Below are 204,147 nucleotides of genomic sequence, written 5' to 3' on the forward strand. Positions count from 1 at the left end.
AGGTATTGAAATAACTGACCTCCACGTTTCTTATCAGACCAAATATAAAGATAAATCGTTTCATGGCTAATCCGCACTTTGTGTTCTTCTCGCAACCATCCTGATATTTGCTCGGGACTCCATTCGAGTCGAATCTTTGAGTTAATTAATGCAATGAGGCTACTCGTCATTTTAATTGCTTTACGAGAATGTAATCGACGATGATGTGCAAACGATTGGGCTTGTTTAATGCGATATCCTCGCTTACCTGTATTACGAGAAAGCTCTCTACTGATAGTTAATTGACTGACTTTTAACTGTTGCGCAATTTTATTTTGACTCAGACCTATTTTCTTTAAAGCATAAATCTGGCATCTTAGCCCATAGGTCAGTTGTTTATATGTTTTCATTGTTGCATCTCTTGCCGGAGAAAAAGCGATAAGCATATATTCAGCTGGCCGCTTTTTCTACCAATTCAAATTATGCACTTATAATCTGAATCCAAGGATGATTCTTCAAGCGGTCTTCAAACTCTATTATAAACCAGCTCATCGTAGCTCTCCGCTGTTGAACAGTTTTGACCATTTATTTGATGCCGCTCTAATTACTAAACAAAGGCACTTGTTGTGACAAAAGGAACGTTTGCTGAGTTATATAGTGTCCAACAGGTTGATTATATCGTTCATTGGAAGGTGTCTAAGTATTACCTACCAACAATGCCCTACACCATCATTTCAAGTGGTAGCTTGTCTTTATCAAGGTAATAGCATCTTGTTCTTTAAGGCATTGGGCAATTCAAACAGGAGAAAGGACTTCAGATAATGAATTGTAATGTTCAGGAGTGAAGGCTTCAATAGGGTGAAAGTCGTAATCTAAAGTCACAAAAATACCGACGTTGTTTGAACATCGGATTTTGATTACATATACCTAAAAATCAATACTTTTTATTAACTGATCAGCATTACATCTTAGGTTGCTATTTTTGTTGATTTTAGATCGCCACAATCGATTTATGGAGTGTCTTTTACAAATTAAGCAAGCCATGTAAGGATCAACTTCGTCTATACTTTGTAACATCAGATATTAGTTTTACCTGCTTTGTTGGAAATCCATTCTTGCATGTCGTTTTTTAGTTGCTCAGCTTTTTTGCCAAAAATAGCTTGTATTTCATTCTTGACGATAATTACTTTTAAAGCGCCAAGTTTTTCTATTGTTTTTTGGTCAACAATTTTTACTTTATCTACTTTTACACGTAGACGAGTAAAACAGGCGTCAATGTTGGAGATATTTTCTTTGCCACCCAAAGCCATAACAAGATCACTAGCTAGTTTTGCATCTGCTTTGTTAGAAATCCATTCTTGCATGTCGTTTTTTAGTTGCTCTGCTTTATTGCCAAAAATAGCTTGTACTTCATTCTTGACGATAATTACTTTTAAAGCGCCAAGTTTTTTTATTGTTTTTTGGTCAACAATTTTTACTTTATCTACTTTTACACGTAGACGAGTAAAACAGGCGTCAATGTCAGTGATATTGTCTTTGCTGCCAAAGGCTAAAACAAGTCTTTCAGCAGTATCTTCATAATTCGTTAATGGGGTGTTTGACATATTTACTACTCCTAAAACACAATTAAAGTATTGACTATTAACTGTGCATTTAAATTAAATGAGTTGTGTTGATTGATGTAAGTACGAGCATTCACTTAAAAGAAGTTAAAATTTATATTACACCAGTCTGACTATTTTTGACCTAATATTAGATAGGGCAAACAAGTTAATTCAAAATAGATTTTCATATAAATATCTGTTTATATTGAATAAATTCTCGCTAGGCAACAGGTTTTTTCGTGAAATTATATACCACCACGAATATGTTGTTTTACTTGAGATTGATAAAACATTTTTAATTTTTTATCAAGTTCTTCATCAAGGGGAGCCAAGTTACTTACCTGTGCATTTTTTATTACCTGTTGCGGGCTACTTGCTCCAGCAATAATGGTGCTGACCTGTGGTTGATCTAATAACCAACGTAACGAGGTCTCTAATAAGTTTAAATGGCTAGGCAGCATTGCTTTAAGCTGATCGACCAATTCAACCCCTTTATTAAACGGTAATCCATTAAACGTTTCGCCGACGTGAAATGCTGCACCGTCTTTATTATAATTACGATGGTCTTGCTCTGAAAACTTCTGATCTTTAGCCATTTTCCCGCTCAACAACCCACTCGCTAATGGTAAACGAACAATAACGCCGATATTATTTTCCGCCGCCTTTGGTAATAATGTTTCGATCGCCTTTTGTCTAAAAATATTGAAAATAATTTGTACCGTGGCAAGTTTGGGTACTTGGCAGCAAAATATGGCATCGTCAATCATTTCAACACTGGCACCAAAGTTTTTAATTAGTCCTTGTTGTTGAAAGTCTTCTAACCAATTAAATATTTCACCATTTCGTAATACTTCAGGCGGAATACAATGTAACTGCACTAAATCTAAAGCCTCAAGGCCTAAGCGCGTTATCGACCCTTGTATATTTTCTCTTACTTTATTTTTTGTGTAACTCGCAGGGAACAACGTTTCCCCTCGGCCCACCTTAGTGATAATAAAAGGCTTTTCTTTACTTTTTTTCAGCCAGCTTCCGATACGTTCTTCGCTGATTCCGCCACCATATACATCAGCGGTATCTAATAAATTGATACCTTCATCTGATGCTACCGATAATATTTCTTGTGCTTGTTTGTCTTCAAGAGGGCCAAAATCATTTCCCAATTGCCAGCAACCAAGGCCAATTTCAGAAACGTCAAAGCCCGTACTACCTAATATTCTTTTTTTCATTATTATTTACCTTGTAAATGGGAGGTATCTAATCATTGCTGAACGATTATTCATCGAACATAAATTAATTATTCAGCGTACTCAAATTGATTATTCGAAATGGTATTTTTGCCCAACTTGTTGTCGAATAGTATCCATGACCGTCATAGTGCCGAGCGTATCTTGGTGAGTGATGCCTGGGCTTTCTAATAGACCCCCACGAATGCAGGACATTGCTTCTTCAATTTCGTATTCAAAACCTGTCGAACGGAAAGGTTTATCTATTGTTAATGTTTCACTTTCGGTCACTAATGTGGCTTTATTTGTACACCAAAACATATCATGTATTTTGATTTGGCCTTTAGTACCATAAATACAAAAATCGTTACGGTGTTTTGCCATAAAACTACAAGTAAACTGTGAAAATCGACCATCGCTGTACTGCATATTTACAGAGGTATGCTCATCAACCTCTGTTTCAGTTAATAATGACGTCGCTTGAATAGATTCAGGGTTTTCCCCGTAAACCCACTGTGAGACAGTTATGTTATATATACCCATGTCTAACAAGGTACCTCCCGCCAAATCATGGTTATATAGTCGGTCGTCTAGATCTTTTGGTATACAAAAACCAAAGTTTGACTGTAACGATTTCACTTCACCGATAACACCTGCATCTAACCAATTTTTAACTTGCTTATAAATAGGCAGAAAGCGTGTCCAAACCGCTTCCATTAAAAACAGACCTTTAGATTTTGCCAGTAACATTAGCTCTTGCGATTGCGCGGCATTCACTGTTAATGGCTTCTCACAAAGCACCGCTTTACCGGCTTCTAAACATAATTTAATTTGTTCATAATGAAAACGATGTGGTGTGGCAATATAAACCGCATCAATTTTTCCATCGTTCACTAGTTCATTGTAATCTAAATAGATATTTTCAATTTTATATTTATTAGCAAAGTTTGACGCTCTTTGTTCATTGCGACTAGCAATCGCATAAAGTTCGGCATCATCTATCACGGTTAATGCTTGAGCAAAGTTTTCAGCAATGCGCCCAGGTCCAATAAGACCCCATCGAAAGTGTTCCATCTTTTTTCTCCCTATGGTCGATAGTAGTATTAGCAAATTCATCAATAAAAACATGAGCAATAATATTAGTTTACCTAATAAAATATTGTTTACATATACCTATGCTTTAAACTCATTGTTTAATAATGTTAAACAATCTATTCAAAAGTTAGCTCTATAAGGATATGAAAGATGATCGATAAAAAAAATCTGCAAGGTATACCTGAATTTCTTAGGGTAGTTGATGATGGAAGTTTTAGTGCAGCGGCCAACATGTTAAACAGTTCGCGTTCAAGAGTGTCACAACTAATTACCCAACTAGAAAAAAACTTAGGCGTACAGTTATTACATCGCTCAACACGATCTATTATGCTAACCGATATTGGAGAACAGTTTTATCGTCAATGCACACAGGGCTTATCCTATATAGAGCAAGCAATAGACCAAGCACAAGAAGATCAACAAACATTGGCAGGGGAAATAAGAATCAATGCGGTAGGTGGTATTTTTGGTGAGCAAATTTTAACACCGTTACTTTTTCTATTTATGGATCAACATCCTGATGTAATTATCACCTTAGATTTTAGCAGCGTGCATGTCGATTTAATTGCCCAACACTACGATATTGTAGTGCGTATGGGGCCTTTACCTGATTCAAATTTGATTGCTCGGCCGCTAACAAGTTTTAAAACACATGTTTGCGCTTCACCAGAATATTTACATAAACACAAAAAAATTAGTCATCCTAAAGATTTACTCAAACATAACATCATTTTAGGATCAGTTCATAAATGGCCATTTACTAAGCTGAATTTGTTAGGGAATAATGAAAAAGAGCGTGACCATTATGAGTTAACCCTAAAAGGAAAATTTCACTGTGCGAATGGACATGTCAGCCGCCTTGCCGTATTAAATCATCAAGGTATCGCGCGTTTAACCGATTACCATATTAAAGATGACCTAGCGCAAGGACGTTTAGTAACGGTATTTGACGATTGGCAATTAAACGACAGTATAGTGTCGCTAGTTTACCCACAGGCGCGTTATAAAATTCTCCGCGTTCAAGCACTGATCGATTTTTTGCTACATAGCTTTGGAAGATAGTTATGAAGGGTAATATCTAGCTAACTGGGAAATTAAACTTTTTAACCTTAACTCTGGTAAATAAAAACGAAATTTATTTAATAATCAAATGGTTAAAATTTATCACTGTACAGTATTGATAGTTTTGTGTAGTTCCAGAAAAATCATCGTAGCAATAACTTGTTATTGGTAGCTAATTTAACGCAGAAACACACGAAAATGGCTGTGCAGTATCGATTGGCTTATTGAACTGAGATTATTTATAAAAAAGTAAATGACAAGCCTTGGAGTGTTTAGATGAATCTCAAAATATCGAAGATCAATTCCTACCTTAGAAATGGATGATCACCTTCGCTAAGTATTTTCCGAGACTAGTATGCTAATGCAATGTACGTTATTGGGGGTATGCTTTTGAAGCTAAGATTTACACTTAATGGTGCAGGTAATGCGAATAATAAAATTAAACTTGTAGTAGAACTGCTAGAGCATTCGGTTTCCGCATTGGCAACAATCAGTAATATATAAATACAAAAACCATATATTACAATTGTTTTTTTTCTTATTACTGATACTTTTAGGCAAACTGAAAGTATGAGCATTCACAATTTTTAAGATAAAAAATTTTACTTATAATTTAAAGCGTTGAATCTAGTTTTATGAGCGAAATTTACACAAGTTGTTTTAACAATAGTTAGAAAGAAGAAAATGTTAAATTTTTTGATTGAAATGCTTTTCCTATAAATATGGGAAGAGAGATAAGTCGTGATAAATTTAATTATTACAAATTTATTATTTCGGAATATAGATTATGGCACGTAAAAAAGATAAACAAAGTGGAAAGGGCTCTGCTGGTCAAAATCGCAAAAAAAGTGAAGATTTTTTACTGAAATACCAACAAAAAGATAGCGTCATATTTTCTCATTCAGGGTTAATGTACCGAGTTATTGAACAATCAGAAGGTCGCTATCCAACCATTGATGACAGTGTTGAAATTCACCAGCGAATTTTATTAACTGATGGTTCAGTTATCGCTGATACTTACCAAGTTAATAGCCCAGAAAAATTTAGCCTTGAAGAAGCCATTGACGGGTTGACTGAAGGTTTACAACATATGCCATTGGGATCGAGATACGAATTTGTAATACCTTCTGATTTAGCTTGGGGTAAAAAAGGCAATGGCGGTAAAATAGGTGCCCATGCAGTACTAGTTATTGATGTACGCTTAATAGATATATATTAATGATAAGGGTACTAAAAAAGTGACCGTTTTGCTGGTTAAGATAATCACTAACTTCGTGATGTGTTTGAACATGAGAAAACCTTCTTCAGAAAATCATGCCTTGTTATAAATAATTTACTCTGCGCAGTCTCAGATCACTATATTAATTTTATTGGTATTCGATAAAAGTTGTATCGACTTTTAATCGTTAGTATCAAGGAAAGTGTAATGTCATTTTAATTAACAAATTTATCTGATTTTAGGGAGCGTTACACAGTAACTTACACTACATTTTTTTATAAGAAGCCCCAAATTACTGGTTATTATTGAAAATAAAAGTTCAAGTAATTTGAAACCGTACTTAATTAATTTTTTACCAAGGTCTTTAAGCATGCAAACACTGAGTAAAAATGTTAAATCTGCATTGAAACAAAATTTAGTGCCAGGGGTGGTATTGCAATTGTTTGCGGTGCTCACTGCCTTGTGCTACTTCTATTATGAGCCAGCGGCTGTAGTCTTTACCTATTTGAGTGATTTAAAGAGTCAATATGGTTGGAAATATGCGATGTTATCAACTTCTCTTTTTGGTGGGCTCATCCCCTTTATTTACCTGGTTTTAACCAAGCAAATTCGTGAAAAAATTGTCGCTATCGGCTTTTTTTATGTTCTATTTTGGGCTTATAAAGGTGTTGAGGTAGATTTTTTATATCAACTTCAAGAGAGTTGGTTTGGGACTGGTAATGATGTAGGCACGCTAGCGAAAAAGACGATTGTTGATCAATTTGTTTATGGCACATTATGGGCAGCACCTAGCATGGCCATTGCATACCTATGGAAGGATAAACTTCTTAATTTTCGTCAAACATTTGCAAATGTTGATAAGTCGTTTGTATTCGTACAAATCCCAACAACATTGGTTACCAACTGGATAATTTGGATCCCGTCGGTGTTGATTATTTATTCAATGCCTTCTGATTTGCAAATTCCATTATTTAATTTTGTGTTGTGTTTCTTTGTATTGCTTCTTTCCAGTATTAGCAAAAAGAAGACATAAAAAATCTTGAGTATCCATATTGCCCAGCCTTATAAATTTACCTTAAATACATTTAGAAAGTTATGAGTGATTCGTTAAAAAGGTCACTCTTGGACTTCCAAGGTGCACAATAAAATATCGTCTAAAAACAACTTATTTTTTATTAATCGGTGGATAGTATGATTAACAATCCAATATTAAAAGGCTTTCATCCTGACCCTTCTGTTTGTCGCAATGGTGAAGATTATTATATTGCAACGTCTACTTTTGAATGGTTTCCTGGTGTTAGAATATTCCATTCAAAAGATCTTAAGAATTGGCGCCTTGCTGCTACACCGTTAGATTCAGTTGATATGTTAGATATGAAAGGAAACCCAGACTCAGGTGGAATTTGGGCGCCTGCTTTGAGCTATTCTGATGGTTTATTTTGGTTGTTATTTACGGATGTGAAAGTCATTGATGCCCCTTGGAAAAATGGGCGAAATTTCTTAGTCACTTCATCAAGTATCGAAGGGCCATGGAGTAAACCTATCCCGATGGGGAACGGCGGTTTTGATCCGTCATTGTTTCATAGCGATGATGGTCAAAAGTATTATGTGTATCGCCCTTGGGGGCCAAGAAATCATAGTGATCCATACAATAAAATAGTGATGCAAGCATTTGATGCTAAAACAAATAGATTGGATAAAAAACGAATTACCATATTTGAAGGGACTGACCTCAAATATACGGAAGCACCTAACATTTATAAGAAAGACGGTTATTATTATTTATTAACTGCTGAAGGTGGTACAAGCTTTGAGCACTCAGTAACGGTGGCTCGTTCGCAAGATCTCTTCGGTCCTTACGAACTAAGCCCTCATGGCGCATTAGTTACAACGTGGCATACACCTAGCAACGAGATACAAAAAGCAGGACACGGCGCACTTGTCGAAACCCAAAACGGTGAATGGTTTATTACCTATTTAGCGAGTCGTCCACTGCGCTTTCCTGATAAACCGCTGCTTGCAAAGCATGGTCGTGGAATGTGTCCTTTGGGTCGTGAAACTGCAATTGATAGAATCGAATGGCAACAAGGTTGGCCAATCGCCGTTGGTGGGCCACATGCTAAACTGCAAATTCCAGAAGCAAATTTACCCGCCTGTGATTGGGGGATCTCTGAACATTTTACTGATAACTTTGATAACTCTAAACTAGATAATAACTGGCAAACATTACGTATTCCCTTTACCGATAAACTAGGCAGTTTAACTGAAAAATCAGGCGTGTTAAGGCTTTATGGAAATGACAGTTTAGTCTCACTCTTTGAGCAATCAACGATTGCTACACGCTGGCGTCACCACCATTTTAGCGCACAAACTAAAATGACATTTTCACCTGAAAATTTCCAGCAATCAGCAGGAATTTGTTGTTATTACAACACGAGTAATTGGACTTACTGCCTTATTGATTTTGATGAAGAGTTAGGTAAACGTTGCTTGCGTCTGATTCAGATTGACCAACAGATTGCAACTTTTCACCATTATGATGGTAATGAAATTATTGTGCCTGATAATATTGCACATGTCTGGATGAAAGTTGATGTTGAAGGTCTCGATTATTACTATAGTTACTCCTTTGATGGTGATAACTGGATACAGTTTGAGAAAAATTTCGAATCTTGGAAGCTATCAGATGACTATATTAATGGCCGTGGTTTCTTTACCGGTGCATTTGTAGGTTTACACTGTGAGGACATAAGTGGTGATGGTTGTTTTGCTGACTTTGAATCATTTACTTATCAAGCCAAATAAGATGAACGATTTATACTCGTTACCAATCAAAATAGTGTGTTTTCACCTATTTAAATTAAGGAAAGTGTATTGATGAAAAAATTTGGATTTATAGGCTTAGGTATTATGGGTAATGCAATGGCATTAAACTTAGTTAAAGCAGGATTAGATGTAACGGTTTGGAATCGAAATAGTGATAAATGTGATGAGCTAGTTGCACTTGGTGCTCATCAAGGAAAATCACCAAAGCAAGTTGCTGAAACATGCGATATTACTTTTACTATCGTTTCTGACCCTGCCGCTGCGTTAGCTATTTGCGATGGACCTGATGGTGTATTAGCAGGCATTGGAGAAGGTCGCAGTTACATTGATATGTCTACTGTTGACGATGCGACTTCACAAACTATTTCAGCAGCAATCATAAAAGCGGGAGGGCGCTTTTTAGAAGCACCTGTTTCTGGGACGAAAAAGCCAGCGGAAGATGGCACCTTAATTATTTTAGCTGCAGGTGACAAGTCTCTTTATGATGATGCTTTACCTGCCTTTGAAATAATGGGGAAAATGTCGCCTTACCTCGGTGAGATTGGTCAGGGTGCTAAAATGAAACTTGTCGTTAATATGATTATGGGGGGGATGTTAAGTATTTTCAGTGAAGGAATGTCACTTGGCCTTAAAGCAAACCTTGATGGTCAACAGTTGTTAGATATTATTGATGCAGGTGCAATGGCAAACCCTATGTTTAAAGTGAAAGGACCCATGTTGTTAGATGAAAATTACACAACAAGCTTCCCACTTAAACATATGCAAAAAGATATGAGGTTAGCTGTCGACTTAGGTGATAAATTAAATTTAACGTTGCCTACAGCAGCGATTACAAACGAATCTTATAAACAGGCCCGCAAAGCCGGTTATGCAGAAGAAGATATAGCTGCGATTTATAAAACAGTGAAATAAAGTTTAATCATTAAATTATATCGATTATATATTCTTGTCTTGGAACATTATGAGTTTAGCTATGTTATTCGTACCATTAATCGCATGGCCTTTATTTAAGCTAGCACCACCTTGCATATTTTTGTTTTCGTTGCGATTGCAGTAGCAGGGTTGATGTTATTGTCTATCAGTAATGGCTGCCAATAATCAAGCAGTCAAATCTGGTTTATTTGCTCCGCTCTTGTACTCGCAGTATATTTTAATTTTAACAGTCTTTATGCACAATGCATTTCGCCGTTTTCTTTTAACTGATATTCAGTTAATCGTAACGGGATCATCGAGGTTTTTATTTCAGCTTATATGGAGCTTTACTTCGAACTGTCGGTGTTGATATTTGGCTATAGCTTGGAATGAGTCTATTAATCGCGACAAGTTTACATTACCTAATACAAGCCATCCGCCATTGGAAATTAAATATGTCGTAACGGCAAATGCTTCCATTATTATTGTATTAGAACCTATTTGGAGGGGCAAACTGAGTATTTGATAGAACGAAAAACTGATACATTCAATAAAAATATTGTTTTGTTTACTGATTTTTTTCGTTATTAATTTGACGTCGAGGTGCATCAACAGGCTCTTTAATAATAATAAGTAAAAACATCATTGTTGGCAACCGGTGAGCAATCGCATGAAATACGTTATCAATTACTAAGTAATAATTTATACGAATACAGTCCCTAATTTGTATAAAGATTTACACAAAAAATCCCTCAACCTTAAAAGAATTGAGGGATTTTTATCTTTTAGTTCGCTGATGGTTTGTAAGTATTTAGCTTAAAAGGAAGTGCACCTTTTTTACTAATATCTAATAGCAATACGCTACCCGCAAGAGGTTCTTTTTCTAAACTTTCTTTATTTAAGCCCTGTGCAGCACTTGTGACAATTAATTGATTAAGGTTTATTCCACCAAATGCAATCATCGTCGGTTGGCTAATAGGTAAATATATTTCATCAATTTTTTCTCCTTCAGGAGAAATAACACAAATTTTACCCGTGCCATACATTGCAATCCAATAGTTACCTTCAGCGTCTACAGCGGCACCATCAGGGTATTCATCTTCTTGGGTAAATTTATAAAAAAGTTGTGCTTTTCCTAGCTTTTTTGTTGTTGAATTATAAGGGTACTTTAAAATTTTTTGTTTCGGCGTATCAGTAATATATAACCATTTACCATCGGGAGAGAATGCTTGTCCATTTATAATTGTATAGCCTTCCATTATCGTTTCGCAGATAACACTATTTTTAGTAATGTCAAAATAATACAAGTTTCCAGTCGCAGTCGTTGCATCTCCAATTGTTCCAGCGAGTAGATTCCCATCCGGAGTCGGTACGCCATCATTAAACCTTTGCGTAGGTTGATCACTTTCAGGGTCCATTATAAATTGAACAGCAGAGGAGAAATTTTCAAGAAGAAATAGACCAGATGATGCAGTCAAAATAATCTGATTCGTTTTGGTAAAAGCAAAACAAGCAGGGTTGAAATCGAATATGCGTGAGAATAATTTTTTATTTAAAGTGTCATAGCGATAAAGTGCTTTACCTAAAATATCGACCCAATACCATGATTCCTCTTGTTCATTCCAACGAGGACATTCCCCTAATTGCATCTCTAATTGTGCAAGTGTTTTTATGGTTGACATATTAATTGGCTCTCTTGAATCATGTTCGTTATATTTTTTAGTATAGTGGAACGTAGTTTTATTATTCAGGGTGATAATCAATCTGTTATTAATACTTTATTAAGGCTACCTGTTTTATAATGATATAAGTCGCTGTCGGTTTGTGTAAAAAGTATTCTTTATATTGGATTTTTTAACAGTACTTATTTCAGAGCTTGCCGTGATTGTTATACTATTTGGCTAAACTCTTTCAACTACTCGTTTTAAATTTATATTTAGGTCTGCATTTAAAGTGTCCTATTGAGTTTTGTTTAAAAGTAATGATATATACCATTACTTTTGTATCAATGAAAAACGTACCCACGTTTTTGAACGCCAGCGTTTAAACATCACAATGCCTCGAATCCATTCATCCATTCCGATAGCTAAACATGCGCCTAAAACACCATATCCCCAATATATGCCGAGCATATAACTTGAAAGAACTGCGATACCCCACATACTCAGGATCCCTATTTGAACTGGAAACTTAATGTCACCAGCCCCTTTGAGCGCAGAGATGAAGATTAGATTAAATACACGACCTGATTCAATGAAAATTGATGCAGCTATCAGTATTGCGACGAGTGCAACAATTTCTTTGTCTTGTGTAAATAAATCTATAATCGGATATCTAAAAGTAAAGATTAATAATATTGCTGAAGTAGATACAATTAAACCTACTAAAAAATATTTTTGTACTCGTATTAAAATATCATCGTGCCAGCCTTTACCAATAAAATAGCTTGTTTGTATTTGTGCTGCTTGTCCTAATGCGAGAGAAAAGGCAAATGATAGTCGCGTAATGTTTTGCATATAAGTTAAAGCGGCTAAGGATGATGTTCCCATTTGAACGACAAAATATACAATCGTCATTTGAGCCATATTGTAAGAAAGTATCTCACCAGCATTCATTGCTCCAATCTTTATTATTCTTTGGAAGATTGCATTAGGAATGTTTCTAAAGTCTTTAAATGGTAGCTCAATATCTTTGGAACGAATTAATTGGCACATTAGAAGGGTTGCGACAATCTGGCTTGAGACTGTCGCAATGGCCACACCGGCTACGCCATATACAGGCAATCCAAAAGGTTGATATAGTGCAATATAATTACCTACAATATTAACAATACCTGCGACAAGATTGATAAACATAGGTGATCTAGAATATCCGTGACTTCGCAATATCGTTGTCAATACGATACCAATGGTTATGTTGAAAGTGAATGAACCACTAATGATCAGGTAATCATAGCCAAATTGAGCTACTTGATCCTCTAAGCCAAAAAGTGAAATAAACGATTTAGCGCCTAAAAATACAGTAATGCTAAGCGCTCCTCCAACAACAACTGCTAACAAAATACTGGCAACACCTACTTGAGCGGATTCTAATGTACGTGATGCTCCATTGTATTGTGCTATAAGAATGCCTGTACCACTGCTGACCATCATAGAAATTATGATTAGAAAAAACGAAATTTGGGCTATAACGCCAACTGCTGAAACAGCAAGATCAGAGTAGCCACTGAGCATGAAAACATCGGTAGTATTCAGTGCTGTGCGTAATAACACTTCTATAAAAATGGGCCAAGTTAACGCTACAATATTCATGCGTTTATTGAGTGTTGAAGATGAACTAAGCATAAAAACCTTGATTGAGTTTTAATTGAGTAGGGTAGTTGCTGGCATAGGCTTATGAAGAAGCCACTATTGCTCAGAAAAGAATATATAGCTCATTATGCTATATTATCTCTTTGACCTAAAATAGTACGAAATATGGTTTATGAATTGTTATTTTTGTAACTTACTTCTGCTTATATGAAATGGTCTTCGTATAGTGTCCTTAATGACTGATTTTTATGAACATTTTACTGTATTTTTTATTTTTTGATCTGGCTAAACAAATATTCAATGTTTTGATTCTTCATAATTAACAATATATACATTGTATTAGGAGTCTAGGTTATTCAGTGATAAAAATGGTTATATTTGTGAGTAACAAATAAGCCATTGATAAAGCTACCTCCTGAGAAGGTAGCTTTATAACTAGATTAAAAACCAATGCTATTAAAAACAATATTGGTTACAGATGACTTAACTTTATTGAACTAATGTTAAGTCATCTATGTAGTAAGTAGAACCTTCATGAGGGAAAGCAAATACAATATTAATATTGCCTGTTAGTGCTTTTGTTACCTCCGTTAATGAGCTGTCTACTGAAGTGTCTAAATCTTCTACATTACCATCGGATAAGTTAAATATATAAGTTTGAAAAGCAGTTGATTCAGTCGTATCGGCTTTAGCATTATCCATCACACCTAAGTGTGCCTCTGTCGCATCTGCCCAAGTACCATTATACTGAATAAGAGGGACTGAATCAGGTAAATCGCCTGATAACGCGAGTAACTGTATTCTTTTATTTGCAATATCAGCTTCGCCTTCGGCAGTATAATAAACTTTAAATGTAACCGCAGAGTAATCTGCTAATGTTTTTCCTGTAGGAATATTTACTGGTATTGCTACGCCGGCAGCATATCCTTTATCATCTGAAACAATTGTTACTTTTAATGCTTCTTTTGCAGCATCACTTGGATCTACAGATACAACAGCAGAGCCTGAAGGGTTGCCTACCAATGTATAAGCAGTAGTATCATTTTCAAAATCAACAACAATATTATTGGTATTAGAATCAGTATCGGTTTTAGCATTTAATGCTTCAGCAAAACCTTTTAACGCAGGTTTTTGGTTTAGGTCAGCATCAAACATTAATGGCCAGTCAATATTGCCGTAAAGGCTGATAATCCAACTGTCTGGATCAGATATACCCCATACCGTAATACCACCACGCTGTGCAGCAGGAACGACGTCTAAATAAGCTGCGACGATTGATTTGTAGCGTTGTTTTTGCGTCTCAGCAATTGCTGCTGTTAATGAAGTTGCATTCGCATCTTTATTCATACGAACGTCTAGTTCAGTGATCTTAACCTGTAGACCCGTATTCGCGGCTTTTTTTAATGCAGCAGTAATATTTTCGATGGTTGGGAAGGTATCTGTTACATGCATTTGGAAGCCAATACCATCAATGAGATTGTCTTCTTGTAGTCCATCGATCATGGTAAGCGCAGCGGTAAGCTTCGTATCATTCATCTCAAGATTGTAATCGTTGTAGTAAAGCTTCGCGGCAGAGTCTGATGTATCTGCTGCACGTGCAGTTGTATAGGCAATATTAATGTAATCTTCACCTATTTTCTCAGCCCAAGATATGCCGCCAAAAGTCTCGTTACTACCGCGATATGATCCATCTTTATCATTGAAAGCTTCATTGACTACATCCCAACTAGCAATATTTTTTCCTGCAAAGTGCTGCACAACCTCGGTGATGTGTGTGTTCATCACGTCAGTACAATCTGCTACATCGGTACAATCTTTCATCCAAGCTGGAGATTGGCTATGCCACACAAGAGTGTGCGCATGTACGGCCATACCATTATCATCAGCATAATCTACCAATGCATCCGCTTTATCAAAAGTAAAATCACCTTCATTACGCTGTAGACCTTCTGGTTTCATGATGTTTTCGGCGGTGACCTGATTAAAGTGCTGTATTACAATCGCACTAATATTAGTATCTGTGATATTGGATTCAGATACTGCTGCACCGATTGGAAAACCGTCTCCAATTCTACTTGCAATTTCAGATAGGTTGCTTATCGCTGAGGTTTCAATCTCTGTTTGATTGTCTGTTTGAGCATTTTTTTGATCATCACTTAATTCGCCGGAAAGGCAACCTGTTAATGTTATTGTTGTGCCGAGCACTAATATTATATTTTTAACGTTATTCATTGTTAACCTCTTGTAATTATTGAGTATAGATGAGCTTGATTTCATTTATCTCAAATTAATGGCTGAACAGTGTCGAGGTATTTTTAATCGGAAACAGTATAAAATATGGTTAATTTGTTGTTGTTTTTTCCCCAATGTTTGATTGTGTGAATTGACACACGTATTTGCTTTGGCCCATATATAAATATCTTATCATTAAATAATATGGTCATTAATATATCTATTTTACCTCTTCCAGGAAGTAATGATGGTTATGCTCTTTATGCGGTTATTATTACACAGGTAATTAAGCCATTATTGTTGCAAAAGAAAAATGTTTAAATTTTCACTTGTTACGCTATAACCCGATGCACTCAAATACTTCATGTTCTGTATGCTGTGATCCTGATCATGAATAGATCATTAGGTGTCAAGCCGATGATTGACGAGTAGCATGCCCTAGATAAACAGGCTGCCTAACATATAATTATTTATTTATTCTTGATGATAAAACTTCAATATTTTTGTGATGTAGAGCACGTTAAACAAATAGGTGAGTTTTCATATCAAATTTCATAATTGAATGAATCTACTAAAAAGCCAAATATTATCCTGAACTATATGCACAATTAATTAAACTGGAAAATCATAGGCATGACGGGATTATTTAAAAAAGTAGGTAGAATCAATGACGAAGAAAAAGACTCAATTCGTCCTCTTTTATTTGAACGCCACAGTGCAGAATACCTTGGCAAGAAGATCCTTGCTGATTACTGCGGTCATGATGATTTACTCAAAGATATTGTTGATGATGAACCAATAGCAGTGAAATAATCAGTTTCCTAAGGGAATAAGGAAAATGTTGTGTTGATAAGTAATTATTATTTAAAACATTATTCCAAACTAGTGGTTATTAACCTTTTTCATTCAAATTTTGTTCAATCAAAAGCATTCTGAGCAAGGCCTTCGATTGAAAACAATGATGTTACCAGCAAGATTGATTAGGTACTTGACTAGGTTACTATTAGTTCCAATCTGAGTATGTTCGATGAGAGACCTGATCGTTTTTTTAATTTAATACCAGTATTCGTTTATTATCAGATAGTTAGCGAATATTGTGTTTGCATGTTATCTATTAAACAACCAGTTCAGTGATACTGGTATAAGTATAATCGAGACTAATTATGACGCATAATATTTTAAATCCAATATTAAAAGGCTTCAATCCTGATCCATCTATTATTCGTGTCGGGGATGACTACTACATTGCAACTTCAACTTTTGAGTGGTTTCCTGGTATTCAGATTCATCATTCAAAGGATCTTGTTAATTGGCGACTAATTAGTCATGCCTTAACTAGAACATCTCAACTTGATATGAAAGGGATGGACAATTCTGAAGGCGTTTATGCTCCAGCACTTACATACTCTGATGGGAAATTTTGGCTGTGCTTTTCTAATGTGCATGCTTGTAGAGGCGGGAACTGGATGGCAACACCGAGCTTTGTCATCACAGCGGAGAATGTAGAAGGCCCATGGAGTGATCCGGTTTCAATTGGTAATTATGGGTTTGATCCTTCTTTATTCCATGATGAAGATGGCAAAAAATATATGTTGAACATGGTCTGGGATGGCAGAGCAAATAGAAACTTCTTCGGGGGGATCGTATTGCAAGAGTTTGACCCCATTGCTGGCAAACTGGTTGGTAATGCACATAAGATTTTTGAAGGAACGGTATTAGGCTGCACCGAAGGGCCACAAATGCTGAAAAAAGATGGTTTTTACTACTTGATAACTGCAGAAGGTGGAACAGCACAGGACCACGCGGTTACTGTTTGCCGTTCTAAAAATATCTTGGGTCCCTATCAAGTTCACCCTGACAACCCTATTTTAACCAGTCGTTTTCAGGAAGAAGCCGAGCTTTCTCGTGCGGGTCACGGTTTCCTTGTCGAAACACAAAAGGGCGAATGGTATCTAAGTCACCTGTGTGGTCGTCAAATTCGTAATCCTGAAGGTTACCAATTTATGCCTAAATATAACGATGGATTTTCCATTTTAGGGCGTGAAACTGCACTACAAAAAGCACATTGGCAAGACGGTTGGCCATATGTCACCTCAGGAAAAACCCCCGTTGTTGAGGTGGATGCACCAGATCTGGCTTTATGCCCATGGCCAACCGTCGCTGCACGTGATGATTTTGACAGCAATATACTGCGCCTTGATTATCAAACACTGCGTGAACCTATAAATGAAGAGTGGGTTTCATTAACTGAGCGTCCAGGTTACCTGCGCTTAAAAGGGCGTCACTATCTTTCTTCGCGTTACGAGCAAAGTATGATTGCACGTCGCTTTCAGTCTCATCATGCGAGTGCCGAAACTAAAATGGAGTTTAGTCCAAATACACCTTATCAAATGGCGGGGTTATGTGCGTATTACGCTAGAAATGGACACTATTTTCTCAAGATGACCGCAACAGATGAAGGCAAGCGTGTTCTGCAAGTGGTGGGTAACATTAATGAAAACTACGGGGAATATTCAGGAGAGGTCGCCATTGGTGATGTCAGCGCTGTATATATGCGCTTAGTACTTGATAAACAATGGTATAAATTCAGTTACTCTCTCGATGGAGAAACTTGGCAGACCATTGGTCCTGCATTAAATAGTACACCTTTATCTGATGAAGGTGGCCCTGATATTTTCCGCTTTACAGGTAGTTTTGTGGCGTTATTTGCTGCAGATATTACCGGACTGAAAGCATCTGCTGATTTCGACTATCTTGAATACTTAGAGTCTTAACGCCATCAACCTCATTTTTAAATAGAGGCGTAAATTTTCAATAAGGGGGGATAATAAGAATGTTTATTTTCCCCCCTTTTTTACGAGTCAATCTAAATCAAAGAGACTAAATAATATAATAGTAGTAAAAATCATAGGAATTTTAATCTTTCTTACCCTTTGGTTTATTTCTTTACCGTAATTTCAACCCAATCAAGCTAGCTTCGTCGATAAATTCAAATATAAGTCACAGAAACTAAAAAACATAAAAGAAGTGAAAGTTATCGGAAATTTAACCTTAGCTAGCCTTGGATATACTCCGTTATAAATCAATTTCAATAACTTTATGAGTAAAATGCAATGAATAAACAAGATATTAAAGAACAAAATCTAAGCGATGCAGAAGTCGTGACTAAACGAGATCTTGACCGTGCAAATTCGTTAAAACCGATCTCCTCGCCACTTGTTACACATATTTACACCGCGGATCCTTCTGCACATGTATTTAATGGCAAGATTTATATTTATCCATCTCATGACGTTGAAACAGGTAAACCATTAAATGATAACGGTGATCATTTCGATATGAAAGATTATCACGTGATTTCACTCGATCGTCCGTTTGGTAAGTCGACTGATCATGGTAATGCACTTGACGTAAAAGATGTGAAATGGGCTGAACGTCAAATGTGGGCGCCAGATGCAGCTGAAAAAAATGGTAAATACTACCTATACTTTCCGGCTAAAAATTATGATGGTGTATTTCATGTAGGTGTTGCTGTCGGTGATGCGCCAGAAGGGCCTTTTGTTGCACAAGACACACATATCGAAGGAACATTTAGTATTGATCCTGCAGTATTTCAAGATGATGACCAACAATACTATATTTATTTTGGCGGGCTATGGGGCGGTCAACTACAAAACTGGCGTGACGTAGAATTTGGTGAAGAAAAATATCCTGCAGATAATGAACCTGCTCTATTACCTCAAGTTGCTAAATTATCTGAGAATATGCTTGATCTTACTGAATCTGCTCGTAGTATCGAGATTTTGGATGAAAATGGCGAGTTAATTTTGACAGGTGATACGGATCGTCGCTATTTCGAAGGCCCTTGGCTACATAAACATAATGATACCTATTACTTCTCTTACTCAACGGGGGATACTCACAAAATTGTTTATGCTACTAGCAAGTCACCATATGGTCCATTTACTTATCAAGGCGTCATTTTAGCGCCTGTTTTAGGTTGGACAACCCACCACTCGGTTGCTCAGTTCGAAGGGAAATGGTATCTGTTCTACCATGACTGTTCGTTATCTGGTGGCCAAACACACCTGAGAAACATAAAAATGACAGAGTTAGTACATAATGAAGATGGTTCTATTCAAACTATTCTACCATATGATAACGAAGCTCAAATATAGCATTGTTAAAAACTCAGGTTCATTTTAACCTGAGTTTTTAAACTGGATTAGATGTATAAATTTTTTTGTTTTATCAAATATTAATTTCCGATAGATAAAACTTAATTATTCCATAAAACCCTGATCAATATCATCTTTGTGTTCGTTTGCAGTGAACTCTTTATTGATGCCTGTGTGATTTTAAGTTGTTGAAGTATAAGGTATTTCTTCTTGTTCTGGCGCTTTTTATTTTATTTTTAAAAGCAATTTTATTTATATAATAAGTGTTTTTGTGATCTTGTTTGTTAAAACAAAATAACAGAATTAACTTGTTATTTTTCACAATTTTTTTTCTATTTTAAATCGTCATAGTGTCCTTATATTAATTAATCACAATTATTCGGAGCAACATTATGATCAATATTCCACAAGTAAAACTAGGTATCGTGGCTGTAAGCCGTGACTGTTTTCCTATCACTCTTTCTGAGCAACGTCGTAAAGCAGTTGTTAAATCATGTGCTGAAAAAGAAATTAGCGTTATTGAGTTAAATACGATTATCGAAAATGAAAATGACATGCTAAAAGCATTAGCTGAAGCAAAAGAAGCTGGCATTAACTCATTAGTTATTTATCTTGGTAACTTTGGACCTGAAGGCCCTTTAACACAAATGGCGCAACGTTTTGATGGCCCTGTTATGTTTGTTTCTGCAGCAGAAGAGTCAACTGCATGCCTTGCTGATGAGCGAGGCGATGCGTATTGCGGTATGTTAAATGCCTCATATAGCGCAGGTTTGCGTAATATTCGCCCACATATTCCTGAGTATCCAGTGGGTACACCAACAGAAGTTGCCACAATGATTGGTGAGTTTGTACCTGTAGTGCGTACTATATTAGGCCTTAAAGGTCTGAAGATCTTTAGTTTTGGTCCACGTCCACAGGATTTCGTTGCTTGTAACGCACCTATCAAGGCGTTATTTGACCTTGGTGTTGAAATCATGGAAAACAGTGAACTTGACCTTTACGACCTATACCTTGAGGCTGCGGGTCATAAAGATATTCCTGCAATTATCGCCTCTATGGAAGCAGAACTTGGTGATAACAACCCATATCCTGATCTACTGCCTAAGCTTGCACAATATGAAGCCGCATTACTTGATTTCCATAAAGCGAATCTTGGAGCCTCAACGTTTGGTGTATTTGCTAATAAGTGTTGGCCTTCATTTGAAAAATTCTTCGGCTTTGTTCCATGCTTTGTAAATGCACGATTAGCTGAACGTGGTATTCCTGTTGCTTGTGAAGTGGATATTTATGGTGCGCTTTCTGAGTACATGATCACCTGTGCAACAAATTTGCCAGCAACGTTACTAGATATCAACAACTCAGTGCCAACGGATATGGTTGAAGCAAATGCTGAAGTGATGGGTAACTACACTGCAAAAGACCTATTCATGGGGTTCCATTGTGGTAACACTGCATCTAGCTGTATGAAAAATTCTCAATTGCGTTTCCAAAAAATCATGCACAGCCTGATGGAGCCAGGTAAAGCACCAGATATCACACGTGGGACACTTGAAGGTCAAATCAAGCCTGGAGAAGTAACATTGTTCCGTTTGCAGTCAACTGCAGATACCAAGCTCCGCGCTTATGTTGCTCAAGGTGACATTCTGGATATCGACCCACAATCATTTGGTTCTATCGCAGTCTTTGCTATTCCTGAAATGCAGCGTTTTTACCGCCATGTATTGATTCAAAAGCGTTATCCGCATCATGCCGGCGTTGCCTTCGCTAATGTTGGTAAAACAATGTACCAAGTACTGAATCTGCTGGGAGTAACAGATATTGATTACAATCAACCAGCAACAGAGCGTTACCCAAATGAAATTCCTTGTATGTTCTTAAACTAAGACCACAGTACTAAAAAATAATAAACCAAAGTGCATGGTATTAACCTCATGCACTTTTTTTATGAAAAGGATCAAGTCATGACGCAAACAGTTAAAAAAGCATGGGGGGATTTTCATCTATACTCCCTAAAAAACACGCAAGGTACTCAAGTTGATATTTCACAGCTTGGTGCCACCATTGTTAATTTTTTTGTCAATGATAAAAACAACCAGCGACAGAATATTGTTTTGGGGTTTAAGCAACCTCAAGATTACTTGGCTACCAAAGCTTATATTGGTAGCGTTGTCGGGCCATGGGCAAACCGAATTGCTAACGGTAAGTTTCCACTAAATGGTAAAACAATTGAGCTTGAATTAAATGAAGGTAACAATCATCTGCACGGCGCTTCAATCCAGCTAGACAAACAGCGCTGGACAGTTGAATCTTTTAACCAACAAGAGATTTGCCTAGCAATCAAAACGAAAGAGGGTGACGCGGGTTATCCTGCAAATATCAACTTTACCGTTAAGTATGCATTAAATGATGACAATGAGCTTTCTGTTGAATATGGCGCAACCACTGATAAAGGTGTACCGATTAATGTAACGCAACATACTTATTTTAATTTATCAGGTTGTCATGGGAAAATTGTCGACCACTCTGTCGTGATTGTTGCAGATCATTATTTGAAAATTAATGAACAATCTATTCCAATTAGCAAAGAATCTGTTAGCGAAACGGCAATGGATTTACGCACCAAAAAAGTCATCCAAGAAGGCATCACTGCGAATGAGCAACAAATAAAATTAGTGAATGGTTACGATCATTGTTGGTGTTTAAATCAAGAAGAATTTGCTTTAGCTGCTCAAGTTAATTGTGAATTTACAGGGTTACAATTGGAGGTCTACACCGATCAAAATGCCATTCAGTTTTATACCGGTAATTGGTTATCGGGAGAAATTGGGCGGGAAGGTAAAGCTTATGATGCTTATTATGGATTATGCCTTGAAACACAACACTACCCTGATCAAGTGAATATGCCGGAGATTGCACAAGCTTGTATTTATTCCCCACATCGTCCTTATTCGCACAAAACCGTTTTTAAAATAACACGAAGTTAATTGGTTCTAAATGGAGCAATGGTTTTTTCATCGCTTGGTTATAGATAAATACAATATCGATATTAAATTTCTTAGAGTAGGGAGGTATATCAAAAATGAAAATAGGCGGCTAAAAAACCGTTGAGTGATACTTTTTTAGATAAAAATATCATATCAATTGCTATCTCAACACACTAGCCCAAAGGAATGTGCAGAGTCTGATATTTTTAATGCAAAGGCTCAAATAATAATATGTAGAGAGTTTGGAAAATAGTTAAACCGTCAAGTTTCGAATTCAGAATAATTAAGCTTCTTAGTCTGATTAGAAATTAAAATTACTTTAACAGGAATATATTATGTTACGACGTACCAAAATTGTTACGACTTTAGGACCTTCTACAGACCGTGATAATAACCTTGAAAAAATTATCGTTGCGGGAGCAGATATGGTTCGCATGAATTTTTCACATGGTGAACCTGCAGATCATATAAAACGTGCTAAACAGGTACGAGAAATTGCTGCTCGTTTAGGAAAACAAGTGGCTATTATGGGGGATTTACAAGGCCCTAAAATTCGTATATCCACATTTAAAGATAAAAAAATTCAATTAGTTATTGGTGACCAATTTATTCTAGATAGTGACATCCAAAAAGGTCAGGGTGATCAGCAAGCTGTTGGTCTTGATTACAAAACATTACCGCAAGAGGTGACCTCAGGTGATGTTTTATTACTTGATGATGGCCGAGTTCAATTAGTTGTTGAAAAGGTTATCGGTAACCAAGTCCACACGACGGTATCGATTGGTGGATTCTTATCTAATAATAAAGGTATTAATAAAAAAGGGGGGGGATTATCAGCCGCCGCATTAACACCTAAAGATAAAAAAGACATCATCACTGCTGCTGAAATTGGTTGTGATTACCTTGCCGTGTCTTTCCCTCGTAATGGTGAAGATATTCATTATGCACGCCGGCTTGCAAAAGAGGCTGGCTGCCATGCCAAAATAGTCGCTAAAGTAGAACGTGCTGAAGCAGTAGAAACTCAGGAAGCGTTAGAAGATATTATCCTCGCTTCTGATGTTGTTATGGTCGCTCGTGGTGATTTGGGTGTAGAAATTGGTGATGCACGTTTGGTAGGCGTACAAAAAAATATGATCCGAACAGCACGTCGGTTAAATCGAGTCGTTATAACCGCAACACAGATGATGGAGTCGATGATCTCTGCTCCAATGCCAACAAGAGCAGAGGTAATGGATGTCGCAAATGCAGTATTAGATGGCACTGATGCAGTAATGTTATCAGGTGAAACAGCCGCAGGTGATTATCCTGTTGAAACGGTTAAAGCGATGAGTGAAGTTTGCCTCGGTGCAGAAAAGCATCCAAGTATTAATATTTCAAAGAACCGTATGAATTATATGTTTAATGATCCAACTGAAGCATTGGCGATGACTACAATGTTTACAGCTAATCATACAATGGGTATCAAAGCGATTATTTCCTTAACAGCTTCGGGGACGACACCTTTATTAATGTCACGTCTTAGCTCTGGTTTGCCTATTTTTGCACTTTCAAGTAATACTCAAACGTTGAATTATTGTGCATTATACCGTGGAGTAATACCGATTAATTTTAATTCGACGACCACTAATAATGATGTGTTTACACGCAATGCAATTGAAATATTACAAGAAACGGGATACTTAAATAAAGGAGAGCTTGTATTAATTACTCATGGTAATGAACACTATGCAGGCTCAACCAATACCTGCAAAATAGTTGAAGTATAAGTTTCAACTGCCCTTAATAATATAAAAATGCTTCTAAGTAAGAAGCATTTTTTAAAATCATTCAGGAAATTTGGCTGCTTATTTTAATCATTATTCTCAATACTGTTAGATTGAATAACTAACATGCTTAATTCGATAATCCTTTGGCGTAATACCGATATCTTTTTTAAAGACAGTATACATGTACTGTAATGATGGATAGCCACATAAAACTGGGACATCTGCAATCGAAATATCAGTAGAAGCTAGTAATTCACAAGCGCGTTTTAGTTTTGAGTTATGTATTTCTTGATGTACTGAATGTCCTCTTTCTTCTTTAAAACGTATTTCCAGATTAGATCTGGAAATTCTCAACGAATCTAAAACTTGATCAACTTTAATTCCGTTATAAGCATTATTACGAATATAGTGCATCGCTTTAATCACATAAGGGTCTTTAATAGCTTGAAAATCACTGCTTTGTCGTTCAAATACCTCCACTGCAGGAACCAGAATTCGAGGATACTTAACATCTTTTGTTTGGCCGGCTTCATTTACATCAGGTGACTCTAACTCGACCAAGTGTTTATGTAATAATTGCGCTGCAGAATACCCCATTGACTTACAGGCTTGTCCTACAGAACTTAATGAAACCCTTGTCAAATAACGTGTTAACTCCTCATTATCAATACCAATAATTGCGATTTGATCGGGTACCATCAGGTTAAGATGATCACACAATTGAAGTAAATGGCGAGCTCGCGCATCCGTCACCGCTATAATGCCGATAGGTGTTGGCAAACTTTGTAACCAGTCGGCTAATCGGTTCATATCATACTGCCATGTTTGTGGTGCAGTTCGGTGCCCCCGATATACTGAACTATAATACCCTTCACGATTTACAATATGGTTAAAAGCTTTTTCTCTTTCACTCGCCCAACGGGTTTTATTATCTTCAGGTAGTCCGTAGAAAGCAAAGTGCTCTAATCCTTTGTCCTTTAAATGATGAAATGCGGTATTAACCAAATTAACATTATCTGTCGCAATATAAGGCACGTCGGGATAGTTTTTTTCATTTTCATAAGAGCCTCCAATCCCAATAACCGGAATCGATAAATGAGATAATAGTGATTCAATTTCTGGGTTATCCAAATCTGCAATAATACCATCCCCAATCCAGTCATGAATATTTTCAAGGTTAGTACAAAAATCTTCTTCAAAGAAAATATCCCAATCACATTGAGTTGCTTGTAAGTATTCGCCAATCCCTTTAATTATTTGACGATCATATGCTTTATTAGCATTAAACAATAAAGTAATACGGTAATTATTTTTCATCAGGAAGACCCTTAATTAAATTGATTACAGCCACAGCATTTAAAAAACATGTGGAGGATAAAATACAAAGGTCTAGTCTTTAATTTACTAAAAATATAGTGACCTTTATTTTGTCAGCCTAGGTATTGTGAAAATATTTAGATAATAGGAAGTTAAGAATAAAATTAATAACGAAGCTGGCATTAATTTGATTAAATACAAACGATCATGAAGTCAATGGATTAGTTCATCGTTTGAACGAAAAATCTTACTACACTAAAATATGAAATTAACCCTTATTTAAAATCTAAAGGGGTGGTGTTGAGTAATATCGCTGCCCCCATCCTCTTGTTGGCAATATTAATGTTTTTAATATAGCAATACGAAGCCTAACTGATTATCGCCTGCTATCTTTGTGATCAAGGGCTCAATCATTAAATCAGTGAAAGACGGTATCAAAAAACGTAATTGTAGATATGTAAGGCATACGAGTATCTTTTCTAAAGAAAAGCGTATTTCACATTGGGAGACTTGCTCTCTCTATTATGAAACATTTAATTAAAGAAAAGGAACGTTGTATGTTTATTGGTATTGACCTTGGAACCTCTGGAGTTAAGGCCATTCTACTTGATAAAAGTGGGCTTATTTTAGGAACAAAAACTGTTCCATTATCTGTTTCTCGACCTGCAGCATTATGGTCAGAGCAGGATCCTCAAGAATGGTGGAGTGCAACAGACCAAGCAGTTAAAGAGTTAGCTAAAGATATCGACCTATCTCATGTAATTGCAATTGGTTTGGCGGGGCAAATGCATGGTGCTACGCTATTAAATGATAACGGTGAAGTACTTCGTCCCGCTATTTTATGGAATGATGGCCGTTGTGCTGCCGAATGTCTTGAAATTGAACAGTTAGTGCCAAATAGTAGAGAGATTACCGGCAATATTATGATGCCGGGATTTACTGCTCCAAAGCTTAAATGGGTGCAAAAAAATGAGCCAGAGTGCTTTGCTAAGATAGCTAAGGTATTGTTACCAAAAGATTATATACGTTACCGCATGACCGGTGATTTTGCATCAGATATGTCAGACTCCGCCGGAACAATGTGGTTAGACGTAGCAAAACGTGATTGGAATGATGAGTTACTAGCTGCTACAGGACTAACTCGTGAACAGATGCCTAAATTGTATGAAGGTAGTGACGTTACTGGCGTTTTATCAAAAGAGATTGCTAAAGCATGGGGTATGGCTTGTGTGCCTGTTATTGCAGGTGCAGGTGATAATGCTGCTGGTGCAATTGGTGTTGGTATTACCCAACCAGGTCAAGCAATGCTTTCATTGGGTACATCGGGTGTCTATTTTGCAGTCACAGACGGCTTTGCTGCTAATCCTGAGTCAGCATTACACACTTTCTGTCATGCACTACCAGCTTCTTGGCACTCTATGTCAGTAATCTTAAGTGCGGCTTCTTGTTTAGATTGGGTGGCAAAACTAACAGGGGCAGCAAGTGTTCCTGAGATGCTTGCTGAAGTTGAAGCCGAAGCTGCTGCAGATTCAGATGTTATTTTCCTTCCATACTTATCGGGTGAGCGTACTCCACACAATAACCCGCACGCTAAAGGCGTGTTTTTTGGCATGACACATGAAACAAAGCGCCCAGAGTTAGCGAAAGCGGTATTAGAAGGTGTTGCATTTGCCTTTGCTGATGGTTTAGATGCGTTACATGCAACGGGTAATGAACCAGATGAGATTTCGTTGATTGGTGGTGGCGCACGTAGCCCTTATTGGCGTCAAATGCTCGCAGACGTGTTCAATAAAAAACTTGTTTACCGTGCTGGTGGGGATGTCGGTCCTGCACTAGGTGCTGCACGTCTTGCGCATTTAGGTGCAACGGAAAATGCAAAAATTGAAGAAGTATGTCCAGTACCAGGATTAATTCAAACGCATAGTCCTAACAGCGAAAGCCATGCTAGCTATTCAGTTAAGCGAGAAACATTCCAAAAACTTTATGTTCAAGTAAAAGATCTTTTTTAAATCCATATTCCTACTAATATTTGGCATTACTTTGTAATGACAAATTCGTAATATAAAAACTATAGAGAGCGAATAAAATGAGTAATCAATTAGAACAACTGCAAAAATTAACCACAGTCGTAGCAGATACTGGTGATATTGAAGATATTAGAAAGTATCAGCCAGAAGATGCAACAACTAATCCTTCTCTAATTCTTAAAGCCGCTCAGCTTAAAAGCTATGCACCGCTTATTGAGTCTTCAGTTGCTTATGCAAAAATGCAAAGTGAAGATCAAGCTCAACAAGTCATCGATACTAGTGACATGCTTGCCGTTAATATAGGTAAAGAAATTCTAAAAGCAGTGCCTGGACGCATTTCAACTGAAGTTGATGTTCGTCTTTCATACGATACAGAAAAAACAGTATTAAAAGCGCGAAAACTTATACAAATGTACAATGATGCCGGCGTTACTAACGATCGTATTTTGATTAAAATAGCATCGACTTGGCAAGGTATTCGAGCTGCTGAAATTTTAGAAAAAGAAGGTATCAACTGTAATTTAACACTTTTATTCTCATTTGCTCAAGCGCGTGCATGTGCTGAAGCAGGGGTTTACCTTATCTCGCCTTTTGTTGGTCGAATTATGGATTGGTATAAAGCAAAAGAAGGTCGTACTTTTGAAGCCGTAGAAGATCCAGGTGTTATTTCTGTAACTAATATTTTCAACTATTACAAAGACCATGGCTATAAAACCGTTGTGATGGGAGCAAGTTTCCGTAACCTTGGTGAAATTACTGAGCTAGCTGGATGTGATCGTCTAACAATTAGCCCTGCTTTATTACAAGATTTAAGCGAATGTAACGAGCCACTAGTTGCAAAACTTCTAGATAATGGCGCAACTAAAGCACAACCTCAAAAAATAACTCAATCAGAGTTCCTATGGGAACATCAACAAGATCAGATGGCATTTGATAAGTTAGCTGAAGGTATTCGTGGCTTTGCTGTCGACCAAGTGAAATTAGAAGATATGATTTTAGGCTATCTCGCCTAGACACTACAGCAATATAACGATTAAAAATAAATAGTATAAATAATTAAAATTTTTAAAATAGGAATATTATGAATCGCAAACCGTTAGCAAATGCCATCCGCGCATTAAGCATGGACAGTGTACAAAAAGCCAATTCAGGTCACCCTGGTGCACCGATGGGCATGGCAGATATTGCAGAAGTTTTATGGAGAGATCACTTAAACCATAATCCAACTAATCCAGATTGGTTAGACAGAGATAGATTTGTTTTGTCTAATGGTCACGGGTCTGTACTACTTTATTCATTATTACATCTAAGTGGTTATGACTTATCTATTGAAGATATGAAAAGTTTCCGTCAATTACATTCTAAAACGCCAGGTCATCCTGAATATGGTTATGCACCAGGTATTGAAACAACAACGGGTCCACTAGGACAAGGTATTGCTAATGCTGTTGGTATGGCAATGGCAGAACGTTCACTTGGTGAGCAGTTCAATAAAGAAGGTCACGAGATTGTAGATCATAACACTTACGCATTTATGGGTGACGGTTGTATGATGGAAGGTATCTCTCATGAAGTATGTTCACTAGCCGGTACATTAGGTCTTGGTAAACTAACGGCATTTTGGGATGACAACGGTATATCAATTGACGGTGAAGTTGAAGGTTGGTTCTCAGACGATACACCTAAACGTTTTGAATCATACGGTTGGCATGTTATTCCAGCTGTAGATGGTCACGATCCTGAAGCTATTAATGCAGCTATTGAAGCAGCTAAAGCAGAAACAGGTAAACCAACACTTATTTGTACTAAAACAATTATTGGTTTTGGTTCTCCAAATAAAGCTGGGACGCACGATTGTCACGGCGCACCTCTTGGTGCTGAAGAAATTGCAGTAACTCGTGAAAAACTTGGTTGGGAGCATGGTCCTTTTGAAATTCCGTCGGAAATCTACGCTCAGTGGGATGCGAAACAAGCAGGCAAAATTAAGGAAGCAGCGTGGGATAAGAAATTTGCAGCTTATGAAGCGCAATATCCTGAGCTGGCAGCTGAATTCAAACGTCGCGTAAGTGGTGAACTTCCTGCTCAATGGGAAGAAAAATCAAGCGCTATTATCGCTGATCTTCAAGCAAAACCTGCAAATATTGCCTCACGAAAAGCATCTCAAAATGCACTTGAAGCATTTGGCGCAATGTTACCAGAATTCATGGGTGGGTCTGCAGATCTTGCTCCCTCAAATCTAACTATGTGGTCTGGTTCTAAATCATTAACGCAAGAAGATTTCTCAGGTAACTACATCCATTATGGTGTGCGTGAGTTTGGTATGACTGCCATTATGAACGGTATCGCGTTACATGGTGGTTTTGTTGCTTACGGCGCGACATTCTTAATGTTTATGGAATATGCGCGTAACGCAATGCGTATGGCCGCACTAATGAAGATCCAAAACATTCAAGTGTATACACATGATTCAATCGGTTTAGGTGAAGACGGTCCAACGCATCAACCCGTTGAGCAAGTTGCATCACTTCGTCTAACACCTAACATGAGCACATGGCGCCCATGTGACCAAGTTGAGTCTGCAGTTGCTTGGAAATATGCGATTGAACGTAAAGATGGTCCTACATCACTTATCTTCTCTCGTCAAAACCTTGAACAGCAGCCACGTGATACTGCACAGGTAGCAAACATTGCTAAAGGTGGTTATATCCTTTTAGATTGTGCTGGTAAACCTGACATTATCTTTATTGCAACGGGTTCTGAAATTGAGTTAGCTGTTGCTTCTGCTGCAAAATTAACGGCTGAAGGCAAAAAAGTACGTGTTGTTTCTATGCCTGCAACAGATCTGTTTGACAAGCAAGATGCTGCATACCGTGAATCTGTTTTACCTGCTGACGTAACTGCACGTGTTGCAATTGAAGCTGGTATTGCTGATTTTTGGTATAAATATGTTGGTTTGAATGGTCGTATCATTGGTATGACAACATTTGGTGAATCTGCACCTGCAGATGAACTATTCAAAATGTTTGGTTTCACCATTGAAAATGTTGTAAACAACGCAAAAGAGCTTTTAGTTTAAATTAGTTAATATTGATAGCTAAAATCGCTAATAAATAACCTTTTGTGAAATAAACTATTTTGCAGAAGGTATTTTTTTAACTACCCACAATAAAACATATCAATGAATAACTCACTCCGATGGGGCCTTTTTGTTTTCTTTCATTATCTTTTGATAAGAAAAAACTGATAATTCTTTTCTAATTTTCTATCATTTTAAATATGGTAACCGCAGTTATATCTCCATTTAACTCATGAATTGCTATTACGAAATATCGTATTAATGTTTATATTTTTATTGTTCCCCCTACCTTTTTAAATAACTTTGAAATACATCACGCTTATATAACTTATTGATTTTAAATTATTATCTTGTTATTTGTGTACTTAGATCTCATATAATAAATATCGTAACGCTATTGTTATTTATCGCAAATTTATTATGTTAATTAATAAGACAGAATGGATTCAGTAAATAGAATTAGTCAAATTATCTTGGAGAATGAAATGAATATAATTCGGTTGTCAGTGAAAGAAAAGATTGCTTATGGTCTTGGTGATATGGGATGTAACTTTGTTTGGCAGACAGTTATGCTTTTTTTAGCCTACTTTTATACGGATATATATGGGTTATCACCTGCACACATGGGAACGATGTTCCTATTAGTTCGTTTTATAGATGCGGTCACGGATCCCATTATGGGTTCTATCGTTGATAGAACTAAATCAAAACACGGTCGCTATCGCCCTTATCTACTATGGATAGCTATCCCATTTGGCTTTGCTTGCATGCTTGCATTTTATACTCCTGATGTCGGAGAAACAGGAAAGATTTTTTATGCGTATGCTTCTTATATATTCTTAACGCTAATGTATACCGCGATTAATGTACCTTATTGTGCAATGGCTAATGCATTAACCAATGATTCACAAGAGCGTACTTCCTTACAATCATACCGCTTTGCATTGAGTACTGCAGGGGGATTAGTGGTTGCGATGGTAGCACTTCCTCTGGTTGATCTTATTGGAGAAGGTGATGTTCAGAAAGGTTATTTAGGTGCAATGGCAATAATGGGCGCTGGTGCAATTGCTCTCTTTTTTTACAGTTTCGCTAATGTAAAAGAACGTTTTGTCGCAGAGAATGAAGAACAATCATCGGTATTTAGTGATTTGAAATTGTTATTCAAAAATAATCAATGGCGCGTATTATTCATCCTGAATGTACTATTGTTGGCGGGCGTTGTCTTAAAAGGCGCCTCAACTATGTACTACGTCAACACTGTAATGGGACGCGCTGATCTTGCAACTACATTCATGGTTGCTGGGATGATTGCTAATATTATTGGTGCTATAGGTTCTGCTCCTTTATTGGGACGTTTTGAGAAAGCTGCTGTATATAAAGTACTTATAATTATTTCTGGCATATTATCTGCCGCTTTATACTTCGTTGAACCGACCAGTGTTTATATAATATTCATGCTTGTCATTGTGTTAGGCATTGTACAGATGAGTACTACTCCTATTTTATGGAGCATGATGTCAGATATCGTAGATTACGAGAAAACACGTAGTAACCGGTCTTTGAGTGGCATGGTATTTTCAACTAACCTATTCGCCATTAAGTTGGGTATTGCTCTAGGTGGTGCATCTGTTGGGTGGATCTTGGCGGGTGCTGGTTACGTTGGGGGAGCAGAGACTCAGTCATCAGCTGCAATTACTGCAATCAATTTACTCTATACCATTATTCCTGGGATTATTTTTGTGTCTCTTGCCGTCGTTATATCATTTTATAAGCTTGATAATAAAAAGTTAGCTCAGATTAAAGCTTTATTAAAGCTGGCTAAAGAAAAAAGTAGTGATGAATATGAGGGTGCCCGTGTCAGAGGACAAAGTTATTAAGCTTGTCAGTTAAACAAAATGTGAGCTGATTTATCCAATTGATTTATCGTTATTTGTCTACTAAAAACATAATCTAGTGGATAAAACGATAAATCAGGAGGAGCGAATACTGGTGATGTTAATCAGATATTTAAACGACAAGTTGGTCAGAAATACGCTTTTTAAAGCATTAAATATCAATGTATTAATCATAGAAATAAGGTAGAAATAATAATGGCTGCAGTAGAATTTAAAAATATAGACAAAATTTATTCAGGCAATACGCAAGTAGTTAAAAACTTTAATCTAAAAATAGAAGATGGTGAATTTATTGTATTTCTTGGTCCTTCAGGCTGTGGTAAATCTACTACATTACGTATGCTTGCAGGATTAGAGGAAATTTCTGCTGGTGAAATTATTATCGGCGATGATGTGATTAATAATATTGAGCCTAAGGATAGAAATATTGCGATGGTCTTTCAGAGCTATGCTTTATATCCACACATGACTGTATATGAAAATATTGCTTTTACATTAAAATTATCTGGATTAAGTAAACAACAGATTAGAGATAAGATAAGACCTATAACGGATATGTTACAACTCACGCCATTATTGGATCGTAAACCACGCGCATTGTCTGGTGGACAGAGACAGCGTGTTGCTATGGGAAGAGCGATGGTGCGTACTCCGGAAGTATTCTTATTTGATGAGCCTCTTTCAAATCTTGATGCAAAATTGCGTAATTCAATGCGTCGTGAAATTAAACGACTACATAACAAGTTACAAAAGACCACCATTTATGTTACGCATGATCAGGTTGAGGCGATGACATTAGCTGATCGAATTGTTATTTTACGCGATGGTTTCATTGAGCAAGTTGGTACCCCAGAAGAGATTTATCAAACGCCTGCAAATGAATTTGTTGCTGGTTTTATTGGCAGTCCAACGATGAATCTGATTCAAGGTAAAATCAAAAAATCTGGTGAAGGGTATATCGAACTTGAAGGGCAACGCCTTCCATTACCAGTGAAAGATATTACAGTATTAGAAGATCAAAATGTTTTAGTCGGCATTAGACCGTGTGATATACATTTAACCGCTGAACTACTTGAGTATCCCTTTACGATTAAAGTCAAAGTACAAACATGTGAATTATTGGGATCTAGCATACATATAGAAACAAAATTAGGTGAATATACTTTAACCGTAGAAACACCATCATCTGATTTAATAGAAGAAGGCCAAGTCATTGACCTTTATATTGATAAGTCAAAAATACACATTTTCGACTCAAAATCGGGTGATGCAATCGTGGCATAACTAAGATTATTATATCACTCTGATAAAGTGTGGTGTTGTAACCTTGTTATAAGCACTTAATTTTAAATGAATAGAGAAAAGAAAAGTAAGGTAATGTTTTATTAGATTGCTTTATTAATTCTGGTTGAATTATTGAATATCATATCAATTCATTTTCTAGTTACTATTAAACGCTCTAAACTTATGGATGAGATCTTTATGGCTAAATTGTTATTGTTAATTGATACGATGTTTTATTACGACAGAGAAGTATTGAAAGGTATTAAAGCTAAAGTAGATGAATGTCAGTTAAAATTATCTATTCATTTAGAGTCGATTGATAATGTGGCTGATATACTTTCTCAGCATTGGGACTATGTGATTGCAGATTTCGATAAACCGGATGTTCATCGAGTCATTCCTCGTTTAAAGAGTAATGTGCTTATTTACTCTAGTTATTCAATCGCACTCGCTCCTGAATCAGTGTCAACATTAGTGAACGATAATGAACAGTTCGCTAACTTGGCGTTGGGGCAATTTATCCAAAATGATATTTCGAATGTCACATTTTATATGGCCCCTAATGAAGTTAATGCAGGTTGGGCAAACGAAAGGCAACAATGCTTTGAAAAAAATGCAGCGTTATTGGAATTAAATTACTTCAATGACGTAAAAGAAGCTGTGTCCTTGCAACAATTTCCGTTAGGCGTTTATTGCTCTTCTGATCGTTCAGCAAGGAAGTTAGTTAACTTTTGTATGGGAAAAAATATTACAGTGCCCAATCAAGTATCAATTATCGGTACAGACTATGATGATGCAGAGCGAGCTATTTCCCCTTTACCTTTGAGCTCTGTAAATATTGATCCTTACCAACTTGGTCAACGTTGTGTTGAGGTTCTACTTAAAGCGAAGCGATTCAATAAGATAGTACATGAAAAGTATCAACCGATAAATTTAATTAATGAAAAGTCTACTGCGGTAGAAAAGAACCAAGATGACATTGTTAATAAGGCTCTTTACTACTTATATAATAATTTCCACCTTAATATAAAGGTACAGCAAGTTATTGATTTTTGTAGGGTTTCTAGAAAGACATTAGATAATCGATTTATTGCTTGTAAAGGGGTAACTGTTCATTACTATCTATCTAGTTTACGCCTCAAAAAGTCAAAAAAATTACTTATAAATAGTAAAGATTCAATTGAATCTATTGCTTTGCAATGTGGTTACCCTAACCAAAGTTACCTATATCAAGTCTATAAAAAACAATTTGGCTACACGCCTTGTGAATATCGTAAAAGCTTTGGCCTCATTTAATGTAGTTGAATGGTTTTTAGTTAACCGATGATGAGTACCACCATATTATTGTGATATTTGGTTAGTGTATTTACTAATTTGGCAATTGTGCCGAAGGTCTACATTTAATTTTTTAAAATAATTCATATTAGCCTCTTTTATTGTAACTGTTTATTAATAAGAGGCATTATATGAGTATTTATAAAAACCCGAATTGTACGATTCAAGAAAGAGTTAATGATTTAATTAGCCAAATGACTCTAGCAGAAAAGATAGCGCAGTTAGGTGCACAGTGGTTAATCTTAGATCCCAATGGCGAACATCATGATCGCGAACTAGAAATGGCAGAAGCTGGTAATCGTAAATCAATTGATGAGCGACTAAAGCATGGCTTAGGACAAATCACTCGACCTCTTGGTACTCACCCTGTTTCTGCTGAAAAGGGAATTAAAGCGCTCAATCAACTTCAGAAATATTTATTAGAAAAAACACGTCTTGGTATTCCAGCAATGTCTCATGAAGAATGTTTAGTGGGATTGATGGTAAAAGGGGCAACGCTATTCCCTTCCTCACTAAATTATGGTCATACTTGGAACCCAGAACTTATTGAAAAAATGGCAGGGGTTATTGGTCAGGAACTTCGTCAAGTGGGGGCTCATCATGGGCTTGCACCTGTGCTGGATGTCTCTCGCGATGTACGCTGGGGAAGAACAGAGGAAACATTAGGCGAAGACCCATATCATGTGGGGGTTCTTGCCACTAGTTTTGTCAAAGGGCTACAGAGTGAAAAACGTGATGTATTGGCTACATTAAAACATTATGTGGGGCATTCATTTAGTGAAGGTGCTCGAAACCATGCACCGGTTCACCTCGGTTTTAAAGAACTAAACGATACATTTATGTTGCCCTTTGAAATGGCGGTTAAGTTAGGTAACGCAGGTTCAGTGATGCCGGCATACCATGATATTGATAATGAACCTTGCCACTCATCTGAATATTTACTGACTACTGTTTTACGAGATAAATGGGGTTTTGACGGTTTGATTGTCGCTGATTACGGTGGTCTGGAACTATTAGTTTCTCACCATGGAGTAGCTGCAGATCGAGCGGAAGCAGCAGCACTCGCTTTTAATGCAGGGTTAGATATCGAACTTCCAGATGATGCTTGTGGTAGTCATCTACAAGATGCTATTGAGCGAGGACTTATTTCAGTTAAAAAAATTGATGAAATTGTTGAACGTATATTAAAGGTTAAATTTGAGCTGGGTTTATTCGAAAACCCTTATTGTTCAGAAGAAAAATTTCAACTTAAAACACAAAAATCCAAAGAAATTGCTTACCAAGTTGCTTCCCAATCTCTCGTTTTATTGGAAAATGACGGAACACTTCCACTTACTACAGATAAAAAAATAGCGGTTGTGGGTCCGACTGCTGATGATCAACTTGCGTTGCTTGGTGGCTATAGTTTTCCTATTCATCTTATTATTAGCAATATGGAAGAAGATTCAAAAGTCTCAAAAACAATTCTAGAAGCTATTCAAGAGCAGTTTGCAAACGTTTCATATCATAAAGGATGTGACATATTGACAGAGCGTCATGCAAACGCCCCTGTTTTTCCTGGTGATGTTGACCTAGCTATGGGGCAAAAATCAGAATCGTCAGTATCGAAAGATACTAGTCAAATTTCTGCTGCAGCAGCTGTTATAGCGGATGCCGATATTGCATTAGTTTGTGTCGGAGACTTAGCTGGTTTATTCCAAACTGGCACAGTAGGAGAAGGTTCTGATACAGATAGTCTTGACTTGCCTGGTGTACAACAAGCATTAATTGATGCAGCCATTGCGACAGGAAAACCGGTTATCATTCTAGTGACAGGTGGGCGTCCCTATAATCTAAATGGGGCAGAAGAGAAAGCAGCAGCTGTTATTTTTGCTTGGGCTCCAGGGCAAGAAGGTGCTGATGCTATTGTTGATATTGTGACAGGTAAACAGTCACCCTCAGGTCGTTTGACATTATCTATTCCAAAAAATGTAGGCGCAGTTCCTTATTATTACAACCATAAATTAAAGAGTAGTGGTACTCCGATAGCCTACCATTTTGGTGCTAAATATAATTTTGGTTATGGTTTGACCTATACAAAATTTGACTATCAAAAAATCTCTATAAAAAAACACTCTGTAGATATCGATGGAGCGATCAACGTGGCGGCTTTGATAAAAAATACTGGATTGGTAGATGGCTGTGAAATAGTACAGTTGTACGTCAAAGATAAACAATGCTCTTTGGTGAGACCTATTCGTGAATTAAAAGGTTTTAAAAGAGTAGATATAAAAGCAGGTGAATCTAAATTTATTAATATCACATTACCAGTTGACATGCTTAATTTTACTGACAATCTGCATCGTCGCATTGTAGAACCAGGTGAATTTGAAATTATGATCGGTCGTTCTGCAACTGACATCATCTTTAATGAAACCGTCAGAGTAACAGGAAATATCAAAGTGTTACCCAAATATTGGACAATGCTGTGTGACGTTGAAGTTAACACTCCCTCATAAATCATAAACTCAAAAATGTTGACGGCAATACATTAGAAAAAGCATTTTAGTCAATATCTTCTATTAAATCCTTCCTACAAAAACCGAATAAAGGCTTATTCGGTTTTTTTAAATACTAAGTTAATCAACCTATAAATTAATAACCGCTTATGCTATTTGTAAAATTATAGGGAGCGTTACTTGGCTGTAAAACTAGTTTTCGGGGAGTGATTCGTCATTTTTCTCTAGCCATAACTAGTTACTTATTTAATGCTTTGCTTACATAACATTTTATGAATATAAGTAATCAGCCATATTTACCTTAAGAGAATTCTCACCACTGTTTCAGAGCCTAGGTAGACGTAGATCACATGTCAGTTTAGGGGACTCAAGACTTAGATCACAAATCAATATTCGACAGTAAAATTACACAATTAACATACCAATTATAACAAAGCTATCTACCATTTTTCTATAGATAATGCCTCCAATGCTTATTTTGGGCAACTTAAGACTACTAAAGGTAATTGGTATGGCATCTGTACAATTTAGTAATTTAGAAAAAAATTATGGCACTACACCAGTAGTGAAAAAAATTAACCTGGAAATTGAACATGGAGAATTTATTGTTTTACTCGGGCCATCAGGTTGCGGTAAATCAACGACATTAAGAATGCTCGCGGGCTTGGAAAGTATTTCTGGAGGAGATATTTATATTGGTGATGAATTGGTCAATGACCTTCATCCAATAGAAAGAAATATTGCGATGGTATTCCAAAGTTATGCACTATATCCACATATGACCGTGGCACAAAATATCGGTTTTAGTCTTGAAAATTTAAAAGTAGAGAAAAGCCTAAGAGAGACAATGGTACGTGATGTTGCTGAAGTGCTTGAGCTAACCCCTTTGTTAGACAGAAAACCGAAAGATCTCTCTGGTGGTCAAAGACAGCGTGTTGCGATGGGCCGAGCGATGGTTCGTACTCCTGAAGTCTTTTTGTTTGATGAGCCGTTATCAAATCTCGATGCTAAATTGCGTGGTCAAATGCGTAAAGAAATTAAAGCATTACATCAAAAAGTTCAGACCACTGTTATTTATGTAACCCATGATCAGGTTGAAGCAATGACTTTAGCCGATAGAATTGTGATCCTTAACCAAGGAAAAATAGAACAAGTAGGCCGTCCTAAAGAGATCTTTGATGCGCCCAAAAATGTATTTGTTGCAAAATTTATCGGTGCACCTGAAATGAATATATTCGCTTTGTCTAATGAACAAATGTTTAGCGATTTCGAGCTATCCAATATTAATCACAGCGGAATGTCGATAGGTATAAGACCACAAAATCTCTTTTTAAATAAAAAAGAAGTAAAAGGCGATCAAATATCATTTATTGATGCCGAGGTAACTGGTACTGAACTACTTGGATCAAGTTTGCACATTGAGTGTAAATATCAAGATAAGAAACTTGTTGTAGAGACTGCAACTATCGATACATCCATTAAAGGCGATATTCGGTTGTACTTTAACAAAACACAAACCCATCTATTTGACCAAAATAGTAACACTATCCCACGCTAAGGAATAAATATGATTACTTTTAAAAAAACGGTTGTTTTTTCCACATTATGTGCCGCTTTAATATCTAACGCTGCTAATGCAGAACAAGTAGAAATTACAGTAGCAAGTTTTCCAAACTTTAATCAGGTTGCTGAAGCTGCAGTTCCTTTGTTTGAAAAAATACATCCAGAGATTAAAGTGAAAATCGTTTCAACCGCTTACATGGATCACCATAATGCTATGACTACCGCATTGGCAACTGGGGCAAACCTTCCTGATGTGATGTCTATTGAAGCCAATTACATTGGTCGCTTGGCTCAGTCTGGTGGCTTAGAACCTTTAAATGTTGCCCCATATAACGCTAACGAATTTTATCAAAAAATCACGCCATTTACATTAGCTCAAGGTTCTGATTCAGACGGTAACCTAAGAGCAATGCCCGCAGATATTGGTCCTGGTTCATTATTTTATCGGAAAGATATCTTAGATAAATCTGGAGTTACTCAAGAAGAACTGATCAAAAATTGGGACTCATTTATCGATGCAGGGATTAAAGTTAAAGAGAAAACTGGAGATTATTTACTAGCAAATGCCGTTGATATTAAAGATATTTATATCCGTGCTAACTTAAAAGATGGGGAGGGTGTTTACTTCGATAAAGATCACAATATTTTAGTTAATAGCCCAAGATTCAAAGAAGCGTTTCGTTTATCAAAGAAAGCGCGTATGGCTGGTATTGATGCAAAGGTTTCACCATGGACAAACGAATGGACTGAAGGTTTAAAACGAGGAACTATTTCAGTGCAGATGATGGGAGCGTGGTTAGGTGGTCATTTACAGGATTGGATTGCACCTGATGCAACTGGATTGTGGCGTTCTACGCAATTGCCAAACGGTGCGTTAGCAAGTTGGGGGGGCTCATTTTATGCCATTCCAGTTAAAGCTAAACATAAGCCTGAAGCTTGGGAGTTTATTAAATTCATGTCGACTACTAAAGAAATACAGTTATTAGGAATGAAAGAGATCAATGCATTTCCAGCATTGATTGAAGCACAAGACGATCCGTTCTTTGAAGAAAAATTACCTTATTTAGGTAATCAACAAGCACGTCTTGCATGGAAAGAAACAGCGATGAAAATTCCATCTGTTTCGATGGACCGTTATGACGAAGTTGCTCGTCAAATTGTCAGTGATGCATTAGAAAAAGTATTAGAGCATGATGCTGACATTGATACCGTATTAGCGGATGCAGTGAAACAGATCAAACGTAAAGCACGTCGTCGTTAATTAACAGCGTTCTCATTTGATTATTTTTAGTTAAGAGGCGGACACCGTTTGCCTCTATTAAAGGGTTTTACTAGGCGAAAATTATGAATACTACTACTTCACATAAAGTATCCTCTACTCTACATAAGGTACCCCCGAAAAAAGGTAGTTTATGGTTACGCAAGGGTAATAAAATAGCGCCATATTTTTTTATTAGTCCATTTTTTATTATTTTTGGTGTGTTTGGGTTATTTCCGCTCCTTTTTTCATTGTACCTTTCATTTCATTATTGGGAGCCAGCCGCTGGATTAAGTGCTATGGAATGGGTCGGGCTAGAAAATTACGTATTTGCGTTACAAGATGAATGGTTTCAAAAATCAATCTACAACACGGTTGTGATCGCTTTAAAGTCAGGCATTCCACAGCATGTAGTGGCAATTCCGTTAGCCTTTTTTATCCATACTAGTTTTACAAGGTGGCGCAATACTGTTATCGGTGTGTATTTCGTTCCTTATATTACTTCTACCGTTGCGATTTCTCTGGTATTTACGACACTTTTTTCACGTGACTTTGGCATGGTTAATCAAGTATTGACATCTCTTGGTAACTTCACCGTAGCGGACATACACGTACTTAGTTGGATATTCCCCGTTAATAACGTGGATTGGGCTCGTCCTGAATATACTAAAGACATGATTTCATTCGTTGTGTTTTGGCGTTATGTTGGTTGGAATACTGTTCTGTATTTATCTGCCTTACAAACTATTCCTAAAGATTTATATGAAGCTGCCATTATTGATGGGGCGAACCGCTATCAACAGTTTTGGTATGTAACCTTACCATTGCTTAAACCAATGGCATTTTTTGCGGTGACTTTGACCATTATCGGTAACCTACAGTTATTTGAAGAACCTTTTATTATAACCGGTGGAACAGGTGGTATTGACCAAGCAGGTAAAACAGCAGCAATGCATATGTATTTAACCGCATTCGTAGAAAGTGATTTTGGAACAGCATCAGCGATATCTTGGATATTATTTATGATGATAGCAGGGCTAACTTGGATGAATCATAAACTATTAGGTGGGAGTAACGAGGAATGAGTAATCTAATCAAAAAAGACAAAGTTATCGCTTATGTTGTCGTTTCTTTAGGGGCGGTAATAATGCTAGCGCCATTTTATTTCATGTTTGTTTTTGCTTCTCACTCAAACTCTGGAATATTATCGGTTCCCCCGCCAATATTTTTTGGTGATTATATTGTAGAAAACTTTAATACACTGATCGATTTTCTACCTTATTTTTGGCACAACATTGGTTTAAGTTTATTCGTTGCGGTCGTAACAACAATACTTAATTTGTTATTTTGTTCTCTGGCAGGTTATGCGTTTGCCATGTTCGATTTTAAATTTAAAAACTTTTTATTCGTTGGCATCATGGCCACTATGTTGTTACCTCCTTTCTTAGGAATGATCCCAACGGCAATGATCATGTCACAAATAGGATGGATGAATGATCCTAAGGCTTTGATCATTCCTGCAGCTTGCGGGGCAATGGGTATATTCATGATGCGTCAGTTTATCGCAAGTGCTATTCCAAAGGAGTTGGTTGAAGCTGCTCGTATGGATGGCTGCCGTGAATTTAAAATCTATTATCGTGTAGTGATACCGCTTATTACGCCTGCTTTTGGAACATTAGGGTTAATCACCTTTATAGGGTCATGGAATAATTTCATGGGCCCATTGGTTGTGATGAACGATATGAAGATGTTCACTATTCCATTGGCGTTGCGAGCCTTACAGGGGACAGGACAAATACCGTGGGGAGCCGTTGCAATAGGGGCTGCCATTGCTGTTTTACCGCTTCTATTCTTATTTGTCATTGCCTCAAGACGGTTGATCGATGGCTTAACAGCAGGAGCAGTGAAAGGGTAGTGTTAATCATCAATAGTTACTAAGCCATCATTTTCGTTAAAGGCATATTAACTAGAAATGGATGATATTTGAGGTTTACTTTTAAAATCTACGTATGTTCTCAAATAAAAAACAAGACTTTTAAGAGGAGGTTTTTATAAAAATCTCCCTTTTTAAAAGCGCTATTACTTAGATATGTTAATAACCTTACTTAACCGCAATATGAACATTTAGCTTTGCGGTAGATTTTTGCGTTCAAAATTCGATGTTTTGACGTAATTTGGCCTTTTTGTTGTTTTTATGAGCATCTTAGGCCAGCACTTGGGGAACTATTACAAGATGTTTTATGACCCAAAATAATTTTTAAATAGCAACTTAATCAACTTTCTAATTCATGTTTAATAAAGGAATAAAAATGAACTTATCGAAATTTAAGCTACTACCGTTAACCGTTTCGGTTGCCGCCATTTTATCACCGATGACTGCCGCGGCAGTTGATGCGCCCGAAGACTTTAAGTTTTCTGGTTATGCTCGCTATGGTTTGCATGCTTCTGATGATGCGTATACGCATGATTATGGTAATTATACTGGATCAGATAGTCTTATCAAATTAGATAGAGCACTGACTGGTAACTCGGCAGGACGTCTAGGCAATGAAGGAAATGGAGGAGAGATTCAATTTACTAAAGGCTTGCTAGGTCCTAATGATACAGTTTGGAAGATTGGTTTCATGGTCGATCACTGGAGTGATAACGTTCATTTTAAAAAGATATTTGCCAGTGTAACAAATGTATTTGAATCGCAACCCAATGCCACATTATGGGCCGGCCGTGATTTCCATCAACGCCCGCAAACACAACTTGCTGATTTTTTCATTATGACACATGACGGACAAGGTGCTGGTGTAAAAGACCTGGACTTAGGTTGGGCTAAATTAGATCTAGGTGCAGTAGGAGCAGTTGCAGATGGCGTAACAGGTGCTACTGATGACACCTATCTGTATGGTAATTCAACAAATGACAGCGGTAATTATGCAATTACTTCGAAGTTACATGATATTGCCCTGGGTGACTCTATTTCACTGAGTGTTCTTGCAAACTATGGTTTTAGTACTGATGACAAAACCGATCCTGGTTCAGCGCGTAATGATGGAACCAAAGCTTATCAAATAGCTACTATCTTTGATAGCAATTGGTCAAAAGGCTCAAATCAACTCGCTATTCGTTATTCTGATAATGCTTATAATTCAGTATTTACTAAGACAGAAGATATGACGGATCTTTATGCTGGTTTAGAGGGAAGTTATTATGCGACTCAGAATTTTGGTTTAATGTATGCTATTGCTTATGCTGATCATACTGAAGCGAATGATAGTGAAGATCGTAGTGAATATAGTGCAATTATTCGACCTATGTATAGCTGGAATGATATTCATTCAACATGGTTTGAGTTTGGTACTTCACTTGCTGATTATGATAATGGTGGTAAGAATACAGCTTGGAAAGCAACTATATCACAAAATATAAGTATTGATGCATTTGGGTTTGGACGACCAATGCTACGTTTTTATGCCAATATAGGCCAGTCAGATAATAAAGCAACTCAACCAACTCAAGGTGAGGTTGATGTATTTGCGGTGGGGGCAATGTTTGAAGCTTGGTGGTAAAAAAGCCTATTTATAAATCTTAATCATAAATAGGCTTGTACCAGAAAGCTGATGGGTTTCGTTTGGCGACAGAACCATCAGCAGTCAACTATACTTTAAGTTAAAAATTAACATACTTAAATAAAAATATACTGATATTCAATCTAACTAACATTTTATGCCAAGTTAGATTGAATATTTTGACTTAGATGTTTTGTCACTTTATTCAGAGCATCTGTATATCGATGACTACAGTGTAAACAATCGACATATTATCAATTTCATTTACCTCTTTGACTATTCATCTCATATAAACATTTCAATGTAACTTCAACTTAAATACTTGATAGTTATTTAGATTATTTATTCTTCTATTTAGCTGCTTCTTATATTAAATAACCTTAATTTTTTTATTAAAAATTTATTTTCCTATAAAAATCAGCGTTATAGATTATTAATATGGTGCTCTTTTATTTGCGATTAATCACATTTATTCGTTATGAGGCTAAATTCATAACCTAGTTTATTAAATATAGTAAAGATGAAAATAAAGCATTCCTTCATAGTCAGTTACTAATCAAGGTAAGGAAAGTGAAAAAGAGTAGTTAGCAACACAAATTGCTGACGTCTGTCATTTCCCATTTTATCGATAAGTGTACTTAACAGAATAATTTGTACTGAAGTAAACACTACTTTGTCTATATCACTACTCATGAGAAGAAGGAATAATAATGAAAAAAGTACTAATACCAACGTTGCTCGCGGTTACATTACTTGGCTGTACTAATGGTCAAAATGGAAAGTTATCAAACCAAGAAATGAGTCCAGAAAATGCGGGAATGCCATTAAAATATTTAGCATCTCAAATTAATTTGGGCATTGGTGCTGCAGTTGAAACCGGACATTTAAAGGACCCACAGTTTAGAGCTAAACTTATTAGTGAATTTTCACAGATAACGCCAGAAAATGAAATGAAGTTCCAGTACGTACATCCAGAAAAAGATCGGTTTGATTTCAGCAAGGGCGATGAACTGGTAGCTTTTGCGCTTGAAAATAATATGGTTGTAAAAGGTCACGCACTTGTTTGGCATATTCAGAATCCATCGTGGTTGGAAGATGGTAATTGGTCTAAAGCTGAGTTGATGGCTATTCTTGAAAATCATATAAAAACAGTTGTCTCACATTACCGTGGTAAAGTCACTTATTGGGATGTCGTTAATGAAGCATTTGATGATAATGGTGGTTTCAGAGATACAATTTGGTACCGCACAATAGGTGAAGAGTATATCGAATTAGCATTCCGCTGGGCGCATGAAGCTGATCCTGATGCTGTTCTGTTTTATAACGATTACTCGACAGAGGGAATGACGTCAAAATCTAATGCTGTTTACCGCTACATTAAAACATTAATTGAAAAAGGAGTGCCAGTGCAAGGTGTGGGCACTCAATTACATTTAACAGCTGAAAACCCGGTAAGTGACTCATCGGTTGCGCGTAATATAGAACGACTAGATGATTTGGGTTTAAGAATCCATTTTACAGAAGTTGATGTGAGAGTTCGGGATCAAGATGGAGCTGCAGGCTTAGATAATCAAGCTAAGCGTTATGAATCATTAGCAAAATTAGCAGCGTACTATCCTGAAGTCGATTTGTTTACTACTTGGGGGCTAAGTGATAAATATTCTTGGATACCTGGTTGGTTTGAAGGTTATGGTAGAGCATTAATGTTTGATAAAAACTACCAACAAAAGCCTGCTTACAAGGCTGTACAACGTGTATTAACTGATGCCGTAAAGGGCGCTTCTACTTATAAACCGGTTACTGATTTAAGTAACGCTAAACGGTTTATACAACCATTCAATGCGAAAGAGTTAACATCAGACAAATTTGATTCAGCTAAAGTTGTGTATTATCCATTTGCTTTTAACCAGTTAAATCAAAAAAATCAAACTTTGTCGCCAGAACAACGCACCTCAATAGATGGTAAATGGGGTGTCGCCTATCATAAGAACAAATTGATTGGACAGGTGATACGTAAAGATGACGTAACGGTGACCAACAATGCTCAAGCACATGAAAACGATAATGTTGAAATATTTGTTCGTCTTGGGGATAAATTTTGGCAATTTAGATCGATTGTAGGTCAAGATTTTGAACCTATTGACTTTCCAGGTAAAGCGACAGGTAAGTGGAACAAAGACGGGAGTACTTTTGATTTCACCGTTGAGTTTAACGATTACCAAGACTTAGTTGGTGAAACGTTTGGTTTTAATATTGCTTTGGCTGATAACGACGGTGCCGGCCGTGACACGCAACTTTATCCTTTAACGGGTAATAATATCGGTTGGCAAGGTGAGGAGTTTGGTGAACTCTTTATGAATGGTCAAAATGCCGTTGTTTCTTCAGAGCCTGTTTCTATACCTCCAGCCTTCAAAGCGATCAAATTACCGACGGCTATTAAGTCTGCTGAAGAAATGACGACTGGTGGCTACCAATATCCATTTGCATTTAATCAGCTTAATCAGAATGATATGACAGTCAAAAATGGGGATGATATCTTAGGAAACTGGAAGGTTGGCTATTACGATAATTGGTTGTACGGCGTTGTCAATCGAGTTGATGATGTAACCGTTACCTCTAGGGAAGCACCTTATGAAAATGATAATATTGAGGTCTTTGTTCAGCAGGGAGATAAACCGATGAATCAGTTCCGTAGTGTAGTTGGGCAAGACTTTGAACAAACCGGGTATTCTGGTCGTTATGAAGCACATTGGAATAAAGAAGGCACACAATTATTCTTTGCAATCGAATTAGACTCTTCTATTAAATCTGGAGAAAGCATATCTTGGAATATTGCACTGGCTGATAATGATGATGGTAAACAGAGAAAGTATCAACTTTACCCTGTAGCGGGTAGTAATATTTCTTACTTAGGTGAGGAATTAACTAAGCTAATAGCTGAATAATTTTTATAATAAGAGGGTAGTTCTAGGGCTACCTTTTACTTTGTTAGTTCATTGTATTTTACAAACGCAAGCTTCATCGTTGCCTACAATGAAGTCACAATATTTATTGATTTTTACAATAATTTTCTCATCGAATTTATACATTGAAATTGCTTAGGTAAGAATATTTTTGCCTAATTCAGTGATACCAGAGGTCCTCAGTACTAAAGTATGAATGCCATTAAGTGAAAAGTACTTCTACTTCTATACTTCTTCTATTTCACCGCGTAAAACTATTTCTTAATTTATATGTTAATGAAGTGGAGTATTTGTTTTGAGTATCTCGATTTAACTTCCCATCGTTGTATTGCATAGTTTCTTACACTATCAAAATTTGAATGAACTTTATTCGGTTTGATTTTTGTTCTTTTAGAGTCAATTCAGTAAAAATATGAGAAAAAACATTAAATATAAATTTAAAAAATGATAACTAGAGAGGATTAATTAAATCCATTAATAGCACTGTTAAATTTCGTAATTGAATACTTTGTCAAAAAAGAAAATGATGTAACCCGGCTGATAAATAAACTTTTACCAACAACTATTGGATATTAATTATGACTGAATTTTTTAAAGATGTAGCGCCGATTAAATTTGAAGGCACTGAATCAACAAACCCTTTAGCATTTCATCATTACGATGCAGATCGCATGATTTTAGGTAAATCAATGAAAGATCATCTTCGTTTTGCAGCCTGTTATTGGCATAACTTTTGTTGGCAGGGATCTGATGTCTTTGGTGGAGGTACATTCGACCGTCCTTGGCAAAAACCAGGAAATGCGATGGACATGGCAAAAATGAAAGCGGATGCTGCATTTGAATTTTTTAAAAAATTGAATGTGCCTTATTATTGCTTCCACGATACTGATGTCGCACCAGAAGGTAATTCAATCAAAGAATATCAAAATAACTTTGCTGAAATGGTTGATGTACTTGAAGCGAAACAGGCTGAAACAGGGCTTAAGCTTCTTTGGGGGACTGCAAATGCATTTTCTAACCCTCGTTATATGAATGGTGCCGCAACTAACCCTAATCCAGAAGTGTTTTCTTATGCTGCAACTCAAATTTTTAATGCCATGGGAGCAACAAAACGTTTAGGTGGCGATAACTATGTATTATGGGGAGGTCGTGAAGGTTATGAAACACTACTTAATACTGATCTGCGCCAAGAACGAGAGCAACTTGGACGTATGATGCAAATGGTTGTTGAACATAAACACAAAATTGGCTTTAAAGGGGCTATTTTAATAGAGCCAAAACCTCAAGAACCTACCAAGCACCAATATGATTACGATACTGCAACTGTTTATGGATTCTTGAAACAGTACGGTTTAGAAAATGAAATAAAAGTGAATATCGAAGCCAACCATGCAACGTTAGCTGGACATAGTTTCCAACATGAGATTGCGACTGCAACTTCATTAGGTTTATTTGGTTCAGTTGATGCTAACCGAGGTGACCCACAACTAGGATGGGATACAGACCAATTCCCAAATAGCGTTGAAGAAAATACATTAGTTATGTATGAAATTCTTAAAGCGGGTGGTTTTACAACGGGCGGTTTTAATTTTGACTCTCGTGTTCGTCGTCCTTCAATCGATGGTGCAGACCTTTTCCACGGACACATCGGTGGTATGGATGTGATGGCTAAGTCGCTAGAGCGTGCAGCAGCTATGATTGAAAATGATGTGCTTGGTAAAAATATTTCTGATCGTTATGCTGGTTGGAATAGTAAACTTGGCAAGAATATTTTAAGTGGTGAAATTTCTCTTGAATCACTAGCTAAACAAGCACTAGAAAATAATATTCAGCCAGTACCTGCTTCTGGACGTCAAGAATACTTAGAAAATGTTGTTAATAGCTTTATTTTTAAGTAATTTGATATTCATTAAACATAACTAATATAAAACCGATAGTTGGATTGATTGTAATATCTTCCAATTATCGGTTTTTTATTGCTTAGATTAAAATAATAAGTGCATAACGTAGCATCTGAGCAAACTAGTACTTTCAGCTTATTGTGTCCCCTTTAAATAACATCACGCGCTACACCGTACATGATATTTAAGTTCAATCTTCAGGGATTGATATATAAGACTTACCGTTTTTAACATATTTAATAAATTCATTAATAGATTTTAATCTTTCGGGGAAATATGTACCTTGCCCTGCTAAATTTTCTACATTATGGGTATCAGAGCCTGCGGTTTGGGGTAAACCGAACTCTTGGGCGTAAGCCAACGCTCTTTCATTAAAGATCTGCTTATCGTTTCCAGAATTGAATACTTCAATTGCATCAATCTTTTTACCGAATAATCTTATTTTCTTAATATAAGAGCGCTCTCTAAAGGGATGTGCATGTGTTAAAAATCCATTCGCTTCATGTACTTTATCAAAATAGAGTTCAAGCGGCCATTCTAGTAAATCAGGATTATCTAGTAGAAATTTTTTATCTAGACCATAAGTTAGAAACTCTGTTCCTTTATAGTTGTACTCCCAGCCGAAAAAAATGTCTATATTTAATCTATCTCCTACTTTTTTGGCATTTTCATATCCTATGCAGAATAAATCTACTTTATCTTTCCAAGGTAAAGCAGCATCAATGTTGCAGTTTCCATTAAAAAAATGATCTGTGATGATTACTCCACTATAACCGGCTTTAGCGTAGCTCTTTACAATCTCCTCAGCTGTATTGGAGGCGCATGCACTTACTTCCGATGTATGACAGTGAGTTTCATATTTATATGGGAAAGCAGAGTACATTATGGTTTCTCCAAGTATTTCAGGCATTATGCAGTGAGTTTTCATTTTAAATTTATTTTATTTTAGTGATTTATACACCTACGCATTGATAAATTATTAGATATAAATCAATTTCTTTCTTATATTTGAATCCGATTAGTTAAATAGTGGGTAGAATAGAATAATATTTATTAGTTAAGCGATCATTGGAAATTTTTTTAATCACATAATATTGCAAGGTGTTGTCAATTTCTAAATTTATTTACGTTAACAGTATTGTTGTGACTTATGAAAATATTCGACAGTAGAGTGAAAAATAACAGGAATATTTAATATAGTCAGATCAAAAAAATTGCGACCGACTCGATGATACTTGGTATCACGATGTGGTCTTTATAAAAGTTAAAACTGTATTTAAATTATGTCTGACGAACGGTAGATTAAATTGAAGATGAAATAGATATTTTAGTTCAGAAACGAAAAGACAAATAAGCGACTATGAGGCTCTTTAAGCTATTTTTAAAGGGACAAGGAATAAAAGTGTTACAGAACTGACAGTGAAATTGACAAGTTATTCAGCAGCTAAAATGTATTAATACCAAGTGTTAAACACTCAACTAGTGAGTATAAAAGTAACGGATGTGAGCTTTAACATCGAACTACTGGTGGCAAGAAAAGTAGATGAGCGAATTGAAATAACTGGTCAACCTGAACGGCTTTTAAGTTGCAACAGTTTCTCACGTAATCTGTTTCATTTTGGTCGTCATTTAATGCAAGCTAAACATTATCCAGCACTCAGTTATCGTTCTTTCTATTAATCGATTCAGTTAGTAGCATCCGAAATTCACTTTAAACCTGAAATTACTGACTTTATTCATCTCTAGTCGATAAGTTAACAACATCCCTCAAATAGCTGGATGAAAACAATTGTCCAGTTTCTGAGCCTCCAATCTCAAAGTAACCGTCTTGCAATTAGTAGCTTATAAAACAGGCAGTCGTCCTATTCCTCTTTTAATTCGACCGGTTTCTCTTTTTTAATATTTGTACTGCCATTTTGATAAATGCCTGTGTGGCAGGAGAGGCTTGTCGGGTACTGTGCAGTGCTAAACCAATTGTTCGCTTGTACTGCGGCGATAGGTGTCGAACCACATAGCCATCGGTTTGCAAAGCTTGTGGGAGTGCTAATTCAGCAACGAGGGCAACGCCTTCGCCTTTTGCAACCAATGCAATTGTAGTCATCAGTTGTGTAGTTCTATAGCGAATGTCAGGGATAAGATCCTCGGCTGCAAATAGCTTGGAAATGAGTTGCGCTGATCCGGCTTCCGTAAGAATAAAAGGAACACGGGATAAATCCTTAAGTAGAATTTTATCTTTATCCGCCAATGAATGTGATTTAGGAATAAGGGCAACCATTTGATCTTCAATCAATGCAAAGGTATCAAAACGCTCATCAGGAAGCACCACAAAGCCAACATCGACACGGCGCTCTTGTAACCATTGTACGACCTGTTGGTCATTTCCTTCATCAATTCGCACCTCAATATTGGGAAATTGCTTACGGTAACCATCTAGGATCATAGGGAGTAAGCGCAAGGAGGAAGTTGGACCGAAAGAGCCAATACGAAGGCTCCCTAGTTGCAATCCCTTAATATCTGCCGACTCTTGGCGTATGGTCTCAGACAATCCCAGTATTTCTCGAGCGCGGGGAAGTAATCGAACGCCAGCAACAGTCAGTTCTGCTTGTGACTTATTACGCTCGATAAGGCTTACCCCTAAATCCTCTTCGAGTTTTTTCAGCGCGTGCGAAACAGCTGACTGACTGATACCTAACTGTTGGGCTGCCAAGGTAAATCCACACAGCTCTGCAACGACTACAAATATTTCAAGTTGGCTAAACGTCATGATCTATTGCTCATTTTACTATGATTTAACATTAGTGAAATACTATATCACATATCAAGTTACCTTTTTATATCGAGCGACATCATGCAACCAATTAACAATACATCTAACGACTTGGCTTTATCCTCCATCTGGCCAACCTATTTCAAACTTATCTTAGTCGCCTTACTGTGGGGGGGGACTTTTATCGCCGGACGCTTACTTGCGGAGTCGCTTTCACCGTTAATGTCGGCGATAGGCCGTTTTGGGCTGGCGGTATTTATACTCATTTTACTCACTATAAAATTTGAAGGTCGGCTACCAACACTATCACTCAGACAGGTTGCTATCACTTTCGCTCTCGGTCTTACTGGCATATTTACCTATAATTTATGTTTTTTTACTGCGCTCTCTGAAATGCCTGCTTCCCGTACGGCTCTATTTGTTGCGTTTAATCCTATCGCTACTGCGTTACTGGTTTCCCTCTTATACCGAGAAAAATTTTCATTTCAGAAGTTACTTGGGATTTTTGTGGCAGTATTAGGTGCACTGACCGTGATCAGTAATGGTCATCTACTGACCGTGATCCAAAATATTAGTCAGACTTTTGGACGTGGAGAATTGTCAATGCTGTGCGCAGTACTCAGTTGGGCTATCTATACCGTTGTGGGGCGAAAAGCACTGCTTGGTTTATCACCATTAGCATCAACGACTTATGCTGCTATTTGGGGATTGATATTGTTGTTAATGGTATGGTTTTTCAACCCAAACGTGCAGGTACTGCCTGAGTTAAATTGGCAAATTGGTGCCGCTATTGGTTATTTGGCGGTATTTGGGACCGTCATTCCTTTTATTTGGTATTACCAAGGAATAAAAACAATTGGTGCCGCGCAAACCTCAGTTTTTACTAACTTTGTCCCTTTATTTGGTGTGTTGCTCGGGGCTTTAATATTAAATGAGCAGATTTCCTCTTCGATGTTACTCGGTGGTGCGCTGGTGATCATGGGAGTTATTTTGACAAATCGACGTTAATAGTGAACTAAGAAAAACTCTAAAAGTTGAGATATCCAGCTTTAGCTAAATAATATTGACTGCTTATTTTAGTTTCTGAGGCGTATATGAAACATTTTATCCTTAGCATTTCTAGCCCAATTATGCGCACATCACAAGATAATAAATGTTGTTAACCGTTAATGTATTTTAAAGTGGACCGCCATTGCCCGAAATCAATTATCCACAACACTTCAATGATGAGTTTATAATTTTTTATTGAAGTGTCCGGGTAACTCAACTACAAAGACTAAACTGAGCAATCTTACTCATAAATAGTTGCTAATACCTCTGGTCTTAATTCATTGTCACCCTAATATAATATGAGTTGCCTATAAATATAGTTAATACTGTTACCCAGACATGCACTTATTTTGTACGAATACTCTTGATAAAGTATTAACTTTATAAAATGCCTTATTTTCTGATTTTTTATGCATACTTACGTCACTAGGTAACTATCTAACTAACTCGAATGACTTAATTAATGGCCTATTTTTATGGAAATTTATTTTTCCTAATAAGTTTGTCCAGATATTTTGAATAAAAATCATTTTCATGGTGATCTTAATCACCATTATTGATTCTTTGTTTTATTTAGGTGACTATAGTGAACAAAAATTAGGTGCGACATATGAATTCATTACTTAAAATATCTGAAACTATTTTATCTGAAAGAAAAAAACGAAAATGGACCCAACAGTTATTAGCCGATTATGCAGGGCTTAATAGGACAACTATTGGCAAAATTGAGCGTGGGGATTACGATGATGTAGGATTAAGGAAAATAGAGCGTATCCTTAATCTATTTAATAAATCGTTAATGGTAACAGATTCAGGCTTACCTACTTTAGACCAATTGAAAGAGACTAATAATTCTAACGTTGATGTATACACTCATGACAAGAGAGTAGGCAGGCTGCAGAAAGAAAATGCGGTCCACCATTATTCGTATGACTTAAATGCAAAAACTGCATTATCCCTTACTATGCCTATACGATTAGAAACCTATACATACGAAGGATTACATCCATTCTTTCAGATGAATATGCCAGAAGGTGGGTTACGTTTAGCTATTGAGAAAGCAACCGCAAAACATTATGGCAGTAATGATTTAACAGTATTAGCGTTTCTATATTTCAACTTGGAAGATTGGGTTAAAATCGTTGTATTATCAACACAGTATGAATGCAGCACAAAAACTGAATTAACAGCGCACTAACGGCAAAGCTTATGAAGGGAACGATAAAAAAGAGCTGAGGCCTAGTGAAGGTTTCAAGCTCTTAACTGTTAATGATAACGACTAGAAGCTGTCGTAATATAATATTTTAGTGATTTAATTAAAGTGACGCTTGAGCGATATTTTTAATACGATCAACGATAGAGCGTAAACCATTACCACGTGTAGGGCTAAGGTGTTTTTCAAGATCTAAGGCTTCAAAATAAGCGTTGATATCAAACTCAATTATTTCGCTTGCTGTTTTATTATTGAAAGCTGCAAGCACTATCCCAAGTAGACCTCTTACTATAATTGCATCGCTATCTACTGAAAAAATAAGTAATTTACCGTCAACATCGGGTTGAATCCAAACATTACTCTGGCAACCTTTTACAAGCCGCTCTGCCGTATGCCATTTATCATCAAAAGCGGGGAGTAATTTTCCTAAATCGATAATATATTTATATTTTTCTTCCCAGTCGTCAAAGAATGATAAGTCGTCAATGATTTCTTCAGTAGTTGGTAATAACATTGTATCCCTTATGTGCTGTATAGATAAAAATCGCATTTAATTAACTAGTCTAACTAATGAACTAGCGAAATAGCATAGTTAAATACGATTTTGTATTATATTTTATTATCTGAATTGACGAAAGTCATTAGAAGAAAAGCCCTGATTCTAATTGTGCTTCTTCACTCATCATTTCTCTTGACCAAGGAGGATCAAACAGTAGCTCAACTTCAACTGTTTCTACATTAGGTACTTTAGCAACACGATATTTAACATCGCTGACTAGGACTGGACCCATACCACATCCTGGTGCAGTTAACGTCATGTCGATTAATACCTTTTTATTTTCTTGATCTACAGTGACTTTATAGATTAAACCTAATGATACTAAGCTGATCGGGATCTCTGGATCATAAATACCATCTAATGCTTGCCATACTTGGCTATCATCAATGTCGCCTCTACCGTGGTCTTCAAAATCTAATACTTCTGACTTCTGGCCAATAGCGGACGCATCGGTACCATCTATACGCAACATGTTGCCCATCCATGTAACCGTATAATTACCACCAAGACTCTGATTAATTGAAATAAACTCACCTTCAGGGATAATTGAAGGTTCGCCTGTTGGGACTCTACGTGCAGCACAAGCACGCTGTGTTACTACCATTTTTTGTTGCATTACTTAACTCACATTAAAGCTTTCGCCACAGCCACATTCAGCTGCAACATTTGGATTATTATATTTAACTACCTGATTAACACCTTCTTTGACTAAGTCAATTTCAATGCCTGAAAGCATCGCCATCGATTCAGAAGCGACTGCAAAATTGATATTATCAAAGTTAACAATAGTGTCATTTTCTAAAGGGCTATCAGTGATATCTAATACGTAGGCGAATCCAGTACAGCCACTCACTTTAGTACTTAAGCGAATGAAGTGATCTGGTTTTTTTGCCACTTTTTCAGAAAAATATTTTTGTGCCGAATCTGTTAAAGAGACGATTGCACTAGGGTCGAATACTGATACTGTCATTTTAAACTCCTAAGATAACATTACTTTTACTTTTTTTAGTGCGGTAAATAATGCATCAATTTCGTCGAATGTATTATAGAGAGCAAAGGAAACACGTGCTGTCCCTGGCACATTAAACCTTGCCATTAAGGGCTGTGCACAATGATCGCCAGTACGAATAGCAATCCCTTGTTTATCTAATAAAAATCCAATGTCAGCAGGGTGGCCAACATCGAGAACAAAACTTAATACCGATATTTTATGTTGGGCATTACCTATAATAGTTAACCCTTCAAACTCGTTGGCTAGTTTTGTCGCGTAGGCTAATAAAGCCATTTCATGTTCTATAACGGCTTTATGATCTAAATCAGCAAACCACTCAACCGCTTTACCAAACGCGATGGCAGCCCCTACATTGGGCGTTCCTGCTTCAAAACGATAAGGCAGTACGTTCCATGTTGATTTTTGAAGCGTTACCGTAGAAATCATCTCTCCACCGGTGCGCCATACAGGCCAGTTTTCAAGAAGAGAAGCGCGGCCCCAAAGTATGCCCGTTCCCATCGGCCCATAAACTTTATGTCCTGAAAAAACATAAAAATCACAGCCAATTTCTTGTACATCAGCCCAACCATGGGCAGCGCCTTGTGCACCGTCCACTAATACCCAAGCATTAAAACGCTTTGCTTTAGCCGTCATAGACTTAACAGGGTTAATGGTACCTAGAGCATTTGAAACATGTGGAAAAGCAACAAACTTGGTTTTCTCTGATAGTAAACTATCGAACACATCTTGATCTAATTCACCTGCATCTGTCACAGGAATGATCTTTAATGTTGCGCCTGATTTTCTACATGCTTCTTGCCAAGTGACTAAGTTGGCATGATGATCCATTCCAGTAGCAATCACTTCATCACCCGATGACAACAAAGAGCTTAAACCGTTGGCAACAATATTAATGCTTTCTGTTGTGCCCGTTGTCCAAATAACTTCTTCACGCTTCGGAGCGTTAATAAACTTCTGGATAGTATCTCGAGCTTGTTCAAAGTGCTGTGTTGCTTCATCTGCAAGAAAATGAGCGCCACGATGAACATTTGAATTACTGTTGGAATAATAATCAACCAACGCATCAATCACACATTGTGGCTTTTGTGTGGTTGCTGCATTATCTAAATAGATTAAAGGCTTTCCATTTACACTACGGCTTAAAATTGGAAATTGTTCTCGAATCGCAACGACATCAAAACTCATTAAATCCTCACTTCACTTCCATTGCTGAAAATCGATTACGAATAATAGGACGTATCCATTCTGACAATACTGTGTTTGGCATTAAATCAATCAACTCATTAATGAAACCAAAATTTAACATGACACTTGCTTTAGCACGATCAATACCGCGAGTTTGTAAGTAATACAAAGCTTGCTTATCAACCTGAGCAGACGTTGCACCATGTGCACAACGGACATCATCCGCATAAATTTCTAATTCAGGTTTTGTGTTAATTTCAGCCGTATTAGTCATCAACAAATTACGATTATTCAATTCAGCTAATGTTTTTTGTGCATCACGGTGTATGTGAATTCGCCCATTAAATACCGCTTTAGAACGACCAGCAACAATACAACGAACATTCTCTTCTGTTGTACCATTTGGCATCGCATGCTCAACGGTTGCGTGAAGATCAAATAATTCATTGCCATCGAGTAGATAAATAGCATTCAATTTTGCATCAACGAACTCACCGGAATGAATAATGTCAGTATCTAAACGAGATAAATCACTACCAAAAGCAACAATTGTACTGTGCATAGAAGAATGATCTAACAAATTGAAATGACAACCACCAACCGCGACATTACTGCCCGTTTGAAGCGCGAAACGATAATGCTCTAAATGCGCTTTTGCAGAGACTTGATATTCAACAAATGCAGTACATAGGCTATCACCTTCAGCTTGTACGTCTTCAATAACAGCTAAGTGAGATTCTTTACCCAATGTCACTTGTACCCGTGTATGAGATTCAGCACCTAAACTCAATAGCGAACTAATGCGTAGTGGCTGCTTAATATTAAATCCATCTTCAACGTTCACAATCACTACATCTTGCGCTAATGCATCATTTACTAAACCAAATAAGTGACGTTTAGGTTTGATGTCTGAAAAGTTAGCTAAAGCTTGCGATTGCTGCTCTTTATTTAAATCAGATCCTAGAGAAATTGATAGACCTTTTGGTAAAACATCAGGTAATTGTTGTTTATCTAACTTACCATTTACGAATACTAATTCTATCGCTGATAAATTTGTAATATGCTCAGGTAATAAATTTGTTTTAGTTTCAATTTCATGTGCTTTTGAGTTTTGAACTGCTCTTAGCGACGTGTAACGCCATGCTTCTGTTTTACGTGTTGGCCATGGTGTTGTTGATAATAAGTCAATGGCCTGAGTCCGTTTAGGAGCCAGCCAATCATCTATTTGGTGCCCTCTACTGATGGCACTTTCTAACCATTCGCTCATGAGTTACCCCTCAATCTTAGCTTCAACATTACCATTCTCTAACCAAGCATAACCTTGAGATTCTAACTCTAGAGCAAGGGAAGCATCACCACTTTTTACTATTTTTCCATCGGCTAGAACATGTACAAAATCAGGCTTAATATAATCAAGTAAACGTTGGTAATGGGTAACAATGATAAAACTACGATCTTCTGAACGCTGGCTATTTACACCTTTAGCTACTAATTGCAAAGCATCAATATCTAATCCTGAATCGGTCTCATCAAGAATACATAGTTTTGGTTTCAGCAATAACATCTGCATTAATTCATTACGTTTCTTTTCACCACCAGAAAAACCTTCGTTTACACCACGCTTTAAAAAGGCCAATGGTAAATCAACTTGCTTACAAGCCGCTTTTGCTTGCTTCAATAACTCAGAAGAGCTTATTGCTTCTTCTCCGTTTGCTGCACGTACTGCATCAACAGATGCTTTTAAAAATTCTAAATTACTAACACCTGGGATTTCTACAGGGTATTGGAAAGCTAAAAATAGGCCTGCATTGGCACGTTCTTCTATTTCCATTTCAAGTAAATTTTGACCGTTGAATGTTACACTGCCACTTTCAACTTCATAACCGTCACGACCCGATAGGACATAACCCATCGTACTTTTTCCAGCGCCGTTCGGGCCCATAATTGCGTGAACTTCACCTGGCTTAATATCTAAATTAAAACCTTTAATGATTTGTTTTTCTTCTATACCCGCATATAAATCTTTTATTGTTAATAAACTTTTAGTGTTCGACATTTTAATAATTCCTTAACCTACAGAGCCTTCAAGGCTAATTTCTAATAATTTACTTGCTTCAACGGCAAATTCCATTGGCAGCTCTTTAAATACTTCTTTACAGAAACCGTTCACAATCATAGAAACCGCTTTTTCAGGATCAAGTCCGCGTTGACGACATAAGAACAGTTGTTCGTCACTTACTTTTGATGTGGTTGCTTCATGTTCAACAATGGCAGAAGGGTTGCGACTTTCTATATAAGGGAAAGTATGTGCACCACATTTGTCACCAATTAATAATGAATCACATTCAGTGAAGTTACGCGCACCATCAGCACTCGCCATCATTTTAACGAGGCCTCGATAACTATTGTTACTGCGACCAGCAGAAATACCTTTGGTAATGATCGTAGACTTGGTATTTTTGCCTATGTGAATCATTTTAGTACCGGTATCGGCTTGTTGGCGGCCACGAGTAAGTGCAACAGAGTAAAACTCTCCAACACTGTTATCACCTTTTAAAATACAACTCGGATATTTCCAAGTAACAGCTGAACCAGTTTCAACTTGTGTCCAAGATATTTTTGCACTGGTATGGCATATACCACGTTTAGTTACGAAGTTGTAAATACCACCTTTGCCATTTTCATCACCCGGATACCAATTTTGTACTGTTGAGTATTTAATCTCAGCGTTATCCATTGCAATTAATTCAACAACGGCTGCATGTAATTGGTTTTCATCACGTTGTGGTGCAGTACAACCTTCAAGGTAACTAACATGGCTGCCTTCATCAGCAATAATGAGAGTACGTTCAAACTGACCTGTGTTCTGTTCATTGATACGGAAGTAAGTTGATAATTCCATTGGGCAGCGTACACCTTTAGGAATATACACAAAAGAACCATCAGTAAAAACAGCACAGTTTAATGCTGAGTAGTAGTTATCTTTACGACCAACAACACTACCAAGATATTTTTTCACAAGTTCTGGGTATTCAACAATCGCCTCTGATATAGGACAGAAAATAACGCCTGCTTCATATAACTTTTCACGAAAAGTAGTCACAACAGAAACAGAGTCGAATACAGCATCAACCGCAATACCCGCTAACATTTGTTGCTCTATAAGCGGGATACCTAGTTTTTCATAAGTACGTATTAATTCAGGATCAACCTCATCTAAAGATTTAGGTTTGTCCTTCATACTTTTAGGCGCGGAATAGTAGGCAATCGCTTGGAAATCAATTTTAGGGTAATCAACCAGTGCCCAATCTGGTTCTTCCATTTTTAACCATTCTCTAAATGCACCTAAACGCCATTCCAGCATCCATTCTGGTTCATTTTTCATTTTAGAAATACGCTCGATAACACTTTCATCCAAACCCGGTTCAAACGTTTCTGATTCAATATCAGAAATAAAACCAGCTTCGTATTCTCTTCCTAGTGCTTCATTAATTTCTACTTGCACTGTCATATAAAACTCACTTTTAAATAGGGGGGAACGACACTAGTAGTCGTGTATATTGTATTTAATATGTGTATCAATTAAAACTTCAATATTTTTAATAACTTTTCGTCTATATCTTGTTGCACGTTATTTTGGTCCATTAAATCACCTAAACTGATTTGACTCAAAAATTCATGGATCTGATCGCTTAAGTCACACCATAAATAATGGGTTAGGCAAGTAATACCATTTTGACAGTTTGCTGTTTTTTTACATCCAGTTGCATCAATTACTTCATTAACAGCATCCATTATTTGCGCAACAAAAATCTCTTCACTTGCTCGGCCTAATTGATAACCACCACCAGGCCCTCTTACACTTTTCACTAAAGACTTCCTGCGAAGTTTAGAGAATAACTGCTCAAGATAAGATAAAGAGATACCTTGTCGACTCGAAATTTCGGCTAAAGACATTGGCCCTTGTTTAGGGTTTAATGCAAGATCAAGCATTGCAGTTACTGCATAACGGCCTTTTGTTGTTAAACGCATAAGAGCTCCGATAAAGTTATTCTTTAAGGAGGGCATGATATAGAAAGTTGACTAAATTAGTCAAGTATTTACTTGACTGTTTTCATGGGGTATTTGTTTTCATACAAAAGAGTATTACAAATTGAATTTATGAATAATTAGTTTGCGTATCAAGTGTCACAAATGACAGAGGGAGTATTAAATTATGGTTACTAATGCACTTGATGAATAGACCTTGTAAATAATTATGAATATTTCATTTATTACAAGATTTAGGGAGGTAGTGCCCAACTAATATTAGCCACAATTTTGAAGTGTCTAGCTAATTCAACCACAACACTTGCGCCTGTTGAAAGTAAAGTCTTTGACTGGCGTTGGCGTCTATAAAACGGTGAAAAGAATTTCGTACCTCATAAACATAGAACAATTGTGTTTTTCGCTAGCCGATCCCTGTTTGATCTTTTATAGTCGCTTAGTTAAATCAGAAAATCCTTTGTAATAAGCGCGTAAGCTTTAGAAAAAGAGAGAGAATACATGTTAAAACGAGCCCTAGTTGTTATTGCTACCTTAAGTCTTTCCATGGCCAATACTGCCATCGCTGAGACCCGTGTAACATATAAAAGTGCCAAATCAACCACTTCATATTATCAAATGGCCGTTCAGGTTGCAGAGGGTGTGAAGTATGCCTCAGATAGTAATATGATCCTCACCGTTGAGGAGAGCCAAGGTTCTGTACAAAACGTAAAAGAAGCGGGTAAAAATCGTGCAAACTATGTATTTACCACTCCTCCATCTCTTATCGTTAAAGCGCGAGGTGGTGTAAAGCCATTTAAAAAGGCTAAGCAAGCGTATCAAGATATCCGTGCTTTATATCCAATTCCATCGCTTGTAATGCACTGGGTTGTTCGAGAAGACTCTAAAATTGCAAACTTTCAAGAACTTGATGGTAAAGATTTTATTGTAGGTCGTGGTAACTTTTCGGCTCGTCAAACTATCGAACTTTTCAAAGTTCTTGGCCTTGAAGGTAAGGTTAATGCGATTGATGTTGAAGTGAGTGGCGCTGTCTCTGCACTTAAGAATCGACAGGTTCAAGGTTTTGCGACTTCTTCATCTTTCCCCGCACCAAATGTGCTTGAGGCCGCGTCTTCTACGCCAATCCAGCTCCTTAGTCTTTCTGAAGAAGATTACGGTAAAGTTAAAGGGACTCCAATTACAATTCCTGCAGGAACCTATCCTGGCGTTGATACTGATACCCAAACAATTTCTCTTCCTGTTGGCGCTTACACCATGAAGAGTCTTGATGAAGAGACTGCATATCAGCTGACCAAGGCTTTTTGGGATGCTAAAAAACGTATGGCTAAAGTTGCTCCATGGTGGGGATCTGTAACAGTTGATCTTTTAGGTGAGCTTGCAGGACCACTTCATCCAGGCGCAATCCGTTATTATAAAGAAGAAGGTATCACTCTCCCTGCCCACTTGGTTGCAGTTCAGTAGTTTTCTTCAGAAATAAAGTTATTTGCAGGGGAAGGTTGAGAAGCTTTTCCCCTTTTTAGGTTGTAGTACAATGTCTATGAAACAAAAAATCTCCCGTTCGATCTTACTCACTTTAGCGGTAAGCTCCGTCTTCTTTCACCTCTGGCTTGTGTTTGCTGGTCTTCTGCCAAATCTTGTTACACGTCCTATCCACTTGGCGCTTGCTTTGCCGTGGGTCTTTTTGGTTGGACAAAAAAGTACATTTCAGAATATAACAGGCTGGATACTTGCCTCTACAGGTATTGGCATCTGTATGTGGGTTGCTTTTAATCGTGTTGATTTAATGGATCAATATGGCTCACTTGAAACAACCGGTCAGTATATTTGGAGTGTTGCTCTTGTTCTTATTGTTCTTGAAATGGCTCGTCGCCACGTAAAGCTATCGCTTCCGCTAGTCGCGCTCATTGCTCTTAGTTACGGTGTTTTCGGGCAATATTTACCCGGTGAATTTGGTCACCCTGGTATTCCTGCAGATGCCTTTTGGGGAACATTAGTACTTACCGAAGGTGGAGTTTGGGGACCACTTACTGGTATATCGCTTAATGTGATTGCTGTATTTATTATTCTTGGTGCGTTTGTCAGTGCTGGAGAAGGGGGTAATGCTTTTATGAGCCTTGCAACTCGTATTGCAGGTAAACATAGAGCAGGACCAGCAAAGGTTTCTGTTTTAGCTTCGGCATTTTTTGGTTCAATTTCGGGTTCAGCTTCAGCAAATGTTGCATCAACTGGCGCGTTTACTATGCCAACGATGAAACGACTTGGGTACCCCGCATCTTTTGCAGGAGCAGTTGAGGCCGTGGCATCTACGGGTGGGCAAATTATGCCTCCTCTTATGGGCGCCGGCGCTTTCATGATGGTAGAGCTACTTCGTATTAATTATAGCGAGGTTATGGCCGCTGCGATTTTGCCAGCACTGCTCTTTTTCTTTTGTGTTTGGGTAAGTGTTGATCACTTTGCAAAGCGTAATAATCTAAAAGGTCTTTCTGAAGAAGAGTTGCCACGTTGGGGTGAGGTAGGGCGCCTAGCTATATTCTTCATTTTGCCTTTTGGTGTGCTCTTACTCATGCTTTTTTGTACTGACTATACCGCTCAGTATGGCGCGGCTGTTGCGACTATAATGACTGCGATTATGCTTATCGCAGATCGAAAAGGTGTTTCGAAGCTTCCTGCGATTCTTGCTCGTTTAGAACAGGCATTTCTTGGTGCTGCTAAGCAGATGAGTACAGTAGCTGCTATTGTGATTTGTGCTGGTGTTATTATTGGTGTACTTAATATGACAGGCCTTGGAATAAAAGTTACTTCTGCTATTTTAGGGTTTTCTGGTGGTAACCTTTATATTGCTCTTTGTCTTACCGCTATTGCCTGTTTGATACTTGGAATGGAAGTACCTACAACAGCCGCCTATGCTATTTGTATATCTGTTGCAGGGCCTGCTCTTGAGCAACTTGGTCTTCCCGCTCTATATGCCCACCTTTTTGTTTTTTGGTATGCTTTACTTTCAACAATAACTCCGCCAGTGTGTGGAACTGTGTTTATTGCAGCAGGTATGTGTGGTGCTCCGTGGCTCTCTGTTGCCAACAGAGCGATGCGTATTGGGGTTGGACTTTATATTGTGCCTCTTGCCCTGGTTGCTAATCCTGCTTTGATTCAGCTCATTGCCAATCCGGTAATGGCTCTGCTTGCAGCTGTAAAGATTGGTAGTGGTTTATGGCTTGTGAGTTACGCAGTAACAGGCCAATCTAAAAATTACTGGCAGCCAGCCATAGCACTTGTTACAGGTTTTGTTGTTATTTTTGCATTTGGCTTTGGTCAGTTTTAGTAAACAGTTTTACTTTATAATGGAACTGTAAATTTGGTCAGTTTTTAGAAGTATTAGTATAATTAATCTGAAGTGCTATGAACTCAAAAGTGATTCAACTGGCAATAATATTAAGCTCGAAAATTACCGGAAACTAGCATATCAGTTTAGCTTTATAAGTCGTAATGGGGGCATTTACGGCTTAGCTTTTTACTTGGCTTTCGAACTTGCAATGGGTAACAAATCTAAATAAGCCTGTTGCTGTTTTATTCTAGGATAGCGGGAAGAACTCCGGCACTAAGACAATGGACTTTTTTGACATGTTTTGAGCTCTTGCATTAGTTGGTTAGCAACTACACTAGCTTAAAATAGGCTTGTGGCAATTATGCTTATACTATTTTACTTCCATGCACTTCTTTTGCACCTGTCTCTTTTATAACGTGCATTAAGTTATCTTTATTTACACCACCACCCGGAATGATGATGATTTTATCTTGAGCATAGGCAATTAGATTTTGTAAACATTGTAGGTTTTCTAAAGCGCTATTTTTCCCTCCTTTGGTAAGTATGCTATCTACCTTTAACGAGACTAAAAGATCTATCGCTTCTTTCTTGTTTTCTATCTCATCAAATGCCATATGAAATGTTTGTTTTAGATCACTTGCTGCCGCCATTATTACTTTTAATTTTTCCACATCTATTTTATTTTCATTATTTAATACACCATATACGATCCCGTTCACCTTCAGGTCTTTACATATTTTTATATCATCTAACATTATTGCAAGTTCTTCATCTGAGTATATAAAGTTACCGCCTCTAGGCCTTATAATCACATTAATAGGTATTGATATGTTAGAAACAGCATTTTTTATTGTCCCATAACTTGGTGTTGTTCCTCCTTCTAACAAGTTATCACATAGCTCTATCCTATCAGCGCCATTTTTATAAGCTTGTTTCGCCTCTATGTAACTTCCTACACAACACTCTTTGACCATGTTCTACTCCTTTTGAAAAACTATTAGCAATTTCCTTTGCGATAAAATGGCGAACTATAACAGTTGACCATCTAATCTAAGACATTGTATTTATTATGCGAATCTAGGGTTTAAATATTTTGAATAACTAGCGAATAGAGCAAGAAGAATTATTTATTTTGCCTTTATTCCTCCTAGTCTTTATCAGCAATATCATAAGTTAATAAGTTAATAAGTTAATAAGTTAATAGGTTAATAAGATAAATTACTGTTCATGTTTGCTATGTTGTGGCTGAATTATTTGGGGCATATCTTTATAAGTGTTTAAGACGCTTGGGGGCTATTTCGCCTCACTCAACATACATAGAAGAATAATTCTCTACATAGTCTTCCCACACTGGAGGAGTACCAATCACATCTTGTACTGTTTCGATAAATTTTTTGACCAATGGCGTTTGATTTCTGTGTGGGTAAACTGCGTATAATGCACCAAAATCACTTGGAAACCGGTAGTTTTGCAGTATAGGAACGAGTCCGAGGTCTTTAAGGTTTGACTTAAGCACAGACAAATCGGCAATTGAATAGCCCAATCCTGCCTGTGTGGCACTAATAAGCGAATCCACACTGTTTGCTTTAAATCTTCCGTTTATGCTGTACTTCTCCATTTTACTCTGACCTGAAGCTGCCATTTCCAGTTTGTCAAAAGTAAAAGAGCTATTTGAGTAGGTAATGGCAGGTAAGGATACAAGCTCTTTAAGCGTTTGAGGATTACCGTGCTCTTGAATAAAGTTTTCAGAGGCGAGAATAACCAACTTAGTTGGCGCGAGTTTCTTCGCTATATTGGTAGAGTCTTTGGGGGAGTTCAAGCGAAAAGCAATATCGAATTTTTCACCTATAATATCCGTTAGTCTATCGTCTAATGAAAGCTCGATATAGGTTTCTGGGTATTTTTTCATAAAAACATTGATGGCGTTCTGTAGATATGGATGACCAAAAGAAACGTAGCTGGTTATGCGTAATAATCCCCTGGGTTCAGTATGAAAAGTCTCCGCCAAGCGTTGAGTTTTATTGATTTCATTGCGGATAACTTTAGCTTGTTCCAGAATCTCTCGTCCGGCATCCGTTAGGGATAAAGAACGAGTAGTGCGGTTGAGCAACCTGACGCCTAGTGTCTCCTCCAATATTTTAAATTGCTTAGTGACGACCGCTCGATCCATGTGCCTGAGCTCAGCGGCTTTAGCAAAGGAACCCTGATAAACAATATCTAGGAACAGGTCAAGGCGAGTCGCTATATCCATATTATATCCGCTAGTTAATTAAAAAAATGAATCTGAAACTCAATTCTAATGTATTGAAAGCGATAAGTAACTTAAATCGAATGCGCCTAAGTAAACTAAACGACGGTGAAAACATCTTCGGTAGCAAGTCGAGATTTTGGCAGTCCGTAATTGAAATCTTCAGCATCTGAATGATAGCCCATTGCTAAGGCAACGTGGCAGACGTAGCCGTTTAATTCATCTGCAAAAAACTCACTGATGAGTTCTGAATCAACACCTTCCATCGGTGTTGAATCAATACCTAATCGAGCCATAACATGTAGTGCATTACCCAGCGCGATATAAGTTTGTGCTTTAGTCCAGCTCTCGTTAGATCCATGTTCGTCTCTGAGAAGGTCTGCAAAATGAAACCCGCCATTTAAAGACGCATCATACTTTTCTTCTTTTAAGCGACCTAATGCAACATTGATATTCAGCACTTTTTTGTAATCCTCTTTCTGGTAATTTGGATTATGTGCAAAAAGGATAATATGCGACGCTTCTTTAGCATGGTGACGATTAGGCTGATACTTATTAGCAAAGGTAGCGTCGAGACGATTTTTTGCTTCATCACTTTCTATTAAAATAAATTTCCAGGGCTGTGAATTAATCGATGAAGCCGACAATCGAATAGCTTCTTTAATTATTTCAATATTTTCCTCTGAAATACGTTTGCTGGCATCGTATTTTTTTGTTGTATAGCGATTGCTTAAGTCTTTTATAATCGAGTGAGTCATAGGTTTCTCTTTCGTTAATTATTTAAGGATTGTGTAACAATTCCTAAATTACATTTTTTAGCATTTTTCTGAGTGCAATACTAAAGTTTTCTGGGCTATCTTCCTGAACAAAATGGCAGGCGTCAGGTACAAGTTGTACGCCAGCATTGGGAAAGTGAGAGCGCCATTTTGCAATGGCTTCAGGCGTGCCATGATTGAAGTCCTTTTGGCCAAAAATAAATTCTACTGGTTTATTCGCAAGTGTTGTTAGCCTTGCTTCAATTTTCTCCAGCCATGCTCCCGCAAGGGTTATCTGCTGAGGAAAAATAGCGGTTGCTCTTCTTGACTCTGGTGTTGGGAATGCCATGGTGTAAGCATCAACGATGGCTTTATTACTGCGGGATTCTTCATTGATATTTGCCAGCATTAGCTTAGTAACAAAGAAGTTCTCGTCCAGTACTCGCTGTTCCATCTTCGGTGTTCTGAACAACATGGAAAACACTTCAATACCGCCATCTACTTTCCACGCCCAGGTATTAGAGATCACCACACCAAGTACGTTATCCGGATGATTAGTTGCCACGTTTAGTCCGGTCGGTCCACCCCAGTCCTGAACAACCATGATGAATTTGTCTAACTTAAGATGTTCAAAAATAAGAGATTCAATCCACTGTGAATGCTCTTGTGGCGTAAAACCGAAATCAGAAGGGGTATCTGAAAAGCCAAACCCGGGTAAATCATAGGCAATGACCCGAGTTTCCTTTGACATGTCTTTGATTATATTGCGATTTAAAAAGGACCAATTAGGGTTGCCGTGCGTCAGCACAATGGGAATGCCTTCACCTTCATCGACGTAATGCATCGATGCACCATTACGTTCATACCAGTGGCTCTTAAACGGGTACTCTTCCTTATCGACTATAAAAGGGCGTTGCTTTTTATTGGTCACATCCGCGTTGTTGATTATTGCATCTGGTTCTACTTGATAGCTGATTGGTTGTGAAGGTTTAGCAGCAAGTTTTTTAATGCTTCTACAGACATGTATTCCTCCTAAAAGGGTAAAAAAACGATCACCGGACTAACCGCTGAATTAGTTGACTAATTAACCATAAAACGAATGATATCACTATATACCCAATTTATTATTTCTTAATAATCAATAATAAATTGAATATATGCCTCTATATCATTACTTCGAGTCGCGCGATAATCCAATGCAATCGACCACCTTGATTAAGTATTTATACTGACGGAGTTAACAACATTGAAATCTACAATTGCATCGGCCTTTATAGGTCTGTCTTTATTGTTTGCTAACGCGACTCAAGCCGCCTCATTAGCACCACAATGGGAATTAACAGGGTTCTCGCAACCAGAATCTATTTATGTTTCACCTGAACATGAATGGATTTACGTTTCTAATGTAAACGGTAATGAACCTGGTTTTATCAGCAAGCTTTCTAAAGGGGGGGTTATCGAAAAATTGAAATGGATTGATGGATTAGGCATGCCAACCGGAATGGGCATGTTTGGCAGCGATCTCTATGTTGTAGATAGAAATCAGGTCCATATCATTGACACCGAAACCGGCATTATGACTAAGAGCATAAAGGCAAATGACGCTGTCATGCTAAATGATTTGACGATTAGTGATAAAGGACAAGTATTTGTTGGAGATATCGCGGCAGGAAAAATCTACACCCTGATCAATAATGAATTAGTTGTTTGGTTGGAAGATACAAACCTCCCACATCCAAACGGCTTGTTGGCACAAGGTAATACACTTGTTGTCGCCAATATGGCGAGTAAGTTAGCTCAGCAATTTGAGCCTGAAGAGTATGGCTCAATCTATAAGATTAATATCGCAGACAAATCGCTACAAATGATCAATTCAAGTTACAGGCTTGGTGGTTTGGATGGTCTAACTGAATTGAATAATTCACTGGTTGTCAGTCACTTCCCTGCGGGTGAAATTTATCAGATCACAGACAAAGAACGAACGCTGTTAGGCACGTTAGATATTAGTACTGCGGATATTAGTGTTGATGACAGTACTGATACGCTGTTTGTTCCATTCTTACTTAAGAGCAAAGTGGCTGCTTACAAGATCATCAACGATTAAAGATCGGCTTCAAAATTACTTGCGGTTTTGTTTTCAAAATAGTCAGTCATTTGGGGCTTTTTGGAAACAATTTAGCGCAAGTTATTGTGTAACGATTCCTAAAGCCGACAGAAATAATAAAAATTCTAGGAAAAGGAACTGAAAAATGAAGAGAGTATTAACAATCGCAGTAAGTCTATTCGTATTGTCAGCATGCTCAGCTATTGATACTAATAAGCTGACTAGCTATACGCCAGAAAAGAGTATTTCCGGCTCTGGTTATGAGTCATTAAGAGGCGCCGTGATCAATTACGGTTACGATGGTTTTGATGATTTTAACCTAGCTATTTATAACAATAAAATCAAATGGCTTGGTCAAAAAGGATACTTTCAGGGCGTTGCTACTGAGGTTGTGCCACAGATATCAAAGGTTGCTGACAATATTTATTTCTTTTCCTGGTCTACAGGAGTAGCGGAGACAATGTCGTTCATAATTATAACACTATGAGGGTAAATGCTCACTTGTCGGAGTCCCAAGTAAAAGATGCTTTGTGGCAGATTCACGGTGATGTTTACAATATAAACAGCCCGGAAAGTGTTTTCCCACATTCACAACTTACCCCTATTAAAGATATTGGCAAAATATTAAAGAAAAACATCGCTGAGAAGAATCTACCACCGTTTGCCTTCACAGCCAAAATATCGAATTTCCCTGAAGATATAGCGGGCAGAAAGGAGCTAACAGGGCTTTCTATAAAATATGATACGCCTGATGGCGTGATAGAAATCGAAGTAGATGGTGATCGCACCTACGTCAGTAAAAATAATCAGGATATAAAAGATGTTTTTACAGCAGCCACTAAGATTGCGGATGGTATCTACTTTATCTCATGGGAAAAAGGGGCAGATAGTGACCATATCGTCGTTAACCGAAATAGTATGACCGTTTTTGATCATGTATCCCCAACAGGTGAACGTAAAGAAGCTATTTATGACATTACCTATTTTGGTGCCAAGTAATACAAAGCAAATAGGCTATTGTTTTTTATCAGCCCAACGGGCAATAGAGCCAGCAACTCGAAATACTTTTAAACTAATTATGCACACTTTATGTGCTCAAAAGGAAAAATACGATGAAAATTGAAATGTGGGCAGATTATACCTGTCCTTACTGTTACATGGGACAAGCCAGCCTTGATCAAGCGCTTGACGGACTTGCATTGAATGAAGAGATAGAAATTGTACATAAGAGTTTTCAGCTGGAGCCAAATGAAGCTTGTCACGCTGGCGAAGATCTCAATGATCTTGTGGCAAAAAGATACGGTAAATCATACGAATGGGGCAAAGCCCATAACGAACAACACACTCAAATGGCCGCTGGTTTTGGTTTACAGTTGAACCTGGCTGCTCAAACTATCAATAATACTATTCTTGCACATCAGGCCACTAAATTTGCTGATGCAGAAGGTAAAAAAGAGCTGATGATTGAGCGTATATATCAAGCTACCTTTGAAGAAGGCAAGGATATCGGCGATAAACAAACGTTATTAGATCTTGCTGGAGAGATTGGTTTGGATGCGTATAAACTCGCCAAAGCATTTGAAGAAAAAACATACCTCAATGCGGCTCATTCAGACATTACAGAGGCGATGACAAAAGGGATAAACGGTATTCCATTTTATCTGATCAATGGCAATATGCCAGTGTACGGTTTACACAAGGTAGATGCATTAAAAGCAATTCTACAGCAAGCGAGTGAACAATCTTAACCTTCAAGAATATGAGGGAATTAATAAAACCAGAACTCTGGCAATTAGGTATTAATCTTCAGTCGTACTGCGGCAGTACGACTGACGAACAAAGATTGAGGATCCATTTCAATAAAATAGAATAATAAAACAAATCCCTTCGGCTGTTTCCTACCTCCTTTCGTATTAGAAAGAGCATTACTGTTTATTATTGAGCGTTTTCATGCATTGTCATTTAAGAACCGTAAAATATAGCTTGATCTAAATTTTTACCAAAATCAATTAGGTTCAGATAGTTGAGATGGATAATTCAGCTATCCAACTGTATTTTGCTATATTCCAATCTATATGAGGTGACGCTCGGTAATTCCCGAAATCGAGTATTATTCTAGTCATTTATTTTTACTTCTGTAAGTCGAAATTTGGGCATATTCTTCTTAGCATTTTTAGCTTAGTTTTGGCCATATCACGAGATAATAATGTTGTTAATGTATTTCAAAGTAGTGGTTGAAATGAATTAGCCACCCATAACAAAAAGTTCAATGACCAGCTTAAAAATATTTCTCAAATTGAGCTCTGTAGGCATAGAAATTTAAATGGTTTAATGCTCAATTTGATATCAAGTTTAGTCGATTATTGTTTAAAAAAGCTAAAAAGCTAAAAAGATATTAGATTATTAAGCCTAGTAAATACTTTTATAACTATTGAATTTAATCAATAATTTTTGAAAATTCAATAATCTATTTGAATTTCAAGTAAATATAAAATACTGTGTTTTTATAAATAAAATTCGGGCTGAGAATGAATAAATTCTACAGCCTCGTTAGGGGACTTATGCATATCGATCATTTTAATATCAGTGCACCAGCAAAAATACTGACAGAAGATAAAAAATTTCTGTGTGAAGTTTTTGATTTAGTTGAAGGGTGGAGACCTAAATTATCCCAAAATGGCTACTGGTTATATTATAAAGATAAAGTACTCATTCATTTGATTGAAAGTAATGAGCATTATAGAAATGAAAAACAAGGTTACTTAGATCATATTGCCTTTCGACTCAGTGGTCTTAATAAACTAATAAAAACTTTAAAAATACTTTCAACGGAATACTCTATTAAATATTCTGCTGAGAGAGATATGACCCAAGTTTTTTTCAAAACACCATCTGGTGTTGGCTTAGAGGCTATTTTTTTAAAAGAGAATATAGATGAATAGCACCCTGAAAATAGGGGGAGATGTCTCACAGCCGACACATTATCAGAGTGTTGCACTAGGACGAGAGCTCGACTTATGACAGTAAATAGTGGAATTGATTTTAGGAAGTTATGGTGGTTGTTTCATAAAACTAAGTAGGCTTAAAATAAGCTATTCTAATACTTCGTTATAAAACACCCATCATTAAGACAGGTGCTTGCTGGAGTACGTATCAAAACGCAGTTATACAGGAAGAGTCTGTTTGTCGAGATCATATCTAACTGAAGGGCGTTCATGCTCGCTAGCGCCTTGCTCCCCATCAACTGCTTCCAATTGAATGTAGTTATAATTAGCCGTGAAATTTAAAGACACATCTGTTCCTCCTGGAACAACCGTCAAAACATGTTTAACTTTAAAGGTTGCTTCATCAGCACCTAGTACGTAAACCTTTATAGAACCGCCACTATCACTATGATGTAAATTCAGATTAATATCTCTACCTTGATTTATATCTGAAATAGCTATTGTTTTGGTTATTTGACCACTGTAAAGTTGACCTTGAATCATTTTGTTTTCCTCATTATTGTAGATTATTACATTTAATAAATTTGTTATATGTACATAATGCTTCATCACATAACGTTTTATTTATAATCCCAATTTAGATCACCACAATTCATAAATTTAATTCACAAAAAAGACGCAATCATAATCACTAAGCAGCATATCATTTATAAAAAATAAATGTAAAAATAAGGTCAATTATATTTTATTAATAGATCTGTAGTGATTAATAACCATCTAATCGAATAAATTACAGTTATTAAACAAATCTAGGAAACTATGAAAACAAGGTCTTTCAATCAATTATTAACAGAGGTTCGTTCTTGCAAAATTTGTGAACCTATTTTAAAAGACGGTGTTCGCCCTGTTTTGCAAGTTAATAAGCACGCAAAAATTCTTATAGCAGGGCAAGCGCCTGGCTCAAAGGTTCATGCAACAGGTATTCCATTTGATGACCCGAGTGGGGATCGTTTAAGAGAATGGATGGGGATTGATAAAGAAACTTTTTATAACTCACAAAAAATTGCAATATTACCTATGGCGTTTTGTTACCCAGGAAAAGGGAAATCAGGTGATCTACCTCCACCACCAATATGTGCGAAGACATGGCGCAATCAATTATTGGAAGCGATGCCTGAGATTCAACTTACGCTTGTCATCGGGCAATATGCTTTGACATGGCATTTAAAAAATAGAGGAAAAAACCTTACTGAAACAGTCAGAAACTGGGCTGCTTATGGGGAACATGTTATGCCTCTTCCACACCCAAGTCCGCGCAATAATATCTGGTTAAAAAAGAATCCATGGTTTGAAGCAGATGTTTTGACTGTGCTAAAAAGTAGAGTAGATAAAATACTGTTATCATAAATTTTTAATGGTTTGTTTGGTGTTGAGAAAGTTATTTCCTATTTAAAGCTATTATATTTTTCTTATTATGCGAATCTAGGGCTGATTAGATACTGGTAACTTAATTAAACATTGCTAAACCTCTACCTAAGCTGGGGGTGTGTAGGTTTGACAGTAACTACTGTGTTGTATCTTCTTTGCTCGTTCTAAAGAAAAGGGGAAATAACTTATGCCTGACTATAATAACTACTATCAAAAGCTACCAATAGAAATTGCTCCCTCAAGTGTCTTGTATTTACATTAAATAAATAGCTAATCTACTGCTTTTATTTTAATATTTGATTATAAATCAACTGCGTTCTATTCATATTAGTTACATCTTGCTTTACCGCATCGGCACTTTATTTTTCAAAAAAGGGATCTCCTATGGGTTTTAAAAAAAATTTAATCGCAGCTGCATTAACGACGACATCTTTATTCTCTACTTCAGCTTTTGCAGTAGAAAATATTGACATACTGATCACCGATGCAACTGTACTGACTATGAATGCAGAAAAAACTATTTATGAATCAGGCACTGTTGCCATTAAAGATAATAAAATTATTGCTGTCGGCGATAAAAATTTAGCAGAACAATACCAAGCAGATAAAATAATGAATGTTGCTGGCGACATCGTTATGCCAGGGCTTATTAATACGCATACACATGTTTCAATGACCGTCTTCCGTTCACTTGCCGATGATGTGCCAGATCGCTTACACCGTTATATCTTCCCGCTCGAATCAAAACTGGTTTCTCGTGATATGGTCCGTATCGGAGCTAACTTGGGTAACGTAGAGATGCTAAAGGGCGGTGTAACTACTTATGCAGATATGTACTATTTTGAAGATGAAGTGGCAAAAACCGTTGATAAAATCGGTATGCGTGCAGTATTAGGAGAAACAGTCATAAAATTCCCTGTGGCGGATGCAAAAAATGCACAGGAAGGCATTGCTTATGCGCTTAAATTTATCGACGAATATAAAGATCATCCTCGTATCACACCTGCATTTGCACCACATGCTCCTTACACTAATACAACAGAAGTATTGCAACAAGTTGCAAAATTATCCGAAGAAAAAGGTGTGCCAGTATTGATTCATTTAGCAGAATCAGCACGCGAAGAAGAGAAAATTGCAGAAATCAGCGGAGGTAAAAGTCCTGTTCAATATATGCATGATATCGGAGCATTAAATAGTCAGCTTGTTGGTGCACATATGATCTTAGTTGACGACGAAGATATCGCTTTGGTTAAAGCAAGCGATATGGGCGTTGCACATAACATGAGTGCAAATATAAAATCAGCAAAAGGTGTCTCACCGGCACTCAAAATGTATGATCAAGGAGTTCGCATTGGCTTAGGAACTGATGGGCCAATGTCAGGTAACAACTTAAGTACCATTGCAGAATTTGGACAAGTAGCAAAAGTACACAAGTTAGTTAATCACGATCGCGCTGCAATGCCGCCAGTGAAAGTGATTGATATGTCCACCATGGGGGCGGCCAGAGCATTACATATGGAAGATAAGATAGGATCATTAGAAGTAGGCAAACTTGCTGATATCATTGTTATCGATACTAAAGCGGTGAATATGGTTCCCATGTACAACCCATATTCAGCTTTAGTCTACTCTGCTTATCCGACCAATGTCCGTCATGCTATCGTTGACGGAAAATTACTCATGGAAGATAAAAAGATTTTGACAGTAGATGAAGATAAAATTCGTGAAGAAGCATTGAAATTTACCGATATTGTTAGAAAAACTATTATCGAAAGTGGGGAAATTGTGCAATAAAAAGTGAGAAATAACGGGCTAAATTATCCAGTTTGCCCGTTCTATTTATCTAGAACAGAGGCATACCTGTAGTTTTACTATCCAATTCCTCTTGTGATTTACGATCAAACCATGACACCTCAACTTTTAATCATTTTAGTTTATAAGCCCAAGGACTCATTTCTAGCTTAAAAGTGCTTAGTGATGAGCAAAAAGTACAATCTAATAAAACGCTAGGTATATGTGCAATGGATTAGTTTTACAGCCAAACATTAATTTAGGAACAGTAAAGCTTAAAGAGCCACATAATGGTATTTTACCGAAATTTTAATCAATCGGATCTGATAAATCGACAAGATCAAGATGATTTCTGATTACTTTCATTACACCATGCTCAAGATTACTCGGCGCACTAAAACGGGCATATGTTTTTACTTTTTCATGTGCATTTTCTACTGCATAAGAATGAAAGCTTGCTTGTAACATTTCGATATCGTTAAAGTAATCACCAAAACTCATTGTTTGTTCGAAACTAAATTTTAATTTGTCTTGTAAATATTTGATGGCATCGCCTTTTGAAGCATTTATATTCATCACATCAAGCCAAATCTTGGCGCTTACCACTACTTTGTGGTCGACATCGAATTTTGCATTAATTGACGGATATACAAATTCTTGCGAGCCATCAAAATGGCAAATAGCCACCTTAATAAACTCATCTTCAACTTCGAGTAAATCTTTTACATAATCACAACGATGGTAGTATTTTTTTATTTCTTCGAGTGCTTTAGGTGCTTGTGTTTCAATGTATGCGGACTTTTTACCACATAAGACAATATGTGCCCCTTCAATTAATCGAGCCTCTTTGATAATACGATGAATTGATTCTATATCAATAGTACAACTGTAGAGTTCTTCGCCTTGATGCATGACTAAGGTGCCATTTTCCGCGATAAACATGATACGGTCTTTAACCGCAGAAAAGGTTTGTAATAAGCTATAATATTGGCGCCCAGAAGCAGCTGCAAACATAATATCTCTTTGTTCTAATTGTTGGAATACATCAAAAAAATCAGGCGGTAAACGACCATCTTTATCTAACAAAGTGCCATCCATATCGGTAGCAATGAATTTAATATTATGTTGTGCCATTGATGAATGCTCGCATATTTTGTAAGGGATTGATAATAGAATGATTATATGATTTTTAGTTATGCTTTAGCAAATGGATAAAAACCATGTGACTATTATTAAAAGAAACAATTTAGAAAGTGACGTTTCATGCTCTGTTAAAAATCATCTAGATCGCGTTTTTGGTCTCATCCTAAATAAAGTATTACTTCTTGGTTTGATTTTTAGCCAGCTATTGTACTGAATAATAAATTCCTTTTAAAAACGCCCATCACTCAATTTATTCAATCGATGATAGAAAAGAGAATAACTAGTTGAGCATCAATTAAATATGAATTAATGTGGTTAAATGTTGAGCAATAAAAAGGCCGTTAGTTTAACTTTTGAAATAGTTAGATGTTTATGGGTTACTCATTATCATTACAATGATAACCACCGTTCCAGAAATTTATTCTTTTTGTCCTTCTCATTATTAAGAAGGGCGCTCCATAAAGGAAGGAGAATTACCATGAAAATAATAACTGCATCAGTGGGAGATAAAGGCGAAAATAACGTTGAAGACGTTAAAATAGTACAAGGCTTGCTCAATCAACATAAGTTAGCTGCCTTTGCAAAGCCTTTGAAAATAGATGGGCAATCAGGGCCTTTTACGATTAAACGAATAAACGCTTTCCAAGAAGTAATGATGAATATGCTTCAACCAGACGGTTTGGTCGAAGTTAATGGTGAAACCTTGAAGCGTTTGCAGGTAACTAAAGAAATAGTTACATCGAGTAGTTCGTTATTTTTTGGTGATAAAGGAATCAACCTTTTGAAAGAGATCGAAGGGTTGGCGATAACTCCCTATGACGATCAAACTGGCAAAGCTATTAAGGTTTGGGTAGAAGGTGCAACGATTGGTTATGGTCATTTGATAGCTAAATCAGATTGGTCTAAATACCAAGCCGGTTTGAACGAGGATCAAGCGATTAGATTATTACAAGCAGATCTCAATCCTTTTATTAACACAGTAAAAAGTAAAGTGAGGGGTGATGTGATGCAACATGAATTCGATGCAATGGTAATATTCGCTTTTAATATCGGTCAAGCAGGTTTCTCTCAGTCATCTGTGTTAAAAATGATCAATGATCCTGAAGTTATTACTTCTTATCCTACGCTGGAAAAAGCTTGGAAAGCTTGGAATAAATCACAAGGTAAAGTTAACCGTGGTTTAGAAAATAGAAGACAGGCTGAGTGGAATATCTATCAGAAAGGAGTTTATGAAAAATGGTAAAAAGTTGGCTTAATTATGCCTGTCAGTTTGTTCTTAGTTGTTTGCTATCTATTAGCGTTATTTTTGCAGCGTCTGCAATTGACAACCCTGATGCTGCAGATCTGATTGGCGAATTTGAAAAACGAGAAGTTGTTTATGTGATAGCAATCGATGACCCCAACAATAACAGCAGAGAGTATTTAGTTGCCTATGATAACTATCTACTATTTTTAGACAAAGAATTGAATAACGCTTTTACAAGTATTAAGTCGAAATTACCCAAGGCAAGGTATTCAGATTTGATAGCCGCGCAGCGATTCTGGTTAAAGTACCGTGATGCAGAATTTGAGTTAATTAAAAGTACTTGGACTCGTGACGATTTTGGCACTTCAGCGGGAATATCTCGTGGTGATTATCGAACGCGGATAGTTAAAGATCGTATTATTCAGTTGTTACATTATGCAAAAAGTCTTTAACGGCGAATTATACAAATAGTCTTCAACGTTGAATTATTTTAAAAGCATTTAGCGTTAGACTATGACACTAGCTTCTAATACCAAAATATATTGCTACTTGAGATGTTTAGCTTTATTTAAATGATTAAAACAAAAAAAAGCTCACAGCACGTATTTCTGGACCCTGTAAATAATGCTGTGTTTTTTATTTAACTGCTCATCGTTTTAAATAGCGAGATAATTAAGCTGAATACCAAGTTCCAAGGTATCTAAAACAGATTGTGTCGTTGATTTATGACTTATTTTACCGACTTCAAGTTCGACCAATACTACGGCTGAAATTTGTGCAAAGTCTTTGCCCGCTAAAAGTATTTGTATTAACGCAACTTGAAGTGGTGGCAAACTTGGATTAAAAGCTGCATTTTCAGCATAAGCACCTATATAGATTGATTGATCATCAAGCTGAACAGCGATGCCACAGTAGTTTTCTGAATAGGGTGCATGACTGAGATTTAAAGCAGCAACGGCATTAGTGAGCAATAAATCATCATCAGAAATGGCATATTTTTGTGGTTTATCTTCCATTAACAAGGTCGTTATATTGAGATCTTTAGGACCAAATGATTCTGGTAGATATTCTTGTAACGTTTTTGCCTGTCGATTTGGCAGTTGTACCATCATTTTATCCGCACTACTTAGTTCATTCATAAACTGTCGGCAATGTCCGCAGGGACTGTAGTTTATGGTGATATCTTGTATGCCTTTTTCTCCTTTCATCCAAGCATGGGAAATGGCAGATTGTTCAGCATGTACCGCTTGTGCCAATGGTGACCCTGGTAGTTCAATATTAGCCCCAAAGTATAATATTCCTGAAAGGCCGCGTGCAATCGCTCCGACACAGAAATTGGAGATAGGAGAATAGGAGTAACTTGCAGCAAGTGGAAGCAGTGCAATACGTAACTCACTGTCGCTTAATGCTGTTAAAGTCATTAACTCATTAAATTGGGCTACTGAAATAGTGGCAGAAAAGTTTTTATCTTCAACGATAGGTTTTAAGTAATCGGCTAAAATTATAGGTAGTTCATTTAATGCGTTTACTAACAATTTATTCATTATTTTATTCCCATTATTTAATTTCTATTATTTTATTCCTAGGCTTTCTGAACAACTGGCTTCTGATCTAATGCTTTCTGAATGTAGGGATTTTTTATCGCTTGAGCGACGCTCGCTCCATTTATGCAATTGTTCTCCGGTATAAGTCATCAGAAAGCCAACAATAGCACCAACAAATAAGGCAATAATCGTAACCATCCATTCTCCATTGGCAGAAAAAATGGCGGCGGCACCGATGAATGTGCCAGGGATAAATTTAAGCACATTAAATTTAGCTTGAAAACACATAGCAAAGGCGAAGATAGCCGTTGTAGCATACGAAGCAAAATCAGCTGCAAGGTAAGTGGAGAGAAGAATAATTAAAATTGCCCAGATTGCACCACTGAAATTAGTCAACCAGACTTGAACCAATCCTTTCATGCCTTTATCAGTAGAAGCGAAATAACTGGTTGCCCCTAAGAAAACTAACCAACTTGCAATATCAAAAAAATTAGTAAACCAAACTAACAAGCCGGATAAAATGCCCGTGCTGATTGACAATGCTAACAGTAAACTCATTGAATATTCCTAACCTTTGTAAATTAAAATGGTATAAAAAACATGAAAAGAAAGCACATGCTTTGAGTAAAACATGTGCTTATCTTTATAGAAAAGAGAGGTAATAATTGATTGGTTGCGTTACATAACCCTTTGTTAAACGTTAACCGATATTAGGCAGCACTTTTGTTCAATGCTATCTGATAATAAACTAACAAACGAATAGATTAATTATCATACTCAAAGGCGAACCCATTTTTTTTTACATTAAGCTATGAGCATCAAATACTGCTTCAATAACTCTTACTCTCGTTTCTTGTGCCTTTTTATAGGCTTTGCTTTAAATATCTTCCGCGCGGATTTGTCCGTAAACATTTGGTGTTGGTTGATAAGCTTGGTCGCCTACTTTAATAGCCTGAAGTAGTGCTGTTGCAGCTTCTTGCCATTGTTCTTCACTGCGTGCATGAATCACAGCGAGTGGTTTTTGATCGTTTGCAGTTTCACCTAAACAAATAAAGTTATCAAAACCAACTGCATAGTCAATTGTATCGGTAGAAACGCGACGCCCACCACCCATACTTACTACGGCCATACCAATTGCTCTGGTATCCATCGCCGAAACAATGCCACTTTTTTCTGCGTAAACAGGTTTGCTAATTTGTGCTTTTTCTAGGTATTTGTCGTAGTGTTCAACAAAGTCTTTAGGTCCACCTAAACCGGCAACCATCTTACTGAAACAAGCAGCGGCAGTGCCATTGTCGAGTACGGTTTGCAACTGTTGATGTGCTTGTTCACTGTCTTTGGCTAATTTACCCAATACTAGCATTTCTGCACAAAGTGCCATGGTGATTTCATAGAGGCGAGGGTTACGGTATTCACCGGTTAAGAATTGGACCGCTTCACGTACTTCGAGTGCATTACCTGCTGACGAGGCTAATACCTGATTCATATCAGTTAAAATAGCCGTTGTGTTTGTGCCAGCACCATTTGCTACAGCAACAATAGATTTAGCCAGTTCTTCAGATGCTTGATAGGTTGGCATAAATGCGCCGGAACCTACTTTTACATCCATCACTAATGAATCCAGACCAGCTGCTAGTTTTTTAGATAAAATAGAGGCCGTGATCAAACTAATATTATCTACCGTTGCAGTGATATCTCGAATGGCGTAAACACGTTTATCGGCTGGTGCAAGGTTGCCAGTTTGGCCAATTATCGCCACACCTGCTTGTTTGGTTACTTCACCAAAAACATCATTACTTGGAGTAATGTTGTAACCAGGAATTGATTCTAATTTATCTAGTGTGCCACCTGTATGTCCAAGGCCACGGCCCGAAATCATTGGTACAAAACCGCCACAAGCTGCAACCATAGGACCTAACATAAGCGAGGTAACATCACCAACGCCGCCCGTTGAATGTTTATCAACAATAGGGCCACCAAAATTCATGTGATCCCAATTCATAACCATACCTGAATCACGCATTGCACAGGTAAGGGCAATTCGCTCTGACATATCCATTTCATTAAAGAAAATAGTCATAGCAAATGCACCAATTTGGCTTTCTGAAATAGTATCGTCTGCAACACCTTGAATGAAAAAATTGATTTCTTCAGTGCTTAGCATTTGTCCATCACGTTTTTTACGGATAATTTCTTGAGGTAAAAACATTAATCTCTCCATACTCTTTAACGAGTTTTAATTAATTATTTGTCTGCCCCTCTGTAATAAATAGAAGGGCTAGCTGTATCGAAAACGAGCCCTAGTATGCTGTTGCATCGGCTGTTTGATTCGTCACTTCTAATGTATTCAATAAATTAGTCAGTAGGCTTGATGCACCAAAACGGTAATGCATGTTATCGGCCCATTGCTTACCTAAAATTTCATCTGCCATTGCTAGGTATTGCGCTGCATCTTGTGCTGTTTTTACGCCACCTGCCGGCTTGAAACCAACGCGCTGAGCAACACCCATATCGCGGATCACTTTAAGCATAATTTCAGCTGATTCTGGTGTGGCATTAACTGCAACTTTACCAGTAGAGGTTTTGATGAAATTTGCACCAGCTTCAATGCTTAACTCTGACGCACGCTTAATTAATGCTTCAGTTTTAAGTTCTCCAGTTTCAATGATCACTTTAAGTAAAGTGTCACCACATGCTGCTTTACATTGTTTTACTAACTCATAACCAACATTTTCATTAGCGGCGATCAGCGCGCGGTATGGAAAAACCACATCAACTTCATCGGCTCCATAAGCAATCGCAGCTTTAGTTTCTGCAACTGCTATCTCAATATCATCGTTGCCGTGTGGAAAATTAGTCACGGTTGCGATACGCACTTCAGGCGTACCTTGTTCAAGTAGGGTTTTCTTAGCAATAGGAATAAAACGAGGATAAATACAAATTGCAGCAGTATTACCAACGGCCGTTTTAGCATTATGACAAAGCTCGATTACTTTTTGATCAGTATCATCGTCATTTAATGTAGTTAAATCCATTAGCTTAAGTGCACGTAAAGCAGCTTTTTTAATATCAGACATAGGGGGGGCTCCAGTTTTATCGTAAGTTGAAAGAAGTTTATGTGTTTGAGATTACATCTAATAAAAGCATTGATATATACGATATAGGCAAAGCACTTTTTACGTATGGAAAAAGTGAGGGGTTGATTAAAGTCCTTGAAGGTTTTTTAACAGTTAGGTTATGCAGTAAAGTTATACAACTAGACTATACAACTAGACTATACAAGTAATTTTATAAAATTAGGTTTATACAAATTGGATATAAAAGACATAACAGAGCATAGACGAAGCTCTGTTATTAGGAGGTATTTTAAGCGAACCGTCATAATAAAAAACACTGGCGGTCAAAAATTAAAAGATAGGTATATTTAGTACGGTTAGATGTTCTTAACCCAAGGAGCTAATGCAAGATCCCAATAGGGTGGCGTACCAATATGCTCCTTCAAAAACGTGATCACTGCATTGAGTCTTTTTGGAAGGTGCTTTTTTCGTGGGTAGACGGCATAAACCGGCATATCTAAATTAGCTTTCCAATCTGGCAGGAGTTGGATAAGTTTGCCTGTTTCAAATTCATTAGATAATAAATAGGTCGCAATATAGCCAATGCCGTGGTCTCCGATAACTGCGTCTCTTACCGCTTCAGAAAGGTTGACACGATAGTTGCCCGTCACATGGTTACAGCACAATTGCTCACCTTTACTAAATGGCCAATAACTATAGTCACGGGTATTACTATGATAAGTAACGCAGTTATGATGCAATAAATCATCTGGGTGAATAGGTTTCGGGTTTCTTTCTAGGTATCCCGGTGAAGCGGCAAGCACAAAATTACCATCAGCGACTCTTTGGGCTATATAACCCTCATTAATATCTGCATGGGTTGTTATCCATAAATGAATACCTTCATTTAGCATGTCGATCTTTTGATCTGAGAAAGTGATGTCAAAATTGATCTCTGGATACTGTTTTTGCATTTTATCTAATACTGGAATGACGTGCAGTGCGCCAAAACTTCGTGATAGTGCCAAACGGATGGTGCCTGACATTTGTTCCGTTGCATCCATCATTGCGGCTTCTGCATTTTGAATATTGGCATAGAGTTGAGCACAATGTTCAGCAAACTCAATACCAGCATCGGTTAAGGTTAAATTGCGCGTGGTTCTTTGCACAAGTTGCACATTGAGTTCTGACTCTAATTGAGTTAATTGTTTACTAACATAGGAAATTGATACATCCAATCGTTCAGCCGCTTTAGTAAAGCTGCCACTCATTTTCAATATATGTAATAAATACATTTGATTAGCACGGTTTTTCATTTCAATTTCCAAGTTTTAAAAAAGCATCTTACAAAGATAGTAAAAGCAATGCCAGTAAAAGAGCCGAATGGTAGATAAGTGAAGTGAATAATTTAAATTAACCTGTTATTGATCAATATCTATTGTTATGTGGCTAGTTAGGGGCCGAATAATGGCCGTCATCAAATCGATTTATTTAGATTTTTAACGCTATCTCTTATTATTAAACTTGGTTCAAGTTTGATGACGATAGACTCAGCGCGTTGTTTATTAATTTTTTCTAGTAACGTATCGACAGCTTTTGCACCTAACCTAAATTTAGGTTGATGAATGGTTGTCAGAGAAGGGGTGAAAAATTTAGCCATTTTAATGCCATCATAGCCAATGATAGAGAGGTCTTCTGGTATGCTTATTCCTTGTTTATGGGCTGCATTAATAACCCCCATTGCCATCATGTCATTACCAATAAAAAGTGCGGAGGGCAGTGGGCCTTTTTCAAATAACTTATTAAATGCTTGAAAACCACCTTCAGCTTCAAATTCATCTTCTATGATCCATTCTTTGTTGACAGCAATATGAGCTTCTATCATTGCTTGCTTAAACCCTTGCAACCTTAAGTGAGCTGTATTTTTTTCTAATGGACCTGTAATACAACCTATTTTTGTATGCCCACAGTCTATTAGGTATTTAGTCGCCATGCTTCCTCCGAGAAAAGAGTGATCTTGGATTTGATCTAGTGAAGGATCAGCTGGCCCCCAGTCCATAACTATCGAAGGAACTGGTTTATGATGTTGAAGCAGATCAATATGACGACCATCTACTTCTGCACACATAAGCAGTAAACCATCAACACGCTTTTGCATTAACATGTCTACGTTATGCTGCATTCTCTCTAGAGAACCCTCAGTGTGGCATAAAATAAGGTTATAATTCTGTTCATAACAACGACGTTCCACACCTTTAATTACTTCAGCAAAAAAAGGATTCGTAGAGGTTGTTATTAACATCCCTAGTGTTTTTGTCTTATTGATTTTAAGCCCGCGAGCAAGTGCTGATGGCGTATATCGAAGATCTTCAATAGCTGATTGAACTCTCATAATAACGGGCTCACTGACAAAGTGTGTTTTATTAATAACATGGCTGACTGTAGATGTAGATACACCAGCTAATTTTGCTACATCCTTCATAGTGGTCATAAGAAGCCTTCTTAAATTTAAAAACTCACCAATTTTTTGTGATGAGGTCAGGGGGAGGGTAACAAATAAGTATTCTTAAACTAACGATAATAATGTTGGGGTATCTTGATTTATTTTCTATTATTATTTCAAAATTTATATAAACCATTGTAAGTAAGATACAGCTAATCAAGTTGATTGATAAAAAATATAAACTCATAAAACGAATATGCGATCTATTATACCAACTCAACGTAATAAATTTTTATTTATTACGTAACCCTTTGTATATTTTTGCTTTTAACCTTATGTATAGAATATGTTTAGCGTACTACTGTACTATTTTTTTACTTAAAGAATTACAGGTAAAAGTGACTCGCTGAGTCACTTTGCATCCTAGTAAGCTGCTTTATATATTATTCTGTTAATTTGGCTTCCAGACGACTTCTATATGTATCTAAAATAACTGCAAGAATAATCACAACACCGGTAATTATTTGTCGTGTAAAGTCACCTAAACCAATTAATAACAGACCATTTCCCAGTACTCCCATGATACAAGCGCCTAAAAAGGTACCTAACATCGAACCTTTACCACCAAATAATGATGTCCCCCCAATCACTACCGCTGCAATCGCATTAAGTTCAAATCCAACACCTAAAATTGGGTTTGCTATATTCAATCGCAACATATACATAACTGCTGCCAGGCCTGTAGCACCGCCGCAGATAGCAAATGCAATAATTTTATAGAATTTAGGATTGTGGCCAGATAGACGTACGCTTTCTTCATTATTGCCAATAGCATAAATCATACGGCCGTATACCGTTTTTTTTAACACTACAATACCAATTATCACAATAACAACAGCAACAATAAAAATAACAGGAATATGAAAAATAGTCTGCGCACCAAAAGCATTAAAGCTCATCGGGAATCCAAATATCGTGCGTGCATCAGCGACTTCTAGCGCGGTTCCTCTCGCAATATTCAACATGCCTAGGGTCACTATAAATGAGTGAATCCTCCACTTCTCGCAAATTGCTCCTGAAATTGCACCACATAAAGTACCGCAGATGACACTCCCTAGTACTGCGAATAATATAGCCATGTCACTAGGAAGCCCGAATTCAGTCATTATTTTAGCACCAACAACCGCACTTAGTGCTAATACACTACCTACACTTAAGTCGATACCTCCAAGTAAAATGACAAATGTCATGCCTGCTGCGATGATCGTATTGATACTAATTTGTTGTAAAATATTAGAAATATTACTGACAGTTAGAAACTTATCGTGGCTCAATGCGAATAGAACAACTAACAGAACAAGAGCCAGACCAATACCTGCTTCTTTCAATAGCGATCTTGTTATTGATTTTGTATTCATTAAGTAACCTCTCTCTATAAATAATTTTTATATGCTAATGAAAGAATATTTTGTGGATCGAAATCTGCTCTTGCTACTTGTCCACTTACCGAACCATTGCTCATTACCATTATTCGGTGGCTGATCCCAATAACTTCATTGACGTCGGATGAAACAACAATAATCGCTTTTCCTTGTCGCGCTAACTCCCACAATAATAAATAGATTTCATATTTAGCACCTACGTCGATACCTCTAGTCGGCTCATCTAGTAAAATAATATCGGCTTTTGTGGCTAACCATTTTCCGAGAATAACTTTTTGTTGATTTCCACCTGATAGGAAACGAACAAACTGTTCGCTAGAACTAGACTTAATTGACAATTCTTTCCTGTAGGATTCACTACTTGAAAGCTCATCTTTTTTGTTTATAAAGCCATATTTTTGATGTTGGTTTAATGTGGATAGAGTAATATTTTTGCTAATTTCAAAATCAAGAATTAACCCTTGGTCTTTACGGTTTTCGGTAATAAAGCTAATGCCTGCTTTAACCGCTTGTTTTGGATTCTTGATATGGACATTTTGATTATTGATGGCAATTTCACCTGATGACAATCTATCAGCACCAAAGATTGCGCGTAATAATTCAGTTCGACCTGAACCTACTAAACCTGCAATCCCTAAAATTTCTCCTCGTCTGAGTTTAAAGCTGACATCTTTGACTATCGGTGTTGAAAGATGTTTAACTTCCATCATTACATCAGAGGGTTTTACGTCATCGAAAAATGGATATTCGTTTTCCATTTCTCGACCAACCATACAATGTACAATTTCATTATTATCTACCTCTGAGATAGGGCAGTTTTTTATAACAGCTCCATTACGTAAAATACTGATATTATCGCCAATCTCTTTCAGTTCATTTAAACGGTGAGAGATATAAATAATAGTAACGCCTTGATCTTTTAATTGGATGATTATTTGAAAAAGGCGCTCTATTTCTTTTGGAGTTAGCGTGGCTGTAGGTTCGTCCAAAATGAGCATGGTTGCTTTTCTAGAGATTGATTTTGCAATTTCAACCAACTGCATATGCGCTATACCCAACTGAGATACAATGGTTTCAGCTGAAATATCCAATCCCAGTTTTTCTAATATTTTCTGCGTCTGAGAATATAATTTTTTAAAATCGACAAAACCGCATTTTTTTCTAGGTAGATCATCAAAAAATATATTTTCAGCAACACTCATTTGAGGTAATAAATTAAACTCTTGGTATACAACTCTTATACCTTTTTCAATACTCTCGCGAGATGTCTTAGGTTGGTAGGGGAGATCTTCAAAATACATTGAACCACTGGTGGGTGTATAGGCACCACATAGCATTTTTATAAGCGTACTCTTTCCCGCGCCATTTTCTCCTACTAATACGTGGCATTTACCTTGTTCAAAGGAAATATTTATATCCTTCAAAACAACAACACCAGAAAATGATTTACACAGGTTTTCGGTACGTAATAGTATTGGCATAATGAAGGATCTCCAATTTTTTGATGGAAACAACCTCAACTCTGGAATATTAAAGTGATTAAATATTAAAACAGGCTTACTTTAAATTATGTATCCATTGTCCATCATTGAGGTTAACTACTAAAATGACTATTCAGGCATTTCATTTTGAACATCTTTGCTTGTCACTAATCTAACGGGAGTTTTCACCCAACCCGTTAAATTTTCACCACTATAAATTTTCATACCTGCTTTTACTGCGTTAACAGCTAAGTCTTTTCCAAAGAAATCCTCACTGGCTAATACTTTGCCATCTTTCATTAATTGTTTAACAGGGGCAATGAAATCAAAACCTACAACTTTAATTTCTCCAGTTTTTCCTGCAGCTTCGATTGCTTTTACTACACCTAACACCATAGAGTCATTTGCAGACATAACCCCTTGAATATTAGGGTAGCGAGTTAAAAGGTTGGTCATTAAAGTGTTAGCTTCTTCTGTTTCCCAATGTGCAGTACGCGAGGCAAGTAAATTTAGGTTATTATCATTAACCGCTTTTATATATCCTTCTTTACGTTCAATTGCATTTTCGGCGCCTGGGTTACCCTCAATAATGACTACATTGGCATTTTTAGGTAAGTTTTTTGCTAGATAATCGCCTGCTTCAAACGCGCCTAATTTATTATCAGGGCCTACGAAAAGGAAATCCTCTGGTAATCCCATTTGTTGAGCTGCTTTTTTATCAAGTCGAACATCAAAATTGACGACGACAATACCTGCATTCATAGCTCGTTTAATGGAAGGGATTAAGGCGACTGAATTAGCAGGCGCGACAGCAATTACATCACATTGTTTGGTGATATAACCTTCAATGGCATTAATTTGAGTATCGATATCACTTTCATTTTTTAAACCCACGGCTTCAAATGTGAATTTATCTTGGTTCTCTTTTGCATAATCTCTCACTCCTATTTCAACCGTTCTCCAAAATTCATTGGCAAGTGATTTCATAACAACACACACATGCGGCTTTTCAGCTGCTTGTACACTAAATGGTAAACCTAGCGCGATTAATATTGCACCTAGCACTTTAATTTTCATATTTATCTCCTAGTGGGCCATATAAAAAATATTGTTTTTTTATTATATTGAAACGTTTATATAAACGTTTCGATGACAATGAACTTACGCTCTATTTATTTTTAGTTCATTAAATTATCACGAAAACCATAGGGTTAATCACATAAAATATTTGATTTTACATTTTACTTTTAAATTTTTTTTAGATATTTATTAATGTTAGGTTTGATAGTTTGTAGTTTAACTAAGATAAAATATTATGTTGAATCAGTGTTTTTATAACAGGGAATACATTAATTTGCTTATAAAACAAAGGTTTATTGTTTATTCTGATGGGGGTGTAACTTTCATTATTTAATTTTTAAATTGAAATTATTGTTTAACGGATATTAATTGTTGCTCCTCATCATAATCTATTGAGTTTTTCAATGGAGAGTAAACAATAAAAGGAAAGTGCAATTGCTACTTTGATGTGAAATAAATATCATTAAACTTATTTTGGTGCTCAGCTTCGAAGTTTAGTTTGTCATTTAGCTAATAATTTATGTTTATGTAGCTGCAAATATTATTAGAAGCCTATTAAGTCTCAAATTATCCTTTTATGAGTTTTTATATTTACTTACTGAATTTTTATGCTTGAATTCAAGTAATAGTTTGCTTTTTTTGAATCATAAATTAACAACGGATATAAATATTTCACTTATACGTCAAGCATTCTTTAATAAATCGCTCCAACTCTACACAGGATCTTTCCATCAATTCATCTAATAGCTGTAATTGCTCTGCTTGTAGTGGTTTATTCTGACAATAAGATTCTAATGTCTCACATATATGATGTAATTTAATGAGTCCCAATGAAATCGCAGCACCTTTTAATTTATGTAACTTTTGTTGCTGGTGTTCGGCAGGTAACTGATGAAAATCGTTATATTCACTGTTAACCTGTTGGTAAAATAGCTCAGCCAATTGAATTATTTTTTCACGGCCTAGGTAGTGAATATCTTCTTGTAATGTATTGCTATTAAAGAGTGGTTTATCATCATTACTGTTTAAAGAAGTATTATTATTTTCATTGCCGATATTAGTTAAAGATAAAGTTTTATCGTGCTCACTATTTTCCATGACTTTATGTAGTGTGGGCTTAAGTTTTTTCATTTGCATAGGTTTCGCAATAAACCCATCAAAACCTGATTCAATGTAGGTGGCAATATCTTCAGTAAATACATGGGCGGAAACCGCAATGGTTTTAAAGGGAATGTCTTTTTCTTGTGCGATGCTTTTTAGTCGTTTTGAAAGTGTTACGCCATCAATATCAGGTAAATTGATGTCTAATAATGCTAAATGATAATCTCCACTATGCATTTGCTTTAATGCTTCTGATCCAGTTGTTGCGCTAGATACCTGATGGCCAAGTTTACTCATTAAAGCACAGGCTACATCAAGGTTAATTGCATTATCTTCTACTATTAACACGTTATATTTTTGCGATGGGAGATGTAATGAAGTCGAGTTGAGACTCTGTAATAGGCTGTTCATCATTGGCCCTTTATCTAACTCTATTTTGAAAGAGAAACAACTGCCTTTACGCTCTTCGCTTATTATTGATAACTCTCCCTGCATCGCTGCGACTAAACGTTGGCATATAGCTAAACCTAAGCCAGTGCCGGTTGCTGTTTGCATATTTTCTATTTGAGTAAACGCTTGAAATACAGCGGCTTGTTTATTTTTGGCGATACCACATCCTGTGTCTGTTACTGAGAATGTAATTTCTGATGATTCAGCGCTTTCATTACCCTTTGATGATATTGCTAAAAGGATACTACCTTGCTGCGTATATTTAATGGCGTTACTCATTAAATTTATGAGTATTTGTCGTAATTTACCTAGGTCTGCATAGTACTGGATGTTGCTATCAAAATTAATATCAAAATCCAATGATAATGATTTTTTCATGGCTCTTGCTTGCATTAACTCAATCACATCTTGTCCCAGTTTTACTAAATCTATGGCACGAAGAGAGAGCTCAATATGGCCCGCTTCTATTTTAGAATAATCAAGAATATCATTAAGAATTTCCAGTAAACTTTCACCAGAATAAAGTATGGTTTGAACATATTTTTGTTGTTGTGCTGTAAGAGTTGTGTCTGCTAATAATTCCAGAGTGCCAATCATACCGCTCATTGGGGTACGTATTTCATGGCTCATACTGGCTAAAAAAACAGACTTTGCTCGATTTGCTTGCTCGGCTTGCTGTTTAGCGACTGCGTGTGCTTTAGATTCTTCATTTAATTTATTATTGGTGAGGAGTAGTTCATTGGTTCGAACGCGGATAAGTTGTTCAAGGTTATCTTTATGTAAGCGTAGCTCTTTCTCTATTTGTTGTTGTTTAAATTCAAGAGCTTGTTTTTTAATGGCTTGTTCACGGAACACATCCAAGGCATAAGCCATATGCTTAAACTCTTGATCCTTCGAGGGTTCAACGGTTATTTCAAGATTACCAGCAGCCAACTTTTCAATGGCATCAGTGTGCTTTCTTAATTTAAAGATAATGCCTTGATAAACAACTCTCCACATCACCAATATAATTACAATGAGAGATAACAACGCGCTTATTAAAAAAATATTCTTTGACCAATATACTAAATGTTTATGCTGGGAACTGGTTTGTTTAGCTAACTCACCTTGTTGTTGGACTAAGTTTAATATCTCTTGATTCAAATGTTTGAGCTGATTAGAAATATGATAGTGGAGTTTATTCTGTTCATTATTGAGGTGAATGAAACGTTGTTGTTGCAGGATAAAGTTATCAAACTGTGTCATTTTACTTAACGCTGCTTGCGCTAAATTAAGTCGGTAGGGGTCTGATATCTTTTCTACGAGAGCCATGATAAATGATAAATGTATATTTTTTTGTTTAATAAGCTTATTTAATGGTTGATATTCCGATGTGGTTTTTATTAGATTGGCTATTTGTTCGAGTTCTAAAGAGTGGCGCTCTAAGGCGGACATTTTATCGAGTAAATCTAGATCTTCTTCAATGATTAAATCGATTTCTTGTTGTGCTTGTGACAGTTTGTTTTTTTGTTCTATCAAATCATAAAGTCCTGACAGATGGACTATCGCAAAGGTACTTGCGTTCGCTACTTGTGAACGAGATAAAGTGGCAATATCATGAACGGAGGCTTTTACTGTATTGAAGTTTTGGTTCAAGTGTTGGGTATTGTCAATCTTGTCTTGTGCAAATTTATCGAGCAGAACTATATTGTCACTAATTTCATTTTTAAGAGCTTGTAACTGTATCAACTTTTTATTATTGATCTGAAGTGATTCAAGTTCGATAAATTCGTTTTCAATGGATAAATTAAGTTGCTCAAGTTGTTGACTATAAAGTTGACGTTGCTCTTCATCGACGGTGTTTTTTAATAAAGTCGCAGTATGGGTGATCTGTAAACTAATATTGGCTAACTCACGAGCACTAGATAGTATGGGCAAGGTTTGTTGTGTTATGGTATTACCCGTATTTGCAATAAGGGTAAGGCCATTCCAAGCCACTACACTGATAAAAAGTAATAAGCCCGCTACAAAACTAAAAGCAAATAGCAGTTTGTTACCTATGCTGTGTCTAAAGTGCACGCTTGCGTCCTTATACGATGACTAATTAATTAAGATTGAGTTGATTTTGAAAATACTACCCGTTCTGCTAACAACAATGTTTACTGTTTTATTTTATTTTTCACCTTTTATTCATGCTGAGCAACAGATAGCGAATGAAGATGATAACACGCAGAGTCAATTTAAAGTTTGTACTATCTATCCGCATCTCAAAGACTCTTATTGGTTAAGTATTAATTTTGGCATGACCGAGCAAGCAAAACAAAGAGGAATTCGATTAAAAGTACTTGAAGCGGGTGGTTATGGAAATATAGAGGTGCAATTAAAACAAATTGAACAATGTATTACTTGGAAAGCTGATGCTATTCTGATTGGCTCTGTTAATTTTGATCGCTTAAATGAACGTATTGAACAGGTAAATAAGCAGATACCTGTATTTTCACTGGTGAATGAAATTGCCACTAAAAAAATTACAGGTTCTACTGGCGTAGCTTGGTATCAAATGGGGTATCAATTAGGTCAATATTTGGCTGAATATCATCAACAGCACAATCCACAAAAAATAGGACAGCTAGCCTGGTTTCCTGGGCCTAATAATGCTGGTGGTAGTCCAAACTTAACGGCTGGATTAGAAGATGCATTAACAAATAGCAATGTCAAAATTGCCACTATTCAAGCAGGACTTAACGACAAAATAATTCAATTTACTTTATTAAAAAACACATTAATTAATTATCCCAATATTGACTATTTAGCTGGCAGTGCAGTAATGGCTGAAATCGCGGTCAGTGAAGTTGCTCAGTTGCCTGAAAATAAACGACCTAAAATTCTAAGTCATTATTTCAGCCATGGCGTTTACAGAGGTATTAAGCGTAAAAAAATATTAATGGCAAACTCAGATCAAATGGTTTTACAAGGCCAAATGGCGATTAATCAAGTGGCTGATTTTTTACAAACAGGTCATTTTAACGCGCAGCAAGCACCAAATATTATTTATATTGATCAACATAATATTAACGAGTTTGATGCTGATTTGTCTTTATCGCCAAGTCATTTTAAACCTGTTTATGAAGTGGGTATTGAATAGCGTTATAGTCATTAATCACTCTAACTTTCGGGGCTTTTTGACCATCATTATAAACTGTACTTATGAAACAAAAAAATAACCTTCGCCATGCACAGTAATGAAAATTTGCGGGTCTTTAGCGTTGTTTTCAATTTTATTTCGAAGCCTACGAACGAGCACATCAATGGTCCTATCATTTGGTGTCTCAACGCGGTGATCAATAAGGTTAAGTAGCCGTTCACGCGTCATTACTCGGCTTGGGTTGGCAACAAAAGCCACTAACATATCGTATTCAGCTTTGGTTAATTTTATTGGAATATTATTTTTAAGTAACTTACGCTTACCAATATCAAAACTACATTCCCCGAACCGAAACAGTTCATCATCAGACTCAACACTGCTTTCTGGTAATGTTTCTTGTTGTTTCGTTAAGGATATTCTCCACAAAACATTTTTGACTCTAGCCAACAGTTCTCTTAATTCAAATGGTTTTGTCACATAATCATCTGCACCCATTTCTAAACCAATAATCTTATCAATTGAATCACAGCGACCGGTCACTAATATGATCCCGATAGTAGATTGACTACGTAAACAGCGAGTTATCATTAAGCCATCTTCACCTGGTAGATTAATATCCAACATAACGAGATCAATGTGGTGTTTTTCGAGTATTTCATTCATTTGAGTTTTATTTTCAGCTTCACTAACTTGGTAGCCGGAGTGTTGAAAATACCCAACTAATTTTGCGCGTGTTATTGCTTCATCTTCAACGACTAAAATGTGCTTATTATACAAGCCATACTCCATCTAAATTTTTTATTGAGCTGAATATTAATCATATGTTTAGCTAACATATGCCTTAACAAGTATTAATGAACAGCACATTGGTTGCTGTAGGACACATCATGGGCCGTTCATTAATGATGGTTATGATAATGCATGCAGTAAAAATGATGCTGATTAATATCAATAATGTTAGCTAATGTTATTTAAAACTATCTAAAGTTATCTAAAAGCATCTAGAAAATATTAACTTTAAGTGATTTGCTTTTCACTCTTGATTGAGTGTAAATGTTTTTTGATATAAGGATTGAATGCTTATTATCCTAATAAAATACAACTTACTCTACTCTTCACCACTCGACTCATTTCATTTCTGTTCATATTTTTTCACATTCTTAAATAAGTTGTCTTTTTTACCGCCAATGTCATTCACATCTTCTCTTTACACTAGTGCAATAGAGATAATTTTTTAATTAATGAAAGGTGTTTCACTATGACAACGAAACAGATAGAAAAATCAGATAGTAAAAAAGGCAAACACGAGGAACTAAAAGCACTCGGTTTTATCATTGTTTTTTTATTTCCAATATTAAGTATTTTCGCTATCGGGGGCTATGGTCTGATTATTTGGTTAATTCAAATATTTGGCGGCGTAGTTCCTCATTAATTTGCGATAAGAAATAACATATAAGGAATAGAAAATGAAATGGTTAATCAACATTTGGAAGACACTGAATAAACCTGCCAAATACCTAACATTGGGTTCAATCAGTCTTACCGCTTTTGTGATGGGAATACTTTTTTGGGGAGGATTTAACACCGCGTTAGAAGCAACTAATACCGAAGAGTTCTGTATCAGTTGTCATAGTATGGAAAGTAAACCTTACCAAGAATTACAACAAACAGTTCATTGGTCTAATCATGCGGGTGTCCGTGCTACTTGCCCTGATTGTCATGTGCCACATGATTGGAGCCGTAAAATAGCGCGTAAAATGGAAGCATCAAGTGATGTTTGGGGTTGGATTTTTAATACCGTCAACACTAGTGAAAAATTTGAAGATAAACGTTTAGAAATGGCTTCTCGTGAGTGGGCCCGTTTCGACCGAGATGACTCTCTAGCCTGTAAGAATTGTCACGAGTATGACTCAATGAAGTGGGATGAAATGTCTACTTTAGCCCAAAAACAGATGAAAAGAGCGGCGGAAAAAGATCAAAGTTGTGTTGATTGCCATAAAGGTATTGCGCATAAATTGCCTGATATGGGCGATGCAAGAGCACCGCAATTGATTGCTGAAGTAGGAAGCGGAGAAAGTCAGTTTAGTAATGATGAGTACTATTTTAGTGCGTTAACAAAACCACTTTTCTTTAGTCCAACGGGCGATGTTGAAGCAGGTACATTAAATGTCGCGACCAAAGTTAAAGTATTAGAAACCAATGGTAATCGAGTGAAAGTGACGATTGCAGGTTGGCGTAAAAAAATTGGTGCAAGCCGCGTTATATACTTTGATTTTGGTATTAATATGTTGACGGCTCAGTTATCAATAGAAGCGGCTAAAACGGAAGGTGTGATCACTCCCTTTGAAGAAAAAGAAGATGAGTTAACCGGTCTAAAATGGCAACGTGTCGAAACAACTTTATGGACAGAGAAAGAATACTTGCTTACGGAGCAACAACCCCTTTGGGATTATGCGCGTACTACGTTTAGAAAAAGTTGTAGTGTATGTCATACGCAACCAGATGAAGCACATTTTGATGCGAATACATGGCCAGGCATGTTCCAAGGCATGATAGCGTTTGTCAATATGGATGACGATACCCAAGCTTTAGTACAAAAATATTTACAAACACATTCATCTACTTTTGTTAAAAAAGAACATTAATCGGAGTTAAATATCATGAAAAGAAGAAGCTTTTTAAAGGGTATATTAGCCGCCTCTTACACTATTGCTACTGCCACTTCAGTATTAACACCTTTAAGTGCTTTAGCAAAAACAGGTGCAGCAAAGCGTGATGATTGGTTAACGACAGGTTCTCATTTTGGCGCTTTCAAAATTAAGCGAAAAAATGGTGTCATCGACCAAGTCAAACCTTTTGATTTAGATAAATATCCAACGGATATGATCAATGGTATTAAAGGGATGGTTTATAACCCATCACGAGTTCGTTACCCAATGGTTCGCTTAGACTTTTTATTAAAAGGTCATAAAAGCGATACCACTCAACGTGGGGATTACCGTTTTGTTCGTGTGACATGGGATCAAGCATTAACATTATTTAAAAACTCATTGGATAATATACAAACCAATTACGGTCCATCGGGTTTACATGCAGGGCAAACAGGTTGGCGAGCAACGGGACAATTACATTCTAGTATCAGTCATATGCAGCGAGCTGTTGGGATGCATGGTAATTTTGTTAAAAAAATTGGTGATTACTCAACAGGCGCAGGTCAAACAATTTTACCTTATGTGTTAGGTTCGACTGAAGTGTATGCTCAGGGGACTTCTTGGCCGCTTATTTTAGATAATGCAAACACCATTATTCTTTGGGCAAATGATCCCTATAAAAATTTACAAGTTGGATGGAATGCAGAAACTCATGAAAGTTTCGAGTACTTAGCTCAATTAAAAGAAAAAATTAAACAAGGCAAGATACGTGTGATCAGTATTGATCCAGTGGCGTCAAAAACACAGAATTATTTAGGTTGTGAAAAAATCTACGTTAATCCACAAACCGACGTCGCGTTAATGTTGGCTATTGCCTACGAGATTTATACTAATGATTTACATGATAAAGCATTTATTGAAGGTTACAGTTTAGGATTTGATCGTTTTGTTCCTTACCTTACAGGGGAAGAGGATGGAATTCCTAAAACAGTACAATGGGCTGAAAAAATAACAGCAGTACCTGCTGACGTTATTAAACAACTAGCTAAAACGATGGTTGCGGGTCGCACTCAAATATTAATGGGCTGGTGTATTCAGCGTCAACAACACGGTGAACAACCTTATTGGATGGCTGCCGTGTTAGCCACTATGATCGGACAAATTGGTTTACCTGGCGGTGGTATTAGTTACGGTCATCATTACTCAAGTATTGGTGTGCCAGCAACAAAAGCTTCTGCACCTGGTGGTTTTCCACGTAACTTAGATGAAGGTCAAAAACCAATTTTTGATAGTACGGATTTTAAAGGTGCAAGTAGTACGATACCAGTCGCACGTTGGATTGATGCCATTTTATCTCCGGGTAAAGTGATCGATGCAAATGGTAGTAAGGTTACTTACCCTGATATTAAAATGATGGTTTTTTCTGGGAACAATCCTTGGAGTCATCATCAAAATCGTAATCAAATGAAAAAAGCATTCCATAAGTTGGAGTGTGTTGTGTCGATCGATATTAATTGGACTGCGACTTGTCGTTTTTCAGATATTGTATTACCAGCCTGTACCACCTATGAACGTAATGATATTGATATCTATGGTAGTTACGCTAAGCGTGGTGTGCTTGCTATGCAGAAAATGGTCGATCCTTTGTACAACAGCTTATCTGATTACGAAATATTTACGCGCTTTGCAAAATTATTAGGTAAAGAGCAAGAATATACACGTGGCATGACCGAATTTGACTGGTTGAAGAAGCTTTATAACGATTGTAAAGATGCGAATAGCGGTCAATTCGAGATGCCAGAGTTTGATCAATTTTGGCAAGATGGTTATGTCCACTTTGGTGAGGGGGAATTATGGACTCGACACGCAGATTTTAGAGCTGATCCGGAAATAAATCCGCTTGGAACACCCTCTGGTATGATTGAAATTCACAGCAGAAAAATTGAACGTTATCAATATGATGATTGTAAAGGTCATCCTACGTGGATGGAAAAAAGTGAGCGAAGCCATGGTGGCCCAGGTTCAGATAAACACCCAATTTGGATGCAATCTTGTCACCCTGATAAACGTTTGCATTCACAAATGTGTGAATCAAAATCCTATCGAGAAACCTATTCTGTTCAAGACAGAGAGCCTGTTTATCTGAATCCTGAAGACGCTAAACATCGCGGTATTAAAGATGGTGACGTAGTCAGAGTATTTAATGATCGTGGGCAACTACTTGCTGGTGCAGTTATCAGTGATAATTTCCCGAAAGGGGTTATTCGTATCCATGAAGGTGCATGGTACGGTCCCGTTGGTGATGATGGTAGTACTGCCGCAGGTGCTGAAATTGGTGCAATATGTAGTTATGGCGATCCAAATACGTTAACTCAAGACATAGGTTCTTCTAAGCTAGCACAAGCTTGTTCTGCCTATACTTGTTCGGTGGACTATGAGAAATTTGTAGGGCACTTACCACCAGTGACGTCATTTAATGGACCGACAGAGATTGCAGTATGAGCCAATTAACAAAACAAGAAGTCACCGAAATTGCCATTGAAAATCAGGCTAGGGCGGTTATCTATGAGTTTCTTTCATCACTTTTTGCAAAAGAGTTAGATGGAAGTTTGATAAATCAATTGGCCTCTGTACAGGGACGAGAGTTTTTAAGCTCTGTTGCCCTTGAGCCGACATTAGCAGCAAGTATTAACACCATTGTTAATAAGTTAATGGCGCTTAATACAGAGCAAGCTCGACTTGAGTTAGCCGCTGATTTTTGTGGATTATTTTTAATTGATAGCAAAACCTGTGCTTCCCCCTATGCAGGGCAGTATATAAAAGATGATTTGAGTAAAGTAGATACTGGCGAAAATATTAAAAAATCTGATAGAGCATTAGTATTTGGCGAATTACACCAGTTAATGATGACCTATTTAGAAAAAAGTAATATACAAATCAGTAGTGATTTTCCTGAGCCTGCTGATCATATTGCGGTAATACTCGCCTATCTTGCACATCTTAGCTTACATGCAAGCCACGTTAATCAAATAAACTTTATTAATGTTTATGTATTAAGTTGGTTAGGTGACTTTACTGAGCAAGTGAAACTGCATGACCCAAGCGGCTTCTACACTGCGGTGGCAGAATTAACACTGCAGTGGGTAACGTTAGATATTGAGCAATAGATATTAAGCAATCTATTAAGTAATGAATGTTAAGTAATAAATATTAATTAAGAAAGAGATATTGAATAATAGGTAGCTTAATTTATTTCACTTTTAGCCAATAAAAAGCCAGTGACCCGTTAATGTTTGCTTGAAACGTTAACGGGTCACTGGCTTTTTCAGTACCAATAATATTGTTCACCTTTAGTGAGATTGGTATTAATAACCAATAAGTCTTAGCAAATTCTCTGCAGTTTTTATCGCTTCTTTACGGTTTGCAATATTGAGCTTTTGGTACAAGTTACGAATATGTGTTTTTATCGTTGTACCTGCCACATCTAGTTCAAGTGCGACTTGCTCATTACTTAATCCAGAATAAATCAAACCTAAAACTTGCCACTCTCTTTGTGTTAGCGGACTCGTTCGTACGAGCTCTGGTATATCAGGATGATTCACTAATTGATCTACAAAATTTTCATCAAAATGGGTAGATCGGCTCTTTTGCTTGATAGAAATATCTTTTAACAATTGTAATGTACGGTGTTTTTCAAGCTCGTTTAAGCTAGCGGAGCTACTAAGTTTTTGCAGTAAATGTTCAATATGCACACCATCGACCAAGAAGTTGCTGACCATACCTGTTTGGTTAGTTAAGCTTAGTGCTTGTTTTAGTGTTTCTAATGCCAATACTTCATTACCGATTTTTGTCGCTATAATCGCTTCAATAATCAGATTACGATTATTATCCGTAATTAAATGTGAGGCTTTGGCTTCTAACTGTAAAAAATTTATTGTTATTGTTGCTTGCTCATATTGTTCAAGGGCTATTTCAGCTCTGGCAATGTTACGAACTTGCAGTTGCAAAAAGTGGTTATTTGCTTGCTTCGGGCGAATCGCGGTATCTAACCAGTTTTTTATTGCGTCTAAGTCATTACGAGCTTGCCAGTATAAAAGCAATGATTGTGACGCATGTGCCGACCAATCATCATGATAAGTTGACTGTTGTACAAGGTGTTGTATTTTTTCAATAAAGCGCATAGCTTTATCTAGCTCTCCGCGACTTATTGCTATCATTGCAAGCATTGAATAACAGTGCAGGTGTTTACTAGGTTCTATGTTTCCAAGTACGTTGATACCTTTATAAGCACATTCTTCAGCTTCATCTAAGCGATTCCAGCACCATAATATTTGCGCTCTGTTACGCAATAAAAATTCATGTAGCGGTAATTGCTGTAATTTTTGTTCTGCAATAAGTTTAAAAGCGCTGTCTTGTAACTCAAATGCTGCTTGCACAAAACCTTGTGCCAGGAGTATTTCACCCTGCTGCAGTATTGCCCATAATGCTTGGTGAAAGAGCTTATGTTGTCTCGCTAACTTCTCCGTTTGTTGCATTAAAGGCAGGGCTCTATCTAACTGTCCCAGTACATGATTTACTTCACCTACTATAGACGTTGTGATAATTCGATTTCGATAAGCATTAGAATCTAACTGGGTTAATGCGAGTTCAGCAAGTTCAAAGGCTTTTTCAGGCTCACTTCTATTAATAGCAACTTGTGCAAGAAGTGCATTAACTTGACCTTGATCGTTTGTTGTTAACGTAATATTTCGCTTGTCTATCTCTTGCTTAGCTTCCGCTAGCATATTCTCTACTGCGCTATACCTATGTTGGCTTTGTGCAAGCCAAGCTCTTATCAACGGGAGTTTGATATTTTCGTATAACTTATCAGAGGACAAACTGTTAATTGCACTTTCTAAATTAGTTAATTCCCCGTGATTAAACATTCTCCAACCATGAGCCGAAATAATTTTTGTCAGTAGTTCACCATCATTAACTTTCTGTGCATGGAACATAGCTTGATGGGGGATATCTAATTTTAACCACGCTTTTGCCGCTTTATGATGAAGTGAATTTTCTTCCTGTGGGATCCGTGCTTGACGTTCATGGGTAAGAAATTCTGCAAATAAATTATGAAACCTAAACCAATTTTGTTCACCTTCTAAGGGATAAATAAATAAGCCATAGCGATTTAGGTACTCAAGCATACTCAATGCATCGTCTCTTTCTGTTAACTGGCTAATAAGCGTATCGTTAAATGTACTCAATACAGAACATTGCATTAAAAAGTGACGAGTATCATTATCTAGAAAGTCAAAAACTTCCTCGACAAGGTATTCCCAAAGATGACCATGGCTAAAATTTGAAACTGATTCAGCCGATTGTGCTAATGTTTTTTTATTATGTTGTGCTTGTAACGCAATTAGTTGTAATGCTGAAGGCCAGCCTTCGACATAAGTACGAAGGTTATCTACTGTAGTATCATCTACGCCCTCGGAAAAACGTTGATTGAAAAAACGGGCGGTTTCATCTGCATCAAAAGCGAGTAGATCATTGTCTATTTCGATCATTAAGTCTCGCACTCTAAGGTTAGCAGTGCCAATAGGGGGGGCAGAACGACTGGTTACAATCAGTGTTATATTATCTGGCATATGTTTAAGGAAAAAACGTATCCCTTCATGAATTTCATTTTCTTTAATCAAATGATAGTCATCCAACACTACATAACATTCTTGGTGATAGTTGGATAGTTCACTAAATACCTCTCCAAATAATGATTGTAGCGATGAAAATTGACGTTTCTCAACTAATGTTTGCGCATTGGGGCAGGATTCGTTGGTTGCCTTGTTGATCGCTTGAATAAAATAGTTGATAAAATGAAAAATATCATTGTCATTTTCATCAATACTGTACCAACCAACGTAGGGCTTATCCGTTAACCATTGTGCGGTCATGGTGGTTTTTCCATAACCAGCTGGCGAGCGAAATAGAACCAGCTTATAAAATGGCGCTTGTTGTAATAACTCTAGCACTCGAGGTCTAAGGATTGCGTTATGCAATCTGCCTGGTCTTGTTAGTTTTGATGGGAGCCACATTTGCTTTCTCGTGTTATTAGTTATTTTTATTATAAGGAGCGAGGGTACGCTATAGTGACTAGAATTGACTACTGTGAGGCTTTACATTGCATGACATTACACACATTTTTTAGTGTTTGGTGTAATAGCGATGTGACTCCAATCACGTACTGTATTGAATGCCTAATGCTCGGCCATAGTACTGCTTCCAAAACATCAATCATAAATTATCTAATATAAAGTATATCTAAAGGCATTTTAAAAAATGATGACGTACGTCAGTATTTACACCTAATGATATGAATAATAAAGCTTATTTTCATTTTTAAAGTGACTGTTTGTATTTTGAACAGTATTGAGATTAATTTATTAGCTATCAATATCTCGATAGCTACTTGGTTATCGTTACTTAATAAAGCGACTTGGCACTCATTATCACGCTAGTGCTATCCATTCCTTTTATTATAAAAGGTAATCACTTCTGCATTGATCGGCCTAAGCATTAACTTAGCTTTCTACGCCCTTAATACTCCTCCTTATTTAACCCTAAATTGGGAGGATGTTTTGCATTTAATATGAATCCAGAATATGCCTCAGTTAAATAAAACTTAATAAAGGGGCTTTGCCATGAAACCTGTTCAACAAAGAGAATTTGATAAAAAGTTATTTAAAGCTGATCTGTTAAATCACTTAAATACAACTTATGCAAAAACCGAAGAGACTGCGACAACGCGTGACTGGTATCTTGCCTTAGGACGTGCATTAGCAGGGCTAACCACGTTTGATTTATTAGCGACTGAGCAAGATCCTAAAATAAAAAATGCAAAAAGTGTTAATTACTTATCTTTAGAGTTTTTGATTGGCCGACTGACAGGTAATAACCTAATTAGCATGGGTATTTACGATCAAATTAACGATGCGATGCAAGAAATGGGGCATAGCCTATCGGATTTACTTGAAGAAGAGCGTGACCCTTCATTAGGAAATGGTGGTCTTGGTCGTTTAGCAGCTTGTTTTATGGATTCATGTGCTGCCCAAGAATTTCCTGCCATTGGCTATGGGCTACATTACGAGTATGGGCTTTTCAAACAATCCTTTGAGCACTGCCATCAAAAAGAAGCACCAGATGCATGGCGAGGAGTAGAGGGTTACCCATGGGAAGTTGCACGTCCAGAATATGCACAGGAAATAGGATTTTACGGGCATGTACAGCCTGTCGTTGAAAATGGCAAAGAAAAGCGCCGCTGGGTACCCGGTATGTTCGTAAAAGGCATGCCATGGGATCTCCCGATTGTTGGTTACCAAAGCAACACTGTTTATCCGTTACGTTTATGGGAATGTCAGGCGATTGCACCATTCTCATTAGAAAGTTTTAATAATGGACATTATTTTGAAGCACAACATGCACTCATCGATGCTGGTAATATCACCAAAATTCTATATCCAAATGATAATCACGAAAAAGGTAAAACACTGCGTTTAATGCAGCAATACTTTCATAGTGCCGCGTCAATCAAAGACATTTTACGTCGTCACGATCAATCTGGACATAAACTTCAAGATCTTGCTCAATATGAATCCATACAGCTCAACGATACTCATCCAACCATCGCTATTCCAGAATTAATGCGTATTTTGATTGATGAAAGATACATGAGTTGGGACGATGCTTGGGCTATCTGTAGCAAAACATTTGCCTATACCAATCATACGCTACTGCCTGAAGCGCTAGAAACTTGGTCTGAATCATTGATTCAAAGCTTATTACCTCGACATATGGAAATTATATTCCATATCAATCACTTATTTATGCAAGAAGTACGAGAAAAATGGCCGGGTGATGTTGAGAAACAACGTAAATTATCCATTATTCAAGATGGTTTTCATCGTAATGTTCGTATGGCAAATCTATGTGTAGTCGGTTCTTATGCGGTTAATGGTGTTGCCGCTTTACATTCAGCCTTAGTCAAACGTGATTTATTTCCTGAGTTTGATGAGTTGTATCCTAACCGTTTACAAAATATCACTAATGGCATTACCCCTCGTCGTTGGTTGAAGTTCTGTAATCCTGCATTGTCTAATTTAATCACCGATAAAATAGGTGATCAATGGCCTGCGGACTTAAGTCAACTTAACCAAATCGCTGAGTTTGCTGAAGATAGTCAATTCCAAAATGATTATATGAATGTAAAAAAATTGAATAAACAACGTTTAGCTAGTTGGGTTAAGCAACATATGGATATTGAGCTAGATAGTGATGCTATTTTCGATGTGCAAATTAAACGTTTACATGAATATAAGCGCCAGCATTTAAACTTATTACATATTTTGTCGCTTTATTATCGTTTATTAAACGAGCCTACCTTTGACATGGTACCTCGCGTTGTATTCTTTGCTGCAAAAGCAGCACCGGGTTACCACCTTGCAAAAGAGATCATATTTGCAATAAATAAAATTGCTGAAACTATTAATAATGATCAGCGCATCGACGGTAAGTTGAAAGTGGTATTTATCCCTGATTATCGTGTCAGCATCGCAGAAATCATTATTCCGGCGGCAGATGTTTCTGAGCAAATATCAACGGCAGGTAAAGAAGCATCAGGCACCGGTAACATGAAAATGGCATTAAATGGTGCACTCACTATCGGCACAATGGACGGTGCAAATGTAGAGATTCGCGAAGAAGTAGGCGACGATAATATTTATATTTTTGGGCTCGACGTTGATGGCGTTGAAGCGGTATTAAGCCGAGGTTATAACCCCTTCGATTACTATCATACTAACCCGTTATTAAAAGCGTCATTGGACTTGTTACTTGGAGATATATTTACACCTAAAGAGCCAGGAAGATTGCGTACTATTTATGATGCGTTGTTGGATGGTGGTGATCCTTATCTGTGTTTAGCGGACTTTGCATCTTATATTCATGCGCATGAAGCGATGGATAAACAATACCGAGATAAAAAAGGCTGGGCGCGTAAAGCGATTATGAATACTGCCTTGGTAGGTAAGTTTAGCTCTGACCGTTCTATTCGTGACTATGCTAATAATATTTGGAAGTTATCCACAGTGCATCGTTAGTCGCATTGAGTGAAGTGTGTTGTCACGCTTCATTTTTATTTTTATTAATTTATATGCCCATTTCACAATAATCGCCATTATAAATGCTTAATTCGTTTATAAAAAAGGATCAAAAAGTAATGGGCTCACATTAAACAGTGATATTGATTAGCTGACATGCATTGATATTACGCGTCAAGATTTGAGTAGGGTTGATAGTCTTTTAGTCAATAAATTGGCCATGGTGTTGCAATTAGTTTTTACAATCGGTTTTTATAATTATTTTTTATAATCGGTTTTTGCTGAGTGTTTTTACATTTGGATAGAGAGAATACCCTTCAATATCCTTATTAACAGCAACGAGCTAATGGTTGGTCATGATTTTTATTAACGAGTCTTGATATTATGCCCACGGAGAGAGCAATGAACGAACAATCAGTATTAAAAAAAGTAGCCAAAATGGCTAAAATCTCAGACCACTATATTAGTGCTTGGGGAAATGAGGCTTATGTTAAAGATGAAACCATCGAACAACTGTTAAGTGCGTTAGGCTACGATACGACTGATGATCAAACGTTGTTGAAATCTGCACAGAAAAGGCATAAAAGTAAAATATTAGCCCCGGTCAAAGTGATTAAGGATCTACAACAACCTATTGAAATTGAATTAAACCTTGGTTTAACTGTTCGAGAAAGCGAATTTAGTTGGCAAGTTATTACCGAAAGTGGCGATGTTTTAGAAGGTTATTTACAGTCACAGGTGATCAAAGATGAGCGCATAAATGGTGGAGCACTAATTTTTCAATTGCCTAAATTACCGCTAGGGTATCACCAGTTAACGGTTACTCGTAAACGCCGTAAAAACCCGTATAAAATGACTATCATCATTACGCCCGAATCTTGTTACAAGCAGTCTAGTTTACATAAAGGTGAAAAATTATGGGGACCAAGCATTCAACTTTATACTGTTCGTACTGCGTATAACTGGGGAATAGGAGATTTTGGCGATCTCAAACAACTAATAACAGAAGTCGCTTCCCGTGGTGGAGATTTTATTGGCCTAAACCCGATTCATGCACTTTTTCCTGCCAATCCAGAGGGAGCCAGTCCATATAGTCCTTCTTCTCGTCATTGGTTGAACATTATGTATATTGATGTGACAGCCATCCCCGAGTTTGTATTGAGTAGTGCGGCGCAGCAGAAAGTGGGTTGTATCGAATTTCAGCAACGTCTCAAAAGTGTGCGTAAAGATGAATGGGTTAACTACAGCGAAGTAGCGGCATTAAAATTAAGTGTATTGCCCCTTTTATTTAAAGAATTTGAAATTAGACATCTTGCTAAAGAAACAGAACGTGCGGAGGCTTTTAATGATTTTGTCGCGCAGGGGGGAGAAAGCTTACAGCATCAAGCGGTATTTGATGCGCTACATGCTCACTTGTATCAACAGGATCCTTCTATTTGGGGTTGCCCAGTATTTCCAAATAAATATAGTAAGTTCAATAATATCGAAGTACATCAGTTTATTACACAAAATAGATCACTGGTTGAGTCTTATTTATACTATCAATGGATTGCTGATACACAGATTAATGAAGCTCAACAATTTGCAGAAGAATGTGGAATGTCGGTCGGCTTATACCGTGATTTAGCAGTGGGCGAAGCAAGTTCAGGTTCGGCGAGTTGGGCGGACAATGGATCATTAGTGCTTGATGCAAGCATTGGTGCGCCACCGGATGTGTTTGGGCCATTAGGGCAAAATTGGGGGCTACCACCTCTGAATCCTCAAGTACTTAAGGATTCAGGTTATGCTCCTTTCATTGCGTTATTAAGGGCTAATATGAAACATTGTGGAGCCTTAAGAATTGATCATGTTTTGGGTTTATTACGCTTATGGTGGGTGCCTAAAAATAAAACTGCGGCAGATGGGGCATATATTTATTATCCCGTTGAAGATTTATTAGCTATTTTAGCGCTTGAGTCGCATCGTCATCAATGTGCTGTCATTGGTGAGGATTTAGGTACAGTGCCAGACGAAATTGTCGATATACTGGCAAGCGCAGGTATCCACTCTTATAAATTGTTTTTTTTCGAAGTCGCTGAAGACGGCGGTTTTTTCTCGCCTACTCATTATACAGAACAATCAATGTCAGCACTTTGCACGCACGATATGCCAACGGTTAGAGGGTTCTGGCATTGTGAAGACCTACGTATGGGTAAAGAGCTCGGCTTGTATCCTGATCCCGTTCAATTAAAAGCTTTATATGATGAACGACTACGGTCTAAACAAGAAATATTAAATAGTCTTGCCTGGCATGGATTTCTACCTGAGGGTGTGGGCAGAGACGCTGCCTTTGTTCCAATGGACAGCTACTTGAGTGAAGCACTACATTTGCACCTCGCTGCCGGTTCATCTGCGTTGTTTAGTGTGCAACTTGAAGATTTGTTAGAAATGGATATGCCTGTCAATATACCTGGAACGGTCAATGAATATCCTAATTGGCGACGTAAATTATCAGTTAACATCGATGATATTTTTCAAAAACAGTCGGTAAATCGCTTAGCTAAACAAATGACCCAATTGCGTTTAAAAGCTAGGCGTTAATTACTTGTGCTGGAGAGCATATTCTCTCTAGCTGTCATCGCAGATCAATATAATCGGTAATAAAGCCTTGCTTAGCAAAGCTTTATTACCCGTTTTAAATTGCTATTCGTTTGGGATTTTCCTCTCAATTTAAGGACTTATTTAACTATTCACTTAACTATTCACTTAACTATCAACTTAACTATCAATTCAGCTATCAATTCAATTTTCAACATTAATCATTCAACTCATTCATTTCCTTCATTTCCTTCATTTCCTTCATTTCCTTCATTTCCTTCATTTTACATTATCATTAAGCTGGTTCAGTATTCAGCCACTTAAATACATAATTAATACAGTAGCTTAAGTACAATTAATTAAGTGCAAGCCTAGATTCGTATAATAAGTGGCTTCATCAAATAATTTGATGTCGTCATTCTATCTAGTCATTTCCTACAGAATAAATAACATAAGCGTTGTAAATAGAGTCTGTTGTAATAAAGGTAATTGTTGAATTATAAGCGATATCGAGTTTCTGATTGTTTATAGAGTGTGTCGGTTATGGGTTATTGGCTTTTGTGTGCGGGAAGGGTGAAATCATCAGTTGTAAGTTATTAATATATATTGAATTGCCAATGTTGGAACAAAAGGTGTTGGAATAGTAAATGCTGCACTATTTGCTCAGTATCTGTGAGCATTTACTATTGAATTTATATTATTGTTAATCTTGTCTTTATTTTTCAGCGATCATCGCATCATAATCAACACCGCTTTCACGGTGCAGACGGCGACAGGCTATGCCATCTCTATGGAATAAATGACAGCGATGTGCAGTTAAACCAACATTGTATTTTTGGCCTACTTCCACATCCAGTGTATCTGCTGCTCTATATATGACATCGGCATCTGCACTGGCAAGGTTCATGTAAATTTGGGTTTCATTACCTAACTTTTCTACAATCTGTACTTTACCCTCGATAGTGGCATCGGCTTGTTCTGCATTGAGTAAATGTTCAGGGCGAATACCCAGTGACATTCGATCGCCTATATTCACGGTTTTACCTTCGACAGATATCCAAAAGCTTTCATTATTTGCTAGTTTGACTTTGACTCGTTCATCCTCTGTATCTTCAATCGATACGCTCATGAAGTTCATTTTAGGCGACCCAATAAAGCCGGCTACAAAACGATTGATTGGATAGTGATATAGTTCAAGAGGGCGACCCACTTGTGATACTGAACCCGCATCTAATACTACGATTTTATCGGCCATTGTCATTGCTTCTACTTGATCATGAGTCACGTAGATCATGGTGCAGCCAAGTTTACGTTGCAGTTTAGTAATTTCACTGCGCATATTGACACGCAATGCGGCATCCAAATTAGACAGCGGTTCATCAAGCAAAAAGACGTTTGGCTGTGATACCAGTGTTCTGCCAATGGCAACACGTTGTCGTTGCCCACCTGAAAGTGCTTTAGGTTGACGTTCAAGTAAGTGAGTTAATTGTAAAATATCCGCCACATGATGAACACGTGTATCTATTTCAGATTTTTTAGCTTTAGCTAACTTTAAACCAAAGGACATGTTGTCGTAGAGGTTGAGATGCGGATAGAGTGCGTAGGATTGAAATACCATACCAACACCACGTTTTGATGGTTCAACATCATTCATACGTTCTTCACCGATGTATAAATCACCAGAAGTAATTTCTTCAAGGCCTGCTATACATCGTAAAAGTGTGGATTTACCACAACCCGATGGACCAACAAAGACGACCAGTTCGCCTTCTTTTATTTCAAGATCGACATTTTTAGAGATAAGTAGCTTGTCGTAAGCTTTACATACATTTTTTAAGGTGACACTGGTCATGTAGTTTGTCCTCGATTAATTTTTATGTTTACGCTCATGATTTCTGTTGTTTATTCCTGAACTCTTATTTCGGAATCTTTTATTTCTGAAATTTGAAATCATTAATTGTGTTTTATATTAATAAATAATTGCTGCCGTTGATGTATCCTTATTACAACATTTCTTTTTATTAACAACGAACTAACTAAATACACTTTATAAATACCTAGGTTGCATAATTTGTTATGTAAATGGTAGTAAAAAAGTCTAAATATTAGCGATAAATAGATTTTATTGGCTATTTATGACCGCTGTTAGGAATCGTTAAAACAAAAATGTAAATAACACGATCACAATCTATTACTAGTGGTTGATAGTTTGCTTATTTTAGACCACCTACACATCATCCTAGTGCAATAATTTATAGGAGGAGGAGGGAGGAGGGGGCTGACAAATCTTGTTCAACAAAATACAGATGTCATTCCAATAAATTGTATTAATTATGATGATTGCCATCACATAAACATGGAATTTGAGATCTTGATCGTGGTTATAGGTGGAGCTGTGTCACGAAAATAGAGTCGAACCCATGGGGCGTAGTGGATAGGAGGATGATTAAGCGTTTTAACTTCTAGATAATAAAGTTCGAAATATGGCTTACCCAACGGCTAGCCCTTCATCACAACTAAAAAGGATATTAACATGAAAAAAAATCTAAGTATCGTTGCGCTTTGCACCATGGCTGCATTGGGTTCTTTTAATGCCAACGCGGCGATTGAAGAGGGGCAGCTTACTATCTGGATCAACGGTGACAAAGGGTACAATGGACTTGCTGAAGTCGGCCAACGTTTTGAAGAAGATACTGGTATTAAAGTTACTGTTGCTCACCCTGATGCACTACAAGAAAAATTTCCACAAACGGCATCAACGGGCGATGGTCCTGATATCGTTTTTTGGGCTCATGACCGTTTTGGTGGATACGCAGAAGCAGGTTTGCTAGTTGAAGTTACCCCTTCTAAAGAAGTGAAAAACGGTATTGTCGATTTTGCATGGGATGCTGTGCAGTATAAAGGTAAATTCATTGGTTACCCTGTGGCTATTGAAGCGTTATCACTTATTTATAATAAAGATTTAATTGCTACACCTCCAGAGAATTGGGAAGACATCACCGCGCTGAATACTAAACTTCAAAAAGATGGTAAATCGGCGATTATGTGGAACTTAAAAGAACCTTACTTTACTTGGCCTTTAATGGCAGCTGATGGGGGCTATGCTTTTAAGCCAACGTCTACCGGTTATGATATTAAAAACGCTGGTATTAATAATGCGGGTGTAAAAGGAGCAATGACGTTTGTTAAAAAATTGATCGATAACAAGGTTATTTCTCCTGATATGGATTATTCCGTGTCTGAATCTGAATTTACCAAAGGCAATGTAGCAATGACCATTAACGGTCCTTGGTCTTGGGGAAATATTGAGAAAGCCGGCATTAATTATGGTGTGACTACGTTACCTAAATTTAATGGTAAAGATTCTAAAGCATTTGTTGGTGTATTGACCGCGGGTATTAGTACTGCGTCACCTAATAAAGACCTTGCTGTTGAGTTTATAGAAAACTACCTACTTACTAACGAGGGTTTACGTAATATTAATAATGATAAACCGCTTGGTGCTGTTGCATTGAATTCATTTCAAAAAGAGTTAGCTACAGATGCTCGCATTGCGGCAACCATGAATAATGCAAAAAATGGTGAAATAATGCCAAATATTCCACAAATGGGTGCTTTCTGGGAAAGTGCAAAAAATGCAATTATCAATATCGTTGATGGTCGTCAAGCAGTAGATGCAGCGCTTGCAGATGCAGAAAAACGAATGGTCAAATAATGACGTTGTTAAGGAGTGAACATCAAGTTTATTCCTTAACACTGGAGAAAGCATTGCTTTCTCCTCATTTTAATTTTTTATCGACACCATCAATAACGCATCACTAATGAATAATGATGAAAAATAGTTAGTGATGGAGTTGATTTTAGTTAACAGGGTTCTATATGCAGTCAGTTCAAGGTTCTGGTGCCATTGCACCATCTCCACTTCCTATCAGTTGGGGAGTGATAATAAAATGGGCCATTCTAGTTTCAGTTGCTATCGTAAACGGTTATGCGTCGATTGTAATGTACTCTCGTGGAGAGCTTGCTTTTGCATTACTTACGGTCATATTAACGTCATTGGCACTGTATATTTTTGGTAGTAAAAAAACCTATGCTCATCGCTATATATATCCTGGTATTGCGGGCATGATCCTATTTATTTTGTTTCCATTGGTTTATACAACTAGCCTCGCATTTACTAACTACAGTGCAAAAAACCAATTAACTATAGAGCGGGCACAAAGTGTCTTGTTGGATAGAACATTTCAGAGCGGTCAAAGTTATCCATTTAACCTCTATCAGACAGAACAAGGTTTCCGTATAGCGGTCATTGATAATGGTGAAACGCTTGCGACAGATGATTTTTCAATGGATGTTGCTGCGGGACAAAATATTGAACTTAAGGCTGTGCAAAAAGTTGATGGTAAAAAACAAAAAATAAAATCGATCATCAAGAATAGGGCGAAGCTCAACGATATCAATTTAACTATGCCAAACGGCGCAGTGGTGGGTATGAGTGGGCTACGAAAATTTGCCGCGGTACAACCTCTTTATAGCATGCAATCCGATGGCGAAACATTATTAAACAATGAAACCGAGCAGCGACTTAAAGCGAATATGGAAATAGGATTCTATCAAGTCGTTAATGAAAATAATGCGTTTATAGGCGACCCTATTTCACCTGGTTTTGTAGTTAATGTCAGTACTGCAAATTTTGAGAAGGTATGGAAAGATGAAGGGATTAAAGAACCTTTTATAGGGATCTTTATTTGGACCGTTGTATTTTCAGCATTGTCAGTTTTTTTGACCTTAATTATCGGTTTGGTGTTAGCGAGTGTAGTGCAATGGGAATCACTAAAAGGGCGTGCAGTATATCGAGTATTATTGATATTGCCTTATGCAGTTCCTGCCTTTATCTCTATTCTTATTTTTAAAGGGTTATTTAACCAAAGTTTTGGTGAAATAAATATGGTATTAGAAGCCTTATTCGGCATCAGCCCAGCTTGGTTTTCAGACCCAATTACCGCAAGAACGATGGTGGTGATTGTGAATACTTGGCTTGGTTTCCCTTATATGATGATCCTGTGTATGGGGCTTTTAAAAGCTATACCGCAAGATCTTTATGAGGCGTCTGCAATCGATGGTGCTGGACCATTAAAAAACTTTACTAAGATTACTTTCCCTCTAATGATTAAACCATTAACACCGTTATTAATTGCAAGTTTTGCTTTTAACTTTAATAACTTTGTAATGATTTACCTATTAACGGGTGGTGGACCGAATATGATTGGCACTACTGAGCCAGCAGGTTATACAGACTTATTAGTGAGCTATACCTACCGTATTGCATTTGAAGGAACTGGCGGACAAGACTTTGGTCTAGCAAGTGCCATTGCAACAATTATTTTCCTATTAGTGGGCGGCTTGGCATTGCTAAATCTTCGCTTCACAAAACTCGAACAAGATTAAGGGGACTTTCGATGGCTATAGTACAAGGCAAAAATTTAAAATACAGAGTATGGGCAACACATATAGGACTTTGGGTTTTTCTATCATTTATTATCTTCCCATTATTAATGGTAGTCGCGATCTCATTGCGTGAAGGCAACTTTGCAACAGGCAGCTTGATCCCTGAAAACCCATCTCTAGAACATTGGAAGCTGGCGTTAGGTTTTTCTGTTACTAATGCCGATGGTAGTATCACGCCGCCTCCGTTTCCAGTATTAACCTGGTTATGGAATTCAATTAAAATTGCGAGTATCTCTTCAATTTTAATTGTCGCTCTTTCAACAACTTCTGCTTATGCTTTTGCGCGTATGAAGTTTGGTGGTAAAAGTGCCATTTTGAAAGCGATGATGATTTTCCAAATGTTTCCCGCAGTATTGGCATTAGTTGCTCTGTATGCCTTATTCGATAAATTAGGACAATACATTCCATTTCTTGGATTAAATACCCATGGTGGATTGATTTTTGCTTATTTAGGCGGGATTGCTCTGCATGTTTGGACCATCAAAGGATACTTTGAGACCATCGATAACTCACTTGAAGAAGCGGCTGCTTTAGATGGTGCTACACCTTGGCAAGCGTTCCGCTTAGTGTTGTTGCCTTTATCGGTTCCGATATTAGCAGTTGTGTTTATCCTTTCGTTTATTGCTGTAGTTGGTGAGGTGCCTGTTGCTTCACTCTTATTATCTGATGTTGATAACTATACGTTAGCAGTTGGCATGCAACAGTACTTATATCCTCAAAACTATTTATGGGGTGATTTTGCAGCAGCAGCGGTACTCTCGGCATTACCTATTACTGGTGTGTTTTTACTAGCACAGCGTTGGTTAGTGGGCGGATTAACGGCTGGTGGTGTTAAAGGGTAGTATTCATAACTTTTAGATAGATTTAATAAACGCAATTTATCCCACCTTGTAAATTGCGTTTTTTTTAACTATTTTAAGCCTACTTTAATCATCATTGATTGATTCACTTACTAATTGATTTTATAAATGGCGGCACTCCCTCTTAATTTGTATTTGTACGAGCTTATTAACCGTATAATTGTTTTTTTTTGAAGCTATAAACTAAATAGTTGCATCTTTCCCTTCTTTTTTAACTATACAATTTATTTTATTGGTAGTGTGAATGAATGCCTTTTTAATAAAAAACGTAAATAACCTCGTTCAGAGTAGTTCTGACTGTATATATATCGCTAAACTAAAGGCGCTAAAAGAAAATACTATTGAAAGTGAAGATTTCTTCGTCATGTTATGGAAAGGTTTGGTATGTTGAGATTGGTTTAGGACTGGTATTAAGGCTATTGATAGAACTAGATTCAAGGTTGGCTTTTATTAATCTCTAAACGAACTAGAACAGTTCGATTGTATTGTTACTCATTTACACACTCATACTATCTTGATGGCGTTATTGCAGTGGCTTTAGCATCATGAGGGCATTAATAGCCCTTGATTTATGACTATTAATTATAGAGGGCTCTTTGTTTATAAGCAGTTGCTTATAAACAAAGAAGTGAATTGTCTCAATATTGTCAGTCTTTTTACTTCATTGAGACAATTGATATAATCGGTTAATGACCGAAAAAAGCAACCACGACGGTATCGTCTTTCAAACTTCTACTAAATACGTAAGCATTGTCATGTTTGATTACGTTATGTTTTCCAGCTCCTATTGCAGAATGATCCTTTCTGAATTTAGCAATAGTTTTCCAATGAGTTAGCAAGGATTGACGGTCTTTATCTAAATCCCACACCATGTCAGAGCGTGTGCCTTGATGAAAATCATCAGCATATGGACCAATTTTTCTCGCCACTTCATCGCCATAATAAACTTGTATCGCGCCGGGAGTCAGCAGCAATGCGTTTGCAGCATTTCTTTGCATATCTAGAGAGTTAAAGCGACTGAAAAATAGCTCAGTATCATGTGAAGACATATAACTGACAGGATTGAAGTCTTTGTTTTCTTGTATAGTATTAGCATAGTTTTGATAGGTAGCTTTCATTTGGCTGAAACAAGCTGCTCCTTTATCCATTTTCTTTTGCAAATCGAAATTAATCAAAGCATCAAATCCATCATCAAAGTAAGGACTACGATAAGCTGTATGTCCCCACACTTCACCCATCATAAAAAAGGGTAAACCAGATTCATCATTATTGTTACGCCAAGTTTCTAGGCTGTTAATACTTTCTGATTTCAACTTTTTCCAGACACTAGGTTGAACATGCTTGACGGTGTCGATCCTAAATCCATCGATACCAAATCGTTTCACCCAATCGGTTTGCCATTCGATTAAATAATCTGAAACAGTAAAATTAGCGCGTTTAGCAACACGCGTACCTGGGTTATTGAGTAGCCATTCAGGAGGTGTTACCGCTTTGGTGGACTCTGTTATCATATCGGGTAATCCTGCTAAAGAGGATGTGATGTCACTATTCCCTGGTGACTGATAACCGGGAAATGTTGCTCTTATCCAATCTTTTCCCCACCAATGTTGCCATTGTGAACTTTTATAATTTATTTGCTGGTGAAAGCTATGCCAGTTTTGTCCTGACATGGGCTTCCAAGCAGACCATTGAGGCGGCCAATTGGGCAGAGGTGTCACAACATCGATTTTATCGAATTGAAGATCGGCTAAGGTAGCATAACCGGCATGGTTAATGACTACGTCTAGTAGTATTTTCATTCCGCGTTGATGCGCCTGTTCGACTAACTCATTTAAGTCTTCGTCATCTCCAAAATTTTGGTCAATTTTAGTAAAGTCCCGTGTCCAGTAACCATGGTATGCATAAAAGGGAAAACTGCCTTTCTCTCCACCGCCTACAAACCCATGTACCTGCTCAACAATCGGAGATAGCCAAATAGCGTCAGTGCCTAAACTTTTGATGTAATCCAGTTTTTGAGTGACACCTTTAATATCGCCACCATGAAATGTACCTACTTCATCTAGGCCATCCTTATCACGTCCATAGGATTGATCATTACTGGTATCTGCATTATTAAAGCGGTCAATCATTACAAAGTAAATATTTGCGTTTTTCCAATTTAATGGAGCTTGCTGTTGAGTCGCGCCTGCTGCGGGTAACTTTTCAAGTAAAACTAATCCACCGCTATCGGGTGAAGGTGTAAGTGTTACCTTATTATTCTTAACCTCGACAACACGGCCTGAGTAAGCATCTCGTAATTTTGTGGATTCTTTGTATAGATTGTTCAGATTAATAGTAACTTCGCCACCTGAATAGGCTTCGCATTGCACATTGGGAAGAGGGCGTTTAAACGTAGTCTTTTGAGCCGTTTTAGGTTGCCGATTAATTCTTAAAGAAGGGGGGCTTTCATTAAATGTGAATGCATAATCCCCGCTAAAACGGATCTGTAAATCAAGTTCTGTCGGTGAACCACAATTTAATGCTAAGGGTTTATTAAATTTTACTTTTTTCACGCTGTCAGGAGCACATTTACCATCAATCTCAGAGATAGTTATGGTGTAATTATCTTTAGAAAGCTGGACAATCAAGGGGCGCTCATCATCGAGTGCAAACTGTCGACTATTTGTCGTGGTAGAAATTGCAATATTGGCCGCAAAAACGTTCGGAGCACCAATTAATAATGTGAGAAAAAGAGTATTGAGTTTCATTATTTTACCTTCTTTTAATTACCTTCAGACATCATATAAAATAGTTTCCCTCGATACATCAACCGTACATCTACGCCCCTTGCTTTCAACGTAGACCTCTATTGTCAATTTTTTAAGGATGATACTTCTGTTTATGTAAACAGGTAAACTAATATCATCTTGATCATTTAGTTATACAGCTATTCAATTATTCAGCTATTAACTTATCCAACAATAAAGGACGCACGAGTCATTTATGAAAAAAAATGTTTTTACTTCGCTAATCTGTAGCCTATTTTGTTCTACGTTAATAGCTTATCCGAATGCTTTAAGCTTGCCTTGGTTATCGCCTATGTTAGATGACGATATTCCAGCATGGTCTGTTGATCTATTAAACAAAAGTCAGGAGCTATTTGATTGCGGCGAAAAAGAAGAAGGGAAAGAATTTTGCTCTGATGTTGTTAATTATTATACAACGCCTGTACAGGGCTATTTATGGTTAGCAAAGGAAAATGTAAACAAAATACAATTAAACGCGCCATTTACGGCCAGCAATTATTCCCAACTTCAACTCAATATTCGTAAGGATGGCTATGTTTTAGTTTGGGTTGAAATAGCAGGCAAGCATATTGATATCACAGAGCAACTTAAGACAAAGCCGTTTCATATCGTTGATAGAGAGGTGATGATGTTTATGAACAAGGGCAGAATCTCTTCGCCTAGGAGGTTGCTATGGTACCCTGAGACGCAACAACAACAAGCCAACCCAAGCCGATACGTTGAGTTTGTAAGTGATGGTGTAGTAATAAATGTTAACTTTTTTAAGCTTTAAGCTTGATGACAGGAGCGAACCATCAACTGAACTACCAATTGTAAGGCTGATGCGATTGCTATCAACGTCAGAAAAAATATGCGCTGACGTTGATTTTGTTCTAGAACTAGCACCTTTTTAAGTGATTAGTGAATGTATTTTAACTCTTGGCGTAGGTAAGTTGCTGCACCTAGTAAACCTGGGTTCTTGTGAGTAATAACAAAAGTAGGTATTTTAGTTAAATAGTCTTTTAAACGTCCTTTCTCTTCAAAATATTGTCTGAATTCACTCGCTTCAAAAAAATCAAGAAAACGCGGCACGATGCCACCAGCAATATAAACACCACCAGTACAGTTCAAACTCATCGCGAGATTACCGGCAAAGCTGCCCATTATTTGACAAAAGATATCTAAAGTTTGTCGTGCTATCACACATTCATTATTCAGTGCTGCTTGTGTTATTTGTTTAGGCTGAATAAATTGAGGGGCTTGTTGCGATAAGTTGCAGAGACTTTGATATAAATTAACGATACCTTGTCCTGACATCACTTGTTCTGCAGAAACATGGCCAAACTTAGCTTGTAATTGAAATAAAATATCCGATTGTTGGCGAGTGTTTGCTGTAAAGCTAACATGACCCGCTTCACCTTCTAGGCTGATCCACTTATCAATTACTTTTATGATATGTGATACACCTAATCCGGTACCAGGTCCAAAAACAGCAGTGTTAGCATTTTCCTGAACAGTACCTGTACCGATTTGAAACTTATCTGATGCAGCTAAGAAAGGCACTGCCAAAGAGATCGCAGTATAATCATTTATTACATACAAAGTGTTTAAGTTTAATTGTTCTTTAAGTGCTTTTTGTGAAAATGACCAACTTAAGTTGGTCATGGTTACTTGATCATTTTCCACGGGGCAGGCAATACCGATACAAAGATCATTAACTGCACTGTCCAATGTTGAAAAATAAGCTAACAAAGCTTGTTCTATAGAGTCAAAGTCCGCACAAACATACTCGACCAGTTTGCTCAATTTACCCGTTTCAAGATCACAAACTGAAAATCTAATATTTGTGCCGCCAAGGTCGACTACAACAGCTGACATTTTTTCTCCTAAATAATTGTTAACTTTCAACTTCAATTTACGTTTATCTTTTCTTTATAATTTGTTATTTATAACTATTGATAGCATCAACAAAAATTGTTTGTGCGCCTTCTACTTGCAGATTTTTAGCTTCTTCCAAAAGCTTTAATGCTTTTGGGATATCTTCGTTTGCAACGGCATTTTGGATTGATTTTTTATAGAAACTTTCAAGGTCAGTCCCTGCAGGAATATTATCAGTGGTGTTAATGATGCGTGTAGTCACAACTTGATTGCTAGTAAGCGTTAAGCTGAAATTACCGTAGGCAACATGTTTAGCAAGCGGATCGTCGATAATAGGTTGTACTGTATGCTTAGCAATAGCAAAGGCTTTTGCAGGGTGTAAAATTGGAGTTGAACCAACTAAATCTTTAGCAGTGGTATATACCAATAATTTAAGGTTATCACCACTCATATCAGGCATGACATTAAACGCGATGGTAAATTTATCGTTATCTAATAATTTTGCTGGCTCGTAGGTAAAGTCACTGAAGGACTTTTGGGCAATAAGGTCACCGGCTTTATTTAGGATCGCAACAGTAGGTGCATAAAAAGTATTTTTGCTATCGACAAAACTTTCAATTTCTATATCTAATGAACCTTTATTGCCGGGTAACGTGAAGCTGGCAATAGGACCTGCACTTTCTCCGTTTAGTAATAATTGGTTTGATTTATCAATAGAAAATTTAATGTTAGTAGGGATATCCAGGGCTGACCATGTGATCTCTGATATATTCATGGCAACTTGATTTTCTTGAGGAACGTCGAGAGTTATTGTTTGTGTTTTTGCACAACCTACAATTAAAGTCGATAAAATAATTGGTGCGATCCATTTTTTCATAATTGATTATCCTAATTGTGAGTATCATTTCTGCCATTTTATATCTTTACTGATTAAAAATGAGAAAAATAACTGTTAATTATACCTGTATTTTAAAAGGTAATTTGTCTTTATTCTTGTATATTATTTTATTCTACAGCTTTGTTAACATTGATTATTATCAGTTTATATTATTTTTAAACCATCCATTTACTTGGATTGAAAATTGATAGCTGGATTGCAAAATTGGTTGGTTTAAAAATAATATTGCTTTAAAAAATAATGCTCAGTCAAGGAAGTCAACAACACAGCCAGACATCGACTGTGTTGTTGATTAAGAAGTTAGTGGCTTACCACCAAGCTTCAGCTTGTACACCAAACTGCATAGTACTGTCGTCACGACCACCGTTAAAGGCATTCGCACCACTATCTGCGTCTTGGTTAATGTAGCTTGCATAAACACGGATTTCAGGACGAGCCCAGATGCTTGAACCGGCTGTCCATGCTTGCGCAATAGTTACTTTACTATTTTTCGTTTTATCACCGTCTGTGTCATCAATGTTATAACCTAACTCAAGGATAGTCTTATGATTTTCATCCCATTTGTAAACTGGACGAATAACTGCGGACATGGTTTTTGTTTTATCTTGACCATCCCACATATCTTCACCAACGGCATAAACTAACTGATGTAACATCTCAATGTTTTCACCAAAACCAAGCACACCCCAGTTGATTACACGGTAGCCAGAAGCACCGTCATTTGCTTCAGCACCATACCAGTTACCACTACCGTAAAAGGCTAAAGATTTACTGTAGCCTTCAGTACCATATTGGAATACTGTTTTGTTGAAGCCATTATCTAAACCTTGTGTTAACTCAAAAGTAGTCATGACTCCGTCTTGAGGATCTCCAACGACATCATCGGTGTCATTGACCATTGCATAATCAAGACCAACTTCTAAGCTCGCTTTTTCCCATAATGAAATCCCAGCATAACGAACATCAAAAGTATTAACGTTTACTGATCCACCATTATTACCACTATCGACAATATCACTACGGTCATTACGTACCCAAGCCAAAGATAATTTACCTGGTCCTACTTGAATGTTTTCAACACCCGCACCCGCACCTGAAATATCCCAGTAGTAAAAATCCGTATGGTGCACATCATGGCGTTGGTAAAAACGCTTACCGGCCCATAACGTTGCTTCCGGAGCAGCAGAAATTAAACCTTTTGCTTGGACATTAAACTGACGTAAGGCAAATTGAGCATCATCTTTACATTTTACTGCGTCTTCAGGAGGGGTGCCTGAAGTGACAAGCTCACAAGAAGTACCAGTACTTTCCCAATCATTTGATCCGTTAGAGGTCATCGCAACCATTGAATCGAGATAAAAAGTTTTGCCATTATCATTATAAACTTCAGACCCTAGCTGAATTTCACCATAAACATCGTCCTCATTACCTAAACGACCAATTTTATTTTTCTCGTGAGCAATTTGTTGTCCGCCATCTGCGTTCATGCCAACACCTGCACGAGCATAACCGTGAAAATCTACTGCAAATGCTGAGCTAGAAAGCAATGTGGTGGATACTGCTGCTGCGATTAAACTTATTTTTTTCATGTTATAAACTCCATTTTTAACTCGCTAATTTTAAAACGATTGGTTATTTATTATTCCTCCGTTATTCCTTTAACTTGTTAGATAGACAGTAAAAAGTTTAAGCAACAACAGGGTAGTGTTTAGGAGTTTCCTCCCTTCAAGGTGACTCAACGTTGACTATGTTAGGTGAGATAAAGATGGCTGACTTCCTCCACCTTTATTTTATTTAGGGGGGGGAAGAAAGGAGTAGAGTTACGCCATTAAAATAAAAATGTAGAAGGGGTCACGTATTTAGGGAGGAGGCGGCTATAAAAGAGTGATCAAGGTAATATTAATGTGCACCTTATGCTTAAATTTTAGCGATATTTGTAACTAATTTATGACGATTTAGACAACTGAAATTTTGCTAATGACGATAATATTTCGTTAAATCAAAATAGATGAAATTGCTAACATTGGCTGAGTAAACTAGATTGAAATTAATCCTAAAATAAGAGTACAAAATTGGAAAGTACTTACTATGAAAATTTACGTTGCAAGCCTCTAGGTAAAGACTTTTAATGGTTAGCGGTTAGCGGTTAGCATGATAGTTAGTAGTTGGTTAAGTTGATAAGTAGATAACCCCTTTAGCCTTGAAAGCTAACGGGGTTATCAAGATAGCCTTTGATGGTATTAAATTAACATTAAATAAGAATTTGCTTCTAAGATTAAGTGTAGTTTTTCTGATTCAATTTTAAACTGCTGTTCGGTTAATATATCTTGCATTGTTCGATGCCATTGAAAATCGATACAGGTATCTGCATCGGATTTGTTTATGGCAACGATCCCTTTATCGCCTCGTGCAAAAATCAGAAGGTCTTGGTTGGTCATTATAGGGAACATTGGTTCGCCATGAACATAATGATGGAACTTAATCATTTTCTCCATGCGAAGATTCTTCCAGGTATCGACCCAACGAGGATTACCCTCCTTGTTTAATATTTTACTCGGATTTAAATCTGTATAAATCAATGGAACACCGCCATCACGGCCTAATATATATGCATAGGCTAACCACTCATCTTCTTCCGAAAGTATCAAATTTTTAAATGTATTATTGTTGGGAATATCGTGAGTGATCACGAAGGTAATTGCTCTGAAATTTACTAATGCTTGCCCATAACAATATGGGTCAATTAATGATTCAATATTTCCATTGTCTTGAAATGCTTTAAACACGGTATTAAATAATGGGAAGTCATATGACCCTAAATTTGTTTTTTCAAGATAAGGTTGTAAGAATATTTTATATTCTTCAACAGTAGCGCCGCCATCGGTAATAATTTCACCAAACACGTGCATGTTTTCAGTAATTTCTTCTGTCCAAACGCGCTTAAGGTGCTCAAGAGTCATATGTTTTGCCGCATCAATCCTAAAACCTTTTACTCCAAGTCTTTTAAGTGCTTTAAGATAAGATTGTTGCTGATTAATAACATGATCACAGACCTGTAAAGTGGGTAAGCCAGGGTCTTCGCCTCCACCAGTTATTCTACCATTTTGAACTTCCCAGCAATTTTTCCAATCTTTAATTCCAAACCCATCTACAAAATGTTCTTCTAAAAAAAGTGGTTTAGTTAAATCGCCGAATAGCAGAAGCGATTGGTATTCGTTTTTGTGTTTTGCATATTCTTGCATGTCTTCGGTACTTGGATATTGTAAATCAGGACGTTTATAAGCTTCGTTTGCCATATGATTGAAAACGATATCTGCATAAACATTAATGTCATATTTGGCGAGCTGTTTAACCATTTCAGAAAAATCAATAGTGTTACCGAGTTGATTATCAATAACACGATAATCTTGCGGTTGATAGCGTTGCCACCAACCTGTGCGATTTTTATGTTTTAAAGATTTCATTGGAGGTGAAACTAATACTGAGTGATAACCCATTTCGCTGATGAGTTGTGCATTCTTTGCTACATCAGCATAAGACCAATCAAATGCGTGCAAAATAACATTGGCTATTCCTATTTTATTTTTACCCGTCAGTATCTTTTCTGTTAGTGGTTTGTGTGCAGTTAATGTTGTGATGCTTTGTTCATTAGCGCTTGATAAACAACTTGGTATATCGGATGTCGATGCCGGTTGCTCGAAATTTGATCCCCTTGTATGCCTATTGCTGTGATACATCATTTTAGTTCTCCTTGGCTATTGCAGTTAATTGCAATAAAACCTAAATAAAATTCAACTCTACCTAGACTCAATCACTTAATTTTTTTATTTTTATATAAATGAAAAATCTAATGTAGTTTATTTTACTCCCGTTCATCATAAATAATTTTCAGAACAACAGTACAATTATTTTTAAATACATTTGTTTTTAGTACATTTATTTATTAATAAAACAGTACATTTTTTTATTAGAATATGTCTTATTATAAACGTTGCACAATGGAAGCAATCCACCCGAGATTGATATTAGTAGGTTGAATAAGCGGGCGTAGAAGTAGATGGACTAGGATTTTAGGTAATTTTTAGTTGATATTTGAACTATTTTTAACCAGTGAAAAAGTACTTAATATTAAATAATCATTAACTCATCATTAACTCATCATTAAGGTGGTGAAGCTTAATTTATTTATTATCAATACTTTATAACCTACTCGCATAGGTTATAAAGTATTATTGTTTACTCCTTTTAATTTAAACTAATATTTTTTGCTCTAAGCGGCTATTTTTTAATAAAAGCTTAAATTCGTAATCGAAATAATGTGTTTTCTACTTTTGTTTAACAGAAAGTCCCAACCCTTGAGATTCGCCCTGTGGTTTAATAAATACCGCAGTCGATAAGGCCGGTACAGTAAATGTACCTTCTATAAATGATGCACTACTGTCGACTAAGTTAGGATGTAATGTAAAGCCATTAGCGTCTGAAATGGGAAATACCTGTTGTTCATTAGTCGCATTAATAATAGTCACGATGGCTTCTATATTAGGGTCTAAATCTATGCCTGCTGTTGTCCCATCATCAATACTCATCACTATTAATCCTGTTATTGAATCTGAACCTGTATTTTGGAAATCAACGCGTGCTTGTATTTCTTCTTCAGTGGTCAAGCTAAATAAAGGGGAACTAGTACGAATTTTCAAAAGTTCTTTAAATCGTGTATCGGTCCATTTTATATCAGCACTGGTAGGTTGAGCCTGAGGATCTTCAATGATTGTATGAATTAATGGCCAGTTATCACCATCTTTATCTTGTCTTGGTAAACCCACATTCCAATTATTATTACTCATATCGAAATTGACTGTATTAAACCAGTCGCCTGAATCATAACTATCGCGTTGCATTGATTTTGAGCGCAATAATTCAGACCCCATGTGTAGAAACGGAATTCCTTGACCTAACACATTGATACTGAGTGATAATATTTGCATTTGTGCTCGTTGCTCAGAAGTTACCTGTGATGCTACTTTGTACATATTATTATCCCAAAGTGTTTGGTTATCATGCTTTGAAACATAGGATATGTTTTCTTGCGGATCTAAGGTATAACCTGCTTGCTGACCGTTGTAATCAATCTCCTTACCTTGTTTAACTGCGCCCGTTTGATCTATCAATTTAAAGTTAGCGAGGTTGCCTGCCATACCTAAACGGATCATATCTCCGTCTTTTCTCACCTTGAGTGAAGCTGCAGTAAGATCTTCTTGAAGTTCATTCCATAATCCTGCGGTGGTAAATCCCTGGTTTTTACGTAGATCATTTCCGCTATCGAAGGGGCCTCCTCCTCGAACTGCATCACGTAAGCGGTCTGAAAATGTGCCAATGCCGGTACCCGCCATATTTGACTGTGTAGCTTGTACGAATAAAGCATCATTAGCTACTTCCCCAAAGTTCCAACCTTCACCATAAAAGTAATTATCTTGATCAACGGCTTGAACAGCATTAAGTGAATCAATCATTAACTGTTTTGGTTGATGTCCCATTAAGTCGAAACGGAAACCATCAATTTTGTATTGCGTTGCCCAAGTAACTAATGAGTCAGTCATTAGCTTGCCCATCATGATATGTTCCGTGGCTGTATTCGAACAACAGGTTGAGGTTTCAATTGCGCCAGCTGCATTAAGGCGTTGATAATAGCCCGGTACTATTTTATCCAATACTGATTTATCATTAGTGCCTGCTGAGTTGGTATGATTGTAAACAACATCCATCACTACTCGATAACCCATTTCATGTAGTTGCATAATCAACGTACGATATTCTTTGACCCTTGTGATGCCGTTTGCATTCGTTGCATAACTGCCTTCAGGTGTTGTGTAATGAAAAGGATCATACCCCCAGTTAAAACTGTCATAAGCCCTTAAGTCGTTGAGTAAAGCTTGCGCATCTCCTGTCGAAGGATCATATCCTGCAAGCACATCCCGTATTGTTGAACCGCTTATTCCTTGATTACAAATCGCTGCAGAGTCATTTATTTCACATAATTTAGCGACTGTGTCATCTAATTGAACTTGCTGTGCCGGATCTTCATTGACCGTGGCGATATCGAACATATTCATCAAGTGAATAACATTCATTCCATTATCAGCCAGTGATACTAATTGTTTATAACTCGCTCTATCTTGCTCTGTGATGGCAAGGTATTTACCGTCTAATGCATCAGTGCCGCCATCATCAACTGCTGAGGTTAAATCACGAAGGTGTGTTTCATAAATGAGTAACTGCTCTGGCTCTGCAACAGATGTAATAGATTGAGCATCCCAACCGCTAGGTTTACCTTGGTTTTCTAAATCAACTATCTGTGAATAGTGGCTGTTAGCCGATAAACTCAGTGAGTACGGGTCCGTCACTTGTAATGTTTCAACGCTATTTAACGCAGCATGATAAACACTGACTTGATAACGATAATAAAGGCCAAGGGTATTGGAGATGTCATCTGTAGTCCATGTGCCATTGCCTTTTCGTGTCATTGATATAGCTTGACCGACTTGAACGAAATTTTGATCATATAGGTAGAGTGATACTTCTTTTGCTGTTGGAGCCCATAGTTTAAATGTTGTACTATCACCATTGACGATGGCACCTAATTGTTCGGTTTGTGCACCAGTATCGCCCGTGGCATAAATTGCATCTAATGCAGGTGCAAGTTGTACGCCTGTAACTTCAAGGATTGTGCCTTTGGTATTTTTAGCAACGAGCACTAATTGACCTGACACTAACGTGTCAATGGGCAAAGTTATCTCATCTGGAATAGTAAATTCAAATGCACGGTAATTGTTATAGCGCTTACTTGCATTAGCAGGTAGCTGCGCATTTTCTGTTAATGTCATGGCGATGGTTGATGACTTTATTTCACCACTCGCATTGTCGATGCTAAAGCCACCATCGGCGAGGTAATGCAATTCATAAGAAGCGGCGTCACCGACTTCCCATGCGATAGTGTTAGCATTAATCAATGCACCTTTTAGATCTTCTAATTTTGCAGTAATAGTATCGTTGGGATCATCTAAAATTGTGGTTAAATCCGCGCTTACAAAACCTTGACGATCTGCAATACTGGCAAAAGATAATGTTAAGTCAGCTGATTGGCTACCATTCGCTCTGACAATAAAATTAACGCAATCTTGTGCGGTTTGTTTTGATAATGGCAAAACCCAATAGACACCGTTTTCATCTTCACCGGTTGCAGCAACACCTTGATCCCAAATTTCAAATCCTTGAATGTTCTCACCATCAAGGGCACTACAAGCCTCATTATTCCAGACGTGTAGCGTGGTATCTAAGCGATTTACTGTGTCCGACATGACATAGATTACCGCCTCATTTTCCTTTGCTTTAATTGCGTCTATAGACGTTTGATCAATTGGATCTTTTTCAATAGGTATTTTATCCGTGGAGTTACTACTCTCGATACATGCTGTCAGTGTTGAAGCTATTAATAAAGGCATTGTATAGCGTGCTAACGTACTGAGTTTAAATTTCATATAGATGTCCCATTGGCATAAATAAATATTGAATGAAGTAAAGAGCACGACTTTTTTTGATCGTAAAGAAAGCGCTGATTAGCTCCCTTAGTGAAGTGGATCAAGTCATAAGTACTGTTACTTCATCTTCCTTGTATCAGGCATTATGTTATTGGGATTTTAATTGGTGGACCTCCTCCATTGTTAGCTAATATTGAGGAGGTGTAGAAGGGGGGATATATGATGCAAAAAATTGAAAATGTTGTTTGTATCACTTATTGAAGGCTTAGGAACAAGTAAATATGTGAGCTTTACTATTTTTTAAACACGTAAGTCATCTCCCATCGATAAACATTTATATGGTAGGTGGAATGACGAATAAAAGGCCGAAGGTGGTTTGTACTAATAATAGATCGCTATCTACAATAGATTATTACTTGAAATAGGTGATTGCTATTTATAATTGATTATTGCTTTTAATGAATTTATTGGAGTTAGACGCTGTGGAAAGGGCACTATCAATTCACGAGTATCCAGATACAAATCAATTGAATTTGTACTCTGCAATGTTTACTCAGACACTTGATAGCAGATTTAATAGAATGAGTAACGGAAATGACTTTCCGTTACTCATCTAATGACTTATCAACCTAAAGCCATTACTCAGTTAGAGCATGATTTAGTACCTTAAATAGTAATTGCTATAGCTGATACTTTACTGCGCTTTTTTACTCAGTTGGATATTGTAGACCGCAAAACCTAGTTCGTCTTGTTTTGCTCTTTTAGTGAGTGAACGTTGAGCATAGGTTTTGATGAAGTGATCCGCCGTTTCACTGTCTTGAGTTTCAAAGCGAATATCAAGTTTTGTAGGCGTTATAATATCTACAAAATCCCAGTTATTGTCAGCTGAAGGATTAACCGCACCCTGAGTATTGGTTTGTGAAGTGATATAAGCGGCAAGCACATCGCGGTTGGTATCGGGTTGTTCCATTACAACATAGTTAGCACCTGTACCAGCAAATTTCCCACCAAAGGCTCTGTAGTTATTGGTACCGACAATAAACTGTTGTTTTTCTAATTGCTCACCCGTTATCTTTTTGCCTTGCTGATCCGTGTAAGTCAGCCCAACAATTCTTTCAGCCGTAGGGTCAATCACTGTACAATTACTGTCAAACTTACTGGCTTGGGTGACATCTATTTTGTAGGTGACACCATCGATCACGTCGAAGTTATAGGTACGGTGATCTTTCCAGTTAATTAAATATTGCGGCGAGCTACTGTGTTTGTCGATTTGATTAAATTGATTGGCGCTGCATTCTAACCAATCTTTTAATTGAGCCCCTGTAATTTTAAGTGCTACCACGGTATTAGGATACAGATATAAATCCGCTGCATTTTTATAGGTCAATGCTCCCTTTGGCACTTGTACAAAAGCATCACCATCTGAAGCAGCACTATGACGGCCACCGGCTTTAAATGGTGCCGCCGCAGATAATATAGGCAATCCTTTAAGCGAACTGTTATCTGATGCAGCGACTTGATCCTTAACATATTGTAGTTGCGCATTTGATACAATTTGCACTGTTGGATCATCTTGCACCAAGGTTAGAAAGCTATACATATCACTGGTGGCTTTACCAATGGGTGCATTTACAAAGGCTAAAGTACCTTTATGTTCATCAGCAACAGCATCATGGATAGCTTTATCAGCCTCTACAACTGCTACTTTACTCCCCGCTTCATTACGTTGATAGATTTGGCGTGATTCTGATTTAGCACTTTTAATTGACCAAGTTTGATTACTGTATTGTAGATCAAAATCAATCACCCCTAGGTTATCACCCCATCGACCAGGCATTACCGCAGGTACACCATTAATGAGGCCTTTAGTAATGTCTACGTTAGGTAAATCAGCAAATTGTTGACTTGGAAAAACAGAGTGACTATGCCCAAACATAATTGCATCAATGCCTTTTACGGTGGTTAATGCGTAGGTTGCATTTTCAGCATGAATATCACTTGGATTTTCGCTGGAACCAATACCTGAGTGAGGAATAGCGATAATAATGTCAGCACCTTGTGCTTTCATTTCGGGAATGAACTTTTCAGCCGATTCTACGATCCCTTTTACTGTTACTTTACCTTCAAGATTTTGTTTATCCCATTGTAATATTTGAGGAGGAACAAAGCCGATGTAACCGATGTTAATAGTTCTTTCAATACCTTGAACATCGATAATAGGAGTCTTTTTGATTATGAAAGGAGTAAAAAGGTTATCACCTGTTTTTTTACCCTCCCAACAATCGGATTCACAATAAACGTTTGCGTTAATGTAAGGGAAATTTGCTTTGTTAATTGCTTTGTTTAGAAAGTTGAGACCGTAGTTAAACTCATGATTACCAATATTACCGACCTCGTAATTCAATAAATTCATAGCTTTGTGAGTAGGGTGGGTGGAGAACTCATTACCTTTTTTAAATTCACTGGCAATATAGTCCCCCATCGGGCTGCCTTGTAAAAGGTCTCCATTATCCACAAGCAAGGTATTTTCAGACTCTGCACGTGCGGCTTTGATTAGGCTTGCTGTGCGAGCTAAACCAATGGTGATATCTTGTTTGGTTTGATAGTAATCATAATCCATGACATTGGCATGAATATCGGAGGTTTCAAGTACACGTAATTGTGCAGAATAGGTATTATCTAAAGACTGACATCCTGACATTGCGAATGCTGATGAAATCATTACGGCGAGAAGTGTTTTGTTCAAAGTATATTCCTTTTTATTGAAAAATAAGGGTTGTTACTAAACGGTTATTAGTTCCTAGAAAGTCGAAGAATGGTCTCTTTATTAACGAGTCATTTTTAACTAGTGATTGTTAATCGGTTACTTTTGATCGTTCATCGCTGTTGGCGATTGTTCACTAGCAAAACAAGATAAAACGTGAGGAAGTTTATATTAATGAATTTTGCTATCTTTTTAATTACAAAGCATAACAAAATATGTGGGTAAATTTTTCAACTCAATGTTCCTTGGTTGGTAAAGTCAGGGCATATATTTAATAATAATGTAATTCTCAATAGCCGTTAATGTACAACCAACCTCGTTTAATAACTTTATTACTTACCCTCATTAGTTAACCTTAGTACTTAACTTTAATACTTACCTTCAATAATTAATTACAAACAAAAACCCTTATTAGTATTACAAATAAAGTTTTTTTTATTTGCATTAGATGACAGTTGTATCAACTAAAGTATCATTTTATGGATTATCATATTAATTATTACTCCTTATTGAATGATAGATATTATCTATTTTTAATTCATAAATTGATTATAATTAATGTAATTTTAATGATCACTTTTCAAGTGATAATATTTGAAAATTTGTTTTTATCTTATGTGGAATGCTGTATTTATTGAGTTTTGTGAGGTGCTAGTCTAACTTCTTTACCCTTTGAATCTCTAAATTGAGATCTAGTTAAGACTTTCTAACAAACAACAATGCTGTGTATAAAATCTTGCGGTACGCTAGTTGTTGAAAAATAAAATCCAATAGAATGATCAACTTTAAGTATGACAGAGTAAATACATAATCTAATTTAAAAGTATTATTTAATTATTAAAAGATAAGAAAATGAGGGATACAATGAAAAACGGAAAATTGAGTTTTGTACTAAGTACTTCTATTGCTATCGCATTGTCTGGTTGTGCGACAACGGATAATGCACTAACAGGTCCAATTAACCTTGCTGGTACACAGGCACCGCTATCTGTGGTAGCAACTGAATCAAGTGTGCATGATGGCAACGGCCCAGATCGTTTAATTGATGGTGATATTTCAACGCGTTGGTCTGCTAGTGGTGATAATTCTTGGGCTGTGCTTGATTATGGTCAAGTGGCAGAATTTGATGCAGTGCGTATTGCTTTTTCTAAAGGCCATCAGCGTTCTAGTAACTTCGATATTTTGGTCAGTGAAGATGGGAGTACATGGAAAACGGTGCTAGAAGGTGTTAAATCATCGGGTAAAGTTACTTCGATAGAGCGTTTTCCATTTACAGCAGTAAAAGCCCGTTATGTTAAGTATGTTGGCCATGGTAATACTAAAAACATGTGGAACAGCGTTACTGAATTTTATGCGGTAAATTGTGCTGTGAATACATGTCTTGCTAATGAGTTTATTACACCTGATGTAATTGCTGCTAATGAAGCTGAAAACAAAATTTTAGATAAGGCTGCAAAAGCCAAAAAAGCGAAAGAAAAAGCAAAAATGAAAGCATTACGATTGGGAGATTTTGGTACGCACGTGCCATTAAAATGTGATTCAGCCATCTCTGATTGTAGTAAAAAAGTATGGTGGGATGTACCGTTAAAATCACCGACTATTCCAGCCGTGCCATTAGCGGGTAACAAACCTGGAGAAAACTTCGATTTAACCACTTGGTATTTATCACAACCCTTTGACCATGATAAAAATGGAAAACCTGACGACGTTAATGAGTGGTATTTAAACCAAGGTTATGAACAACCTGAACTTTTTTATACTGCGGATGATGGCGGTTTAGTGATTAAAACTTTTGTTAAAGGTACTCGTACGTCTAAAAATACTAAATACACTCGTACAGAGTTGCGCGAAATGTTACGCCGAGGAGATAAATCTATTTCTACCAAAGGTGTTAACAAAAACAACTGGGTATTTGGCAGTGCACCAGAAGCTGATCTTAAAGCCGCTGGCGGTGTAGACGGTGTGTTAGATGTCACAATGAAAGTTGATAGTACCACTTCAACAGGTGAATTAGGCCAAGTAGGTCGTTTTATTATCGGTCAAATCCATGATCAAGATGATGAACCTATTCGTCTTTACTACCGTAAATTACCAAACAGAGATACTGGTTCTGTTTACTTTGCACATGAAAATACCTTGGAAGGTTCAGATAATTACTTTAGTTTAGTAGGTGATTTAAGTGGTGAAGTTGACGATGGTATTGCGTTAGGTGAAGTATTCTCGTACCAAATCAAAGTTGAAGGTAATACCATGACGGTGACAGTAAAACGTGATGGAAAAGAAGATGCAGTTCAAGTTGTTGATATGAGCAAAAGTGGTTATGACCAAGGTGGTCGTTACATGTACTTTAAAGTAGGGGCATATAACCAAAATAATAGTGGTGACCCAGAAGATTATGTTCAAGCAACATTCTACAAAATTAAAGCATCACATGATCAATATAAATAGTAACAATCGACTTTGTAAATAATGAATCTGTAAATAAGACCCTATTAATCATTACAGGGTCTTAATTTTTGATAACGTTTAACTATTGATTATTTAACTAATATTGAATATTTTACTAATAATGAACATAAAGCCAGTACCTTTACTGGCTTTATATTTTAAATTGCTTTGGACTAGCTATGATAATTTCTCATTCTTCATTTCACTCTTTATAGATGATTTAGATACTTGTTACTTATTATTTGAATCTAAGATTCTGAATAAAAGTGTACTTATAAGTTATATCAAATCCGTTAAAGATCTTATCAATTTTGTTGCTTAAATTTATCACTTCTGCATTTATGTTTTTATATAAAAGATAAAAATCCTACACTGTTTATGCCTAGTATTTGCTCTAATATTTAATTAAATTGCGATAATTACCGTCTTTGTCTTCTATGCTCAGCACTTTAATTGTTATCTATTCATTCAAATACAACATTAAAAGTGCTGTAATAGCATTTCTTTAAATTGTTTTATTAAATTCATTCTTAAATGGTAGTGCGCAAATGGTAAAAGGTAAGTTTGTTACAGGTAATATTTTTAACCATATTATTGTTATGTCATCCACTAATGCAATTGGATTAACAGCATTATTTTTGGTTGATTTAGCGGACCTTTTCTTTATCAGTTTGTTAGGTGAAACCGAACTTGCCGCAGCGGTTGGTTATGCCGGTACAATTGCATTTTTCACAACTTCTATCAGTATTGGTTTATCAATTGCAATGTCGGCTTTGGTATCAAAAGCTATCGGGCAGCAAGATCGAGAAAAGGCACGACGATTAGTCATTAACATACTTGGTACAGGGTTCATTATCAGTGCATTAGTGGCAGCAGTAACTTGGTACTTCACGCCAGAATTAGTGAGTTTAATTGGCGCAAAGGGAGAAACACATCAATTAGCGGTTGAATATTTACGCATATTATTACCGTCACTGCCTATTTTATGTTTGGGGATGAATGCCGGTGCCGCTTTACGTTCGGTAGGAGATGCGAAACTTGCAATGTATACAACGTTAGCTGGTGGAGGTGTTAATGCACTGTTAGATCCATTATTTATATTTACCTTTGATTTGGGCTTACATGGTGCAGCTATTGCTTCAGTTATCGCTCGCTTTGCTGTTGCTTTTGTTGCCATTTATGGGGTGACTAAAGTACATAAACTAATGGGCACATTTAATATTAAACATTGGTTAGCTGATCAAAAAGAAATTTTCAATGTTGCCATTCCTGCAATGAGTACCAATATTGCCACGCCTATTGGTAATGCTTATGTCACTATGATGATTGCTGGATTCGGAGATGGATTTGTTGCTGGATGGGCAGTAATAGGGCGTTTATTACCGGTTGCATTTGGAATGATCTTTTCCATTTCCGGTGCTGTTGGCCCGATTATCGGACAAAATTTTGGTGCCTTGTTATATGATAGAGTTCGCCTAACTAGCAAACGAGCTATCGAGTTTACAGCTGCATACGTAATTATTGTCGCCTTGATTATTTTCCTGATACAAAATCAAATAATCTCTATTTTTGGTGCGCAGGGCGATGCCGAAGAGATGATTCGTTTCTATTGTACATGGCTATCTATTGTGTTTGTTTTTAACGGCCTAATCTTTATTGCTAATGCAACATTTAATAATTTAGGCTTTCCTAGTACATCGACAATGATGAATATAGGCAAGGCAACAATAGGTACTATTCCATTTGTTTATTTTGGAGGACAATGGTTTGGTGCGTTAGGTGTTGTTGCTGGGCAGGCCGTTGGGTCTATATTGTTCGGTTTAATTGCATGGTGTTGGTCATTACGTATATTAAATAAATTAGGTGATGATCCGAAAATGCAATGTGAGCAAGAGGATGATATAAGTCTTAATTCTGTACTCCCTTTAACCCCATTTTCTTCTAGCCGTATCTATCTGTGTTCCGATACTGATGAATGCCTAACTGAACAGCAATTAAAGGATATCAAAGTTATTGAGGGAAAAGAAACAACTAAAAGCTGATTAAGATTAATTGGCTATTTGAAAAATAAAATCCGTTAAAAATAATATTCATCGCAAGGATCTACGATGAATATTAATGATCAATACCTTTTTATAAGGTGTCATCAAAAATGACACCAATCTTCTAAATTAATTTAAAAGGCTGCTACTTTAAAAGACTGCTACTTTAAAAGACTACTAAGATTGATTGTTTGATCATAAGATTTAGTAAACAACGGCGAGCTAATTTCAAAGTGTAACGGTAAATCTGGATTCGTCAGCATAGAAAATACATTGCTAAACATATCACTTGGTTTGATACTTAGTGGTAGTTGTAAGCTGCTTTTACCAGTACTAATTTTTTGACTCGTTAGTGCGCCTTTAAAAAGATCATTACCCTTTGAAGACACTGAATATGTTAGGTCATCAAGTGGTAAATTGAAATCATTTTGGTTGTCTACATCAACACTTAAAACAATGTCTAATTGTGAAAAGCTAGCGTTAACCACTTTCATATCTGCAATAGTTACTTCTGGTATATATAAAGTCGCAGATTTTTCAAATGGAATTGGTAGACCGAGAGTATTTACATTACCTTTCACTTGATAATCTAATTTTCTATTTTTAAATAATAACTGCTGTAAGGATGTTAGCGTTTCTTGAGTAAGTGCAATCGAAAGACTGACATCTTTATCACCATTTGCAGGTAAAGTGCCTATCGCATCGGTTTCACCATTCAACATTTTTTCATTATTCAGTGAAAGTTCATAGCTAATGGAATTCACAGGAATAGGATAACCATTCTCGTTGGTAATAGTAAATGTAGGGTTCAGTTCAATACGATCCATTGATACTTCACCTAGTGCAATTGATTTGTAACCTACTTGTGGTTGTTTAAAAAGACCTTCTGTTAATGTTGAACATCCTGATACCAAAGTTATCATGGCAACAACTATTAAATTTTTAATCATAATTTTTCCTGTTAATTTAAGTTCTAGTAAAGCAGTATTTACAACTCGTTGTTGAATAGCGCAATGTTGATACCCCATATCATGAGTTACAACTTATTATTTATAGTTTTCAACATTTATTATAACAGAATCAATAGTTACTTCTTTGAATTGAAATAAGAACAAGATAAAAATATTGCATGAATTAAACAAGTCAAAAGCTCAACCTAGTTATAAACAATTGTTATGAAAAATAATAATTTCTTCATTACTTATATAGAATCTTTGTCCACTTAAGTGATTGACTTGCGATATAAGGTCAACTTTATATGCTCACATGTGTCCGGAAAACCTATCGTTCTTTACAAATAAACCTGATGGTCAATAGAGCCTAACCAAGTATAAAAATAAAACTTCATTTATCTTATTACTTGAGTTCAGATCCTGTATTGACCATAAGTTTGTTTTTAATCAATGATACGTTACTTAGTCAATTGATTAAAAAGCAGTTTTTGTTATATTTGCCTAAATAAAAACGATTATAACTTACAGCTTTTAGGAGATCGTCATGGAGTACAATAATTTTATCATTGCAAGAGCATTGCATATTGTTGCAATTGTAATGTGGATTGGTGGTGTTGCATTTGTTACTACGGTTTTGATTCCATCTATCCGTAGTGCAAAGTCTATCGATAATAAATTGCATCTATTTGAAATGCTTGAGGGTAAGTTTGGCTTTCAGGCTAAATTAACAACGGTTATAACAGGTATTTCCGGTTTTTACATGCTAGATGTGATGAATGCATGGTCAACAATGAACTGGTGGATTCATATTATGATTTTTGTCTGGTTTATTTTTACCTTAGTATTGTTTCTCTTGGAGCCGCTTATTTTACATCGGTGGTTTCATCAACAAGCTGAAAAGAATACTGAAAAAGCATTTTTCTATTTACAGTTGATGCATACTATATTGCTTTCAGTTAGTTTAATTGCTGTTTTTTGTGGTGTAGCTGGCGCACATGGTTTATTTTTTTAATTTATTGAATTCAAGTAATAACAACACATTTATTATTTAATAAAAGCAAATATTACAGTGCGTGCATTCCTAGTACTGTGGATATTCAGTATAAGGAAAAATGTAAGGTCTATATTGAGTCAATGCGATTTAATGCATTCATTACATTGACATGACCGCTATTTTTAGCAAACTAATAACTGTTAAGGAACCGTGTTTAACGCGTGACTATCTATATTAGGCATAGTAAAAATAGTAGGCGGACTATCAAGTTATGTACTAACGACCTAGTAGTTTTTTAAACATGCTTGAAATGATGGAGGCAAAACTAATTGTTTCAGCATTTGAGGCGCTATCTGCACTTTCAGCTTTAATGGCGGCTTTATTGTCTGGAATAGATTTTATCAATTTTGATAAACTGTCTTCGTCAAAAATGAACCCATTACTATCATTCTCTTGCTGATCATATTTATCGATTAATAAATCCAGTATATTGATGATAGTACTGGTTTTATTGAGTGAACCTATATTATCAAACACTGCACCATTACCTAATTCCACAATCCGCCTACGGGCACGGAAATCTTTTCTTTGCTGGCTGAGTTCTTTCCAACTTAATTGATTAACGGTGGTAAGTATTTTATGGTCATTGCGCCAATATATTGCATCTTTACCAATGATTAACCCCCTATGAAACTGAGTAAATGAGGTACGCATTGCGGCTAAGATATATTCTTGGTCAGGAATATCTAAAACAGCGCGTGCATAATGCTCGATTTCTTGTGGCACAAGAGGATTCATATTAAAATTATTTTCACCATGGTAATAGGTCAAAATATTTATTACTTCATCCAACATGTTCATTTGTAACTCCTTGATAAAATTAAGGTACCCATCTTACCTATCTTACCTAGGTTTAACAGGTATATACAGGCTAAAAATATACTTCACTTCTCGTTTTTACTATATTTTGTATGACAAATGTAAGTAGCAGTTTTGATCGTGGTATTTTACTTATTAAAATCGATAACAATTTAATCTCATGGTTACAATTGCTTTTGGGAATCAAGGAACAGCAGATACTATCTGCGCAGGGTTAATAAAAAGATTTCAACCTATTTTTATGAGCGAGTTTAGTGTAGAATCCCGCCTTTATTTTTGAATAACTTGCAATAAAAATATCAGAATTTAAAGCGTTATTATTTGATGCTTTCTTATCCTTTTTCTTCTATAATAAATAATGAAAACAACTATGAAAAATATAACGATAGCAACGCACAATGGTAACTTTCATGCGGACGATGTGTTCAGTATCGCAGCCCTTAAATATATCTTTCCAACTTTTGAACTAGTAAGAACACGTAACTTAGATGTAATTCAAGAGGCTGATTTAGTGATTGATGTGGGTGGCGAATATGACCCAGAAGAAGGGCGCTTTGACCATCATCAACGCGGTGGAGCCGGGGAGCGTGAAAATGGTATTCCATATTCATCATTTGGCCTAATTTGGAAAAAGTATGGGCTAACGATTTGTAATAATGATCAAGATGTTGCAAATTCAGTGGATGCCGGTTTAGTTTCTACTATTGATGCAATAGATTGTGGACATGTAGAAGGGGTTGCTCAAGGCATTAGTTTAAGCCAAACTATTTCGATGTTTAACCCTACCTGGCAAGAAGATGGTGATTTTGATAGCTGTTTTGACCAAGCGGTAGAGTTTGCTCACGTCGTTCTATCTCGTTTTATTGCCTCTGCTAATGGTGGAATAAGCGCTAAAGCTATTGTTGCGAAAGCTATTACCGAAGCAGCAGATCCCCGCCTTATTGTACTGCAACAATATACGCCATGGAAAAGAACGGTGCTTAATTTGTCTAAAGAAGCATTGTTTATGGTTTATCCATCTCAATCGGGACATTGGAGAATTCAAACTGTTCCTGTTGAACTTGGTTCTTTTGAAGATAGGAAGTCGCTACCTAAGTCATGGGCTGGTTTATCGGATGAAGCATTACAACAAGAAACAGGCCTGACAGACGCTATGTTTTGCCATAATGGTTTATTCATTGCTGGTTGTGAATCTTTTGAAAACACCATGAAAATGGCATCAATGGCACTTTCTGAATAGTTTTTTAGCCATAAGTTAACAAGCTGAGTATTTGTCTCGCTTGTTAACTGCTTAAGATTTCAATTTAGCCCTTCAACACCTTCTTTAATTGTTCTATTCAACTCCATTCTTTGATCGAAGTTCCTTAAATGAAGCAAATATATATGCGCATCACGAAAAGTGAATTGGTTGCTCCAAGGCGGTAAATTGATTTGTATCATTTTATTTACTACATATTTGATTAGTTGATTTTTAATCCAAAAATAAATTAAATGTTAACATATTGATTTTGCGATAAATAAAATAAAAGTTGAAAATATTTGTCTATTCCTTTGGTATTATTTTTTTTCTGTTCTATATTTTCTGGGCGGTAAAGATTTACCGAATACTTATAAACTTTTCTCATTTAGATGTTTACATATTGTAGCTAGAAAAAGGCAAACTAAGGGAAACTTTAGGACGCAAAACCACCGGCCTGTGGACAATTAATTGTCTATGGCAGCGGGGTTACCGAGGCGGTAAATATTATCCCTCCACTTTTTTAAACATATAATACAATGTCACTGGACGCTGAATGATCACTTTTGTGGAGGCAAAAATGAATCAGCACCTTTTTAGCGTAAAAAAATCATCTCTTGTTTTATTTTCACTTTTAGCAGGTAGCTCAATGGCTTCTGCTGAAAACCTAAAAATAAATTGGACCGATAACTCTACTAATGAAGATGGCTTCATTATTGAAAAAAGAATTCAAGAAAGTGACCTATTTGAGATTGTTTCTACTCTTCCAGCTAACGCTAGCAATTTTACAGATTCTAACGTTATTGTTAATCAAACTTACTGCTACCGCATTGCTGCATTTAATCAAGCAGGACAAAGTACTTCTGATGAATCATGTTTAGAAGTCTATGAAGTTGCAAGCTCAGAAACGCCAGTAGAACCAACTACACCAGCAGATACTACAACTCCAATTGAAACAGATACTCCAGCAGATACAGGTATCATTTACACAGCGACTGACATCGCCATCTCACATGAGTTTACAAGTAAACCAAGTATCATTGAAGTGGGTGAAAAAGAGTTATATTCATTTAGAAGTGAAGCTGCTTATAACGAAGAATATAGCGACGATAGCATTGCAAATAGTCAATTTTCAGTTAATGCAGGTAAAGTCGGTTACAAGGACCGTAACTACTTTAGTTTTCAGCAGGATGGAACTGAGTTGACTAATGGCTATGCTTCAATGAAATTTAATACAGAAAATCAATTATCATTTGATTTAGTAGGGAATGGCCAAGAACAAAATGCAACTTTATATATGCAAGCAGGTGTGTGGAGCAGCTATGCTTCAAGTGTAATTGTCACTGTTGGTAATGAAGTAGAAACGATTACGTTACCAAAAGGTTACGCTTGGCAGTACTTCTCTGTTTCTATTACATATGACGGTTCAGCACCCGTTTCTATTAGCACCGATAGCGACGTAGGTGGTTATAGTTCAGTAATGTTTGCAGGTATTGTATTAAACAATGCAATAACAGCTGTAGAAGAAGTTGAAGCTGTAGAGGCTGTAAAATATGCGGCGCTTCTTTCTGTTGATACCAAAGCAGGCTATACAATTGATGTTACAGATACAGAGTTTATGGCATACAACCTGAATTCAGGAAACAACTTATCTACTGACGCAAAAGTTGATTCTATTTCATATTACGGTAAAACAACACCTAAATCGAAAAGTTATAACTTTACTGACCAAGATGGAAATAGCGTTATTGGTTACCAAAGTATGAGTTGGAAGGAAGAGAATGGCGTTGCACTTAAACTTAAAAGTGGTGAGTCTCAAGTTAATGTAGCTTCTCTATACTTTTCAGCGGGTGCTTGGACTAGAGAAACTGCTGCTGTTGAAGTTGTGATTAACGGAGTAAGCGAGATTATCGAGTTAAGTTCAGGTTATTCTTGGAAATATATGCAGGTAGACGTTGAATTTGAAGGTGAATTAGATATTGATATTCACCCAGTAGGTACGATAGGTGGTTACAGCGCCTTTAACTTTGCTGGTGTTACATTGAACTAATCAGAGTTTAAAACCCAACATTAACAACCGAAGCTTAATCGCTTCGGTTTTTTTATTTTATGAATTCATCGAGTATTCGAGAATTGATACAGCTCCTTAATTGCCCCTGTAATAAAAAGAGACTGCAATAAAAATGTGCGGCCGTGGTAAACCCTCTCTAGCAATATCTACTCTGATTGATTAATTTGCCTTTAACGGTATAAAACTAATTTCACAATAGCTAGCTATTACTTAATCAAACGCCTTGCCCTCATTAATTTCTCCTTCGAATTTTTTGACCATTTAATTAAGTGCAATGAAATTGCTACGCTTTAATGTTGAATCACCCCCTTTTTTATAGCAGTAGGATTTTTGTTGTTACTCACTAACCGCATTATGATAGTGTTTAACTAGTTTTGATTGCTTATATAGATAACACAGTTAGCTAATAGGGGGAAAGAACATGAAAAAAACGCGCACAGAACGTGACAGTATGGGAGAGCTTGAAGTTGATATTAATGCTTTATATGGAGCGCAAACACAACGAGCAATTAATAATTTCCCTGTAAGTGGCCTTAAATTACCGGAATCATTTATTAGAGCTTTGTTATTAATTAAGTCTGCAGCTGCGACTGCAAATATGACGTTAGGGCATTTATCTAAAGAGAAAGGTGAAGCCATTAACCTCGCTATTGATAAGTTATTAGCAGGTGAAAATTTAATGGACCATTTTCCCGTTGATATTTATCAAACAGGGTCAGGTACTAGTACTAATATGAATGCTAATGAAGTCATTGCAAATGTAGCGAGTAAAATTTGTGGCGAAAAAATACATGCAAATGACCATGTTAATTTTGGCCAAAGTAGTAATGATGTGATACCAACAGCTATCCATGTTAGTGCATCAATTGCATTGCATAATAACCTTATTCCTGCGTTAAAATCATTATCTGGTACTATTCATATTAAAGCGCAAGAACTTGATGCCTACACTAAGAATGGACGTACGCATTTAATGGATGCAATGCCGATACGTTTTAGCCAAAGCTTAAATAGTTGGGCAACGCAAATAGAGCAAAACATTAAGCATTTAAAGTTGTTACAACCGAGTATTCAACGTTTAGCTCAAGGTGGAACGGCCGTCGGAACGGGTATCAATGCTGATCCTGCTTTTGCTAAAGTATTTAATACCGCTCTGTCAGATATAACTGGAATTACATTCAAACCTAGCAATGATTTTTTTGCTGCAATCGGTACTCAGGATACTGCCGTTGCATTATCAGGACAACTTAAAACAACTGCGGTATCTATTATTAAAATTTCCAATGATTTGCGCTGGATGAATTCGGGACCTTTAGCTGGATTGGGTGAAATTAAACTTGAAGCATTACAGCCTGGTTCTTCTATTATGCCCGGTAAAGTTAACCCTGTGATCCCTGAATCTGCATGTATGGTCGGTGCGCAAGTGATCGGCCATGATGCAGCTATAACCATTGCTGGGCAATCAGGGAATTTTGAATTAAATGTAATGTTACCCCTAATTGCTCATAATCTAATGTCCAGTATCGACCTTTTATCAAATGTCAGTGTGTTATTAGCAGATAAAGCGATTAAAACCTTCACGGTTAATACACAAAAAATAAACGACACATTAGCTCGAAACCCAATATTGGTAACTGCGTTAAACTCGCTAATTGGTTACGAAAAAGCGGCGATGATTGCAAAAATAGCCTATCAAGAAGGGCGGCCAATTATTGATGTAGCAGAACAACACACCGATCTTACCAGAGATAAATTGGAGGTTTTACTTAATCCTATCAAGTTAACCGAAGGTGGTATCCCTCATTGAACAATGATAAAAATTAATTGTTAATTGTTAATTGTTAAATAAAACCAAATCATATTTGAAGTGTATTTGTAATAACTCAACGTAAATATGCTAACCTAATTTTGGTTATGACCGCATAAACGTATCGAGTAATGTCCTTTATACGTCATTTTTATGCCTAGAACCTGTTTGCCTCATGATTTGCTGTTTTTGCACCTTGGGTTACAACGGGTATATGTAGCATTTTTTTATAATTTTTAGAGGAACGAATGAACAGTTCAATTACATCTTTTATGAGAAACTTTTTCTCAAGAGCGTTAACCATCATCTTTTTTGGTTTAGCTATTATTCTTGTTATTTCACTATTTACGAACGCAGTACAAGGTTTGATAGCACAATCTGATTTAACTGAAATCCTGCTCAAAAGTATTAACACTGGGATCATTGCTTTGGCCGTATTTGAACTTGCGCTCATTATTAATAAAGAGTACTCCGAGCCTGGTGAAGATGATAATAAAAATGCAATTGAAACTTTACGTGGTACCTTACCAAGGTTCATTGGTACTGTATGCGTGGCATTATCTTTAGAAGGTTTGATCATGGTTATTAAATATAGCCAACTAGATTTAGCTGGTAACTTGTATTATCCCGTAGCGATCATTACCAGCACGGCATTGCTTTTATCATCACTGGCCCTTTTCTTGTATTTAACTGATAAACAAAAATAAATGTTTAATTAGTTATTACAGCTTAAAAAAATAAATCTAGAAATTATTCAACGACATAGTAAAAAAGCCTTCAAAATTTAATAGGTCTGAAGTGACCCCATTAAGTTTTGAAGGCTTTTTGTTATCTACTGAAAATATAAAATACGCAGTAAATTGTAAGTGACTTATAGGTAAATACCACTATCAATGAACTGCGAGTTAAGTACTATTGACCTCTGTTTATAATCTAGTACGTTTACGATTTAAAACGTTTTACTAAATCATCTAAACTTGACGCCATACATTTTAATGAGTCCGTTGATGATTCAATATTCTGAGAGGCTTGCGCACTTTGTTCTGTACTGTCACTGATATTCACCACATGGATATTAATTTCATTGATCACGGCAGATTGCTCTTCAGTAGCGGTCGCAATTTGCATATTAAGATCTGAAATATGTTGAACATTTATAACAATTTCACCCAAGACTTCATTTGTTTTATGTGTCGCTTTTAGTCCAAGAATTGCTTGCTCTCTACTTTTATGCACTGAATCCACTGCCATTTTCGAACCATCTTGTAATTCAGATATCATTTTATGAATTTCATCGGTTGATTCGTTCGTTTTCTTAGCAAGATTTCTGACTTCATCGGCTACTACAGAGAAACCTCGACCGTGTTCTCCTGCTCGTGCTGCTTCAATTGCGGCATTTAGTGCTAGTAGATTAGTTTGATCTGATAGACCACGTATCACATCAAGAATACCGCTGATCGAATCACTGCGTTTAGCTAAATTTTCAATACTAGAGGTTACACTTTCCATATCGTCAGCCATATGGCTTATGGTAGCTGTAGATTCATTAACAACTATCTGTGCTTGGGCTGTCATGTTAGTCGCTTCATTGGTTGTTTGCGCCGCTACACCTGCATTATTAGCTATCTCCGCGATAGTACTGCCCATTTCGTTAATAGCAACGGACACCTGATGTGCTTCATCACGTTGTTTGTCTAATGATACTTTAGAGGCGTTAGCATCTTGATAAACATTCTCAGAAGCATTCTTTATGTCAGTTGATGTTGACTTAACATCTTGAACAACAGTGCGGATATTAGCTACAAATGCATTAAAGCCTTTTGCCAATTCGGATATTTCGAAAGCGCCATTTTCGTTAATTTTATAGGTGAGATCTCCTTCTCCTTCACCTAATTCACGAAAGGTAACAGCCATTTCTTTAATTGGCAGTACTAAACGGTTGCCTATAACAATACTTATTAACACAAATAATATGGTCACGATAACAAACATCATTAGCATATAGTTTCGAGACTCATCCAAGCCTGCATACAGTTCAGATTTAGGTACTTCAGCTATTACATACCAACCTAAACTATTTATATAACTGGTCGAAATAACAAAATCACCTACTTCTTGGAAAGCAAAATTTTGCTTGTTAAATAGTTTATCCTTGTCAATATTTGCATATATATCCTGGATATTTTTTTTCTCAGCATAGTCTCTGTTTCTATGAACTTTAACTAAGCCATCTTGATCCGCTAAGTAGACAAAACCACTTTGTTCAATCTTGAAGTTTGTTAAGAATTTAGCGATTTCATCAAAGGATTTAGAAACACCTGAAGATCCACGGCCATTAACCTGCTGATAGTTAACAAAGATATCGATAGAACCGTCAGAGTTAGTATAACTACTTGCAGACTCTTCTATACCACTTTGCTTAAATTTGAAAAACCAACTGTCATGATCGTTATTTTGTAATTGACGTAAAAAACCTTCTTGATTCCAATATTTAGCTGTATTGAGGTCGATGTATGAGGCATTACTTAATCCATTAGCTTTGGCTACGTCTCCTAAATACTTAACCAACATTTTTTCACCTGCCGCATCTTCACCGTTATCTACCCAAGAGGCAATAAAAGCATTACTGGCAATTGCTTTGGTTAACGCTTTCATTTGGGATATTTCACCATTAACGGCTTCCTCAACTCGTTGTACTAAGTTAGGAAGTTCAGAGTTTTCCAAACGATTAAGCAATTGGTCTCGTGATTTCATTTGAGCAACAAATGCAATCACACTGGTCGATACAATGACGGCAAGTAAAATCGTCAATATTAATCTATTTTTGATAGAAAGTGAGCGCATAAAAACCTTAATTTATATAGATATTAGGACTTAAAAAGAGCAGGTAAAGTAACATTCTTAGCATTAAAATCACTATAAATATCAATAGAGTTGATCAATAGAGGTAGAAGTGTAGCACTTAGTAAAGAGTTAACCATTAATTGAAGATATTTTTATTAATATTTTTTTTAAGAAAATTATAGGTATTTTATCCTGTATTATTTACATTAACTTAACTGATTATCAGCTCGGTTAAGTACATCTGAAAGTAAGATAAATTGACAATTTATAGCGTGTCTTTATCTCTAAATCTCACAAAATTGAGTATTAAAGATGAAGTAAATAAAGGTGAATAAAGAAGAACACATTAAATAATGGATCAATGTTACCCATTTTAAAAAGGTTAATTGAGCGCGGAATGCTGCACTTGAGCTTGGCCTTGAAAGTCGCTGCTTAGTCGTGCCACTAAGAGTTAAATTTTAGTGGTGCCACTAAATGGCGCCATTAAATAATAACTGGCAACTTTTCCTGAAGGGTATTACATCTAACTTATTGTATCAAAGAAAGAAATAATTTTTGAGTAAACTGAGGCCCATTATAAATTTAGAATAACAGAAAGCTTTTCGTTTGGAATTTAGTCATCGACACAATACAGCTTATTAGGTCGATGATTGAATGAAAGCGATCATAAATATTGGCAACTTATAAGCGCTAATAAATATGATCCTGTTGTCATTAATATAAATTCAAATTAATTAAACGTTACCTAACCATATATCTGCATTAATCTGCGGTTCTTTTTTACGTTTTTTCTTACCGGTGCCGGCGGGTTTAGCTTTCGGTTTTTCAGCGCTGCCAAATACATTGTTGATAAATTCAGTTGTTTCAAAACCTGCAACTTGCTCTCTATCCAAACGCAATTTGTTCTTTTTCTCGATGACATTAAAATGGTGGTAATCGTCATGGTCAATAATTGATAATGCTAATCCAATTTCTCCTGCTCGACCACTTCGACCAATACGATGCATATAATCAGATGGACTTCTTGGTAAGTCAAAATTAATCACTACTGGCAATTTTTCAATATCTAAGCCACGCGCGGCGATGTCAGTTGCAATTAACACTTGGACTTCACCGTCTTTAAAAGCTTTTAGTACTCGTGTTCGTGCACCTTGACCTTTGTCCCCGTGAAACACCTCTGCCTTGATACCTCGCTTAGCAAGTTTGTCTGCTAGGTGGTTACATGCATTCTTAGCATTAACAAAAATTAAAGATTGCTGCCATTGATGTTGTTTAATTAAATGTGCTAATAATGCTGTTTTTTGTCCCTTATCAACGGTAAATACACGTTGCACCAATGTACTGGCATCGGCACTTTGTAACTGTATTTCAGCGGGGTTGTTTAACAAGGTTTTAGTCAATGAGGTGACTTGATCAGGGAAGGTTGCTGAAAACAATAAGGTTTGTTTAGTTTTTGGAAGAAGAGCTAATATCTTTTCTAGTTCTTCAGTAAAACCTAAACTTAACATGCGGTCTGCTTCATCAAGAATTAAACATTGTACATTATCAAGTTTGAGCGCATTGCTTGAAATTAGGTCTAGTAGTCTACCTGGTGTAGCAACAAGAATGTCTGCACCACCTCTTAATGCAAGCATTTGTGTGTTAGCAGAGACGCCACCAAATACAGCAACAGTTTTAATTGCTCCGTTAAAATGCACTGCATAAGATTTAATACTATCTGCAACTTGTTTTGCAAGTTCACGTGTTGGCACTAAAATGAGCCCAGTAACATCATTACTTCGTACTTGGTTCGTATTTTTTGATACTTTTTTGTAAGCAGGTAACTGTTGTTGAAGTTGTAACTTATGAATCTTTTGTAGTAATGGCAATGCAAAAGCTGCCGTTTTACCGGATCCGGTATTGGCTCCTGCAATTAAATCCTGGCCATCTAATATGCTTGGAATGACTTGCGCTTGGATAGGTGTAGGATGCTCATAATTCAACTCTGTTAAGCGCCCTAACAAAGGTGAAATAAGACCAAGTTCAAGAAAGTTGGTTGCAGTATTGATCGTTATCACTGGGTTTGTATCATTGCTCATTAATATAAAAGACTCGTTGCTAAATAATAACCATCCATTTTAACGTATTTAGTACGTTAGAAGTGAATTAAATAGAATAAAAATAATCACACTACAATTTACATTAAACTTGTAGTTAATAGATCACCAACTAGCGAGTAGTCGGTGCACTGATTTTTTTGGGGTTCTACAAAGCAGCTGTATTTGTTGAAAACTTAAATCAAATAAATTGTATCTTTCACCTATATTATCAAGCATTGCTAACCAGAGGTGGCTAGTCATTTGAGCATCGTATAATGCGCGATGAAAGTCGCCAGTATTGGCTATATTAGCAAAGCGGATTAACTCGCCAAGTTTATGGCTAGGCGCTTCTTGAAAAATACGACGAGATAACAGTAGTGAACAGCCTATATCACCTAAATGTTGCCGGTTTATTTGCGCCAATTCTGATGATAAAAAACGTTTATCAAAAGAAGCGTTATGTGCAATCAAATTATCATTTCCAATATAATCAGAAAACTCTGTCATAACTTGGCGGCATGACGCTGCTTGAGATAACATATTATTAGTGATGCCTGTGTATTGCTCAATAAATGAATTAACTGCAAAACCTGGATTCATCAATGATTGGAATTGATCTTTTACTTCACCGTTCACGAGGCGGACTGCTCCAATCTCAATGGCTCTATCGCCTTCATTTGGCGATAACCCTGTTGTTTCAAAGTCAAAGATAACCACAGTATCTGCTCGCATATCTAAAAATCTTCCTTTTGCTGTATAAATAGAAATTGTGGATCGCCTTATTGATATATGGCACTTTCCTTAATTATAAAGGGAGTTAAATTAACATAAAACACATACTTAGTATAAATCCATAACAATTAGCAGCCGATAGTTTGAGTATTGAATAAAGGATATATAGTTTTTGTGCGGTTATAACAGATGAACAATCAGCTATGACCAAGAATATTGGGAATGTTTCTGTGAGCCTTTGGTCTTTTAACCCGGAGTGAACAAAAGTAAATAAGCTATTTAACCTGGTTTTATGCATTTCAGGGTGGGCAAGTGATATTTCATTCTGTATGATTTAGATGACTTTCATGGTGATGACTGATTTGTTTTTTTGTGGTGAAATTATTTGATCATAAATTGCCATGGAAGTAGATCTCCCCACATTCATTATTTCTTAATATTCGAGGGGATTCCTCAGGTTTTATTCTCTAAGGTTAAAGTTGTCATTTCATGCAATTACTGAAATTAATCAGAACTTGTTGACTCCTGCATATGCTTGGCTCAGTAGATATTCAGACTAAACGCAATGACAGCAATCATAAAAGGAATATCCTATTCCCTCACCTTGACTTGTATCTGATACATTAGTTTCAGTCCAACTATAAATCATTTGATATAGGTTATGTGTAATGATTGGGATAATAACACTTATTATTCACATATTAATTTATTAAAAAATGGATTTTAAAAGTAGATTAACTCTAAACAATCATCTTAAATATACAGTTAAGGTTTAGCTAAGATGTTTTTAATTGAGTTTATTCAACTCACATATTTATCGCTTGCTTGAATGATTAAGTAATATCTAACAAGGAATGTTTTAATATGACCCGAATAAGTAATAGTGATGACAATTCTGATTCAGATAAATCTGACAGCAAAGGCTCAGATAATGATGATTCAAGTAAACGATTTGAAGAATCCTTACACGATATTGAGGGATATCTTGATGCTGTTTTTAATAACATGGGCGATCCCATTTTTGTTAAAGACGAATCATGCCGATTATTATTAGTTAATGATGCTTTTTGTAACATGTTTAACTTACCCCGAGATCAAATTATTGGGAAAACATTAGCAGAAAGGGTTCCCACCAATGAGCGAAAGCATTTTTTATCGATAGACAAACAAGTATTGGAAAGTGGTCAAGAGGTATTAAGTGAAGAAACATTAACCATTGGCGGCTGTCTAACCAAAACCGTTCTTACTAAAAAAAATCGATTTGTAGATTCAAAAGGTAATTACTTTTTAGTAGGAATGAGCCACGACATCAGCGAACGTAAAAAAATTGAAGAACATCTCAAACTTGCAGCCAGTGTTTTTTCTCATTCAGGTGAGGAAATATGCATAACCGATCACAATGCCAGAATAATAGAAGTTAATAATGCTTTTACACGGGTGACTGGGTTTAGCCGAAAAGAAGTGTTTGGCCAGCATTTAAGTTTTTTACAGTCAAAAAGACATTCGTCAGAATCTAACAAAGAAATGTGGGATCTATTGCACGAAGAAGGCGCCTGGCATGGTGAAGTGTGGCACCGACGTAAAAATGGCGAAACCTATGTGCTAATGAAAACAATTAGTGCAATTTATGACGATAACGGAGTAACCACACATTATGTTTCTTTAGGTAATGATATTACGCCGATCAAAACCCAGCAAGACCAGCTAGAGCATATTGCACATTACGATATGTTGACGAACTTGCCTAATCGTTCACTGTTAGCTGATCGATTAACGCAAGCCATGTTGCAATGCCATCGCCATAAACAATCATTGGCCGTCACCTTTATTGATTTAGATGGTTTCAAAGCTGTTAATGATGCCTACGGACATGATGTTGGTGATCAATTGTTGATCGCGCTGTCGATGAGAATGAAGCAAGCATTACGCGAGGGAGATAGTTTAGCCCGTATCGGTGGTGATGAATTTGTTGCAGTATTAGCGGATTTGGTAAAACCGGAAGATTGTAAGGTCATTCTAGATCGATTACTTTTAGCTTCATCTGAAGCCGTTACTATTAATGATGTTATTTTCAAAGTATCGGCAAGTATTGGCGTGACTATCTACCCGCAAGATAATGTAGATGCCGATCAATTAATGCGTCATGCAGATCAAGCGATGTATGTAGCAAAAGGATCGGGTAAAAATTGTTATCACTTATTTGATACAACGCAAGATGATGCAGTAAAAGTACAAAGGGAAAGCTTAGAAGCAATTAGGATTGCCTTAGATGAGCAACAATTTGTACTATATTATCAGCCTAAAGTTAACATGCGTAGTGGCAAGGTCACGGGAGTAGAAGCACTGATCCGTTGGCAACATCCTACTCGTGGTTTACTCAATCCAATGGAATTTTTACCTGTTATTGAAAATAACCCCATGAGCATAGAAATGGGTGAGTGGGTTATTGACACTGCATTATCACAAATCAGTGAATGGCAAAAAATGGGGTTGAACTTACCGATTAGCACCAGTGTTAATATTGCAGCAGTGCAATTACAGCAATCAATGTTTACCACAAGATTAGCTGAGTTATTAGCGCGACACTCCGATGTTGATCCTAGTTATTTAGAACTTGAAGTATTAGAAACAAGCGCACTAGATGATGTGATGCATGTTTCGAAAATAATGAATGCCTGCATTAAGCTAGGTGTTAATTTTGCTTTAGATGATTTTGGTACGGGTTATTCTTCGTTAACCTATTTGAGACGATTACCCGTTAATTTAATCAAAATAGATCAAAGTTTTATTCGAGATATGCTTGATGATCCAGATGATTTGGCGATCGTAGAAGGTGTGATAGCTTTAGCAAAATCTTTTAAACGAGAAGTGATTGCCGAAGGCGTTGAATCTATTGAACATGGTACTGCATTGCTAAAATTAGGTTGTGAACTTGCACAAGGTTATGGCATAGCGAAACCGATGCCTGTGAGCGAAATACCTAAATGGGTAAATGAATGGAAACCTGACATTGCTTGGAAGCTTAAGTGAGGTTTATGTGATTTAGTGGTATCACTAGATTTTGTTTGTAGAGGCAATAGATAGTTGTAATGTGTTGCTCATTCCAGCAGTACTTGTTAGTGGCTTCCTCATCATTTCTGAGTGATTTCCATCACGACGGAGTACATTACTTAAATGCCTTTATCTTCATTCAGATAAGTGGGAATAGAGCATAGTAAAAGATAGATTCAACAACCTATTTTCATAATAGAATCAATTACTCTCATAATAAAATCAATAAAGCTTTTCTCAATCCCAGCCAGCAATTATCAATGGGTAAATAGCAATGTTTTTACTACTCTTTATTTTAACCAAGATCTTTACATACAAAAAAGCCAGGCTTAAAAAACCTGGCTTTGACAAATAGATACACCACAAAAATTAATCTTTGTGTAGGTGAACATCCATTTGTGGGAAAGGAATATTTAATCCTTGTTTAGGGAATGTTTTGTATATATTTTCATTCATATCAAAGAATACTCCCCAATAATCTGCAGCATTAACCCATGCGCGAACCGTGAAGTTAACTGAGCTGTCTGCTAACTCTGCAACAGCAATAACGACAGGTGTATCTTGTAAGATACGAGTATCTGCATCGCAAAGTGCTTTAATTGCAGCACGAGCAACATCAAGGTCATCACCATAAGCAACACCAACAGTCCAATCTACGCGACGTTTTGCTTCAGTTGAAAAGTTAACCATTGAACCAGAAGACAATGCAGCATTAGGTAAAATGATTGTTTTGTTATCAGGTGTTTTTAAAATAGTATTAAAAATTTGGATTTCATTTACCGTACCAACATGACCTTGTGCATCAATGACTTGGCCAACTTTAAATGGTTTGAAGATTAATAACATTACACCACCAGCAAAGTTTTGTAATGTACCTGAAAGTGCCATACCAACAGCTAAGCCAGCAGCAGCTAAAATAGCAACAAACGATGTCATTTCAATGCTAAGCATACCTAATACAGATATAACTAACATAACCTTAAGTAATGTGCCCACTATACTGCATAGGAAAGGTTTGAGTGACACATCCATATTGCTTTTGTCTAAGATTTTACCGAAAGTCTTGACCAAAATTTTGATCAACCAGCTACCGATAATCCATACAACAATTGCACCTATTAATTTAGGGCCATATTCAAGCGCCATTGTTTGCGCCATCGTAATTACTTCTTCTGCCGTCATAATTTTATTCCTTTAGTTTTAAAATAGTATTAATTACTCGGTTTAACTAAACAAAGTTTAAATTTGTAAATAGTTATACCCGTACCAGTCCTTTGATTAATATTTGACCATTAAACAAGCTTCGATATTTTACATTAAATTTGTAACGGATTAATACTGAAAATTTGTATTTAATTAAGAAATGAGAAAAATAACACTTTTATAAGAAGTAGAAGTGCTTAGGAAAGCAACATAACAAAGACAGTTAGGGGAGATAATATAATCTATTACTTGGATTCAAGGATAGATAAGATTGGTTCAGTTCAATATCGATATCAAAGGTTTAGATGAGATGGCTAATGGCTTACATACAAAATGATAGTGTTTATTACAGTCTCTTTAACTTTATTATTTGACAATAAAATGAGAAGCGGTTTATTTTTAAAGTTTATATTTTTAGTTTACTGCTGTTTTTAGATAGCAGTGCATTTAGATAACGGTTTATTCAGAGAGCTATTTTTTAATATTTCTTATCTATTAACTTCTGTTTACTTTAATCATCTTAGTTTTGTTCTGTGACTGTAAAAAAAGACAGGTAATAACTAGCACTATTCCAAACCATCCAACCAAAGAAATCGACTCTCCAACAATCAGAACAGCTAACAGAGCGGCCACAACGGGTTCAAACAATGTTAATAACGTTGCCTTACTGGCGTGAACGTAACGCAAACCAAAACCAAAGGCTAGATACCCTATAAACATTGGTATAACGGCCATATAACAAACCACCATAATATTGGTCATATTTGAAAATAAATGTTCCCCGGTAAATAATAAAGAAGGGAGTAATATTAAGGCACTAAGAGCAAATAAACTGCCCATTGCAGATTCAGACTGAATCCCTTTTTCAATCATAGATCTGGCTACCCAAGAATATACAGCATAGGTAACCCCAGCGAGAATCCCAAGTAAAACACCTGTGATTTTAACTGAATTCGATCCATCTTGTAGAGAGCCAGCATCCTCGGAGTAGGTTAGTAAAATGATGCCTATTAAACCAATGACAACACTTAAAAACCAACGTTTATCAAGCGTGGGGGTTTTGCTAAAAAGACGTTCAAGTAGCGCTGTTGCAAAGGGTGCTGAACCAATAGATACAACGGTTCCGATCGCCACACCAGCAAATTGCATCGAACTATAAAATGCAAGCGGATAAGTCGCGACAGCTAGAGCGCCAATTATTAATTCTTTTTTCAGGAAAGTTAATTTTCCTGCATCACTGAGCAGTTTCTTTCTCGCCATCGTCGCAAGTAACACTCCACCTATACCCATAGCAAAAGCACCTACTGCTAAAGAACTTAATTGAGATGCAAAACTAGCGACGGTACCTGTTGTTCCCCAGAGCAACGCTGCGAATAAAATAGCTGTTTGGCCTTTGGCTGCATTATTGTTTGATAATCGAAATCTTGAGATTGTATTCACTGGCATTTTATAACTCGTTCGTTAATAGCGTAGATAGGATAGCTTATATAAATAAAACAAAATGCTTACGTTGCACAAAAGACGCATAACTTGTTTAAGAGAGCGCACTTAGAATACTAGCCTGACGCTGAGAGAAGGCTAAAATATTAGCGTAGTAATAACAAGGAGGATTCGTCTTGAACTACGCAAAACTAACGATACTTTATAGCCAAAAAATTAATTAATAAAATAACTTTCTCGATAATTGCTATAAGCAAAAATACTTAAATTATTTTTCTTAGGAAACCGAACTGTTGTTTATTAATTGAGCCAGTTGAGTCATTAAATCAACTTAAACAGACGCTATATATTGACCTTATTTTATTATTGCAATGTCAATTTTTGATACATGTGTATTAATATTTAAGTTCAAAATGAGACATAACAGCATGCATTATAGGCGATATTTTTGTTATGTTATTGTAATACAAAAAGTGATTTTGAATTGAACTTTGTAAACACAATATTAAATTGTTGGCTCATGGTTAATTTAATCAATGCGCTTTTGTAGACTTCAACAATATATTACCTTTTAAGTTTTAGATGCTCGGCAGATTTATACATGGAAGTATATTTGAAGTGTTTTACCTAGTTCCAATAAAAATGTTCAAGGTGAATGTTTTTCATTAAAAAACATTCAAAACAAGAAAACTTAAGCCAAAACAGTTAATCATTTGTTTAGTCGTGCAACGTAAATTAATAGATAACCTAGATACATACTTTTTATATGAAAGCGGTCTGACTTGGTCATTTATTTTAAGCCGTACAACTGAGTACCTGATAATTGAAATGGATTTTTATAATATATTAGGAGTTAACTATGCGTTCTAGTTTTAAAAAGAAGTTAGTATCAGCTTTGTGTCTTGTTTGGGCATCTTCAGCGTATTCAGCTGTAGAGTTCAAGCTTGGCCACTTCGGTTCTGAAAATCATCCTTCACACATTGCCGCGATGCAATTTGCTAAGCAAGTTGAAGATCGAACAAAAGGCGAAGTAACCGTTGAGATTTATCCTAATAATGCCTTAGGTAGCCCACCTGAAGTATTAGAGCAAGTAGTTATGGGAGTTGTTGATATGAGCCTGTCTGGGCAAGATCAATTAGCTAAACATGTACCTTTGTTCGACACCGTAAGTATTCCTTTTTCTCTTAATAACTCTGCCCATGCAGACCGTGTTTTAGATGGGCCATTTAAAGAGTGGGCGGCACCAGAACTTGAAAAAGTAGGGCTTGTTTATTTATCTAGTTGGGATTGGGGCTTCCGCCAGTTGACTAACTCTGTTCGTCCTATTTTGACACCTGCAGATGTTAAAGGGTTAAAAATTCGTACTCCACCTGCAATGACCTATCAAGCTGCAATGCAAGCAATTGGTGCAAATGTACAAACTATTTCGTTTAGTGAGCTTGTGATGGCAATGCGTCAAGGGGTTGTTGATGGACAAGAAAACCCCATTGGTGTTATTTACAATTTGAAACTGTATGAATCACAAAAATTTATTTCAATTATTAATTACTTGTACAGTTCAATGGTTCACGTTGTTTCTCAAGATGCTTGGGACCGTTTAACTGAGGAGCAGCAAGTTATTGTTCGTGAAGAGTCAGATTCAGCTCGTTTGTTAATGCGTAAATTAATGCGCGCTGAAGAGTTGAAACAAATTGAAGATATGCGTGCTAAAGGCATTGTAATTGACGAGCCTGATCTTGCACCTTTCCAAGCAATGATGGGACCTGCCTATGAGCAAATTAAAAAGAAAGTGGGTCCAGCTAATTTTGATAAATGGATTGAAATGACGAAGTCTGTTAAATAGCTCAGTTAGTTTAAAATCAGTCTGTTAAATAATCCATGTTTAGATGTACTAACCTCTTTGATTTCGTCTTTTAAAGGCGAAATCTTTCTTTTTACAACAATTGAATTAATAATGCGGCCGAAGATAGAGTAGAATTTTGATTCGCTAAGAATCTGTCATATTCGCGGATTATTAGGATTTGAGAAAATTTATTACTCGGCTCTTAATTACAATGTGTTGAGTACAATACATTGTCATGGGCTTTGACCTAAAAGCATTAACTTTTATTCAGTTGTTTTATTGATAGGTAATGACAGGTATGTTGACCTTAGCGATATTCGGCGTTCTTATTTTCCTCCTCTTAATTAATGTGCCAGTTGTTGTTGCAATTGGCCTAACATCAGTAGCTTTTTTTGTTGGCCTTGGTGATGCACGTTTACTCGCGATGCTTCCACATCGTATGTATTACGGAACAACTGGTTTTACACTACTGGCTATTCCATTTTTCATTTTAGCGGGGAATTTAATGAATACGGGCGGGATCACCGATCGTATATTCCGTTTTGCGCAATCAATGGTGGGGCATATTGCAGGAGGTATTGGTCAAGTTAATATCGTTGCGAGTGTTATTTTTTCAGGTATGTCTGGTTCTGCAGTTGCAGATGCGGCTGGGCTTGGACAGATAGAACACAAAGCGATGGTTGACCAAGGTTATGATCCTGCTGACTCAGCAACTCTGGTTGCAGCTTCTTCCGTTATAGGGCCTGTTATACCTCCTAGTATTCCTTTTGTTTTATATGGATCCATTACTAGCGTATCTGTAGCTCGTTTATTCTTGGCGGGTTTTATTCCAGGCCTGTTGATGGCGATCGGCATGATGATTGCGTTGGGTATTTTAGCTAAACGCAGAAATTATCCTCGCGCCGAACATAAGGCTCCTTTTAAAGAACGCCTTGCTTCATTCAATGGTGCCTTTTGGCCTTTGATGGCACCTGTCATCATTGTTGGTGGGATTATGAGTGGTTTTTTTACGCCGACAGAAGCTTCAGTTGTTGTATGTGTTTATGCTGCTTTACTTGGTTTTTATTATAAAGATTTAAAACTAAAAGCAATACCAGGGATCGTTTATAAATCAATTACTCAATCGGTTAGCCTGTTATTTATTATTTCATCGGCAAATTTTTTCGGATGGTTAATTATCCATCAAAAAATTCCAGATAGTGTCATAGAAACACTAGTTGGTTACGGTGCAACGCAGTCAATTGTAATGTGGATTGTTATCGGTGTTGTATTAACCATGGGGCTATTTTTGGAAGGAAATGCGATCTTCTTGATCACGCTTCCATTGTTTATGCCGATAGCAACAATGTTTGATATAGACCTAGTTAACTTCGGTGTTGTAATGGTCTTATTGATCATGATTGGGAATTTAACGCCACCTGTGGGAATGTGTTTATTTGCCGTGGATAGCTTCGCAAAAGTAGGGATGCCTGCTTTAGCTAAACGGGTGTGGCCATATTTATTAATGATATTTTTAATTACAGTATTAATTGCGTTTGTACCAAGTATTTCGCTGTTTTTACCTAATCTTATCATGGGAGAAATGTAATGATTAACTTAATAAAAATAGTTGATATCTGGGTTCAACGCATTCTTCGCTATATTGCGATGACTATGTTTACGGTACTCGCTGTTTTGTTGATTGCTAATATAGGGTTACGTTTGATCAACGATTTTGTTCAGTTTTTAATTGAGCATGGCATGGAAGGAGTCGCCAACGTAATTCAAAGTATAGTGACGATTAACTCTTTTTATTGGTTTGATGAAGTGATCGAGTTAAGTTTTGCTGCACTGGTATTTTATGGTGCTGCCGCACTGTGGTGTGCAAAACTGCACTTTTCTGTGGGTGATTGGATAAGCCCTAGAATTAAAAATGTTCGCTTGAAACACTTCTATACCTTATTGATCTTGTTAATTTCTGCCACTTTTATGGCAATATTGTTTTGGTATTCCCTGAAATTAACTTTAAAAACAAATCAAGTAACCACAGCATTTCAGATAAAGCAGTGGATACTTTATTCGTGTATACCAATTTCTTCAGCAATTATGCTCACTTACTCAATCGCTGACGTTATTATTGCCGCTAAAAGGTGGGTAAAAGGAACGGTTGAAGAAGCATAACTGTTTGTATCGCTATTTATGAATTAGTTCTGTATATGTAGAAAATGGCCTCGATTGTGTTTGAGCTATGCCAATTGTAACGAGAATTTAAGTAACAATTTAAGCAATAATTTAAACAGCAATTGAAGCCATTTTTCATAAAAGCATCTTATAAACAACAAATTAGTCTATAGCTAGCACTTTTGGGTGTCCTAATAGAACACTCTAAATACAACAACTACTTGTTCCACATTCACTTTCCATCACCGTTTATCTTGTTTATTTCTCGTTAACAATTACATCAACTTTATCACGGTAGTTTTCTTCATTAAGTGGGTACTTATTACCAAAATAGAGAGTTGTTTGTCCTTGCTTATGTGCCGTGAGCTTACAAACTTCACCACCAAATATAATCCCTGGTTCCCGAAATGGAACTAAACTTCTAGATGCTTCACAACTTATACTGGCAACGTCTGGAGAAGACGACATTATCCAAGGATAATATCCCCACCTGCCTGGAAATCCATCACCAATTGCTAGTACTTCTCTAACATCGCCCTGGTGTAACTTTATAACCAAAATGCCATTATCATTTTCAACTAACTCTGTATAACTGTGTCTTTCTCCTGCGCAGCCTTGAAGCAAAAAGGAGATAACAAATACGTAAATTAACTGTTTCATAAACTATCCTTGTTATGTTTTGATTATGTTAATAATGATTTAATAAAAAAAGCTTAGGCTGATATTACATACTGCCAAGCAGTAAGTGTGTTACATGGCTCTAATCTAAACAGATTAAATCGATATTTACCAGATGGGATGAGTTGGGCCTAAATGAATTCAATTTTATAGTTAACCACACACATTATTAACCACAAACAGTATTAACTTTAAATGTCACTCAGTTAAAATATTATTTATCACTTTTAATATTCGCGTCATTTTTCAAATATCAGTATAAAATGACAATCTTCATATTCTCTACAAATTTTCTGCACATTTTATCTTTATAGTTTAGTTATTCAAACCAAGTGGCATTCAAAGCAGAGTCAGCATATGGACTACATGAACAACACATAAAGGTAATACCACAACAATTCAAATTGTTAGAGTTTTTGTGCTTTATAAGCTAGGAGAACAATATGAAAAATAAAATAATGGGATTACTAAGTGCATTATTTGCTTTTAACTTTGCAGTAGCAGCGCCTGCTGTCGCAAACGAACAACGCAATGATAGTAAAAATCATAAAGGACACAATATTCAAAGAATTGAACATAAACGGGAACAGGTTAAGAATGTAATTCATCGTGGCGGTCACCAAAACATTAACCACCATCTCAACAACAGTAATTATAAAAAACCGCATCACAACAATAACCAGCAGCATGCAAAACTAAAGACGAAACATAAACCAGTCGTCAGCTTTATTGAAATTAATACAAGCCATATACCATTGTTGTCTATTATTGTTTCAAAGAATAATATTAATAAACGTCAAAATCATAGTGTTCAGCACCATAAAAACAGACATAAACAACAAAAAATTAACCAACATAAGAGAAAACAGGATGCCCATTACGGATCTGTCAATTATTTAGCATTTGACCTGCGCAGATAGTTGGTTATTATCAAGTTTTAATTACCTTTATGCTCAATGAACATTAAAAGTTATTGATCATTAAAGCGCATTACAAATGTGGATAGAAAAGCTATAAAGTTTACTGTCTGGTTAGTTTTTCACAACGGAGGCTGGTTTATGGAAGAACCTAATAAGTACAATAGGGCAGTTATATTAAGTATTTTATTATTAGTGATTGGTGAAGCTTTATTTTATATAGGCGTAAATTTCACATTACCTGATAGTACTGCACGTTACGCGTACGTGGCTTCCGGAATATTAACTGTACCCTTATCTTTATTCTGGGCTGTTTTTGCTTTTATCAATGCGAAAACGAAAAACACTAAGCGCTTATCATTGATCGCAATGGCTTTGTCTGGAACGATTCTATTGATTGGTTTATTGAAAATAATTTAATCTTATTAGAAAAACAATTAAAATATTTTGTCATCAAAGCTAGTAAATTGTGCTTGATATATTTATTAACTACTCTTGATATTGAAGTAAACATCGCTTTATTTAAGACCTGTGTTGATGCTTATTTTACAAACTACCCTGTGAGTCATCAACTCGAAAATCCTGTAAGAAATTTAACCTCAATTGTTAAAGAATATTAGGGCAACGTTTGCTGACTATTTCTACTGCGTTTTCGCTTATTTATGGGAATAACCAAACGTCATAAGCTTAGCCTTGTATATAAAGCCAGCAACTCGTTGCAAAAAAAACTTGAAACATGAACAGCCCCTAATAAAAATGAACAAATCTTAGTTATATTTGTCACAGGGTTAACATAAATCAATGATGGTTATTTATCAGGTTCTAAATACTTCTGCACTTGTCATTGGTGTTACAATGAAAGATCAAAATCCAATTTTATCCATGACCAATACTATAAAACTCTAATATCAATAATAACTAAATAGAGTCATTTATGATGTTAATTACTTAAACAGAAATAGGTATAAAAATGAAAATATCGATAATAGCTTCGCTTGCAACATTAATTTTATTAACAGGATGTACATTAAGAGGCCCTTCAATAACAGTATCTGGCCCAGAAGTTATTGTTGATGATAGCTCAAAGGGGAAAGTTTCCGAGAAGAATAAAGGTTCTTTTTGTCCTCCAGGACAAGCCAAAAAAGGTAATTGCTAATAGATAATCGATTTAAGGATTAAATTCGAAAACGGGGGAGAAAATCTAACCTGTTTTTCTTATTTCCTTATGCCTATCCTTACATTGGTATTAAGTCGCGTCTTACACTTAGTCGTTTATTCAATTATAGAAAATATTTATGCCAAGTATTAAAGTATCAAAACTTATGGCGCAAATGTTAGCTGAGTCTATGAATGTTTTTATATTAAAGTTATTTGAAGTGAAAACCTATTAACTTAGATAATAGTAGAGCAAACTATTGCTAATAGTATGTTTAATAGCTATTTATGCCTCGTTAAATAACTGAAAAATCTACTTTTTCACTACTTGATCGCGAAGGCTATACAACAAACAGGTGCAATCTAAACTAAACGGCACTGTCAAATCCCTAACGTGTCGCTTAGTGTTGGAGTTATTTTACCAATGATGTAACAAAGCTTGGTAAATCTTCTGTTTTATAACAAGCATCGTGTTTATCAACATCGCTTCTGTTAACTAAAATAGTGCGCATACCTAAGGATTTTGCAGTAGTAATATTTGCAACTTGATCATCGTAAAAGGCTGCTTCATTGGCTTTGAAACCAAAGTGTTTACAAATAGTATTAAATGCATGCGGATCAGGCTTCATTTTATAACCTGTTAGCTCCACACTAAAAATTCCATCGAAACAGTCATACAAATCAATATGTTTTAAAACTCTTGTTGCATAAGATAATGGGGAGTTAGTAAATACATAACGTGATTTTTTAAAGGCATGCAATGCATCTTTGAGCTTTGTTGCCTTTGCTACTTTATCCAAGTTTACTTGATGCGAGAACTCAGAAAATTTGTTCAGGTCGACTTTAGGGTAATGTAATTGAATTCCACGTATTGTTCCGCCATATTGTTGATAATAAAAATCACATAACGTATTAGACTCTTCAAGAGAAATACCTAACGCATCACTGATAAAATGACGCATTCTAGGTGCGATTTGCTCCAAAATGCCGTTTTCAGGAGCATACAAGGTATTATCAAGGTCAAACAGATGGACATCTCGCTCTAATAATGGGGTCAAATTGGTACCTTTTTATTTATCTATAAATGGGGATACTATCACTATTTTTTAAAAGCAAAATGTAGTGCTATTAACATTGTCGTTATGTGAAATAACCACTGCTGCTTGAATTTGAAATGGTACAGTAACAAGCTATTTTCTTATTAAGATGCTTTTAAATGTATTTTTTGATTGTCATGCCTAGGTTTTCATATGGGTGATAACTAAATAGATATATACGCAACTTATAAGCGAGTGTTTAAATAATGCTGCTCTTATTGGGGCATTAAGAGCAACTCAACTTATTTAGGTAGTAGCTAGGTAGCTATGGTCGTACGTATTTATGTAGCTGTTTAGCTATGTTTAAGATTTAAGTGTTCATGTTACTGAGTTAAAGAATGCTATCAGATAAGAGCGAATGAGTTAATGTAAAAACTCGCAAATTAAGCCGCTATTTGATAACACTCTTTACCAGTATGTTTACCTTTACGGCTAAATGAACCTTTTCCCTTTTTCGCTTTTTCTACTCGCATGCTAAATACTTTACTTGTTACTAACGCACCCATTGCAGAATGATTGATAGTGCCTCGACCTAAGTCTGTTGATTTTTGAGCTGTCACTTTTTCTACAACAACCTTAGTCATTTTATTCTTTTTACCCATGATTTTGTCTCCTATGTAGGTGATCGCAGTCTATCATTGAAAATAAAATTTAATAGCTATTATTAACATTTTTTTAAAGATTTTTTATCTTATTAATTGCCTCTATTTCTTTAATCTTTCATGACGTCCATTAAGTCCTATTTGCTTTCTTGAAGAATAAAACAGCAACACCGTATCACCAAAATCGTGCCTAAGATCATACCTAAGATCATAGTTAAAATGATAGGTTCATCGAGTAAATACACAGCTAATATAATCGTAAAAATAGGACCGTGTGTGCCCATCATACCGGTGTGTGTCCTTCCAATAAGATGAATTGCTTCTGACATCATAACGCTCGGGGTGGATTAAACAGACTATCTAGTTTGGCTAGTAACTTAAATAACTTAAATAGCTTCAATAACCGCATTAAGTTAAAAAACATCAGTTAAAATATTTATGTTTTTTAACTTATTTTGTAGCATTCCAATAAAGTGTTCACTTAATGCTTTAACGTTGTACCGAGCTTAAAATATGGCTTTTAAACAGGCCGATTTTGGTTTAAGTTTAGAGCTATTGAATACAGGAACATCAGTACTTTATTTTTCATCGTATGCTTTTCAGCTCAATGTAATGGTGAGTTTAAATTCACTATCATTGCAATACAGCGTCATGTAATAAATAGGAATCGAAACAGACTATGTCAAACTACGACCAACTTACCGCTCATTATCAAACAATCAATCACTTCAATCACGCACAATCTATGTTGGGTTGGGATGCAGCCGCTAATATGCCAGCGGGTGGCAATGATGCACGCTCTAAAGCCATGGCTGAATTGTCTGTGCATGTGCATCGTTTATCGACACAAGCTCAACTTGGAGAGTGGTTTGACAAAGCACAACAAGAATCCCTAAGCACGGAGCAACAATCAAGTTTACGTGAAATGAAACGTCAATGGCAACAAGCGACCATCGTGCCTGAAGGCTTAGTACAAGCACAATCTATTGCGGGTTCTAAATGTGAACATGCATGGCGTTCACAACGACAAGAAAATGACTGGATAGGCTTTGAAAAAAATTGGAAAGAGGTCGTTAAGCTGTCTCGTGAAGAAGCACAAATCCGCTGCGAAGCGTTGGGGTTAACGCCCTACGATGCGATGCTAGATAAGTTCGAACCTGGTACAACAACTGCGTCTCTTGATACTTTATTTTCAGATGTAAAAACATGGTTACCAGCGTTAATTGAAAAAGCATTACATAAGCAACAATCAGAAACGATTATTATGCCATCGGGCACTTTTTCAGTCGCCAATCAAAAAGCGCTTGGTTTAGAAACCATGAAGCTGCTGAAATTCGATTTCGACCATGGGCGCTTAGATCAAAGTGTGCACCCGTTTTGTGGTGGTGTACCGTCGGATGTTCGTATTACTACGCGCTATGATGAAAAAGACTTTGTGCAAGCTTTGATGGGAATAGTACATGAAACAGGGCATGCGCGTTATGAACAAGGTTTGCCTACTGCATTTTCTGGATTACCTGTTGGCGAAGCTCGCTCCATGGGCGTTCATGAATCTCAATCATTGTTCTTTGAAATGCAGATTGGACGTAGCAAACCCTTTATTTCTCATCTATCTCGCTTATCAGCAGATGCATTTAATGCACATAATGATCCGGTATTTGATGAACAAAACCTTTATAAAATTTATACGCAAGTTAAAAAAGGTTTCATTCGCGTAGATGCAGATGAACTTACCTATCCAGCACATGTGATCATGCGTTATGAAATTGAGCGTGACTTAATCAATGGCGTTATCGAACACACAGATGTACCCGCACTGTGGGATGAAAAAATGAAAGCAAGCCTTGGTTTATCAACAGAAGGTAATTATAAAAATGGCTGTATGCAAGATATTCACTGGACCGATGGCGCATTTGGTTATTTTCCTTCCTACACATTAGGTGCAATGTACGCGGCACAATACAAAGCGACCATGCAACAAACAGTCGATATAGATGCGGCTATCCAAAGTGGTGACCTAAGTCCAATCTTCCAATGGTTAAGTGATAACATCTGGTCACAAGCCTCGCTTCACACTACCGATCAGTTGATTAAACGTGCAACAGGCGAAACACTCAACGCCGCGCACTTTAGAAAACACCTGGAAACACGCTACCTATAATCTTAAGTAGATTTTGATCTTAAGTAGATAAGCAGATAAATTACGGCTAGGCAGACTTCTGTCTAGCTTTTCATACTTACCTATAAAAAATTATCTATTTAGAGCTAAAAGCTTGTTATTTGAAGTTAATGTAAGAATGCTAGTCAAAGCTTTAAACGCGCATAATAACGATAAAGGTGTGTAATAATTACTTCACATATAGTCAGCAATCTTGTTGTGTTATCAAAAACTTCTGTTATCTTAAATTTATCTAATAAATATCATATTAAAGGGAGGTTATATGATTTCTATTATCTTCTCTCGCACTATATTAGTCTTTTCACTTTATTTATTTTTTTGTTTTTCAGCGTTAGCCGACACTACTTTTATTGGTACTGTAAAAACAGTGCAAGGAAAAGTAACCATTCAAGAAAATACCATTGAATTTGATGCTAAATTGAACGATAAAATTTACGAAGGGTATGTAATAGAGACTGAAAAGAACGGTAATATTGGACTTGTGTTCATTGATGGAACTCAACTGTCAATTGGCCCTAGTTCTCAGGTGATTATCAATCGTTATCTCTTTTCACCTAAAGAAAAAAGTTACGCTTTTGATGTCATGCTCAATAATGGCTCGGCTATTTATACATCAGGCAAGCTAGGCGCGTTATCTCCAGAGTCAATTAAAGTACAAACACCTGAAGCTACAATTGGTGTTCGCGGAACAAAATTCTTAGTGGAGGTAGATTAACGCTATGGAACTATTTCTAATCATTTCAGTTGTATTTGTAGTGTTGTTGAATATCCCAACAACCACTAAAGTCACTTTATTGCCCGATGAAAAAGAAAACAGCCAAATTACCGTCTTTAATGAGTCAGGTACCCAGGTTGTAGATAAACCCGGGGATGCTGTCGCGGTAGCGTCACAATCGGCTCGTCCTACAGCACCTAAAGCTGTTGACCTTGAAAAAATAACATTACAGCATGCCTCTTTATTTGCAATACAACCTCAAAAATCTGAGACCTTTTTACTTTATTTTGAAAACAATGGCGCTGATTTACTCAGTGAATCGAAGTTATTAATCGACAAAATTATAGCAACGGCTAATGACCGAAGCTCGCCGATTATCAATATTATTGGTCATTCTGATGCTGCTGGTAGTAGTGAATATAATTTAGCGCTTTCCTTGAAAAGAGCCACTGCGGTAGCAAACTTATTACAATCAGAGAATATCAAAGACGTTGAATACAGAATCGATTCCTATGGAGAAAACGACCCGCTAGTTAAATCAGGAAAAGAGATAGAGCCTAAAAATAGACGCGTTGAAGTAGAAATATGGTAATGGAACTTAAACAATGAAGATATTCTCTTTGTCTTATTTTAAAGAGTTATCAAAATTCTTACCATTATTAATGGGCTTTCTGATTTCTTTTTCATTTGCTTACTATGCAATCACAACCTCTCTCAATGAAAGAACAATCGATTGGAAAGTTTACGATTTATACAATCGTTATTACCCTCAAACAACCGCCGTAAAAAACATTATTATTATTGATATTGATGATCAAAGTTTAGAAGCTCTAGGGCAGTGGCCATGGCCCCGGTACCGACTAGCTGAAGCATTACGTTTGATCCTTGATGGAAGACCATCTGCTGTCTTAGTTGATATATTACTTGCAGAAAAAGATCGTTCATCATTAGTTAATATCGAGGATTTATTTGCCACTGAGTTTGGCATACAACTCAATTTAAAAGAGATTCCGGAAGCGTTAAAAGATAACGATGCGTACTTTGCAAAGGTTATTAAAAATACTCCTGTAATCCTTCCATCAGTGTTAACACAACATAAAGTTTACAAAGAAGCGCTCTGTTATGACCGTTTCTTTAAACAAGAAAATCATAATCAGCACAACTATTACAAAAAGCTTAATGGCGACAAAAAACTTAACCTGGACAAAACACAATACCAAGGGATTATTTGTCCATTAAATTCCTTTTCTGAAAATAGTGCTGGGATAGGTTTCATCAATGCAACGATAGATGCAGACGGTTTATTGAGACGTACATCTATTATAAAACAGTACAAAGATAAACTATTACCGAGTTTATCTTTAGCGGGTTTAATGGTGCTTTTGGGGGCTGACCTAGAAATTGATCATGATAGCCTAGGCAATGTGGTTAAATTAAATAACTATCAAATTCCCGTCGATAACGAGGGTAATGCGCTGATCAACTTTAGGGGAAAAGGGCGACACTATCAGACTATTCCAATTTTAAAGTTACTCAGCGGGACAATCCCTTCACAATACTTCATGGGCAAAGTTGTTTTATTAGGTGCAACAGCATCAGCCTTGAATGATATTGTTAACACTCATTTAGACCCTGTTTTTCCTAATATCGAATCGCATGCAACGTTAATAGATAATGTGTTAAATAATGATGTTTTGAGAATACCAATTTGGTTTGAACTACTTGAAATGATGATCATCTTTGTATTTGGCACTTTACTTTCCATATTGATTTTTAAAAAAGGTGCCTCATTTTATAACTTTTTCGTTATTTCATTACTTAGCTTTTTAATCATTTCACCAGCGATTTTACTGTATAACTTTCAGATATATTTTTCTCCATTCCTATCCGTTGTTAGCTTACTAACCGTTTATATTGTGGTTAGTGCTTTAAAATATTATACAACTGAAAAACATTTAGTATCTGTGCTTAATTCAATTTCTAAAGCAAATCTATCGATTATAGATAGCATGGCAACGGTCGCTGAATTACGAGATTCTGAAACTGGCGGGCATATAATTAGAACAAGATTATATGTTAAAGCCCTTATCGAGCACCTACAAACAAAACAAAAATACAAAGATCAAATTAACGATGACTACATTAAATTTTTATGTGCAGCAGCGCCTCTGCATGATATTGGAAAAGTTGGAATTCCAGATCATATTCTACTTAAACCAGGAAAATTAACAGAAGATGAGTTTGTTATTATGCGAACTCACGCTGCATTGGGTGGTGATATCCTAAGGCAAACAATACAAAAAGTGGGGCCGAATCCATACCTGAAAATAGCAATAGAAATTGCAAATTATCATCATGAAAAGTGGGATGGTAAAGGTTACCCGTTAGGGTTGAAAGGTGAAGCGATTCCTCTTTCAGCAAGAGTGATGGCAATAGCAGATGTTTTTGATGCGTTAATTAATAAGCGAATATATAAAAAGGCGGTAAGCCTTGACGATACATTTGACTATATTAAACAGGGGGCTGGTACCCACTTTGATCCTAATGTTGTCGAAGCATTTTTTGAAATAAAAAAAGATTTACTTTATATAGCAAAAACTATCGATGATTAATTCAACGTATTTATTGTTCTCGTAGCTTCCATTCACTCTACTCCCATTAACTTAGCTTTTAACTGTCTAAACGTTAGTCAAAAGTTAATACAATTATGTTCAGTTTTTGACCTTTTTCAAAGTCCTTTTTCTACATCGCTAATAAAATAAAAAACTTGATTGCATACTTTTATCTGCTTCAACTTCCCATTTTCCAAACTTCCTGAAACTATTTTTATCACCATATTTGCACACGGCTTATTGTTAATGATTCTTATTCATTTATTTAGCTTAAAACTAGATTTAAATTATTCAATGACTTACAATGCGATTGATTATCATTAAGTTTACTTTGAATGTAAAAATATAGGGAAGGTATTATCAGTATGGACAAAAGATTAAAGCACGTTTTTATATTGGGTACAGCGGTTGCACTAACCACGGCTTGTGACGATAACTCTACTGAAAAAGTCGAAGTGCTAGCCCCTATTTCCTTAGGGCAGTTAGAAGTGCCTGTTTCAGGTCTAAAATATGAAACTGAAACTATATCAGGAACAACCGATGAAACCGGCTCATTTGAATATCGAAATGGAGAGACGATCACCTTTAGCTTAGGGCAATATAGCCTTAATGAAGTTGAGACAAGTGCCAATATAAAACTAGCTTCACTCGTCGGTGAGCAAAGATACCAAGAAACACAAAGTGTTAAATTATTAAAAGCAATGATCGCACTTGATGAAGACAACGATGTATACAATGGATTGGCTTTAGATATCTCGGATCTCAACGAAACAAGCACAACGTTTGCAGATATTACTGACGGTGAATATTCAGATATTATCGATACGCTAGGCGATGCTAAAGTTTATGCATATCTAAAATGGATGAATTTTGATCGTAATATCATCTTATCAGCCGGTAACCATCACACACTCGGTTTATCTCCAGCAGGCAAACCTTTCAGCTTTGGTGAAAACTATGCTGGGATTGTTTATGCCGAATCTCCAAGTCGATATTGCGGTAGTGAATTACGTCTCAAGTTAGGTCGTGAATCTGATATGGATTTAGAGCCAGGTACTGAACTAAATGAAGAGGGTAAAGACACCTTAACCGACGCTGAGAATGAATGTTATATCGAAGGCAATATTACGCGCCAATACGGGCTCTATAATGCCGACTCAGGTTGGATGTCATTAAGTGATCAATCATTAGATTTTAAAAGTGTTTCAACAGACCAAGTAGATGGTGCGCTAGTAACAGCCGAGGGTAGATTGTTTGTTTTCGGCCCCAATTTTAGTGGTGAACTAGGAACAGGCAACGAAAACCCTGTCACTACTCCTGTTGAAGTAACATTACCAAATGGAGAACTAGCTGTTTATGCAACATCGGGAAGTAATAGTAGCTTTGTGGTAACACGTTCTGGCAAGCTCTATTCCGCGGGAGATAATGGCAATTTGCAACTAGGACGACTTGATGACTCTTCTGATGATCAAAGTACTTTTGGTTTAGTGCTTATACCGGAAGATGAAGTGGTAGTTGATGTAGCAATACGTGATATCCATGTTTATGCGTTGACAGATAAAGGCGATGTATACTCTTGGGGTAATAACTCTAGTGGTGGTGAACTGGGAGACGGGTCTACTAGTGTTGACCGACCTACTCCTTTAAAAATTCTTGAAGGGAAAGATATTGTTGCTATTGAAGCAGGTGCTGACTTTGGCCTTGCCGTTAATAATGTGGGTATCGTTTATGGTTGGGGCAATAATAGCTATGGTGCTTTAGCGCAAGGTACGCCGACAACTACAGGCTTTGTCTATAAAGTCTCGGATATTACAAATATTTTGATACCCGAAGTCATCACTAATTTATCTACAGGATCAGCAACAATGGGTGATGATCGACTGATCAGTTTTCAAGGTGGCAGTCGTAATGCACAGGCTTTAAGTTTGAACGGTGACATTTATTCTTGGGGTGATATGGGAACGGGTTATATGGCGAATGGCTACGAAACTGATGTTAGTGGTATTGAACGCCAACTTGCAATTGAACCGGTTAAAGTAGCTGCTTTAGACGAGCTCTTCATTACCTCTTTTAGTGCCAATACTTCAAGTCACTTTGCTGTCACAGATCAGAATGTTGTTTATGCTTGGGGGTCGACCAGCGATGGCAGATTATCAGCTTCGCAGGATGTATGTGCGGCAACTAACGCGACATTATATGGTGAAGAAGCTTCTGCTTCGGTTTGTTACACTCCCGTTGAAGTCACAGTGACACCAAGTGTAAATTGATTCTTATTTTGTAGTATTAGTTTGTAGTATTAGTTTGTAGTATTAGTTTGTAGTATTAGATTATGTTATTGTTTTCTAATATTATTTTGTATCTATATTTCATAGCTACATTTCAATAAGTTCCCACGGAGCTTTCTTGGATCACCGTGGGAACTTGTGTTTAGTTTTTACTGAGTTGATAAATATTTCTGCGCGCAAATCAAGTTGTTCTACAGGAAAGCGCATCAACAATAATTAACAAGCAACAAACATTATTCTGCAGTTTCTTTTGCTAATTCAATGTAGATTTGACGTAACTTATTGGCAACTTGGCCAGGAGCTCCTGTCCCAATTGTTCTTCCATCAATTTCAACAACAGGCCAAACAAAAGTCGTAGCCGAACTCACAAAGGCTTCACTTGCTTTGTATGCTTCTGCAACGGTGAAAAGACGTTCTTCAATAGTAATTTTCTCTTTCTCTGCAAGCTCTAATAAAGCTTTACGCGTTATGCCGTGCAAAATATCATTACTTAATGGACGAGTTACCAATACACCTTCTTGAGTAACGATATAGGCATTGTTTGAGCTACCTTCGGTTATATAACCATCTTCAACAAGCCATGCGTCGTCAACTTTTGCATCGATAGCCGCTTGTTTTGCCATACACGGTGCAAGTAGACCAACGGTTTTAATATCACGACGTTTCCATCGAATATCTTCGATGGTGATCACTTTCATACCTTTAACCGCTTTTGGCGTATCAAGTAATGAGCGCGCTTGCGTGAATAACACCAAGGTTGGTTTAATACCCGAAGGGTAACCAAAGTCGCGGTCACCTGCAGAGCCTCGGCTTACTTGCAGATAAATACCACCTTCATTTAGATTGTTTTTTTCAATTAAACTTTTTTGAATTGTCGTTATTTCTTCAGTAGTAACGGGTAATGAAATTTGTAACTCGTTACATGAACGTTGTAAACGAACCATGTGACCCTCGTTTTCAACTAACTTACCATCAAGGACTGCAGTCACTTCATAAACCGCATCGCCAAATAAAAAACCACGATCGAAAATAGAAACTTTTGCTTCACTTTCGTTAATAAATTGACCATCTAAGTAGACGATACGTTCCATAATTTATACCTCGTTAGGTAACAACAGTTTTATTATTACTCTTGTTATAAAATAGTTACTGTTGCCACAAAATAATGACTCTTTTTATAAAGCTATTACTATTGTCATAAAAAAGTGGGCGTTTATCCCCACAGCTCAGCATCACAAACGTGCATTAAACTTTCGGTGAAAGTAAAAGGCGACTCCCTATCTTCAGCTAGTAGCAAAGGCCCATCTAAATCGACAACATCAACACCTTGTGCAATAACAAATGCAGGTGCCATCGCTAAAGAAGTGGCAAGCATACAACCAACCATTATCTGTAGATTTGCTTGTTGCGCTGCTTTTTTAAGTTCGAGTGCTTCAGTTAAACCACCGGTTTTATCCAGTTTTATATTAATCATGTCATAACGACCGATTATTTTTGGCAAGCTGGTTCTGTCGTGGCAAGATTCATCGGCGCATAGCGTGATGGGTCTTGGTAGATGTTCCAATGCAGCATCATTATCAGCAGGGAAAGGTTGCTCAATCATTTCAACACCGAGTTTGACCAATTCTGGAACGATTTCTATATACAAAGCTTCATCCCAACCTTCATTTGCATCTACAATAATACGTGCCTTTGGAGAACCTTCGCGAACTGCCGTTACTCGTGCAATATCACCTTCGCCCGCCAATTTAAGTTTCAATAGTGGACGATGCGCATTGTCGATTGCAGCTTTTTTCATGCGCTCTGGTGTATCAAGAGAAAGAGTAAAAGCAGTGGTCAATGATATTGGTTGCGCAACGAGTATACGCTCCCAAATACGTTGCCCTTGTTGTTTACAGGCTAGATCCCAATAAGCACAATCTAAAGCATTACGAGCAGCACCTGCTGGTAATAAAGATTGCATCTGCTCGCGGGTTAAACCAGATTCAATCTTAGCGACCAAGGTTTCAAGTTCAGCGAGTACCGATTCAATAGACTCACCATAGCGCGCGTAGGGAACACATTCCCCACGACCGATATATTCACCTTGCTGTAATTCAACGACAACTACGTTGGCATGGGTTCGACTGCCTCGTGATATCGTAAAAGTACCGCGAATAAGGAAGCTCTCGCTAACAAGTTTAACCTTCATATTAAAACCCCTAAATAGCTTTCAGTTTTTCTACAATACGTGAAACACCTTCACGGAAAGGATCAACTGCTGGTAAATCAAATTTAGCTTCAATGTCTGTTAAATATTTTTCCGCTTCAGCTTCTGATAAATTGGATGTGTTAACAGAGATACCAACAAATTTTACATTCGGGTTGGTAAGTCGAGCAAAAGACAAATTAAGATCCATACAGGTTTTTAAGTCTGGTAATGGATACGTCGGTAAACCGCGCATATGTTCACGCGTAGGTTCGTGACATAAAATCAATGCATCAGCTTGTGAACCGTGGATCAAACCTGCTGTAACACCTGAGAATGAAGCATGAAATAAAGAACCTTGACCTTCAATAACATCCCAATGATCCTCCGTATTATCTGGTGCAATAGTTTCTACCGCGCCAGAAATAAAATCAGCAACTACTGCATCAATACTCACGCCAGAGCCACTAATAAGAATACCCGTTTGGCCAGTTGCTCTAAAACTTGCATTCATATTTTGTGCAAGCATCTCTTTTTCAAGTGCTAAAGCGGTATACATTTTACCCACTGAACAGTCAGTGCCAACTTGAAGAACGCGTTTACCAGTGCGCTTTAAACCACTTGCCACGGGGAATGTTTGTGTTGGAAAGCGCACATCAAACAATTCACGTCCTAAACTGTCTGCTAATGCTTTAAGTACTGGAATATCATTCAACTTATTGTGCAGACCTGCTGCAAGGTCAAAACCCGCTTCAAGTGCTTGCGTTAGAATAGATATCCATTGATCAGAGATAATACCGCCACGGTTAGCAACGCCAATCACTAATGTTTTAACGCCCGCTGTTTTTGCTTGTGCAATATCCATATCCGTTAAACCACAATCAGCAACACATGATTCCATGCGAAATTGACCAGCACAATACTCTGGATGCCATTGGCTAATACCCTGAGCAACTTTTGCTGCAAGAGGATCTTGTGCATCACCTAAAAATAATAAATAAGGTTTTTTAATTTCCATTTTTCTGATTCCTATTAGTAGTAAAACTAACCTCATTGGTTAACGTTTAGTTGCTCATTGAAATGACTAAATACGGAACTTATCATCAGTCAGTTAAATTTAATACAGCACCTTTTGTGCCAAAAATAAATATTAGTTAACTTATCCTCTATAAAAATAAAGGTGAATTTTTTGTAGATAAATCAACTGAATAAATACAACAGAACAAAAAACTGTTATGCAAAAATATAATTACTTCGGTAGTTTTTAATTTTGTTTTGTTCCATGTTTTTAGTGTTTTATACTGAAGCGTATTTTTACTATCTGTAGCTTCAAAAAGGTAAGATGGTTTATTATTTGAATCTAAGTTATTGTTTATTAATTTTAATAATTTTTAAAAAAGTGATGACGCGCACCATTTTGGATCTTAAATTTAATTTTAGTGCTGTTTTGGTGCGTTAGCGCAGTGTGTAATGTTTTGACATATTGATACTTTAAAGACGACTTTACTTACGGAGTTTAGTGCTGCGCTTAGTATTCTCATCTAAAGCATCCATCTAGTTTATAAAGCATATGTGATAATGTTTACCGCAATAGCCCTCGTCGTTAAAAAATATCCAGATTCTTTAGTCGAAACATAACGAGTCCAAATCATTGGAAGTAGGGGATAACAGAAAATAGGATTTATAAATGTTACAAAATTATGCTTACCGAGTTAATGCCGTTTTATCGAGCGTAACGACATTACGCTGGCTTTTAATGGTGGCGACTTTGTTCTTTTTACTCGGTTTATTTCTCCCGATGATCACTATTTCTAAGTTTATGGTGATAAACAACTCCATTTCCATTATCTCTGGTTTGGCCGAGCTTATTAATGAGGGACAGATATTAATTTTCATGATCGTTGGAATTTTCAGTGTGCTATTGCCCATCTTTAAAATTGGATTTCTGTTTTTGTTATTACAATCAACCATAACCACCACCAAACAATACAAAAAATTACTTTATCTGATGCACGAGTATGGAAGGTGGACGATGTTGGATGTAATGGTGGTTGCCATGCTGATTGTCACTGTAAAGCTAGGTGTTATTGCGAGTATTCAAGTACATGTAGGCCTTTATTTATTCGGTCTTGCTGTATTGTTGTTAATGTTTATCACCAGTAAAGTATCTAAATTAACCACAGAAACAAACGGATGTGAAAAACGTAACACAACGTGATGACATATATTGATGAAGAAAAAATAGTTATAAAAGGTAGCAGAATTTAAAATAGTCGGATTAAAAATAACTCCAATAAAAGACAACTTAAATACAAACACAGTAAATAAAAAATAACTTATTAAAAGATAACTCATACAAAGTATAAGGATAAAAATGAAAATAATTAGTGGTGAAGAAGTGCAACAAGTCTTATCTTTTGAGCGCCTTATTCCCGCTCTGAAAGATGCCTTTAGTGCCGATTTTGGAATGCCTCAGCGACAAATTTATCCATTGCCCGGTGGTAGCGAAGCAAAGCACGATACTTTTGCAGTATTGCCCGCATGGACACAGGATGTACTTGGCGTTAAATCTTTTACTCACTATCCACAAAATCCAGAAAAAGGGCGGTTAACGGTAGCCGCACAGGTATTACTCTTTTCTCGAGAAACCGGCTCCCCACTAGCCCTTGTAGATGGCACTAGCTTAACCTATTGGCGTACTGCTGCTATTTCCGGTTTGGCAAGTAGTATGATGGCACGTGAGGATGCTAGTTCATTATTATTGTTTGGCACTGGTGAGTTAGCACCTTATATGGCATTAGCTCATGCAACAGTGCGTCCTTTAAAAAACATTTATATACAAGGGCGTAGTGAGCAGAAGGTACAAAAAACCATTGATAAAATTAAAGCTGCTCGCCCAGACTTAACGGTATTAGCTTGCGATAAATATGAAGAAGTGATCGGCCATGTTGATATCGTAAGTTGTGCGACAGGTAGCCCAACTCCATTATTTGATAGTGCTTTAATAGCGGCGGGTACGCATATTGATTTAGTGGGCAATCACCATCAAACCTGTCGTGAATGTGATTCTGAAACGGTAAAAATGTCTTATGTTATTGCAGATAGTTGCCTTAATGTTTTTCATGAAGCAGGGGAAGTATTGATCCCATTATCTGAAGGTCACATAGAAAAGACACATGTCAAAGGCGAACTTGCACAGCTTTGCACTGGTGATGTTAATGGCAGGTTGAATAATAACCAAATAACCTTATTTAAGTCAGTAGGCACAGCACTTGCTGATGTTGCTAGTGCTCATCATGTTTACCAGTTATTACAAAAGTAAGTTTGCCTTAGCAAGTGACACCAATTGATGGAGCGATTTAAGTTCGTTCATGGAGTCACTTGCAGGGCGTTATGAGGGTTGGTGGTTACATACCTTCGACTAAATCAATTTGCAATAATTTACGCCAATGTCTGCCTCATTTTACGACCACCAACTGGAATTAATCCGTTTTTTTGGTAAAAATTTAATGTGCGATCAAACTCTGGTAAAGGTGGTGTACATAACTCAATATATGACCAATTGTTATTGTTACCATAATCTTTAACTTGCTCAATTAACATTGAACCAACACCAGAATCCCTGAATTCAGGTGAAACATAAAACTCTTGGATCACACCGATTTTACCACCAGCATATAATGCATATGTTTCTGCCATAGTAACGACAGCAATTGGATTATTTTTATAGAGACCAATAATTGCTGAATAGTGGCCATCAGTAATTAATTCACCACATCGTTTGATGGTTTCATTGAGATCAATATCAAAATGCTGTGCCTTTGTTAACTCACAAATCTCAGTTGTAAGTTTTACAACTAAAGAACCTATTAAACTAGAATCCTTAACTGTTGCTGCTCTAAAGTTGATTTCCATTTTTACTCTCGATTATTGTTAACTCTTCACTAAGAGGAAAGCAATCTTTGGTTAGCGGTATACAAGGTGGTGTGGGTCTAGAAGTTAGATACCTATGACGACCTAATTAGCTGTAAATTATGATATTACAACTGAAACAATAATAGCCAGAAGAAAGCCAACGACAATTGAACCAAAACCTTTTAAAAATATAACTTCCCCTTTTCCATCAGGTATATCGGATATCCAATTTGAGATCAAAAAAGGCATATAAGTCAACGCAAGAGCAACACCCATACCAGAAAAAAATGAAGAATTTGGTTGCAGAGGGGTTACTATTATCCACGCTGATATTGGTATTAAAATATAATACCAAAGACCAACATACATTGAATCACCAAATATAAGAACCAGAATGACCGGTATTAATGATGCTAAAATATATTTTCATATTATTGATAAAATTCAAAAAAACATAACCTCACGACAGCTAATGAGAGTTTAGCATTTCTCATTTTCAGCTCTAATTTTAATTAAAAAACACAGTATTTTATATTTACTTTAGATTCAAATAGATTATCAAACTTTCAATAAATAATTGATTAAATTGAGTTGTAAATGAATTTATGAGACAAATCCGTCTTTGGCACTAAAACAAAATCAACAACGATTTAAATCACATCACGAAGTAATCATTAACGCTTATCAGTCTGGTAGGTCATTAAAGGGAATAGGGGGTTACTTTCAATTACATTTACAAAAAAGTCGAATAGGAGCAAAGGGCAATATCAGCCATTAGCAGACTCAATTGATATACCCTAGTAGCACATCGGTGACAATTAGAACAAGTGCTTCACTTTTAAGTCTAACTTTGAGTGTTTATTTAGGTATTCTATTACCAGCCTACGATGGCAAAAGTGTGGTTCGTGTTCGCTGCATAATAAACAACCCTGATCTAACAATGTAGATTTTACTGTTTTCTCAATGTTTCTCTGACTCATCAGGTTTAAAAACTTATCCTGGTATACTTCCCATGGCATTTCACCTTTCTTGTAAGCATTCAATATGTCTTTAGTTGGTGCAAGCTCTGGAGTATGAACATACTCAGTATTACATAGTTCTTTCAAGAAAAATTTAAGATCATCTCTCTTAGCAAACCCCGATAATTGAGAAACATTATTAAGCCTTACATCAATCAGTGTTTTAACCTTTGACTGCTTGATAAAACTAAAAAATGTTTGTGCATTTTTTTTGGTAAAACCAATGGTGTAAATATCAATTTGATTCATATGTTCTTACTCCATCATAAAAGTTTGGATAAGACTCTATTCCATTAACTTGAAACTGCTGTGCATTTCTTGCATCTTGAACTTCTAATACACGGCAATACAGCCCCTAAGATAAACGTTATCTTGTTTGTATATGAGCTTGCTTACCTCAGATAGACTAGCGTAATCGTAATATAAATAGTTTTAGCATAATCATGAAAATCATGAAAATCGTGTTCTTGTTAATGTGTGACCCCATTGGTTCATGTTTTTATGACAATGGAAAACCAAGGACGTAAATGAGATCATTAAGCAAACTTACATTCAGCGAGCGTTAGCCATTTCCTTTGCCAGCGGATTTACAAAAAGCACCCGTAAAGGACCTTGTCGTAGTTCGAAAACCAAAGGCATCAATATAGCGATCAGTAATGCGTTTCTAGCCGAACAAGGTTTGATGTCATTAAAGGACTTGTGGATTAATCAATATTATTCATAAGGTGCCCCCCTGTGCGCAGCCGCATGAAGGGTGGTGTGCGGGTGGAGGTTAGATGGCTCTTGCTACCTGATTAGCTTTTGATTGCGAGTTTATTAATTAACTCAGGGAGGCTATCACGTAATTGAATTAGACTTTCGTGGTCATCAGTAATTTTAACAATGCCACCAACTTTATTAGCTTCGTGTATATATATAGAAGCAAAGGCAGTCTGTTTATACGCCTCAAAAAGCTTAAAAACTATTTCGTTTTGAGTCGCTGTCCCCGATCTGCTTTTTTCTATAAATTCCACAATAGAATTGTATGCACGAATATGATCAAGGAAAACCCGAATATTATATCGTTGTTCCTTGGTAAACTTATCAGCTACATCACTATAAAAAGAATCAATTATGGGTGTAGATACGGGAGCGCCTAGCGAGCAAGTATAGTTTAAAGCATGACCGTATTCTAAAGCTGACTTTTTAGCAGTTTTATTACGCTCAGCTAAAAGCTCTTCTAAGTCTTTTAATTCTAAAGATATAGCCATTTTTAGCTTTTTAATTTTACATTTTGATTTTAATACTTCAGTCAGTTGTGATAATAACCATCCAACTAATAAAGCAACTAATGCTACCTCTAATTTATTCACAGTTCAGCCCTAACCTTATGATTATGTTCATTTAATCTTACGTTTAATAATCTCGCCCTGATGTTCTTTATACATAGCCAAGAGGTCTTGTAGGGAGTTCTCTCCTATTGATAAAATATCTGCAGGAGTATCTGGAGTCAGTTGGCTTTTAAGTTTAATAATTTCTTTTACTAAAAGATTATTAATTATCATCAAATCATCATCGTTCATTTGTTGTGCATTGTTCATAAAATTTCCTTCTTTTGGGTAGTATGAAAATGGAACGCAGCGACATACACAAAAACGAGCGTAGCAGTATGTGTCGGTGTGCAGCAGTTTGTTATACCTGCTAATTTTTTCACAAAATAACAAGGAAACGTTTTTCGGCCGCGATTCATTTGTTCCGGCAGAATTCACTAATCCTTCGCTCGTATACATTGAGCCGATACTGCCATGGGCGTCAGCGGCTTCAGAAGCCGTTGTTGCACCATTTGTAGGCTAAACACCAATTTCCATATTTGCGATATGAGAATGCCGGTTGATACTGTCCTCCTGAACAGACCCTACTGTGCTCGACCCATCTGGGTCAATGTTACTTCCACTTATTATCCCTTTAAACTATTGAATATTGATACGGGTTTACCGTTCAAGTAATCTGAAGATAAAGCGAGACTCTCTTGCAAAGAGTCCCTTATATCTTCTAGTTGTATAACACTTTCTTTGTATACCGACTCGAAAGTATTTTCTCTAGCTTCAGCACCTTCAAGATTGCTTTTGAAAGTTTCGTCAAAACTATCCAAAAGGTTATCAATTGCCAAATAAAAACTATTTAGGTGCCTCAAATTATCTCTTTCAATAATGCTAAGTTTTGGAATTGCTATATGATATAAATTTTCAAATTCAGTTGTGGAATATTTGCCACATTTTGTTGAAAGGAATGTCTTATTTTTTAAGGCTGACACAACTTGATTTAGAATATCTATTTTGTTTTTAGTCTGCTCATAATTAAAACGAATTTCATCATGAAGCGAATTCTTTGCATCTTTTCTCTCTGTGTGTTTTTTATATACTCCAGTTACCTCAGATAGAAGAAAACCAACGACTACACCAATTAAAGTTAGAATTCCCCCGTTATTAATTATTTCACGCCACATCTAACTACTCCTGTAAGGCATAACATCCTACTACACAGAATTATTCCATGTAACAAGTGAATATATAGAATACAATTTTTCAGTAAAATTTGATGTGACAGTAGCAACTAAAATAAACTATTCAATAGGTTAATGGTAAAAGTAAAATATTGTTCATGTTAATTGGACGGTTTGTTTCATCTATCTATCGTAAATATAAAATTATAGGTAATAGCTAAAAACAGTCTTTATTGAAGTTAATCGGATCATTCATTGTTGCTCTCATTGCAGCTCTTAATCTAACGCAAGGTAATGTGGTTGAGCAGTGCGATTTTTAATCAGTTAATCACGTTTGTGATAAAGCGCGTCGTCTTAACAGCGTTTTATTAGCTGTAGTGGAAGATATAAAAAAGCGAACCACTTTTATATAAAGGGTTCGCTTTTTTTTAGTCTATTTAACGATGATTACTAAGTTTGTCTAAGACTTGAACCTAGACAACCCCCCAAGTAAAACTATCAAACATTAATCTTCCATATAGCTTTCAATACTTGGGCATGAACAAATTAAGTTTCTGTCACCAAACACGTTATCTACACGGTTTACCGTTGGCCAGTATTTAGCGCCTTTGCTAAATTCAGTTGGGAAACAGGCAACTTCACGTGAGTAAACGTGAGCCCATTCTGTATCCATTAGGTCAACCTGTGTATGCGGTGCATTCACTAGAGGGTTATCCTCTAACGTTAATTCGCCTGACTCTACTTGGCTAATTTCATGACGAATTGCAATCATTGCATCACAGAATCTATCTAACTCAGTTAGGTTTTCAGATTCCGTTGGTTCAATCATTAGCGTACCAGCTACAGGGAATGACATAGTCGGCGCGTGAAAACCGTAATCCATCAAACGCTTCGCAATATCTTCACCTGAAATGCCCGATGTCGCTTCAATTGGACGAATGTCGATAATACATTCGTGCGCAACACGGCCTTCTTTACCAAGGAATAAGACAGGGTAATGTGGGCGTAAACGTTCCATTACATAGTTAGCATTTAAGATAGCCAACTTAGTTGCTTCTGTTAAACCTTGTTCACCCATCATCGCAATGTAAGCATATGAGATTGGTAAAATAGATGCTGAACCTAGCTCTGCTGCAGAAACCGCGTAATGTTTGTTATCTGCAGATTCTGTTACTTCGATGTGTCCCGGTAGGAACGGGATCAAATGCGCTTTAACGCCGATTGGTCCCATACCTGGACCGCCGCCACCGTGTGGAATACAGAATGTTTTGTGTAGATTAAGGTGTGATACATCGGAGCCGATAAAGCCCGGTGTCGTTAAACCTACTTGTGCATTCATGTTTGCCCCATCAAGGTAAACTTGACCACCAGCTTCATGTACCCATTCACAAACTTCTTGAATAGATTCTTCATAAACACCGTGTGTAGAAGGGTAAGTGATCATGATGCAAGATAAGTTATCACGATGTTTGTCGATTTTTTCTTTTAAATCGGCATGGTCGATATTACCTAACTTGTCACAACCCACCACGACGACTTTCATTGATACCATTGCCGCAGAAGCTGGGTTTGTACCGTGAGCTGAACTTGGAATTAAACAAACGTTACGGTGTGCATCACCGTTATGTTGGTGATAACGCTGAATGGCGATCAAGCCTGCGTATTCACCTTGTGCGCCTGAGTTAGGTTGTAACGACATACCATCGTAACCAGTTATTTCACATAACATGGTTGATAGTTTCTCTGCTAACTCTTGGTAACCAAAGCTTTGTTCTGTTGGCGCAAATGGGTGCATTTGGCCAAATTCAGGCCAAGTGACTGGTAACATTTCAGCGGCAGCATTTAACTTCATGGTACAGCTACCAAGCGGGATCATACCGTGAGTTAGTGAGTAATCTTTGTTTTCTAGTTTTTTCATGTAACGCATCATTTGCGTTTCACTTTGGTGTGCAGTAAATACTGGATGTGTTAAGTATTTGCTAGTACGTCGACAAGATTCTGGTATCGCTGCGAATTCATCTTTTGCGATGCGGTCACTGAACTCGCTTACTTTAAGTGCTTTACCTGTGATCGCCAATAATAGATCTTCTACGTCTTTTGCTTTTGTAGTTTCATCTAAACTGATACCCAACTGCACTGGCATATTGTCTGGTGCTGTTTTATCGGGGTTAGGGATTTTACGAAGGTTCATGCCTTCAGCAAGAGCACGATGGTAAATTGCTTTACTGTGTTCATTAGTATTAAGCGTTAAGGTATCAAAGAAAGTTTGGTTGGCTAATTCAACGCCTTCACTCTGTAAACCGGCTGCTAAAATAGCGGTGTAATGATGTACACGGCGACCGATTTTTAGTAGACCTTCTGGACCATGATATAACGCATAGAATGCAGCCATATTGGCTAATAGTGCCTGTGCAGTACAAATGTTGGAAGTGGCTTTTTCACGACGAATATGTTGCTCTCGTGTTTGCATAGCCATGCGTAATGCTGGTTTGCCTTTGCTGTCTTTTGATACACCAATAACACGACCTGGCATAGTACGTTTGAATTTATCACGTGTTGCCATGAATCCTGCGTGCGGACCACCAAAACCCATTGGTACACCAAAACGTTGTGCACTACCAATAACAACATCTGCGCCCATTTCACCCGGCGCTTTTAATAGCGTTAATGCTAGTAGGTCTGATGCAACAGCGACTAAGGTCTTTTTAGAATGTGCCTGTGCAATGATGTCTGTTAGGTCAATAACATGACCGGTGGTGTTTGGATATTGTAAAATAGCACCAAATACATCGTGGTTATCTAATTCTTGGGCCGTACCGGTAATGATATCAATGCCGATATATTCTGCTCGTGTACGAATCACATCAACTGTTTGTGGGTGTAGTTCATTACACACAAAGAAGGCGTTACTTTTGCTTTTACTCGCACGCTTACACAATGTCATTGATTCTGCAGCTGCAGTTGCTTCATCTAATAACGACGCATTGGCTAAGTCCATCGCCGTTAAATCCATCACCGCTTGCTGATAGTTTAATAAAGACTCTAATCGACCCTGTGAGATTTCTGGCTGATAAGGCGTATAAGCAGTGTACCAACCTGGATTTTCTAAGACGTTACGTAGGATAACGTTTGGCGTGAATGTGTTGTAATAACCTTGGCCAATAAAGCTACGGTTAACTACGTTCTTTTCAGCAATAGTTTTTAATGACGCCAACATATCAGACTCACTTTGTGGTTCAGCGAGATTTAACTTTTCTGGAAGGCGAATAGCAGCGGGTACAGTCTGGTTAATTAATTGATCTAAGTTGGTTGCACCAATGGTATCTAACATGATTTGTTGTTGTGCAGGGTTAGGGCCGTTGTGACGCGTTGCAAATTCTTGTTGGTCACTTAATAAATCGAGTAATGTATGAGCAGTCATATTCATCCTAAACAGTCGCAGTTACAGAAAAGTGTGTGTCGTATGTTTTTGTCTTGATAAGTCAATCAGCTCAGAACGAGTTTGAAGAACTTATAAAAGAAAGGCGATTTCCTATGAAGTCGCCCCAGATATTATTGAACCTTTGTTCTAATTTCATATAAAAGCTCAGTTAAATTAACTAAGTAAATTAACTAAGTAAATAAATTAACTAAACAAAATTATACAAAAGCAAATTGCTTATTCTTCGTTTGCTGCGTGATAATCTTCACTAGACATCAAGTTATCTAGCTCACTTGCGTCATCTAGTTTAATTTTAACTATCCAACCCGCGGAATAAGGTGATTCGTTAATTAATTCTGGGCTACCTTCTAGTTCGTCATTGATTTCAACAACTTCACCAGTAACAGGTGCATAAAGGTCAGAAGCGGCTTTAACTGATTCAACTAAAGAGAAAGCTTCTCCTGCTTCAGTTGCATCGCCTACATCAGGTAAATCAACAAATACCACATCACCTAATAATTGTTGTGCTTGGTTTGAAATCCCCATAGTAACGGTACCGTCACCGTTGTCTAATACCCATTCGTGTGACTCTGTGAACTTTAATGCACTTTCCATAGTTAAATCCTTCGCTAGTAAATGATATCGAGACTAAGTGTTACGCTCACTCAGCATAACACTCATAAAATCTATTTCTATTACCTTATTAACATTCTATTTAGCCAAAATTCGCGTTAATCACCTTTAAAGTTTCCGATAAGGGAATTGTTTCACTCTGTGTGAATACAATTAATTAACATCAAACTGTACTGAATCTATAGGCTTTATAGTGCGTAGTGTTAACAAAGCAATAACAAGTGGAGATTATTATAAGGAATTATTCCCTCAAAGTTGAGCAAAAGTTTCCAAAAGGAAACATTATTTCAGGAGTGTGATGTAGATCTTTATTTTATTGTGCGCTTTTATTTTGGTTCGTTAATATAGTGTTTATTAATAGGAGAGTAGTAATGACTGATCAGCAACAACAAGATATTTATCCATCAATGACCATTACCAGCGATCAGCATGAACAGAAGATAGCACCGATTAAATTGGGTGAACGCTTAAAACAGATCCGCCGAACTTTGGGTTTAACGTTGGAAGAAGCAAGTCAAAAAACCGGCTTAGCGCGTTCGACGTTATCCAAAATTGAGAATGAACAAATATCACCGACGTTTCAAGCGATGCAAAAACTGACTAGTGGTTTACAAATTGATATTCCACAACTGTTTGCTGCGCCGAAACAAGTCAGTACAACTGGTCGACGTGATATTACGCGGAACGAGTTAGGAAAACCTCATCCTACTTCTACCTATGAACATGAGTTATTAGCAACACAATTAACCAATAAAAAAATGATGCCTTTTAAATCACTGATCCGCGCACGTAGCTTTGATGCTTATGCCGATTGGATACGCCACGATGGAGAAGAGTTTTTATTAGTATTAAGCGGAGAAATTACTTTTTTCTCTGAATACTATGAACCGGTTAATTTAAGTGAAGGTGATTCTGTTTATTACGATGCCAATATGGGACACATGTTGATCTCGGTCAGTGAAGAGGACGCAAGCATTCTATGGGTTACGGCTTCTTAATGTATTTCACAGAGAGCATACGAGTCTATGACTCTTAATTTGAAAAGCTACACCTTAAAGTGAAAGCCTTAAATTTAAAACCTTAAAAGCAGAATCACAAAAGTACAACCTTAAAAGTACGACCTTGTAATCACTATTATTTACTACCTAAACGTAAATGACGTTTAATAAATCACAGCCTTTGGAGTACAAACAATGTCAGAACAATTATTAGTTACACCTCTTCATGCTTTACATATTGAAATGGGGGCAAAAATGGTGCCTTTTGCTGGTTATGATATGCCAGTGCAATACGCATTAGGTGTAAAAAAAGAGCATTTACATTGTCGCCAAGCGGCGGGTTTATTTGATGTTTCCCATATGGGCCAATTACGTTTAAAAGGTGCTAACGCGGCCGCAGCGATAGAAACTTTGGTACCCGTTGATATTATAGATTTACCCGCGGGTAAACAGCGTTATGCTTTTTTTACCAATGAACAAGGTGGAATTAGCGACGATTTAATGGTCACTAATTTTGATGACCATTTATTTGTTGTAGTTAATGCCGCTTGTAAAACACAAGATATTGCGCATTTGAAAGCAAATTTACCTGCTGATGTTGAGTTAGAAATCATCGAAGATAGAGCCTTACTCGCACTTCAAGGACCAAAGGCAGTAGAAGTTTTAGCAGCGTTAAACCCAAGTGTTAATGACATGGTGTTTATGGATGCAGAGAAAGTACAGCTAGTTGGCGTTGAATGTTATGTGAGCCGCTCTGGTTACACAGGTGAAGATGGATTTGAAATATCGGTACCTGCAGCACAAGCCGAACAGTTAGCGCGTGAGTTGTTATCAGATGAAGCCGTGGAATGGATCGGTTTAGGTGCTCGTGATTCATTACGTTTAGAGTGTGGTTTATGTTTGTACGGTCATGATTTAGACGAAACAACAACGCCTGTGGAAGCGAGTTTATTATGGGGAGTGAGTAAAGCGCGCCGTGCAGATGGTATTCGTGCGGGCGGATTTATTGGTAGTGATATCATTCTTGAACAAATCGCCACTAAAAATGTTTCACGTAAACGTATTGGTTTAATTGGCATTTCTAAAGCGCCTGTTCGTGAAGGTGCTCAACTATTCGATGCTGATAATAACGAAATTGGTGTGGTAACGAGTGGCACCTTTGGTCCGTCGAAAGGGATGCCTGTGGCGATGGGGTATGTGGCTATTGAATATGCTGCTATAGGCACCGAAGTCTTTGCTGAGGTTCGTGGCAAAAAATTAGCCATGAAAGTAGAAAAAATGCCGTTTATTGCACAGAGTTACTATCGCGGATAAAGCTAAGCACTTATCATTAGAGTGTTAATACCAATTCCGTTAAATAGCTGTTCAAATTCTTAATAGAGTTGGTTTAACAACTGAGTTAGTGATCATTGTTATAAGAAAATTTATTAACAATGATCACTTAACTTTCATGTTGCTGATTTAAATATGAACCAAAGTAGCGTTACTTTAATTATGAATGATGCTTAATTTAATGATTGGGCATTTTTACTTTTCAATTCAGCATACTTTCATTTTTGTAAAAAATACTGTCAAAAAATGTAGTTAATGGATGCGCATAAAAGGGGAATAAATGGAATTGTCTATATTTGTGGTAGATGCCTTTACGGATACTCAGTTTAGAGGTAATTCCGCAGCTGTTGTTCCTTTGCATTCTTGGATCTCAGATGAATTAATGCAAAATATTGCCTATGAAAATAACCTCTCAGAAACCGCTTTTATCAAAAAAATCACCCCTAATAAATTTGCAATACGTTGGTTTTCTCCACTCACTGAAATTGACTTCTGTGGACATGCAACCTTAGCTTCTTCATTCGTTCTCTATAACCATTATGATGTGAAAGGTGAGATTGAATTTACAACCTTAGAAGTTGGCTCATTAACCGTTAATCAATTAAATGATAATCGTATTGAAATGGATTTTCCTAATCAAAATCCAGAACAAGTTAATGAGGTACCACCTGCGTTGCTTGATGGTTTATCTATCAAACCGCTGCAAGTGTTGAAAAATAGACAAGCCTATTTTGCTATTTTTAATAGTGTGCAAGATGTACTTAATGTTACTTACAAAGCACATGTATTAAAAACACTCGCCCCCTATGACTTAGTGGTGACAGCAAGTGATGCGTCAAGGCTCTCTGATGTTGATATTAATAATGTTATTGAAGGTAAAAGTAAAAGTAAAAATCACACCGAAAACACTGCTGTATCTATTGCTCAAGCGAGTGTTCAAGGCGTAGATATTGATTTAAATACTCATGTCACTGACAATCCAGCTTACCTTGCAAAGGATTATGATTTTGTATCTCGATATTTTTGGCCTGCTAATGGAGGGGATGAAGATCCTGTAACGGGTTCTATACATGCAGGGTTAGCCCCTTACTGGGCTAAAGTATTAAATAAAAATAAGCTTAATGCATTCCAAGCATCTGCACGCGGAGGTGTATTAATCTGTGAACTAAAAAATCAACGTGTATGCGTATCTGGCCATGCTGTACTATATCTTCAAGGTAAAATATCTGTTTAATTCTGCGTTCACTGAATGTTAGAGTTTGCTAGCACTCATGCGTTAAGCTAGATATTTTCCAAGCTAGGTTTATATATTTAAATATTTAGCTGATCATTCTGTCTTCATAAACCTTCATGCCTAACTATTTAATTCGGTAACGTAATGCGTTTAGATAAATTTATTTGTAAAAGTACACGATTAACAAAACTCCAAGCTTTAGCATTCATCGAATCCGGCGATATCACAGTAAATGATGTAGTGATAAAGAAAGTTGAAGCACAAGTACATGAGAACAATACTATTAAATTTCACGGCGAAGTCTTAACACTGCGTCCTTTTCGCTATTTATTAATGCACAAACCCGCCAAGACTATTTGTTCTAATGTCGATGAATGCTATCCCTCTGCGCTTAATTTATTACTTAAAAATGTTACTGACCCTAACAATATTACCGGCTTTGATAATGTTTCAGGTTCAGGTATTTATAATGATGCTCAGGTTGAACAACTATCGGAATTACATATTGCTGGGCGTTTAGATGCAGATACAACGGGATTAATATTGATCACCGATGATGGACGGTGGACTTTTAATATCACCTTGCCAAATAATGGTTGTAAAAAAGTCTATCGCGTCGAGTTGTCCCGACCAATCACGCAGCAAGCAATCGTTCAATTTGAACAGGGAATTCAGCTACAAGGCGAACAGCAACTAACGTTACCCGCTTCATTACAGATCATTAGCGAACGTGAAGTTTTACTGACCCTTACCGAAGGTAAGTTTCATCAAGTTAAACGAATGTTTGCTGTGATTGGTAATCGTGTTCAATCATTACATCGTGAACAAATTGGTGATGTTACATTGGATGTTGCAGTGGGTAAGTGGCGTAATTTAACTGATTTCGAAATACAGTCATTTAATAAATCACAGTACTATAATTTAAAAACAGCAGACGTTCAAAATAATGGAAGCTTAAAACAATAAAAGTACAAATAATTGTTAAACCATCTCGGACTTGTCATACTTCACTCTACTTTTAACACTTAAGTTTTTTTGATACTTCTAGAATGAAAGATAATTTCAGTTATCTTCAGTTATTATAACTTTCAGCCTCGGTGCTTGTATTCTTAACTACGTTTTTGTGTCTTAGGTACGTTATAAACCAGATAAAATAGTCGTGTCATGGGTTATTTATGCTGTCAAATGGTTGTTTTATGAGTCAATTAACTCATTATTTTAGTTGTTTATGAGTTAGTTAACTTGATAATAAAGCTCTTTTAGAGTTAGTGTTCACGTTGGGCGTCACATTGATATTTACATAGTTTATTAAAGGACAATCATTAAATGAATGATTTATATACACAAGCAATCACGGTATTTTTAGGATTTTTTGCAATCATGAACCCCATCGCTAATACTGCTGCTTTTGCAGGTTTGGCGGGCGATAAGCCAAAAGCTGAACAAATCAAAATTGCAGCTAAGGCACTTATTATCACTTTTATTGTGATTTTATCTTTTGCTTTACTTGGAAAAGCAATTTTTCACTTATTCGGTATTACTATTTCTGCATTGAGAATAACAGGGGGTATTTTAGTCTTTCTTGTCGGGTATCATATGCTTAATGGACATGGTTCCAAACTGCATTCAGCCGAAAATAATGATGAAGCTGATATAGCTGTATCACCTTTAGCGGTTCCTCTACTCGCTGGACCTGGCACTATTGCAACCGCAATAAATTACTCTTCATCAGGTGGATTAACTGGCATATTATTGACTATGTCCGTCTTTGCCGTGTTATGTATAATTACTTTTTTGTGCTTTATTTTCAGCTCTCGTATTTTAAGTGTTATTGGGAAAAGCGGGCTTAGCATTGTCACTCGATTAATGGGACTAATTCTTGCTGTGATAGGTATGCAAATGTTGATTGTTGGAATAACGGAAGTTATTACTACTATTAATTAGATATTCACCCATATGAATATGACTCGAGTAATTATCTGCTCAAGTGCTTTGTCTGTTTAACTGGAGAGGGCGCTTGCCATTATTTTATAAGTCGTCGGATTGTTATTAGTCATACGGTTTTTTATTAGTCATACGGGGATACGTCACTTAAATATTCTTGGGTCAAATGAAAAGGCTAATTGTTCGTAATCTTCTAGCACTTCTTGTATTTTAGGGTGATTCGGGTTGATAACGTAGTTCTTATCCCTTGGGGATATAGTTGACGGAACTTGTAATGCGGCATATTCAGGTTCTGGATCATTTAGAAACTGATCGCCAATTTCCTGCGTACTTTCACTGGCAGGTATGGCTCGCCATGTTGTAGGTAAATCTTCATGGTCTAATTTGGCTATCAACTCATCTGGCATGTCAATAAGGTATAAATTATATTGCTCTATCATGCTGGGTTCGTTATTAACATGAACAAATACTTCAAGGGAACATAGTGATTCTGATTCAGAAAAATACAGCGCCTCTGTTCCTTTTGAATTCCACCTGCCTCCAAATAACTTTGCGCCGATTGGGTTAAAAGGTGTCTCGGCGTGTCTTTTTTGAGTAAGCCGGTACATTTTCATTAAGAGAATACGCCGTGTTCAACTCGACCAATAAGATCTTTTACTATTTCAAAATCAACGGTTGTTGATACCATATCTAAGGGTCTTTTTCCTCCTAGCCCATAAACACTTTCTCGCATCCATTGCAGTGCGCGATCTTCATCATTGAACAAGTCGGTTGCTAACTTTATTAGCATCGCCAGTCTATACATCGCATCACTTTCTTGTGTGTTGAAACGCTCGTCATTTTTTAATCTACGTTTTATGGTGCTAAGTGGAATATGCGTGACGTGATGGAACTCGTTTTGAGATAAATTAGTTCGCTTGATAATGTTTCTATAAACTTTGGGTTTAAAGCCTTTATGCACTGCGTCAGTACGCACTGTATTCGCATCTTCAATACCAAGCGTAAACCAAAAATTTTTCTTATAGGTTTGTTTGGGTTTGAAACTTTTCAATTCAGCCATTGCCATAAAAACCTCCTTTAGACCATATGGTCCTATCATTATGGTTCAAATGAGCCACACTTTCAACTGTTCAATAATTAAACTTCATTCGCTGTAAGCAAACTAGGTAAACACTAAATTTTGTATGGCTGTTTGCGTTAAAATATTGAACCAATAACCCATCATAGGTTTAATATTATCTTCAGGCTGCTCTGCTATTTTCTATCAGCGTTTAATTTAAGTATTGTTAACAGATGTAAGTACAAAGTCTAAAGCAGCTTTGATTGCGGCTACTTGAGCGTTATTACAATCTTGAGCAGTTGCTTTCTCACTATCAGGGTAAACTTCAGTGGTGGTTGTGTATGGGGCATTCGTGATACCACCACATAATCCTAATTGTTTAACAGGATAATAGATAACACCTTCAGCTTCGGCTTTAGAACCTATGATCTCACCTTGCTCATCGGCAGGTGCAATATGTGTTACTTGTTTAACAGCTTCAATAATGGCCGCTTGAAAATCAATTTGTTTGTTAGCTGAATCGCCAACTAAATAAAAACCATCGGGAATGGTACCGGCTATATAATCTTCACCATCTCGCGCTGCTAAAGCGGGTCTAAATTCACTTTCATCTGAATCTGTTGTTTCATGCAAATCAATGTGGAGCAGTATTTCACCCTGTAACTGTGCAATATATTGCATGGCATTACTGGCTTCTTCACTTGGGCTATTGCTTACAAACGAACGATTGGGATCGATTGCGTAGGGATTCCAACGAACAATGTGTTCGTAACCCCATGGGCTGACACAGGGTAACACCACGATATTAAAATGGTCGGTATAGTCGCTCGCAATGCTTTGTAAAAATTGTATCGCACCATGAACACCACTGGTTTCATAACCATGTACTCCTCCCGTCACTAAAATAATTGGCTTGTTGTTATGCCATTGTTTATTAGTGAGTGCATACAAAGGATAACTGTCAGGATCAATTGTTAATGCACCGTATTGCACAAGTTCAAAGTCAGTGGAGAATTGCTTTAATAAAGTGACAACTTGTTGTTGATATGAACGAGATTTTACACAGCTATTTGCCCATTGCTGTTTTTCATTAACAGACCAAGCAACTCCTGCTTGTCCGATCGGGTAGAATGTATTTGGTGACATGTATTTTCCTCTTAGATGCTTAAAAACAGAGTAAACTGAATTTGCTAGCAATATATTTGTCTGTTCTCTTGATAGTACAACTGATAATACAAACAATAGTACAGCAATCTTGAATTCAATGAGTAAGTTCAGAGATTATAGCCTTATTATTGAGAGACTTAACTGTTGTTGCTGTTGTTATTATTGAAATTTTATTCAGCAAGGAACCGTATTTATGTACTATGGAGAAAAGTTAAACAGTATCACTCACCTTGTTGGGGCTATATTAGCATTAGTCGGTTTCGGGTCCTTGTTAACCATCGCTTTTGAACAAGCGCATTGGCGCATAGTGGTGAGTTATGTTGTATTTGGGTTAACCTTAATTATGCTTTATACCATGTCTACTCTGTACCATAGTTTACAAAGCGTTAAGCTAAAAAAAATATTCCAAGAGTTAGACCATGTTTCAATTTATCTGCTAATTGCAGGTACCTACACACCTTATATGTTGCTCTCTTTAGAAGGTGATGGAGGCATGTTGATGTTAGGGTTAGTCTGGGGACTTGCTGTCATTGGTTTGGTCATTGATGTATTGATTGTGAAACGTATCGAGTGGTTGCAAATCATTATCTATTTAGCCATGGGATGGATATGTGTTTTTAAATACAGTAGTTTGCAAAATGCTATTCCTGGGCCTGGCATTACTTGGTTAACGGTAGGGGGGATAGCTTATACAGTGGGTATTGTGTTTTATGTATTGGATGACTTTGATAAGTTAAAACACGCGCATGGTATCTGGCACTTGTTTGTTTTAATGGGCTCATTCAGCCATTTCATCTCCATCGCTTTGTACGTCAGGTAGTTGTATTCACCTTAAGTCCGTTTAGATCGTCTTAAGAAAAAGTAGATCACCTTTGAAATCCGCACGTAAAGGAAACTGACATGCAAAGTGATCTACGGGTATCGGAAGCTTAATCTGTGCTTAAATAACCATCAAGCAGTCATTGATTGATTGCTTGTATTAATGACTTTGTGGCGTACAGAGTTTAGCTTGTATTTTTTCTGATATAAGAAATCTAACAACTCAGACTTCAAGCGTTTAAAGTGAACATTTTCAGATAAACTCATTCGTTCGCGAGGGCGTGGTAAGTCCACTATCACTGATTCACCAATAGATGCACTTTGTTCGTCCGATATGACTATGATTTTATCAGATAATAATAATGCTTGATCAATATCCTGAGTAATCAAGATCATCGAGTTATTAAGTGTTTTATGTATATCCATTAAAGCATTCTGCATATCGGCTTTGGTTATCGCATCTAAACATGAAAAAGGTTCATTCATTATTAATACCTTAGGTTGCATAGACAATGCATGTGCAATTGCAACGCGTTGTTTCATCTCCTCAGACAGTTCATTTGGACGTTTATGCATGGCATGCTGCATTCTCACCACAGTAAAGTTGTATTTTATCCATTGTTTTTTCTCTGATTTTTCATGGAATTGGCAAATACTTGTTCAACGGCTAATTCAACATTCTGATAAGCGGTTAACCAAGGTAATAAAGATTGCTGATCAAGTATTACCGGACGCTTTGTACTAGGAACAAAAGCTGTTTCAAATGTCATATCGTAATCAGGGTTATAAGTTTTGTTATCTATTAATAATGGCTTGTAACTCGTTATCGAGCCATGTTTCATTAGGGTGTTTAATATCGATGAATCACAATCTGAGTGACCTATTAGCGATATAAATTCACCTTTTTTTATTGTAAGGTTTGCTAATTTGGTAGATGAATAGCTCGGACTGCTGAAGGTTGTATCAGTGTTGTTGATAGCATTATTGTTATTATTATGGTTTCTGACGTTATCGATATTATTTAAAATACTCATGAATTCCTCCTTAATTTGACCAAACAACGCGTATTAATATACTTTAATGCTCAAGGCTTTATAAACGTCGTTATTGTTTAATATGTAAATGTCATTGTATGAATGTTGCTTAATGTCTTACCATTGAGCCCTTACAATTTATTCACTATCTTCATTAATCGGTATGCAGTCGCTAAGGTGATTAGCTGTCTAACCAGGTAAAAATATCCATTTGTAATTTTTTAATATTCATTGTTATTTTTTTAATACCAACGGGTAATTTAGACTCGATTATTAATGTCCGTATTATCTACATTCGTTATTGGCTATTTAACGCATTATGTTATTTCGTTATAGCAGATTGGATATAGCAGGATAGGTGCCAAGAGTAGAAATGTAATTATTATCAATTGCTTGCTGTTTTTTATAAGCATCATTACTGGTTTTATTACCGAGTAATTGCACCAAAAAAGAAAAACATTGATTAATCGCACTGAGAAGGTGCTAGTAAAGTTGAATTAGTCGTCGCGGTGATGAGTAAATACCATCAAAAAACAGAGTGAAGGCTATTAAAACTCAGCTTTTCATTCGAAGTGATTTAGTCTTCTGTTATGAGGTGAGTAAACATGAGCTTGAGAATACAAAAATTGAAGAGAATAGAGTGAGATAAAACCAGCTAAACACATATTGACAACATTATGCTTAGCAGATTTTTAATAAGAAAATAACGCTAAAAATGATAGTAGTTATTCTTTATCTTGCTTTTCTTGTTGTTCTTCTTGTTTCTTTTTATCTTCTTCATGACCCGAACCGCCACATCCACCACAACAACTCATATTTTATCTCCAATAGTTAATTTACTTGTTTAAATTTTATTTAGTTGAAACAACTTAAGGTGTGCTTCTTACCTTATAAGTCCTGATTTAACGTGCTTTAGGGCGCAATAGAATAGGTGTGTAAATGACAACAAAACAGCCAAAACCAACTATCCATAAAGCCACGGTAAGTGATAGCACGTGGCTATAGTTGGCAATAAAGTACAGTCCAAATACGCGTACTACAAAGGCCAATATGATCGCGATAAATGCGATACTCATGGTTTTTCCAACTGCGATTATTCGTCCCGTATGACCTAGCGAAACGCGAGAGATCATGCTCAAAATCATTGTTGCCATTGCGCCGATAGTAAGCGTATGGATAGCTTGAGAATGACTAACTAGGTAGGTAATTTGTGATAAACCAAACATTAAGAGTCCAATCACGATACACCAATAACTAATATGGAGTGACCATACTAAGGGAGTTGATAAGGTCACTGAAAACTTCCAACGGAATACACGTATTGCATGTATGACGCTGGTGGTAATAAATAACACTGCAACCAATAGAGCAGGGACATCAATCAATGTTGATGTTGCTAATGCAGCAACGAAAATGGTGATTAGTATGCTAATCAGTGACAATTTTTCCAATAAGGGCAGTGCATCTACACGTGGAGTTTTTGTTCCATTAGCAGTGAACATAGGGAATACTCTACCGCCCATAATACACATCACTAAGGTAATTAATAACACCATAAAGGTAGCTGCCTGTCCCATCAGTATTGGATTGTTAGTGATGGCACTGTAATGTGTGATCAGGTTAGTAATGGCCATGATCAGTAAAATTGGAATAAACATTAAATTCCGCCACAATTTCGTTTTAACGATAGGTATCGCTAAAGCTAAGGCTGATAATGGTAAAAATAAGGCATCCAGGGTAATAATTAACGTGTGCGGTAATTGATCTGGGAAAAAGAATGCAATACGCGCTAATAACCATAAAATGACCAGAGCACCTAACCCTTTACCATGCAAACTGCGTACACCACTCCAATTTTGCACTGCGGTTAACAGGAACCCAACAATAACCGTGGTCGCGAAGGCAAATAACATTTCATGCATATGCCACCAAAGACTACCTCCAAATAACCTAATGTTCAGATTACCGGTTAATATCCCATTCCAAACAAGTAAGCTGATCATGCTAAATATGGCTGCAAATAAAAATAAAGGACGAAATGCAAATTCAAGAAAAGCAATGGGTTGATTAGCCGCACGGCTATTATCATTTGGATCTGTTATTTTAATCATGGCATATCACCGTTAGTATTTTCTTGTTAATTGTAATTTATTGATTGAGAGTTAATAACTTTTCAAACTCGCTAGACAGCTTTAAATAGTCTTAGATAACTTTAATTGCTAACAGATCAGCTAACTTTCCTTGTTGTTTTGGTCCTACAAGGTCACTCAATGTATAAGCATCTAAGGTAGAAAAAAAGTTCTCCTGTGCTTCTGCAAAAATATTTTTCAATTGGCAACTTGGTGTTATCACACATTGGTTGTCAGTCCCAAAACACTCCACTAGTTTATTTTTGTCTTCTATTTCACGTACTAATTGCCCAATGTTGATTTGCTCAGCAGGGCGATTTAATTTTATGCCGCCATTTTTTCCACGCGTTGCTAATAAATAACCCTGTTGATTAAGTTGTTGCACAATTTTCATCAAATGGTTTTTTGAAATACCGTAACTGTTGGCTATTTCGCTAATGGTCGCTAATTGCTCTTGATGGATTGCTAGATAAATCAAGACACGTAATGAATAGTCGGTATAACGCGTAATATGCATATAAAAACCTATAAGACTTAAAGATGCATTTATTTTACATCTTTAAGTCTTACTGTAAATGTTTATTTTCATGAAATGTTTTTAAAGAAAAATTTTAGGGAGTCATTTTTAATTAGATAGGTGTAAACAAGTACTATTAAATTAACTCATTTGATATTTGAATATTAATTTGTTGCTAATCAAGATGAAAAAATAAGCAAGTAGAAGTGTGCTGCTTTTATTGACCTGAATATGAACAGATAACGGGTATAAATTTATAATTGCCTACTGTAGAATCGCGTCTTTTCATTTTTTGCATGACTAGGAAATATAATGCCATCTGATTTTATTGGAATTGATTTTGGGACAAGTAATTGTGCCGTAGCCGCACTTGTTAACGATCAACCTACCTTGATCGTTGTCGATGAAAACAGTGACAATCCTTACAAAATACGTTCTGCTATTTATCTTGCACATGATGAGTCTGGCGCTGATAGCCATGATGCTAAAGCAAATGAACAAACACTCAACGAAATGTTAGCTGCGGGCGAAATTTTATTTGGGGAGCAGGGCTTTAATGCTTTTTTACAAACTCCGCATGAAGGGCGTTATGTGAATAGCCCGAAGAACTTCTTAGGGGCTAAGATACCGAAACGTTTATTAGATAGCTTTGAAACTTTAGTGGTACGATTTCTTTCCTATTTAAAAAAATGCGCAGAGAAACAACTTGATATAAGTATTAATAAAGTTGTCATTGCGCGTCCTGTGAATTATCACTCCACCATGGGCGAGTTAGGCAATAAGCAAGCCGAAGCTTTAATGTTGCGTGCCGCAAATAAAGTCGGATTTGTAGAAGTTGAATTTATTCATGAACCTTTGGCTGCTGCTTATCACTTTGAACAGAAAATACAGAAGCCTACACAAGCGATGGTGGTGGATCTCGGCGGCGGTACATCCGATGTTACCTTCTGTTTATTAAGTCAGGAAAATGCTGAAAAACTAGATCGTGACGAAGATATTCATTCAACACAAGGTATTCGCCAAGGTGGAATTGTTTGCGATAAATTATTAGCTAGTGGCATTGTTTCGCCTCTATTTGGACGAGGTGGACGCACTGATAATGGAAAAGCGATCCCTAATATGTTGTTCTCTGGGGTTTATGACATTGATAATATTCCATTGATGAGTGACTTTTACTCGCCAGCACGAAGCAAATCAATCGCTGAATATATTTATCAAAGCCAAGATCCATTGCCTTTAATGCGCTTGCAACGGGTACAAAAACAACGACTGACGCATCAATTAATGCATGCAATAGAGTTGTCTAAAATAAAACTGAGTGATAAACAACAAACACAATTATCGTTATCGTTTATTGAGAGTACATTGCACTTAGATATAGAGCGCGAACAAGTTGCTGAAACTATGGATAATTGGCTTGATAAAATGTTTGTGATGATTGATGACACAATAAAACAAGCACAACAAATACCTGAAATAATCTATTTAACGGGTGGCATGGGGTTATCTCCGTTAGTTCAACAAGCACTGACACAGCGTTTCCCTGATGTGGATATTTCTGTCGCTGATGCATTTAGCTCGGTTGTATTTGGAGCGCTGCTAAAAGCAAAACGTTTGTTTTCTGGAACTAGTCAGAGCGTTGCTATTTAAGCCTATTTCTTCGTTGAAAAATGCTCATTTAAACGACTAAATCCCGCTTTTCCTATTGAGCTAAGCATAAATAGCTTAACTCTGAGCATTTACTATTTATTTGCTAAACTGCCACCCGATTTTAATAGGGTGCAGTTTAGTTATTATTTTATTAAGTGATACTTTTTCTTTGAATGATCAACGACAATATTAAATACATTGTCTTAATGTATACCTTTTAGGTAGTTTTCTTATACTTAATTAGTATATTTATATTATTTACATTAATTAATGACTGTTGATTTTTGTTAGAATTCAATAGTAAAAATTCGAATTGTAAAACAAATGTTATATAAAGTTGATTGCTTGTTAGCGAATTCATTAATGTAATAAGTGAATCAGCAAATAAAGCAACAAGTATTGTTATAAATTTGTAATTACAGTTCAACGAAAATAAATACTTAAAGAAATAAGTAAATAAATAATTTAAAAGTTAAGGAATAACTATGAAATTAACGCACTGGATTGCACTAACCCTTTCTGCTGCCATGATGCCACTTGCATCGGCAACGACGATTACATTTGATGATTTAAGCAACGGAGACATTGTTAATAGTCAGTATAGCGCCCAATATGGCGTGACTTTTAACGGTACTAACGTCGCCAGAAATACAGATAATGTAGCTGTAGCGTTTGATACATCACTACTTAATACGCTAGATCCTGATTTACAATCTCCATTTATTAATGTTAATCAAATTAACCAACTTAATTTGGGCATCGCTAACCCGGGAAATGTATTAATCATTCATGAAAATGAAGCGTCTTGTAATGCAACTTCTTGTGCTAATCCAGATGATGAAGGAAAGCGTCCAAGTGGTTTTTTTAGTATTGATTTTGAAAATAGTGTGACACTAAACAGCTTAGATTTTTTTGATACTGAAAAAGAAGAAGCGACACAAAATAATGCTATCCACTTATATGGTTTAAATGGTGTTGAAATTAACCCTGGTCAATTTAATACACTCGGAACGGGTGGAGATAATACTTGGGACCGTTTAATCTTTGATATTGCTGACGTTTACTCTGTTGAGATACATCTTAACGGTTCAGGAGCGATTAGTAACCTTGATTTTACGGCGACTGCTATCCCTGAACCCTCTACTTTTGCTGTTTTAGGTTTGGCGTTATTAGGATTTGCTGGTGCGTCGCGCCGTAAAACTAAATAAGCTAAATAAACTTAAAGCTAATTAAAAACTAAGTTAAATCAGATATTAGAATCTTGTATCTACAAATTATTTAGCACAAAGCATAAGATTATTAAAAAAGGTCACTCAGGTGACCTTTTTTGTTTTTGCTATTTAATGCCACTGCTTTAACACAGAACCTTTCTGTTATTGAACCTTTCTCTTATAAACCTTTTTTATAATACTAATACAAATTTAACCTGTATCTAGCTAAAGCTTGCCTGTCCTATACCCCTCAATATTATTACTCTTTCAACACTAAAATTGGTGCGCCCAGCGTCTTCTATAATTACATAATATTGTGCATAACATTGGCTACGAGTAAGTTAGATATTTAAAAGGGCGGTTACTGACACATATAGCAAATTATAATGGGTAGGATCCCGCCCATTTGTTTTTTATTAAACCTTTTAAGAAACACTTCTTTAACATACATCGCTTGCTATCACTGAGTTTGCAACAAATTGGTAACATTGGCTCGGCACTTGCTATATATGCTTTATGTAATGACTCAGTCGTTTTACATATTTTAAAAACAGCGCATTGTTGCGTACCAATATGGATATAGGAGCTCAAAATGTTTAAAAAATTAACCGTTATTTCTCTATGTAGTGCTGCACTTTTAAGTAGTGTTAATGCTTATGCTAATTGTGATGAAGGAGAAATGGTGATCAAGTTTAGTCATGTTACTAACTCTGACAAGCATCCTAAGGGCGTAGCTGCTTCATTATTAGAGCAACGAGTGAATGCAGAAATGAATGGTAAAGCTTGTATGCAAGTTTTCCCTAACTCAACACTTTACGATGATAACCAAGTATTAGAAGCGCTGTTAAATGGAGATGTACAACTAGCCGCTCCTTCTTTATCTAAGTTTGAAAAAATCACTAAGAAATATCGACTCTTTGATTTGCCGTTTTTATTCGACGATGTTGCTGCTGTTGATAGATTTCAGAACTCTGAAGCGGGCGATAAGTTAAAAAATGCGATGAATCGTCGTGGCCTTAAAGGCTTAGAGTTTTGGCATAACGGTATGAAACAAATGTCGGCGAATAAACCTTTGTTATTACCAAGTGATGCTAAAGGGCTTAAGTTCCGTGTACAAGCTTCTGATGTGTTAGTGGCACAATTTGAACAACTAGGTGCGAATCCTCAAAAAATGTCTTTTAAAGAAGTTTACGGTGGTTTGCAAACTAAAGTTATCGATGGTCAGGAAAATACGTGGTCTAACACTTACGGTAAAAAATTCTTTGAAGTTCAAGATGGCGTTACAGAAACGAATCACGGTATTTTAGACTACTTAGTTGTGACATCTGGCGATTGGTGGGACAACCTACCTGACGATATTCGTACTCAGTTAGGCACCATTTTAAAAGAAGTGACTGAAGTGAGAAATGCTGAGTCAACTATGGTGAATGAAGCTAATAAACAAAATATCATCAAAGCCGGTGGCGTAGTACGTACTCTAACACCTGAGCAACGTGGTGAATGGGTTACTGCTCTTAAACCTGTTTGGAAAAAGTTTGAAAAAGATATCGGTAGTGACTTACTTGAAGCTGCTCAAGCCGCTAACCAATAATATTAACTGTTTAAGCACTGTTTACCATTGTTAGGTAGGCAGTGCCTTAATTAACAGTACAGGTTAACAATATAACTTAAGTTAATAAAAATAATAAAAAGCACAGTAAGTTAAAGGTAAAGGAGTAAGGCAGATGGAAAAGGGAATTTTAACCCGAATAGGCAAAATGACTGATTATATGGAAGAAACCCTAATCGCAGCATTTTTAGGGTTAATGACATTACTAACTTTTGCAAATGTAGTAGTACGTTACGTATTTAACGACAATATTTTATGGGCACTTGAGCTAACTGTATTTATGTTTGCTTGGATGGTCTTAGTAGGTGCCTCTTATGGCATTAAAAAACATTTTCACATTGGTGTTGATGTTGTTATCAATATTGCGCCAAAGGGTTTAAGAAAGACATTTGCCTTGGTCTCTGTATTCTTCTGTTTATTCTTTTCTGTTTCATTATTAATTGGTTCTTGGAATTATTGGGTGCCTTTTATTACTGACCGAGCTTGGTATGAGACGGAAGATATTCCAATGCCTGACATCTTACAGTTTCTTTCAGGTTGGTTTAATGAAGGAGAGCGATACGAAAGACTACCTCGATTTATTCCTTACTTTGCATTGCCTTTAGGTATGGCATTAATGACGTTCAGATTCTTGCAAATCACTTGGTTAATTATGACTAATAAATTAGACCGTATGATTGCCAGTCATGAAGCTGAAGAACAACTAGATGAGTTTCATCAAGAACAAGACAATATTGAACTCAATCAAATTAAGCAAAGCGTTGCCAACAAAAGCAATGAGAAAAAAAATAAAACAGAAAAAGCGAATGTTAACAAGGAGAGTAACTAATGGCTATGTTAATGCTTTTTATTATGGTGATTGCATTGATGATCATCGGCGTGCCTATTGCGATTTCGTTAGGTGCATCAAGTATCGTCTTTTTGATGGTGCATTCTGACGCATCACTAGCGTCTATCGCACAAACATTACTTAATGCGTTTACTGGTCATTATACTTTATTGGCGATCCCTTTCTTCATTCTTGCTTCTAGCTTTATGGCGACGGGTGGTGTAGCTAAACGTATTATTCGATTTGCAATTGCACTGGTTGGGTCATTACGTGGTGGTTTAGCCATGGCATCCGTTGTTGCTTGTATGATGTTTGCTGCTTTATCTGGATCTTCACCCGCAACGGTAGTGGCAATCGGTGGTATTGTTATTGCTGGTATGGTCAAAAATGGTTACACCAAAGAGTTTGCTGCAGGGGTTATTTGTAATGCTGGTACGTTAGGTATTCTGATTCCACCTTCAATAGTTATGGTTGTTTATGCAGCTGCAACCGATGTATCCGTTGGTCGCATGTTCTTAGGTGGCGTTATTCCTGGCCTGTTAGCCGGAGTAATGCTGATGATCGCCATTTATATTTATGCGCGTTATAAGAACATTCCTGCACAACCTTTTGTTGGTTGGGGCGAAGTGTTCAATTCTGCAAAAGATGCTGGTTGGGGATTATTACTGATTGTTATTATCCTTGGTGGTATTTATGGTGGTATTTTTACACCGACTGAAGCTGCTGCTGTTGCCGCTGTGTATGCCTTTATTATTTCAAACTTTGTTTATAAGGATATGGGCCCATTAGCAGATAAGGAACCAGCAGAGAAAAAAGCCAAAGCATATTGGTTTAAAGCGATGCATGTATTCTGCCATGAAGATACGCGCAAGACGTTATATGATGCGGGTAAACTAACCATCATGTTGATGTTCATTGTTGCTAATGCGTTAATTCTTAAACATGTATTAACTGAAGAGCGTATTCCACAAATGATAACAGAGTCAATGTTGTCAGCTGGTTTAGGTCCAATAGAATTCCTAATTGTCGTTAATCTATTATTATTGATTGGCGGCCAGTTTATGGAGCCTTCTGGCTTATTGATTATTGTTGCACCTTTAGTGTTCCCGATTGCGATTGCATTAGGTATTGACCCGATTCACTTAGGCATCATGATGGTGGTAAATATGGAGATAGGGATGATAACTCCTCCCGTTGGTTTAAATCTCTTTGTAACGGCAGGGGTGGCCAAGCTGTCCATGATGAAAGTGGTCAAAGCCTCGTTACCATTAGTAGGGGTGATGTTCTTATTCTTAATGATTGTGACTTATGTACCTTGGGTTTCAACTTGGTTACCTAATATGATGATGGGACCTGAAATCGTCACCAAGTAGAGAGTCAACTAGATTAGTGGCTGTTATAAAACAGTCACTAATCTACATAACAAGTTAAAAAGTTTTAGTTGGTGCTGGTGGTTTATTTACATCAGCACCTTTTTTATGCCCTAGGCTTTTATGCACAGACCTTTTTATACATAACACCTTTTATGAACAAGTATTCTGGTCAAGCACAACTGGACACCTGACTTTGTAATTTTTCATAGTTAATCGGAGTTAGATCTCCGAGTGTTGTATGAAGCCGTTCATGGTTGTAATAGCGGATATATTCTTCAACATCTAACTTCATCGTTTCACGCGTTAAGTGAACAATATTTAATAACCATTCATTCTTAAGACTGCCGAAGAACCGCTCAACAACTGCATTATCTAAACAAGCTCCCACGCTACTCATTGAGGCTATTATTTTATGCTTACTCAATAATCGATTAAATCGCCCACTAGTATATTGAGAACCACGATCGCTGTGGAACATCAAACCCGCTTTAGGTTGCCTGATATTAATCGACATTTGCAATGCGCGTTCAACTAAATCAACCGTCATGCGGCCAGATATAGACCAGCCAATAACCCGACGAGAGTATAAATCCATGACAATGGCTAAATACATCCAACCTTGATTGGTCCTCAAATAGGTGACGTCGCCAGCCCACACTAGATTCTCTTGTTTAGGGTTAAACTGCTGACCCAATAGGTTATCAGCAACACTATCTGTATGTTTACGCTTTGTTGTTACCTTATATGCTTGGCGCTGTACGACGACAAGCTTTAGCTTGCGCATGATACTACGTGTACGATAACGACCCACCTTAAAGCCCGCTTCTCTTAATTTCTTGCATAACTGGCGAGAGCCCAGGCTACCGCGACTTCGCTTGAATAACTGTCGTGCTGCTCGATACATGTTCAGCTCTTCTTCACGGATGACTTTAGCGGGGCGTTCAAGCCAATCATAAAATGCACTACGACTCACTTGTAATGCATTACAAAGCAATTTTATGGGATATTTAGAGCGACTCGCTCGAATATACCGATACTTTACTTCATTTCTTTTGCGAAGAAGGCACTGGCCTTTTTTAATATTTCTTTCTCCATACGCAGTCGTTTAACTTCTTTGCGTAAGGCAAGTAATTCAGCACGTTCATCTGAATCTACAGTTGAGTTAGCATGTTGCTCTGCTTTTTGTTTCCAACTGTAAAGCAAGCTAGTCGTGATGTTTAAAGCAGAAGCAGCTTCTTGAACGCTATAGCCTTGTTCACTGACTAATGCCAATGCTTCAGTTTTAAATTCACTGGTATAAGTTTTGTATTGTCTTCTCGTATTCATGTTCACCTCTTTAGTGGATAGTATTATCCAAAATTAAAGTGTCCAGTTCAATTAGACCAGAATA

The 204,147-nt window shown here is 36.8% G+C and carries 154 protein-coding genes, 2 pseudogenes and 1 riboswitch; of the genes and pseudogenes, 83 read left to right on the forward strand and 73 right to left on the reverse strand.

What is annotated here, in order from left to right; translation table 11 throughout:
• The 4 genes from GQR44_RS08330 to GQR44_RS08345 all read right to left on the reverse strand — a co-directional run.
• On the reverse strand, window positions 1-389 hold a 389-nt coding region (locus tag GQR44_RS08330), incomplete at its 3' end, for a helix-turn-helix domain-containing protein (protein WP_166371185.1).
• A gap of 666 nt (window positions 390-1,055) precedes the next feature.
• Complete coding sequence (locus GQR44_RS08335) at window positions 1,056-1,583, reverse strand: glucose PTS transporter subunit EIIB (protein ID WP_166371187.1); 528 nt, start codon at window positions 1,581-1,583, stop codon at window positions 1,056-1,058.
• Between the two features lie 245 nt (window positions 1,584-1,828).
• Window positions 1,829-2,809 carry an aldo/keto reductase gene (locus tag GQR44_RS08340; protein WP_166371189.1) on the reverse strand — a complete coding sequence of 327 codons (981 nt, stop codon included), beginning with the start codon at window positions 2,807-2,809 and terminating at the stop codon, window positions 1,829-1,831.
• A 90-nt stretch (window positions 2,810-2,899) separates the two neighbouring features.
• Window positions 2,900-3,880 carry a Gfo/Idh/MocA family oxidoreductase gene (locus tag GQR44_RS08345; RefSeq protein WP_166371191.1) on the reverse strand — a complete coding sequence of 327 codons (981 nt, stop codon included), beginning with the start codon at window positions 3,878-3,880 and terminating at the stop codon, window positions 2,900-2,902.
• A 171-nt stretch (window positions 3,881-4,051) separates the two neighbouring features.
• Between GQR44_RS08345 and GQR44_RS08350 the strand changes: the two genes are divergently transcribed.
• From GQR44_RS08350 to GQR44_RS08370, 5 genes are all read left to right on the forward strand, one after another.
• On the forward strand, window positions 4,052-4,963 hold the full coding sequence (locus GQR44_RS08350; protein WP_166371193.1) for a LysR family transcriptional regulator: 912 nt from the start codon (window positions 4,052-4,054) through the stop codon (window positions 4,961-4,963).
• Between the two features lie 787 nt (window positions 4,964-5,750).
• Window positions 5,751-6,182 (forward strand): FKBP-type peptidyl-prolyl cis-trans isomerase, encoded by a 432-nt coding sequence (locus GQR44_RS08355; RefSeq protein ID WP_166371195.1) that lies wholly within the window; start codon window positions 5,751-5,753, stop codon window positions 6,180-6,182.
• A 370-nt stretch (window positions 6,183-6,552) separates the two neighbouring features.
• A complete protein-coding gene (locus tag GQR44_RS08360; RefSeq protein ID WP_166371197.1) occupies window positions 6,553-7,215 on the forward strand; it encodes a hypothetical protein in 663 nt (220 codons plus the stop codon).
• A 158-nt stretch (window positions 7,216-7,373) separates the two neighbouring features.
• Window positions 7,374-8,987, forward strand: a complete 1,614-nt coding sequence (locus GQR44_RS08365) for a glycoside hydrolase family 43 protein (RefSeq protein ID WP_166371199.1) — start codon at window positions 7,374-7,376, stop codon at window positions 8,985-8,987.
• 72 nt (window positions 8,988-9,059) lie between these two features.
• On the forward strand, window positions 9,060-9,920 hold the full coding sequence (locus GQR44_RS08370; RefSeq protein WP_166371201.1) for an NAD(P)-dependent oxidoreductase: 861 nt from the start codon (window positions 9,060-9,062) through the stop codon (window positions 9,918-9,920).
• Between the two features lie 785 nt (window positions 9,921-10,705).
• On the opposite strand, the gene GQR44_RS08375 is transcribed toward GQR44_RS08370, so the two are convergent.
• The 3 genes from GQR44_RS08375 to GQR44_RS08385 form a co-directional block, all read right to left on the reverse strand.
• Window positions 10,706-11,602, reverse strand: a complete 897-nt coding sequence (locus GQR44_RS08375) for an SMP-30/gluconolactonase/LRE family protein (RefSeq protein WP_166371203.1) — start codon at window positions 11,600-11,602, stop codon at window positions 10,706-10,708.
• Window positions 11,603-11,914: 312 nt separating this feature from the next.
• Complete coding sequence (locus GQR44_RS08380) at window positions 11,915-13,264, reverse strand: MATE family efflux transporter (protein WP_166371205.1); 1,350 nt, start codon at window positions 13,262-13,264, stop codon at window positions 11,915-11,917.
• A 456-nt stretch (window positions 13,265-13,720) separates the two neighbouring features.
• Window positions 13,721-15,463 carry an endo-1,4-beta-xylanase gene (locus GQR44_RS08385; protein ID WP_166371207.1) on the reverse strand — a complete coding sequence of 581 codons (1,743 nt, stop codon included), beginning with the start codon at window positions 15,461-15,463 and terminating at the stop codon, window positions 13,721-13,723.
• A gap of 633 nt (window positions 15,464-16,096) precedes the next feature.
• Here GQR44_RS08385 and GQR44_RS08390 point away from each other — a divergent pair.
• From GQR44_RS08390 to pyk, 6 genes are all read left to right on the forward strand, one after another.
• A complete protein-coding gene (locus GQR44_RS08390) occupies window positions 16,097-16,276 on the forward strand; it encodes a hypothetical protein (RefSeq protein WP_166371209.1) in 180 nt (59 codons plus the stop codon).
• Between the two features lie 350 nt (window positions 16,277-16,626).
• Window positions 16,627-18,237, forward strand: coding sequence for a glycoside hydrolase family 43 protein (locus tag GQR44_RS08395; RefSeq protein ID WP_166371211.1), 1,611 nt, complete (start codon window positions 16,627-16,629; stop codon window positions 18,235-18,237).
• A 339-nt stretch (window positions 18,238-18,576) separates the two neighbouring features.
• Window positions 18,577-19,641, forward strand: coding sequence for a glycoside hydrolase family 43 protein (locus tag GQR44_RS08400; protein ID WP_166371214.1), 1,065 nt, complete (start codon window positions 18,577-18,579; stop codon window positions 19,639-19,641).
• A 392-nt stretch (window positions 19,642-20,033) separates the two neighbouring features.
• A complete protein-coding gene (locus GQR44_RS08405) occupies window positions 20,034-21,524 on the forward strand; it encodes a fucose isomerase (protein ID WP_166371216.1) in 1,491 nt (496 codons plus the stop codon).
• A 78-nt stretch (window positions 21,525-21,602) separates the two neighbouring features.
• Entirely contained in the window at window positions 21,603-22,625 is a 1,023-nt protein-coding gene (locus GQR44_RS08410) for an aldose epimerase family protein (protein ID WP_166371218.1), read from the forward strand.
• A gap of 335 nt (window positions 22,626-22,960) precedes the next feature.
• Complete coding sequence (gene pyk, locus GQR44_RS08415; RefSeq protein ID WP_166371220.1) at window positions 22,961-24,391, forward strand: pyruvate kinase; 1,431 nt, start codon at window positions 22,961-22,963, stop codon at window positions 24,389-24,391.
• A 105-nt stretch (window positions 24,392-24,496) separates the two neighbouring features.
• Here pyk and GQR44_RS08420 read toward each other — a convergent pair whose 3' ends face one another.
• Window positions 24,497-25,711, reverse strand: coding sequence for a DNA-binding transcriptional regulator (locus GQR44_RS08420; RefSeq protein ID WP_277344368.1), 1,215 nt, complete (start codon window positions 25,709-25,711; stop codon window positions 24,497-24,499).
• A 554-nt stretch (window positions 25,712-26,265) separates the two neighbouring features.
• On the opposite strand from GQR44_RS08420, the gene xylB reads away from it, so the two are divergent.
• The 14 genes from xylB (at window position 26,266) to xylA (ending at window position 49,065) form a co-directional block, all read left to right on the forward strand.
• Window positions 26,266-27,717 (forward strand): xylulokinase, encoded by a 1,452-nt coding sequence (gene xylB / locus GQR44_RS08425; protein ID WP_166371224.1) that lies wholly within the window; start codon window positions 26,266-26,268, stop codon window positions 27,715-27,717.
• 77 nt (window positions 27,718-27,794) lie between these two features.
• Window positions 27,795-28,748, forward strand: a complete 954-nt coding sequence (tal, locus tag GQR44_RS08430) for a transaldolase (protein ID WP_166371226.1) — start codon at window positions 27,795-27,797, stop codon at window positions 28,746-28,748.
• Window positions 28,749-28,813: 65 nt separating this feature from the next.
• Complete coding sequence (gene tkt / locus GQR44_RS08435; RefSeq protein ID WP_346774336.1) at window positions 28,814-30,811, forward strand: transketolase; 1,998 nt, start codon at window positions 28,814-28,816, stop codon at window positions 30,809-30,811.
• Window positions 30,812-31,296: 485 nt separating this feature from the next.
• Window positions 31,297-32,688 carry a glycoside-pentoside-hexuronide (GPH):cation symporter gene (locus GQR44_RS08440; RefSeq protein WP_166371230.1) on the forward strand — a complete coding sequence of 464 codons (1,392 nt, stop codon included), beginning with the start codon at window positions 31,297-31,299 and terminating at the stop codon, window positions 32,686-32,688.
• 213 nt (window positions 32,689-32,901) lie between these two features.
• Window positions 32,902-33,990, forward strand: coding sequence for a sn-glycerol-3-phosphate ABC transporter ATP-binding protein UgpC (gene ugpC, locus GQR44_RS08445; protein WP_166371232.1), 1,089 nt, complete (start codon window positions 32,902-32,904; stop codon window positions 33,988-33,990).
• A 198-nt stretch (window positions 33,991-34,188) separates the two neighbouring features.
• Complete coding sequence (locus GQR44_RS08450) at window positions 34,189-35,286, forward strand: helix-turn-helix domain-containing protein (protein WP_166371234.1); 1,098 nt, start codon at window positions 34,189-34,191, stop codon at window positions 35,284-35,286.
• 170 nt (window positions 35,287-35,456) lie between these two features.
• On the forward strand, window positions 35,457-37,823 hold the full coding sequence (locus tag GQR44_RS08455; RefSeq protein ID WP_166371236.1) for a glycoside hydrolase family 3 N-terminal domain-containing protein: 2,367 nt from the start codon (window positions 35,457-35,459) through the stop codon (window positions 37,821-37,823).
• 511 nt (window positions 37,824-38,334) lie between these two features.
• Complete coding sequence (ugpC, locus tag GQR44_RS08460) at window positions 38,335-39,381, forward strand: sn-glycerol-3-phosphate ABC transporter ATP-binding protein UgpC (RefSeq protein ID WP_166371238.1); 1,047 nt, start codon at window positions 38,335-38,337, stop codon at window positions 39,379-39,381.
• A gap of 9 nt (window positions 39,382-39,390) precedes the next feature.
• Window positions 39,391-40,647: an ABC transporter substrate-binding protein gene (locus tag GQR44_RS08465; RefSeq protein ID WP_166371240.1), complete on the forward strand. Its 1,257-nt coding sequence runs from the start codon at window positions 39,391-39,393 to the stop codon at window positions 40,645-40,647.
• An 83-nt stretch (window positions 40,648-40,730) separates the two neighbouring features.
• Window positions 40,731-41,729 carry a sugar ABC transporter permease gene (locus tag GQR44_RS08470; RefSeq protein WP_166371242.1) on the forward strand — a complete coding sequence of 333 codons (999 nt, stop codon included), beginning with the start codon at window positions 40,731-40,733 and terminating at the stop codon, window positions 41,727-41,729.
• Window positions 41,726-42,559, forward strand: coding sequence for a carbohydrate ABC transporter permease (locus GQR44_RS08475; RefSeq protein WP_166371244.1), 834 nt, complete (start codon window positions 41,726-41,728; stop codon window positions 42,557-42,559). Before GQR44_RS08470 ends, GQR44_RS08475 begins: the two co-directional genes overlap by 4 nt.
• Window positions 42,560-42,953: 394 nt before the next feature.
• On the forward strand, window positions 42,954-44,204 hold the full coding sequence (locus tag GQR44_RS08480; protein ID WP_166371246.1) for a carbohydrate porin: 1,251 nt from the start codon (window positions 42,954-42,956) through the stop codon (window positions 44,202-44,204).
• Window positions 44,205-44,914: 710 nt separating this feature from the next.
• Window positions 44,915-47,149 (forward strand): endo-1,4-beta-xylanase, encoded by a 2,235-nt coding sequence (locus GQR44_RS08485; RefSeq protein WP_166371249.1) that lies wholly within the window; start codon window positions 44,915-44,917, stop codon window positions 47,147-47,149.
• A gap of 596 nt (window positions 47,150-47,745) precedes the next feature.
• On the forward strand, window positions 47,746-49,065 hold the full coding sequence (gene xylA / locus GQR44_RS08490; protein ID WP_166371251.1) for a xylose isomerase: 1,320 nt from the start codon (window positions 47,746-47,748) through the stop codon (window positions 49,063-49,065).
• A gap of 193 nt (window positions 49,066-49,258) precedes the next feature.
• Here the strand turns inward: xylA and GQR44_RS08495 are convergent, their stop codons facing one another.
• The gene (locus GQR44_RS08495) at window positions 49,259-49,951 is read right to left on the reverse strand and encodes a PHP domain-containing protein (protein ID WP_166371253.1); all 693 of its coding nucleotides are present in this window, start codon (window positions 49,949-49,951) and stop codon (window positions 49,259-49,261) included.
• Between the two features lie 620 nt (window positions 49,952-50,571).
• Between GQR44_RS08495 and GQR44_RS08500 the strand changes: the two genes are divergently transcribed.
• Entirely contained in the window at window positions 50,572-50,748 is a 177-nt protein-coding gene (locus GQR44_RS08500; RefSeq protein ID WP_166371255.1) for a hypothetical protein, read from the forward strand.
• 193 nt (window positions 50,749-50,941) lie between these two features.
• On the opposite strand, the gene GQR44_RS08505 is transcribed toward GQR44_RS08500, so the two are convergent.
• Window positions 50,942-51,832: a LysR family transcriptional regulator gene (locus tag GQR44_RS08505; RefSeq protein WP_166371257.1), complete on the reverse strand. Its 891-nt coding sequence runs from the start codon at window positions 51,830-51,832 to the stop codon at window positions 50,942-50,944.
• 84 nt (window positions 51,833-51,916) lie between these two features.
• On the opposite strand from GQR44_RS08505, the gene GQR44_RS08510 reads away from it, so the two are divergent.
• Complete coding sequence (locus GQR44_RS08510) at window positions 51,917-52,843, forward strand: DMT family transporter (RefSeq protein ID WP_166371259.1); 927 nt, start codon at window positions 51,917-51,919, stop codon at window positions 52,841-52,843.
• Between the two features lie 652 nt (window positions 52,844-53,495).
• Window positions 53,496-54,083: a HipA N-terminal domain-containing protein gene (locus GQR44_RS08515; RefSeq protein ID WP_205963009.1), complete on the forward strand. Its 588-nt coding sequence runs from the start codon at window positions 53,496-53,498 to the stop codon at window positions 54,081-54,083.
• A gap of 118 nt (window positions 54,084-54,201) precedes the next feature.
• Here GQR44_RS08515 and GQR44_RS08520 read toward each other — a convergent pair whose 3' ends face one another.
• The 8 genes from GQR44_RS08520 to iscR all read right to left on the reverse strand — a co-directional run bounded on the left by GQR44_RS08520 (window position 54,202) and on the right by iscR (window position 60,886).
• A complete protein-coding gene (locus tag GQR44_RS08520) occupies window positions 54,202-54,612 on the reverse strand; it encodes a SufE family protein (protein ID WP_166371261.1) in 411 nt (136 codons plus the stop codon).
• A 127-nt stretch (window positions 54,613-54,739) separates the two neighbouring features.
• Window positions 54,740-55,273 (reverse strand): putative Fe-S cluster assembly protein SufT, encoded by a 534-nt coding sequence (sufT, locus tag GQR44_RS08525; protein ID WP_166371263.1) that lies wholly within the window; start codon window positions 55,271-55,273, stop codon window positions 54,740-54,742.
• A 3-nt stretch (window positions 55,274-55,276) separates the two neighbouring features.
• Window positions 55,277-55,627 carry an iron-sulfur cluster assembly accessory protein gene (locus tag GQR44_RS08530; protein ID WP_166371265.1) on the reverse strand — a complete coding sequence of 117 codons (351 nt, stop codon included), beginning with the start codon at window positions 55,625-55,627 and terminating at the stop codon, window positions 55,277-55,279.
• Window positions 55,628-55,636: 9 nt separating this feature from the next.
• Window positions 55,637-56,854, reverse strand: coding sequence for a SufS family cysteine desulfurase (locus GQR44_RS08535; protein WP_166371267.1), 1,218 nt, complete (start codon window positions 56,852-56,854; stop codon window positions 55,637-55,639).
• Window positions 56,855-56,861: 7 nt separating this feature from the next.
• The gene (locus GQR44_RS08540) at window positions 56,862-58,121 is read right to left on the reverse strand and encodes a SufD family Fe-S cluster assembly protein (RefSeq protein WP_166371269.1); all 1,260 of its coding nucleotides are present in this window, start codon (window positions 58,119-58,121) and stop codon (window positions 56,862-56,864) included.
• 3 nt (window positions 58,122-58,124) lie between these two features.
• Window positions 58,125-58,910: a Fe-S cluster assembly ATPase SufC gene (sufC, locus tag GQR44_RS08545; protein ID WP_166371271.1), complete on the reverse strand. Its 786-nt coding sequence runs from the start codon at window positions 58,908-58,910 to the stop codon at window positions 58,125-58,127.
• 12 nt (window positions 58,911-58,922) lie between these two features.
• Window positions 58,923-60,359: a Fe-S cluster assembly protein SufB gene (gene sufB, locus GQR44_RS08550; protein WP_346774337.1), complete on the reverse strand. Its 1,437-nt coding sequence runs from the start codon at window positions 60,357-60,359 to the stop codon at window positions 58,923-58,925.
• A gap of 77 nt (window positions 60,360-60,436) precedes the next feature.
• Window positions 60,437-60,886: a Fe-S cluster assembly transcriptional regulator IscR gene (gene iscR, locus GQR44_RS08555; RefSeq protein WP_166371275.1), complete on the reverse strand. Its 450-nt coding sequence runs from the start codon at window positions 60,884-60,886 to the stop codon at window positions 60,437-60,439.
• Window positions 60,887-61,399: 513 nt separating this feature from the next.
• Here iscR and GQR44_RS08560 point away from each other — a divergent pair.
• Window positions 61,400-62,359: a TAXI family TRAP transporter solute-binding subunit gene (locus GQR44_RS08560; RefSeq protein WP_166371277.1), complete on the forward strand. Its 960-nt coding sequence runs from the start codon at window positions 61,400-61,402 to the stop codon at window positions 62,357-62,359.
• Window positions 62,360-62,435: 76 nt separating this feature from the next.
• On the forward strand, window positions 62,436-64,217 hold the full coding sequence (locus GQR44_RS08565; RefSeq protein WP_166371458.1) for a TRAP transporter fused permease subunit: 1,782 nt from the start codon (window positions 62,436-62,438) through the stop codon (window positions 64,215-64,217).
• A 368-nt stretch (window positions 64,218-64,585) separates the two neighbouring features.
• Here GQR44_RS08565 and GQR44_RS08570 read toward each other — a convergent pair whose 3' ends face one another.
• The 4 genes from GQR44_RS08570 to GQR44_RS08585 all read right to left on the reverse strand — a co-directional run bounded on the left by GQR44_RS08570 (window position 64,586) and on the right by GQR44_RS08585 (window position 68,067).
• Window positions 64,586-65,194 carry a copper homeostasis protein CutC gene (locus tag GQR44_RS08570; protein ID WP_166371279.1) on the reverse strand — a complete coding sequence of 203 codons (609 nt, stop codon included), beginning with the start codon at window positions 65,192-65,194 and terminating at the stop codon, window positions 64,586-64,588.
• Window positions 65,195-65,523: 329 nt separating this feature from the next.
• Window positions 65,524-66,471: a LysR family transcriptional regulator gene (locus tag GQR44_RS08575; protein ID WP_166371281.1), complete on the reverse strand. Its 948-nt coding sequence runs from the start codon at window positions 66,469-66,471 to the stop codon at window positions 65,524-65,526.
• 95 nt (window positions 66,472-66,566) lie between these two features.
• Window positions 66,567-67,226, reverse strand: a complete 660-nt coding sequence (locus GQR44_RS08580) for a nitroreductase family protein (protein ID WP_166371284.1) — start codon at window positions 67,224-67,226, stop codon at window positions 66,567-66,569.
• 43 nt (window positions 67,227-67,269) lie between these two features.
• A complete protein-coding gene (locus GQR44_RS08585; RefSeq protein ID WP_166371286.1) occupies window positions 67,270-68,067 on the reverse strand; it encodes an alpha/beta fold hydrolase in 798 nt (265 codons plus the stop codon).
• Window positions 68,068-68,469: 402 nt separating this feature from the next.
• Between GQR44_RS08585 and GQR44_RS08590 the strand changes: the two genes are divergently transcribed.
• The 6 genes and pseudogenes from GQR44_RS08590 to GQR44_RS08610 all read left to right on the forward strand — a co-directional run bounded on the left by GQR44_RS08590 (window position 68,470) and on the right by GQR44_RS08610 (window position 72,269).
• Window positions 68,470-69,327, forward strand: a complete 858-nt coding sequence (locus GQR44_RS08590) for a hypothetical protein (protein ID WP_166371288.1) — start codon at window positions 68,470-68,472, stop codon at window positions 69,325-69,327.
• A gap of 145 nt (window positions 69,328-69,472) precedes the next feature.
• A complete protein-coding gene (locus tag GQR44_RS08595) occupies window positions 69,473-69,814 on the forward strand; it encodes a lipoprotein (RefSeq protein ID WP_166371290.1) in 342 nt (113 codons plus the stop codon).
• A gap of 14 nt (window positions 69,815-69,828) precedes the next feature.
• Window positions 69,829-70,326 carry a hypothetical protein gene (locus GQR44_RS08600; RefSeq protein WP_166371292.1) on the forward strand — a complete coding sequence of 166 codons (498 nt, stop codon included), beginning with the start codon at window positions 69,829-69,831 and terminating at the stop codon, window positions 70,324-70,326.
• A 113-nt stretch (window positions 70,327-70,439) separates the two neighbouring features.
• Window positions 70,440-71,075 (forward strand): DsbA family oxidoreductase, encoded by a 636-nt coding sequence (locus GQR44_RS08605; protein ID WP_166371294.1) that lies wholly within the window; start codon window positions 70,440-70,442, stop codon window positions 71,073-71,075.
• 520 nt (window positions 71,076-71,595) lie between these two features.
• Window positions 71,596-71,715: pseudogene (locus GQR44_RS19780) on the forward strand (IS982 family transposase); the annotation flags it as partial.
• 173 nt (window positions 71,716-71,888) lie between these two features.
• On the forward strand, window positions 71,889-72,269 hold the full coding sequence (locus GQR44_RS08610; protein ID WP_166371296.1) for a hypothetical protein: 381 nt from the start codon (window positions 71,889-71,891) through the stop codon (window positions 72,267-72,269).
• Between the two features lie 222 nt (window positions 72,270-72,491).
• Here the strand turns inward: GQR44_RS08610 and GQR44_RS08615 are convergent, their stop codons facing one another.
• Window positions 72,492-72,815 (reverse strand): hypothetical protein, encoded by a 324-nt coding sequence (locus GQR44_RS08615; RefSeq protein ID WP_166371298.1) that lies wholly within the window; start codon window positions 72,813-72,815, stop codon window positions 72,492-72,494.
• Between the two features lie 276 nt (window positions 72,816-73,091).
• Between GQR44_RS08615 and GQR44_RS08620 the strand changes: the two genes are divergently transcribed.
• Window positions 73,092-73,679 (forward strand): uracil-DNA glycosylase family protein, encoded by a 588-nt coding sequence (locus GQR44_RS08620; protein ID WP_166371300.1) that lies wholly within the window; start codon window positions 73,092-73,094, stop codon window positions 73,677-73,679.
• A 405-nt stretch (window positions 73,680-74,084) separates the two neighbouring features.
• Window positions 74,085-75,494, forward strand: a complete 1,410-nt coding sequence (locus GQR44_RS08625) for an amidohydrolase (RefSeq protein ID WP_166371302.1) — start codon at window positions 74,085-74,087, stop codon at window positions 75,492-75,494.
• A 306-nt stretch (window positions 75,495-75,800) separates the two neighbouring features.
• Here GQR44_RS08625 and GQR44_RS08630 read toward each other — a convergent pair whose 3' ends face one another.
• Window positions 75,801-76,625 (reverse strand): Cof-type HAD-IIB family hydrolase, encoded by an 825-nt coding sequence (locus GQR44_RS08630; protein ID WP_166371304.1) that lies wholly within the window; start codon window positions 76,623-76,625, stop codon window positions 75,801-75,803.
• Window positions 76,626-77,112: 487 nt separating this feature from the next.
• Here GQR44_RS08630 and GQR44_RS08635 point away from each other — a divergent pair, with 487 nt between their 5' ends.
• Both GQR44_RS08635 and GQR44_RS08640 read left to right on the forward strand, forming a co-directional pair.
• A complete protein-coding gene (locus GQR44_RS08635) occupies window positions 77,113-77,877 on the forward strand; it encodes a glycoside hydrolase family protein (protein ID WP_205963011.1) in 765 nt (254 codons plus the stop codon).
• Window positions 77,871-78,332 carry a lysozyme inhibitor LprI family protein gene (locus GQR44_RS08640; protein WP_166371306.1) on the forward strand — a complete coding sequence of 154 codons (462 nt, stop codon included), beginning with the start codon at window positions 77,871-77,873 and terminating at the stop codon, window positions 78,330-78,332. The genes GQR44_RS08635 and GQR44_RS08640 overlap by 7 nt, the downstream gene beginning before the upstream one ends.
• Before the next feature lie 204 nt (window positions 78,333-78,536).
• Here GQR44_RS08640 and cdd read toward each other — a convergent pair whose 3' ends face one another.
• From cdd to torS, 10 genes are all read right to left on the reverse strand, one after another.
• Window positions 78,537-79,424 (reverse strand): cytidine deaminase, encoded by an 888-nt coding sequence (gene cdd / locus GQR44_RS08645; RefSeq protein ID WP_166371308.1) that lies wholly within the window; start codon window positions 79,422-79,424, stop codon window positions 78,537-78,539.
• A gap of 27 nt (window positions 79,425-79,451) precedes the next feature.
• Entirely contained in the window at window positions 79,452-79,982 is a 531-nt protein-coding gene (locus GQR44_RS08650; RefSeq protein WP_166371310.1) for a DUF1097 domain-containing protein, read from the reverse strand.
• 319 nt (window positions 79,983-80,301) lie between these two features.
• On the reverse strand, window positions 80,302-81,633 hold the full coding sequence (gene deoA, locus GQR44_RS08655) for a thymidine phosphorylase (protein WP_166371312.1): 1,332 nt from the start codon (window positions 81,631-81,633) through the stop codon (window positions 80,302-80,304).
• Window positions 81,634-81,724: 91 nt separating this feature from the next.
• Window positions 81,725-82,501: a deoxyribose-phosphate aldolase gene (gene deoC, locus GQR44_RS08660; protein WP_166371314.1), complete on the reverse strand. Its 777-nt coding sequence runs from the start codon at window positions 82,499-82,501 to the stop codon at window positions 81,725-81,727.
• Between the two features lie 356 nt (window positions 82,502-82,857).
• A complete protein-coding gene (locus GQR44_RS08665) occupies window positions 82,858-83,796 on the reverse strand; it encodes a LysR family transcriptional regulator (RefSeq protein WP_166371316.1) in 939 nt (312 codons plus the stop codon).
• Window positions 83,797-83,957: 161 nt separating this feature from the next.
• Window positions 83,958-84,971, reverse strand: coding sequence for a substrate-binding domain-containing protein (locus GQR44_RS08670; RefSeq protein ID WP_166371318.1), 1,014 nt, complete (start codon window positions 84,969-84,971; stop codon window positions 83,958-83,960).
• 395 nt (window positions 84,972-85,366) lie between these two features.
• A complete protein-coding gene (locus tag GQR44_RS08675) occupies window positions 85,367-86,341 on the reverse strand; it encodes an ABC transporter permease (protein ID WP_166371320.1) in 975 nt (324 codons plus the stop codon).
• 14 nt (window positions 86,342-86,355) lie between these two features.
• Window positions 86,356-87,846 (reverse strand): sugar ABC transporter ATP-binding protein, encoded by a 1,491-nt coding sequence (locus tag GQR44_RS08680; RefSeq protein WP_166371322.1) that lies wholly within the window; start codon window positions 87,844-87,846, stop codon window positions 86,356-86,358.
• Window positions 87,847-87,975: 129 nt separating this feature from the next.
• Window positions 87,976-88,923 (reverse strand): substrate-binding domain-containing protein, encoded by a 948-nt coding sequence (locus GQR44_RS08685; RefSeq protein ID WP_166371324.1) that lies wholly within the window; start codon window positions 88,921-88,923, stop codon window positions 87,976-87,978.
• A gap of 675 nt (window positions 88,924-89,598) precedes the next feature.
• Window positions 89,599-92,535 carry a TMAO reductase system sensor histidine kinase/response regulator TorS gene (torS, locus tag GQR44_RS08690; RefSeq protein WP_166371326.1) on the reverse strand — a complete coding sequence of 979 codons (2,937 nt, stop codon included), beginning with the start codon at window positions 92,533-92,535 and terminating at the stop codon, window positions 89,599-89,601.
• 46 nt (window positions 92,536-92,581) lie between these two features.
• Here torS and torT point away from each other — a divergent pair, with 46 nt between their 5' ends.
• Window positions 92,582-93,601 (forward strand): TMAO reductase system periplasmic protein TorT, encoded by a 1,020-nt coding sequence (torT, locus tag GQR44_RS08695; RefSeq protein WP_240923601.1) that lies wholly within the window; start codon window positions 92,582-92,584, stop codon window positions 93,599-93,601.
• A gap of 60 nt (window positions 93,602-93,661) precedes the next feature.
• Here the strand turns inward: torT and torR are convergent, their stop codons facing one another.
• Complete coding sequence (gene torR / locus GQR44_RS08700; RefSeq protein WP_240923602.1) at window positions 93,662-94,378, reverse strand: two-component system response regulator TorR; 717 nt, start codon at window positions 94,376-94,378, stop codon at window positions 93,662-93,664.
• Window positions 94,379-94,859: 481 nt separating this feature from the next.
• Between torR and torE the strand changes: the two genes are divergently transcribed.
• From torE to torD, 4 genes are read left to right on the forward strand one after another with little or no spacing between them, the layout of a single operon-like run.
• Window positions 94,860-95,033, forward strand: coding sequence for a trimethylamine N-oxide reductase system protein TorE (gene torE / locus GQR44_RS08705; protein ID WP_166371330.1), 174 nt, complete (start codon window positions 94,860-94,862; stop codon window positions 95,031-95,033).
• 34 nt (window positions 95,034-95,067) lie between these two features.
• Entirely contained in the window at window positions 95,068-96,246 is a 1,179-nt protein-coding gene (gene torC / locus GQR44_RS08710; RefSeq protein WP_028870297.1) for a pentaheme c-type cytochrome TorC, read from the forward strand.
• Window positions 96,247-96,261: 15 nt separating this feature from the next.
• Window positions 96,262-98,754 carry a trimethylamine-N-oxide reductase TorA gene (torA, locus tag GQR44_RS08715; protein ID WP_166371332.1) on the forward strand — a complete coding sequence of 831 codons (2,493 nt, stop codon included), beginning with the start codon at window positions 96,262-96,264 and terminating at the stop codon, window positions 98,752-98,754.
• On the forward strand, window positions 98,751-99,419 hold the full coding sequence (torD, locus tag GQR44_RS08720; RefSeq protein WP_166371334.1) for a molecular chaperone TorD: 669 nt from the start codon (window positions 98,751-98,753) through the stop codon (window positions 99,417-99,419). The genes torA and torD overlap by 4 nt, the downstream gene beginning before the upstream one ends.
• A gap of 198 nt (window positions 99,420-99,617) precedes the next feature.
• On the opposite strand, the gene malT is transcribed toward torD, so the two are convergent.
• On the reverse strand, window positions 99,618-102,326 hold the full coding sequence (gene malT / locus GQR44_RS08725; RefSeq protein WP_166371336.1) for an HTH-type transcriptional regulator MalT: 2,709 nt from the start codon (window positions 102,324-102,326) through the stop codon (window positions 99,618-99,620).
• Window positions 102,327-102,932: 606 nt separating this feature from the next.
• Between malT and GQR44_RS08730 the strand changes: the two genes are divergently transcribed.
• Together GQR44_RS08730 and malQ are read left to right on the forward strand one after the other, a co-directional pair.
• Window positions 102,933-105,386 carry a glycogen/starch/alpha-glucan phosphorylase gene (locus tag GQR44_RS08730; protein WP_166371338.1) on the forward strand — a complete coding sequence of 818 codons (2,454 nt, stop codon included), beginning with the start codon at window positions 102,933-102,935 and terminating at the stop codon, window positions 105,384-105,386.
• Window positions 105,387-105,788: 402 nt separating this feature from the next.
• Window positions 105,789-107,966: a 4-alpha-glucanotransferase gene (malQ, locus tag GQR44_RS08735; RefSeq protein WP_166371340.1), complete on the forward strand. Its 2,178-nt coding sequence runs from the start codon at window positions 105,789-105,791 to the stop codon at window positions 107,964-107,966.
• A gap of 712 nt (window positions 107,967-108,678) precedes the next feature.
• On the opposite strand, the gene malK is transcribed toward malQ, so the two are convergent.
• Entirely contained in the window at window positions 108,679-109,815 is a 1,137-nt protein-coding gene (malK, locus tag GQR44_RS08740) for a maltose/maltodextrin ABC transporter ATP-binding protein MalK (RefSeq protein ID WP_166371342.1), read from the reverse strand.
• Between the two features lie 681 nt (window positions 109,816-110,496).
• On the opposite strand from malK, the gene malE reads away from it, so the two are divergent.
• From malE to malG, 3 genes are all read left to right on the forward strand, one after another.
• On the forward strand, window positions 110,497-111,678 hold the full coding sequence (gene malE, locus GQR44_RS08745) for a maltose/maltodextrin ABC transporter substrate-binding protein MalE (protein ID WP_166371344.1): 1,182 nt from the start codon (window positions 110,497-110,499) through the stop codon (window positions 111,676-111,678).
• Between the two features lie 164 nt (window positions 111,679-111,842).
• Window positions 111,843-113,411 carry a maltose ABC transporter permease MalF gene (gene malF / locus GQR44_RS08750; RefSeq protein ID WP_166371346.1) on the forward strand — a complete coding sequence of 523 codons (1,569 nt, stop codon included), beginning with the start codon at window positions 111,843-111,845 and terminating at the stop codon, window positions 113,409-113,411.
• Between the two features lie 11 nt (window positions 113,412-113,422).
• The gene (gene malG, locus GQR44_RS08755; protein ID WP_166371348.1) at window positions 113,423-114,313 is read left to right on the forward strand and encodes a maltose ABC transporter permease MalG; all 891 of its coding nucleotides are present in this window, start codon (window positions 113,423-113,425) and stop codon (window positions 114,311-114,313) included.
• 704 nt (window positions 114,314-115,017) lie between these two features.
• Here the strand turns inward: malG and GQR44_RS08760 are convergent.
• Complete coding sequence (locus GQR44_RS08760; RefSeq protein WP_166371350.1) at window positions 115,018-117,078, reverse strand: alpha-amylase; 2,061 nt, start codon at window positions 117,076-117,078, stop codon at window positions 115,018-115,020.
• 235 nt (window positions 117,079-117,313) lie between these two features.
• Here GQR44_RS08760 and GQR44_RS08765 point away from each other — a divergent pair, with 235 nt between their 5' ends.
• Complete coding sequence (locus GQR44_RS08765; protein WP_166371352.1) at window positions 117,314-117,889, forward strand: hypothetical protein; 576 nt, start codon at window positions 117,314-117,316, stop codon at window positions 117,887-117,889.
• Window positions 117,890-118,014: 125 nt separating this feature from the next.
• Here GQR44_RS08765 and GQR44_RS08770 read toward each other — a convergent pair whose 3' ends face one another.
• The 6 genes from GQR44_RS08770 to GQR44_RS08795 all read right to left on the reverse strand — a co-directional run bounded on the left by GQR44_RS08770 (window position 118,015) and on the right by GQR44_RS08795 (window position 130,153).
• Window positions 118,015-118,974, reverse strand: a complete 960-nt coding sequence (locus GQR44_RS08770; protein ID WP_166371355.1) for a glucokinase — start codon at window positions 118,972-118,974, stop codon at window positions 118,015-118,017.
• Window positions 118,975-119,038: 64 nt separating this feature from the next.
• On the reverse strand, window positions 119,039-119,851 hold the full coding sequence (locus tag GQR44_RS08775; RefSeq protein ID WP_166371357.1) for a MalM family protein: 813 nt from the start codon (window positions 119,849-119,851) through the stop codon (window positions 119,039-119,041).
• A gap of 329 nt (window positions 119,852-120,180) precedes the next feature.
• Complete coding sequence (locus GQR44_RS08780) at window positions 120,181-121,461, reverse strand: maltoporin (RefSeq protein ID WP_166371359.1); 1,281 nt, start codon at window positions 121,459-121,461, stop codon at window positions 120,181-120,183.
• A 651-nt stretch (window positions 121,462-122,112) separates the two neighbouring features.
• Window positions 122,113-123,612, reverse strand: a complete 1,500-nt coding sequence (locus GQR44_RS08785; RefSeq protein ID WP_205963012.1) for an alpha-amylase family glycosyl hydrolase — start codon at window positions 123,610-123,612, stop codon at window positions 122,113-122,115.
• Between the two features lie 585 nt (window positions 123,613-124,197).
• The gene (gene pulA / locus GQR44_RS08790; protein ID WP_166371361.1) at window positions 124,198-127,407 is read right to left on the reverse strand and encodes a pullulanase-type alpha-1,6-glucosidase; all 3,210 of its coding nucleotides are present in this window, start codon (window positions 127,405-127,407) and stop codon (window positions 124,198-124,200) included.
• A 694-nt stretch (window positions 127,408-128,101) separates the two neighbouring features.
• Window positions 128,102-130,153 carry a bifunctional 2',3'-cyclic-nucleotide 2'-phosphodiesterase/3'-nucleotidase gene (locus GQR44_RS08795; RefSeq protein ID WP_277344366.1) on the reverse strand — a complete coding sequence of 684 codons (2,052 nt, stop codon included), beginning with the start codon at window positions 130,151-130,153 and terminating at the stop codon, window positions 128,102-128,104.
• A gap of 882 nt (window positions 130,154-131,035) precedes the next feature.
• Here GQR44_RS08795 and GQR44_RS08800 point away from each other — a divergent pair.
• Both GQR44_RS08800 and GQR44_RS08805 read left to right on the forward strand, forming a co-directional pair.
• Window positions 131,036-132,619 carry a polysaccharide lyase family 7 protein gene (locus GQR44_RS08800; protein WP_166371363.1) on the forward strand — a complete coding sequence of 528 codons (1,584 nt, stop codon included), beginning with the start codon at window positions 131,036-131,038 and terminating at the stop codon, window positions 132,617-132,619.
• A 548-nt stretch (window positions 132,620-133,167) separates the two neighbouring features.
• Window positions 133,168-134,661 (forward strand): MATE family efflux transporter, encoded by a 1,494-nt coding sequence (locus GQR44_RS08805; protein WP_166371365.1) that lies wholly within the window; start codon window positions 133,168-133,170, stop codon window positions 134,659-134,661.
• Window positions 134,662-134,822: 161 nt separating this feature from the next.
• Here the strand turns inward: GQR44_RS08805 and GQR44_RS08810 are convergent, their stop codons facing one another.
• Window positions 134,823-135,611 carry an LEA type 2 family protein gene (locus GQR44_RS08810; protein ID WP_166371367.1) on the reverse strand — a complete coding sequence of 263 codons (789 nt, stop codon included), beginning with the start codon at window positions 135,609-135,611 and terminating at the stop codon, window positions 134,823-134,825.
• Window positions 135,612-136,158: 547 nt separating this feature from the next.
• On the opposite strand from GQR44_RS08810, the gene GQR44_RS08815 reads away from it, so the two are divergent.
• On the forward strand, window positions 136,159-136,626 hold the full coding sequence (locus tag GQR44_RS08815) for a hypothetical protein (protein WP_166371369.1): 468 nt from the start codon (window positions 136,159-136,161) through the stop codon (window positions 136,624-136,626).
• A gap of 258 nt (window positions 136,627-136,884) precedes the next feature.
• Here GQR44_RS08815 and GQR44_RS08820 read toward each other — a convergent pair whose 3' ends face one another.
• The gene (locus tag GQR44_RS08820; RefSeq protein ID WP_166371371.1) at window positions 136,885-137,469 is read right to left on the reverse strand and encodes a hypothetical protein; all 585 of its coding nucleotides are present in this window, start codon (window positions 137,467-137,469) and stop codon (window positions 136,885-136,887) included.
• Window positions 137,470-137,857: 388 nt separating this feature from the next.
• Between GQR44_RS08820 and GQR44_RS08825 the strand changes: the two genes are divergently transcribed.
• The 4 genes from GQR44_RS08825 to GQR44_RS08840 all read left to right on the forward strand — a co-directional run bounded on the left by GQR44_RS08825 (window position 137,858) and on the right by GQR44_RS08840 (window position 143,309).
• Window positions 137,858-138,727, forward strand: coding sequence for an MYG1 family protein (locus GQR44_RS08825; protein ID WP_166371373.1), 870 nt, complete (start codon window positions 137,858-137,860; stop codon window positions 138,725-138,727).
• A 405-nt stretch (window positions 138,728-139,132) separates the two neighbouring features.
• A riboswitch (cyclic di-GMP riboswitch) is annotated at window positions 139,133-139,221 on the forward strand.
• Window positions 139,222-139,304: 83 nt separating this feature from the next.
• Window positions 139,305-140,774 carry a fibronectin type III domain-containing protein gene (locus GQR44_RS08830; protein ID WP_166371375.1) on the forward strand — a complete coding sequence of 490 codons (1,470 nt, stop codon included), beginning with the start codon at window positions 139,305-139,307 and terminating at the stop codon, window positions 140,772-140,774.
• 442 nt (window positions 140,775-141,216) lie between these two features.
• Entirely contained in the window at window positions 141,217-142,602 is a 1,386-nt protein-coding gene (locus GQR44_RS08835) for a class II fumarate hydratase (RefSeq protein ID WP_166371377.1), read from the forward strand.
• Window positions 142,603-142,850: 248 nt separating this feature from the next.
• The gene (locus GQR44_RS08840) at window positions 142,851-143,309 is read left to right on the forward strand and encodes a hypothetical protein (RefSeq protein ID WP_166371379.1); all 459 of its coding nucleotides are present in this window, start codon (window positions 142,851-142,853) and stop codon (window positions 143,307-143,309) included.
• A gap of 235 nt (window positions 143,310-143,544) precedes the next feature.
• Here GQR44_RS08840 and GQR44_RS08845 read toward each other — a convergent pair whose 3' ends face one another.
• From GQR44_RS08845 to GQR44_RS08855, 3 genes are all read right to left on the reverse strand, one after another.
• Window positions 143,545-145,413, reverse strand: coding sequence for a methyl-accepting chemotaxis protein (locus GQR44_RS08845; protein WP_240923603.1), 1,869 nt, complete (start codon window positions 145,411-145,413; stop codon window positions 143,545-143,547).
• Between the two features lie 767 nt (window positions 145,414-146,180).
• Window positions 146,181-147,524: a DEAD/DEAH box helicase gene (locus GQR44_RS08850; protein WP_166371383.1), complete on the reverse strand. Its 1,344-nt coding sequence runs from the start codon at window positions 147,522-147,524 to the stop codon at window positions 146,181-146,183.
• Window positions 147,525-147,647: 123 nt separating this feature from the next.
• A complete protein-coding gene (locus GQR44_RS08855) occupies window positions 147,648-148,256 on the reverse strand; it encodes a 3'-5' exonuclease (protein ID WP_166371385.1) in 609 nt (202 codons plus the stop codon).
• 864 nt (window positions 148,257-149,120) lie between these two features.
• On the opposite strand from GQR44_RS08855, the gene GQR44_RS08860 reads away from it, so the two are divergent.
• The gene (locus GQR44_RS08860; RefSeq protein ID WP_166371387.1) at window positions 149,121-151,286 is read left to right on the forward strand and encodes an EAL domain-containing protein; all 2,166 of its coding nucleotides are present in this window, start codon (window positions 149,121-149,123) and stop codon (window positions 151,284-151,286) included.
• 390 nt (window positions 151,287-151,676) lie between these two features.
• Here GQR44_RS08860 and GQR44_RS08865 read toward each other — a convergent pair whose 3' ends face one another.
• Window positions 151,677-152,489, reverse strand: a complete 813-nt coding sequence (locus tag GQR44_RS08865; RefSeq protein ID WP_166371389.1) for a mechanosensitive ion channel domain-containing protein — start codon at window positions 152,487-152,489, stop codon at window positions 151,677-151,679.
• A 516-nt stretch (window positions 152,490-153,005) separates the two neighbouring features.
• On the reverse strand, window positions 153,006-153,956 hold the full coding sequence (locus GQR44_RS08870) for an EamA family transporter (protein ID WP_205963013.1): 951 nt from the start codon (window positions 153,954-153,956) through the stop codon (window positions 153,006-153,008).
• A gap of 853 nt (window positions 153,957-154,809) precedes the next feature.
• Between GQR44_RS08870 and GQR44_RS08875 the strand changes: the two genes are divergently transcribed.
• From GQR44_RS08875 to GQR44_RS08885, 3 genes are all read left to right on the forward strand, one after another.
• Window positions 154,810-155,793, forward strand: a complete 984-nt coding sequence (locus GQR44_RS08875) for a TRAP transporter substrate-binding protein (RefSeq protein ID WP_166371391.1) — start codon at window positions 154,810-154,812, stop codon at window positions 155,791-155,793.
• 289 nt (window positions 155,794-156,082) lie between these two features.
• Window positions 156,083-157,381, forward strand: coding sequence for a TRAP transporter large permease (locus tag GQR44_RS08880; RefSeq protein ID WP_166371393.1), 1,299 nt, complete (start codon window positions 156,083-156,085; stop codon window positions 157,379-157,381).
• Entirely contained in the window at window positions 157,381-157,953 is a 573-nt protein-coding gene (locus GQR44_RS08885) for a TRAP transporter small permease subunit (RefSeq protein WP_166371395.1), read from the forward strand. The genes GQR44_RS08880 and GQR44_RS08885 overlap by 1 nt, the downstream gene beginning before the upstream one ends.
• A gap of 258 nt (window positions 157,954-158,211) precedes the next feature.
• Here GQR44_RS08885 and GQR44_RS08890 read toward each other — a convergent pair whose 3' ends face one another.
• Window positions 158,212-158,613, reverse strand: coding sequence for a hypothetical protein (locus GQR44_RS08890; RefSeq protein ID WP_166371396.1), 402 nt, complete (start codon window positions 158,611-158,613; stop codon window positions 158,212-158,214).
• A gap of 461 nt (window positions 158,614-159,074) precedes the next feature.
• On the opposite strand from GQR44_RS08890, the gene GQR44_RS08895 reads away from it, so the two are divergent.
• The 3 genes from GQR44_RS08895 to GQR44_RS08905 all read left to right on the forward strand — a co-directional run bounded on the left by GQR44_RS08895 (window position 159,075) and on the right by GQR44_RS08905 (window position 160,704).
• A complete protein-coding gene (locus tag GQR44_RS08895) occupies window positions 159,075-159,551 on the forward strand; it encodes a hypothetical protein (protein ID WP_166371397.1) in 477 nt (158 codons plus the stop codon).
• A gap of 138 nt (window positions 159,552-159,689) precedes the next feature.
• The gene (locus GQR44_RS08900) at window positions 159,690-159,968 is read left to right on the forward strand and encodes a hypothetical protein (RefSeq protein ID WP_166371398.1); all 279 of its coding nucleotides are present in this window, start codon (window positions 159,690-159,692) and stop codon (window positions 159,966-159,968) included.
• Window positions 159,969-160,518: 550 nt separating this feature from the next.
• Window positions 160,519-160,704, forward strand: a complete 186-nt coding sequence (locus GQR44_RS08905; RefSeq protein ID WP_166371399.1) for a hypothetical protein — start codon at window positions 160,519-160,521, stop codon at window positions 160,702-160,704.
• 412 nt (window positions 160,705-161,116) lie between these two features.
• On the opposite strand, the gene GQR44_RS08910 is transcribed toward GQR44_RS08905, so the two are convergent.
• The gene (locus tag GQR44_RS08910) at window positions 161,117-161,761 is read right to left on the reverse strand and encodes a pyrimidine 5'-nucleotidase (protein WP_166371400.1); all 645 of its coding nucleotides are present in this window, start codon (window positions 161,759-161,761) and stop codon (window positions 161,117-161,119) included.
• A 422-nt stretch (window positions 161,762-162,183) separates the two neighbouring features.
• Complete coding sequence (locus GQR44_RS08915) at window positions 162,184-162,384, reverse strand: ribosome alternative rescue factor ArfA (protein ID WP_205963019.1); 201 nt, start codon at window positions 162,382-162,384, stop codon at window positions 162,184-162,186.
• A gap of 697 nt (window positions 162,385-163,081) precedes the next feature.
• Between GQR44_RS08915 and GQR44_RS08920 the strand changes: the two genes are divergently transcribed.
• From GQR44_RS08920 to GQR44_RS08940, 5 genes are all read left to right on the forward strand, one after another.
• Window positions 163,082-164,563, forward strand: coding sequence for a carboxypeptidase M32 (locus tag GQR44_RS08920; RefSeq protein WP_166371402.1), 1,482 nt, complete (start codon window positions 163,082-163,084; stop codon window positions 164,561-164,563).
• Window positions 164,564-164,843: 280 nt separating this feature from the next.
• Window positions 164,844-165,296 carry a FecR domain-containing protein gene (locus GQR44_RS08925; protein ID WP_166371403.1) on the forward strand — a complete coding sequence of 151 codons (453 nt, stop codon included), beginning with the start codon at window positions 164,844-164,846 and terminating at the stop codon, window positions 165,294-165,296.
• A 4-nt stretch (window positions 165,297-165,300) separates the two neighbouring features.
• Window positions 165,301-165,888: an OmpA family protein gene (locus tag GQR44_RS08930; protein ID WP_166371404.1), complete on the forward strand. Its 588-nt coding sequence runs from the start codon at window positions 165,301-165,303 to the stop codon at window positions 165,886-165,888.
• Window positions 165,889-165,901: 13 nt separating this feature from the next.
• Complete coding sequence (locus tag GQR44_RS08935) at window positions 165,902-167,908, forward strand: CHASE2 domain-containing protein (RefSeq protein ID WP_166371405.1); 2,007 nt, start codon at window positions 165,902-165,904, stop codon at window positions 167,906-167,908.
• Window positions 167,909-168,273: 365 nt separating this feature from the next.
• Window positions 168,274-170,175 carry a hypothetical protein gene (locus GQR44_RS08940; protein WP_166371406.1) on the forward strand — a complete coding sequence of 634 codons (1,902 nt, stop codon included), beginning with the start codon at window positions 168,274-168,276 and terminating at the stop codon, window positions 170,173-170,175.
• A gap of 251 nt (window positions 170,176-170,426) precedes the next feature.
• Here GQR44_RS08940 and GQR44_RS08945 read toward each other — a convergent pair whose 3' ends face one another.
• The 3 genes from GQR44_RS08945 to dgcN form a co-directional block, all read right to left on the reverse strand.
• Entirely contained in the window at window positions 170,427-171,284 is an 858-nt protein-coding gene (locus GQR44_RS08945; protein ID WP_166371407.1) for a D-amino-acid transaminase, read from the reverse strand.
• Between the two features lie 122 nt (window positions 171,285-171,406).
• Window positions 171,407-172,384: an N-acetyl-D-Glu racemase DgcA gene (gene dgcA / locus GQR44_RS08950; RefSeq protein ID WP_166371408.1), complete on the reverse strand. Its 978-nt coding sequence runs from the start codon at window positions 172,382-172,384 to the stop codon at window positions 171,407-171,409.
• 10 nt (window positions 172,385-172,394) lie between these two features.
• Window positions 172,395-173,399, reverse strand: coding sequence for an N-acetyltransferase DgcN (gene dgcN / locus GQR44_RS08955; protein WP_166371409.1), 1,005 nt, complete (start codon window positions 173,397-173,399; stop codon window positions 172,395-172,397).
• Window positions 173,400-174,068: 669 nt separating this feature from the next.
• Between dgcN and GQR44_RS08960 the strand changes: the two genes are divergently transcribed.
• Both GQR44_RS08960 and GQR44_RS08965 read left to right on the forward strand, forming a co-directional pair.
• Window positions 174,069-174,599, forward strand: a complete 531-nt coding sequence (locus tag GQR44_RS08960) for a paraquat-inducible protein A (protein WP_205963014.1) — start codon at window positions 174,069-174,071, stop codon at window positions 174,597-174,599.
• Window positions 174,600-174,755: 156 nt separating this feature from the next.
• The gene (locus tag GQR44_RS08965; protein ID WP_166371410.1) at window positions 174,756-175,703 is read left to right on the forward strand and encodes an ornithine cyclodeaminase family protein; all 948 of its coding nucleotides are present in this window, start codon (window positions 174,756-174,758) and stop codon (window positions 175,701-175,703) included.
• A 119-nt stretch (window positions 175,704-175,822) separates the two neighbouring features.
• Here the strand turns inward: GQR44_RS08965 and GQR44_RS08970 are convergent, their stop codons facing one another.
• The 8 genes from GQR44_RS08970 to gcvH form a co-directional block, all read right to left on the reverse strand.
• On the reverse strand, window positions 175,823-176,296 hold the full coding sequence (locus GQR44_RS08970; protein WP_166371411.1) for a GNAT family N-acetyltransferase: 474 nt from the start codon (window positions 176,294-176,296) through the stop codon (window positions 175,823-175,825).
• A gap of 117 nt (window positions 176,297-176,413) precedes the next feature.
• Window positions 176,414-176,665, reverse strand: coding sequence for a hypothetical protein (locus GQR44_RS08975; RefSeq protein WP_166371412.1), 252 nt, complete (start codon window positions 176,663-176,665; stop codon window positions 176,414-176,416).
• Window positions 176,666-177,114: 449 nt separating this feature from the next.
• Window positions 177,115-177,564 (reverse strand): DUF488 domain-containing protein, encoded by a 450-nt coding sequence (locus GQR44_RS08980; RefSeq protein ID WP_205963015.1) that lies wholly within the window; start codon window positions 177,562-177,564, stop codon window positions 177,115-177,117.
• A 545-nt stretch (window positions 177,565-178,109) separates the two neighbouring features.
• A complete protein-coding gene (locus GQR44_RS08985) occupies window positions 178,110-178,667 on the reverse strand; it encodes a hypothetical protein (RefSeq protein ID WP_166371413.1) in 558 nt (185 codons plus the stop codon).
• A 27-nt stretch (window positions 178,668-178,694) separates the two neighbouring features.
• Window positions 178,695-178,895 carry a hypothetical protein gene (locus GQR44_RS08990; RefSeq protein WP_166371414.1) on the reverse strand — a complete coding sequence of 67 codons (201 nt, stop codon included), beginning with the start codon at window positions 178,893-178,895 and terminating at the stop codon, window positions 178,695-178,697.
• A 356-nt stretch (window positions 178,896-179,251) separates the two neighbouring features.
• On the reverse strand, window positions 179,252-179,800 hold the full coding sequence (locus GQR44_RS08995) for a hypothetical protein (protein ID WP_166371415.1): 549 nt from the start codon (window positions 179,798-179,800) through the stop codon (window positions 179,252-179,254).
• A gap of 502 nt (window positions 179,801-180,302) precedes the next feature.
• The gene (gene gcvP, locus GQR44_RS09000) at window positions 180,303-183,218 is read right to left on the reverse strand and encodes an aminomethyl-transferring glycine dehydrogenase (RefSeq protein WP_166371416.1); all 2,916 of its coding nucleotides are present in this window, start codon (window positions 183,216-183,218) and stop codon (window positions 180,303-180,305) included.
• A gap of 237 nt (window positions 183,219-183,455) precedes the next feature.
• Window positions 183,456-183,833, reverse strand: coding sequence for a glycine cleavage system protein GcvH (gcvH, locus tag GQR44_RS09005; protein WP_166371417.1), 378 nt, complete (start codon window positions 183,831-183,833; stop codon window positions 183,456-183,458).
• Between the two features lie 389 nt (window positions 183,834-184,222).
• Here gcvH and GQR44_RS09010 point away from each other — a divergent pair, with 389 nt between their 5' ends.
• From GQR44_RS09010 to GQR44_RS09030, 5 genes are all read left to right on the forward strand, one after another.
• Complete coding sequence (locus GQR44_RS09010) at window positions 184,223-184,849, forward strand: XRE family transcriptional regulator (RefSeq protein WP_166371418.1); 627 nt, start codon at window positions 184,223-184,225, stop codon at window positions 184,847-184,849.
• A 195-nt stretch (window positions 184,850-185,044) separates the two neighbouring features.
• Window positions 185,045-186,163 carry a glycine cleavage system aminomethyltransferase GcvT gene (gene gcvT / locus GQR44_RS09015; RefSeq protein ID WP_166371420.1) on the forward strand — a complete coding sequence of 373 codons (1,119 nt, stop codon included), beginning with the start codon at window positions 185,045-185,047 and terminating at the stop codon, window positions 186,161-186,163.
• Window positions 186,164-186,461: 298 nt separating this feature from the next.
• On the forward strand, window positions 186,462-187,415 hold the full coding sequence (locus GQR44_RS09020) for a PhzF family phenazine biosynthesis protein (protein WP_166371422.1): 954 nt from the start codon (window positions 186,462-186,464) through the stop codon (window positions 187,413-187,415).
• A gap of 144 nt (window positions 187,416-187,559) precedes the next feature.
• Complete coding sequence (locus GQR44_RS09025; RefSeq protein ID WP_166371424.1) at window positions 187,560-188,381, forward strand: 16S rRNA pseudouridine(516) synthase; 822 nt, start codon at window positions 187,560-187,562, stop codon at window positions 188,379-188,381.
• A 360-nt stretch (window positions 188,382-188,741) separates the two neighbouring features.
• Window positions 188,742-189,359 (forward strand): MarC family protein, encoded by a 618-nt coding sequence (locus tag GQR44_RS09030; protein WP_166371426.1) that lies wholly within the window; start codon window positions 188,742-188,744, stop codon window positions 189,357-189,359.
• Window positions 189,360-189,502: 143 nt separating this feature from the next.
• Here GQR44_RS09030 and GQR44_RS09035 read toward each other — a convergent pair whose 3' ends face one another.
• From GQR44_RS09035 to GQR44_RS09045, 3 genes are all read right to left on the reverse strand, one after another.
• The gene (locus tag GQR44_RS09035; RefSeq protein ID WP_166371428.1) at window positions 189,503-189,973 is read right to left on the reverse strand and encodes an RES family NAD+ phosphorylase; all 471 of its coding nucleotides are present in this window, start codon (window positions 189,971-189,973) and stop codon (window positions 189,503-189,505) included.
• Window positions 189,973-190,425: an antitoxin Xre/MbcA/ParS toxin-binding domain-containing protein gene (locus GQR44_RS09040; RefSeq protein ID WP_166371430.1), complete on the reverse strand. Its 453-nt coding sequence runs from the start codon at window positions 190,423-190,425 to the stop codon at window positions 189,973-189,975. The genes GQR44_RS09035 and GQR44_RS09040 overlap by 1 nt, the downstream gene beginning before the upstream one ends.
• Window positions 190,426-190,635: 210 nt before the next feature.
• Entirely contained in the window at window positions 190,636-191,565 is a 930-nt protein-coding gene (locus GQR44_RS09045) for a M14 family metallocarboxypeptidase (protein ID WP_166371432.1), read from the reverse strand.
• A gap of 214 nt (window positions 191,566-191,779) precedes the next feature.
• On the opposite strand from GQR44_RS09045, the gene GQR44_RS09050 reads away from it, so the two are divergent.
• Window positions 191,780-192,406, forward strand: a complete 627-nt coding sequence (locus tag GQR44_RS09050) for a hemolysin III family protein (RefSeq protein ID WP_166371434.1) — start codon at window positions 191,780-191,782, stop codon at window positions 192,404-192,406.
• A gap of 131 nt (window positions 192,407-192,537) precedes the next feature.
• Here GQR44_RS09050 and GQR44_RS09055 read toward each other — a convergent pair whose 3' ends face one another.
• From GQR44_RS09055 to GQR44_RS09070, 4 genes are all read right to left on the reverse strand, one after another.
• Window positions 192,538-192,981 (reverse strand): ATP-binding cassette domain-containing protein, encoded by a 444-nt coding sequence (locus GQR44_RS09055; protein WP_240923604.1) that lies wholly within the window; start codon window positions 192,979-192,981, stop codon window positions 192,538-192,540.
• 35 nt (window positions 192,982-193,016) lie between these two features.
• Complete coding sequence (locus GQR44_RS09060) at window positions 193,017-193,439, reverse strand: hypothetical protein (protein WP_166371438.1); 423 nt, start codon at window positions 193,437-193,439, stop codon at window positions 193,017-193,019.
• A gap of 902 nt (window positions 193,440-194,341) precedes the next feature.
• Window positions 194,342-195,550: an NnrS family protein gene (locus GQR44_RS09065; protein WP_166371440.1), complete on the reverse strand. Its 1,209-nt coding sequence runs from the start codon at window positions 195,548-195,550 to the stop codon at window positions 194,342-194,344.
• Between the two features lie 91 nt (window positions 195,551-195,641).
• On the reverse strand, window positions 195,642-196,085 hold the full coding sequence (locus GQR44_RS09070) for an Rrf2 family transcriptional regulator (protein WP_166371442.1): 444 nt from the start codon (window positions 196,083-196,085) through the stop codon (window positions 195,642-195,644).
• A 312-nt stretch (window positions 196,086-196,397) separates the two neighbouring features.
• On the opposite strand from GQR44_RS09070, the gene yegD reads away from it, so the two are divergent.
• The 5 genes from yegD to GQR44_RS09095 all read left to right on the forward strand — a co-directional run bounded on the left by yegD (window position 196,398) and on the right by GQR44_RS09095 (window position 202,757).
• Window positions 196,398-197,735: a molecular chaperone gene (yegD, locus tag GQR44_RS09075; protein WP_166371444.1), complete on the forward strand. Its 1,338-nt coding sequence runs from the start codon at window positions 196,398-196,400 to the stop codon at window positions 197,733-197,735.
• 485 nt (window positions 197,736-198,220) lie between these two features.
• The gene (locus tag GQR44_RS09080) at window positions 198,221-198,943 is read left to right on the forward strand and encodes a PEP-CTERM sorting domain-containing protein (protein ID WP_166371446.1); all 723 of its coding nucleotides are present in this window, start codon (window positions 198,221-198,223) and stop codon (window positions 198,941-198,943) included.
• Window positions 198,944-199,538: 595 nt separating this feature from the next.
• Window positions 199,539-200,537: a TRAP transporter substrate-binding protein gene (locus tag GQR44_RS09085; RefSeq protein WP_166371448.1), complete on the forward strand. Its 999-nt coding sequence runs from the start codon at window positions 199,539-199,541 to the stop codon at window positions 200,535-200,537.
• A 133-nt stretch (window positions 200,538-200,670) separates the two neighbouring features.
• Window positions 200,671-201,384, forward strand: a complete 714-nt coding sequence (locus GQR44_RS09090; protein ID WP_166371450.1) for a TRAP transporter small permease — start codon at window positions 200,671-200,673, stop codon at window positions 201,382-201,384.
• Complete coding sequence (locus GQR44_RS09095; protein ID WP_166371452.1) at window positions 201,384-202,757, forward strand: TRAP transporter large permease; 1,374 nt, start codon at window positions 201,384-201,386, stop codon at window positions 202,755-202,757. The genes GQR44_RS09090 and GQR44_RS09095 overlap by 1 nt, the downstream gene beginning before the upstream one ends.
• Before the next feature lie 169 nt (window positions 202,758-202,926).
• Here GQR44_RS09095 and GQR44_RS09100 read toward each other — a convergent pair.
• Window positions 202,927-204,083: pseudogene (locus tag GQR44_RS09100) on the reverse strand (IS3 family transposase).
• Window positions 204,084-204,147: the final 64 nt, after the last annotated feature.

The sequence above is a fragment of the Psychromonas sp. SA13A genome, from assembly GCF_011378715.1.
Lineage (GTDB): Bacteria > Pseudomonadota > Gammaproteobacteria > Enterobacterales > Psychromonadaceae > Psychromonas.

What these genes read in the sequence shown, in the direction of transcription:
- GQR44_RS08585 (WP_166371286.1), bottom strand. Translation starts at nt 68,067, where the DNA reads ATGCATTACGTCGATGAAGGTGAAGGCATTCCCATTGTGCTGACGCAC.
- GQR44_RS08520 (WP_166371261.1), bottom strand. Translation starts at nt 54,612, where the DNA reads ATGTTATTACCAACTACTGAAGAAATCATTGACGACTTATCATTCTTT.
- gcvH (WP_166371417.1), bottom strand. Translation starts at nt 183,833, where the DNA reads ATGGAAAGTGCATTAAAGTTCACAGAGTCACACGAATGGGTATTAGAC.
- GQR44_RS08975 (WP_166371412.1), bottom strand. Translation starts at nt 176,665, where the DNA reads ATGTATGTTGGTCTTTGGTATTATATTTTAATACCAATATCAGCGTGG.
- GQR44_RS08990 (WP_166371414.1), bottom strand. Translation starts at nt 178,895, where the DNA reads ATGAACAATGCACAACAAATGAACGATGATGATTTGATGATAATTAAT.
- GQR44_RS08505 (WP_166371257.1), bottom strand. Translation starts at nt 51,832, where the DNA reads ATGACGTTTAGCCAACTTGAAATATTTGTAGTCGTTGCAGAGCTGTGT.
- GQR44_RS09035 (WP_166371428.1), bottom strand. Translation starts at nt 189,973, where the DNA reads ATGAAAATGTACCGGCTTACTCAAAAAAGACACGCCGAGACACCTTTT.
- GQR44_RS08485 (WP_166371249.1), top strand. Translation starts at nt 44,915, where the DNA reads ATGAAAAAAGTACTAATACCAACGTTGCTCGCGGTTACATTACTTGGC.
- GQR44_RS08770 (WP_166371355.1), bottom strand. Translation starts at nt 118,974, where the DNA reads ATGTCAGCTGTTGTAGTCGACCTTGGCGGCACAAATATTAGATTTTCA.
- GQR44_RS08370 (WP_166371201.1), top strand. Translation starts at nt 9,060, where the DNA reads ATGAAAAAATTTGGATTTATAGGCTTAGGTATTATGGGTAATGCAATG.
- GQR44_RS08800 (WP_166371363.1), top strand. Translation starts at nt 131,036, where the DNA reads ATGAAAAACGGAAAATTGAGTTTTGTACTAAGTACTTCTATTGCTATC.
- GQR44_RS08895 (WP_166371397.1), top strand. Translation starts at nt 159,075, where the DNA reads ATGAAAAATAAAATAATGGGATTACTAAGTGCATTATTTGCTTTTAAC.
- GQR44_RS08350 (WP_166371193.1), top strand. Translation starts at nt 4,052, where the DNA reads ATGATCGATAAAAAAAATCTGCAAGGTATACCTGAATTTCTTAGGGTA.
- GQR44_RS08920 (WP_166371402.1), top strand. Translation starts at nt 163,082, where the DNA reads ATGTCAAACTACGACCAACTTACCGCTCATTATCAAACAATCAATCAC.
- GQR44_RS08935 (WP_166371405.1), top strand. Translation starts at nt 165,902, where the DNA reads ATGAAGATATTCTCTTTGTCTTATTTTAAAGAGTTATCAAAATTCTTA.
- GQR44_RS09030 (WP_166371426.1), top strand. Translation starts at nt 188,742, where the DNA reads ATGAATGATTTATATACACAAGCAATCACGGTATTTTTAGGATTTTTT.
- GQR44_RS08965 (WP_166371410.1), top strand. Translation starts at nt 174,756, where the DNA reads ATGAAAATAATTAGTGGTGAAGAAGTGCAACAAGTCTTATCTTTTGAG.
- GQR44_RS08865 (WP_166371389.1), bottom strand. Translation starts at nt 152,489, where the DNA reads ATGACGGCAGAAGAAGTAATTACGATGGCGCAAACAATGGCGCTTGAA.
- malG (WP_166371348.1), top strand. Translation starts at nt 113,423, where the DNA reads ATGGCTATAGTACAAGGCAAAAATTTAAAATACAGAGTATGGGCAACA.
- GQR44_RS08565 (WP_166371458.1), top strand. Translation starts at nt 62,436, where the DNA reads ATGAAACAAAAAATCTCCCGTTCGATCTTACTCACTTTAGCGGTAAGC.
- malQ (WP_166371340.1), top strand. Translation starts at nt 105,789, where the DNA reads ATGAACGAACAATCAGTATTAAAAAAAGTAGCCAAAATGGCTAAAATC.
- iscR (WP_166371275.1), bottom strand. Translation starts at nt 60,886, where the DNA reads ATGCGTTTAACAACAAAAGGCCGTTATGCAGTAACTGCAATGCTTGAT.
- GQR44_RS08830 (WP_166371375.1), top strand. Translation starts at nt 139,305, where the DNA reads ATGAATCAGCACCTTTTTAGCGTAAAAAAATCATCTCTTGTTTTATTT.
- GQR44_RS08595 (WP_166371290.1), top strand. Translation starts at nt 69,473, where the DNA reads ATGAAGAGAGTATTAACAATCGCAGTAAGTCTATTCGTATTGTCAGCA.
- dgcA (WP_166371408.1), bottom strand. Translation starts at nt 172,384, where the DNA reads ATGAAGGTTAAACTTGTTAGCGAGAGCTTCCTTATTCGCGGTACTTTT.
- GQR44_RS08785 (WP_205963012.1), bottom strand. Translation starts at nt 123,612, where the DNA reads ATGATGTATCACAGCAATAGGCATACAAGGGGATCAAATTTCGAGCAA.
- deoA (WP_166371312.1), bottom strand. Translation starts at nt 81,633, where the DNA reads ATGTTTTTACCTCAAGAAATTATCCGTAAAAAACGTGATGGACAAATG.
- GQR44_RS08840 (WP_166371379.1), top strand. Translation starts at nt 142,851, where the DNA reads ATGAACAGTTCAATTACATCTTTTATGAGAAACTTTTTCTCAAGAGCG.
- GQR44_RS08780 (WP_166371359.1), bottom strand. Translation starts at nt 121,461, where the DNA reads ATGAAAAAAATAAGTTTAATCGCAGCAGCAGTATCCACCACATTGCTT.
- sufT (WP_166371263.1), bottom strand. Translation starts at nt 55,273, where the DNA reads ATGCAACAAAAAATGGTAGTAACACAGCGTGCTTGTGCTGCACGTAGA.
- GQR44_RS09045 (WP_166371432.1), bottom strand. Translation starts at nt 191,565, where the DNA reads ATGTCACCAAATACATTCTACCCGATCGGACAAGCAGGAGTTGCTTGG.
- GQR44_RS08930 (WP_166371404.1), top strand. Translation starts at nt 165,301, where the DNA reads ATGGAACTATTTCTAATCATTTCAGTTGTATTTGTAGTGTTGTTGAAT.
- GQR44_RS08680 (WP_166371322.1), bottom strand. Translation starts at nt 87,846, where the DNA reads ATGCCAATACTATTACGTACCGAAAACCTGTGTAAATCATTTTCTGGT.
- GQR44_RS08440 (WP_166371230.1), top strand. Translation starts at nt 31,297, where the DNA reads ATGAATATAATTCGGTTGTCAGTGAAAGAAAAGATTGCTTATGGTCTT.
- GQR44_RS08580 (WP_166371284.1), bottom strand. Translation starts at nt 67,226, where the DNA reads ATGACTCACTCGATTATAAAAGACTTAAGCAATCGCTATACAACAAAA.
- GQR44_RS08805 (WP_166371365.1), top strand. Translation starts at nt 133,168, where the DNA reads ATGGTAAAAGGTAAGTTTGTTACAGGTAATATTTTTAACCATATTATT.
- GQR44_RS08940 (WP_166371406.1), top strand. Translation starts at nt 168,274, where the DNA reads ATGGACAAAAGATTAAAGCACGTTTTTATATTGGGTACAGCGGTTGCA.
- GQR44_RS08880 (WP_166371393.1), top strand. Translation starts at nt 156,083, where the DNA reads ATGACAGGTATGTTGACCTTAGCGATATTCGGCGTTCTTATTTTCCTC.
- GQR44_RS08385 (WP_166371207.1), bottom strand. Translation starts at nt 15,463, where the DNA reads ATGAATAACGTTAAAAATATAATATTAGTGCTCGGCACAACAATAACA.
- GQR44_RS08635 (WP_205963011.1), top strand. Translation starts at nt 77,113, where the DNA reads ATGAAAATAATAACTGCATCAGTGGGAGATAAAGGCGAAAATAACGTT.
- yegD (WP_166371444.1), top strand. Translation starts at nt 196,398, where the DNA reads ATGCCATCTGATTTTATTGGAATTGATTTTGGGACAAGTAATTGTGCC.
- deoC (WP_166371314.1), bottom strand. Translation starts at nt 82,501, where the DNA reads ATGTCTGATATTAAAAAAGCTGCTTTACGTGCACTTAAGCTAATGGAT.
- tal (WP_166371226.1), top strand. Translation starts at nt 27,795, where the DNA reads ATGAGTAATCAATTAGAACAACTGCAAAAATTAACCACAGTCGTAGCA.
- GQR44_RS08620 (WP_166371300.1), top strand. Translation starts at nt 73,092, where the DNA reads ATGAAAACAAGGTCTTTCAATCAATTATTAACAGAGGTTCGTTCTTGC.
- GQR44_RS09090 (WP_166371450.1), top strand. Translation starts at nt 200,671, where the DNA reads ATGGAAAAGGGAATTTTAACCCGAATAGGCAAAATGACTGATTATATG.
- GQR44_RS08765 (WP_166371352.1), top strand. Translation starts at nt 117,314, where the DNA reads ATGAAAAAAAATGTTTTTACTTCGCTAATCTGTAGCCTATTTTGTTCT.
- GQR44_RS09025 (WP_166371424.1), top strand. Translation starts at nt 187,560, where the DNA reads ATGCGTTTAGATAAATTTATTTGTAAAAGTACACGATTAACAAAACTC.
- GQR44_RS08410 (WP_166371218.1), top strand. Translation starts at nt 21,603, where the DNA reads ATGACGCAAACAGTTAAAAAAGCATGGGGGGATTTTCATCTATACTCC.
- GQR44_RS08775 (WP_166371357.1), bottom strand. Translation starts at nt 119,851, where the DNA reads ATGAAAAAATGGATCGCACCAATTATTTTATCGACTTTAATTGTAGGT.
- pulA (WP_166371361.1), bottom strand. Translation starts at nt 127,407, where the DNA reads ATGAAATTTAAACTCAGTACGTTAGCACGCTATACAATGCCTTTATTA.
- GQR44_RS09040 (WP_166371430.1), bottom strand. Translation starts at nt 190,425, where the DNA reads ATGGCAATGGCTGAATTGAAAAGTTTCAAACCCAAACAAACCTATAAG.
- GQR44_RS08400 (WP_166371214.1), top strand. Translation starts at nt 18,577, where the DNA reads ATGAATAAACAAGATATTAAAGAACAAAATCTAAGCGATGCAGAAGTC.
- GQR44_RS08360 (WP_166371197.1), top strand. Translation starts at nt 6,553, where the DNA reads ATGCAAACACTGAGTAAAAATGTTAAATCTGCATTGAAACAAAATTTA.
- GQR44_RS08885 (WP_166371395.1), top strand. Translation starts at nt 157,381, where the DNA reads ATGATTAACTTAATAAAAATAGTTGATATCTGGGTTCAACGCATTCTT.
- GQR44_RS08515 (WP_205963009.1), top strand. Translation starts at nt 53,496, where the DNA reads ATGAATTCATTACTTAAAATATCTGAAACTATTTTATCTGAAAGAAAA.
- GQR44_RS08465 (WP_166371240.1), top strand. Translation starts at nt 39,391, where the DNA reads ATGATTACTTTTAAAAAAACGGTTGTTTTTTCCACATTATGTGCCGCT.
- GQR44_RS08375 (WP_166371203.1), bottom strand. Translation starts at nt 11,602, where the DNA reads ATGTCAACCATAAAAACACTTGCACAATTAGAGATGCAATTAGGGGAA.
- GQR44_RS08390 (WP_166371209.1), top strand. Translation starts at nt 16,097, where the DNA reads ATGACGGGATTATTTAAAAAAGTAGGTAGAATCAATGACGAAGAAAAA.
- GQR44_RS08395 (WP_166371211.1), top strand. Translation starts at nt 16,627, where the DNA reads ATGACGCATAATATTTTAAATCCAATATTAAAAGGCTTCAATCCTGAT.
- GQR44_RS08980 (WP_205963015.1), bottom strand. Translation starts at nt 177,564, where the DNA reads ATGAATCAAATTGATATTTACACCATTGGTTTTACCAAAAAAAATGCA.
- GQR44_RS08510 (WP_166371259.1), top strand. Translation starts at nt 51,917, where the DNA reads ATGCAACCAATTAACAATACATCTAACGACTTGGCTTTATCCTCCATC.
- GQR44_RS08535 (WP_166371267.1), bottom strand. Translation starts at nt 56,854, where the DNA reads ATGAGTTTTGATGTCGTTGCGATTCGAGAACAATTTCCAATTTTAAGC.
- GQR44_RS08380 (WP_166371205.1), bottom strand. Translation starts at nt 13,264, where the DNA reads ATGCTTAGTTCATCTTCAACACTCAATAAACGCATGAATATTGTAGCG.
- GQR44_RS08665 (WP_166371316.1), bottom strand. Translation starts at nt 83,796, where the DNA reads ATGAAAAACCGTGCTAATCAAATGTATTTATTACATATATTGAAAATG.
- gcvT (WP_166371420.1), top strand. Translation starts at nt 185,045, where the DNA reads ATGTCAGAACAATTATTAGTTACACCTCTTCATGCTTTACATATTGAA.
- GQR44_RS08820 (WP_166371371.1), bottom strand. Translation starts at nt 137,469, where the DNA reads ATGAACATGTTGGATGAAGTAATAAATATTTTGACCTATTACCATGGT.
- GQR44_RS08610 (WP_166371296.1), top strand. Translation starts at nt 71,889, where the DNA reads ATGCATATCGATCATTTTAATATCAGTGCACCAGCAAAAATACTGACA.
- GQR44_RS08455 (WP_166371236.1), top strand. Translation starts at nt 35,457, where the DNA reads ATGAGTATTTATAAAAACCCGAATTGTACGATTCAAGAAAGAGTTAAT.
- GQR44_RS08970 (WP_166371411.1), bottom strand. Translation starts at nt 176,296, where the DNA reads ATGGAAATCAACTTTAGAGCAGCAACAGTTAAGGATTCTAGTTTAATA.
- GQR44_RS08480 (WP_166371246.1), top strand. Translation starts at nt 42,954, where the DNA reads ATGAACTTATCGAAATTTAAGCTACTACCGTTAACCGTTTCGGTTGCC.
- sufC (WP_166371271.1), bottom strand. Translation starts at nt 58,910, where the DNA reads ATGTCGAACACTAAAAGTTTATTAACAATAAAAGATTTATATGCGGGT.
- GQR44_RS09020 (WP_166371422.1), top strand. Translation starts at nt 186,462, where the DNA reads ATGGAATTGTCTATATTTGTGGTAGATGCCTTTACGGATACTCAGTTT.
- GQR44_RS08605 (WP_166371294.1), top strand. Translation starts at nt 70,440, where the DNA reads ATGAAAATTGAAATGTGGGCAGATTATACCTGTCCTTACTGTTACATG.
- GQR44_RS09065 (WP_166371440.1), bottom strand. Translation starts at nt 195,550, where the DNA reads ATGATTAAAATAACAGATCCAAATGATAATAGCCGTGCGGCTAATCAA.
- pyk (WP_166371220.1), top strand. Translation starts at nt 22,961, where the DNA reads ATGTTACGACGTACCAAAATTGTTACGACTTTAGGACCTTCTACAGAC.
- GQR44_RS09055 (WP_240923604.1), bottom strand. Translation starts at nt 192,981, where the DNA reads ATGCATAAACGTCCAAATGAACTGTCTGAGGAGATGAAACAACGCGTT.
- GQR44_RS08900 (WP_166371398.1), top strand. Translation starts at nt 159,690, where the DNA reads ATGGAAGAACCTAATAAGTACAATAGGGCAGTTATATTAAGTATTTTA.
- torE (WP_166371330.1), top strand. Translation starts at nt 94,860, where the DNA reads ATGACAACGAAACAGATAGAAAAATCAGATAGTAAAAAAGGCAAACAC.
- GQR44_RS08630 (WP_166371304.1), bottom strand. Translation starts at nt 76,625, where the DNA reads ATGGCACAACATAATATTAAATTCATTGCTACCGATATGGATGGCACT.
- GQR44_RS08405 (WP_166371216.1), top strand. Translation starts at nt 20,034, where the DNA reads ATGATCAATATTCCACAAGTAAAACTAGGTATCGTGGCTGTAAGCCGT.
- GQR44_RS09080 (WP_166371446.1), top strand. Translation starts at nt 198,221, where the DNA reads ATGAAATTAACGCACTGGATTGCACTAACCCTTTCTGCTGCCATGATG.
- GQR44_RS08475 (WP_166371244.1), top strand. Translation starts at nt 41,726, where the DNA reads ATGAGTAATCTAATCAAAAAAGACAAAGTTATCGCTTATGTTGTCGTT.
- GQR44_RS08650 (WP_166371310.1), bottom strand. Translation starts at nt 79,982, where the DNA reads ATGAGTTTACTGTTAGCATTGTCAATCAGCACGGGCATTTTATCCGGC.
- malT (WP_166371336.1), bottom strand. Translation starts at nt 102,326, where the DNA reads ATGTGGCTCCCATCAAAACTAACAAGACCAGGCAGATTGCATAACGCA.
- GQR44_RS08905 (WP_166371399.1), top strand. Translation starts at nt 160,519, where the DNA reads ATGAAAATATCGATAATAGCTTCGCTTGCAACATTAATTTTATTAACA.
- GQR44_RS08335 (WP_166371187.1), bottom strand. Translation starts at nt 1,583, where the DNA reads ATGTCAAACACCCCATTAACGAATTATGAAGATACTGCTGAAAGACTT.
- GQR44_RS09060 (WP_166371438.1), bottom strand. Translation starts at nt 193,439, where the DNA reads ATGAGTATTTTAAATAATATCGATAACGTCAGAAACCATAATAATAAC.
- GQR44_RS08860 (WP_166371387.1), top strand. Translation starts at nt 149,121, where the DNA reads ATGACCCGAATAAGTAATAGTGATGACAATTCTGATTCAGATAAATCT.
- GQR44_RS09085 (WP_166371448.1), top strand. Translation starts at nt 199,539, where the DNA reads ATGTTTAAAAAATTAACCGTTATTTCTCTATGTAGTGCTGCACTTTTA.
- GQR44_RS08575 (WP_166371281.1), bottom strand. Translation starts at nt 66,471, where the DNA reads ATGGATATAGCGACTCGCCTTGACCTGTTCCTAGATATTGTTTATCAG.
- GQR44_RS08615 (WP_166371298.1), bottom strand. Translation starts at nt 72,815, where the DNA reads ATGATTCAAGGTCAACTTTACAGTGGTCAAATAACCAAAACAATAGCT.
- GQR44_RS08670 (WP_166371318.1), bottom strand. Translation starts at nt 84,971, where the DNA reads ATGACCACTATGAAGGATGTAGCAAAATTAGCTGGTGTATCTACATCT.
- GQR44_RS08540 (WP_166371269.1), bottom strand. Translation starts at nt 58,121, where the DNA reads ATGAGCGAATGGTTAGAAAGTGCCATCAGTAGAGGGCACCAAATAGAT.
- GQR44_RS08625 (WP_166371302.1), top strand. Translation starts at nt 74,085, where the DNA reads ATGGGTTTTAAAAAAAATTTAATCGCAGCTGCATTAACGACGACATCT.
- GQR44_RS08365 (WP_166371199.1), top strand. Translation starts at nt 7,374, where the DNA reads ATGATTAACAATCCAATATTAAAAGGCTTTCATCCTGACCCTTCTGTT.
- GQR44_RS08850 (WP_166371383.1), bottom strand. Translation starts at nt 147,524, where the DNA reads ATGAGCAATGATACAAACCCAGTGATAACGATCAATACTGCAACCAAC.
- GQR44_RS08870 (WP_205963013.1), bottom strand. Translation starts at nt 153,956, where the DNA reads ATGCCAGTGAATACAATCTCAAGATTTCGATTATCAAACAATAATGCA.
- GQR44_RS08450 (WP_166371234.1), top strand. Translation starts at nt 34,189, where the DNA reads ATGGCTAAATTGTTATTGTTAATTGATACGATGTTTTATTACGACAGA.
- xylB (WP_166371224.1), top strand. Translation starts at nt 26,266, where the DNA reads ATGTTTATTGGTATTGACCTTGGAACCTCTGGAGTTAAGGCCATTCTA.
- GQR44_RS09095 (WP_166371452.1), top strand. Translation starts at nt 201,384, where the DNA reads ATGGCTATGTTAATGCTTTTTATTATGGTGATTGCATTGATGATCATC.
- GQR44_RS08835 (WP_166371377.1), top strand. Translation starts at nt 141,217, where the DNA reads ATGAAAAAAACGCGCACAGAACGTGACAGTATGGGAGAGCTTGAAGTT.
- GQR44_RS09010 (WP_166371418.1), top strand. Translation starts at nt 184,223, where the DNA reads ATGACTGATCAGCAACAACAAGATATTTATCCATCAATGACCATTACC.
- GQR44_RS08810 (WP_166371367.1), bottom strand. Translation starts at nt 135,611, where the DNA reads ATGATTAAAAATTTAATAGTTGTTGCCATGATAACTTTGGTATCAGGA.
- xylA (WP_166371251.1), top strand. Translation starts at nt 47,746, where the DNA reads ATGACTGAATTTTTTAAAGATGTAGCGCCGATTAAATTTGAAGGCACT.
- ugpC (WP_166371238.1), top strand. Translation starts at nt 38,335, where the DNA reads ATGGCATCTGTACAATTTAGTAATTTAGAAAAAAATTATGGCACTACA.
- dgcN (WP_166371409.1), bottom strand. Translation starts at nt 173,399, where the DNA reads ATGGAAATTAAAAAACCTTATTTATTATTTTTAGGTGATGCACAAGAT.
- malE (WP_166371344.1), top strand. Translation starts at nt 110,497, where the DNA reads ATGAAAAAAAATCTAAGTATCGTTGCGCTTTGCACCATGGCTGCATTG.
- ugpC (WP_166371232.1), top strand. Translation starts at nt 32,902, where the DNA reads ATGGCTGCAGTAGAATTTAAAAATATAGACAAAATTTATTCAGGCAAT.
- GQR44_RS08875 (WP_166371391.1), top strand. Translation starts at nt 154,810, where the DNA reads ATGCGTTCTAGTTTTAAAAAGAAGTTAGTATCAGCTTTGTGTCTTGTT.
- torA (WP_166371332.1), top strand. Translation starts at nt 96,262, where the DNA reads ATGAAAAGAAGAAGCTTTTTAAAGGGTATATTAGCCGCCTCTTACACT.
- GQR44_RS08925 (WP_166371403.1), top strand. Translation starts at nt 164,844, where the DNA reads ATGATTTCTATTATCTTCTCTCGCACTATATTAGTCTTTTCACTTTAT.
- GQR44_RS08855 (WP_166371385.1), bottom strand. Translation starts at nt 148,256, where the DNA reads ATGCGAGCAGATACTGTGGTTATCTTTGACTTTGAAACAACAGGGTTA.
- GQR44_RS08570 (WP_166371279.1), bottom strand. Translation starts at nt 65,194, where the DNA reads ATGGTCAAAGAGTGTTGTGTAGGAAGTTACATAGAGGCGAAACAAGCT.
- GQR44_RS08345 (WP_166371191.1), bottom strand. Translation starts at nt 3,880, where the DNA reads ATGGAACACTTTCGATGGGGTCTTATTGGACCTGGGCGCATTGCTGAA.
- GQR44_RS08640 (WP_166371306.1), top strand. Translation starts at nt 77,871, where the DNA reads ATGGTAAAAAGTTGGCTTAATTATGCCTGTCAGTTTGTTCTTAGTTGT.
- malK (WP_166371342.1), bottom strand. Translation starts at nt 109,815, where the DNA reads ATGACCAGTGTCACCTTAAAAAATGTATGTAAAGCTTACGACAAGCTA.
- GQR44_RS08355 (WP_166371195.1), top strand. Translation starts at nt 5,751, where the DNA reads ATGGCACGTAAAAAAGATAAACAAAGTGGAAAGGGCTCTGCTGGTCAA.
- GQR44_RS08730 (WP_166371338.1), top strand. Translation starts at nt 102,933, where the DNA reads ATGAAACCTGTTCAACAAAGAGAATTTGATAAAAAGTTATTTAAAGCT.
- GQR44_RS08915 (WP_205963019.1), bottom strand. Translation starts at nt 162,384, where the DNA reads ATGACTAAGGTTGTTGTAGAAAAAGTGACAGCTCAAAAATCAACAGAC.
- GQR44_RS08470 (WP_166371242.1), top strand. Translation starts at nt 40,731, where the DNA reads ATGAATACTACTACTTCACATAAAGTATCCTCTACTCTACATAAGGTA.
- gcvP (WP_166371416.1), bottom strand. Translation starts at nt 183,218, where the DNA reads ATGACTGCTCATACATTACTCGATTTATTAAGTGACCAACAAGAATTT.
- GQR44_RS08340 (WP_166371189.1), bottom strand. Translation starts at nt 2,809, where the DNA reads ATGAAAAAAAGAATATTAGGTAGTACGGGCTTTGACGTTTCTGAAATT.
- GQR44_RS08675 (WP_166371320.1), bottom strand. Translation starts at nt 86,341, where the DNA reads ATGAATACAAAATCAATAACAAGATCGCTATTGAAAGAAGCAGGTATT.
- GQR44_RS08560 (WP_166371277.1), top strand. Translation starts at nt 61,400, where the DNA reads ATGTTAAAACGAGCCCTAGTTGTTATTGCTACCTTAAGTCTTTCCATG.
- GQR44_RS09070 (WP_166371442.1), bottom strand. Translation starts at nt 196,085, where the DNA reads ATGCATATTACGCGTTATACCGACTATTCATTACGTGTCTTGATTTAT.
- GQR44_RS08685 (WP_166371324.1), bottom strand. Translation starts at nt 88,923, where the DNA reads ATGAAAATTAAAGTGCTAGGTGCAATATTAATCGCGCTAGGTTTACCA.
- GQR44_RS08960 (WP_205963014.1), top strand. Translation starts at nt 174,069, where the DNA reads ATGTTACAAAATTATGCTTACCGAGTTAATGCCGTTTTATCGAGCGTA.
- GQR44_RS08945 (WP_166371407.1), bottom strand. Translation starts at nt 171,284, where the DNA reads ATGGAACGTATCGTCTACTTAGATGGTCAATTTATTAACGAAAGTGAA.
- GQR44_RS09050 (WP_166371434.1), top strand. Translation starts at nt 191,780, where the DNA reads ATGTACTATGGAGAAAAGTTAAACAGTATCACTCACCTTGTTGGGGCT.
- GQR44_RS08760 (WP_166371350.1), bottom strand. Translation starts at nt 117,078, where the DNA reads ATGAAACTCAATACTCTTTTTCTCACATTATTAATTGGTGCTCCGAAC.
- malF (WP_166371346.1), top strand. Translation starts at nt 111,843, where the DNA reads ATGCAGTCAGTTCAAGGTTCTGGTGCCATTGCACCATCTCCACTTCCT.
- GQR44_RS08995 (WP_166371415.1), bottom strand. Translation starts at nt 179,800, where the DNA reads ATGTGGCGTGAAATAATTAATAACGGGGGAATTCTAACTTTAATTGGT.
- cdd (WP_166371308.1), bottom strand. Translation starts at nt 79,424, where the DNA reads ATGAATAAATTGTTAGTAAACGCATTAAATGAACTACCTATAATTTTA.
- torD (WP_166371334.1), top strand. Translation starts at nt 98,751, where the DNA reads ATGAGCCAATTAACAAAACAAGAAGTCACCGAAATTGCCATTGAAAAT.
- torC (WP_028870297.1), top strand. Translation starts at nt 95,068, where the DNA reads ATGAAATGGTTAATCAACATTTGGAAGACACTGAATAAACCTGCCAAA.
- GQR44_RS08530 (WP_166371265.1), bottom strand. Translation starts at nt 55,627, where the DNA reads ATGACAGTATCAGTATTCGACCCTAGTGCAATCGTCTCTTTAACAGAT.
- GQR44_RS08815 (WP_166371369.1), top strand. Translation starts at nt 136,159, where the DNA reads ATGGAGTACAATAATTTTATCATTGCAAGAGCATTGCATATTGTTGCA.
- GQR44_RS08890 (WP_166371396.1), bottom strand. Translation starts at nt 158,613, where the DNA reads ATGAAACAGTTAATTTACGTATTTGTTATCTCCTTTTTGCTTCAAGGC.
- GQR44_RS08825 (WP_166371373.1), top strand. Translation starts at nt 137,858, where the DNA reads ATGAAAAATATAACGATAGCAACGCACAATGGTAACTTTCATGCGGAC.
- GQR44_RS08495 (WP_166371253.1), bottom strand. Translation starts at nt 49,951, where the DNA reads ATGTACTCTGCTTTCCCATATAAATATGAAACTCACTGTCATACATCG.